Genomic DNA, 230,686 nt, shown 5'->3' on the forward strand with positions numbered 1-230,686 from the left:
GAGCGCCCTGGAGTGCGACAGCCGCCGCTTCCTGGCAAGCCAGCCATTCGATTCACTGAACCGATGGCCGCCAAACCACTCAAAGCCCGGAACCGTTTGCCAACCCGGCACATCCATATAGAAGAGGAACCTCCATGCAGGAGCTGACATTCGAAGTCGGTGAACACTTCCAGATCGGGGACGGCATCGTCGTCAGAGTGATCGCCACCCAGGGCTCGCAGACCAAGCTGGGCATCGAAGCCCCGCGGAATGTCGCCGTCCACCGCGAAGAGATCTACGAGCGCATCTGCAAGGAGCGCCAGCAACTGAGCACCTGCTGAGCCACGCCTTATCTATATATAGAGGGGATGGAGATGGCAGCGAGCCCTCCACCCCGCCATCCCCAGCGCGCCACAGGCAGCCGCATCAGCACGCGAGCGCTCTTCCTACAGCCGCCCTGCCATAATGGCGTCATCCAGGCTCAATCCCACGCGCCGAGCGCAACCCCCGATGCTGCTGAACGACCCCGTTACCCTGCTCCTGATCATCACGCCGTTCGGCCTCATGACGATGCTGCTCCTCTGCCTGTCCTACGTCGGCCTGGGCAAGGGCAATTCATCGCTGCACTGGTGGATAGCCGGGGACCTGCTTTTGGCCGCCTACCGCCTCGTCGCCCTGATGCAACCGGGCATTGCCGCCGGCGCGCTGTCCTGGCTCGGCCTGTTCCCGCCAGCGGTGGCCTTCGTCGCTGGCACCGCGCTGTTGTTGATGGCCATCGGCAGCCACACCCTCGCCCTCTATCACCTGATGGAACGCAGCGACAGTCGCGGCTGGCACCTGAAGATCGGCTTCGGCCCCGCCCTGCTCTACGGCGTCGTCGCCGTGATCGCCCTGCACGGCAGCTATATCATTCCGTGGTTCTCACTGGCCATCAGCCTGACCATCGCCCTGCAGCTGAACATCACCCTCCAGTTGCGCAAGCGCTATCGCGGTGCCTGGGGCCTGCTCGCCGGGCAGTCCGCGCTGATCCTCTTCCACGGCTGGACGCTGATCGTGCTGACCCTGCACCCGATCCCGCCGTTGCCCTTCGACCGTCCCGACCTGCCCTCCATCAACGCGCTGTTCATGGACTTCATGGTCTCGTTCCTGTTCACCCTCAGCTACGCGCTGATGCTCCAGGAGCAACTGCGTCAGCACGTGCAGCAACTGAGCATCACCGACACCCTGACCGGCGCCCTCAACCGCCGCGGCGCCGCCCCCATCCTCGACCGGGAATGGGCCCAGGCCGCCGAACAACGCAGCCCCATGGCCGTCGCCATGATCGACCTCGACCACTTCAAGGCGATCAACGACCAGTACGGCCATGCCGCCGGTGACGCCGCCCTGCAGGCCTTCTCCGACACGGTCAACCGCCTCAAGCGCCAGAGCGACATCTTCGTACGCTGGGGCGGCGAGGAATTCCTCCTGCTCTTCCCCCATACCGATATCCAGCAGGCGCAGAACTTCATGGCCCGCCTGCGCGACACCCTCAGGCGCGACCCTGTCTCCCCCGCCCTGCCCCTGCACATCGGCTTCAGCGCCGGCCTGGCCGACAACGTCACCATTGGCAGCGCGCCGCAGTTCGAAGTCCTGCTCAAAGCGGTGGACAAGGCCCTTTACCGCGCCAAGCGCCAGCGCGACCGGGTAGAACGGGTGGAAACCGTCGACCTCTGAAACGCCCTCCTTTATAGGTGCGCCTCCACCACCGACTTCACCCGCGCCAACGCTCCCTGCAGCACCGGTATTTCCACCGAGCCCAATGCCAGCCGCAACGCATGGGGCACATGGAGGGATATGGCGAAAGGTTCGGCGGTCGAGACCGATATCTGCTCGCGCATCAGCGCCATCGCCACCTGATCGGCACGGGCATCCTCCGCTAGCGGCAACCAGAGGAAATACGAATCGGAATGCCGCACCACCGGCAACCCCGCCAGCAACTCACCGGCCAGTGCCTGCCTGGCCCGGGCGTCCTCGCGCTTCTGCGCTTCCAGCCGGGCCACGGTGCCGTCCTCCACCCAGCCACAGGCAATCGCCGTCAGTACCCCCGCTGTGTTCCAGGCGGTCGCACGGATGGTGCGCTCCAGTGCCGGCACCAGGGATGCAGGCGCCGCCACGAAGCCAACCCGTAATCCCGTCGCCACGCTTTTCGAGAACCCGGATACATAGACCGTCCGCTCCGGCGCCAATGCCGCAACAGGAGGCGGCGCCCCCTCGACGAGAAAGGCATAGGCCGCGTCCTCGATGATGCGCAGTTCATGGCGCCGCGCGATCGCCACCAGGCGCTCCCGCTGCTCGATCGGCATCACCCAGCCCAGCGGGTTGTGCAACGTCGGCATGGTGTAGAGCACCCGCACCGGTCGTTCCCGGCAAAGCCTTTCCAGGGCAGCGAGATCCGGCCCTGTAGCGCCACAGGGAATGGCCACCAGCTCCACCCGAAGCGCCTCCGCCAGTACCTTGAAGCCCGGGTAGGTCAGGGCATCCGCCGCCACCACATCGCCCGGCTGCAACAGCGCCATCATCGCCACTGCCAGCCCATGCTGGGCGCCGTTGACGATCAGCACCTGCTGCGCAGCCACCTCCAGCCCCCGGTTAGCCAGGTGACGGGCCATCACCGCGCGCTCGTGCAGGCGCCCACCATGGGGTTGATAACGCAGCAGCGCTTCCAGGTCCCCACTCAGCGCCAACTGGCGCAGTGCCGTGCGCAACAGCTCCGCCTGCCCCGGCACCGAGGGGTAGTTGAAATTGAGGTCGATCATCCCGGCCTCGACGTCCTGCTGATCCACCCCCAGCCCGGGCGGCAGCGACACCTCCCTGACGAAGGTTCCACGCCCTGTCTCCCCGCTCACCAGCCCCATCGCCTCCAGTTCCGCATAGACGCGGGACGCGGTGACCAACGCCAGCCCCTGCTCCGCCGCCAATTGGCGATGGGTCGGCAGGCGTGTACCCGGCGACAAGCGCCCGGAGCGGATATCAGCGGCAAACGCATCGACCAGGGCCTTGTAGCGGGAGCGTGGCATCAGATGTATCCATGACAATATTTTGATTGTGCTGATTCTTGGTCATAGCATCCGCCCCACGCAAGCCGGCCAAGCGCCGCAGCGGGCCACTCCCCCAGAACCAGCACGGACAGCGAGCCACCATGAAAGCAGCCCTCCCCAACACCCCGACGCTCGCCGCCCCCTCCGCCAGCGGCTGGATCAATGGCTTCATCGGCGTGCTCATCTTCAGCGGCTCGCTGCCCGCCACACGCTTCGCCGTGCAGGAACTGGACCCCACCTTCCTCACCGTCGCCCGCGCCAGCATCGCCGGCCTCCTCGCCCTGTGCCTGCTGCTGGCATCCGGCGAGCGGCGCCCAACCCGCCAACAGTTGCTGCCCCTGGCCGTCGTCGCGCTGGGCGTCGTGCTCGGCTTCCCCCTGCTCACCGCACTGGCCCTGCAATACGTCACCTCCGCCCACTCCATCGTCTTCCTCGGCCTCCTGCCCCTGGCCACCGCCCTATTCGGCGTGGTGCGCGGCGGGGAGCGTCCAGCTGCCGCCTTCTGGGCCTTTTCGATACTGGGCAGCCTGCTGGTGGTCGGCTTCGCCCTCTCCCAGGGGCTCACCGCGTCGCCCCAGGGCGATCTGCTGATGCTCCTGGCCATCGTCGTCTGCGGGCTCGGTTATGCCGAAGGCGCCAAGCTGTCGAGAGCGCTGGGCGGCTGGCAGGTGATCTGCTGGGCACTGGTCCTGTCATTGCCGATCATGGCCATCGCCACCCTGATGTACCTGCCGCCCTCCCTCACCACAATCAGCCTGCCCACCTGGCTCAGCCTCGGCTACGTCTCGCTGTTCAGCATGCTCATCGGCTTCGTCTTCTGGTACCGCGGCCTCGCCCAGGGTGGCATCGCCGCCGTCGGCCAGCTGCAACTCCTGCAGCCCTTCTTCGGCCTGGCGCTGGCGGCCGGCTTGCTGCACGAAGAGGTCAGCCCCGCCATGCTCGGCGTCACCCTGGCGGTCATCCTCTGCGTCGCCGGCGCACGCCGTTTCGCTCGCTGACCGCCCTTCCCGGCGCTCCACGGCAGCCGCGCGCAAACCGTCTACAGTCAGTGCGGAGGCGATTCCGGCGACCCCGGCATCGCCATGACCCTGCCCTCGCCCACCGGCGAGACAGCATCGGCCTCAGCCACGAGCTGAGCGCAACCACTGGAAGGTGCCGCACATGCCGAAGTCCGTATTGAACTGGTTCATCGAACACGCCACCGAACTGAGTCACCAGCAACCCGCCCCCTGCGACTGCGTCGCCGCCCTCGCACCCTGCATGGCCGAACTGATCCACAACGCCCCCGGCTTCCTCGAGCCCGAGCATTACCGCAGCGACCCGACGCACTACGCGCGCAATCTCATCCACCGCTCGGCCAATGACGACCTCTCGCTCTACGCCCTGGTGTGGATGCCCGGCCAATGGACGCCCGTGCACGACCACGGCAGCTGGGGCGTGGTCGGCATCGTCGAGGGCGTGCTCGAGGAGCGCAGCTACATCTGCATGAACAGCGAACGCAACCGCGACGAGGGCATCGAGCTCGCCCGCGGCGGCGTCATCCTGCTGCCCAGCGGCGCCGTCACCAGCTTCGTGCCCGACCCCGACCACATCCACATCACCGGCGTGCCCGCCGAACGCCCACGCGCCGTCAGCCTGCATCTCTATGGCCGGCTGATGCACAACTTCCATATCTACGATGTGGCCAGCGGCACCCGGCAGCTCACCGAGGTCGAGCACAACGCATCGCACTAGCGTCCGTCACAGCCCCCGCATCCGCGCCTCGACAACCACGCTGCCGCGCCCTAGCATCCGCCGGCGGCTCGCGGCCGCGTGGTTAAAGGACGAGGGGCCAGGCCCCGGCAAGGACAGGACATGGAAAAGACCGACTTCGGCATCGCCCGCTTTCTCATCCAAGGCTTTCTCACCCGTGAGGAATGCCAGGCCCACATTCGCATGAGCGAAGCCATGGGCTACGAGGAGGCGGCCATCCAGATGCGTGACGGCGCGCACGAGATCCACAAGAACATCCGCAACAACGACCGCATCCTCTTCGACGACCCGGCGCTGGCCAACCAGCTGCTGGAGCGCGCGCGTCCCTGGCTGCCGGCCTGCCTGGACAACGAATGGGAGCTAGTGGGGCTCAACGAACGCTTCCGCTTCTACCGCTACACGCCCGAGCAGTACTTCAAGTGGCACCGCGACGGTTTCTATCGCCGCAGCCAGGACGAGATCAGCCAGCTGACCTTCCTGCTCTACCTCAACGACGACTACGAAGGCGGCGAGACCCAGTTCCGTGGCGAAGACAGCATCCGCCCCGAGGCCGGCATGCTGCTGGTCTTCCCCCACCCGATCATGCACCAGGGCGCGCCCATCACCGCCGGGGTGAAGTACGTGCTGCGTAGCGACGTGATGTACCGCCGCCTGCCCTGATCGCCACAGGACGCCTCAGGCTGCATTCAATCTACAGACCATGACGCAACCGCCGTAGGGTGGGCTTCAGCCCACCACTCCGCGCCTGGAGACCGACCCCCCCAGGGGATCGCCCCGCCCCATCACGGCTCGCTGAACGACCGGTGCATACCATCGGTAAGCGGGCCGGCGATGTAGTTGAACAGCGAGCGCTCGCCCGTGAGGATCGCCACGCTCACCGGCACGCCGGGCAGCAACGGGTAGCGGGTGCCACGGTGGACGAAGGCGTCCTGGTTCGGGCGGATGCGCACGCGGTAGTACGGCACCTTCTGCTCGTCGAGCACCGAGTCCGGGCTGATGTCCACCACCTCGCCATCGATGGGCTGGAAGCCCCGGGCGATGGAGGACACCAGCTGGATACGCGCCTGCTGGCCGAGGTTGACCATGCCGATGTCACCCACCGGCAGGCGGGTCTCGATCGTCAGCGGCTCGTCCGCCGGCACCAGGGTCATCAGGGTGCCGCCGGGCTGGATCACGCCGCCCTCGGTGACCACCTGCAGGGTCATCACCACGCCCTCGATGGGCGAACGCACCACCTGCCGCTCGCGGCTGTCGGAGAACTTGCGCAGGCGCTCCTGCAGCTCGGTGATCTGCCGGCGCGCTTCGGCCAGTTCCTTCTGCAGCTCTTCGTTGCCGCCGGAATCCAGCGAGGTCAGCGCCGCCTGCTCCTGGCGCTGGGCGGCCAATACGCGGCCGAGGGAGGCCTGGGTTTCCTGCAGGGTGCCGCGCAACTGCTCCTCGTCCTTGAGCAGCTCCAGGTGCTCGTAGCGGTTGGCCAGGCCTTCCTTCATCAGCTTCTCGCTGATGGCGATCTGTTGCCGCAGCAGCTTGAGCTTGGCGTTGAGGTGCGCACTGCGCGCCTTGAGCTCCTTCTCCTCGGCATCACGCTGGAGGATCTTCTGCTGCTGCTCCTCGTAGCGGCTGCCCAGCCGGCTCTTCTGGGCGATGAACAGGTCGCGGTTGACCTTCACCTGCTCGGGGTAATCCCTGGCCAGCTCCTCCGGCACCTGCATGGCGTCGGCACCGGCGAGCTGCGCTTCCAGGCGGATGGCGCGGATGCGCAGCGAACTCAGCAGCGCCTCGGTCTCGCGGCCTTCGGAAAGGGTCGAGACGCGCTCCACCTCCGCCAGCGGCTCACCGGCCGCCACGCGCTGGCCCTCGCGCACCAGGATGCGGCGGACAATGCCGCCCTCCAGGTGCTGCACCAGCTTGGTCTGCCCCATCGAGGCCACCTCGCCGGTGGAATGGCTGGCGATGTCCAGGGTGAACAGCGCCGACCACAACAGCAACGCGCCCAGCAGCAGTGCCAGCAGGCGGATGGTCAGGCGGCTGCCCAGCAGCTCGTCGCCGGGTAGCGCATCGCCCTGGGCGGGCAGGAAGACGCCCACCAGGCGGCGCAGCAATGGATTGTTCTCGAAGGCGCCCAGCAGGCGGTCGGCAGCACGGCCGAGGCGGGTCGGCTGGTCGTCCAGGGGCAGGCTCTGTTCAGACATGGCTGGCTCCTGCGCGAGCGGGCTCGCGGGCGGGTTCACGCAGCACGCGGGGCACCGGCTTGTCGTTGAGGTCGATCACCGCGTCGGCGGCCCCGAGGATGAAGGGCTCGTTGCTCATCATCACCAGGGTGCGGCCCTCCCGGGCCAGGCGGCTGAGCAGCGCGGCGATGGCCTTGCAGCCCTCGGCGTCGACGCCCTCGGTGGGGTCGTCCAGCACCACCAGGCGCCCCTCCCCCAGCACCGCGCGCACCAGCGCCAGGCGCCGGCGGATGCCCAGCGGAATGTTCGCCCCGCCGTTGCGCAGGGCCAGGCCCAGCCCCTCGGCGCCGCCTTCGACGAAGGCGCCCACGGCCAGCTCGCGGCACAGCTCCAGCACGCGCGCGTCCGGGGTTTCCGGCGCCAGCACGCAGAGGTTCTCGCGCAGGGTGCCGTCGAAGAACTGCGGCTCCTGGGGCAGGTAGGCCACCTGCCGGCGCCACCATTGCGGGTCGGCCTGGCGCAGGTCCATGCCGTCCACCAGCAGGTGCCCGCGCAGGGGCTCCAGCAGGCCCACCAGCAGCCGCGCCATGGTGGTCTTGCCGCTGCCGTTGGCGCCGGTGAAGGCCAGCACCTTGCCGGCTTCCAGCTGGTAGTCGAAGTGCTCCAGCACCGGCACCGCCTGCTTGGGATAGGAAAACGCCATGTCCTCGAAGCGCAGGGCACCCTGCATCTGCCCCAGGCGCACGCCCTCGGCGCGCTCGCGGGGAATGGCGCAGAGCTGGCGCACCAGGTCCAGGGCGCGCTGGCCACGGCCGATCTGCTCGCCCAGGCCCAGGGCCCGGGTCAGCGCCGCCAGGGCGCGGCTGGCGAGGATGTTGCACCCGATCAGCGAACCCACATCGAGGTTGCCCGCCAGCACCTGGCGGGCGCCCAGGCCCATGATCACCATGCCGAGGATCAGCGTCCCGGCGTAACTGGCGTTCTGCATGGTGTTCTGCAGGCGGTTGAGCTGCGCGCGCTGCTCGGCCTGGTCGTCGGCGCAGGCGCGCCATTTTTCCTTGAGCGCATCGGCCGCCGAGAAGGCGCGGACCATCTCGCCGCCGGCAGTGAGGTTGTGCTGGTAGCCGGCCATCTGGATGGCGATGCGGCTCTGCGCTTCCATCGGCTCGCGCAGGCGGCGCTGGGCCAGCAACGAGACCAGCGCCACGCCGGCCATCACCAGCAATGTCATGCCGGCGAGGAAGGGGCTGAGCATGCCCAACACCACCACGAAGACGAAGGCGAAGGGCGTGTCCAGCAGGGTCACCAGGTTCGGCGCGCCGAAGCACTGTTGCACCGTGCTCTGCCCGGAAAGAATCTCGCGCCGGGCGCTGTGGGGCAGTTGCTCCACCAGCGCGTACTGGCCACGGGCGCTGCTCTCGAACAGGGTCTCGCCCAGCTCGATGTCGGCACGGGCGCACAGCCACTGCGCCACCCGCAGGCGGGCGTTGCGCAGCAGCACCTCGAAGCCCACCGCCAGCAGTGCGCCCAGGGTCAGGGTCAGCAGGGTCGCGTCCACCCCCAGGGCCAGGTAGCGGTTGAGCACGTGGATGCTGTACAGCGAGCTGGCCAGGCCGAGCAGGTTGATCAACAGCGAAGACAGCAGCAATTCCAGGCGGAGCCTGGGCTGCAGGGCGATGCGGCGGAGAAACTCGTTCATCTCGGTACTACTCGGTAAAAGCGGAAATCCCCTCCGCGTTGCAGCGCGGAGGGGATCGGGTCACACCGTGTGAGGTTGAATCACGTCCTGTGGCAGGTTGTGCGCATCGGGTTGGTTGGCCAGCTCGGCCAGGGCGACAAGTCCGCTGCCGTCCGTGCCGCTGGCGGTGTCGGCGTCGTAGTACAGCCGGGAGACGTCGCCGTTGGAGATCAGGAAGAAGGCCGAGCCACTGTGCTGGCCGCTGCCGCTGATCATCGCCTCCAGCTCGTCGAGCTGGCCGTTGCTGCCGGTGCCGAACTGGAACTGCCCCGAGGCGAAGCTCACCCGGTACACGTCGGCATCGCCCTGGGCCGCGAGCTTGGCCAGGGTGTCCATCACATCGCCGGTGAAGGCCTGGGACACCGAGGTCAGGTTGCTCAGCCCACCGAAGGCCGTCGGGTCGAAGGTCAGGTGATCGACGCCGGCCTGGAAGTCGAGGATCGCGTCCATGCCGTCGCCCGGCGAGCTGTAGTGGAAGCGGTCCGCACCGGCGCCACCGCGCAGCACGTCCGCACCGCTGCCACCCACCAGCAGGTCGTCGCCGTCGCCGCCATCGAGCACGTCGCTGCCCGCCCCGCCGAACAGGCGGTCGTTGCCGCCCAGGCCAGCCAGGTTGTCAGCACCCGAGGTGCCGGTGAGCAGGTCGTCGCCGGCGCCGGCGACATCGTCGTTGCGCAGGGTCACGTCCTTGCTGATCAGCACATAGGGGCTGTTGGCCGCCGAGCGCAGGACGATGGACATCAGCTCATCGGCCTCCACCGCGCGGTCGCCGTTCACCGAGAAGCTGAAGCTCGCGGTGGTGCTGCCGGCGGCGAAGGTCACGCTGCCGGAAGGCCAGGCGCCGCCGAAGTCATCGGCATCCACGCCCTGGCCGGCGCCCGGTTGCAGGCTCCAGTAGAAGGTCTCGGCGCTGGCGGACGGGTTGCGGGTCACCTGGTAGGTCACCAGGGTGGCGCCCGCATCGCCCTCCAGCACGCTGTCCGGGCCGCTGATGCCCAGGCCCAGGTCGTCGTCACGGATGGTCCCGCCGAGGCTGGTGGAACCGCCGGCGATGGCCGGGTGGCTGAAGGTCAGGGTGAAGGACTCATCGCCCTCGCGCAGGGAATCGCCACGGATCGGCAGGCTGAACACCATCTCCGACACACCGGCGGCCAGGGTGATGGTGCCGGTCAGCGGCACGTTGAAGTCGTTGGCGTCCACCGCCCCGGCGATGCTGTAGGTGAGGGTCAGCGCCGCGTTGTCCGGACCCGCCCGCAGGATGCGGTAGGTCAGCGGCGTGGTGGTGCCGGGGCCGCCTTCCAGGCGGCTGTTGTCCATGGCCAGCACGGTCAGGGCCACGTCGTCGCCCTGGATGGTGGCGCGGGCGCTGCCCTGCAGCGGGTTGACGCTGCTGCCACCGCCGCTGCTGGAGAGCTGCACGGTGAACTGCTCGTCGGACTCGCCCAGGTCATCGCCGTACACCGCCACTTCCAGCACCTTGCTGGTCTCGCCGGCGGCGAACTGCAGCACGCCGCCCGGCAGCACGCCACCGACGAAGTCGGCCGCATCCGCCGGTGCCGAGCCGCTGCCGGCCACCGACCAGTCGATGCTGGCCGCCGAGCTGGTGTCGCCGCTGCGGGTCACGGTGAAGCGGAAGAGGGTGGTGGCCCCGCCGTTGCCCTCGGCCAGCACGCTGTCCACCACGCGGATGGCGAACTGGTTGTCGTCGTTGACGATGGTGCCGCTGGCGCGGTCGTTGATCAGGTCGATGCCCTGCGGGTCGCTGAGCACCACCTCGAAGCCCTGGTCCGGGCCGAGCACGTCGTCGCCCTGCACGCGGATGACGATGTCCTTGTAGGTCTCGCCGTCGGCGAACACCAGCGAACCCGACGGCAGCACGCCACCGACGAAGCTGCCGGCGTTGGCCGGGTAGGTGCCCGCGCCCTGCAGCGCCCAATCCACGCTGACGCTGCCGTTGCTGTCGCCCACCCGCTCGACGCGGTAGACGAACTCGGTCACCTGGCCCTGGTTGCCCTCGTCCTGGCGATCGCTACCGAGCACCGCGATGCTCAGGCCCCGGTCGTCGTTGACGATGGTGACGCTGGCCTCGCCCGTGAGGATGGTCGCCCCCTCGGCGTCGCTGAGCACCACGGAGAATGTCTCGTCGCGCTCGCCCAGGGTGTCGGCATCCACGTAGACGGTGATGGTCTTGGTGGTTTCGCCGGCGCCGAAGGCCACCACGCCGCTGAGGAAGATGCCGCCGAAGTCCTCGGCGTTGACCGGGTTGGCGCCGCTGGGCACCAGGTCCCAGAGCACGCTGGCCGGGCCGGAGAGGTCGCCGCCACGGGTCACGGTGAAGGTCACCGCGGTCTGCTGGCCGTCGCTGCCTTCCACCACCTGGGCGGCGTCGGCGGCGATCCACAGCACCGGGTCGTCGTTGAGCACCACCGATTCCACCGGGCCGGTGGTGATGGTGGAACCGAAGCTCGGGTTCTCCAGCCACACCTGGAAGCTTTCGTCTTCCTCGCCCAGCTCGTCGCCGCGCACGGCCACGGTGAAGGTCTTGCTGGTCTCGCCGTCGGCGAAGTGCACGGTGCCGCTGAGGGCGGCGAACTCGGCGTCGCTGAGGGCGTGGGTGCCCACCCCGGCGGCGCGCCAGTCGACGCTGGCGGCGCCCACCGAGCTGCCGCTGCGGTCGATGCGGAAGGTGAACAGGGTCAGGCCGTCATCGCCTTCCACCGCTTCGCGGGTCACCGCGCTCAGGGCGAGGCTGTCGTCGTCGTTGCGAATGGTGCCCACCTGGCCGTTGCCGACGATATCGGCGTTGGCGCTGGGGTTGGACAGCTGCAGGGTGAACTGCTCGTCGCCCTCGTCCAGGCCGTCGCCCAGCACATCGATGTAGATGTCCTTGTGGGTCTCGCCGGCGGCGAACACCAGCTGGCCGCTGGGCAGCACGCCGCCCGGGAAGTCGGCGGCGCTGGCGCTGCCGGCCTGCACGGCCCAGTCGACGCGGGTCTCGCCGCTGGAATCGCCGCTGCGGGTCACGGTGAAGTGCAAGCGGCCCGGGGTGCCGGCGTCGCCTTCGTAGGCCTGGGCGGTGACGCTGGCCAGGGTCAGGTCGACGTCGTCGTTGCGGATGGTGCCGGCGGCACTGGAGGCGGCCGGGTCGATGCTGCTGCCGGCACCCGGCTGGTACAGCTCGACGCTGAAGCCTTCGTCCAGCTCCACGTCGCGGTCGCTGCGCACCGGAATGCTCAGCACCATCTCGCTCTGGCCGTCGGCGAAGGTCAGGGTGCCGCTGGTGACGCTGAAGTCGCTGGCGTCGGTGCCGCCGTGGACGATGCGCCAGCTCACGGTGGACGTACCGTCGGTGCTGCCGGTACGGGTCACGGTGAAGGTCAGCGCGGTGCCCTCGCTGGCCTCGGCGGCGCGCGGGGCGATGGCGAACACGTCGTCATCGTTGCGGATCACCGCGTCCACCTGCTGGTTGGCGAAGGTGTGGCTGAGGCTGTCGCTGGGCGCCTGCAGGCTGAGGGTGAAGCCCTCGTCCGCTTCCAGGCGGCTGTCGCCGGCGACCCAGACGATCACGGTCTGGCTCATCTGGCCCTCGGCGAAGGTCAGCTCGCCGAAGGGCAGTTGGCCGCCGACGAAGTCGTCCGCCGAGGCCGGGTTGGCGCCGCTGCCGGCAACGCTCCAGGCCAGGCTGGTGGCCAGGCCGCTGCCGCTGCGGGTGACCAGGAAGCTGTAGCCGGTGGCGCCGCTGTCGCCTTCCACCGGGGTGGCGACCACGGCGAGGTTCCACTGCACGTCGTCGCTGACGATGGTGCCGGTGGCGCTGCCCACCTTGATGTCGGTGCCGGCGGAGGCGTTGCCCAGCACCACCTGGAAGGACTCGTCGCCCTCCAGGGTGCGGTCGCCGAGGACCACGATGCTGATGGTCTGGCTGGCCGCGTCACCCGAGGCGAAGCTGAGGCTGCCGCTGGGCAGCACGCCGCCGAGGAAGTCGGCGGCATCGGCCAGGCCCTGCAGGCTCCAGTCGAGGCTGGTGGCGCGGTCGAGGTTGCCGCTGCGGCTGACGGTGAAGGTGTAGACGGTCTGCACGCCGTCGTGGCCTTCCACGTGGCGCGCGTCGGTGGCGACGATGGTCACCGAAACATCGTCGTTGACGATGGTGGCGTCCGCCGTGGCCTGGGTGAAGACCACGCCGTCGGCGCTGTTCAGGCTGAGGCGGAAGTCCTCGTTGGCCTCGCCGCTGTAGTCGCCACGCACCGGTACGCGGATGGTCAGCTGCTCCTGGCCGGCGGCGAAGGTGACGCTGCCGCTGGTGGCGAGGAAGTCATCCGCCGACGCCGGGTTGGCGCCGATGCCGGCGACGCTCCAGTTGATGGTCTCGGTGCCGCTGAGCTTGCCGCTGCGGGTGAGCACGAAGTCGAACCAGGTGGTCTGGCCGTCGTCGCCTTCCGCCTGGGCGGCGGGGGCGGCGACGTCGATCACCACGTCGTCGGCGCGGATCAGGCCATCGGCGCTGGCCTGGCCGATCACCAGGCCGCTGGACGGGTTGCTCAGCACCAGGCTGAAGCCCTCGTCGCTCTCGGCCAGCAGGTCGCCGCGCACGTTGACGGTGAGGGTGACGCTGGCCTGGCCGGCCGGCAGCACCAGCGAGCCGGAAGGCAGCACGCCCAGGGCGAAGTCGCTGCCATCAGCCGGGTGCGCGCCACTGCCCACCACCGCCCAGTCGACGGTCTTGGCCTGGTCCAGCGAGCCGGTGCGGGTGATGGTGAAGGTGAAGGCGGTGGTGCCGCTGTTGCCCTCGGCCTTGCTCGCGTCAGTGGCGGCGATGCTGATGCTGGCATCGTCGTTGAGGATGGTGCTGCTGGCGCTGCCGGTCTGGATCTGCGCGCCGCTGGCGTTGCCCAGCACCACGTTGAAGGCCTCGTCGCCTTCCACCAGGGTGTCGCCGTTCACCAGCACGGTGATGGTCTTGCTCGACTCGCCGTCGGCGAACACCAGGCTGCCGCTGGGCAGGCCGGCGTTGTCGCCCAGCAGGTCGGCACTGGCGAAGTCCGCCGCGTTGGCCGCACTGGAACCCAGGCGCCAGGCCACCGAGACGCTGCCGCTGGTATCGCCGGTGCGGGTCACGGTGAAGGTGAAGGCGGTGGTGCCGCCCTGCCCTTCGCCACGGCTGACCTGGTCGGCGCTGATGTTGAAGGCCGCGTCATCGTTGAGGATGGTGCCCTCGGCCGTGCCCTGGGCGATGGTGTCGCCGGCGGTGCCGGAGCCCAGGGTGATCTGCACGCTGTAGGTCTCGTCGACCTCGGCCACGGCGTCCTGGCTGGACTGGATGCTGATGGTCTTGGTCAGCTCGCCCGGGGCGAAGGTCACCGAGCCGGACATCGCCTGGCCATTGAGGTCCGCCGCATCGGCGCTGCCGTTGAGCAGGATCTGCCAGTTGATGGTCTGGTTCTGCTCGGTGCTGTGGCTGCGGGTGATGACGAAGGTCTGCGCCTGGCCCTCACTGGTGGCCCCCTGCAGCGGCGCGATGGCGAAGGTCGCGTCGTCGTTGCGGATGGTGCCGGTGGCGGTGGTGCGGATCGGGTCGCTGATGTCGCCGCTGAAACTGCCCAGGACGATGCGGAACTGCTCCACCTGCTCGGGCGTGACATCGCCGACCACGGTCACGCTGATGGTCTTGCTGGTTTCGCCGGCAGCGAAGCTCAGGCTGCCGCTGGTGGCGCCGCTGAAATCGGCGGCGCTGGTGCTGTCGTGCAGCAGCGACCAGCTCATGGACGAGGCGCCGCTGGTCACGCCGGAACGGGTGACGGTGAAGGTCAGCACCTGGTTGGCGTCGCTCTCGGTGATCGAGGCGTCGGCGATGCTGATGCCGGTGTCGTCGTTGGTGATGGTCAGGGTCGCGCTGTTCTGCGACAGGCTGCGGGTCACGCCCGGGCCGTTGAGGGTCTCCTCGTAGAACACCACGCGGAAGGTTTCGTTGGCCTCCACCGTGCCGTCGCCGCGCACGGCGAAGGTGATGGTGCCGGTGGTGACGCCATCGGCGAAGCCCAGGGTGCCGCTGGGCAGCACGCCGCCGGTGAAGTCGGCCGCATCCGCCGGGTTGCCGCCGATGCCTTCCACGCGCCACTTCACCGTGCCGGAGCCGCTGTAGCCGCTGCGTACCACGTTCAGCGAGAAGGTCGCGGACTGGCCGGCGCCGGTTTCCGCCAGGCTGGTGGCGGTGGGGGTGATGCTGTAGGCGGTGTCGGCATCGTAAAGAGTGCCGCCGACGCTCATGCTGGTGGCGGTGCTGGCGGCGATGGAGTCGACGCCGAAGCGCACGGTGGAGCCGGTGGTGTCGCCCGGCGCACTGAGGTTGAGGGTGAAGCCCTCGGTGCTCTCGATGCTGCCGTCGAGCTTGAGCAGGTTGGCCAGGGAGATGGCATAGCTGCTCTGGCCACCGGCCAGGGTGATGGTGCCGCTGGTGCTGACGAAGTCGGCGCTGGTGGTGTTGCCGTTGGTCAGGGTGTAGTTCAGCGTGATGTCGTTATCCAGGCGGCCGGAGCGCACCAGGGTGAAGCTCAGCGGCTGGCCTTCGTAGCCGGCGACGCTCGGGGTGGTGTTGCCGAAGCTGCCCATCCACAGGCGGATGTCGTCGTTGCGCAGCGTGGTGCTGGCGCTGGCCTGGGCCGGGTCGATGTTGGTGGGGCCGTATTCGTCGCGGTAGCTGCCGCTGATGAACCCGTTGTCGTAGGCGGTCCGCGGGTCCAGCAGGGTCAGGGTGAGGCCGGTGTCCGGCTCGATCACGGTGTCGCCACCGAAGGTCACGGTCACCTGCTTGCTGGTCTCGCCGGCGGCGAAGCTCACCACGCCGTAGGTGGTGTTTGAGTAGGGCGAGGTGGACCAGAGGGTGTTGCCACCGTAGCCACTCACCTGGCCGCCGTTGGCGCCGCCCCAGTTGATGTTGTTGCCGACGATCTGCCAGGCCACGGAGCTGGCGTAGTCGATGCTGCCGCCGGGCTGCACGGTGCGAGTGATGGTGAAGGTCACGCTGGTACTGGCGGCGCTGCCCTCGAACACCTGGGTGCTGCCGGCGCTGACGCCCAGCAGCGCGGCCGGCTCGTCGTCGTAGACGCGGCCCGTGGCGCTGGAGCCGATGGAGGGCGTCTCGATGTCGCCATCCAGGTTCTGCGGGTTGCCCAGCACCAGGGTGGCTTCCTCGCGCCAGGTCTCGGCGAGGCCGTCGTTGATCGTGCGCAGGCTGATGGTCTTGGTCAGCTCGCCGTCGGTGTAGGTGAAGCTGCCGCTCAGGGTGCGTGTGCCGGCGTTCCACGACAGGCCCGGGTTGTTGGCCAGGATCCAGTCCATGTCCAGGTCGGCGGGGTCGAGCTTGTACCAGGTGCTGCGGGTGTTGTTGGTCTCGTTGGTGCTCTCGGAGCCGCCCAGCTGGATGGACCAGTCCACCGAATCCGTGCCGCGCTGGTCGCCGCTGCGGGTGATGGTGTAGACGAGGTCCTGACCTTCGTTGACATGCGCCACGCTGGCGTCGAAGCGGGTGTCGTCGTTCTGCAGCACCACGTGGTTGTTGACGTAGCCGGGGTTGGCGGTGGAGCCGCCCTGGATGCTGCTGCCCGGGCTGGCCTGGGTCAGGTAGAGGCGGAAGGCCTCGTCCTGCTCGCCGGCATCGTCCACCTTGGTGCGGATGGTGACGTAGGCCACCGACTGGCCATCGACGAACTCCACGCGGCCGGAGGGCACGGTGTCGTTCCAGAAGTCGGCGGCGCCGGTGGAGGTGTAGCCGCTGACGTTGGTCTGCACCGCCCAGTCCACCCAGGCGGTGCCGGCGGTGGAAACGGTGCGGTACACGGCGAAGGTGTGCTCGATGTAGCCATCGGCCGCGCTGCCGCCGTCGGCCACGGTGTCACCCTCGGCGCGGGTGCGCCCGGTGGTCGGGGTGTCCTGGATATAGAACTCCGCCTCGTCGCGCTGGATCTCGCCGAACAGGTACACGCCGTTGGCGCTGGTGTTGGCCTGCAGCGTGTTGTCGCTGGTGTAGATGTTCTGGGTGCCGGTCTGCGGCGCTACCAGTTCATCGATGCCGCCGCTGTTGGTAAACAGCACCTTGAACCACTGGTCGTCCTCCACCGTGTCGTCGCCGCGCACAGTGAGGGTGATGGTCTTGCTGGTCTCGCCGCTGGCGAAGGTGACGGTGCCCGACGGCAGGGTGCCGCCGTTGAAGTCGACGCCATCGGCCGCGTATTCCCAACGGCTACTGCCGTATTCCCAGATGTCCTGGCCGGTGGTGCTCCAGTTGACCGTGGAGGTCTTGGCCAAGTCGCCGCTGCGGGTCAGGGTGATGGTGTAGGTGGTGTTCTCGCCGGCGACCTTCTCGGCCTGGCGGGCCTGGGCCCACTCGACGGTGACCCGGGTGTCGTCGTTGGTGATGGTGCTCTGGTAGCTGCCATTGGCGCCGATGGAGGTGCCGCTGCTGGCGCCGCTGAGCACCAGGTTGAAGCGCTCGTTGCCCTCGACGCTGCCCACGCCGTTGTCGCCGTAGGCGTAGACGGTGATGGTCTTGCTGCTCTCACCGGCGGCGAAGCTCAGGGTGCCGGAGGGCGTCAGGTAGGCCGAGCCGTTGGTGAAGTCGGCGGCGTTGGTGTCCAGGTGCTGGACGCTCCAGTTCACCGTGCTGGCCTGGTCCAGGTTACCGGTGCGGGTCACGGTGTAGGTCAAGGGCGCACCGGTGCCGTGGGCGCCGTCGCCCTCGCTGCGGCTGGTGGTGCCTGCGGTGATGTTCAGCTCCGCGTCATCGTTGCGCACGGTGCCGGTGGCGCTGCCGGTGGTGATCTCGGTGCCGGCGGAGGCGTTCTCCAGCACCAGCTTGAGCACCTCGTTGGCCTCCAGCTTGCTGTCGGCAGCAATGCGCACGGTGATGGTCTTGCTGTTCTCCCCCGCAGCGAAGTTCAGGGTGCCGTAGGGGATGCCGTCGCCATCGAGCAGCACGCCGCCCGGCTGGCTGCCATAGAAGTCGGCACCGTCCACGGCATTGGCCACGCTCGGGTCGACACGCCATTGCACGCTGCTGGCCTGGCTCAGGTAGCCGCCCCGGCTGACGCTGAAGGTGAAGTCCACGTAGCCGCTGTTGCCCTCACCCTTGTCCGCCGACAGCGCGCTGATGCTCAGGGTGGCGTCGTCGTTGGTCAGGGTGGTGGTGGCGCTGGCGGTGCCGATCACGCTGTTGGCCGGCGGGTTGGACAGGGTCACGGTGACCGCTTCGTCGCCCTCGTACACCGAGTCGCCCTTGACGCGAATGACCACGGTGGCGGTGGCCTGGCCATCGATGAAGCTGACGGTGCCGGTGCTGCCCTGGCCGGCACCGAGGTCGGCGGCGTCGAGGCCGCCGCTCAGGGTCCAGGTCAGGTCGCGGCTGCCGGCGAGCGAGCCGCTGCGGGTCACGGTGAAGCTCACCAGGCGCTCGCCGCTGTTGCCTTCGGCCAGGCTCGCGGCGTCGGCGACGATGGCGAAGCTGGCGTCGTCGTTGAGGATGCGCGTGCTGGCGCTGCCCTGCCCCGCTTCGACGGTGCCGCCCTGCGGGTTGAACAGTTCCACCTGGAGCAGCTCGTCGGCCTCCACCAGGTTGTCGCCGCGCACGCGGATGGTGATGGTCTGGGTGTCGCTGCCGTTGGCGGTGAAGCTCACCGTGCCGCTGGGCAGGCCGCCGTTGTTGCCGTTGCCGTCCTGGCCACTGGCGAAGTCGCTGGTGTCCAGGCCGGTGGCGCTCTTCAGGCGCCACTGCACGGTGCCGGCGGCCGTGCTCAGGCCGCTGCGGGTGACGGTGAAGGTGATGTCGGTGAAGGCACCCTGGGTGCCCTCGGCCTGTTCCGCCGGGGCGCTGATGCTGAAGTTGGTGTCGTCGTCCTGCACGGTGGTGGTGGCGGTGGCGCCGGTCACCAGGCCCGCGCTGGGGTTGCTCAGGGTCAGGGTGAAGGCCTCGCTGCCCTCCACGCGGCTGTCGCCGGCCAGCTCGAAGCTGACGGTGAGCTCGGACTGGCCCGGGGCGAAGGTCAGGGTGCCGCTGGGCAGCCCGCCCAGGGTGTCGCTGGCATCGCCGCCATTGGCGCCGCTGACGGCGTAGTCGACCGTGGCGCTGCCGGACAGCTCGCCGCTGCGCACGATGCGGTAGATCACCGTCTGGCTGCCGCCGGTGCCTTCGCTGACGGTGGCGCGCTCGGCGACCACGGCGAAGCCCTGGTCGTCGTTGCGGATCACGCCTTCGGCGCTGCCGTCCACCACGCTCTGCGGGGTGCCGTCGCCCAGGCGGGCGTTGCCCAGGTTGACGCTGAAGGTCTCGTCGGCCTCCACCACCAGGTCGCCCTTGACCAGGAGGGTCAGGGTCTTGCTGGCCTCGCCGGCGGCGAAGCTCAGGGTGCCGGTGCTGGCGTCGAAGTCGGCGGCGTTGGCGATGCCGGCCAGGGACCAGTCCACCAGCGCGGCCGAGCCCAGGTCGCCGGCGCGGGTCACGGTGAAGGTGAAGGCGGTGGTGCCGCTGTGACCTTCGGCCTTGTCGGCGGCGAGCGGGCTGATGGAGAAGCCCAGGTCGTCGTTGTCGATGCGGCTGTCGGCGCTGCCGACGGTCAGTTCGGTGTTGCCGTCGCGGGCCTCCAGGCTGACGCCGAAGGTCTCGTCCAGTTCGATGTGGCCGTCGCCGGACACGCGCACGGTGACCTGGGCGCTGGTCTGGCCCTCGGCGAACTGCAGGGTGCCGGACGGCAGGCCGCCGTTCGCGCCCAGGGCGTCCTGGCCGCTGATGAAGTCGGCGAGGCTGGCGGCGTCGACGCCCTGCCCCACCGCCACCTTCCAGTCGACGCTGGTGGCGCGCAGGTCGCCGGCGCGGGTCACGGTGAAGGTGAAGCTGCGTTCCTGGCCGGCATCGCCTTCGGCGGCGCTGGCCTGGTCGGCGACGAGGGACAGGCCGACGTCATCGTTGCGCACCAGGGTGCTGGCGCTGCCGGTGAGCAGCTGGGTCTGGTCGTGGGCGGGGTTCTCCGCCGGGTTGCCCAGGGTCAGGGTGAGGGTCTCGTCACTTTCCAGCACGGCGTCGCCGGCCAGGGTCAGTTCGATCACCTTGGAGGTCTCGCCGGCGGCGAACTGCACCAGGCCGTTGAGGGCGGTGCCGGCGGCGAAGTCGTCGGCCTGCAGGCCGCTGGCGGTCCAGGTCACGCTGACCGGGCCGGACAGGTCACCGCTGCGGGTGACGGTGAAGCGCAGCACCTGGGTCTCGCCCGTGGCGCCTTCGGCCACCTCGGCCTGCTGCGCCTGGATGCGGATGCCGACGTCGTCGGAAACGATGCTGCCCTGGGCCTGGCCGGTGAGGATCTCGGCGTGGCCGCTGGCATTGCCCAGGGTGACGGTGAAGGCCTCGTCGCCCTCGACGTCACGGTCGCCACGCACGGCGACCTGGATCACCTTGCTGGTCTCGCCCGGAGCGAAGGTCAGGGTGCCGGCCGGCAGCACGCCACCGGCGAAATCGGCTGCGTCCACCTGGCCGGAGAGGCTCCAGTCCACGGTGGTGGTGCCGCTGGTGACGCCGGAGCGGGTCACGGTGAATTCATGGATGACGCTGCCGTTGTCGCCTTCCACCAAACCGCTGCGGGTGGTGGCGATGGCCAGGCCGGTGTCGTCGTTGGTGACGGTGGCCGATGCCGAGGCGGTGCCCAGGCTGGAACCGGTCGCCGGGTCGTAGAGCTCCACGCGCAGGCCTTCGCTGGCCTCCAGGTGGTAGTCGCCGGCCACCTGCAGGGTGATGGTCTTGCTGGTGTCGCCGTTGGCGAAGTTGAGGATGCCGCCGGGCAGCACGCCCCCGACGAAGTCGGCAGCGTCCACCGGGTTGCCGCTCTCGCCCACCACGCGCCAGGCCACGCTGCCGGTGCCGCCCAGGTAGCCGCTGCGGTTGACCAGGAAGCTCAGCTCGGCCACCTGGCCATCGCCGCCTTCGTTGACGCTGCTGCCCTGGGCCTGGATGGCGAACTGCTGGTCGTCGTTGAGCAGCTGGCCGTTGATGCTGCCGTTGCCCACGGTGGCGCCGGGGTTCGGCGTGCCGAGGCTGAGGACGAAGCTCTCGTCGCCTTCGAGCTGGGAGTCGGTGGCGATGTGCAGGACGATCTCCAGGCGATCGACGCCCGCAGCGAAGACCAGGGTGCCGCTGGGCAGCACGCCGCCGACGAAGTCGCTGCCGTCCACGCCGTTGATGGCGCCGGGCGCGAGGCTCCAGGTGATGGTGTCGCTGCCGGCGAGGTCGCCGCTGCGCTCGACCACGTAGCGCAGCTCACGGGTGCCGCCGCTGCCCTCGAAGCTGTCGGCCTGGGACAACAGGTTGAACACCACGTCGTCGTTGCGGATCACCCCGGTGGCCTGGCCGACGGAAATTTCGGCGCCGGCACTGGGGTTGCTCAGCACCACCTGGAAGGTTTCGTTGGCCTCCAGCACATTGTCCGGGGACAGCGGCAGGGTCACCACCAGGCTCTGCACGCCGCGGCCGAACTCCAGGGTGCCGCTGAAGGCGGTGCCGGAGAGGAAGTCGGCGAGGCTGGCGGAGTCGGCGTCGTTGCCGAACACCACGCGCCAGTCGACGCTGACGCTCTGGGTCAGGTCGCCCTGGCGCTGCACGGTGAAGTTGAGCTGGCGCGGGGTGTCGCTGTTGCCTTCGGCGGCGGTCAGGCCGCTGCCGTCGAGGGTCAGGCGCGCGTCGTCGTTGATCAGGCTGCCGGTGGCACGGTCCTGGATCACGGTCATGCCCGGGGTGCTGGTGGCGATCACCACCTGCAGGCCCTCGGTGGGCTCGTACTGGCTGTCCGGGCTGGGGCTGAAGCGGATCACCGCACTGCTCTGGCCGGCGGCGAACTCGATGGTGCCGGACGGCAGGGTGCCGCCGAAGTCAGCGGCGTCCACCGGGTTGTTGCCGTAGCCCTGCACCTGCCACTGCACGGTGCCCGGCAGCGACAGCTCGCCGCTGCGGGTGACCACGAATTCCAGCACCGGCGCAGCGCTGGTGCCCTCGCGGACGTTGGCGGTGCGCGCGGTGATGGACACCGCCTGGTCGTCCGGGTCGATGCTGGCCAGGGCCGCGCCGACGTCGATCTGGCTGTTAGCGTCCTGGGCCTGCAGGGCCACGGTGTAGCTCTCGGTGCCCTCGATCAGGCTGTCGCCGTTGAGGCGCACGTAGATGACCTTGCTGCTCTCGCCGGCGGCGAACTGCACCACGCCGCTCATGGGCTGGTCGGCGGCGAAGTCGTTGACGTCGGCCGGCAGCTCGCCGTAGCCGGCGATCTGGTAGCCGATCTGCCCGGCGCCGCTGGTGTTGCCGGTGCGGGTGATGACGAAGGCCTGCACGCCACCGGTGCCGTTGCCCTCGGTGGTGGACGCGGTCAGCGCCTCGATGCTGTAGGTGGATTCGTCGGTGCGGATGGTGCCGTAGGCTTCGCCGTTGATGACCTGCACGCCGGCCGGCGGGTTGTGCAGCACGATGCCGAAGGTCTCGTCGGTTTCCGCCAGGTTGTCGCCCTTGACCCAGACGGTGACCAGCTTCTGGGTCTCGTTGGCGGCGAAGGTGACGCTGCCGCTGGGCATGCCATCGGCCATACCGAGCTGGTTCTGCCCGGCGATGAAGTCGTTGGCGTCGGCAGCGTGGGCGCCGACCCGCACGAAGCGCCAGTCGATGGTGAGGTCCTGGCCCAGCAGCTCGGAGCGGGTCACCAGGAAGGTGATCGCGGTCTGCTGGCCCTGGCCGCCTTCGACCACATCCATGGTCACGCCGCGCAGGCTGACGCCGGTGTCGTCGTTGACGAGCTGGGTGCTGGCGCTGCCGCCGGAAACCCGCAGGTTGCTCTGGTCGCTCTGCAGGCTGACGGTGAGGGTTTCGTCGTCCTCCACATCGCGGTCGCCGCGCACGGTGAGGACGATCTCGCGGCTGGTCTCGCCGGCGGCGAACTCCAGGGTGCCGCCGTCGATGCCTTCGACCAGGTCGTCGGCGTCGACGCCGCTGACCGACCAGCGCACCGAGCCGCTGCTCTGGGCGTCGGTACGGGTGACGGTGAAGCTGACCGTGGTGGTGGTGCCGCTGTCGCCCTCGGTGACCTGCGCCTGGTTGGCGCGGATGGACACCAGGCCGTCGTCGTTGACCACGGTGGTGCTGGCGCTGGCGGTGCCGATGATGAGGTGGGGGCTGGGGTTGCCCAAGGTCACCGTGAGCACTTCGCTGGGCTCGACCACGCGGTCGCCCAGCAGCGGGATGGTAATGGTCTTGCTCACCTCGCCGACGCCGAAGGTCAGGGTGCCGGAGGGCAGCGGGCCGCCGATGTCGGCGGCGTCCAGACCGCTGGCGCTCCAATCGACGGTAGCGGCGGCGCGGCCGTTGTCACGGGTGACGACGAAGGTCAGCAGTTGCTGGTCGCCCTCATCGCCTTCGAGCACCTGCAGGCGGGTGGCGACGACGCTGACGGTGGCTTCGTTGTCGAGGATCTGGGTGCTGGCGCTGGGCTGGCCGAGCTGGCTGCCGGCGCTGGCGCCGCTGAGGGTCACGGTGGCGGTGCGGTCGCCCTGGGCGAAGTAGTCGCCGGGCACTTCGATGCGGATCTCCTGGCTCATCTGCCCTTCGGCGAAGGCCAGCAGGCCGCCGGGCAGGGTGCCGCCGAACAGGGCCGGGTCCAGGCCATCGAGGTTCCACTGCACCTGGCTGGCGCCGGTGCCGCCGCTGCGGCTGACGGTGAATACCAGCACCAGGGTCTCGCCGTCGTCGCTCTCCAGCACCTCGGGGGCGCCGGCGACGCTGAGCACCGAGACCGGTTCGCTGGTATCACCGCTCAGGGTCGGTGCGGCCGGCGGCTCGAAGCCCGCCGGCAGCTCGCTGTTGGTGCCCGCGGACAGGCTGCTGCCGATGCCGGTGTCGCCGCCCAGGTTGGGGAACACGCCAAGGCCGCCGCCGGCGACGCCGGAGGTGCCCTGGCCGGCCGCACCGGTGCCGATGCCGGAGCTGACGCCACCGAGCAGGCCCGGGCCCATACCGTCGAGGTTGAGCATGGCCAGTTCCGGCGGTACGCCGGGCGGCAGCATGCCGCTGCCGGTGGCGTCACCGGTGAGCGCAGCCTGCTCGGGGCGGAAGGTCACGGCCTGCTGGTCGAGGCCGATGTCCTGGCCGAACAGGCCGGTGATCTCGGGGCGGTAGGTGCTGTCGAAGGGCGACGGGCCGGGGATCGGCGCAGCGTCGGCCTGGCCGGGCAGCGGGGTCGCCTCCAGGGCCTGGACGCCGTCGTGGCGCTCGGCCGGTGCGTCCGGCTGGGCCGGGAACTGAGCCTCCGCGAGCCAGCCCTTGACCCAGGCGCTGGCGTCCACCGCGCCGTTGCCGGCAACGGCGGCGTTGGCCTGGGCCGCCATGGCCTGGCGCAGGGCCGCAGCCATCTGCAGCGGGATGCCGGCGGCCAGGAGCATGTCGTGCATGGCCTGCAGGGCCTGCTCCAGCGAGGCGACCTCGGCGGGCGCATGGCCGGTCAGGAAGTCCGTCACCACCTGAACGGCACGTACCAGGGTTTCGATCTGCGCGCTCGTCAATTCAGCCATCTCGGCTACTCCTGCGGATGCTGTTTACAGCCTGTACTTGGAAAACGCGCACGCACCCGGAACAGGTGCGTGCGCTGGACGGATCGGTATCGCGGCGGGCCTCAGCGGGCGTTGCCCTGGCCGGCATCGAGGGCGGCCAGGGGCAGCGCCTGGTCGGCCGGCACGACGATGCCCGGCTGGCGGAACAGCTCGGGGCTGAGGCGGCCGGTGGCGCGCAGCAGGCGGTAGGCGGCGATGATCTCGTCGATACCGGCGGCGGTGGCGTCGCTCTGGGCGTTGATCAGGCCGACCTCGCCGTTGAGGATGTCCAGCAGCGAACGGCGGCCCATCTCGCGCTCCTTGCGCGCCAGGTCGAGGAAGCTCTCGGCGATGTTCACCTGGTTGCGCAGGTGCTCGGAGCGCTCGCGGGAGGTCTGCCAGGAGTCCCAGGCGTTGCGGGCTTCCTCGATGGCCTGGATGCGCACGTAGTCGGCCTTCTCCTCGGCACTCAGCACAGCCTGGTCGGCGGCGCGGGTGACGTGGTCGGCACGCATGCCGAGGTCGAACTGCCAGTCGAAGTTGACCATGGCCTTGGTGTCGTCACGGCGGCCCGGGGAGCCGTCGTAATCGTCGAAGTGGGCCTGGCTCAGGCGGAACGACAGGCGCGGCATCAGCTCCTTGCTGCGGGCGGCATCGCGCTCGGCGAGGGTCACCTCGGCGCGCTTGATGGCGGCCAGCACGTCGGGGTTCTGCTGGCGCACGCTTTCGATGATGTCCACTTCGGATGCCGGCAGGCTGGCACCGGGAACGGCCAGGGCCTCCAGGCCATCGGCGGCGAGGGTGGACTCGCCGAAGATCACCCGGTAGCGGTTCAGGGCTTCGCGCATGCGGCTGTCGGCCATCACGCGGCGCGCCTCGGCACCGGCCAGTTGCGACTTGGCCTGCAGCACGTCGGTGGCGTAGCCGCGGCCGGCCTCCATGCGCGCGTTCTCCAGGGAGGTCTGCTGCTTGATGTTCTGTTCCGACTGGCGGGCGTAGGCCTGGGTGCGCTGGGCCTGGATCACCTGCAGCTGCGCCTCGATGGCGGCCAGGGTCAGGTTCTGCACCTGCAGCTCGCGCTCGGCCTCCTCCTTGATCAGCACCACCTTGGCGGCCTGCACGCGGGACGAGGTGGCGCCGAAGTCGGTGATCAGCTGGTTGATACCGACGCTGGCCTCGGAGGGGTCGTAGCTGGCATTCCCGCCGTTTTCACGGTCGATGTGCTGCTTGCCGGCACTGCCGTTGACGGTGAGCTTGGGGAAATAGGCGGTCTTCTCGACGGCGACCTGCTCGCGGGCGGTCTCCACGTCGGCATCGACCATGCGCACCAGTTGGTGCTCGCGCAGGACGCGTTCGAGCTTGTCGGCGAAACCCTGCTCGGCCGAAGCATTCGCCGTGCACAACAGCAGGCAGGTGGCGAGCAGCTCTCGCCGCGCGTGGAAGACGGGTTTCATTGTTGAAAGCATGGGCGCTCACCGATCAGGTCATCGAGATGATCCGGGGCATGGCACCGGAACGGCGCGATACTAGCTTTCTGCCATCTCGTGAAACTGACAAATGCTGACATTCCACCCTTCGCGACCGCTTGACGCATGGCTTGCGCCGCTCTGGCACGATGGTTCCAGCCAGCCCCGCCGCTGCGTTCGGGCAAGCGCAGCGGCAAAAAACCGAGCGTTTCCATCCCCGCCAAGGTTCTATAAGCTGCAAGAAATGCTGCCATTAACTGGTCAGCGCTTTACCGAATGGATGTAGGTAAAGCGGAATTAGCACCACGGAAGAAGCCGTATCGAAACCCGTGAATGATTGATCTGATTCTGCTCGAAGATGAACCCATCCTCGCCGAGGAACTGAGTGAGTTCCTCGGCGAATCCGGCTACCGGGTCACCCTGGCGGACAGCCTGGCGAGCTTCGCCGACACCTTCGACGAACAGCGCCACCGCCTCGCGATCATCGACCTGGGCCTGCCCGACGGCGACGGCCTCGACCTGATCCACCAGCTGCGCGAGCGCGGCAGCACCCTCGGCATCGTCGCCTTCACCGCACGCGGCTCCACGGATCACCGGGTCGCCGGCTTCCGCGTGGGCGCCGACCACTACCTGGCCAAGGGCTGCGACCTGGAAGAACTGGCAGCGGTGCTCGAAGCCCTGCGCCGACGCCTCGGCCTGCAGCGCGGCGGCACCCGCTGGGAGCTGGAACTGGCCTCGCGCCAGCTGAAGACGCCCAACCAGCAGCACCTGCGCCTGTCCCACCAGGACATGCTGGTGCTGCACTGCCTGATGCAGCGCGCCGGCGACATCGTCTCGCGCCGGGAGATCGTCCGCGCCCTCGACGAGGACTACATGACCTACGACCAGCGCCGCCTGGACACGCAGATCCGCCGCCTGCGGCGCAACGTCGAGCAGGCCGCCGGCCTGGAGCTGCCGCTCAAGACCCTGCGCAACACCGGCTACTGCTTCTACGAGAAGGTGCGCATCGTCGCCTGAGCGGCCCGACATCAGCCCGCGCAGAGCAGGCGACCGATGAACGCATACCCCTGGTTGCGCAGCGAACGGATGGGCGCTGGCGCCCCGTCGAGCCCGGCGATCTTGCGCCGCAGGCGGCTGACGATGGCCTCCAGGCGGCGCTCGTCATAGGTCAGGTAATCCTCGCCCAGCCCTTCGGCCAGCACGCGGCGGTTGGCGGTCTGCTCCGGCGCTTCACGCAGCAGCCCCAGGATCCGGCATTCCTTGCGGCTCAGCTCCAGTTGCTGGCCATCCGGCGCGCTGAGCACCTGCTCGCGTGCATCGATCACCCAGCAATCGCCCAGCGGTGCGGCCTGCATGCCGAGGCGCCGCATCAGCGCCTCCATGGCCGACAGCAGTTCGTCTTCCGCCACGACGCGGCCCAGGCAGTGATCGGCCCCCAGTGCGTAACCCGCCAGGCGATGGTCGAGGCGGCCCGGCTCGGTCAGCAGGACCAGCCCGATGCCCGGCCACAGGGTGCGGATGCGCGCCGCCAGCTCGAGCCCGGCCTTGCCCTCCCCGGCCAGCTCCAGCAGCACGACGTGCGGGCCGAACAGGGCGACCTCCGCCTCCAGCAGGGTGTCGACGGTGCTCATGGTGACGAAGCCGACCTTGCCCAGCAGGCGCAGGCACAGGTCCGGCTGGCTATCCGGTGTGGCTTCCACCACCAGCAGGCGCATGTGCGCGAGCGGCGTAGCGCTTCCTCCCACCCGGCGCAGGACGGTGGCCGGTGAGGTTGCCTGGCTGCGTTCTTTCACTGCGATTCCACCCTGGCGGCCCTGTGCTGACGAACGGCATTCCGGCGGCCACCCGCCCGAAACACGGCGGCACCCTACCCCAGGAAGGCCCTGCGCAAACCGAGCGAATCTGAGCAACGCATCGAATCGCGGAGCCGGGCAGGTAGAATCCTCCGCTTCCGCAAACACCCGTGGCGCCGAGCGATGACCCGTCCCCTTGCTTTCCTGCTGTTCTGCCTGTGCCTGCTGTTCTCCTGGCAGGCAGGCGCCGACACCCTGCACCTCGGCGAGCGGAGCAAGGGCACCCAAGGGCACCTGGAGCGCCTGGACGACCCGGATGGCCGCCTCGACGCCGCCGGCGCCATGCAATCGAACGACTGGAAGGCGCTGCCCGGCTCGCTCAACGCCGGCTTCACCCGCAGCGTGATCTGGCTGCGCCTGCAGGTGCAGGCCGGGCCGGATTCCCCCGAACGCTGGATGCTGACGCTGAATAACGCACTGATCGACAGCGCCATCCTCTATGACTACGAAACCGACGGCACGCCACGGGAACGGCGCAGCGGCGAATCCATCAACCGCAAGACCTGGGAAGTGGACTACCGCACGCCCTCCTTCGCCCTCAGCCTGCAGCCCGACCAGCCGCGCTGGCTGCTGCTGCGCCTGGAGGCACGCAACGCCATGTCGGTGAGCGTGCGCCTGATGCCCGCCGCCGAATTCGGCGACCGCACCCGCGTGGAATACCTGGGCTCGGGCCTGTACTTCGGCATCTACCTGGCGCTGATCGTCTTCCACAGCGTGTTCTGGCGCATGACCCGCGCGCCGGAAAGCGGCTGGTACCTGATCTACGTGAGCTGCTGCATCTCCATCGAGAGCCTCAGCTACGGCCTGCCGCAACAGATCTTCGGCATCCCCGGGAGCATCAGCGACCGCTTGCTGGGCTGCGGCCTGGCGGCCAGCCTGCCGCTGGGCTTCATCTTCGCCCAGCGCCAGCTGAGGCCCCGGGACATGGTGGGCGCGCGGCGCGTGCTCACGGTGCTCAGCGTGGTCATCGGCCTCGCCTCCGCCACGGCGGTGCTCGCCGGGCACTACCAGACCGGCGCACCGCTGGTGCAGATCACCTCCTTGCTGACCATCCCGCTGCTGATCGGCATGGCCGTGCGCATGCTGTTCCAGGGCCATGCCTCGGCGCGGGTGTTCCTGCTGATCTTCGGCATCTATTACGCCGGGGTGATCGTCAGCTTCCTGCGCAACCTCGGCATCGTCCCCACCTCCTTCGCCACCGACAATGCCGCCGCCCTCGGCACCCTGCTGCACATGCTCCTGATGAGCATGCGCATCATCAACCACTACCGGAAGCTGAAGGACGACAAGAGCCGCGCCGAGAGCAGGCTCAAGCACGTGCTGCAGGACCAGAACGCCCACCTCGAACGGCAGATCGACGCCCGCACCCTGGAGCTGCGCGACGAGATCCGCCGGCGCACCGAGCTGGAGGGCGAGCTGCGCGAGCTGCTGCGCCAGGAGCAGCGCATCCGCGAGGAGCAGCGCGACTTCGTGGCCATGGTCTCCCACGAATTCCGCACACCGCTGGCGATCATCGCCACCTCGGCCCAGCAGATATCCCGCCACCTCGACAGCGCCCCGGAACGCAACGAGCAGCGCTGCCAGAACATCCGCGAATCCACCTCGCGCCTGCTGACCCTGGTGGACAACTACCTCAACCACGACCGCATGGCCGAGACCAGCACCGAGCTGCGCCACACCGAGCAGAACCTGCCGGAGCTGCTGGCCCGTAGCACCAGCGACGTGCCCCCCGGGCGTACCCGCATCGAGTACCACAGCCAGCGCCAGACCCTGAGCTGCGACACCGGCCTGACCCGCATCGCCCTGCGCAACCTGATCGCCAACGCCGACCGCCATGCCCCGGCCGATAGCGTGATCCGTCTCGATGTGCGCGAGCGCGCGGACGCGGGGATGCTCGACATCCGCGTGGTCAACGAGGGCCCGGAAATCCCCCGCGAGCAGGCGCCGCTGCTGTTCCAGAAGTACTTCCGTGGCAGCCAGGCCCAGCAATCCCCCGGCGCCGGCCTCGGCCTCTACCTGGTCAAGCGCATCGCCACCCTGCACGGCGGCGAGGTCAAGCTGGAAAGCACCGGCAAGGACGGCCCCATCTGCTTCCGCCTGAGCCTGCCGATGGAGCCGCTGGGGCACGGGGCCGCCTGAAACCGCGAGGCAGAGCGGCACCTAAAGATGTAATTGAGAAGTGATTGCATACGCATTAATCTCGCAATCCCTTTCAACGAGTCGCTGCCTGCCCACCCATGAGCAAGCCGTCGCCCTTCCTGGCCCTCTACCTGCGTGAGCAGAACCGGCTGCTGCAGCTGATCCGACGCATCGTCGGCGACCGCAGCACGGCGGAGGACCTGGCCCAGGACACCTTCCTGCGGCTCTGGGACCGGGAGCTGGGCGATGGCGACCGCAGCCTGCTGTTCCGCACCGCGCAAAACCTCGCCCTCGACCACCTGCGGGCACGCCAGGTGCGCAGCCGCCATGCCCGCGAACAGACGGAGGACGAAGGCGACGGCCTCGACCTGCAACAGCAGGCCGAAGCGCACCAGGAACTCGAACACCTGCTGCGCCGGCTGCAAGGCCTGCCCCGCCGTTGCCAGCAGGTCTTTCTTCTCAGTCGCCTGGATGGCCTCTCCTATGCGAGCATCGCCGAGCGGCTCGGGGTTTCCCTGAGCACCGTGGAGAAGGACATCATCCGTGTCCTCCAACATTGCCAGCGCACCGAGGGCTGAACCGGTGTCGCACGTTGTACTGGCAGCCCCCTCGATTCGTGGAACGCAAGCAGAGTGAAGACCTCGCCCGAACAGCAAGCACGGCAGGATCGCCAGGACACGGCGACCCGCTGGTACGTGCGCCTGCAGAACCCGCAGTTGCCGGCGAGCGAACGCATGGACTTCCGCCGCTGGCTGGACAGCGACCCGGCCAACGCCGAAGCCTTCCAGGCGGTGGAGCAGCTCTGGCAGAAACTCGGCGAACCCGCCCGGCAACTGGCTGGCGATGGCTGGCACCGCCGTCGCCCCGTGCAACGCCAGCGCTGGCCGGCACTGGCCGCCGCCTGCGTGCTCGGCCTGGCGGTGGGCGTGCTGCTCTGGCGCGACCCCGGCGTGCTGCAGCGCTACGCCGCCGACCACGCCAGCGCCCCCGGCACCCAGCTGCAAGTGACCCTGGCCGATGGCAGCCACGTGCTGCTGGATGCCGACAGCGCCCTGGACCTGCACTTCAGCCCCGGCGAACGCCGCGTCACCCTGCTGCGCGGGCGCGCCTGGTTCGACGTCAGCCACGACGCCAACCGCCCCTTCGTGGTGGAAAGCCCGGGGCTGCGCACCCGCGTGCTCGGCACCGCCTTCGCCGTCGACGCCAGCGGCCAGGGCGAGCGGGTCACGGTTAGCCGCGGCCGGGTCGAAGTGCGGGGCAACGCCGCCGACTCGCTCGTCACCCTGATCCCCAACCAGCAGGCCAGCCTCGACGGCAGCGGCCTGCACGGCCCGGAAACGGTCAATAGTGAACGCGCCCTGGCCTGGCAACGCGGCCTGCTGATCTTCGATCGCGCCAGCCTCGGCGAGGTGCTCGACAGCCTCCAGCACCTCGGCCACCCGCCCGTCGTGCTGCTGGACGAGAGCCTGCGCAACCAGCGCATCTCCGGCACCTTCCGCACCAGCGATCCCCAGGCGGTGCTCAGCGCCCTGAGCATCGAACTGGGCCTGAAGACCACGCGCATACCCGGCTTGGCGGTGGTCCTGCACCGCTGATGAAAAAAATCTGAAAATTCCTTGAGGGGTTTCCCGGTCTCGCCCGTTGTATCGGCAGTGAATCATTCGCATTTGCCATTTACCGGGGGAGAACCACCGCATGACCAACCGCCACCGCCTGGCCCGGACCCTGCTCGCCAGCGCCCTGCTCGCCACCCTCGCCGCGCCCATGCAGGCCCATAGCAGCGAGGCCGCCAGCGAGCAGCGCCAGCCGCAGTTCCAGTTCGATATCCCCAGCCAGCCGCTGCTCGACGCCCTCGGTGAATTCACCGCCACCACCGGCATCGCCGTGCTGCGCACCACCGAGGAACAGCTCGCCGGCCAGGCTCCCGCAGTGCGCGGCCGCTACACCGCCGACCAGGCCATGGGCCTGCTCCTCCAGGGCAGCGGGCTGAGCTTCCGCCACGGCGCCGGTAGCATCACCCTGGAACGCCCGAGTGGTGACGGCACCCTCGACCTGTCGCAGATCGACATCAGCGCCAGCGGCCAGCAGTCCGCCTTCGGCCCGGTGAGCGGCTACGTGGCCACGGCCGCCGGCACCGCCACCAAGACCGACACGCCGATCATCGAAACGCCGCAATCCATCTCGGTGGTGACCCGCGACCAGATCACCGACATCCACGCCCAGAGCCTGCGTGACGTCCTCGGCTACACCGCCGGGGTGATCGCCACCGAAGCCGACGACCGCCTCACCGACACCTTCGTCCTGCGCGGCTTCCAGATCAGCGGCAGCACCTTCCGCGACGGCATGCGCTACATGAGCAACATCTACGACGGCACCCAGGAGCCCTACGGCATGGAGCGCGTGGAAGTGCTGCGCGGCGCCTCCTCGGTGCTGTTCGGCCAGGCCGCGCCGGGCGGCATCATCAATGTGGTGAGCAAGCTGCCGACCCGCGAGGAACTCCACGAGATCAAGGCCGAAACCGGCAGTAACGACCGCCACCAACTGGCCACCGACCACGGCGGCGCCCTCACCGACACCCTCAGCTACCGCTTCACCGCCCTACAGCGCAGAAGCGACACCACCACCGACCACGTGCCGGACGACCGCACCTACATCGCCCCGTCCCTCACCTGGCAACCGGACGACGCCACCAGCCTCACCCTGCTGGCCAGCTACCAGAAGAGCCGCACCGCCTACGTCTACGGCCTGCCCGCCGAAGGCACCGTGCTGCCCAACCCCAACGGCCACATCTCCCGCCACACCTTCACCGGTGAGCCGGGCTACGACAAATCGGTGATCACCGCCTGGGACATCGGCTACCGCTTCGAGCACGCCTTCAACGACGACCTCAAGGTGCGCCAGAACCTGCGCTACTTCGAATCGGAAAACGACATGCCGTCGGTGTGGCTCGACAGCTTCATCGACCCGCAGATGACCACCGTCGCACGCGGTGCCCAGGACCGCGTCGACGACTCGCGCAACTTCGTCGTCGACACCCAACTGGAGGCGCGCTTCCATCACCAGCGCGTCGAGCAGACGGTTCTGGCCGGCGTCGACTACGGCGATCGCCACCTGCAGACCGACCGCTACGACTACGACCTGACTCCTCTGAATGTCTTCAACCCGGTCTACGGCGGTACTTTCACCGCCAGGGGCCCTGCGCCATTCAGTTCCAGGAACCGTACCCGCCAGAGCGGCATCTACCTGCAGGACCAGATCAAGTTCGACGAAAAGTGGGTGCTGTTGCTCGGCGGCCGCCAGGACTGGGCCAAGCAGAAGGAAGACGCGCTGTACGGCAACGACCGCTCACGCCAGGACAGCGACGCCTTCACCACGCGCGTGGGCCTGGTCTACCTCGCCGACAACGGCCTGGCGCCCTTCGTCAGCTACAGCGAATCCTTCGAACCCCAGGCAGGCCGTAGCCGTGCCGGCCAGGACTTCGACCCCACCGAAGGCGAGCAATACGAAATCGGCATCCGCTACCAGCCACCCGGCAGCAACGCCCTCTACTCCGCCGCGCTCTACCAACTGACCCGCAGTAACGTGCTGACCACCGACCCGGTAAACACCAACTTCCAGGTGCAGACCGGTGAGATACGCTCCCGTGGCCTGGAACTGGAGGCCAAGGCCGACATCGGCAGCAACGCCAGCGTCACCGCCTCCTACGCCTACACCCAGGCCGAAGTGACCAAGAGCAACAGCGGCAATGAAGGCCAGAAGACCGGCGGCATGCCCCGCAACATGTTCTCCGTCTGGGGCGACTACCGCTTCGGCCAGGTCGGCCCGGGGGAACTGCGCGCCGGCACCGGTGTGCGCTATGTGGACGAAGTGCCGGGGCTGTTCAGCACCCGCATCGTCGCGCCCTCCTACACCCTGGTGGACGCCATGCTCGGCTACGCCATGGGCCCCTGGGACCTCACCCTCAACGTCACCAACCTCACCGACGAGGACTACCTCAGCTACACCTACGCCGCCTTCTACGGCGCCGAACGCCAGGTCACGGCCGGCGTCGCCTATCGCTGGTAAACCCCGCCGCAAATAGCGCACGGAGCAGCCTGTAGGTTGGCGCCGAGCGCAGCGAGACCCAACGCTGCGAAATCCAACCCGCAGGTTGGGCCTCTTGCTTCTCACCCGCCGACAAAAGAGCTAGCCCCAGCGGCGTTCAGCACCGCACACTTCGCGTCCCAACCCGCTCCCTCGACCAAGGACGATCACCCCATGCTGCGCACCACCTCCGCCCTGCTCCTCACCCTCGCCGCCACCACCACCTTCGCCGGCACGCTCACCGAGAAGGCCGAAGAAATGCTCGGCGGCACGGTGCTGAACTGGACCAGCGACACCCAACTCGAAGGCCCCGCCGGGCTCAACGCCACGGTAGTGGTGCCCAAGGACGGCAAGGCCAACTACGCCACGCTGGCGATCGTCCATCGCACCCAAAAACCTGTCATCGAGCCCTGCGGCGTGATCACCTGGACGGTCGATGGCGCTGTCGCCAACGAAGGCTATGGCGAGCTGCAGCTCGACGATGAAACCTCCAGCGAGAAGGTGGTGATGATGGTGGACCTCGGTCTGTTCAAGACCCTCGCCACCGGCGGGACAGTGGCGTTCAGCAGCTGCGGGCTGGAGGGTGCGGTAAGCGAGGCGGACCAGAAGGGACTGCAGGCGATTCTTGGCAAGATCTAGGCAAGCACCCGACTCGCCGTAGGTTGGCGCCGAGCGCAGCGAGGCCCAACGGTGCGATATTCAACCTCGCCCGTTGGGCTTCGTACCTCAACCCAACCTACATGCGATCAGGCCGTAGCCTGGGCTTCAGCCCGGGGCTTCACCGCACTAGGCATTGATCTGGCTGAGGATGCTCGGGTCCTTGATCTTCTTGTCGTTGGCCAGCAGCAGCGCCTTGCTGAGGATCAGCGACAGCAGCGCATCACCCTCGAAGGGCAGGTAGAGCCCGTTGGAGGCGGACTTGGCCTTCTTGTCCTGGACGATGCACAGGTACTGGTCGTTGGGCGCCATGAGGATGTTGCTGCTGCCGAGGTGGATGCGGTAGGTGCGCAGGTCACCCTTCACCACCAGGTAGCGCCCGTCGAGATGGCAGCGCTTGGCGATGGGCAGGCGCGAGAGGATGTTATCCAGCAGATCGCGCCGCACCTGGGCACCGCCCTGGAGTTCGGCGTTGCTGGCCAGGGAGATGTAGCCGCGGAAGGCGGGGTCGTCCACCAGGCCGAGTTCGGGGTCGTTGGCCACCGAGCAGACGCCGACGAACAGGTCCATGTCGCGCAGCACTTCGGAGAACACCAGCGGCGGGATATCGGCCAGGCGGGTTTCATCCCAAGCCTCGCCGTCCTTCACAAAACGGAATTCGCCGCTCTCCACATAAGCGAAGACACCGGTGTCGCCCTGGATGCTGGAGAACGCATCCTTCACATCCAGTTCGAACAGCACCGCCAGCCCCCAGTTCTTCAGCGTCTTGCAGGGGGTATTGTGGCTGTCCCAACTGCCCTGCAGGGCATAGTCCCAGCCACGCTCGCGCAGCAACGCAGCGAGCTGGAACTGCCGCAGCAGGTGTCCGGCAAAGCGGCGGGACGTCGTCCCTGACTCGCGCTCGGCGTCGGTGAGCAGGTAGACCTCGCGGAACGCCTGGCGGATCGGCTGCAGCACCTGCGCCTCCTGCAGCAGTTCGCGCCAGGCCAGCACTTCCGGCGCGGCCGCCTGGATGGGGTGCCAGAGGGATACGGTCGCGTCCGCGGGCAGCTCGCCCACGGCCGTGCCGTCGAAGCCTGTGAGTACGCCTTTCAGGCCGATCACCGAACGCTGCTGTCCGTCGTGCTCGATGTTCCAGATCAAGCGGCGCCCCATCCAGCCGAGCAGCTCGGTGCTGTCGATGAAACGCGGGTACCAGTCGCCGAAGCGCCAGGTGCGCTGACGCAGGTAGGCCTGCTCGAAACGGGTGCGCTGGCCGAGCACGGCATCGGCGAACTCCTTGCAGCCCTTCTGCCACTCCTTGAAGGCTTCGGCGTTGTCACGCTTGGCTTCGGCCGGGGCGCTCTTGAGCACCTTGCCCTCGGCGTTGCTCCACTCGGTGGCCAGGCGCCCTTCTCCTTCCAGACGCAACAGCGCGGTGGCGCCGCCGAAGCTGAAGCGGGCCACCCCCTCGGCGTCGAAGCCCATGTCCGGGACCGATGCCTCCTCCATATCGTCCGGGGTCAGGCCGGCACGCTCGGCGGCCTTGACCACCGACTTCTCGATCAGTGCCTTGCCCTGGCTGTAGCGAACCTTGGAGCGCAGGCGGGAGAGTTGCACCACGCCGGGCTTGTCGAGCAGGCACAGCACCTGGATGCAGGCGTTGCCCACCAGTCGCGAGCGCGGCCCGTGCCATTGCACCTTGGTGTAGAAGGCCACGGCCATGTCGCCCAACCCCGGCGCCAGCACCTTGGGCTCACCCACGCCGGCCAGCCAGACCATCGCCTTGATGGCGCCTTCGTTGGCGTCCGAGGGGGCGAACTGGTAGTTGCAGATGACCGCGAACCAGCGCGCGAGCGTCTGGCTGAAAGCGTCCGCCGGCAACCCCGCAGCGAGCTTGGCGGCGGTCTTCAGCCAGGCGTTGCTGGGGGAGGAACCGCTGCCGGTAAGGGCATGGTTCATCAGGCCCATCCAGGTTTCGCGCTCGGCCTCGGGCAGCGTGGCGAAGTCCGCATGCAGGTCATCGACCCAGCCGAAGCGCGACTCACCGAGCGGCAGCTGCAGCACCTGCACGCCGCCGAGCATCTTCTTCAGCTTGGCTTCGAGCACGCGCGGGTCGCGCCCAGCCTTCCAGAACGAGGCATTGCGTTCGAGAAAGCTGCCCATGGCCTCTTCATGGCCCACCAGCGCGCCTTGCTTGTGCAGCTTCTCCATCTGGCTGACGAGCCGGGTAATCGGGTAGTCCAACTCCTTGATGTACTCGTGCTCCACCAGCACCTTCATCACCTCGATGGCAGTGGCGCCGTCCAGCACGTCATCACGCTTGAGCATCTCGCGCAGCACACGACCCAGGCCGCCAGTGCCCTCAGGGCCCTCGCCGTATAGGCAGGCGAGGTAGACAAGACAGGCGCGCCAGTCCGTAGCTTCGGCATCGATCAGCGCGCGGATGGCAGGTGACTTGTCGAGCTCATACCAATATTCACCTTGGTGCTTGATGAGCTGCTCGACGGCGATTCGCAGCATCGTGCGCTGCCCATCACTGAGGATCACCAACGCCTGGAGGGGAGAATCGCCGCTCAAGGCCGTGGCGTGGGCGTGCAAAGGTGAAGACATGACGAATCCTTATGTCGTGTGAAAAGGGAAAGGCTCAGCCGCCCACCAGGGGCAACAGGCGCAGGAACTGGACGTTGGAAATGGAGGACAGGCGGAACGGCTCGTCGAGCTCATCCACTTGCTGCTCATCCACCAGCAGCAGGAAGCCGTTTCTCTCGAAGGCGGAGATCGCCAGCTGGCACTGGCGCTCGGCGTCGATCACGCGTCGGGGCAGCTCGTCGTAGCCGTTGAGCTTTGCCTCGTCGGCTTCCGGGGTGAAAAAGCGATAACGCGGAGCGTTGGGCACCGCCTGCTGCTGCTCGACCACTTGCAGCACGTAGCGCCGGATCAGCTCGCGGGCGGTCAGCGTCTCCACCGGCAAGGTCAGCGTCAGGCTGTTGAGCAAGGAGCCCTGAAGCGTGCAGTCCTGCACCCGCACGGTGAAATCCATTTCCGTCACTCCATCGCTTGGAAAAGTGGATGTTTACACCGGGGCGGGAAGTGATGTCGAGGTGCCATGAAGCGGGTTGGCGAGGCTGTGAGGTGGAGCACAGGTGGCAGGAAATCCGCACGGTCACGGCGGCCCCGCTGCCCGTAGGTTGGCGCCGAGTGCAGCGAGGCCCAACGATGCGGTCCTGGATTTACTTGATCGGTTACATGGTCGGTTACTTGATCGGTCACCTGGCCATGATCACCTGCACCTCGCCTCCAAACCCAATGAGCGGCCCTCTCCGATCCTAAGACCAGCTTGATAGTGGCCAGTTAATGGCTACGCTCTGATTCGCCCCAGACTCTGGCGGCCGATCCACTACCGATTCGAATACGAGCACAGGGCAGAAGGGAATCTGAACCATGAAAGCAATGGAGGCCATGCTCCGCATCGCTGGCCGCACGCGCCTGTTCGCTGGCCTGTACGCCATTGCCCTGGGTTCCGGCTGCACCGTCATCCACGTTGTCGGCGAATCCGGCACCGTGGAGACGCACTACCTCCCGGGCATCGCCTACATCCGCATCGACCCCGACAAAAAACCTCTCTACGTCCATCAGCGCTCGTACGGCATCGCCGCTTCGAACAAAGCCCTGTCCCTCGGCTTCGGTGACTTCGAACAAGTCACCGTCGAGCGCGAGGATGCCTCGGCATGCCTGCTCATCTCGATAAACAGCAACGCCAACAAGAACGACTTTTCCTTCCAGACCCAGGAGCCGGACCATGTATGCAAAGCGCCAATCACTGAAATCCGCAACAGCATTGGGGAGCACATTGCTGATCAGCCTGATTAGCGTCAGCGGCTGCGCGCCGCTGCAGCAGGCGCCACTGGCCTATACATCGGCGCAGGTCGTGGGGGTGAAGCTCGGCATTGCGCCCACGCAGCCGGAGACGCTGGAGGCGGTGGTCGGGGTGAAGATTCTGGATGCCGCCTATGCGCCGGTAGCGGTTTCGAATCCGGGGCTCAAGGATGCGGCCAGTTCTGGAAAACCCTTTAATGAAAACCTGTATGCCATCAAGGAGATCTACGGCATCTACGGGAGCCAAGCCAGTGCGGATACAGCAGCAAAACTGCTGACCGCAGATGAATCGGAAGATATGAAGAAGTTTCTTGAGGCCCAAACGGCCTTGAGCAAGGCAAAAGACGCCACAAAGAATGCCGAAGCAGCAAAGTTATCTACAGAGAACGCTTTGGTTTCGGTGAAGGATCTCAATGACCTTGTTACTCCAATAAATGGCTGCCAGCCAATTGTGGGTAACGAGAGCATCAGCAGCGGCCTGACGAGGCTCTCCACATGCGCCGACGGTGCGGCCAAAGAGATTGGCGAGCGTTATGGAATCATTCTCAAAGATCAAATAAATCAAAAGCCCGACGACTTGAAGAAGCAGGTAACCCCGCTGACTCAGAGCCTCGAAGCAGCACAGAAAAGCGAAATTGACGCAGCAAAATCTGTTTCTAGCAGTGAAGCAAAAGTCAAAGGAGCACTCGAAAAGCTCGCGAATATCCAGAAGCGAGATGCCATCTCGGTCTACGGCTCCTTCAATTCGGACTCAAAAGCCGGTTCCAAAAGCGAACCGACCGATCCCAACGCCACGAAAAACTCAGGCGTCGACGTGCGAATCGGCAAGGTGTTCTCCACTGGAGTCGCAGCCCAGAACATCTCGGAAGCTCAGAAGCTGGTAGCGGGTAGTGCCGCACTCGACGTCTGCCTGCAGAACGTGCCGCGAATGACTGCAGTCCTGCCGGAGGCCAGCAAGGCCGATATGACAAAAGAGCTGTTGAAACTCTGCGCAGACAAAATCATGCCCAGCGCAACGCAACAGAAATAGGCATCGCCCACGTAGGTTGGCGCCGAGCGCAGCGAGGCCCAACGATGCAGAGCATTGCCCGGCACCAGTGTCAGACAGGGCATCGCTGGTGGATGAAAAGAGCGTCATCCACCCTACTCATCCTGCGCCTGGCGCAAGGCTCGGCCTGGCTCGTTGGGCTTCGTGCCTCAGCGAAACCTACAAGAGCGAGCCCCGGAGCGCGTCAATTCCACGGCAACTCCACCCGCGCGCGCAGGCCGCCTTCGGGGCGGTTGTGCAGGTGCAGTTCGCCGCCGTGTTCGCGGGCGATGGCGCGGGCGGCGGAGAGGCCGAGGCCGACGCCGCCGGATGCAGGGTTGCGCGAGGGCTCGAGGCGGTAGAAGGGTTCGAAGACCTGTTCCAGGTGCTGCTCGGGGATGCCGGGGCCCTGGTCGCTGACGTCGATGAGGATGCCGCGCGGATCGGTGTGGAGCGCAATCGCCGGGGCCTTGGCGTATTTCAGGGCGTTCTCCAGCAGGTTGGTGAAGACACGCTTGAGCCCCAGCGGACGGCCGAGGTAGACGAGCTTGGTGGGGCCGCTGTAGGGGATGTCGATGCCCTGGTCGCGGTAGTCGTCGATCAAGGTCTGCAGCAACTCGGCGAGATCGAAGGGGGTGGCGGGCTCCAGGCGCGCGTCGTCGCGGAAGAAGTCGAGGGCGGCGTTGATCATGCCCTGCATCTCGTCCACGTCGCGGAACAGCTTGCGCTGCTGCTCGGGGTCGTCGATGAATTCACCGCGCAGGCGCATGCGTGTTAGCGGCGCGCGCAGGTCGTGGGAGATGGAGGCGAGCATCTGCGAGCGGTCGGCGACGAAGTGGCGGATCTGCGCCTGCATGGTGTTGAAGGCGAGGATGGCCTGGCGGATTTCCCGCGGGCCAAGGGGCTCGATGGGCGGGGCGCGGAAGTCGCTGCCGAAGCGCCGCGCGGCATGGGCGAAGCTTTCCAGGGGCCGGGCCAGGCGGCGGGTGGCGACCCAGGCCACGGCCAGCGAGGCCACCAGCGCCAGGGCGGCGATGATGCCCAGGCGGACTTCCGGGTCCAGGCCCCAGCTGCGGTAGCGGGCGGAGAATTCCAGCCAGCTGCCGTCATGCAGCTTCACCAGCAACTGGTAGGGGCGATCAGCATTGGGCGGCGGCCAGTCCTCGGGGTCGTAGGCTTCCAGGTGCCGGGTTTCGCCGAACAGTTTCTCGATCAGCCCGCTGCCGTCCTGGAAGCCGTCGTCGAAGTCCGGCGGCAGGGTCAGTTGGTCCCGGCCGGCGACCCAGCGCACGGAGAAGTTCGGCACGCTGGCGGCCCGGGCCAGTGTCGGGCGCTGGGCCACGGGCGCGGCTTCGATGATCTGGGTGGCGAGGGCCGCCCGCTCCAGCACCCCGCTGCGGAGCAGGGAGGGCTGCGCCCAGACGCCGGCCAGTTCGACGAACAGCCAGTTGAGCAGCAATGAGGCGAGCATGGCCATGACGATGGTCAGGGCGATCCAGCGGGCAATGGTGTCGCTGCCGCGCGGCCAGTTCATCGGCGGCTAACCTCGGGGCTGAACTGGTAGCCGCCATTGCGCACGGTGCGGATGATGTCCGGGCGCTTGCTGTCGGGCTCGATCTTGCGGCGCAGGCGGCTGACCTGCACGTCGATGCTGCGGTCGAAGGCGTCGTGGGCATTGCCGTGGCAGAGGTCCAGCAGCTGCTCGCGGCTGAGGATGCGTCCGGGGTGTTCGAGGAATACCAGCAGCAGGTCGAACTCGCCGCCGGAGAGCGGGATCATCACGCCATCGGGCGAGCGCAGTTCGCGGCGGGCGACGTCCAGCTGCCAGCCGGCGAAAACGATCACCGGCCGCGCCTCGTCGCCGCCAGCCTTCACCGCGGCCCCGGTGCGGCGCTGCACGGCGCGCACGCGGGCCAGCAGCTCACGGGCGTCGAAGGGCTTGGTCAGGTAGTCGTCGGCGCCCAGTTCCAGGCCGATGATGCGGTCGCTCAATTCGCCCATGGCGGTGAGCATGACGATGGGGATGCCCAGCTCGCCGTGCACCCGCTGGCACAGGCTGAGGCCGCTCTGCCCAGGGAGCATCACGTCAAGCACGATCACGTCCGGGCGCTGCCGGGCGATGGCGGCCCACATGGCGGCGCCGTCGGTGGCGACTTCCACTTCGTAGGAGTGCTGCAGGAAGAACTTTTTCAGCAGGGCGAGGATTTCCACATCGTCGTCCACGATCAACAGTCTGTTCACGATGCTCGGTTCGGGTTGGCTGGGGTCGCTCATCTAAAACCATTTGCGCCGGGCGGTCATATATTTCAATCGGGCAACAATCCTTCAGCGCCGGCATCAACGGGACATCTTCCAGCAAAGCCGCCAGGCCATCCTCGCCGTCATTCATTGGGAGGTAGGCGGTATGTCGGTGATGCAGAAAAGATTCGAAAACGGGATGCGTATCGGGGTGCTGTGCGGCTGCCTGTTGCCGCTGGTGGGGTGCAGCAGCCAGGTGACCACCCTGGGTGACTGCGCGGCGCTGGCCCCAGGTGTGAGCGACCCTGCCGAGGGGCTGAACCGCAAGGTGTTCGGCTTCAACCGGGTGGTCGACGATTACGCCCTGGCCCCCGTGGCGCGGGGCTATGCACGGTTGCCGGAGCCGGTGCGCGATGGCGTGCACAACTTCGCCGCCAACTTCGCCGAGCCCAAGGTGCTGGTGAACGACCTGCTGCAGGGCAACGGCCAGCGGGCGATGAACACCCTGGGCCGCTTCACCTTCAACACCATTCTCGGCGTCGGCGGGCTGTTCGACACCGCCGGGCGCATGGGCCTGCCGCACCACGAAGCGGACTTCGGCCAGACCTTCGGCGTCTGGGGCATCGGCAACGGCCCCACCGTCGAGTGGCCGCTGCTGGGCTCGGCCAACAGCCGCGACAGCGTGGGCCGCGTGGCGAACTTCATGTTCTCGCCCTTCGGCAGCGGCAACAGCGACACGGTGGATGCCATCGACACCGCGCAATCGGTCGGCGATACGGTGGACCAACGCGCCACCGCCCTGCCCCTCACCGACCAGCTGGAGCAACACCCCGACTATTACGCCGCCCTGCGCGAGTACATCGCCGAGCAGCGCGCCCAGTTGGTGGCCGAGGGCCGGGCGGGCCAGGTGGACAGCAGCCGCCTGTGGCTGGGCTGCAAGACGCAGGCGGAGTAACCCATGAACGACCCGCGCCAGGTCCCTCTGATGCTGCGCCAGGACATCGAGCGCAACGCCGACGAACTGCAGTACCGCGAGCAGGGCCTGAGCCTGTCGGAAGACGGCCTGGCGCTGGTGCTCAGCTACTACTTCGAGAACTACCGCCCCGGCTATGACGTGCGGGTGGTGTGCAGCTACCAGGTGCCGCTGGCGGAGTTCACCCGCTGGATGATCGACAGCGGCCGGCTGCAGTTGTATCGCCCCTGAAGAGGCCAGGCGGCCATTGCACTCCGGCCAACTCGGGTGGCCTTAATGCCGAACCGTGAAGCGGTGCTTGACCGGGAGGGGCGCGCCACCACACCGTGCAAGAAAAGTTGCCGAGCGAAGGTCAGGCAAGGCGGAATTGGCCGAAGAAGCGCAGTTTACGTTTTGTAAATGAGCATTCTGAGGCCGATTTCAACGCAGCATCGCCGATGCGCAGGCACTTTTCATACTTCTCATTAACGGACCTGATGGAGTTCACATGTCCCGGCTCCCCGCCCCGCTGGATCGCTTGCCCTTCCCCGTCATCGGCTCGCCGCTGTTCATCATCAGCAACCCGAAACTCGTGATCGAACAGTGCAAGGCCGGCGTGGTCGGCTCCATGCCGGCGCTCAACGCGCGCCCCGCCTCGCTGCTGGAGGACTGGCTGGCGGAGATCACCGAGACGCTCGACGCCTACAACCGCGCGAACCCCGACAACCCGGCGGCGCCCTTCTCGATCAACCAGATCGTGCACAAGAGCAACGACCGCCTGGAACACGACATGGAGCTGTGCGTTAAGTACAAGGTGCCCATCGTCATCACCTCCCTGGGCGCCCGTGAAGACATCTACGCCGCCGCCCACTCCTATGGCGGCTTGGTGCTGCACGACGTGATCAACAACGGCTTCGCCCACAAGGCGGTGGACAAGGGCGCCGACGGCCTGATCGCCGTGGCCACCGGCGCCGGTGGCCATGCCGGGGTGAAGAGCCCGTTCGCGCTGATCCAGGAAATCCGCCAGTGGTTCGACGGCCCCCTGGCCCTCTCCGGTTCCATCGCCACCGGCGGCGCCATCCTCGCCGCCCAGGCCATGGGTGCCGACTTCGCCTACATCGGCTCGGCCTTCATCGCCTGCGAGGAAGCCAACGCCAGCGAGAACTACAAGCGCGCCATCGTCGAGTGCTCGTCCGATGACATCGTCTACAGCAACCTCTTCACCGGGGTGCACGGCAACTACCTCAAGCCCTCGATCGTGGCCGCCGGGCTGGACCCGGACAACCTCGCCGACAGCGACCCGAGCAAGATGAATTTCGGCGGCGGCGACGCCAAGGCCTGGAAGGACATCTGGGGCTGCGGCCAGGGCATCGCCCCGATCGGCAAGGTGCAGAAGGCCGGGGAATACATCGCCCAGCTCAAGCGCGAATACGCCGAAGCCAAGGCGCGTCTGGCGTCGGTCTGACCCCCACCCGCTCCCCGTAGCCCGGACTTCAGTCCGGGAGATCCCCCGCGCTGAAGCACGGGCTACGTTCCTATCGAAACGTCGATGCAAGGCTCAACCTCGGGCGTTGGACCTCGTGCCTAGATCCAATCGACTCCACCTTCACTTCAGCCCCTCCGCCAGAGCGCAGAGACAACCGGTACCTCATCGCTGCGCCGGCGCAATCTAGCCGAAGGTTTGCATGTACGGCCCAGCACTCAGGCGGATGGCGGCAGCCACGTTCGGCGCTCGCTCGCACAGATCGGTCGAACGCGCCAACACACGCTCCAACGCTTCCAGTTGCCCACGAATGACCTCTTCCGGCCGAGCTACGTCGCACGCACCGGCGAACTCGAGCAACCCCTGTCTGGAGGCGAACAGGGACTTGTTACCGACCAGATCCAGCGCCAATACATCCTCTGGAATGTAGGCCGTGGTATTGACGATGTCGTAGGCCGGCGCCAGCCGTGCATCACGCTGCGTAGGGTCGGAATACAGCAGTCCGAAGTTCTTGAGGTGGGCATCACCATTTCCGACGATGCAGCTCAAGCTGACCATCGCGAACAACTGCGCCAGCGAACCCTGCACCTGCTCCGGCGAGCAGAACAGACGGATGGCCTTGGCGATGGCCGAGTAGCTCTTGCTGTACTTCTGCTCTGCAGCCAGGCCCATCAACGCGGCCATGTCTTCGAAGCCGATGGGCTCCAGTTGCTCGTCCCGATCGAAACGGCGCATGACGAACAGCCGGGTGTTATCGGACAGGTAGAACTCCGGCACCGCAATCCCCGCCTCTCTGGCCACGGACATGCAAAGGAACTCGTTGATTGCCAGCCCAGGAAACTCGTCACGACCGCTCTTGATGATCAGTTCGGAGGTTTTCGACGTGAACCGCTGTGAAGCAGCGTCCGACTGCTCTGGAACCAGCACCTTCGGCTGCACGCCCGAGATCCCGGCGCGCAAAATGTAACGGTCCACCAAGCTGGCAAAAATATCCTCCGTACCATCCCAAGCGAGGATTTCCTCCAGCCTTTCGCCCGGGAACTGCTGTCGCCGCAAGAGCGCATCGACCTCATCCGAGCTGACGGCCACCCGCCCGATAGGTGAGCTGCTGCCAGAAAGCGCCAGCAGCAACATGGGATCGACACGCACCATCTTGGCCAGGCGATTGCGCAATTGTTCCAGGACATAGCCTTCCGGCAGGTTCATCTGGAAGATCGGGTGCAGTTCTCGGTGGCGGTATTCATCCACACGCACAGGCATGAGCAGGCTGATCGACGCCTGCGCCCTGGCCTCTTCGTGGTAGCGAAACAGATAGTCCCCGTTGGAGCTGAGAACCCTTCCGCTCTCGCCCTCTGGCGTTGCCACCCGCAGCACGGCCGTCATCAGTCGAACACTCCCTGGATCTCGTCCAGCGTCGGCATGGCCGCAGGTATCAGCGCGAACTCACAGTCCATGGCTCCCAGCGCTCGCGCATAGGCCACCATGCCAACCGACAAGTCGCCTCTCTCGATAGCGATGACCTTCTGCCGGGTGATGCCTGCCAGCCCAGCCAGCCTGGCCTGTGTGAGCCCGCGATTGAGGCGGCACTGCCGGATCTTCTCGCCCAGGCGTGCCGTGATAAGGGAATGATCCATGTTCTACATACGTAACAACCAATACTGAATGTAACGTATACCTAACTTATAGAAAGATCAAAGCGAACCAACACCTCCCGATCAAGCACCGATAAAGGCGTCATTCAGGCGACCCAACTGCTGCCGTCAGACCGAGCGCTGCTCGTGCTGTCCCGACATCCCCAGGACTACCCCACTGCGACGCTCAACCCCGCGCGTTGGGCGTTGGGCCCCGTACCTCGGCCCAACCTACGCCCTCCCTTTCACTCCCTCGGCCAGAGCTGCGGGAACAAGCGGTGCTCCATCGGTGCGCCGGCGGGCAGTTCGTCCGCCAGGCCGGGGAATTCCGGGGAGGTTTTCCAGGGCCGGGGCGCGTGGACCATGTCGTCACCGAGAAAGCGCAGGGAGTAGGCGCGGCGCCGGCGCTCACCGCCTACGCCGCCGGAGGCGTGGAGGGTGAGCATGTGGAAGAACACCGCGTCGCCCGGCTCCAGCGCCCAGCCGAGGATGGGCCAGCGGGCGCGATCCGCCTCGATATCGGGCAGGTCGGCCAGGGTGCCTTCGGGGAACCAGCGGGCCTGGTTGTCGAGGAAGGTGCGCGGCATGAGCCAGGGCCACAGGTGGGAGCCGGCGACGAACTCCAGGGTGGCGTCCCGGGCCACCGGGTCGACGGGCATCCACATGCTGCAGTTCTGCCGGCCCTCGACGTTGTAGTAGGGCTGGTCCTGGTGCCAGGGGGTGCGTTGCCGGGTGTTGGGTTCCTTGACCAGCAGGTGGTCGTGGTAGAGGCGCGCGCTGCCGCCGCCCATCAGCTGCGCGGCCACGGAGCCGACACGGCTTTCGAATATGAAGCGGCGGTACTCGTCGAATTCCCGCCAGTTGCAGAAGTCCTCGAAGAACCAGCCGGGGTCGTCTTCGCGGCTGGCGACCTTGGCGCGCTCGCTGGGGGTGGCGAGGTTGCGCTCGATGCCCAGCTGCAGCAGCTCCACTTCCTCCGGGGTGAACAACTGGCGCACGCAGATGGCGCCGTCGCGGTGGAAGTCGTCGATCAGCGTGCGGGGCAGTTCGAACTCATAGGGATGCGAGGTCATGCGGGCTCTCCTTGGCGGCGCGGCGTTGCCGGCGTGGCGGGTGCAGGCCGGGCGTCACCACCCGGCCGGCCCCAGAGACGGTAGGCGATGCTGAGCAGCACCAGCCAGGCGGCACCGATGTAAAGGGCGGTGCGGGTGTCGGGGAACAACGCCAGCACCACGAAAATGAACAGCATGAAGGCGATGGTGAAGTATTGCCCCCAGGGCCAGAACGGCACCGGGAAGCCGAGGGCGGCTACCTCCTCCCGCCCCAGGCCACGGCGCATGGCGACCTGGGAGAGCAGGATCATCAACCAGACCCAGACCACGGAAAAGGTCACCAGGGAGGCGAACAGCAGGAACAGTTCGTTGGGCAGCAGGTAGTTGAGCAGCACGCCCAGCAACAGCGCGAGGGTCATCATCAGCACCGTCATCCAGGGCACGCCGGCGGCCGAGAGCTTGCCGAAAGAGGCCGGCGCCTGGCCGTTGCCGGCCATGCCATAGAGCATGCGCCCGGTGCTGAAGATGTCGCTGTTGATGGCGGAGATGGCCGCCGAGATCACCACCAGGTTGAGGATGCTGGCGGCCGAGTCGATGCCCAGCCCGCTGAATATCTGCACGAAGGGGCTGCCCTCGCTGCCGATACGCGACCAGGGCCAGATGGCCATGAGCACCAGCAGGGTGAGCACGTAGAACAGCAGGATGCGCAGCGGCACCGTGTTGATGGCCTTGGGGATCATCCGCTGCGGGTTCTGCGCCTCGCCGGCGGTGAGGCCGATCACCTCGATGCCGCCGAAGGCGAAGATGACGATGGTGAAGGACGCCACCATCCCCTCCAGCCCATTGGGGAAGAAGCCGCCATGGGCCCAGAGGTTGGCGAAGCCCGCCACACTTTCGGCGCCGCCCAGCGGGATGCCGGCGACCAGCACCGCCAGCCCGGCGAGGATCATCGCCACGATGGCCACCACCTTGAGCAGCGAGAGCCAGAACTCCAGTTCGCCGAACACCCGCACGCTGCACAGGTTGATGGCGGCGATGACCAGGACGATGCCCAGCACCCAGAGCCAGCGCGGCGTCTCCGGAAACCACAGGCCCATGTAGATGCCGAAGGCGGTCACGTCGGCGAGGCACACCATCAACATCGAGAAGGCGTAGGTCCAGCCGGTGAGAAAGCCCCAATAGCGCCCCAGGTAGCGGCTGGCGTAGTGGCCGAAGGAGCCGGCCACCGGCGTGCGCACCGCCATCTCGCCCAGGGCGCGCATCATCAGGTACACCGCCGCGCCGGCGATGAGGTAGGCCAGCAGCACCGAGGGCCCGGCGCGCTGGATGGCCGCCGCCGAGCCGTAGAACAGCCCGGTGCCGATGGCAGAACCCAGGGCCATGAAGCGGATATGCCGGGCGTTGAGCCCCCGGCGCAAGGTAGCTAGTTCCATTGCGTCGTCTCTCTTGTTGTTATCGCCAGAAGCGGCGTTAAAGATCCAGCACCAGGCGCTCGCCCAGGGCCCGTGAGACGCACAGCATCAGTGTGCGCTGGGCGGCTTTTTCGTCGTCGCTGAGGTACTGGTCGAGGTGCAGGGCCTCGCCTTCGAGGATGCGGGTTTCGCAACTGCCGCAGATGCCGGCGCGGCAGAGGCTTTCCACTGGCGCGGCGCGGGCTCGCTGGATGGTGGTAAGGATGCTGGTGCCCGCCTCCACGCGCAGCTCGCGACCCGATCTGGCCAGCACCAGGGTGAAGGCATGGCCGACTTGAGGGGCTGCGCTGAAGCGCTCCCAGTGCAGGCGTGCCTCGGCGATGCCGGCGGCACGGGCGGTGGCCAGGGTGGCATCGATCAGTGCCGGCGGGCCGCAGACGTAAAGGTGATCGCGCGCCTGCAACTGCGCCACCAGCGCGGGCAGGTCCAGGCGCTTGCCTTCGTGGCCGGGGTAGAGGTGGACGCGCCCGCCGTGGCGGGCCTCGGCCAGCTCGTCGAGAAAGGCACCGCGTTCGGTATTGCGGAAGGCGTAGTGCAGCTCGTAGTCGGCGACCCGGGCGTGCAGTTCGTGCAGGTGAGCGAGAAAGGGGGTGATGCCGATGCCGCCGGCGATCAACAGGTGCCTGCCTGCTTCCGCGTGCAGGGCGAACAGGTTGTTGGGCGGGCTGATCCACAACCGGCTGCCAACCTGCACCCGCTGGTGCATGAAGGCCGAGCCGCCGTTGCCCTGCACTTCCAGCTGCACGCCGATGCGGTAGTGCTGGTGCTCGGCCGGGGCACCCAACAGGGAATAGGCATTGCTGTAGCGCTGCCCCGCCTCGCCTTCCATGTGCACGTTGATGTGGCTGCCGCCAGTGAAGGCCGGCAGCGGCCTGCCATCGTCACGGGCGAGGGTGAAGCGCTTCACCAACGGGGTGATGCTGGTGATATCGGTCACCCGCACGTCCATCCGCTCCAGATCCTGAGTCATCTGCCACCTCCTGCCAGTCGAGGCGGCGCCGGCACACCGGGCCGGCGCCGCACGCCATCAACGCCCCTGGTGCGCCTGGGCGATCAGGTTGTGGAAGTGGGCGATGCCGTGCTCGCTCTCCCCGCTGCGCTGGCGGTCGGTCATGATCCGCCCCTGCCCCCGGTAGCCCCGGGAGCGCAGCCCCTTTTGCACGCTCTCCACCAGGCGCAGGTCTTCCGGGCGGAACACGTCGCGGTACCACTCGATCAGCGCTCGCTGTGCGGCGGTGAGCTCCTTGTTGAGGAAGTAGATCTCGTACTGCTGCAGGGTGATTTCGGCACTCACCGGCAACTCGTAGATCACCGTCATGAAGTCCGCACCCGGCGGCACATTGAACATGGTGCAGGGCCAGGCCCAGAAGCCGGCGAAGGATGGGTCCTGCACTGATTCGTCGAACGTGAAGGACTGCTCCGAGGGCTTGGCCACGCCGTATTGCAGCGTCCAGTTGCCGTGCAGGCTGTGGGTGTAGCGGTTGACGTCCACCGAGTCGGAGAAGCCCGGATGCGCCGGGCCGCAGTGGTAGCACTCCATGTAGTTGTCGACGATGGATTTCCAGTTGGCCTCCGTCTCGGTGATGAAGCGGGCGGCCAGGTGCAACTCGTCGATCACCGGGCAGGCATCGCGCAGGGCGGCTTCGAAGCCGGGCAGCTGCTCCTCCACCGGGGCGGCATCCATGTCCATGTTGATGAAGATGAAGCCGGCATGCTCCTGCACCCGTAACGGCACCAGGCTGGAGGCGGTTTTGTCGAACGCCTTCACGTCGGCGCAGTTGCGCGCATGGGCCAGCTCGCCGTCGAGGCGGAAGGCCCAGGCGTGGTAGGGGCAGGTGATGACGTTCTTCGCCATGCCGCTGCCCTGCAGCAACTGGTGCCCGCGATGGGGGCAGACGTTGTAGAAGGCGCGCAGCACCGCGTCCCGCCCGCGCACGATGATGATGCTCTCGCCTATCAGCTCGCGGGTAACGTAGGCGTTGTTCTCGGCCAACTCGCTGCGGTGCCCCACGCAGACCCAGCTGCGGGCGAGGATGGCCTCCTTCTCGTACTCGAAGACCGCCTGGTGTGTGTAGTAGCTGGCGGGCAGGGTGTGGGCGACCTCGGGGTCGGCGCAGAAGTCGGCAGGCAGTCTCTGGATGCTGTTCATCATCGGTACTCCTCTGTGGCGCATGGCCGGGCGCGGCCCGGGCGTATGCAGCTTCTCGTGGGTATTGCGATCGGGGGAATGCAGCAAACCAGGCCCGCCCCCGATTCGGGTCATGGCGTTGATCAGGGTGCAGGGGCGATGGCGGCGGCCTCGCCGGCCTTGTCGTCACCGGCTTGCGCCAGGCGACGGGATTCCTCGGCAATGCGCTGGGCCGGCACCTGGCCGTAATCCTCCAGCAGCCAGCGGAACAGCCCCCAGATCATCACCAGCAGGATCAGCGTGAAGGGAATGGCGGTGAGCACCACCGCCGTCTTCATGGTGGGCAGGGAGGCCTTGGCGAAGAGCATCGCCAGCGGGATCAGCGTCAGCATCACGCACCAGAACAGGCGGTGCGTGGGCGCCGGGTCCTGCCCCTCGCGCAGGTTGCGGGTGCTGGTGGCGGCCACGGCGTAGGCGACGGCGTCCATGTGCGAAGCGCAGAACACCGCCATGAGGAACAGGTAAGCCGCGAGGAACAGCTTGCCCAGGGGCAGCGCATTGAGCAACCGCTCCACCGCCGCCTCGCCGCCCTGGCTGGCGAGGATGCCCGGCACATCGATGGCACCACTGACGAACTGGTGGACGCTGTAGCTGCCCAGCACGCCGAAGAAGAACCAGCAGCCGGCGGTGCCGCCGAGCACCAGCGCGGCGATCACCTCGCGCACCGTGCGCCCACGGGAAACGCGGGTGACGAACATCGCCACCCCCGGCGCGTAGGACACCCACCAGAGCCAATAGAACACCGTCCAGTTGCGGGTGAAGGCGCCCTCGCCCGCCGGGTCGGTGAACAGGCTCATGCGCACGAAGTTCTGCAGGGTGATGCCGAAGGCGTTGGCGGTGTTGTCGAGGATGAAGCGCGTGGGCCCCATCACCAGCAACAGGCAGGCGAAGCCCAGTACGCCGAAGCCCACCATCTGCGCCAGGCGCTGCATGCCGCCATCGATACCGACGTAGGAGCTGAGGGAGAACACCAACGCCACCAGGCCGATGACCAGCACCTGGGTGATGAAGGTGTCGGGGATGCCGGTGAGGCTGGCCAGGCCCCGCGTCAGCGTGGCGGCGGTGACCGCGAGCGGCACGGTCAGGGCGCCGAACATGGTGAGCAGGAACACCAGGTCCACCAGCCGGCCCACCGGCCCCTGGGCGCGGAAGCCGGTCACCGCCTCGACGATGGACGCCAGCCCCAGGCCGCTGCGCTTGCGCACGTGGAAGTGGTAGGCCAGCGCCAGGGATGACAGCGCATACACCGCCCAGGCGCTGATGCCCCAGTGGAAGAACGTGAAGCTGACGCTGTGCTCCAGCGCCTGCGTGGAACCGGGCGTCAGGTTCAGGCCCGGCGTCTGGTAGTAGTAGGCCCACTCCATCACGCCCCAGTAGAGGGTCGAGGAGCCCAGCCCCGCGCAGATGAACATGAATACCCAGGTGGTGTTGCCGAACTCCGGGCGGCCGGCGCCCAGGCGGATGTGCCCGTACTTGCTGAAGGCCAGGTAGAGCACCGCCACCCCGCACGCGAAGACGAACAGCTGCACCAGGGTGCCGAAGGTGCGGGTGGATGACTCGAAGAGGCGGTTGGCGAAGGCCTCGGACTCCAGCGGGAAAAGCGCCAGCCCGGCCACGGTGATGGAGACGGCGATCAGGCTCGCGGTGGTGAGAAAGAAATCCTTGCGGGTGTTCTCGGTCATGCATGCCTCCCGGTTGTGTCGAGCCGAACTCGACGCACAGGTTGTTGTTGTTCTCTGGCAAGGGCCGGTGCGGCCTGGGCGGCACCGGGCCGGCGCGCTAGCGTTGGTACCACCCCCAGGGCGCGTCGGCCTGGTACTGCGTGACCTGTTTCACCTCCAGGTAGTTATCGAGCCCCCAGGTGCCCAGCTCGCGGCCGAGGCCGCTGAGGCGGGTGCCGCCCCAGGGCGCCTGGACGAAGGTGGGTTGCGAGCAGTTGACCCAGACCACACCCACCCGCAGTTGCCCGGCAATGCGGTCGGCGCGGTCGAGGTCGCTGCTCATCACCGCGGCGGCGAGGCCGTAGAGGCTGTCGTTGGCCATCTCCAGCGCCTGCTCGTCGGTCTTGAAGCGCTTGACGCTGAGCACCGGCCCGAACAGTTCGTGGCGCCAGAGCGGGCTGCCCGTGTGGGGCTCGTCGAAGATGGTGGGCTCGATGAAATAGCCAGACAGCAACCCTGGTGGGCGCCGGCCGCCGGTGAGCAGGCGCGCGTCCTGCTTGCCCTGGGCGATGATGTCCATCACCTGGCTGTAGCGTGAAGCGCTGACCAGCGGGCCCATCTGCACACCCGGCTCGGTGCCCGGGCCGATGCAGATATCCCGGGTCGCCTCCACCAGCCGCTCCAGCAAGCGGTCGGCGATGCCTTCCTGCACCAGCAGGCGCGAGGTGGCGCTGCTGACCTGGCCCTGGTTCCAGAAGATGCCGTACAGCGCCCATTCCACGGCGGCGTCGAGGTCGGCGTCATCGAAGACGATGAGGGAGGATTTGCCGCCCAGTTCCAGCGTCAGCCGCTTGATGTCCGCCGCTGCGCCGCCCATGAGCTTGGCGCCGGTGACCAGCCGGCCGGAGAAGGCCAGCTTGTCCACCTCCGGGTGCAGGGCCAGGGCTTGCCCCGCCTCGCCGCCCAGGCCCGGCACAATGTTCAGCACGCCTGGCGGCAGGCCCACCGCATGGGCGGTGTGGCCCAGCTCCAGGGCGGTGAGCGAGGTGAGCTCCGAGGGCTTGAGCACGCAGGTGGCGCCCGCCGCCAGGGCCGGGGCGACCTTCCAGGCGGCCATCAGCAACGGGAAGTTCCAGGGGGTGATCAGCCCGGCCACGCCCACCGGTTCGTGGCGCAGACGGCAGCTGAAGCGCGGGTCGCCCAGTTCCAGCGGCTGGTCCTGGCGTTCGTCCAGCTCGCGGGCCAGCCCGGCGTAATAGCGGAAGCAGGCGATGGCATCGGCCACATCGCGCTCGGCCTCGGCCAGCGGCTTGCCGTTGTCGAGCACCTCCAGCAGCGCCAGCTCCTCGGCACGGTGCTCCAGGTCATTGGCCATCGCCTCCAGGAAGCCGGCCCGCTCGCTGCCCCGGGTACGCCCCCAGTCGCCTTCGAAGGCGCAGCGCGCGGCGGTCACCGCCTTGTCCACCTCCTTGGGGCTGGCGGCCGCCAGGAGCTGGATCTTCATCTCGGTAGCAGGGTTGATGCTGCTGAAGCGGTTGCGATGGGTCGGCGCGACCCAGCAGCCATCGATGTACAGCGTTGCTGCAGTCATGGTGATTCCTTCACGCATTACCAGCCTGGGCCCGGTAGCTGGCAGCCGCCCGGCCCCCCTATGGCACGCCATCGCCCCGCCTCGGCGGGTGGCAACGCACCGGAAGCCACGCTAGCAAGCCGCTGGCGGGCGACTTAACCGGCAGGGGGTAGATTTGCGCTGGCGGCGCAGTGGGCGAACTCGCACCGGTAATGGAAAAAAGCGGCCGGCGCCAACAAGCACACGCCGACCGCCCGGGAACTAGCCCTCGGCCACGGCCAGGTGCTCGACGCGGCGCAGGCCCATCACCAGCAGGGCCAGGCTGGCCAGCAGCATGGGCGTGGCGATCCACAGGAAGAAGCCATCCAGGCTGCCCGCCACCGCGAACAGCCAGGCGCCGAGCATGGAGCCGACGATGGAACCGGCGCGCCCCGCCGAAAGCGCCCAGCTCACCCCCGTGGCCCGCGCATGGATGGGATACAGGGTGGCGGCGACGATGCTGAGGTTGGCCAGCAAGCCGCTGAGGCCGAAGCCGGCGATGAACACCATCGCCAGCAACGGCGAGCCGCTGCCCAGCTGGGTGCCGATCAGCGCCAGGGCCAGCGCCGAGAACGCCGCCTGCAACGGCAGAACCCAACGCGGCCCGATGCGGTCCAGCACCAGCGCCATGGCGATGCTGCCGAGCACTCCGCCCATGGGAATCATCGAGGCGATATACGCCGACTCGCTCGCTCCGTAGCCGCTGGAACGGAGGATGGTGGGCAGCCAGTTGGTCAGGAGGTAGAAGACGAAGAGCCCGCAGAAGAAGGTCAGCCACAGCATCAGCGTGCGCAGCACCCGTTCCCGCTGGAACAGGACGGACACCGGCGAGCGCGGCTGCTCGGGCAGGTCCCCCACCAGGATCACGCCGCGCCAGCTGTCCCTGCCGCCGATGGCGGTGACCAGGCGCAGCAACGCCTTGCGGTGGCGCTTGCGGCCCACCAGGAAGTACAGCGATTCCGGCAGCCAGCGCATCAGCACCGGCAGCAGCACCAGCGGCGCCAGGCCACCGAGGGCGAGCATGCCCTGCCAGCCCAGGCTCGGCATCAGCCAGGCCGCCACGCTGCCGCCCATGGCCAGGCCGAGCACGAAGCCCGAATAGCTCAGGGTGGCCAGCAGCACGCGGCGCCGCTTGGGCGCGTACTCCGACGACAAGGTGATGCAGTTGGGCAGCACCCCGCCCAGGCCGATGCCGGTGACGAAGCGCAGCACCACCAGCTCACCCATCCAGGTGGCGAGCGCCGCCATCAGCGTGCCCAGGGCGAACACCAGGATGCCGCCCAGCAGCACCCGCTTGCGCCCGAAGCGATCCGCCAGCGGCCCGCAGGCCATGGCCCCCACCATCATCCCGAACAGCCCTGCCCCGAAGGCCGGCGCCAGCTCGCTGCGGTCGATGCCCCACTGGGTGATCAGCTCCGGCGCCACGTAGCCGATCACGGCGGTGTCGAAACCATCCAGCAGCATGATGAGGAAACACAGAAGCAGCACCCGCACCTGCAACCAGGAAAGGGGGCTGTCGTCGATGATGTCGGCGATACGCACGGACCTAGGCATAGAGGCTTCTCCCCGAAGCGATGCCCGGAATGGGCAAGGCCACGCTAGCAATGGGAAGAAAAACGGCGCTATGGCGCGGGCGGTAGAGAGGGGCAGGCGGGGGTGTAGGACGCGGTCAGACCTCGGAGCGGTAGGCACTCAGCACGGACTCACGGGAAGGCAGCTTGCGCTCGCCATCGGCAGGTGAGGTATCGAAACCCGCCAGGCGCAGGCTGGCCGCGTAATTGGACTGGCGCGCCTTGGCGTAGTAGGCCCTTTTGGCTCGCAGACACGGCGTTGGCATCGAGAAACCTCCTTTCAGCAACCGGCTGATTCTGGCGGATTGCCTCTCCGCCCCCCATCGACGGGGGCGGTCATCACGTACTGCAATCACCCTTCGACGCGCTGCTGAGCACGGTTGCGGCGCTGCGGCCGGCTGAACATCCCCGCCCCCATCAGCTCGCGCACGAACAACCCGAAAAACTCCGCCTGGCTGCCGATCTCCAGCTTGTCGTACAGGTTGCGCCGGTGGACCTTCACCGTGCCGCGGGTGATGCGCAGCTGGTCGGCAATCTGCTGGCTGGAATACCCCTGCAGCAACAGCTGGGCGATCTTGTGCTCGCGCCGCGTCAGCAACTCCTCGCCGAAGCTGCTGAACACCGTGCGTACATGGGTGGTGGGCAGCACGGCATCCGCCGCCGGCTCGCCACGCGCCTCCCAGGCCAGGCGCACCACCTGCGCCACCACCGGTTGCGCAGTCCGCAGCAGGCGCATCTCCTCCTCCGTGAACGCCGCCCCGCCCTCCCCGCGCATCAACGACAGCACCGCCCGGCAATGCAAGGCCGGCGTGGTGAAGTAGCCCAGCTCCTCGCTCAGCCCCAGGCGGTGGTAATAGGCCTGGAAGTAGTGGTTGCAGCGGAAGCTGTCCGGCGACAGGGCGCGCATGCTGTAGAGCCCGTCCGGCTCACCGAACAGGCAACCGAGGAAGAACGGATCGAGTATGTGCACGCCGCTGCGGTAGTCATTGACGAAGGTGGTGCGCAGCTCGGCGGGAAAGGTGTGGAACAGCGGCAGGGGCGCGTGGCTGCCTTCATAGAGGAACAGCGCGAAGTGATCGACCGGGGCGATGCGTTGCAGCCAGTGGGTCAGGGCCTGGAGTTGGGGTTGGCCTGGGGGTTGGGCCAGGACGGCTGTTATTTCGTGGGCCCACTCAGCGAGATGCACGCTCATACAATCGAGCTCCCTCTCAATACACAGGAAGCTAAAAATACAATCAAAGTTGTGAAATAAACACAATCTTGATTGCTGTGCGCTCTTGTAGATTGCGCCGCATGAAAATTACCGACCGTTTAGACGTACTCGTGCAGGCACGGAAGCCGGATATCGATATACGGCGGATAAAAAGGGATATTGCTGACGCGTGTGGCCTCTCGTACGAAGCGGTACGCAGGTGGTACAGCGGCAACACCGAAAACCTGCGCAATGACAACCTCATCGCCATTGCCAGGAAGTACGACACCACCATCGACTGGTTGCTGACCGGCACAGGCGCCCCGCCACGCAGAGACAGCGCTTCGGTGAATATCCAGACCTGGATAGCCACCGCGCAGGCCAGATTCAGCAAGCTCGAAACGCCCATCACGGCAGACGCCATTCAAGCCGTGCTGGAAGAGTTGAAAGGGGCCTCCAGCCAGCAAACCGACGCTGTTGGCTGTAAAGAGATTTCAGTCCCCTACTACAACTTCGATCAGTCGCCCTCCAGCGCTCCAAGGCCGGTTGATTACAGTGAGACCATTAGCAGCCTGACGCTCAATGAAGCCTTCCTGCAGGAAAGGGCTGCGGCGTACTCGAATGCAGAGCAACTGGCCATTGTCATCCTCTGGGACAACAGCATGGCCGACACCCTCAACGACCGTGACGCCGTCATCGTCGACTGCGGCGTGAGCACCTTCAACGGGGATGGCCTCTACCTGATCAACTGGGCCGGCCACCTGTTCATCCGCCGCCTGCAATTGGCGGGGCAAGACCAGCTCGAACTCATTGCGGACAACCCGACCCACAACCCGCGCACGGTGCCGATGGCGGATGTGGAGGTGCGTGGGCGGGTGTTGGTGGGGTTTGCGATTAGGAAGTTCTGATACTCCCCCTTCGCCAAGCAGGCTTTGTACGGCCGACTACCCGTCAAGTAACGTGAAAGCGCTCCTTCAAACGCTCAATGGTCCATCGCCATTTTGGCGTAGTTGGCCGGCAAACAGTGTTCTGGTTGCCGAACAAACCCACCTCTTTCACGGCCTCACTCTGCGGAACGGTGTGAGTCCAGGTTACAGGCACGAAGTACTCGCAACGTTCCAGATCATTGACGACATCTCGGTGGTAGTTAGCCTCCGTCACCACGTCCAGTATTGGCGTCTCTCGCCCTTCATGCAGGACCTGAAAATCCGCAGCGGGTGTGGCAACACCGCTAACCAGCCCTACCCCGACGTAGCCCTGCTGAGGAATGTTCACCCAGACTCGATCACCAGGGGCAAGCATTCTGAGGCTGTTGCTATACCAGGCTCCGCCCCCACCGCTGATGAAGCCGAACTGCACCGCCTCCCGCCATGACCGATTGCGCGAATCACCAAAGGAACAATAGTGCTCGCCATTCCAGGGCTCGCTGGGAGTACCCGGTTTACCTACTACAGAGGTTTGCGGAGTCTCTGCCGGATCGAGCAGCCAAGCACGGCTAATCAGTTGCTGCTCCCCGCATTGGAAAACCTGGAAGCACAGAACGTTGATAGCGATATCACGCTCGCTCAAGTAAGCGACGATTCGTTCACTGCTGGCATCCAGCTCAGCAGCAACGATCACAATTTGATGGCTTTGATTAAGCGAGTCGCTTTCCAAGGGCACACCAAAGCGCACGAAGAAATCGACCGCCAGATCACCAGCCGGACAAAAGCGCTTGTAGATGGCGGCGATGTCTTCCGCTTCCAGCCGCTCGACCCAAGCGGCGTAATCCAGCGCCTGAGCCACGACCTCTCGGGGCGTTCGATCACGTTTGAGTTCGATAAGCACCAGCGAAGCGTCAGGCGCCAGGGCAAGCAGATCAATACGCCCGCCATGGCCCGTGTTCTCCTGGCGGCCGATCAGCATCCAATCTTCGGAGAGCAACGCGGGCGCGGTGACAATCATGTCTTCCAACAGCTGTTCGCTGGCCAATTGCGCGCCTTTCAGGGGCTCGGGCTGAGCGCCAACGGTCCATATTTGGGTTTTGATTGGCATCCTTTCCTCGTGCGTAGCTGTGTGGGTCAAACGGGGCAGATAACGTACGCGAGCCACTGTGGATCAGCTTGTCGAACACCGTGGTAATGAAGAGCAAACGATGTTTCTTCTCGACAAGGTCTTTGGCCATCACGCGTGAGTGAGGCGAAGCTTACAGAGCTAAGCGTGTTCATGCCCATGGATGATGCAGTTCGGCTACTCAAAAGACTGCGCAGAGGAACGGCCAGTAATGAAGCTCACCGCAGGCTTTGGATCTGCCATCTTCGCTCACTTTTCCCCGCTCCCATACAACCCTAAACAGGGTACATTTACGCTCCATCAAGCACGATCAGCAGTGCGGAAGTAGAGAGGCCAGTCCGGCTTGAAAAGGAATTTGGGGTATGGACAAGAAATCGCTTTCTGAACGCGACATCTGCAGCAAGTACATCGCACCAGCCATTCAGAAAGCAGGCTGGGACATGCACAAGCAAGTGCTCGAAGAGTTTGGCTTTACCAAAGGCCGCATCATCGTGCGGGGCAAACTGCATAGTCGTGGCGAGCACAAACGCGCCGACTACATTCTCAGCTACCAGAAGAACCTGCCCATCGCCGTAATCGAAGCCAAGGACAACAAGCACTCTGTTGGCTCCGGTATGCAGCAAGCCTTGGATTATGCCGAGGCGCTCGATGTGCCCTTTGTGTTCTCCAGTAATGGCGATGGCTTTCTGTTCCATGACCGCAGCGGCACTGGCAGCCAGGTCGAAACCGAACTCAGCCTCGACCAATTCCCCAGCCCGAAGGAGCTCTGGCAGCGTTACTGCCAATGGAAAGGGTTGGACGACCAAGCCCAGCACAAGGTCGCCGCGCCCTACTACGACGATGGCTCCGGGCGCATGCCACGTTACTACCAGATGAACGCCATCAACCGCACGGTCGAAGCGGTCGCGCGTGGGCAGGACAGGGTTCTACTGGTCATGGCCACCGGCACCGGCAAGACCTACACGGCATTCCAGATCATCTGGCGGCTGTGGAAGTCGAAACAGAAGAAACGCATCCTCTTCCTCGCAGACCGCAATATCCTCGTCGACCAGACCAAGAACAACGACTTCAAGCCCTTCGGCCAGGCGATGACCAAGATCGCCAAACGGCAGATCGAGAAGTCCTACGAGATCTACCTCTCGCTGTACCAGGCCGTCACCGGTGCCGAAGAAGAGAAGAACATCTACAAGCAGTTCTCTCCGGATTTCTTCGACCTGGTGGTGATCGACGAATGCCACCGGGGCAGCGCCGCGGAGGACTCCGCCTGGCGCGAGATTCTGGAGTACTTCTCCGGCGCCACCCACATCGGCCTGACCGCCACGCCCAAAGAGACCCGAGAGGTTTCCAGCATCACCTACTTCGGTGAGCCGGTTTACAGCTACACCCTGAAACAGGGCATCGAAGATGGCTTCCTCGCGCCCTACAAGGTGGTGCGCATCGACTTCGACAAGGACCTGCAAGGCTGGCGTCCGCCCAAGGGTATGGTCGACAAGAATGGCGAGCTGATTGAAGACCGTATCTACAACCTCAAGGACATGGACCGTAACCTGGTCATTGAGACGCGCACCCAACTGGTGGCACAGAAGGTCACCGAGTTCCTCAAGGCTACTGACCCGTTCCAGAAGACCATCGTCTTCTGCGACGACATCGACCATGCCGAGCGCATGCGCCAGGCCCTGGTCAACCTCAACCCTGAGCGCGCGGCCGAGAACCGCAAGTACGTCATGCGCATCACCGGCGATGACCAGGAAGGCAAGGCCGAGCTGGATAACTTCATCAACCCGGAAGCGCGCTACCCGGTCATCGCCACCACCAGCAAGCTGATGACGACCGGCGTCGATGCCCAGACCTGCAAGCTGATCGTGCTCGACCAGCACATTAGGTCCATGACCGAGTTCAAGCAGATCATCGGTCGCGGCACCCGCATCAATGAGGACTACGGCAAGTACTGGTTCACCATCATGGACTTCAAAAAGGCCACCGAACTGTTCGCCGACCCGGCCTTCGATGGCGATCCGGTTGTAATTTACGAACCGGGGCCAGACGAGCCACCTGTACCGCCCGAGGAGCCTGAGGGTGGCGACGCCGAGCAGCCGGGCAGCGAAGAAGACGGCCCCACTACTGCAGGGCCTGGAGAAGGTGGTGGTGGCCAAAGCCCACACATCAAATATGTCGTAGCAGGAGTCCCGGTCTACGTCATCGCCGAGCGTGTGCAGTACTACGGACCCGACGGCAAGCTCATCACCGAATCCCTGCGCGACTACACCCGCGCCTGCGTGAAGAAGCAGTTCGCCTCGCTGGACGATTTCCTGCGCCGCTGGACGGACGCCGAGCAGAAGAAGGCCATCATCGACGAACTCGCCGCCAAGGGCGTGATGTGGGAGGCACTGGCAGAAGAAGTCGAAGCCAAGCGCGGCCAGCCCCTCGACCCGTTCGACCTGATCTGCCACGTCGCCTTCGACCAACCTGCCCTGTCGCGTCGCGAGCGCGCCGAGCAGGTGAAAAAGCGCAACTACTTCGCCAAGTATTCCGGCGCAGCCCGCCAGGTGCTGGAAGCACTGCTGGATAAATACGCCGACACTGGCATCGAGCATATCGAGGACATCAAAATCCTCCAGCTCGACCCGTTCATCCAGATTGGCGCACCCATCGAGTTGGTGAAAGCCTTTGGCGGCAAGGCCGGCTACAACAAGGCCATCCATGAGCTGGAAGACGAGCTCTACGCAAGCTAAGAGCTAAGTACCGACGGCATGCCAGAGCAGCCGCCCACACTATCCGGTAGAATTTCGCCCCCCTTGCGGTACGCGTTGAGAGAACTTCATGTCCATTAGCTCCACCATCAAATCCATCCAGGACATCATGCGCAAAGACGTTGGCGTCGACGGCGACGCCCAGCGCATCGGCCAATTGGTCTGGCTGCTGTTCCTCAAGATCTTCGATGACCGCGAGCTGGAATGGGAGCTGTTGGACGACAACTATCGCTCACCCATCCCAGACAGCTGCCGCTGGCGCACCTGGGCGGCCGACCCGGAGGGCATCACCGGGGATGAGCTGAAGCACTTCATCGATAACAACCTGTTCCCGCAGCTGCAGAACCTCCACGAATACAGCACCACCCCAGCCGCCTTCGTGGTGCGGGGCGTGTTCGAGGACGCCTACAACTACATGAAGTCCGGCCAGCTCATCCGCCAGGTGATCAACAAGATCCAGGAGGGCGTGGACTTCAACAAGGCGCAGGAACGCCACGCCTTCGGCGACATGTACGAGCAACTGCTGCGCGACCTGCAGAACGCCGGCAACGCGGGTGAGTTCTACACCCCGCGCCCGGTCACCGAGTTCATGGTGCGCATGGTCGACCCCAAGCTGCACGAGAAGGTCATGGACCCGGCCTGCGGCACCGGCGGCTTCCTCACCTGCTCCATCGAGCACAAGCGCGGCCGCTACGTGAAAACCGCCGATGACGAGCGCGCCCTGCAGGCCAGCATCTTCGGCGTGGAGAAGAAGCCACTGCCGCACCTGCTGGCCACCACCAATATGATCCTCCACGGCATCGAGGTGCCCAGCCAGATCAAGCACGACAACACCCTGGGCCGCCCCTTGATCAGTTGGGGGCCGAGTGAGCGGGTCGATTGCATCGTCGCCAACCCGCCGTTCGGCGGCATGGAGGAAGACGGCATCGAAACCAACTTCCCCACCACCTTCCGCACCCGGGAAACCGCCGACCTGTTCCTGGTGCTGATCATGCACCTGCTCAAGGACGGTGGCCGTGCCGCCGTGGTGCTACCGGACGGCTTCCTGTTCGGCGAAGGCATCAAGAGCCGCATCAAGGAAAAGCTGCTGACCGAGTGCAACCTGCACACCATCGTTCGCCTGCCCAATGGCGTGTTCAACCCCTACACAGGCATCAAGACCAACCTGCTGTTCTTCACCAAGGGCACTCCGACCAAAGAGGTGTGGTTCTACGAGCACCAGTACCCGGCCGGCTACAAGAGCTACTCCAAGACCAAGCCCATGCGCATCGAGGAGTTCGCCGTCGAGGAAACCTGGTGGGGCCGCGAGGCCGACGGCTTCGCCGCGCGGGTGGAGAACGAATTCGCCTGGAAGGTCAGCTTCGACAACCTCAAAGCACGTAACTGGAACCTCGACTGCAAGAACCCCCATGTGGGCGAGCAGATCAGCCACGACCCGGACGAGCTGCTGCGCAACTACGCCACGCTGCAAAGCGAAATCAGCGACCTGCGCGCCCAGCTCAAGGCTGTATTGGCCGAAGCCTTGGAGCGCCAGGTATGACGGCGCTGCTCACCGATAACCTGCCGCTACTGGCCGGCGCGCCCAATGGCATCAAGAAGCTGCGTGAGCTGATTCTGGAACTGGCGGTACGCGGCAAACTGGTGCCGCAAGATCCGAATGATGAGCCAGCCAATGAGTTGCTCAAGCGCATTGCCGAGGAAAAGGCACGGTTGGTGGCGGAGGGCAAGATCAAGAAGCAGAAGCCGCTGGCGGGGATTGAAGAGGAAGAGAAGCCATTCGAACTACCCAGTGGTTGGGTATGGAGGCGGTTTGGAGAGGTTTTCTCTCTTGAATACGGAGATAACCTGCCAGCTGACAAGAGATCAAATACTGGCGAATACCCTGTATATGGATCAAATGGTGTTGTCGGCACTCACAGCAATTGCTTTGTGGACTCACCATGTATTGTTGTTGGCCGGAAGGGATCAGCGGGTGCACTGAATCTTTGTCTTTCCACAGGCTGCTGCGTTACAGATGTCGCTTACTACTGCATCCCACCATCTGCTTTTTCACTTGATTATGCATTCAAGCTATTTCACACCCTTGGCCTGGACTCTCTAGGGAAGGGGATCAAGCCTGGGTTGAATCGTAATGAAGCATACGAGCTAGTTGTAGCTGTTCCTCCGTTAGCCGAACAACACCGCATCGTCGCCAAAGTCGATGAGCTGATGGCCCTGTGCGACCGGCTGGAAGCCCGGCAGGCCGATGCAGGAAGCGCCCACACCCAACTGGTGCAGGCGCTGCTCGACAGCCTGACCCTGGCCACCGATGCCGCCGACTTCGCCGCTAGCTGGCAGCGCCTGGCCGAACACTTCCACACCCTGTTCGCCACCGAATCCAGCATCGACGCCCTCAAGCAAACCCTCCTGCAACTGGCGGTGATGGGCAAACTGGTACCGCAAGATTCCAACGATGAGCCAGCCTGTGCGCTTGTAGAGCGAATTCAAACCGAGAAGCAGCGCTATCTGGCTGAATCGAAGGCCCGCAAACAGAAGAATCTCGTTAGTGACTCCCGCCCGGAACCGCCTTTCGAAATTCCTGACAGCTGGGAGTGGCAAACCATTGATGATGTTCTGCATGTGACTGGTGGCGTCACCCTTGGGCGAAAACTTGGCGGCCGCAAGCTGCTATCCAAGCCATATCTCCGCGTGGCGAATGTCCAGCGTGGACGCTTGGAACTAGAGCACATCAAAGAGGTCGAGATACCTGAAGACGAAGTCGAAAAATATCTACTTCAGAACGGTGATCTGCTAATCACCGAAGGTGGCGACTGGGACAAGGTTGGGCGTACAGCAATCTGGCGCGATGAACTGCCTGAATGCCTTCATCAAAATCATGTGTTTCGGGCACGTGCAGTAACTTCAGATTGGGAGCCACGCTGGGCTGAGATGTACTTGAACTCTACCCCTGCAAGAGAGTATTTCGCTCGTTCGTCAAAGCAGACTACAAATCTTGCCTCTATCAACATGACCCAACTTCGGGCATGTGCTTTCCCTTTGCCGCCCTTCGCCGAACAACACCGCATTGTCGCCAAAGTCGACCAGCTAGTAGCTCTCTGCGACCTACTAAAAACCCGCCTAACTCAAGCCCGCCAACTTAACGAACAGCTGGCCAGCACCCTGGTCGAACGCGCCCTAGCCAAAGATGACCAACCGGCTCGCGCTAGCACGGATCAAAAAGCCGCACGCACCCTGCTCGCCGCTGAAATCACTCACCAACTACATGGCCAACGCACCTTCGGCCAGCGCAAGCTGCAGAAAGTTATCTACCTGGCCGAGCATGCGGCAAGGCTCGCCGCTGTGCAGGGTAACTACTTACGCGATGCAGCCGGCCCCCATGATCGCCAACTGATGAATCAGGTCGAGAACGAGCTATGCAACCGCCAATGGTACAAGTGCATCGACCGTGAAACCTTTGGCCATGCGTACCGCCCGCTTTCCCAGGCCGGGGAGCATAGGCAGGCGTATGACAGCACCTGGTCGACCGCCGAGCGGGCCACCATTGAGCGAGTGGTCGACTTGATGCGGGACTGGGATACGGATCGCTGCGAAATGACCGTGACCCTTTATGCCGCCTGGAACGACTTCATCATTGAAGGCCGCCCAGTTACCGATGACGCCATCGTGAATGAAGTTCTGCACCACTGGAACGACGCCAAACTGCGCTTCAGCAAAAACGATTGGCTGGCGGTACTCACAGAGATGAAGAAAAACAGCCTTCTGACGCCAAGCGGCTTTGGTCGCCGCACTGTCGGCGGTACACCTACCCTGCCTGGATTCGAATACTCCAGCACCACCAGCTAGGTAATGCTGGATTTAAGTCCAACGAAAAGCATTCCGCCCCCAGGTAGAACAGTTCTACCTGGATGTACAGGGAGCGTCTGGAGCCTCTGGGCTATTGGGTAATGCGTGCTTTGAGATCTGCGATCAGCTTGGGATCGCGTAACTCCACAGTGGTTTCCCGACGTAATGCCAGGCGCTCCTGACTCGGCATCGAGCAATAGCGGTAGTAGCCGTGCGAGAGCCAGTTCCAGCTCCCAACCGTTATCACTTGATCGTCTACCAGAAGAATCTTCTCGTGAGTGCCCTCAGGCAGACGGATAACATTCTCAGTGCCCAGATGACGTTGATAAGCCAGGATCAGCCCTGGATCGCCATCGTCCGCGTCAGCCTTCCCCACCTCGTCATAGCCGTAGTAGACCTTGACCGCTACACCACGCTCCTGAGCAGCGCGCAGCATCTTCAACGGGGGATGGTTAGGAGTAGAGCCCTGGCGAATCCACGGGACAACTGCCGTGAAGGAGCGCCGACTGGAACTGACCAACGCCTCAAATGCAGCGATGTGTTCGCAATCTAAATAATGCTTAGCGGTGTCAGTGCGGACCTCCTCAAAGAGAGGGCTCTGGTGCTCCATATTGACGAAGAACGACTCCGAGCAAGCCTCCGCCATCCTCCCCAAAGATTTACCAGCACTCAGAAGGCGATGCTGATTACCAACCACGATGAACTGTTGTTTGGCACGCGATACCGCAACGTTCAGAAGATTGGGCTTGCTGTTCTGGAAAGCATCTCGATCGGTGCGCTGGAAGATGACCGGGGAATAGATGATGACTTCGAATCCAACGCCCTGGAATTGGTGGACCGAACCGATCTTGAGCGCCGCGCGCTGCTTGAGCCGTTCGCCATAGGCCTTGATTAGCAGGTTCTTCTGATTGGAGTAAGGCGTGATGATGCCTACATCCTGGGTAAGGTCATATCCAGCAGTCTCCAGCTTGTCCAACAGCAGCCCGATGGCTTCAACTTCGTCCACGTTGGTATTAGGTAGCGTGCCCCGGCGCCCCTGCACGCCGTAGAACATCAGGTTGAAGCCACCCATGTTGTTGCAAGCTGCCTGAATGTTTGCATCGGGAGCGGCGGTACAGACCTGCACGCCTGAGTACTCGGCAATACTCATGAACAGCTCAGCAATGGGCCGTTGGCAGCGTCTGTGCTCATCCAGAACGATGCCATTGCCTATATCGGCGATGCTTCCGCTCAAGGTGCCGGCCGCACGGTGATAGCCGGTGACCAACATCGGCGATACAGCCTCGTAAAGCGTGTTGTTTGGGAAGTACTTGTCTTTCAGTTTCTCTGCTGCGGTTGTATCTAATGAACGTATGGGCTCGATCTGCAGAGGGTCTCCAACCACTATCGCCCTCTGGCTGCGGGCCAGTAGGGGCACCAGGGATTCCGCCGAAATCATGCCGGCTTCATCCACCAGGCTCAGCTGATAGGGGGTGACTCCATTCAGAATCTCCAGCTTATAGCCGGCCAGCTTATGCACCGATGCCAGCGTCGAGGCCATTACCGGATAGGCCAAGGTCAGGAGGCGGTAGAACTCTTCCAGCTTGTCTTTCCAACCGTAGAAACCACCGTTCTGTTTGCCACTGAGCATGTCGCTCCATAACGGCAACACCTGATTCAACAACGCCTTTTGCCGAAGCAACTCCTGCCAGAGATAGTCGATTGCGTACTCGAACAGCGCACGCTGCTCGGCAATGAAACGCTTGCGCAATACTTCGAGCCAATCCCCCTCTGGGAACTCATCCTTTAACGCACGTTCTGCTGCGACGTAGCGCTGCCAGTTACCTGTACGACGCTCGAGCTCATCCACATCCTTGGACAGCTGTGCTAACTCCCCCTCCCTATGAGTATCGATACCGTCCGGTTTTGCAGCCTCCAGCAATGCTTCTGCGTTGCCAGTGGCGAATAGCTCCTTGCGATTCTGTGCGAGCTTGGCCAATTGCAGATGATCGAGATTGGCGAGGCCATATTTCGAGAACTCGGCAGAATAGGACTTTTGCAAGTGCTGCCGGGCTTTGGTGTATCCGCGCTTGAACCATGTTGCCAATAGCAAGCCAAAGCCACGGGTTGGATGGTCAGCGAAATGATGTTCGAGGCTTTCGCTTAGCGCACAGCCTAGCCACTCGCGATAGCTTTCCAGAGCGAAAGGTGCGTCGAGCAATTTGCTGTAGCTGCGAGACAAACGCTCTTTGGCTTGATTGTGTTGCGCCCGTTGAACGGCGAAGCTCCTGAGCACTCCAACGCACGCTTCTCGCAACCAAGCAGTGCTCTCGGGCCGTTCCTGCGGGGAGCAAAGGCCAAGCCTCATGCTCATTTGCAGCACATTGCCCCTTAGAAGATCGGTTTGCTTAACGAACTCTTCAGGCGAAACGCCCTTCAGTGGCGCTCTCAAGTCTTCGAACGCCTGTCTCAAGGTTTCGAAGCGGCACGAGCAATCATCGATCAATTGCTGCTTTTCGATGATCTGCGCAGCGAGTTCATTTTGCTTGGCTTGATCATGAACTTGGGCATCCAACTGCTGTAGCAACGCACTTACGCGTTCAGACTCAGCGGTTACCTGTCCGCTGTCTCCACCTTGGAAATACAGCCAGTTGATGTCTTGCAGGCAGGCATCCTTGCGTAGATCGTCGATAACATTTTCTACAGCCTTCTTAGCTGTGGAGGTGACGACCAAACCCAGGTTGCGATCTTTTCCGGCAATACACGCCAGCGCTCGCTCCACAATCTGGCTGGCGATAAGGGACTTGAAGAGGGTTGTCTTGCCGGTACCCGGAGCGCCCTGTACAGCCAACAATTCGGCCCCACCGGAGATATGGGTCAGTGCGATCATCTGCCCGCGCCCTAATGGATACTGGCGCTCGAACAGCCCATAGGGTGTACGGGCGGCCAAAGGAGGCGTGGTAACTGCGTTGGAGCGGTGTTCGATGTAGTGCTGAAGCAGAGGCGCTTGAAGCTCAGAGCGCTGGAGAAGAGCCTTGTAATCCTTGAGCTGTTCTTTGGTATTGAAATCCGTGCTCACTTCCGGGGAGATGATCGCCGTAAAGGCTGTTTCCAGCTCAGCCCCCGTACTACTGGCCGGGCGATTGTGATCGGCCAAACGTTGCTTTACCCAACGCAAAAAAGCCTCGAACAGTGCACCAAAGCTTTCGTGTGAGTCTTCTATGCAGGCTGCGGCGATACTCATCATGTGCCGCTCAGCACCCAGCTCCTGAATATCGATATCCAGGTAGAGGCGGAAAGCATCAACGTTCGGTGAAACTTCAGAACCTTGCTTGACCGGAACGGTTAGCTCCAGCGGCATCGCGCTATGCCAGGTATCCGGTAATGAGTAGCGGAACAACGGAATGAAAAAAGCCTTCTGCCCTTCGACGACGCGTAATAAAGGGAATCCGAGCTGCAGCGCCTCTGCGCGCACTCGCCCTTGCTCGTCCTGGGATGTGAAACGCTCTGTCAGGCTGACTGCCTGCGTATCGGGAAGAGAAAGATGAAACCCCGAATCGTCTTCCTGCAGGCTTCGCCTACTGAGCTTGATCTGCTGATGCTCATGTATATCGGCATCACGGATACGACTCTTGGCTAAGCCGGCCGCTTCTACAAAAGCACGCCACCCCTCCAATACCTCCATGTATTGCTGCTTGCCTTGCATTGACCTCATCCGATCCTGAGCAAATTTCGCTCGGGATTTTATGACAGCGCTCAACTCTCGGTATACAGGCAACCCTTGGCCGACCTAACCGCAATAGACAGACTCTAACTTGGGCTTACTGGCATGGCGGAGTGATCAAAGGTATTCGCCACAATCCGTGATCAGCGCTGTACGCGCAGCCCCATGCGGCGACGTGCTTGGAATGCTTGGCATTGCACCAAAGCTCCGTCATATCCCAACGACCGTGTCTTATCGAAAGATACCGAAGCCGAACACTACGAAAAGACAGAAACGAAAAAGGCCCAAGTCTTTCGACTTGGGCCTTTCTCTAAATATGGTCGGGACGGAGTGATTCGAACACTCGACCCCTTGCACCCCATGCGCTTATTAGGTGGATTTCCATGGAAGTCCATGGACGCTATTAGAACGCCTAAAACCTAGTAAATACGGGGCATACAGGCTATATTTGCGTCCATCACGATCCACCAGCCCCCACCGACAGCCAAGCGATTCGGTGGGGTAAAAGTGGGGTAAAAATCCAGGCGACGGAATTATGCAAGGGGTAGAACATGGCCAAACTGACAGCCAAGCAACTGGAAGCGCTCACCGCCGCCGATGACGGCAAGATCCTTCGCGAAGACGGTGGCCTGGTCGCCAAAGTCCGCTCAGGTTTGCGTGGCGTGACGGTGCAGTTCCGTTACGAGTTCAAGCAGGATGGATTGAAGCGTGACCAAAGCCTGGGCAGCTGGCCAAAGAAGTCGCTGGCGCAGATTCGCGCTGAACGCGATGAGGTGAAAGCGACAGCCGCCAAAGGCATCAACCCCACTGCAGCCCGCAAGGCTGCCAAGATAGAAGCCCAAGCCGCTGTCGCAGCAACCATTGCCGAAGCTGAACGCCAGGCAGCGGAAAACAAGACGGTTGCAGACCTGTTTGATGAGTGGCTACGCGATGGTGTCTCACGCCAGGATGGCAACGCCGAACTGCGCCGCAGCTTCACCAAGGACGTGCTGCCGCTCATTGGCAAGAAGCCGCTACGCAACCTCACCGAGAAAGACCTGCTCGCCGTCCTGCGCTCAGTCAAAGCACGCGGCCTGAACCGCACCGTCGTGATCCGCAACAACGACATTGGCCAGATGCTGCGCTGGGCCGAGAAACGCAAACCATGGCGAGGCCTAATGACGGACGGCAACCCAGCCGACCTAATAGACGTCAACAAGCTGCTCGATCACGACTACGAAGAACAACGGGACCGACTGCTCTCACCTGACGAGATTCGCGAGCTGCATGACATCCTCGAGCGCCTGGAGAAAGACTACGAAACCCTACCCGCCGGCCAAAAGTATTCAGGCATTCGGCCAGTCAATACGCGTGTCCAATGTGCCCTATGGATCTGCCTAAGCACCCTGTGCCGTATTGGAGAATTGCTCAAGTCTGAGTGGCGGTACGTGGACTTAGATAAAGGCACCTGGTTCATACCTGCCGAAGCCACCAAAGGTCATAAAGGAAAGCGCCAGGATCACCATGTGTTCCTGTCAGCGTTTTCCATCGAGCAGTTCAAACGCCTGCAGAAAGAAACCGGCAATACGCCGTTCTGCTTCCCCAGCAAGAATGGCGATAGCCACGTCGATACCAAGACGGTCAGCAAGCTGATCGGCGATCGGCAGTGCCGCTTCAAAAAACGCAGCAAGCCCTTAGCGGGCCGCCATCATGACGACTCACTGGTGCTGAGCAAGGGCACCAAGGGTGAGTGGACTCCGCATGACCTGCGCCGTACCGGTGCAACGATGATGCAGGAACTCGGAGTCACTCTGGAGATCATTGACCGCTGCCAGAACCACTTACTCGGCGGTTCCAAAGTGCGCAGGCACTACCTGCATCACGACTATGCGAAAGAGAAAACCGAGGCTTGGCGGATTCTGGGGGAAAGGCTGGAACAGTGCATCACAGGCCCATCGGCACTAGCCACAAGCAGCATTACTTGATCGGTCACTTAGGACCTCATCTATGAGATGCCCGCTAGAGCAACATGGAGGAGCCGACTATCCAGCAGCTCCTCCTGATACACGCCAACCAGAAACTGGCTCTCAATTTACGGACTTGAATTCCGCGTCGATTGCCTCTGCCTCAACACGCCATGCCTGAAAGCGTTGCTGACGTTCATGGCTGTCTCTCAAGCTTTCCTCAAGCACAGCGACGCTGCTTTTCAGCTCAAGATACTTGCCGAAGAACTGCTCCCTGAACTGTTCGGAGCTGATCAGGCCAAGTAGCTCCTTACGCTGCTGCTCGAAGTTTTCAACCATCTTCGCAATAGAGCCCCTGAACGCCTCTTCACGCTTGTATTGCTCCCAGCTGTCCCATACCTCGATAGCAATACCGAGAGCGGCCAGCGCGCCGTTGGCGCCTTTGGCGAATTTCACAGCTCCCCAAGGCTTGAATTTCAGCAGTGACCCCAGCTCCATACCCACCATTTTTCCAGCGCTGACTATGGTGTCCCGCGCAGCCAAAACGGTGGTGTTGTTGATCACATTCCCCTTAAGCAGGTGGTTCACCCCCTGCTTGCCGAACGCTCTGACAGTAGTGTTGAAATGATTGATCTCGGTATCAAAGCCGAGCTGCATCTTCGCCATATCAAGTCTGACGGACTCGGTTTGACGGCTGAACTCGTTCTGTAACCGAGTGGCCAGCACGATGCCTTCGGCACCGACTTCCCGCTCAAAAAAATCATCGAACGTCTCCAAGCTGCAGCCCTTGGCCTGCCTGATCAGATCAGAGAAATAGCGCTCTACGAAGGTGCTCAAGCCTCTACGAACCGCTTCAATCTCCACCCCAGTCTTTTCCAACTGATCTTCCGAACGCCGCTTCAGCTCTCGGAGCTTGGTCACTTCCTGTGAGATTTTCTGGTCATTTTCGATCGCAACCGGCAGCTGCTTGTTCAAGACATCACGAATCACGCTGCGGTGCATTTCGCCGGCCAGCGCGATGCTGCCACCATTGCTTTGGATTTTGCTGGTAGTCGCCGTCTGCAGGTTGGCGATATGAGACAACGCCTTGAATTGACCGATATTGGCCAACCAATGATCAAACCCCAGATCAAACGGATTAGCCGCCACCGCCACAATAGACAGCTGGTCAACCTCTGCGTCGTCCAGCCCCACTAACTCACGCAAACGACCAATAACGTTCGCCCGCTTCACTGCTAGGTTGCTCTGGTAGTCCTGTTCATCCTCGACGTCGGCCACTTCATCGAACCGACTGAGTACGAAAACCGTGCGGGGCAGCAGATCCAAGGTACGGAACAGCCATACCAGATCGTCCTGATGGCTCTCTTTGATCGGGTTGGTGGAGTTCATTACGTAGAGCACCAAATGGGCTTCGCTTACGTATTTCTTGGTGATGTCTTTGTACTTTTCGATGGCGTTGGTTTCAGCGTTCACCTGCTCTTTGAAGCCAAATAGCCCGGGGGTATCGATCAGTACGAAGTCATCGCCCACTTCGTAGACCTTTACCTCATTGGAAGATTCCTGGTGGCTGATTTTCATGCTGGACTTATCCAGCTTTTCCATCCATGCCGCAGCAATAGAAGTCTTGCCTTCAGAGAAACCGCCGATTAGCGCCACTTTGAGCTTTTCGCCGGCCACGCTCTCGATAGCTGTTTGTAGTTTTCCCTTCAAAGCAGGGTCAACGAGTACGCCGGCAGCTTCACCTTGATCGAGGAACTTGAGCAGCTTGCCGAGCAATTCTACCGAGCGTGCTTGCTGGGCCTTGAATGAGTCGAGGGTGTTTTCCATTACAGAGTGCCTGCGTTGTCGATTTGGCGGGAAAGGATGTTTAGCTGATCAGTCGACTGCCCCAGCAGCTGCACCAGGCCAGTGGTCTGCTTGATAGGGTCTTCGAGGGCCTGCTCTAGCACGCGGATTTTTTTCTCCATGTCTGCCAAGGAGGTTTTCAATCCGTCGTGTAGCAAGGTGCGTAATTGGCCCGCGGCTTCGCGCAGATTGCTATCGATGGCTTCGCGTTGCTGTGACTTCTTGTAGTCGGAGCTGAAAGCGCTTCGTATGGCTTTGTAGGCAGACAGCACAAGTCCGGCAAGCGCCGGTGCCAGCACTAACAAGCTAGTGCCGCCGGTAAAAATCGCCGTGGCAATCGTACCTGCCAGACCAACCAGCAAGGTGCCAACCTTGATCCCACTATCGATCTTGATTCTGAGATCAAACTGGCTCTGAAGATTGGTTTTACCGAGCTTGGCGTAGATACCTGTGAGCTCGCGGGCCTGCGCTTCGAATCGGGCAAGAATGTCTTCGGCTTCCTTTTGGAAACGCTCGACTTCTTGACTGATTGCGACTGGCAGGCGCTTGCTTAATTTTTTCTGCTGAGCATCGATGGTGTCACTGAACGCTTGCTTGAACTCATCGTTACCGATATCGGCGTCGATGCGCTCATACATCGTTTTTCGCACGTCGCTGATAAATGTATCTATCTCAGCTTCACCAGCTGACTCCAGGCGTCTTTTCAGGGATTTAAAGCTGCCCTTCAATTGCACCTGGGCACTCTGGCCGTCCAAGCGCAGGCTCTCCAATAGCTGGCTGAACTTCCCCTTGACCTCTTTCAGAGCTGTGACGGTCTGGTCCAGCGCATCCTTAGCCTTGTGGAAGTTGGCACGGGTGATCTTGGCGTCACAGCCATCAAGCAGCTTGGCATTGAGCAGGTACAAAAATGCACGCAAACGCGTTTTTTCCAACAGCTCTTCAGCATTGAAGTCCGCAAGAATCTTGTTACGCCGAGTGGCGTTTTGCGAGTTCGGGGCAAAGTGATCGGTTGAGGCCAAAAACGCAGGCAAGGCAGAAAGCGAGAATACGTCGCGGTAGTGGTCGCCAAGCTGCTCGCGCATTTTCTCGTTCAGCCCTACCAGACTCACAGCTTCGTCTTCTGAAATTAACGGACGATCGGTTAGCGAGTGCTTGGGGTTGGTGATTTTCTTATTGAAGATCGTCCAGACCTCGGTTTGTGCACCGAGATGTTCTTTGATTTTTTCCAGGGTGCCCTTGCGTTGGGCGTCGCCAGTTTGCGGCGGTGCCGCCTGGTTGGTGACATAGAACACCGCATGAGCGATCTGCACAGCTTTCTCGATCTGATTAACCACCAACCCCTCATTGCCCTCAATGCCAGGCACATCTAGCAAGGCAAAAGGCTGGCCGTTCAGTCTCATGTCATAGCGTTGAGTTTTACGAGTGAAATCGGCACGACCATCGCCAATGATTTCGCCATCACCCAGCGTTTCCAGCGTTGCCAGGTGACTAGCACTTTCCTCCGTGCGCTGTGCCAGTTCTTGCTCTAGGTCCTGTCTTGCTTGCTCTGCCACACTGTGCTGGTCGCTCAATAGTTCGATGGCACTATCACGGGCAGCGGATACTCGCGGTAGATGCTGTTCGGCAAGCATCAGTTGTGCCTCTTCGGGCATGGGTTTGAACAGGCGAATCAGCTTCTGCCAGAGTGAGGCAGTTTCCTTGCGTTCAGCTATCAACGAGCGCAAACCAGTTACAGCATTAAGTGCTTCGGTGTGCAGCCGATTATGGTGCTCGGTCGTGGCGTGGAGCTGCTGCGCCAACGCAGCCAATTGAGTGTCGACTTGCTCAATGCTCTGTTGCAGACGCTGTAGGCTAGCTTCACTGAGTTGGTACTTGCCTTGCAACTCACGGAATGCCTGTTGATGCGCCACCTTGGTCGGCTCTTGCAACAGAATGCGCAAGGTTTCAATTAACGTCGACTTACCAGCCCCGGTTTCGCCATACACCGCAATGGTGAACGTTTTCCACTCGGCGTTTTCTTGCAACTCCTTGAGCTGCGCCGTCAACGTAGCTTGCTGCTCGCCCAGCATCGCTCGGGCGTCCTGCTGTGCCAAGTTCAACGCGGGATCGGTCGATTGAGTACTCAGTGAAAGAACAATACGCTCCAGTTCATCATTGACTCTTTGGTAAATATCGCCGGGCGTTTTGAGTTCGAGTGACATGAGGTTTACTTCCTGTAGTGGTGCAGGCGAGAGCTCGGGATCAGGGTCTACGGACACCTCCTCCATAACCTCGGCATCATGCTCTTGAGCGGGGGTTTTGAACCGCACATGAGTCAGAACGTGAGGCAGCTTTTTCCAGTAATCGCCATGACCAAAATCCTTGATCTTAATGTTTTCGAAATGCTCAGCCGGGTTCCTTCCCAGACAAACCTCTCCAGGATTCATGAACAACGTCCAGTCAGATTTAGAGTAGGCGTTGATCAACCGACCTTTAACCACACCCCGCATGCTTTGCGCGGTATCCGGTTCAACGGTGGCTGCTGCCGCCATCAACAACACGTCATTGATAACGAGAGGATGACGCTGTCCTTTTGACAGCTTTTTAAGGCAGCTAATAACCAGACGCCCGCCGAGCGAGTGGCCGATCAAATTAATGGTGTCGACACCCAAGTGATACCTGCGTAAATGCTCGCTTAACTGGTCCAGCAGCATTTCACCCATTTCCTCTGCCCTCGAGCGAATGCGGAGGAAGTGAAGGGTTCGATCACCGACCAGTGCGGCTGCGCCCAGCCCCCAGTGAGCTCGGGTTGAATTGCTCAGCACATGTATTGAATTGCCGTTGAAGCGGCTGAAATGGCTGGACGGCCAGAAGGCGAAAATATTCGTATGGTTCCGAATGGATTCAGGAATGCTCGCCAACAACGTATTGCGATCTTCAACGGTATGACCGGCGCTGTAACCGTGAATGAAGATGTTCGCTTCATTGGAACCACAATGCTCAGCTGACAGACTACTGAAGGTAAATCGTCTACTCATGAAGCTCTCGTCCTAAGTACTACGACAACCAACGCTTAGCGATCACGATGATCAAGTGCAGACAAAGAGCCACACCCACCAATACCGCTACAACCTTGGCGACCACAAAGAAAAGCGCCTGTACGTCACGGGACAAAAAGCCCAGTAGCACGCCCATGCCGGCAATCACTGCAGCAATCAGCAGCAAACCGATGTAGGGTCGCAACATCCGCGAAGCGGCACCCCGCTCGATCAGGCTGGCAAGCACGGCCAACACAATAAAGAACACCACCACGCCCACTAGAACGCCCATAAATCACCTCGAGCCATACAACGTCCTCGCTCCATTGGCTTGATACTGAATCTCGTGGGCCCTAGCAGGTGACCGCTTTTTGGCCAGGCCAAGTGCACCTCACAAACGTCTCCTGGATCACTCCTACGCTGGGACACATCTGAGCAGCCGCCCACGATGCCGAGTAGGTAACTGCGATTCCCATTGAATTACGGGCCATGCAATCAGCGGCAGAAATGACTTGGGATGGATGCTGGTCAAAAAAAGCGCGAGAGCCTTGGATGTATCCAAGACCGCACAGTTGAGCCCGTTGCGGGCAATGCTCCAGCGGTACGGCTTTTACACTGAAGAGCCATGGAGCGCGACGGAGTCTCCAGGCCGCCTTGCGGCGTACGCATACCTCTGAAAGGCCTTCATCGCCCTGTTTTCCATACAAGCTGGCAGAGGCACAGCGCTGCAACTCCCGAGGCATGAGCAGCAGTGCAAGCTGCCCAAAAAGCATGTCCCTCGCTTGGCGCATCAAAACGTCCTTGTTCAAAAGCGGATTACGGCAATCGAATGTCGCCATTAATTTGACGACCATAACTCACCTAGTGGCTCATTGCCATAGCTGACAAGCCCAAAACGGTGCACCAACATCACTTGCCCCATGAGATGCCAGCGTAGCTTGCTACTAATGCGGTAAGTTCAGGCAGGCTTCTATCGCTGGCGCTCACTGAAAAAACTGCTCCAATCGCGCCCTCAGGACCTCGGTCTTTGTAGCCGCTCGCCGCTGTAATTCGCAGTTGCACTGAGGGCACTGCGCGAACCAGTCACGCCCGAGCACCAGCGCATCGCTGAGAGGAATAGTGGTTTTCTGCCAGGAGCAGCGGGAGCAACTGAACGTAAAGGGCTGAGGAGGTATTGGCATGACAAGCACTCATAACAACTTAGGTGCAGCCAAATTGCCTGACAGGTGCGACAGCTTGTGTCGCACCCACCAACATAATTATTTCACGCCCACCAACGCCTCTCTCAAGCCACTACGTCGCTCGACGCGACGCTGTACTGCCTGCTCAAATACCCCGGCATGACTCTCCACCAAACTGAACCAGTGCCGTGCACGAGTTATGCCGGTGTACACCAGCTCCTTAGTCAGCACCGGGTTCAGGACATCCGGCAGGATCAGCGCGCAGTGAGCGAACTCTGAGCCCTGGGACTTGTGCACAGTCATCGCGAATACCGTCTCGACCGCACTCAGCCGACTCGGCAGGATGTAACGCAACGCACCACTGCCATCATTGCGCGGGAACACCACACGCAAAACTTGGCGTGGGAGAGCACCAGGTGAATCAGGTGGTTCCGGTAGACGAAGAGCAATACCGATATCGCCATTCATCAATCCCAGGCTGTAGTCATTGCGCGTCACCAACACAGGGCGCCCCTCGTACCACCCGTGATCCTGCTCCAGCAGACCGCGGCTCTGCAGTGCATGGGCAATACGCTCGTTCAGCACTTCGACACCCCAAGGGCCTTTGCGTACAGCACAGAGCAACTGGAACTGATCGAAGGCCTTTAATACCTTACCAGCCCAAACGTCCCATGCTTCAGGAGCAGCGTCTAAGATTGGCCGCTCTTCCCGCATCAACTCTAGGAAATGTGCATACCCGATCGGTCGCTCATCATCACCAGGCAAGCCATCCAGCAATAGCTGTTCAAGTGCACGATCCTGCTCCCCCGATAGACGCAGCACATGCAGACTCTCCGCGCCCTCGGTCAATGTGGCACGAGCGATTTCCGCATCACCGTCGTTTACCGCAAGGGCCAGGCGGCCAATACCGGAAGTATTAGTAAAGCGCCTCGAATGGCGCAGCATGACAATGTGCTGAGCAAGCGCCTGTTCACCTGGAAACAGCGCCGGATCGCCCAAGTGCTCGCCGGTATTGTCTTGAAGCCAAGCGCAGGTCGCTGCGCTGTAACCACCACTCTCTGCGTCACGACACAGGTCGCCCAACACTGCACCAGCCTCCACCGAGGCCAGTTGGTCCTTGTCACCCAGCAGGATCAGACGTGCATGAGCCGGCAGAGCATCCAGCAGGTTGGCCATCATCTCCAAGTCGATCATTGAAGCCTCGTCCACCACCAGTACGTCGAGCGGTAGCGGGTTGCCAACATCGTGGCGGAAATGGCGACTGTCTGGCCGACTGCCGAGCAGACGATGCAACGTTGTCACATTGCTAGGGATCTGCTGTCTTACAGCTTCATCCACAGCCAGGGATGCCACCTGCCCGCTGATCGATTCGGTCAGCCGGGCCGCAGCCTTGCCGGTTGGTGCAGCAAGGCTTAAACGCAGTGGCGCGCCGGTGGCCATAGCGGCCTCCTGCAACAGTGCCAACAGACGCACAACAGTGGTGGTCTTTCCGGTACCAGGGCCACCGGTGATCATGGTGAAGGTACTGCGCACGGCCAATGCACAGGCCAGCTTTTGCCAATCCGCTAGACGCTCACCATCCAACACCAATGGTTCAGGAAAGAGCGTGTCCAGGCGCTGCGCCAAATCAGCCGGTATGTCAGACACAGCACGCAGACGCTCGATGATACGCGCAGCCACGCGGCGTTCATAGTCCCAGTAACGACGCAGATAGAGACAGCTCCCCTCCAGTACCAGCGGTGCAACAGCATGCTCACGATTCTGTAGCAGCTCACTGCCCATGCAGCTCGCCAGCCAATCCTTCAGCGTCAAACCCGCCAGCACCTGGGACGGCAGCAACGTAGCTTGCTCGGCACTTTCACCCTCTGGTGGAAGTGATAAAGCGAAGTCTGGGTCAGCCAAGGTCGCGCCCAGGTCAAGGCACACATGCCCCTTGCCGAGTTGATGGCTGGCCAGTGCGGCGCCAAGAATCAGGAGTGGCGAAGCAGCCGGATCTAGCTCCGCGAAAAACTGCGCCAATGCGAAATCCAGCTCGCGTAACCAGCCACGCTCACTCCACGTTGTAAGCAGTGCAATGAGCTCGCCGCGGTCATTTAGAATCGCGCTCATGCCGCCACCTCCTCAGACTCGCCCAGGAACAAAGCATCCAGCAACTCAATCAGTTCGCGGGAAGGTTTCGCCAGGTAGGCTCCCGTCACAGGTGCACGGAGAAACAGGTAGAGCGCACCACCCAAGTGACGGTCGTAGTCGTAGTCAGGCAAACGCAAGCGCAGCTGCCGATGCATAGCCAGTATGTAGAGCACGTACTGCAGGTCATAGCGATGACTGGCCACGGCGGAAGTCATCGCCTCCAGGGTATAAGAGGCCTCATCGACTCCCAGCCAATTAGACTTGTAGTCAACCACGTAGTAACGCCCCTCGTGCTCAAACACCAAGTCAATAAACCCCTTGAACATGCCATTCAGCGTGTCCGCACATAGTGGTTGCCGGGGCACACCAGGTAGCTCGAAACGCTGCACCAGTTCATCAACGCGAAGGACATCCACCTGGCTAGCTTCGAACCAGAATTCGAGCTCAGGCTGATACTGCTTCAGCTCCGCCAGACTCACCGACCGCCCATCCCCGAGGCGTAGTGGTTGTACCAGCAGCGTTTGCACCCACTGGTGTAATGGATCAATCCAGAGTTGCAGACCACGCCGTTGGCAGCGGCGCGCCAACAGCTCACGCAGCTGCTGAGGAGAGCTAGCTAGGTGGCCGAAACCTTCAACGGCTGCTAACTCAAGCAAACCGTGGAGGAAGGTTCCGGGGTTCGGCCCACGCGGAAAACGGTGCAGTCCTTGTGCAGAGACAGGTATCGGCGTCTGCACCGGAGCAGTTTTTTCGTCATCAGTTGAGTTCTGCATCGCAGGGCTATCCGGCGCGGCATCGTCATAACGACCTGGCTGCTGCACCTCACCCTCCTCCAGACGTAACGCACTGTAGGAGGCGATCCACCAATGTTCTGCGGCATGTCGCTGAGGGACTCGCCAACGTGCCTCGATCTCGGCACCGTCTAACACCAGATACTGCTGCTCTGTAGCGTCAGGCACCTGCAGCATCGCACTGTGCGACTTGTCCTCGAAGGGAGAGAGCCAACGCTGCAAATCCGTACTCTGCACCAACGCTTCACCGCCGCCCAGCAAATAACCTAGGGCCGATTGATGCAACCGTGACTCTTTGGTCTTGCCGATTTTCAGATCAGAGACGCCGAGCCAGCAGGCGTGACGGGCACGGGTCAGGGCCACATAAAGCAGCCGAAGATCTTCACCCAAACGCTCCTTATCAGCGCGAGCCACAGTGTCGGTGTCAGCTTTGAACACAAGCTGGCGGCGCTCACCGTCATGCACCTGCAGCGGTTTCTTACCATCCACTGCACGGAAGGCACAAATGAAAGGCAGGAATACCAGCGGATACTCTAGCCCTTTGGATTTATGAATGGTCACCACACGCACCAGAGCCTCGTCACTCTCCAGGCGCAACACTTGCTCCTCCGCTTTCCCCTCCCCAGACAGCAACTCACTCAGATGGCGAATCAGCGCCATCTCTCCGTCTAGCTCAGTAGCCGCCTGCTGCAGCAGTTCAGACAAGTGCAGCAGGTTAGTCAGGACCCGTTCGCCATCGCTACGCTCCAGAAGCCGCTGGGGTAGCTCGAAGTCTTGCAGCAGCTGACGCAGCATGGGTAACACGCCTTGACGCTGCCAGCACTGGCGGTAACCGCGGAACTGCATGACATAGCGCTCCCAACTGCGCTCATCAAGATTTAGCCGCTCCAGCTCGGTAAGCTCTAACCCCAGGGTGGCGGTGGCCAATGCGGCGCGCAACGTACGCTCCTGGTCCGGTTCGGCACAAGCACGCAGCCACAGCAGCAGATCACGAGCGTCCTGACCAGCGAATACCGAGTCCTTATCCGACAGGTAGACACTGCGTACTCCACGTGAAGCCAGTGCACCGCGAATGGCCTGGGCCTCTTTGAAGTCCCGCACTAGGACGGCAATATCGCTAGGCTGCAATGGCACAAGCTGGCCATCTTTGCTGAACCCAGCCCTTTGCCGCTGACCAAGGTCGAGTAGCCGCACTATCTCACTGGCAGAACTTTCGGCCAGGGCACTACGGTAGGCCCCCTTGGCCACTGGCTCGTCAGTGGGAAGCTGCCAGACAGTTAGTGCAGGCTGGGCCTCTCCCTCCACCGTCCAAACTTCCTCGCGCCCCTTAGCGCCTACCTTGATGAAGGGTAAATCGTCGCGAAAGAGGAACGCACCCTCCCCGCCTTCGCGTCTCTCAGCGCGCAGAAATACCTCGTTCACAGCATCAACCATGTCCTGGTTTGAGCGGAAGTTGGTATCTAGGTTGTAGTGCCGGCCAAGAGTAGCGCGGCGCGCACTCAGGTAGGTGTGAATATCCGCGCCGCGGAAGGAATAGATGGCCTGTTTGGGGTCACCGATCATAAACAAACCACAGTCGTCGCGATTGGCTTCAACCTGATAAAGGGTGTCGAAGATGCGGTACTGAAGCGGATCGGTGTCCTGAAACTCGTCGATCAGCGCTACTGGAAATTGACGGCGAATAACTTCGGCCAGACGTAGTCCGTTCTCACTTTGTAGTGCGGCATCAAGACGAGTGAGCATGTCGTCAAAGCCCATTTCCGCACGCTGACGCTTCTCGCGATCAAAGCGCTGACGCACCCAGGCAGCGGCATGACGCAGCGCTGCCTCAGCGGGGTCGGGCAGGCTATCAAGCTGCTGTTTGAGATTGACCATTGCATCCAGCGCTGGATGTTTGGGAGGGTCACCCTTCCAAGCTTCGGCCAAGCCGTCAGGAGTCAGACGAGTAAAACCTGTAGCCAGCTCCAGGGAGGCCTCCGTGCTGGTTGCCCACTCACGCAGCTTGTCGAACCAGGGATTGTAGTACCGTGCCTGAATTTTCCTGCCGTCAACTTGCTTACCGGCGACCGCCTTGTCGAGAAGCCCTTGCAGCTCATCAGCCCAGGCAACCCAGGGAGACTTGAGCATCGCCAACGCACTCTCACGGTCCAGCAGGGCGCTCTCCAGCAACTCGCTTAACCGATGCGTTGAAACAACAGCAGCCTCATTCAGCAACGGGCGCAATTGGTCACCCAGGCTGGCAGGAGCCCCCCAGTTGCCCACAGCCCAGTCCAGTGCCCCCCCCTTCAACGGATAGCAATGCTGCCGCCAATAGTCCCGTATGACTTCGGCCAGCAGTTCACTGTGGTCGGTTTCTAAGGTCTGGTTGAACAAGCTGCCGCTGTCGAAAGCGTGTTCGCGCAGCATGCGCTGACACCAGCCGTGGATAGTGGACACAGCGGCCTCATCCATCCACTGCGCAGCCAACTCCAGCCGCCGGGCGCAGCCCGCCCATTCACCCTCGGGGATTTCATCACGAAGCTGAGCCAGCAAATCATCCGGCTGGCCATCACCGCGAAAAACCGACGCCGCTTCCACTAAACGTGCACGGATGCGGTCACGTAGCTCGCGGGTGGCTGCATCCGTGAAGGTCACGACCAAAATTTGTGGCGGTAATAGCGACTCGCGGAAGGCGGCCTCACCCCCGTGGCGCAAGATCAAGCGCAGGTAGAGCGCGGAAATCGTGTAGGTTTTGCCGGTACCCGCACTGGCCTCAATCAGGCGACTGCCATGTAGCGGGAAACTGAGGGCCAGGGGACGCTGGGACTGACTCATGCCAGATCCTCCTTGATGGTGGCCGGGTTGCTCTCAAGCAGCGGCTGATAGAGCCGCTCACTCCATTTGGGGAACTGGCCGTCGGCAGTCAGTCTGGTGTAATCGGGGAATTGCCGCGCCAGACTGGCACTACTTGCCGTCTCACCGGTGAAGTTGTAACCGCCCTCATAGACGGTTCGAGCCTTGTCATCGCTCTGCTCCTGCAACCAGGCCATAGAGGTCTTGAGCGCCACAGGTAGGGGCGCCTGCATGCCGGCGCTCCAGCCCTGCAACCAGGTCACAAGAATCCGCGACGCGTGCTCAGACGGTAACGGGGCAAAAGTCAGTGCCTTATCTTCGCCCACCAGCAAGGTGGTGATTGGCACGCCACAAGCAGCCGCCACTACATGCAACACATAAGGCCGCAACAGACGGTGCCACTTTAGGGAGCCCTTCTTAGCCAGAACACCAGGCGACAGCTCTAAGCGTGCCAGGCTGCCATCAGCCTTTTGCCGCAGACCACCAAGCCAACCCTCCAGTTGCACGTCGGCAGCACAAAAACTCAACTGACGTGGCGACTCCACGGGCACGGACCAAAGCTGGCAAAGACTCTCGTAGCGTTGAAGCTGGGCAGGCAAAGGCTCCAGCAACGTAGTGCGGTAGTGCTCGCCGAAGCCTGCCAGCGGTAACACGCCACTGCGCTGCAAGCGGTCAGCAGCACCAAACAGTGCGGTTTGCGCATCTCCATCCCGAGCCAGCACGGCGGACTTCAGCAGGTTGTCCTGCAACTGGTAGCGCTCCAACCCATCCAGGGTGAACGGCTCGCTGTCCAGCCTAGCTTGCACTTCCTCGTCCAGGTGCACCTTGAGGCGGCGAGTGAAGAAAAACTTAACTGGGTCGCGCAAGAAGCTTTGCAATAGCTCAGGACTCAGCAGCAGCCCCTCCTCCCAGGCTGACAGGCTTTCACCAGAACCGCCGGCAGAGGACTGACCATGCAGCGCAGCCCACTCGTGGGCATAACTGAAAAGCTCAGTCCTGCTGTCGAAGTAGCGGCGGCTGAAAGGTTGCAGCGGGTGTTCGGTAGTCAGGGCGTGCAGCAACTTTCCGCCACCTGCCAGAGTCCAGGCGTCAGCGAGGTGGTCGCGCAACTGGCCAACCAGTACAGATGGAGGCCTCTCGCTGTTGTCACGAATACTGCGCCCTACCCAGCTGATGTAGAGCCGGTCTCGCGCAGCCAGCAGCGCCTCCAGCAACAAGTAGCGGTCATCCTCTCGACGAGAGCGATCGCCAGGCCGGTAGTCGCTGGCCATCAAATCGAAATCCAGCGGCGCCTGGCTCCGCGGATAGTCGCCGTCGTTCATGCCCAGCAGGCAGACATGGCGAAATGGAATGGCACGCATCGGCATCAATGTGCAGAAGTTCACAGAGCCAGCAAGAAAGCGCTGGCTGAGACGCCCCTGATCAAGCTCACCAAGCCATGCCTCGCGCACCACTGGCAGGGTCAGAGGTATTTCCAGCCCAGCGGACTCACAGAGCGCCAGCCAACTGTCGAGGCCATCCTGCAACTGGTTGAGCAGCACTTCGTCACGTTCGCCCTGAGGCAAGAAAAATGCCTCTATCAGCCCACGTAACCGCTCCCCCCAGAGCATCGGCGTCAAGGGCGCACGCAGTTGTTCAAGATGATATTCAAGGGAGTCCAGCAGGCGCGTTAGCGGACCGATCAGCGCCGCATCCAGACCACCAATCTCATCGTAAGGCTCAATATCTACATAAGCACCAGAGCGCCCAACGGCGTACCCCAACAGCATGCGCCGCAGACCAAAACGCCAGGTGTTCTGCTCCAAGCCCTGACCAACACCGAGGGCCTCACGTTGGTCAGCATCCAGTCCCCAACGAACACCAGCTCCCTCTAACCAGCGCCTCAGGGTCGGTAGTTCGTCTTCTTGGATACCAAAGCGCGCACGCAGTGCTGGGACATCCAGCAGGTCCAGCACCTCGCTGACACTGAAGCGGCTATCTGGTAGTTGCAGCAGATGCTCCAAGGCGATAACCAGCGGATCCTTACCACGCAACCCTTGATCGGCAAGGGTAAAGGGAATGTAGCGGAGATCATCTTTACCAAATTGCCCGAACACCGCCTGGATGTGGGGCGCGTAGGTGTTTACATCCGGCACCATGACGATCACGTCACGCGGGCGCAAGGTTGGGTCTGCGCTGAAGCAGGCCAAGAGCTGATCGTGCAGTACCTCCACTTCACGCTGTGCACTGTGGACGACGTGAAAGCGCAGCGAGTTGTCGCGTTCCGGATCCACCGGTGGCCAGGCTTCGCGGGTCTCCGCCAGAGGGCGCAGGTCGAGGATGTCGTTCTGCAATTGGCTCAGCAAGCAGCCTTCAGGCGCCGGGTTGAATAGATCGATGCGCTTGAACTGCTCGCGATAGCGTTGCGGCTCGTCGTACTGATCCAACAGGTTGATGTAATCGCGCCCCTGTTTGCCCCAAGCAGCTAACAGCGGCTGAGCATGCTGATGCAAATCCGCCTCGCCCAAAGCAGCCAGACCAGGTTTACGTTGCTGGCGGCGGTACTCATGACGCAGCAGATCTTTGTCTTCAACGATGTCCCCCCAGTGGTGCTGACAGGGATTGTGCACATAGAGCATGACTTGGCTGAAACGCGCTATGGCAGCAAGCGCTTCTAGTACCTGGGCTGGCAACGACGAGATACCAAACACCGTAATACGGCGCGGCAAGCCGGGCGGCGGGGAGCCCAACTCATTCAGTCGCGCTACAAAACGCGGGTGAACCCCGGCGCGACTTTGCGCCAACTGTTCATCCCCAACCTCAGCCAACAGGGCACGCCAAAGTGCCGGCTGCCAGCGCGACTCGTCGCTCAACTCCTGATAGCCACCACGCGACGTGCGTAGACGATCATGCCCCCCTGCCCAGTCCGCCAACCAGTCAGCACGATAAACCTGGTACTGATCAAATAGATCAGCCAGCCGCTCTGCCAGTTGATAACGCTTGCGCAGATCGCTGTCATCGGCCAGGAAGCGGTGCAACGGTGCGAAGGCTTCGCCCGCCAGCAAGCCAGGCAGCAGGCGCATCAGACGCCAGGTGAGTGGCGCCTTGTCCAAGGGCGACTGCTGCGGAATCGCGTCATTACCCAATACAGTGCGGTACGCCTGCCAAAGAAAGCGTGCTGGCAGACCCACGTCCAGTGCAGCAGCAATGCCACAGCCCTCCCGCTCAGCCAACGCCATCTTCAGCCACTGAGCGATACCGTTGCTCTGTACCAGCAGTACCTCGTTCTCAAGCGGGTTTAGTGGATGACTACGCATCCACTCCACCGCAAGAGCTCTCAGCTCCTCGAGACGATTGCCATGGATAACGATTAGACCTGGGGAAAGCTCCTGCATGGGTAAAACTCCTGCGCATGCACCGTAAGGTGCAATAGTGCATGGTGGTCGCGACATTTCGTGTCGCAACCACCAGCCTCATGAACTAGGAAAAGCTTGCTGCAATAGGGACGGGAGTAATTCGCCGGCCCGGCCGATCAGGGAGAACTCATTTGGAGCACTCACCTCAACGGCTTGGAGGTTTACATGGATAACAGCAGCCCCGCTCTCCAAAGCCACTTCCGGGATACGGGCCGCCGGCATCACAACACCTGATGTGCCAATGGAAAGCAGGCAGTCGCAATGGCGGGCAGCAGCCAACGCCGAGCGCATTGGACTCTCAGGTAGAGGCTCTCCAAACCAGACAACACCTGGCCTTACTCTGCCGTTGCATCGCTCGCAACGTGGTGGCTCACAGCGCTCAGAGGCAGATGGAGCCGTCAGTTCAGCGACCACACCTGCGTAGGGCCGGCCACAGGCAAAGCAACGAGGCTCATGCAGACTGCCGTGCAGATGAATGACCTCAGCGCTGCCCGCCCGCTCATGCAGATCGTCAACATTCTGGGTAATCACTGTCAGCTTCGGTACCCGCCTGGCCAACTCGGCAATAGCAATGTGAGCTGGGTTGGGGCGCGCGCTTAGCACCTGCAATCGCCGCCACTCATACCACCCCCAGACCAGAGCAGGGTCACGTCGAAATGCAGCTGGCGTTGCCAGCTCCCCAGGTTCAAAGCGTTCCCACAAACCGGCCTGAGCTTCGCGAAAAGTTTGGATACCACTTTCCGCAGAAACACCCGCCCCCGTAAAAATCAACAAATGACGGGAGCGCTGAACCTTTTTGATAATCTGATCTGGAATCAGTCCGCCCACTTTACCTATCCCACCACAGCAGGTATCGGTGACGGTGGCACATCACGCTCGATATTGAAGCCGATCATGAAGAGAGCCTTTTCGACGTCGCCAATAGAGGTGATATCCCCGCGAAGAGCGCTCATCTGCTTAAGAATTTCGCCACTCTTACGAACCAGAGTCCCCCAAACCTCGTCCTGATGAGCTGTTTTTGTGCTGGGCAGATACAACGAGGAAAACTGATAACCCCTGCACGATGGATCACGCTTAACCTCACTACGGCCCGCTCCCCAGCGAAATGCCAAGTCATTCGGCACACTCCCGATGCCAGTCATTTCGAGCCAGTATCGAGCCAAGAGACCCAGCGCAGCGCCTACCCGCCCGTCATAGATAATGATGTTGTCGGGGTCCGCAGCGGCATAGACTTTCGTCATCGCCGCATTCATCAGAAGCCTTTTTCCATCGAACGCCGCAAGGCTGAGTGCAGATCCTGGCTGCAGAAGATGGACCGCATCTTTGATTGACTGACAGAGCGTCCGTTGTGCGTACTGAAACTCCAACCAAACTCGCGACTTGTCAGTTGGCTTCTGCGCAACCCCGCCCCAGGTGAAAATGTCCAAACATGCCTGACGAGCCGCGTCTTCATCGCTCGTAGAAAGTGCCTGCCGTAGACGTCCTGCGATGCAGGCAAAAGAGTCCGGCGGTAGGCTGTCAGGCCAGGAGTAGTGATGCGCAGCCTCCGCCAAAGACCGGCACCACCAGTGCTGAATTGGTGACGCAACGCGTGCTCGCCAAGGCTTCCAATGCCTGGAGCGAGTAATGCGGTAGCAATGAAGCATCCTGCCTTTCCCCACTTCCAGGACACATCCATCTTGATCCACAGGCTGTTCTTTTTTGTCCCACAACCCCGCCAAATAGTGGGCGAAGCCAAGTTGATTTGCTGATAGACCTGTGGACTTCATTCCTTCCCCCAACCATTTCCATTCCAGAAAATACAGGACCAGAACTCTGGCCTCGATATAGCCGTATAACCAGCATGCGCTGGCATCCTACTATCGATTACTGGCCAATTGGCATTGCCCATCCAGCGCTAGCATCTCCTCCGCCAACCTACTCCCTTGGCTGATCGCTATATCTCGCCAGAAACAGTACAGCCGGCCATCCCGGTCAGGTGGGGAGTCGAAGGTAGAGCGGTAAAAATCAGCCAACCGCTCACTCGCAAGCACCTCGCCACTCATGGCAGCCCACTGCAGCCAATAGAGGCCTATGGCCTGGTTGTATTCAGAGGACGACTCGTCCAAAGCCAACCGGCCGTGAAGAAAACACGCCATCGTGTCTTGCTCATCCGCGCCTCGCTTATACCAAGCGATGGCTTTCGCATGATCAATGCACACACCTTCATCCCCGCGCTCATACAAGCCACCTAGAGCCTGCGCAGCACAGGGAATACCAGACTCAAAAGCCTGCTCGTAATAATCGATGGCCAAGAGCGGGTTAGCTCTCACACCTTTGCCATAGAAGGCCTGCTCCGCAAGATTGAAAAGCGCCTCTGAAGAACCCAACACCGCTGCAATTTTGAAGAGGCGTCTGGCCAGGAGCGGTTCAGGCTTTAACCGGGAGCCGTTGAGCCAAAGCCAACCCAAGTCGTTTAGCGCATCAGCATCACCCTGCAGTGCCTCTGCTCGCAGTTGCTCATACTGTCGACGAAGCCGGATCGGATCGCTCAACCGCAGAAGCGGATTGGCAGCCTTGATTTCGTGGTAGGTGAATAAACGACTCTGTTCGGCTAGCTCAGCGGCCCGTAACGCTGGCATACCGATACCGGCATATAGGCGTTGCACCTCTCCAGGCTCGTTGATTTCAACCTGGTCACTTGGTGCAAGAAGGCTATCCATCAGATTGAACACATCGGCAGATTTGCTCATGCTGCTGTCTCGTGACTGACCATGTCAGCTCATTTTCAATAGTTTTACGACAGTTCATGTCGCATACGAGCAGGGACGACCTCATGGAGCAGCTTTATCGCCAGGACTTGATACTTGGCCTCCTCCCCAACAAGGAAAACGCTCTCAACAGCTCCGCCATTCACGAGCGCGTGACCAACCAAGGCATTGATGTCGACAAGCGCACCATCCTGCGAGACTTGAGTGACCTCGAACTGAACTATCCCCATGTGCACAGCCGCCCTAAGGGCAAAGCCAAGCTATGGTGGGCAGAGAAATCGCTTTCACGCTTAAGCATGTTGCCGACCGACGCGATGAATCTCGTCATGATCATGGATCACGCCGCTCGCTTCGGAATGGAGGCGCAGGTACAAAAGCTCACCCCATTGCGGGAGTACGCAACATCCCTACTGAAGGGAAAACGACCAGCCCAGGATTGCTCAGGCAAGATCATCAGCAACACTCGCTTCGTGACCCTGTCTCCAAGCACTGTGAACCCTGAAACACTGGAAGTGATACAACAAGCACTCTTGGACGATGCAACCGTTGAAGCCCAGTATTTGAAGCGCGGAGCCAGTGAGCCCCGGCTGCTACATCTCAAACCACTGGGTCTGTCCTACCAGGACTCCAATATCTATCTGTCCTGCATCTTCAAGGGATTGCCACAAGGCAATATTGCCGCGCTGCCCCTGCATCGCTTTATTTCAGCCCGCACGACCTTTGAAGATCTCCCGGCCCCTAAGGACTACGACATTAACTCTGTCGCTGCTCAGAGAAGCCTGGTGAGCCTGAAAACGGACTTACCTGCCCAACTGAAGCTCCGTGTGAGCCACACGCTCTACGAGCGCTTACTGGAGAACGCACTCACCGCTGATCAACAGCTGGAAGCCTCTGCTGATGGCTGGTGGTTGATGACTGGCAGCCTGCACCTCAGCCAAGGGCTGGATCTGTGGTTGCTGAGTCAGGGTGAGCATCTGGAAGTACTTGAGCCTGCGGAGTTACGTGAGCAAATCGCAACAACGGCAAGACGCATGACAATGCTCTACGAGAACGAATAGCCCTTGCGACACAGGGTGTCGTAAGCACCCTTCATCCTGTCTCCTGCCATTTGAACCAAGAGATCTGACGATGAAAACCTACTCTGCCTTCCTGCAACGTGTTGTCCCCAATGCCGGGCCTCGCGCCAACTTCACGCTCACCGTCCAGGCCGTCAGTTCAGAAATGGCCCGGGTCACAGCTGAAGCCCAGTACCCCGGATACAGGTGTATTAATGCACCGGTTCAGGTGCGCTGATCATGACCAGCTCCCGCTGTCTTTTTCACCGAAATAAGGGCTGGGGCCCTCGCGACTATCTCTACCATCTGCTGGGGCTGGGCGAAGACGTTGAAAGCGCGCGCAAAAGCGTGGAGCACCAATTCACTGACAGCCATGAGCTAAGCACGAGCAATTTCGAAGTAGCCCTGATCGCGGCAACGGAAGCCGAGGCCAAGCAACTCGTGAGCTGCATTCTGCAGCACTGCAGCACTGCGCTCCCAGTAGATGGAGGGCACTGCGGCCAGCTCCACTTTACCGCTCTTGGCCAGAACCAGACTTGGCCTGACAAACGCTTTGATGAGCTCCATTGGCTGTGCACCTCACCAAGCAGCGCAATGCCTTGGGAGCACTTATCTGGTTTGGCAGACACAATCCATATCCATCACTTCACACAAACCAAAACGCAGGTCTACCCACCCTTTCGCAGCTATAAATGGCAAAGCCAACGAGAGCTGGCCGCCTTCTGGGCAAGCCTTTACTTGGCTCGAGAAATCCGCGGTATTCCCGGGCTCAAATGGGACAGCTTTGCCTCATACCTCTCTGGCCAGACCGTTGGCCAAACGGCTGCTGGCTGGGGTTCCACCCCCACTGCTGCTGTCGCCTCTTTACTAGCCAACACGCCGCTAGCGATGCGTAACTTTGCCCTGGATGCCTTACTCGTAATCGAAGCCAATTACGACCTCACGTGGGGCGACTATGCCAGCGTAATGGAGCACGTTGGCAAGGCCATCGGGCACAACGTCGTCCCCACTGGCTGGATGATCTCCAACTACTCAGGCTATGGCCTGAAGCTTCTGGTATTCAGCCCATCGTAGAGCGGTGTCCGACCCAAATCATCGCGACACATTCTGTCGCCCCCATGCTCCATGCTTACTTCACCGCAGTGAAGGGAGTACCCCATGGATCGCCTCATTAAAGAAAACCTAGAAGCCATATTGCAGGACATTGCAGGCAGTAAAAGGCTGGGCAGGCGACTGATCAATTTGGCGGGCTTTCTTGGCACAACAGAGCCACCACCGCATATCCAGGAGCAGCTCAGCCGCCTGTCACGACTGGTGGTGCTGCAAGACGCATTCGATGCCCTACTGGAGCCTGTAACCCTCCTGTCTCGAGCCGGGCTCTCCCGCATGCTCGATGCTCAAGCACTTCAAGCAATGACCGCCAGCCTGGAGGCGGCGCGGCAAAACATCGCTGAGCTGGGAGACGTGAACTATCCAGAACTCATCTCATGGCTGGTGAGTGAGGCTCAAGCGCGCAAGATCGTGCGCATGAAATCGCCGGAGAAAGAGTCCTGACCATGTCCGACTTGGGCGGCTTTATTCCTCCACTACCACTTCGTATACGCGTGATGGATTTCCACGCACGCTGCGAGTCCATGCATACCCGACTGGAGTGGGAGGAGCGTCGCACCTTGCTCGGGGCGAGCGATATCTCCTTCGTTGTAAACGCCCCGTTGGAATACTTGGCAGATGAGGACGGCGCAGACAGCGTGATCTTCATTGATCAGACGCTCCGCTCACGAGACCTGGGACGAAGGGGCTACCAGGTCGCCCCCACCCTGCACATTGCCTCAACAGGGTTCATTTTGTGGGCGGAGCAGATTATTCGCTACATACGCCACGCCGCCTTCGGCGGAGATTGGCCCGGACGTGACTATGCCGACTTCCGAAGTTTTTTGAGCTGCAGCACCAGCCGGCAGCTTCGCTGCGAGCTGGTCGATATCGATTACTCAAACCCATTACCACTGCAACAACTGCCTAGCCAAGGTTTCCGAACGCTCTATCTGCTGCTGATTAACAACGAGTGGCCAAGCCTGGGCGAAACAAGCGAGCTCACAGAAGCCATTGAGGAGCTCAGTCCGAATTTAGAGGCCATGGTTCTCAGTACCGTGATACTGCCCGACGAGCCAGCCAAAGCTCTGCTGTTCGGAGAAATTGAGCGATTTCCTGGGCGGGTATAGATGCCGAGTGTGCCTGCATCGAATAGAGTCGATGTCCATGCCAAGCACTCGAGAAGCATGATGCTTGCCTGGGCAGTCAGCTTTCCTCCATTCTCACTCAATCACTACTATCGGGAATGCTTGGGTGCCTAGTAATACATCTCGCCGCACACTGGCTCGCCAGTGGGAGCTCCTCCGCCTGCTTCCAAACAAGGCCCCCGGGCTGACCGCAACGGAACTGCACACGCGTTTACAAGATGCTGGGCATGACTCCAGTAAACGTACTATCGAACGCGACCTGCTAGAGCTCTCTCAGCTCTTCCCTCTTCAATGCAACGACAAGGGGATGCCATACGGGTGGCACTGGATGCCGGGCTGTGCAAGCGAGCTTCCGGGGCTTTCCCTGGGCGAAGCTCTGACACTTAGGTTGGTTGAAGATAGCCTGCATGCGCTGATTCCCAACCACATGTTGAAGGCCCTCGAACCCCGTTTTCGACAAGCCCATCAGAAGCTGCACTCCCTGAGCGACGAGGTACCGGCAGCACGATGGATTCATAAAGTGGCCAGCGTGCATCCAGATCTCTCGCTCTTACCGCCGACAGTCGATGAAGGCATCCTCGAGACGATCCAAGAAGCATTGCTGTATGAGAAGCAGCTGAGCTGTGTGTATTACGCCGCGCACAAGGATCAGGTACATCACTTCACCCTTAATCCACTGGCTCTGGTGCAACGCGGACAAGTGACCTATCTGCTAGCCACCGTGGAGCCATTCGATGACGTCCGCCAGTTTGCCCTGCATAGATTCAGCTCCGCACAGGTGCTGGATTTCGTGACTACTGGGCCGGCCGAATTCAATCTGAAGAGCTACCTAGAAAGTGGCGCCATGCAATTTGGCACCGCGTCTCAGACCAGGATCGTTGCTTGGATCAACGATGGGCTTGCTAGGCTGCTCAGGGAGACGCCTCTATCAGACGATATGACCCTAACAGATGAAGCCGATGGGTCAGTGTTAGTGGCTACAGTTACGGATAGCTGGGAGCTACGCTGGTGGATCTTGTCGCACGCGGGATCAATACAAATCCGAGAGCCCAAAAAACTTGCCGCTGAGATAACACATCGTCTTAGTCTGGCGCTCGCTATGCAAGGGCAGTACTAGTCTGACCTTCCTCGCGCACACCTACCTACAACTGAGCCAGGTAATGGTGATTGATCTCTGGCGAGCCATGGATACGGCTCACTCATGATCGTCACCACCTCGAATGATGTGCTCCAACCGGTCAGCCTCGGCAGCAACCAGTAAAGCTATGCAACCCAGCTCCTCTCGGTTCAGCCACTGCAGCGGATGGCAGGCGCGCACAGCGAGCTCACCCTGTTTGTTGACGTGAAAGTCCACCAAGTCGAAACTAGCGTTACGTCTGAGGGTATAACGCACCAGTGCCGAATCGAGCAGATTATCGCCTCCTCTTGCAAGCTCCTCGGTTGCGGCGGCATCCAGTACCCGCGAACTGAGTTGCACATGGCCCTGACGAGCCTTTACCCGCACACGCTGGCTGCGCCCCAAGTGCTCAAACTTGTAGCACAGCATCTGGCTGCTGCTGCGTAGAACTTGTATGCCATCCGGGCAAGGCAGATTGTCCAGCATGCTTTCCAGCAGACTTAGCGATTCGGCCAAAGGCTTGACTACCGACTCCCCCCTAGTTCGGCCAAGCAAGCTGAGCAACTCTTCATGCTGCAGGATGTGCTGACTGCCAGCATAGATTTCACTATTAGCGCGCAGCATCCAGCCTTGGTCGCGACTGTAGTGCAACTGCAATCGGCGCAACGGATCGGCCTGCAGTTCCTGCATGCGCTCGATTCGCTTGCTGGCCCACCCCCTGCCACTGTCGACCAGCCAGCCGGGGGCATTTTCATGTTCACAGCTGGCAGATAGCAGCAGCTCCGGCAAACCGGCGATCGTACGCAACTCCAGCTCGACATTACCTGTTCGCCAGTGCAGAGGACGCTCCTCCGGTGGGGCACCCAGCAAGGCCGTCAGTTGCTGACGTATGTGCTGGAGCCGCCGCTGCAGGGCCGTCTGATGCTTCTCGATCTGTGCAAGCTGGCTTCTGCCTTTTAGATCATCAGGCTGTACTGGGAACAAGCTACTTAGGCGCTCGCGCAGTGGCGGCTGCACCGGGGAGGTATCGGTTAGCTGTTGTGTAATTTGCAGCTCCCGCTCGCTCGCCCCAGCAGTCTGGATGCGGCCAAGCGAGAGCATGAAATCGTTCAAACTGCGTGCCGACTCCCGTACCTGCAGGAACTCCAGGCTCTGACGGATATGCGGATAGCGCACCTTGATGAAGTGATTGGCGCTATCGCGCTGGTTAGCCAGCATGCGTCGGTGCGACAGCGAAGCCACACGATCGACCCTTCCTACCTTCTGCTCTAGAGCAATCGGACTACGCGGAATGCCGTAATGCATAACGCTGTCACAAAAGGTATGCAGATCTTCTCCTTCCTGAAAAACATCTGTGGAAACCAGGATGCGAGGATAACCAGGCATACGAAAACGACGGGCCAGTGGACTGCGCTCAGTACGATTCTCACCACTAGCACCAGCGATTGGCTGCAGCGGGCTGATCTGATTACTGAGGTAGCGTGTCAGCTCAGTACTGGTTTTTTGCCAGGCCGCCGGGAAGTTGAGCTTGACCAGTAGATCCAGGTTGCTAGCGATGTCATGCAAAATCCGCCAGGAGCAGAATTGCACCTGCTGCTCGGCTTGCCGGGCAAGCAGTTCGCTGAACGCCACCCTTAGCGCATCGTCGGCATTGCCCTCATCGCGTCGCACGCCACGCAGGCTGTACAGATCGATAAATGGATGATCCAAACGACAAACCAGCGCAATAAGCTCCATATGGATTAGTTGACGTTTGAGCTCGTGCAGGGCTTGCTTTACGTCGCCACTCAGAAGCTCAAAAGTCTGCACACTCCATTCCGGCGCCAGCGTCTGCAGCTTGGGCTGCTGGCGCAGGTCATCCCAGAGAGTGAGTCGGTCGAGGTCATTCTGCAGACTGCTTAGGTCACTCAGTTCAATGCCTGGACGATCAGTGATGGACCAGTCTGGGTAGGCATAGCGCAGGATGCGACCCGCTACCAAAGACGCAGCGGTCCCTGTGCATACACTTGCCACGGTCTGCAGCCAAGCATACTGAGCCACCCGGAAGCGGCGCTGGGCCGACGGCTTATCATTCGAATTGACGACCCAGCGCGACCAGTCGACCACCAAGTTGCGCGGCATACCGGGCAAACGACTCCAGCCAGCCTCAAATAAACAACTGGTACGACCCAGCATATTGCGGAACGAGCTGGGCAGCGTACCCAGCGCCGGTGGCTGCTGCTCGTTCAGCTCGGCATTGCGACCACGGTAGAACCAAGTAAAGAAGTTGTCGGAACGAGCCGAAGGCTCTCCATTTTCATCAGCCTCTTCCGAGGTCACTTCGCCGGAGCGTTCGCAGTACTGCGTGCGATAACGCTCGAACCAGGCCATAACCGCCTGATCTTGTGTCACTTGGTGGGCCAACCAGTCATCGTAGGCCTCGTCCAGCTTTCCCTTCAGCTCGCTCACGCTACTTACCCGGCGCACGAACACCAGCTGCTTACTTCCCTCTACGAAGGCAAGGCGCGACAGCTGAGTACTGACCCAACTCATCTTCGGATGCGGTGGAAGACGGTTATCAAAAGTATCCTTCCAGGAACGAACCAGTTGCTCGACCACGTTCCGATCACGGGCATCAGGCTGGTTGCTGTCGCTGATGGCCACTTCTTGCAGATCACCATCGAATTGAACCTGGCCAGGCAGGTAGCTCTCGAAAGAGGCCAACATACCCAGCTCGAAACGGCCTGCGAAGTTCTGCTGTAGGTGCTGGCTGACCCGTTTCTGAACCAGCGCACTAAACAATTGTTCAGAGATCCCCATCTTCACTTCGGCTTCGGCGCCGGTGCGCAGCTCGTCGCGGTACATGTTGCGGGTATGCGGCACGTTGTCCAACTGAAGTTCGTTCAGCCTGCGCACCATCAGCCGATGCAGCGCTTGCTGCATCTCTGTGCTGTGCAGTTCGGCCCTTTCCGGCAAAGCTGCCGCTTGCGTCATACCGAAAAGCGCCAGCTGGTTGCGCAGATGAGATAGGTCACGGTCGTAGGGGGTGGCGGACAGCAGCAACAGGCGCCTGATCCGGGAAGCCTCGCCCTCCTGCCCCAGTAGCGCAGTAGCAAGCATGCGGTTGCGAGCACTGCTGTCACGGGACTTGCGCAGGTTATGCGCCTCATCGACCAGCACCAGATCGAAATGCGGCAGTACGCGGTAGATGGCTGCTGCCCAGCAATGTTTGACCGACTCCTTCAGGGCCTCCACGCCGCTGTCATCCCGGCAGCGCTTGAGTTGCTGGCGCAGGCCGAGGATCTGCTCCTCGTTGCGAGTCTGCGGCAGCAGGGCCACCAGACGGTCAAGGCTAGCTTCCAATTCGGCGACAGTGGCGCCAAGACCGAAGCTGAAAGCCGAAGTGCAAATGAAGTAATCACGCGCGGTACTGCTGGCTAGCGCATGCACAAGATCCGCTAGATTGTCGCAGGTAATCTGGGGTGCAGCCGGTCCGGCCAAGCTGCCGATGCCCCGGACGATGATGTCGTCGTTAAGGTAGTTATGCTCAATGAAACTTTGGAAATCCTTTATCCACTTGTCGCGCACGTTGACCGATGGCAGCAGGTAAAGTACGCGCAGATCCGGATTGAAGCGACGCATGAGCGCGACCACTCCCAGCGCGACATAGGTCTTGCCCATTCCAACCTCGTCGGCCAGATAGGCAACCCGATGCTGTGCCAGCTTATTGTGTAGGGCCAGCGTGCCCTCTAGTTGCTGCTCGCCCAGCCCGCGCAGCTCGTCCCGTCCTCCAGAGAAATCGATCAGCCTTTTGGCCGTTTGCAAATCAATGGCTTGCATCGCCGCCCTCCACGCATGGGCTGGCTTGAGCACCTAGCCCCGCGAGGAACTGCCGGCGGTACCAGTCGATGAAACGTCTGGCGTCCATGCCCTCGTCCTGTAAGCAGGGGGTGAGTTCGTTGCGCTCAAGCGTGGCCAAGCTGCGTTGCACCTCTGACAACAACCCAGGAGCGGCCTGTTCAGCATGACGCAGCAGCAATTCCTCAATTCCCAGCAGGGTCAGATAGCGCACAATCAGACCGGGAATAGTCGCCCCCTGCTGCGGTTGCACCGCAGCCAGCAGACCTGCCAGCGAGTCGGGCTGGGCCCCGCGCAGGAAGTAGTCCAAGGTGCGTTTATCGCCGCCCTGCGAAGCCCTCTCCAATCGCTGGCCGAGCGCCCAAAATGCGCCATTGACCTCGGAAAACTCGGAAAAGAAGCTGGCCACGTCCTGGATATCACCGGTCTGAATGAGATATTGGTCCGGATTCTCAAAGTTCTGACGCAGCGCGGCTTCCAGCATTGCACTCATGCTGGACATGCGCGCCTCATGCCCCATGGCATGTAGCAAACGCAACAGGCTCGCCAGATCCATGCCCGGCATGTCGAGCGGGCGGCCATACAGATTACGCTGGCTGACCAGTAGCACACCGCTGGCGACAGGCTGCTCGCCTGGAGGTTGTATGGAGGACTGCCAGCGGGCATGTACCAAGCTGGAGCGGGCAAACAGCTGTCGACCCTCGGTAAAGCTGACCTTCAGCGGTGTCGCTGCCTGCAGCTCGTGCTCGCTCACACAGTCAGAGTTGGCATCAAGCAAGGAAAGACGCCCCGTCTCAGGCGACAGCAGCAGCAGACAAGCATCCTGCCAGTCGAAGATCAGGTGCAGCAGCGGCATGACCGCGGCGGCAGAATCCAGCAGGCTGTCCGCCTCGACAGGACAGTCGAAAACCTGCGGTACACTTGCATTTGCCAGCGGTTGCAGCAGGGCTGGACATGGGCTACGCAGCAGGAAACCAGCCTCGACATTGCGACTAAACGCCTGCTCACTAAGGTTGACCGAGCCGATGAAGTGCCAGCCATCACGCCCCGTACAGTGGTAGATCTTGGCGTGCAGCCGACGATAGCCATCGGCGCCCATCAACTGCCGGTGTATCTCCGGCAGCCACTCAGCCCACTCCACCCGTTCGCTCAGCGCACCGTAGACATCCTTGCTGATGAGCGCCCGGCCAGCTTCGTCCCTGGGCAGAAATAACTGAACTTTCTTGAATGCTTCGAGCAAGCTCGCCACCACCCGATTGTTACCATCCTCGGCAAAGAACGGGCTAACGATTTCCAGTGTTCCCTGTGCTTCGGCCTGCGCAAGAAACTGCGGGAACGACTGAACATGCTGGCCATTGGCGGAGAAAGAAAAATAGAAGCTGCAGTTCGCATCAGCCTCGGTTTCCGGCAACTCCTCAAGCGCGTCCAGCAAGCGCTGCAGTGCCTGTACTGGCATTGCAGGCCGAACATTGCGGTAGAACTTCAGAGCCTGGTGCAGCGGGCGACGGATATTGGCCGGGGCATACTGTGCATCCAGCTCGACCCAGTGGCCTACTTCAATGTTCTCCCACCAGCCGGCTCGGGTCAGGTTAAAGGAGCCAGCACACAGCAGGATGCTGTAGCCGGGCTGGTCATCCGACTTGCCATCCTCAGCAGGGTTTTCCAGCAATAGCACGCTTAGCTTGGCATGCTGACAGGCCGGCAGCAGACTAACAGGCAGGTAGTCCACTTCCAGCCGGGGCGCGGTCTGCGACTCGAAGATGTCACGGTCGTAAGCCACGGCCCAGTGAGTGGCCGGTTGTTCGGGCTCCTGCATCTTCAGCTGCAGCTGGCCGTAGCGCAGTTCGTCGCTAGGGGACCAGACATCATTGCCCAGCATCAGGGGCAAAACTTCAAGCTCGAAAAACTCTGGCTCGAAACTGAAGGTGGAGAAAAAGCCGGCGCACACTCTCCGGCCGGCCAATTGCTGCACGAAGGCTTCACTAATGGTCAGCTGCTCCATCAGACGGCCTCCGCCGCGATGGCCAGAAAGGAACCGATGAAGTAAGTGTTGTGCCAGCCGAGGTTGGCCTCATCCAACTGTTCAGGCAACAAGGCGCGGTCATTACGCACGCGCACCTTCAGGCGCCGCCCCTCCCACTCCAGCCAAGGTGCACCTTTGCGGCCTGCCATGATGCTGCGGTTGTGCTCGAGCAGGGTATTGATGACCTGCAGACTGTCACCGGCAATCGCATACTTGTGTAGCTTCTGCAGGAAGTCGCGGTGCGGCAATGCGCTCAATTGCATCCAGTGATCGCGCAGCCCGAGGTTCTCCAGCCGCGGGGGCAGAACCTCTACCAGCTTGCTAGCTTCGCAGTTCTGCTGGCCCTGCAGCCAGCCGAAAATGGTCGCGGCCAGCACTAGCAACGGCTCGATGCTCTGAATCGCCAGCACGACTCGCCTGAGCTCGTCACTGATACCGGCACGCTGCTGCAGCCAGCCACAGAAGCCCGAAACCTCCCACTCGGACACTTCTGCCAGATAGCTGTGTGCCAGCAAGAACAGCTCACGCTGCAACGGGCTGGCAAGTCGGCCATCCAGCAGCAGGTTGACCAGGCGCTGGCGCAGCGACTGCTGGTCGAGCAGCGCGGCAAAGGCAGGAGCATGGCTCTCGATCTCAACCCGGCTGACTTTTCTGCGCTGGCAGATGCCGGCCAGTGCCGTCCATTCCGCCTTGCCCAACCCAGCGACCAGGCTGTCAATGAACTCCTGACCCGCAGCAGTGGGCTTGCGCTGACCTGGCTCCAACAGATCCGCCAACTGTAAGGCCGTGCTATAGAGTCCCCAGAGGCCGTAACTGAGCTGGTTGCTGAGAATCTCGGATTGGCTGCCCCGGCCGAGGGGCAGCACCTTCAGTTCCGACTTGCCGAGATTATTGCGCGCACGAGTGATGCCCAGCAGGCTGTCCCGGCCGGACTGGCAGCGCAGATACGCTGCAAGCTGTTCGAAGCGCAGGAAATGCTCCTGCATCTCCCACGAGTTATCCGAGCACTCACTAGCATAGCGACAGCACAACAGGGCCACGATGAAGTTGTCGAGATTGCTGGTGACCGTAGTCAGGTTACCGACCAGCTTGCGGCCGATGGAGCTCCAGATGGCCTCAGCCCCGAGCGGATCTCGCGTACCCTTCGGACGCGATCGCTCATCAAACAGCGACAGTACAGACAACATTGAACTTCTGGGTCCTTCCTTGGTAACGGAGCAAGGGTAAGTAAGCAACTGGTAGTTGGCGGGCTGGAGCTCAAGTGGTACGGACTGTATCTCCATGCTGCGACGAAATGCGACGCTCCACATGCAGCTCGGCACGGCCTTGGAGCGACAGTGGAGCATCCCCCCTCCGAGCTCAAAGCGTTGCAAACCCTGGGCTGTTGAGTGCGAAGCAGTGAAAGCTGCACTTGAACACAACATATCTCTCAAGGGGCTTCATCTAGCAGCCTCCCAACGAAGCCCCCTCACTGCCAATATGCAGGTTGAGTCCTACTCAGCTGATAACTCATATCGTGTCAGAAGCTCAGCATCAGCCAGGCAGGTAAAGCTTGCTACTAGACCGGACAAGGTGGCGTTAGGCGCTACCGCCGTATGCGGCACCAGCAGATAGGTCCAAGGCTTACCCCCAACCTTCTGGCTGTGGCAGACAGTGGCAATGTGGGCCCAAAGTGCAGCGAGCTCTGCCTTTTGAACTACAGGCGCTTCCTTCATCTGGTCAGCACGCTTTGTCTCAACGATCAAAAGACGATCATTACTTTCGACAACAAAATCTGGCTGATAAGGAAGACCATCAGAGCTATACAGTTTGAATTGATTCGGCCCAGGCTTCATCCAGAGCTTAACGCTTGAGTCTCTCTCCAAAAGCTCACTCATCTGCCGCTCTGAGTCCGAGTCAAACTTGGCCAAGTGATAGCAAGACTTACTGAAACCGCTGAATATGTATTTTTTTATTTCATTCAGCTTCTCAGGTGCCTTACGGAAGTCAGAAGCGTACTTAGTACCCACATCCTCAAAATTTTGCGGGCGCAAATCCTGGAAGGCAGCATCAACCGTTACCCGATATTTTGTCTGCCCACGCCACATGTTTTTCTTCATCTCGGCAAAAATGGCGGCCGCCATCTGCTTGGAGTGCCCCTGCAAAACACTGCGCAGCTCTTCGGGCTTTTCATACTTTTCGGCAAAGTGCTTAACAACCTGACCAGCCAAGTCATACAGCACCTCTGCATGTGTTTCGTAATCGATCTCGGGAAGGTCGATCAGCTTTGAGACGATAAAGTCCTCAAGCCTTACCTGTTGTTCCGCATTGGCATCCCCGATGATGGTTTGGGTTTTCTCCGTGCGCAAAACCTGAATCAACAGTTCCTGCGCCAGCGGCTGATAATTCCACTGCTTTAGATCCAGCGTGAAAGACTTGAAGCCAAAGGACACATCTTCAGTAGGCGTAATGGTCAGCGCCGGTATGGGAATAATTTTCTCGACGAACTGCTCACAAATAGCCTTAACGATCTCCTGGGCCTTTTCAACAGAGACAGGGAACAGTGCTTGCTGCGGCACTTGAACTGACTGTACTGCCTTTAAGACGAAGTCTTGTACTTCTGGCTTTTTCAGGTCCGTCAGTCCGCCTACCTTTTTAGCCGCTTGCTGCACGACAACTTGTATCGCTGCCTCAGCCAGCTCTACCTCTTGCGCACTATCCAACGTAAAGCTAGCTGGAGCTTCCTTGGCCTGCAGTGGGGCACCAGGTGCACTAGCCCCATAGCTAAGCTGAGGACTGGGCTCAGAAGATGGCTTCGCCAAGCTCTGAACCAAATGTTGCAGGGTATTTTGTGCTGTTATCGTTTGCGGCTTGCTTGAGGGCACATCACCGCCGTCGCCGATAAACACCTGCTTGAGCCTCTTGGTGACACCGTTTTCGGTTTTGGCCAACTCAATAAGTGCATTGAAGCGGTCATGGGCGATCACCGTCAGTTGATCGACCTCAGCCACGCCCGTGCGCCGACCGTAAGGCAGACGCAATCCACGCCCCAAGGTCTGTTCGGTCAGAATGTCTGAAGCTGAAGCCCGCAACGGCACGATGGTGAATAGGTTGGTTACGTCCCAGCCTTCTTTCAACTTGTTAACGTGGATGACAATGTCCGTGTCGCCGCTTCTTTCAATGTTAAGCAGGCGCTGAGCATTCTCGTCGCTCTCCTCACCCGAGGTCTTCGAGTGAATTTCAATCACCCGGCCCCGATAGCGGCCAGCAAAAAAGTCATCTGACTCAACGAACTGCTTCACCTCAGAGGCATGGGTCGTGTCTTTAGTCACCACCAGCATAAAGGGCCGCACAATCGGTTTGTCGTGGTTTTTAGCGTAGGTTTCGAGGGCAACCTTGACGTGCTCGTGGTAGTTAATGCCGTCCTCGAGCATGATGCGCTCAAGCGTTTCGGCATCCACCGATTTGGGATCAAAATTTGCCCTGGTGCCGATAGCAGGCTCTTTGACGTAGCCATCTTCCATCGCGTCCGGCAGATCGTAGCGGTACACCACATTCTTAAATGGCTGGGGCTTGCTACCGGTGGTTTTCGGTGTCGCCGTCACCTCAAGCCCCATAATCGGCTGCAGCTCGGCAATAGCCTTGAATCCAGCACTACCGCGATAACGGTGCGCTTCATCCATTAGGAGTACCAGGTCATCAAGCTCAGATAGGTACGAGAAATAGCTGTCGCCAATGTACTCCTGCAGGCGCTTGATGCGAGGGGCGGCACCGCCTCGTACCTCAGAGTTGATCTTCGAAATGTTGAAGATATTGATGATCACACTTTCGCGACCGAATAGATCCCCACCGCGTACGCCACGGCCTTCTTCATAGTTTTCCGCGTTAACAATCAAAGGCGGGGTATGGGCAAAGGCCTCAATGCCCTTGAACACATACTTAGGACTGCGCGGATCGAAGTCGAACAGCAACTTCTCATAGATCGTCAGGTTCGGTGCCAAAATAAAGAAATTTCGGCTCTTGCCGATCATCTGCAAATAGCTGATGAATGCACCCATTAAGCGGGTCTTGCCAACACCGGTGGCAACGGAGAAACAAACTGACGGAAAGTCGCGTTCAAATTCTGCAAAGTCCGCATCAGTAACCTCATTGAATGCCTGACGCACCTGATCCCGAGCGATGTCTACATCAGTACCCTTTTTCGGGTCAACCAATCCTACGATAGTGTCGAGACGACGAAGTGCCTCTGCCTGAGGCTTGCGCAACGAGAGGCGCTGACTAATTTGCGTAACTACACGATCCCTGCTCATTCCAGTCATCTCAATTTCCTTCAGAGTCATCGAATAGGCTGGCCTGCACTACTGATGCTTTAATTTTTTTTAATTTGTTTGGAGTGCCGTCTGCGTTTTCGACGTCCTCATCTTGCAAAGGCAAGGCTGCGATTTTTAAGGAGTAATCGTCTTTACCCCACTCGCAACGATCCAGCACCACGCGGGGGATTTTCTTAATAGTTAGGTTCGCTAAGTTATCGCCAGCGGCCTCATAGGCCATGCAGCAAACCAGCAAACTGCGCTCTTCCCCCACCTCATCAGACAGGGCCTTGAGTTGATCAAAGGTTAAGCTGTTGGTTGTCACGTAGATAAAAGCGCTTTCTGTGGCCTTACCATGCATCCAGTAGTGTTCGGGGGATGGTGCGTAGGTGTAATTGAAGTGTTTACACATGGCCTCGGCCAGCATTTCTGGCTGGTAATCTTTATTGATTACCAAATTGCCCCACTTGTCCTTTTGCAGCAATGAAGGGGCGAGTTTAAAGAAACGGTAGCCGCCTCCACCCTGCCAATTCACAGACTCAGTCACTCCCCCTTTATCAGAGCCGTCGATGACCTTTTGCATACGTGGCACAATATGAGTTTTAGCGTGCTCCCCCAGCTCGACCATAATCCAGCGGCGGCCCATTTTGTGGGCTACAGCACCGGTTGTGCCTGAACCTGCGAAGGAGTCGAGGACGAGGTCCCCCGGATTGGAAGCGATTTGTATGACATGTTTCAACAATCGCTCTGGCTTCGGCGTATCAAACGGCAATGTATCAGGGAACAATGCGTGGATTTCACGCTTAGCCTCCTGAGAGTGTCCAACTTCGCTATGCGGCCAAATTGATCGAGGAACTACCCCGTCCTGAACATCCTGTAGAAACAACTTAACTGCAGGGGCATTGTCTCCATTTTCTCCGAAAACAATTCTTCCCTCATCCACCATTGCCCAAAAATCTGGCTCAGTCATACGCCAGTGACTACCTTTCGGAGGACGTATCTCCCGCCCCGAGGGTGTTTCGATAGCATACATAAGCCCAGCATGTCGCTCACCTGATGCGAAAATCGGCCCCAAACGCCATGGCCCACGTGAATCGTTATCTGGGTTTTTGTACTTACTTACTGCCTTATCATCTCTAGGCAATAAATTTCTGTGATACTTAAATTTATTTCCTAGAGGTGAATAGATGAGGATGTAATTATGTGCAGGGGAGATTGCGGCAGCATTGCTGCGCCCGTAGAAATTCTCCCAAATGATTGAAGCCACAAATGCCTGGCGACCAAAAATCTCATCACAAATAACTTTTAAGTAATGCCCTTCGTTCTCATCAATTGCAATCCAGATGGAGCCGTCATCGCGAAGCAGATCTTTGAGAATAACTAAGCGATCTCGCATCATGCTTAGCCAAAGTGAATGCTCAACTCCATCGTCATAATGCTCAAACGCCGACCCAGTGTTATACGGAGGATCGATAAAAATACATTTCACCTTGCCGCGCACATTTGGATCCGTCTCCAGCGCTTTTAGCGCCAGAAGGTTATCCCCATGAACCAGCATATTGTCGAAGTTATCATTCTCCCGCCGTGTTTCTGCGTGATAGGAAAACTCAGCTTCTTCAATTAGGATGCGCGGCTCTAGGCGCGGGCGATCATCCTTGCCAATCCAGGTCAGTTCAAGTTTGGTTTTACCAGCCATTAGATCAGGCTCCATCGAATCGTAAACAGGTGATCCACCTGTGGCGTCAGATTAAGTTTTTCGGCAATGGCATCGAGCATGGCATCGCGCTCAGTATCGATTTCACGCAAGCGGGTATAAAGCTGATGCTGAAGATCATCTACCTGGCGCTTTAAGGCTTTGGCTTCGTGCTGTAACTCAAGCTTGGCGGCTAAGTTAGCGGTTGCACGGGCGAGTTTATTTTTTTCATTGGCCTGCTTAGTCAGCTCTTTAATCTGCTGGTCATAGGCCACATGGGCGTCATTACGCCACGCATCAAGACGGTCTTCTTCCTCGTTGAGAAACTCGCCCAAACGCTCTTGCGCACGCCCGACAAGGTCCGTTTGCCGCGCCTCAGTCACACTCGCCAACTCTGACTCTGGGGCCTGCCCCATCGGTGCGCTAATCTCTCGGGCAGGAATGTGCAGCAAGCGTTCCGCGGTACTCGGGTCAAGCATGCTGCCGTCATCGTTAAAGGCTGCGCAGATAAGCTCATCCCAAATGCGAGCAGGGGTTTGCAGCGATAGACGCGAGAGTCGCATCCAACCTGATTGGCCACGCAAGCTGGACACATCCGCCAGATTGCCGGCATAGGCGCTGTAGTCAAACTCAAGCATTGCCGTGGGGGTTGATCGTGCTTTTGCCTGTGCCACCAATTGGTCAGCCAAACCACCATCACTTAAGCGGAAGAAGCGCCAGCCGTTTTCCTCTGCCTCAGGCCATTCGGTAGACCAGGTGCTGCCTTGGTAATCAAAGCGCTCAACATGGTTTGAATGGAAACGGGCTTCCGGCAGTTCAGCGCGGACAAGGCTCAGCAGAGCCCGGCGAAAGTCGCCGAGAGCAGCATGAACACCCTCCTTACGGCTCATCAGGCGCTCAATTACCTTTTCATCCATCTCAGCCAAGATCTTGTTGCGTGCATCCTGTTTGGCAGCATCAATCTCGACACTGAACTCTTCTTGCAGGCGATCAAAGGCCTCATTGATTTCATCATTCGAGCGGCACGTCTGGACGATCTCCAAAATGCGCCGCTCGATATCCACCCCAGACTCAATGGCACCTAAGACCTCATCGGATGAGCCAAACACCCCCTCAAAGAGCTTGAACTTCTGCTCTAAGAGCTGGTGGATGCGCTCCTCGGCCTGGTTCTTGCGATTGAGAAAGTTGATGACAGTGACGTCGATCTTTTGCCCGTAACGATGGCAACGGCCAATGCGCTGCTCAACCCTCTGTGGATTCCAGGGCAAGTCATAGTTGATTAGCAGCGAGCAGAACTGCAGGTTGATACCTTCGGCACCGGACTCCGTGGCAATGAGGATGGAGCGGTCATGTTTGAAAGCATCGACAATCGCCGCCTTCATATCGGCGGTTTTAGAGCCGGAGACAACCTCAGTGTCTTTATTTTTGGCAAGCCACTCTTTGTAAATGGCTGTGCTGTCTTTGTCAGTATTTGAGCCGTTGAGTATCACGACTTGACCGGCAAAGCCGTTTTGCTCCAGTAGATCCCGCAGATAGGCTTGGGTACGCACCGACTCCGTAAAGACTACTGCCTTGCGCTGGCCGCCTTTACCTTCTATCTCGGCCATAACGATGGGCAAGCACTCCAGGAGTGCTCGCCCCTTTGCGTTGTCGTTAATTGAGGTAGCAATATCCCGGTAATGAGTCAGCTCGGCGATCTCAGCCCGAAGTTTTTCTGGGTCGATCTCATCAAGATCATCATCCGAATGGTCTTCGACAGCATCCGCTTCGGTTGCGGCGATAGAACCTGCGTCACGCCAATCCTCGGCCTCCTCAGCAAATCCATCAAGATCATCCAGGGTATCGTCATCAACCGCTAACTTCGCTTGCAGGCGATTGACCATCTTGTCCAAGGTTTTAGCAATGGCAAATGAGGATGACCCCAGGATCTTGCGCAAGGACAAAGTCACCAGGTGCCGGCCATTTTTACCTAGGGCGATGGTGCCTGGGTTCTGCAGGTAAGCCGATACTGAGTCGTACAGATCCAGCTCAAGTTTGCTGGGAGTAAAGTCAAAGGTTTTCGGTAAACGGTTGGTGTAGTTGATCAGTCCCGCCTTCTGGACCTGACGACGCAAGGTGCGTTTACAGATGGGCTCCAAGCGATGTTGCAGCAAGGCCATCGCCGCAAGGTTTCCCTTGCCACCGAACTCGGCCCTGAAAGCCTGCTCCGAACCAAAGTAAGCCTCATCAATGATCGTGACGAGGCCGTAAAGCTCCATCAGGTTGTTCTGCAACGGTGTTGCCGTGAGCAAAAGCTTCTGACAACCCTGCAAAGCGTCGCGCAGGACTGCAGCTCGAGAATTGTTAGCTGCCTTAAAGACGTTACGCAGCTTGTGCGCCTCATCAAATACGACCAGGTCCCAAGCAACCTTTTGCAGCTGATGGGCGATACGAGCTGCATATTCGTAAGAGACGATGATGATGCCTTCCTTACGCCCAATGGGATTGGGTTGCCCGCAGGACGCCAAGTCTTTAAGGCGCTTGGCATCAAGGATGGCCGAGGGCAATGAGAACTTCTCACGTAGCTCAGTGGCCCACTGCTTGCGAAGAGAGGCCGGCACAATCAACAGAAGATTTCGACGCTGCTCCCACCAACGCTGGCTGAGCACCAACGCCGCCTCGATGGTTTTGCCAAGCCCTACCTCATCTGCCAGCAGCACGCCTTTGGATAATGGCGAACGCAAGGCAAACATAGCCGCATCGACCTGGTGCGGGTTCAGATCCACACGGGCCGAGGATAAAGACTGGGTCAAAGACTCGTCGGCACCGATACCTTCACGCGTTAAGAAGTGCGCAAAGTACTTTGCTTGGTATGGGCTGTAGATCATTTGGAAAACAGATCCTTTTAGATTTAGGCTTTCTTGCAAAGCAGACTGGAGTGAGCCTTTTTGCCATCCAGAAGGGAGACTTGAAGGCGAAGACGCCGTCCACTCAGCTCCGATGCCCATTCACGCCGGATTATCCCTTAGCCGCCCCTTTGTGTCCGGCTTCAGGTCATCCTTTCCCCGCAGCTGTGCTCGCAAGCGCTTATCACGCTGATGACTCTTAGCGACGCTAAATTGGCTGGGACGAGGCAAACAACATCAATTGGCCACTACTTACATCCTGCCGAATTAGCCAGGAACTGTCATCTTTCGCGGCTCAGGCTGCTTGATGGTGCGAGCGACCTCTATGGTGGTGAGCGCCAGGCTTGCTGACGCAGAAGTCGGGGCTCCTATGCCCAACAGTCACCACTGCGCCATCTGCTACGACCACATAGGCATTCTGAGCCTTCTCGGCCAATTGCCGTTCGGCAGAAGAGAGCGTGAGCAACAACCGCTTAAACCGAGCCCGATCAAAGAAGTACACCTGGGCTCCACGATTCCAGGTATGGCAGCCAAAATCCAAGAGCCACAGAACCTGCTGCTGCCGAATTCCGCGTTGGCTGCATCGCTGTATGGCATGTGCGGTGTACTCCATTGCCCTTCTCCTCTGCGCTATACCGACCCAATCCTGTCTGAGTTAGGCATCCCTGCCAGCGGATCCATCTAGCCCATTCAGTGGGCATAGCTGAAGGATATGTCGCCCAACTGGACACACCAATAATGGGCTTTCATACAGGTCAAGTTTTCAGACGGGTCAACGGAGTTGAGCTAGACAAAAGCCCACCTTACAGAGCATGGACCGGTTCATACACCAACTTTCGGCACACACCTAGCAAGGAAACTAATCGCGGCTTATTTTCTGGACACCGTGAGGATGACCGTGTCTTTGATCTGACACTTGCCTAGCTCACCGCTCATGCCCCAGTGATTAGATGACATGCGCCCCTGATTTACCGACGAGCCATGACCATCAAATACCTCCAGTACGGCATTCCAGAGACTCACTTTGGGGAGTTCATGACCAGGATCGAGACATAACAGATGGGTCAGTTGGAGCTCGCCATCCTGCAGCACGCCCTGGTACCCCACTCCTAACATCCAGTGGCCACCGCCACCAGGCCACTCAACACCAATAATTGGCATGTCTCCCGACTCAATGGCGTCTGCCACATTGTTGAGGATCTGCTTTTTCGAGCCATCGACATGTCGGGCCCGTAAGCCAGCCCCCTTGAAGTGATCGGTCAGCCATTTCAGGTCACCACCATCCGTCCCCTCACTGCTCATCACGCCAAAAGCGTATAGCCCGTCTCTAAAACGCCCCTGACGAGTACGACCATCCCACAGATCCATGCTCTTGGCCGACTTGCGCGTCATAAGCCCTAGGGCAATAAGCGCTGAAATCATGCAATACGGGCCACAGGCCCCATCCAAATCTCCCTGACGCAGATGGATCAGCTCTTCACTTTCAGAGGATACCGGCCCTTCAGCTGACGCCTTGAACAACGGGCTCACCAACATGGTTTGCATACTCACAACCTCCTTTTATCAGTCTGCAAAGAGCAGGCATGCTTGAAACGGGTACTCGAGCAAGGGGCTTCCTCTATGGGCAGGGCTCTAGTCCTTGCACGATTACTTCGCGGAGAAGCTCGTCTCGCGCTGCCTGCGTGCAATTGGCTAGCTCATGGAAAAAATGCAGGGAGTATGAATAGGCCAGTCGTCTCTTGACCCACATGGGATGAGGCAAGGGATAGCTCATAAAAAAGCGCCGTTCATAGCGCCATGCCATTCGCCCCACACGCATGCAAAACAGATCGTCCTGACCGAGCAGCAACTGCTCAACACGCCCTCTGCTATCGCCCCCATCAGACACTTCGACAGTTGCGAAGCGCCACTGCAGGACTTTCTCAATCTGCTGCAGGCGCGCCTCTCGATGTGTTCGAAACTCCATGTTTACCCTATCCAAGCACTGGCAGCTGCGCGACCAAGAGCTCTCGGTAAGAAGCCGAAACGCCCTAGCGCTCAACACATCGTCGCGATTGTTTCTGGGAGCAAACTGTCATGAAGGCAATCAGGGCAACGTGCGCGGGCTGGAAATGGCTCTGCCGGGGCTTCTGGTCGTGTCCCTACACCATCTGGATGCAGATACTCACAGCTCAGCAAATACCCCTCAGGACTCAACTCAACAGTAACGGTGCGATGAGGAGTGCCACCCTTCATCAACGATCGCTTATAGCCACAATGGCTACAAACATAAAAAAGAAACATGCGTGAAATCGGCCTATCCCGGGACGGAGACGTGGCGTGAATTTCGTATGTTCCCTCAGTTTTCAAAACCATCCCCTTCCAGATCAACCTAGGCCTAAAGGTCATCGGTAGCGCAAGAGGCTCGAGTAAAACAACCCTCGACCTCCTGAGCATTAAGAAAAAGTGCAGCTCCCTGCAGGACATCGCCTCTCAAGGTTTCTAACGAAGCGACCCCTGCAAGCCATCAACAGACTCAAGATCTTCGGCCAATTGCAGCAGTAGATTGTGAATTTGGGTTAGACGGCTCTCAAGCAGCTCGGCATACCCCAGCAGAATGTGCCTGGAAAGATCAGACAAGCTGCCAACCACCTCTGTATCCCCGTATACATCATCAAGAAAACTGGGGGCATCCAGGTGATTTACCACCTGCCTGAACTCTGCAAGATCAGACTCGGCATCACTCCATGCCTCCTCTTCGGAGCAACCCTCTTCTATTGCTCCGGCGTACGCCTGGAACACCTCAGCAATCCGAGAAGCCTGCTCGATCCACTCACTGATGCCTTCAAACGAGCGCCTATCAAAAATCATCTGCCGACTTTGCGTCAGCATCTTTTCCAGCTCTTCGCTCTGCTGCATGCGGCTTGGCGCAGGGTTGGTCATTGGACACCTCACTGGTAGGGAGCTGGCGTATGGTCACCAGCAGATGCGACAAAATAAGACGCACACGACACGAGTCAAAGCCCGTGTGTGGGCATGGATAAAGCGCCATCCTTGCACTCTCATCATCCGTGGCCGGCGAGCAGATGCGCCGAAATATTGCGGAGAGCATCCTCCCGATGTTTTGCAGCTGCGACATGGCGAGGATGACTCGTGCGATAACACAAGGTATCGCCCAGATAAAACTCCCACAGTGCCTTCTTTTCCAGCACTCGACTACGGTCTATCAGCCCATCCAAGGATCGTTTTAGATCCGCGTCATAACGCCAGCCCGTGACAAATATGATCGACCGAGGCCGTATGATCCTCAACTGCTCACGCAGCAACTGTATAGACAGCTCCTGCACTGCTGCAAAAGACGTGGAGTCCCTCTTGGGTGAACCCTTCTTATAGGCCACCGCGAATAAATTGCCCCAGCCGATTTCCTCACGCGGGCAGCCAAGCTTTTCCGCGGCATATTGGTGAAAGCGCCCAAAGCAGGATCGACCAGGCGGCACGTCTAGATACGCCTGGTGCTTACGCATGGAATCCTCAATGTAGTCTCTCAGATCTCCGTCATGGATCTGCTTGAAAGAGCCATTCCAGGCTCGGGTCTCCATGCCAACGATCATGAGCCTCATCGGCTTTTCTGCTGCCGAGGGCAAGAACACTCCGGTCAACCCTTCGCTACAGCCTTCAAACTTGGCAAGCATCTCTTGGCTAAGTACCGTTTGGTAGGCATCCCCAAGACGCTGTTTTATATGCACCGACTGCATTAACACTACTCCCTGGCTACCAACCTCGACGGGCCCGAACCATAACGTCACCACCCCCATTCGGCAGCCAGACGACAGATGGTCTGGACTGCTCCAACCGCAAAACACCATCGCGGCAATTTTGCTCCTGACATCGCGCTCGATAGATGATCAGGTCATCCAGAAGAGCGAGTACAGAGTCTTTAAAACCTGACGCATCCAGGGTTTCAAGATCAGCGCCCGAAAAGAAGAAAGAGGCTGCGTCGAGTCGATTTTCAGCGGCCACGCTGTGGAACACGATTTCCCCGTCCACAGCGGTTCCCTTCAAAAACTGCTCGCACAGTTGCGCCAACCGAAAACTCTCGAACGCAAAGTCGTACGACTCCTGCACACACCACCTCCTATGCCCCGATGCGCTTACTGTGCCAATTCGCTGGGCTCATGCCCAACCAAAGCCAGTTCAAGATCTGCTCGATCCACCCAGGTTTCGTCCAGCTCACCTTTAACTGCCACACCCAACTGACGGAAGTCGCTGACCTGTTTGACGAGATTGGCCTTGCCGCTGACCAGTTGATCACGCGCCTTGCGGTAGGCGTCCTGGGCCTTGTCCAGGCTGTTGCCGATGGCATCCATGCTGCCGAGGAAGGTGCGCAGCTTGTCGTACACCTTGCCGGCACGCTCGGCCAGCTCGGCGGTGTGTTTGTTTTGGTCTTCGAAACGCCAGAGCTGACGGACGATGTTGAGGCTGGTGAGCAAGGTGGTCGGAGTTGCGACCAGTACGTTCTGCTCGATAGCTTTTTGGAACAGAGTTTCGTCCGCCTTGAGCGCCTCGACGAAGGCCGACTCGATGGGGACAAACATAAACACCATCTCTGGAGCATTCAGACCCGGTAGATCGAAGTAATGGCGGTCAGACAGCTCCTTGATGCGCTGGCCGATGGCCGTGACGTGCTCATTGAGAGCCAGGCGCCGCTCGGCATCATCCTCGGCATTGATGTAACGGGTATAGGCGTTAAGCGAGACCTTCGCATCGATAATCAGGTGCTTGCCCTGCGGCAGGTAGACGATCACGTCCGGGCGTTGGCGATTCTCCTCGCCATTGATGCTGACCTCACGTTTGAAGTCGCGCCCGTTGACCAACCCGGAGCGCTCTAGGACGTTTTCCAGCACCAGCTCGCCCCAGTTGCCCTGGGTCTTCTTCTGGCCCTTGAGTGCGGTGGCCAGGTCATGCGCCTCCCGAGTGATCTGCTGGTTGAGTTCCTTGAGGTGCAGCAGCTCCTGGGTCAGCGCGGCCTGCTGCTGGACATCCTTGTGGTGGATGTCTTCGACCTTGGCGCGGAAGCCGTCGATCTGCTCGCGGAAGGGCTTGAGCAGCGCATCCAGCGACTGCTGGCTGTGTTGCGAGAAAGCTTGGCCTTTGGCCTCGAAGATTTGCCCAGCAAGCTGCTCGAATTCCAGCTTGAGCTGATCGCGGTTTTCCTTGAGCAGTTGCTGTTGCTCGGCGAAGTGTTGCTGCTTCTGCTCCAGGCTGCTGCTGAGGGTGGCGTGCTCCTTGGACAGGCTAGCGAACTTGTCCTGCATCACCTCGTGACTGTTTTGCAGGCGCTCATGGGCCTGCTTGAGCTCGGCGTGCTGCTGCAGCAGCTGGCCATGCTGAGCACGCGCCGCGCTGGCCTGGCTTTGCGCATCGGCCAACTGGGTGAGCAGTTGTTTCTGCTCATCGCGCAGGCCAGCGAGCTCTTCTTGGGCAAAGTCCAGCTGTCGCTGTAGCTGTTCGGCATGGGCCTTTTCCGCTCGTGCGGCAGCCGTCTGCTCACGCAGATCAGCTTCTTGCTGCTGATTCTGCTGCTGCAACTGCCCCAGCTGTAGCTGGTAATGCTGCAGAGTGGCCACGGCTTCTCGACGGCGCATGATTTGCCAGAACAATGCCAGCGCCATCACGCATACCGACAGCAGAGCGATACCCGCTACTCCCCAAGACATTCCAATACCGTTCACGATGCTTCTCCTTTTCGTGGCGGTCACTGCGCCAACTTGAATGACGCCACCAGAATATGTAGCTTAAGACGACGCATCCACAGTGTTTACTCGTACAGGTAAAGTTTTCGAGCAGATGGAGAGGCCATGAAACGCAAGCAAGCAATCGAATCCGTGCGCTGGGATCTGGCACTGCGCTACCGACTGATCGAGACAGTCGCCTGGTGGGAAGGCCGTTTGACCACAGGCCACCTGATACAGAGCTTCGGTATCAGTCGCCAACAAGCCTCGAAAGACATCAACTCCTACATTAACGAGTACGCGCCGAAGAACCTGGAATACGACAAGCACTTGAAAGGGTATGTGCCGAGCCGCCACTTCAAGCCACTGTTCATTGACGACAGCGCCAGCGCTTATCTACATCTGCTTAATCAAAACTATGAGCGGGCACCCCATATCGATGGGCTAGCCCTAGCCTATGCCCACACCGAAGTACTGGGCGTACCGGATCGATCTGTTCGCCCAGAGGTGTTGCGTCCCCTGCTCAAAGCCTGCCGAGAGGGGCTGCGACTGGAATGCGAGTATGTGTCTTTCAGCACCCCGGACGTTGAGACCAGGTTGATTGCTCCACACACACTGATCTACACAGGTATGCGTTGGCATGTACGCGCTTACTGCGAGAAGAACCGGGACTACCGCGACTTCGTTCTGAGCCGTTTCCGCGGCGAGCCTGAATTGATAGACGATGAGACCGAAAACACACGAGAACAAGATCCAGGCTGGACGACCCAAGTACAGGTCATCATAGAACCGGACACCCGCCTAAAAGCGGTGCAGCAGGCCATCATCGAAACTGACTATGGGATGCAGGATGGTCGCCTGATTATCGAAACCAAAGGTGCGCTGGTGCAGTACGTTCTACAGCGCTACCAGATCGACCCAACCAAGGTACATACCAAGGCGGCGGCACAGCAGATTGTGGTAGTAAATCTGGATGAACTACAGGACTGGCTTTACCACTGAGACTGGCCAGTTATCAGTGTGGACTCAACCGTATGCCATCCCCTACGGCTAGCCCCCCAAATGCACTAACTAATTCAAAGCGACACCGCACGCATCGATAAGCACAGGATTGCCGCCATGCCGAAGAAACCCAGGGAGACCAGGGGCGATAGCCGACCTCCAGAAACTTCCCGCTTGCACAATGACGACTTGTTCACTGACCTCTCCTCTCCGCAGAAGGGGGAGGTCAGTGCTGCGCTTAGCGACGAGATAAATTCGCACCGGGCCAGGCTAGCGCCGTTTTTCAATGGGCACGCCAAGCCTAACCCTTCGGTAAGTTTCGCTAACGACGGCACTGGCTTCGGGAAGTCCTACAACGTGTTCGACCAGTTCATCGAGCACGCGGCAGTACGTGGCGAACGTGGTGGCCACCGCAATCTGTTCTTTATCACCCCGCACAAGGCACAGATAGACGTCTCTAAGGCAACCCAGGAGAAGGCGGCCGCTCGGGGCGTCAGTATCCTCAGCTTCCTGGCGGAACAGGACTTATCCGACCTCAATTTTGTCGGTTGGGTATCGGGTGTTTGCAATGAAGATCTATACGTCGGCTGGACGAGGGCTCTCAAAACTGACTACTACCGCGAGACTATTGGCGAACTGAGTAGCGCGATTAGTGGACTCAAGATCACTGAGGCGGAGCAGACTCGATTCCTGAAGTCAGGGGTCACCGACTATCTGCGAGAAGCTGACCTTGAGCGTCGGATTGATGCCGCTAAAAGCCGGCTGCTCTATGCGTTGCAAGACTTGGCCAAGGCTGCAATCCGGGAGAAGAATGGTTTTGATTTCCAAACCATCCACGAGCGTTTTCAGCGTGCCAAGGACGACCGTGATCGGGCCAAGATCCAAATCATCGATCACGTTCTACCGTTCGAGCGGGCCAAGGTGGGACCTACCATCTTCGTTGCCACCACCGCCCGATTTCTGAAGCGCGCGTTCATCGGGTATTTAGACAACAAGAAAGAACCCAATATCAAGAAGCTGGGTTTTGACGAAATTCTCGGAGCTAAGCGCAGCCCAACCGATGCGGATGAGGAAGCCGCTGCCCCGATTGGGGCAGCCTGCAGCCTGAGCCATGATGAGCAAATTGCGTACCTGAAGAGTGACTTCTTCCTCCCCGACGAGGCCAACTATTTCCAGCTGAACGGAATCACCTTCAACCTCGTCATCGACGAGGAGCACGACAGCTACGACCGGATTTTTGAGGACGGTAAGAAGAAGCTGATCAGCGAGAAGGTCAAGCCCCCTCATGTTATTGCCGGCCTCCACCGCCTGATGGAAATGATTTCGGCAACGTATGGCCCTGACGAGGAGGAGCCCATCGCGTTCAACGAAGCTGTTGAGCTGATGAATGATCTCCGCCGGCATTACGATGAGGACTGCGAAACCAGCGTCAGCCTGGACTCCATTCTGCAAATGTGCTCCGGGAATGTCGGACACATCACCATCGACAACCGTGATGTCGAGCAGATCCTCGCTTTGTCACGCAACATCTTCAGCATGACGCCAAGGCGCTTCTACAACGAGGATGCCCTCAAGCGTATTCGAATGCAGTCTGTCTGCGGCAAGAGCGAGATCCGCCTGTCCTTCAATGATGGTGGCCCCAGCACAGACCCAACTTTGCACGACTTCTTGCAAGTCATGCTTTGTGCTCTTTACGCCTGCTCCAAGATCCCTCAAAACAGCTCGCTAAGACATTTGCTGGCGCTGGGCGAGGATGCCAGTCAGAACGCCCCACTTTCTGAGTTCATCACGAAGGCTCGTCAGCATAGCTCATATGTCGCATCCATCTTCGACCGCGCTAAGGACGCCGAGATTTTCGTAGATGCGTTCTTCACCTTCTTCGCTCCCAAAATCGTGTTTTCACTGGTCAAGGTGGACAAGATTCCCTTCGGAAATGACGCGGTGAAGAACCGTATTTTTGTCGACTTCCACCTCGACCTGATCCTGGAACTACCTGAGGTCAAACTACTTCGTATCCTGCATGGAACACAGAACAGCGCGATGTGCCTGAGCGCCACAACGGGCTTCAAGGACTCCTACTCAGGGAACTTCTCCAGGAAAATGCTGAGCCGCTATGGGGAAGCGCTTGGCGATAACCTTGGTGTACGAGTCATTCAGCGGTCTGTAGCGGACGTAAGTGCAATGGAAGACCTCCGTGAGGCCCGGGCCAAAGCCAGAACGATGCAAGTCAGGCCCTTCCACAACACCTCTGCAGATGACATCAGCGGTCTGCGCAGCGATCCTGCCTTCCAGAATGCTTACAAATTCTGGTCAAACGCCCTGCTTCCTCAGGGCTACCGTGAAAGCAAGTATCGAATGTCAGCCTACCGCCGGCAGATCGAGGCCATGCTCATGGCCGCCTGGGATGGAAAGAACACCTTCATTCTCTCCCTGAACAACCGTTTTGCAGATCTTTTTAGAGCCTTGTTGGCACAGGGCCTTGAGGGTCGTTTGAAGGGTTTTCGGAGCAAGCACAAGGATAAGATTTTCGAGCTGAAACCTTTTGAGGACAAAACTAGGATCAGGGTCATCCTCTTCAGCTCCCAGTTGGCTAAAGAGGTCGATATCGACGAGTACCTTAAGGTTGATGCAGATACTCGCATTTGCCTGATCTCCGCATATGGCAGTGCTGGCACCGGCCTCAATCTGTTCATTGAGCGAAGCGAGGACAACTTCCACCAAGATTTCGACCGTCTGGTGCTAGTCAATACCCCCTTCTATAGCGCGATCCGCGAGAAGGACACCGGCCTCAACACCGTCAAAAACCATATTCTCCTGCTAAAACACATCTCATCCGGGGAGAACGAGGCCGTTCGTTTATCTGAGTTCGACTCAAACCTGATGCAGCCCAAGAATCGCCGCATCCTGAACCACGAGCATGATCTAGCCGTGCTCAAGGCCATCATCCAGGCTGTAGGTCGCGTTGAAAGACGGGATAGCTATCTCCACACCGAAATCTTCCTACCGAGTGACGTCATCGACGACTTGGTGGTGAGGTATAGCCGGCTTCGCCGTGAAGGTAACGACCTTCTCATCAACAGCCTTTCGCTACTGAATCACAGGCTCATGCAGTTCTGCCTGGAACAAGCGGAGAAACGCTGCTTCCCATCCGAAGTAGAACGCGAGCAGTTCACCGCCAACGTAGCCGCCGCTGCTGAAGACATCGAAAACTTCTTCAGCGGGGCATTCCGAAACAAGATTCTCAGCAGCGCGCGTGAAGGCAACCGGGATGCCATTGAGCTCAATGAGCTGCTCAGGTCACCCGAGAGCATCACCGCCCCTGAAAAGTACGTTCGCAAGCTCCTGGCCTCTCCTCTTGTAAAAGCCTCCAACTACTACCAAGAAGTCATTAGTGCCTTTTACCTTCCGAGGCAGGTAACAGATCGAGTCACCGTCTGCACGACATCGGAAAGCTTCTACCACCTCACCGACCTGCTTCATGGGCAAGCTGTCTATCAGCCCGGTAAATGGCTGGTTCCTGACTACGTGCGCACCGACGGAAAAAACACTGACTCAGGGCCTGGCATCGTTAATCTAGCGTGCAACATGGCCAGTGATGGGGTTGATGTGCACCTACCTAACCCGGCCCTCATCCCGCTCCTGAAGGGGAACGTGGGGGAATTCATTTTCTCGAAGGTGCTCTCCGCACTGGGGATCAAACCACTGAACCTGAATCAGTTGATCGATCTTCTAGGACCCGCGGTGTACGAGTACTACGACAGCTACATCCACGTTGATGACACCATCATCTGCATCGACGTGAAGCGGTGGTCGGGTACCCTGGACAACCACGAACAATCTCTCAAAACCCTTCACAGAGCGGAGAAAAAAAGGCGGGACATGTATGAGCTGTGTAGAGCACTGAACCTGACTCCACGCTTCCTCTATGTCAACACGCAACCCAACCACAACGACCTAAATGCCGAGCGCGAGTTTAATTTCGGGGAGTCAATCCACTTCCTAAACGCTTTCAAGACGATCACTAGCTACGTCCCTACCAAGGACAAGAACCGCATCTTTAAAGTCGATGACCGCTTGATGATCAACCCTACTCTGGAACTGCTGCTAAGGAGCGCGGAATGACCATCTTCAACGTCCTGGAACCAGGAGCAGCCGCCAAGGCCCGCACCAACATGCTGAAGCTACCCGGTGACCTGGAGACCATCATTGATCGCTTGTCGGCCCCCACCGAAGGGGTTGGGCATATTCAGGCAGCCGTGGTTGAGGTAACCCGTAACTCCGACGAGAGGACCGAGAGGTACTACCAGCGCGTTGACTCGACCATCAAGGACTTCATCCGCAAGAAGCTTGGCCTTTCTGCCTCCACCAACGTGCACTACAGCAAATTCAACGCGAGGAAGGGGGTTTTCGGTTTCCTATATCTGAGCGCCCTCCCCCCCGAGCCTGGCCAAGTTCGTGAGGTCATCGCTGAGCATTCGCTGAATCCTCTCTACGCGATTCAGGCCCTGCTGGACCTGAAACTCAAACTTTCGTTCCTCATGGACGTAGACAAGCACTACGTAATTGCCCCGGTCGAGTTCAATGCTGACCTGTACATTGGACTGATGCTGAGCCGCACATCCAGGGACGGAAAATTTGTCTTCGATGCACTGGCGTACGACCTGTTCTTCTCCAAAGAACAGGAGCTCGCCATTAAGCTCAATCGAGTGGTCATGGAATGCTCCTCCACACAGGATTCCATCAGCCGATCGATCACAGACAGCGGCGAGCTCATGTTCGACTGGGCCGGGAAGCGATTCGAGCGCACCCGCCGGCTCAGCGCGACAACGAACAGTGATCGCAACTACATGGCCTTCGCCACGAACAATGAAAATGCCAAGGCCTGCGATCGCTATGAAAACAGCATCAACTACCATCAAACCGACTGTATCAATCGAATCGAGCGCTTACTGGATCTCTCAGGGGTTGAATTTATCCCTGTCGTGTACGAAGCCACTCACCAAGTCAAAGCCTTCTTGGAAGGGCTTCCGACCATGTCCAACCCACTTTGGCTGCTCGACACTGTCACGAGCTATTCAAGTGATGAGGCCCGATTTGGCTTCATCAGCGAGCTCGTCGACAGGTTTGGAGCATCAAAAGTACTGACCGCCGACTCCCTTCCAGACCCCACACAACTGAATGTGGGCACAACGAACTATCTGGTTCTTAGTGAGAAGGTCAAAACCGTTGGGGGGAGCAAGAACGGATCCAGCATCTTTGACACCTCCATCGACGAGTCCTTCAACTCCTTCTGGCAAGCTCTTGCTGCCAAGCAACGCAACCCCACAGCGGAGTTCGACTACTACACGTCGGTGAAGCTGCATCGCTTCGTCCAGTCTATCGGCAGCATCTGCCAAGGGTTCAACGTAGTCGCCAGCAAGCTGCCATCTGAGGCAGCCATTGAAAAGTCCTTGCAGGAACTAGCCCTGAAAGAGGCAATCCATAAGGACAAAGCCGTAACCATCAGCGAAGCAACGCTGCCCACGATGTCCCTAGAGCTGATGAGTTGCCGGAGGGACTGGAAGGAGAACGTCTATATCCAGGTTCTGGATGTATCCGTTGCCGGCGAGACAATCAAAATTGAGCAATCGCGCCGATACGACGATGCCTCCAAGGGGGAGTTCAACTACGAATTCAAGAAGCTCAGTACCACTCTCGGTAAAGGCGATGCGAAGCCCTTCGATGTCATTTGGGATGGGGCGTTCCTGATCCGCGACAAAGAAACAAACGCCTGGCTAAGCGCTTACAGAACCGACCGGATACCCTCGATCATCGGGAACACCCTGTTCGACAACCAGGAGCGTCAGGACAACGGCATGCCTCCGTCACGAGAGGTCGGCATCCAAATATCTGCCCTCCCGTACTACCTCACGCCAACCAGGCAGAAACAGCGCCATAGCATCTTCATCCAAGATAACGGTACTGAAGGGGCCTGGTTCTTTGTTGCGTCTAACAAAGCGGCCAACAACACCATCCCGAAACAGAGCCTCGTCTACAACGTAGTAATCACGAACGACTCCGGAGCGAAGGTTCCCGTCTTGAGCCACCCGCTGGGCGAGATGTTCTTCTCTACGTTCACCTTCGACATAGTGAAGCTCCGGGAATCGGCCAAGACTTCGATCCTTCAGAAAATCGTGGAGCTCTGTCTGCACAACTGAGCGAAGTGGCCGGCGTAACGCCGGCCACCTTTAAGCCCGTACAACGGTCCTGAAGCGCCGTGTGAAGACGTTAATGCACACCCTGCCAGATCTCGTTGCCCTCAATAACCTGTGTAAACGCCTGAGCGCTGAATCCATGGGGATAAAGAGAGCCAGGCTCTTCCTCTTGGTCAAAAGGCCTCAGGTAGTGCTGCTCATCGCGCAACGCGACCTCCATTACTTCCCGCGAGACAACACGAAAGCCATCGACAGTCTCACCATCGAGCTCAATCGATGTATCGACGATCCAGCAATGCAGCGCCTGGATGCTATCAAGCTCGCCGATCCCCAATCGGGAGCGTAAATCAGGGACCATCTGCAACGCCTGAAGCACCTCTGGCCGTTTACGCTTCAACTGCCTAGCTGCCTTGCGTAGGGTATTGGTTCGGTGCAGCCAGACCTCATGACGTGATGAGCGGATAAATCCCGACTTCACTTCAAGCAAAAGCAGCACACCGTCTAGATGCGCCAACACATCAACTTCTCCGGCATCTGGCTCGCCACTTATAGGCGGCTGGAAGCCCACCAGGACATTGAACCCTCGGCGCCTGAGCGACTCAGCCAGTTCGTGCTCAACCCTTTCTGTTTCGCTACGCAGTTCCGTCCGACGCCCCTCAACGCGCCGCAAATTATTCACCGCAGCCGTCAGGCTATTCTGCCGACCGGCAACCCAGGGAAACTGAAAGCTGAAACGACCAACCTTGTAAAAAGGACGCTCGTACAAGCGCGGCGTTGGCATGTTCGGTGTTTGCTTGATCTGAGCGGATAGCGTCTGCAGATCACTGGTCCAGAACTGCAAAATTGCTTTGGCAGCCTCAAGATCGCCTGAAGGATGCCTATCGCTAACCGTCCAGCCGCTGATCCGCTGAACTTTTGCCGGCTGATCCGACCAGGTCATGGGAAAGCGATTCTCGCCCGCTACCAGCCCGTCAAAAGCAAGCCGCCCGAGTGCCGCCAGGGGCGAATCGAGCTCTTCTAGGTACTGATAGTAGGGTTGCAGATATGCCTGCTCGAAAAAAGCCATGGTGAGCTCGCTTGCAAGCATGGCGTGCCTCAGTTGAACCTCCACTCCATTATTCAGCCTGACCCTCTCTCCAATACCGAAGACCACTTGCAAGTAGAGTTGACTGCGCATGGCCTTGATGTAAGCGAGCTGATTTACCTCATGGTTTTCAGGGCTGCCAATGATCTGCCCGGCAAGATCCGAAACGGCAAACAAATCAATCGCACGGTACATCCAATAGCACCAGAGCAACTGGCTCTTACGCTCCGTGCGCTGCCAGCGCAGCGTACCTTCATCAGTCTTATTGAAGATTACAGATTGCCCAGGCTTGAGCTGATACGAGCACTCCTCGTCGAAGCAAAACCAATCAATGGACCCTTCGTAATCGATTCGTTCGCGCATCGCAGCGACCAGAATGGCGACAGTCTCCAGATTGGCTAGGCATTGACGCTCCTCGCCAGGCTGGGGAAACAACATAGGTGACAGATGTCGCCTTAGGGAGCGTCCAAGCACCTCCTCGGAGAGCCGGAAATCAGACTCCTCGCTTGCTTCCAACTTGCGCAAAATGACCCGTTCATAAACGCCCCAATCGCGGCCTGCCATCTCAGCGTCAACCTCTGCCAAGCGGCTGTAGGCCAGCACACTTAGATAGGAAAGCAGCTCAATCAGAGAAAGCGATTTAAGCTTTTTCTCAGCCTGAACGATCGCCTCATCAAACGGTTCCAGCTGTTGCAACAGACGCCCACAAACCCCAAAAAACTCCATCCACTCAGCGCTAGAGAGTGACTCATGGAGATGACGCCAGGGCTGAGAATCAACGCGAGTGAAGAGCTTTGAGTAGCGGATGGCCCAGCGCAACTGGTCAGCATGATGGGCAGCCAAATGATCCAGCAGCTCCGTACTCATCACATCGTCGAAATGCAGCACGCGTGCTATCGCTTGGCTGACCAACTCAGCTCCAGCGACGCTATCTTGCTCCCACCAGAAATGAGCAGCGACAAGACCAGCAGCACGATTGCGCGCCGAGTACTTTCCCTGGGGTCGCTGATCCAGGAAGTCGTGTAGACACTCATTGAGCGCCTCAGCAGCACTATGGTGCCGCCGATACTGTGCGTACTGCCCCTGAAAATACTCCTGACAGCGCTTATCGGCTTCGAGCACGAGTTTCTTCCTTGCTACTTCTGAAACGTGTTGGTTGTCGAGGGCAAATTTAACACTGAGAAGCAAACCGAATGTCAGGCTGAGGCGTCATGCCTCGCCATGGAACCTGGCTCCGCGATGGAATGAAAGCGATAGATCGATTGAAGAATATTTCAGACCTAGATCACTAAAGGGAAGACGGGCAGGTATCACCCGCTTCAGCCCCTTCCCTAGATTTAGGAGTCTGAACAATGTCGATCTATTGCCCTGCGTGTCGCTCCGGGCACATCACCACCCGCAATATCGCTCGCAAGCTGGGCGGAACCGTCGGTGCTGTCGGCGGTGCCGCAACAGGCGCGGCCAGTGCAGTCAGCGGAGCGCAAAGCGGCGCAGCCATAGGCGCGGTAGCTGGACCATTGGGCGCCGCGCTAGGTGGCCTTGCTGGCGCAATTCTCGGCGGTCTGGCAGGCGGTGCCGTGGGCAGTCTCGCCGGCGCCCATATGGGTGAAGAAATCGATGCCCGCGTACTCGACAACTTCGAGTGCCAAGCCTGCGGTCATGTTTTTTCGGCGACCGATAGCTAGAGCCCTTTGCCCCCTCACGACTTATCCCACTCATGTTTCCAGGCGCTTTAACTCGGTACTGGAACCGGGATTCGATGCGCCCGCCAGAAAACCTGGCAAGGAGTTTCTATGGCTCATCTCATTGAAACCATGGCTTACGCTGGCGCCACTCCGTGGCACGGCCTCGGCAATCAACTCACCCAGCAACAGCCCATCGAGGTATGGCAACGCGAAGCCGGCATGGACTGGCAGATCCTTGAAAGCCCGGTTCACTTTAAATCGGATGCCATTGGCCACTTGGGTACCATCCATTTGTTCCCCGAGCAGAAAGTGCTTTTCCGCTCTGACACCAAAACACCACTGTCCGTGGTCTCCAGCCGCTATCACACCGTCCAACCGCGCGAGGTGCTGGAGTTTTATCGTGACCTCACCGAGGTCTCCGGCTACGAGTTGGAAACTGCTGGCGTGCTCAAGGGCGGGCGCAAGTTCTGGGCTCTAGCGCGCACCGGGCAAGGTGCGGCACTCAAAGGTAACGACCAGGTCAACGGCTACCTGCTGCTCGCAACCTCCTGCGACGGCACCCTGGCTACCACCGCAACACCCACCACGGTGCGCGTGGTCTGCAATAACACACTGACCATAGCCCTGGACGGCACCAGCCGAGCGATCAAGGTGCCGCACAACACCCGCTTCGATCCAACGGCAGTGAAGAAGCAACTCGGTATTGCCGTCTCGCAATGGGATGACTTCATGTACCGCATGCGCACCCTGGCCGAGCGCAAAGTGAAGCCCAAGGAGGCGCTTAGCTTTATCACTGCAGTGCTGGGCGACAGCTCGCCCAAGAGCCAGCAAGCTGAAGTAGTGCCCAACATCCGCGCTATGCAGAAGGTGGAAAGCCTGTACCAGGGCCGCGGACGCGGTAGCGCGCTGGAGTCAGCCAACGGAACTGCTTGGGGGCTGCTCAACGCCGTGACCGAGTTCGTCGACCACGAGCGTCGTGCGCGCAGCAACGAGTACCGCATGGACTCGGCCTGGTTCGGCCAGGGTGCACAGATTAAGCAGCGTGCGCTGGATGCTGCTTTGAGGTTAGCAGCCTGACCGCGGTACTACGGCATACCCGGCCTATCTGGGCTGGGTGGCTGTTCGACCTCGGACCGGAGTTCGTCAATAATCACACACCACCATCTAGAAGGATCTTCACGTTGAAACAGATAGCTATCATTGCGTTGCTCGCACTCGCCATCAGCGGATGCGACAAACCCAAAGAAGAAACCGTACAGACAAATCAACCTCCGGCAATGTGCACCAAGGATACGGATTGCAAAGGCGACCGCATCTGCGAAAGCGGACAGTGCATGTCCCCCACACCACAGCCAGCCGCGGCTACCAAACCTGAGTTACTTGCACCAGCAGCCCCCAGCATTGCCTACGAGGCGCTACTGATTTCGGACGATGCAGCGGGTCCCTTCAGCATCGCCCACATGGATCTCGGCACTGCACTCAACTACCAATCCAGAGCTGGGGTGGTCAACCTCATGGAGTCGGTCGTGCAGGATCCCGAAGCCACCGGCTACGTCGCAATCGAAAAAGCCTATGCCTTTGGCCCAGACAAATTTGTCCTGATTGTCTCAACCGGCGAGAGCGGCAACTCCTGCCCGGCAACGACATACGTCTTTAGCTACGACACCAAGAGCGAAATTGTCGATGGCAAAGCCAGCATTGATGGCTGCTCGGAAACCGTCGAAGCCTTTGCTGAAGGCAACAAGCTAAGCATCAAGAAAGAAGGGGCAACCACCGTCGTTTACAACGGCAAAGTTATCTAAAAGCGCCCGCCTCTTACCCCCTAAAACCACGCCCGGTCAGCTTCGCGCTGACCGGGCTTTTTTATGTCTCTGAGGTATGCACATGAAAGCCACTTCATTGAACGGCAACACCCGCAAGACCCGCCCTGCCCTGCGTCTAGTGAGCACCAAGGAGCTACCTCGCGAGGACTGGCTGGCAATTCGCAAGCAAGGTATCGGAAGCTCCGATGCTGCCGCGGCAGTCGGCCTGAATCCGTACAAGTCGCAGCTAGAGCTGTGGCTGGAAAAGACCGGGCGCGATGCTGGCATGCCCAAGGCCGACCCTCAGGATAAGGAGAGCCCGATGTACTGGGGCAACGTCCTGGAGCCCATCGTGGCCTGGCACTACAGCAAGCGCACGAAGCACAAGGTACGGCGGATCAATGCCGTATTGCAGCACTCCGAGTTGCCCTGGATGCTGGCCAACATCGACCGCGAAGTGATCGGCGCTGACGATGTGCAGATCCTCGAATGCAAGACCGCCGGCATAAATGGCGCACGCCTCTGGAAAGAGGGTGTGCCGGAGTATGTACAGCTCCAGGTGATGCACCAACTCGCCGTTACTGGCAAGCAAGCTGCTGATGTGGCGGTGCTGCTGGGTGGCCAGACGCTGGAGATCCATCGCATCGAGCGGGACGAGCAGATGATCGCTCGCCTGATCGAGTTGGAGCGCCAGTTCTGGCATTACGTGGAAAGCGACACGCCACCGCCAGCCGATGGTACGGCCTCCGCTGAAGCCGCCCTGCGCTGCCTCTACCCAGAGGACAGCGGGCAGACCGTCGACCTCAGCCAGCATGCTGGCCTGACCGCGGCCTATATCGAGTTGAAAGCCGTTCGGCAGTCGATTGCTGATAAGGAAAAGCGCGAGGCCGAACTCAAGCAGATGCTGCAGCAGGCCATGGGCGACGCCAGCCGGGCGGAGTTCTCCAATGGCTATGTCAGTTGGCGCAAGGCCAAGGACAGCGTAGGGCTCGATGTCGCCCAACTGCTCAAGGACAAGCCATACCTGCAGGCCAAGTACCCGCTGTTGAAAACCGGAGCACGGCGCTTTCTCGTCGGTTGACTCCCTTCACCCTCTCACGCCCTTCCCCCTTGGCCAGTCCATGCAGTTCGCACTGCGTGGCTGGCCTTTTTTATTTCCAGGAGAACCACCATGCTCAAAGGTCTGGCTATCACCCCGCCGGTACTCGGGCGGATTTCCATCGGCAAGGTCATCGAGAAGAACGGCAAGCGTCTGCCGGAAAAGGATGATCAGTTCACCATCACCTCTCAGGTGCAGGGCAAGGATGGCTGGCTCCTGCACCCACTGAATGATGAGCTGCGCCAAAGCGATGGAGACAAGCTGCGCAGCATCCCCATACGCCTGTTGTTCAACGAGCCAGAGCTGAACTTCCGCGCCGACTACACCCTGTTCGATCGGCAGTCCGGGCGACCGCTGTGCGTTGGTAATGGCGAGACCTGCAAGCGCGTCACGCAGGACGGCATGCAGTCTCTGCCCTGCCCTTCACCAGATGCCTGCTCCTTGGCCAAGGGCGGAGCGTGCAAGCCCTATGGCCGACTCAACGTGGTGATTGGGGACGAGGATCCGCTGGGCAGCTTCGTCTTCCGTACCACCGGCTTCAACAGCATCCGCACCCTCGCCGCTCGGCTGCATTACTTCCAGGCCATCTCGGGCAATCGCCTGGCCTGCCTGCCGCTGGAACTGCGCCTGCGTGGCAAGTCCACTCGCCAGAGCCACGGCACACCGATCTTTTACGCTGACCTGACAGTCCGCCACAGCATGGACATGACCCAAACGCTGCAGGCGACCCAAGAACTCGATGCACAACGACAAGCTACGGGCTTCGATCAGGCTGCGCTGGATGACGCAGCACGTCGAGGCTTTGCCAATGGCGCCTTCGAAGACAGTGAGGAAGACGCGGGCGCCATCGCCGAGGAGTTCTACCCCACCGATAGCGGCAGTCCTGCCGACACCTGCCAAGCCGCAACGAAAACCAGCTTGAGCGAGAAGTTGGAATCACAGGCTCAACGGCTCTGCGCCACATCTAATCAGGACCAAGGACACCATCATGAAACTGCACAAACTGAAGGCCAGTGAGCCAACCGGCACCTACCTGGTTGAATCGCCTGTCACTGAAGCTGACATCCTGCTGATGGCTCGGCAACTCGCCAATCAACGCCTTCGTCGGGGACGGGCACTGACCTCTCCACGGGAGGTTTTTATCCATCTGCAAGCACTGCTGGCCGATTACGAGCACGAGGTCTTTGCTCTGCTGCTGCTCGACAGCAAGAACCGGGTGATCACGTTTCACGAAATGTTCCGAGGCACCTTGGACGGCGCAAGCGTTTACCCGAGAGAGGTGGTCAAGATGGCACTGGCGCACAACGCGGCAGCGATCATCCTGGTCCACAACCACCCTTCAGGTGATCCCGAGCCAAGCCATGCGGACCGCAACCTGACACACAAACTGCAGGAGGCGCTGAACCTGGTCGGCGTACGAACGCTCGACCATGTCGTGGTAGGCAAAGAAGGCTGCGTATCGCTAGCCGAGTCTGGCTACTTGTGAGGGGACCACCATGGAATGCTTGATATGCAACTCCTCGGCAGTTCTGACCCGAGACGCTGCAAGTGCCATTGCATGCGTGCTCGGAATGGCGGAGAGCGTCATCAAGGGAGCTCAGCGAGTCGCCGTCAGTGCCAGCTCAGCAGACGTTCAGCCACTGGCGCAGGCGCTGAATATGATCACTGGCGGAATATCAGCGATCTCGTCCGACTGGGAGGGTATCAACACCTGGATTCAGGACATGCAGAGGTATCAGTTCATGGGGCACACGTGTCTTTGCTTGCGCTGCGGAGCACTGTTCGATGCGCCCCAATCCAGCCCTTAGCTCAACTGCGTGCCAACCTTTCAACCAAACGCTCTACAACCTCCATCACCAGTTGCCTGTCGTCTCCGCCCAGGGAGGAAAGCAAAGCGTGGAGACGACGCGCCTGATCTTCTGGGCGATCACTCGCTTCTGTCAGTAGTTCAGCGGTTTCGCATCCAAAGACAGCGGCCAGCTCAACCAGTCGCTCGATGTTGGGCATCACCACCCCACGCTCTATTCGCGACACCGCTTCACTGCCTATCCCCAGTCGCTCGGCAACCTGCTCCTGGCTGAGTCCAGATTGCAGACGCTGCCGTGCAATCGCCCGCCCCACCACATCAGCCAGTCTCTTCGATTCGGTCTTTGACATCACACCCTCCAGTCACCCCAGATGGTCGTGTCACAACCTGTTGACATGAAGGACTCAAAGAACCGAGACTCAACCCTAAAGGTTGATAATCACCTCAAATTGCTCGATCACTGAGAAACACCTGGTCCCACTAATCGCAGATGGGGCCCCAATACCGAAGGTCTCTCACCGCACAAAAAGGTCTGGGCGTTGGCCTCATTTGCCGAGGCGAAATGCTCAATCAATGCAGATGAACAAAACCATCGGCATCACTTAAAAACGGAGTGCAGTAAATGCTGATAGCCATAGTTTGGATCACCTTGGCCGTGGTACTCGGTCTAGCCGCCAAAGGGAGCGGAAGATCATTCTGGATATGGTTCATTCTTGGAATGATCATCGACCCTATACTGGCCTGGATTGTTTATGTGATCGTCGTAAAGAGCCAATAGCGCTCGAAAGCCTCATGGCGCACTCAACGTGCGTCACGAGAGGCGAGTGCCACGGCCTGCGGAATCCCTCAACCTCGTGAGGGATTTTTTTTGCATCAAACGACATATTCTCAAAGCTATGCTGGAGGGATCTCTTCAAGAACGACGTCCATGTCGCGATCTACAGATAGCCAAACTGCCGACACTAAATGACTTGCACCTGATCTGAGCGGGCTGAGGCAACGTATGGCTCTACACCCATGATGATGGCCATGTAGAAGCGCCATGACCAATCATTAACGGGTCATGGCGCACATGGGGTGGCACTAGCACGCCAGACTCAGTCGACCTGGCTTCACTACTGTGCTCTGAGCCACATTGCGTTCTTCGATTCTGGCCATAATCCAGTCCTGCACTTCATCGTCCACCCAGCCGACACACCGCTCCCCCAAGGAGACGGGCTTCGGGAAGGATTCCTCCGCGATGTACTTGTAGACCGTTGAGCGTGCCAGCCCTGTTACCCGCATTACTTCTTTCAGTCGAATCAGTCTCATGATCGAAACTCCATTAGCTTGTCCCATGAGATGGCTCAGTCCTGTGAGGCTTGAATGCGACTGACTTGACTCATGCCGAAGTTCCTCCCGCCTTCACCATATCGCTTGGTGTGCAACTTGGCGAAATAACTGAGTCGATGAAAAACTCCATAGAACTGTCTGTCGGATAGAGGCCCATGACGCGTCAGTGCAGAAACCGGCCGAACCGGGAAGTAAACTCCCACCTGAGCCTGCCTCCAGTCGATATCCAACGCAGCACCCCAAGCCTTGCAAATTCGCCCCGAGAGCATTTCGTCATAGTTGCAGTCAGTCAAATGCAAGCGAGAATAATCCCCCAAACTAAAGTAAGCATCACGATTAAGCAGCAACGCAACGTGATAATGCGGGAAGCATGCATTATTCCATTCGCGAACCCATACATAGCGAAGCATTGGATCATAGCCTCGCTTACCAAGGCGCAAGTTAGTTGCTAACGCACTCTCAAGCTGACTTCTTAACGACTCAAAGAAATCGGTTATTGCACCAAGAGGCAAAATATTGCCTTGCGGCACTCGCAAATCAAAACGAAAGACACTCCAGCGAGGATGAATCGTCAAACAGTCAGTCATCAAGTCGTAGATACGCTGCAGATAGCTTGACTCGACTTCATACGATGACAATTGAACTGGCAGGCCTCGCCAAGTAGGCGACTCTTGTGGTGGCTGTATGTACATGAGGAACTCCTATGATGTGTTTCATAGGAGTTCTCATACCTGTCACCAATTACCAAACAAAGCATTCACTTTAACATTGAGACGAATAATATTAACTAACCAACACAAAAACACCCATTTCACATCTCTTCAGATACGTGAATCATGCGTGAACAGCCAGTTTAATGAGCACTCACTCAAAAAAACCACTCCGAACTTACCTCAAAATAACTAGGCCGCATCCATCACTTTATAGCCCATCAAAATAACGAGAGATAGACACAGACACAAGAAGTCAACACTATACTAGCCAACAACACAGCACAACCAGCCCACAACAATCACCCACCGCAATTAAGTGCCCCAATAGCTCTATATCAACCCATCAAACTGAAAGTCACATTCCAATTTTATCTAGACCGCACTAATAATTTGGTGCACATGCCCATCCCCAAGAAAGCAGCAAGACCCGGAAGCTCCCGAACGCCCCTGCCCTCCAGATATTTCTCTCCAATCCCCCTGGACGCGCAGCGAATCACTCGACTCTGCTGCTCTAGGTTGTATAGAAATACACAGCATAAATTCTGAAAACCATGCTATTTTCGCTATTAATAGCGAAAATAGCGAGGTTTAGAGAAATGTGCCCTACTGAAAATGAATCAGTGAACAGCGAATCAACCTCCAACCATGACAGCCACTGGCCCTCTTTTCGTGAGCACAGCTTGGTGGAGGCCGCGGTAATAGAAGCCGCTCGAGAACTACAGGTTTCTCGAGAGATGGCAATGATGAGTGCTTTCGGTGCGATGGCTACAGCCTGTCAGGGACTTGTCGACCTACAAATGCCCACCGGCCATAAAGTACCGACCTCGCTAATGCTGCTGACCATCGCAGACTCCGGGGAGCGCAAGACCACCACACAGAAGTATTTTTTCGAAGCGATTAGCACCGCAAATGATGCTGCTTACAAAGCCAACGAAGAATCCTTAGGAGAGCACCGAGTTAGTCATGAACTGTGGAAGGCTCATAAGCGACACCTCGAACGTATGTACAGTAAATGCGCAGCCCAAGAAGACAAAGCAGCTACACAGGCAGCCATAGAAGAGGTCGCGAAACATGTCAGAGCCGAACCGCAACCCAGCCGCTCAGGCAAATTTCTCTACGAGGACACCACCCCGCAAGCACTCATGCAAATGCTTTATGAAAACACACCCAGCGGCTGCCTATTAACCAGTGAAGCCAACAGCATTTTCAGTGGAAAAGCGTTAGGCGAACTCGACAAACTTAATACGCTATGGGATGGCAGCAGCGTGATTGTCGACCGCATTTCAAGGGAGGGTTTCGTTTTACAAGATGCTCGCCTCACCTTATCGCTAATGGCGCAACCAAGCGTGGTCAGTCGATTTCTAGGAAAACGAGGAGAGGAGGCTCGCGGCACAGGTTTTCTCGCCCGCTTCTTAGTCGTCAAGCCCCGCCCTATGGCCGGGCAGCGTGACCAACAAAAGCTGTCAGAACTACCACGCCAGAAAACCTTCAATGCCCGCATCCGTGAACGATTGGGTTCCGACAGCTCATCTAAACGCCAAGTCATACAGTTCTCGGAGCCGGCCGCAAACCTATGGTACCAGTACAGTCGGCAGCTTGAGCAGGAGATGCAAGAAAACGGTTTGTACCACTACCTGAAAGATCACGCGTCCAAGTTACTGGAAAACACGAGTCGCCTGGCTGCAATACTACATACCTTTGAGCGCAGCACAGACAACGATATCGAGATCGATAAAGCCACTCTAGAGTTTTGCTGGGATTTTACGCGGCGTTGCTCAGGGCACTTTATTGAGAATCTGGCCAGTGAACCGCAAATTATTTCAGATGCAAATAATTTGGCGCACTACCTGCTGAAGGAGGCTTACAAGGAAGAAAAGAACATAACCAATCAAAACAACAAATCACCCTTCATAACCTCAGACCAACAGCAGCCGCCAAATAATCTGAAAGCAGGGACAACAACCTCCTTCACACTAACCAAAGTTAAGCAACTTGGCCCCAGCAGCCTTAGAGGCCGGGCAAATTCCGAACGACTGGAGGCAGCGATCGAGTTACTAACCAAGCTTGGACATATCAAAAAGGAGGGAAGTGTTTATCAATTTAAAGAAACAATCTTGCTCCAAGGGAATAAGCCTAAATTAGAAAATGGGAAGACAGTCACCATTAAAGAACTTCCACTTTTCAGCGAGCAGGTGCAATGGGTGCCCGAGCGATCAGACCGCTGGAGCCGGCCAACTTATTACATTAAAATCGAGTAATTACCCAGCACGGTCATACATGTGCCCTATGTGTTACACAAAAAACTCTAACCCAACCTTAAAATTAGGCACCTCAAACTCCAATCTCTTCGGAGAGATCCTGCTGACGATACCTAAATGAGGCTTTCAATATTCTTTTCAATTCGCACCTGAATCGTGCGCAAGGTATCCCGGGTTATGCCACTGGAGAACTGTCGCCTAGCGCTCTCCGCGAAACCGCTGGCTACATGGCAGATCCGCTCAATGATGTCGGCAGCGCTTTTCGCTGACAGATCCGCCTCTTCGACTGCAAGCTTGAGTAGATGCTTGCGCGTGATGCGAAACGCCTCGCCCATTACGTCCATCTGGTGATATCCACCAGGCCCTTCGCAGAAGGTCACGTCGTAAGCCGGAGCCAACCTCCATTGGCCGCTCGACGACATGAGATAAGCAAAATTCTTGGAATGATCGTCGCGATTGTTAAACACCACGTTAAACACGATCCGCTCGAAAGCGATCGCCTTCTCCCGTACGTCATTGCAGCAGAACTGGGTCGCCCGCAGGAAATTGGTGTAATCCAGCGTACCGGGGGCACGGAAGTCCGCGCCGGTAAAAGCAGCGAGGCTTTGCATGGGGACACGCATGCCCTCTTGCCGGTCGAATCTGCGAGTAGCAAAAGCGGCCTGCCCACTCGGTAACTCGAAGTATTCGGTATCCGGGGTGTCGATAGCGCAATCGCGCAGGCACTGCGCGTAAACGGCCTCGATGGCACAAACCTCGGGATGCTCACCTGCCGCAGGAAACTTGACCAACCAGGCTTCCAGACCAGGTGCCGCCGCCGTACTGAAACGGCCGTGCTCTGCATCGCGATAGAGCAATGCCTTTGGCCGCGCGCCGTGTGGCGAGCCGCCCATCATCAGCAGTTGCTGCAGGAACTCACCGCCCTCACCTTTGAGCACGTCCTGGACTTCCGCAGCCAGTTTCTCAAGGGCAATCTCTTCGGGCGATGCGGACAGCTCCGGCGCCACAGGCTCGAACGACATCGCCCCCATGGCATGGGGACCGATGTAAGCCAAACGCTCCAAGGGGCCAATATGCGCAGGATTGAGACCACGGCGCTTGAACAGGCGGTCCATCAGCAGCATGCCCCAACCATCTGGCAACGAGTCATAGACTGGCCCTGGCAACCACAGCTGATGATCGGGAAAGTCCCTACGCAGTCTTGACCCCTTCAAAGGTAGGCGCAGGGCCGACAACTCTAACCCCCGCTCCAACGCCTCTTCGCTGTACTCAAAGGCAATCAGTGGGCGCCCGGTGAGCGCGGTCGAGGACACGAGCGAACCCCAGCGCCAATGCTCCCCCCAGCCATCGTAGTAGACGTCGACTCGCTTAGGCATTGTCGGACTTCCTTTTGACACGCTGACGCTGAGCGCCCTGCTCATAACGGAGAATGTCGTCCAGGCTGTCCAATCGCGGCATGAACAACTGCTCCAGCTCGTTAAGACGCCCCAATACCATGGCCACCCGAATCACGCTGTCGAATGCCACGCTGCGCCCCGCCTCTAGATTGGACAGAGTGCCAACTCCGATGCCAGCACGGGCAGCTACCTCGGCCTGAGTCATCTGCTGAGCCAGGCGCTCTTGGCGCAGACGCGCACAGAGCAGCTTGACGACTTCTTCTGGCTTGATAAGGCCTAAATTCATCATCTTGAGTCTTAAACCATAGAATCGCATTTAACATTTAGAATTATAGAGTTAAATCGAACCCCGGTAGAGAGGCAACCTCAGAAAACCGAGGCTTACCTCGAAAAACACCAGATAAAATTCAAAAATCTGGATTTGTATTGTCAACCAAGCGCCTGCTGCTCGAGATATCACTCAAGCCGTCGCCCTAATGGAGTCATCGGCATCGCCTGCCGAGCTAGGTAGAGGCGTTATCTCCGGCAAGCAAGGGCTCCAGAGTGTTTGCCAGTGCATCGATTTCACTGATGATCAACTTTGACCTCAGCGGCAGCATGGTCTGAGGTATCAAGGTTTCAGGATCTCGCACATGACGAGGGGTGTAGCCCAGTAGGCCTGCATAGCTCGCCGCATTGCTACCCAAGCTTTCGTAGAATCGTTCGAACAACTCTTCATCCTTTTGCTTTGACAGCAGCCGGTATTGTGATTTGCAGAACGCACAGACCTGAATGTAAAACGGGATGAATAATGGCCCGGCCACATACTTTGCCTTTTCGAGCGCTGTAGTGAGGTGGCTGAGGGTCAGCAGGCTATCGCCTGCCTGCATCGCATCCTGGGCACGCACCCACTCATTGAGCCATGCGGGACCGTTCACGAACGTAAGATGCCGGCCCCCGTCGATGAATCGCCTGTGTTCATTTTTGTAAATTAGCTCAAGGCTATTGGGAACCTCTGCCACAAGGTTTAGTGAGCCCGGTAAGGCCCTAATTCGGTTGAGCAGGGATTGATAGCGGTTGGGCGCCTGCTGGGCATAGACCTGCTGGCCAATGGGATAGTCGTTAAACAAAAGATCAAGCAAGTCACTGCTGGGTATTGAGTGGCCTAGCTCAGCTTGGTCACACATCAAGCGCCCCTGTGGCTCGAATGGCCCGCAATCCGCGATATGGGCGTTGAGGTTATGAGCGATCATGGCCGAAAAGGCGTGAATCGCGAATGCCTCTTCGTGGATGTGCTGCGGCAGGTGATGAACCAGTGGTCGAAGAGTCGGATAGAAAGTTTCCCACTTCATACGACTAGGCTTACGAAGTCGGTCTACCACCTGCTTGGACTGAGTATTGATCGGCTGGGAGGTGAACTCACGACTCCAGGCCCGCTCATCGAGCGGCCCCTCTTTCCGGAACTCGTGGTACTGATGAAGCTTATGCAGCGAAACGCCGGTGATTCGGCAAGCAGCATCGGCAAAGCCTCTCAGTGGCCATTGCTCATCCCTCTCGGCAGTTGGCCAGGCATCATCCGGCAACAACGCGCCGACTAGTGTCGCCGTCAGCGAGCGAAGATCATTGCTGAGAAAGAACTGATAGCTGTATGTCTGGCTCTCCGCGTTGCAAGCGTGCTCCCTGACAAACTCCCTGTAGTGCGAAAGCGCCGACACGTAAAAGCCAACAGCCAATTCAGATACGCCCCAACGGGAGTAGCGCTCAGTGATCAGGGACTCAATGTATTGGCGTAACTCTACATATTCGTCGAGGGATTCAAAGTCGGTTTTGGAGAGATGGTTGACATAGGCTTGAATCGTCCGGCTTTTCTTGACCTTCTGCTCATCACTTGGGGCAAGCTGAGCAGTCACAGCCACCAGGTCGCTGAGAGATCCATACTTGCCATCCTCCTTCTTGATTGCGTCGAAAGCTTGCCGCAGTGCAGCGCGCCGGTCTTTCTCTGTGGCAGCTACTTGAAAGGTTATATCTTGGTTGTCGCTACTCCAAAGCCCAAGGCAGTCGCACACGACCTTGTGGAGGTAACCTAAAGTTGGCAGTTGATCTGTGGTTGGTAGCATCGCTATTTCCTTGAAGAGAAGTCGTCGCCATCCTAGGCAAGTGAAAGCCTCTCACTAAGTATCAAAATCGCGATAAGGGCAGACAGCGGGACGCGCAAGCTCATTCAAGTCTTATGCTCTCTCGCACTGGCGAGTCTGGGTACTTCAAGGTAAAGCGGATCGAGTGTCCACCTCTTGGCCGATAGCTACCTATCACCAGCGTCTGCTTTCGGCCAAAGCAGAGATTACATGGGCTGGTAGTTGTGCATCTTGATGCTTCACCAGCATGGCCAGTGATCATAATTCATTCGTATTCTACGGGTGGTTCGATGGTCACTACGTAGACCCGCTGCTGCTCGCCTCCTATAGCCAAGCACTCGAGTGCGCTGCCCTCTGGCACGTCGAACCAGTGACCTACCGAGGCTAATTCTGCTGTCGGCAGGGGGAGTGGCGGTATCAGCATGGGATTCATAGCCTTGCATAAGCATCTTGCCCCCACGCCATTGCAAAACCGCCTACTGCCATCAGCGAGTGCCAGAGTCTCACCGACTCGTGCCGTGAGCGTACGGGCAGCCATTTTCCCCCTAACGCGCAGTTCTAGGCGCCAGGCTCCTCCTTCGCGCAATACGCGAAATTCTCATACTGCTCCAGTCTCGACCGATGCCTACAGTGCCTCCTACTCGACCGCTCTTTTCATGTCCCAAACTCTTCAAGCAGTCAGTCACCAAGGATCTGGTATAGCGCCGGGCCGCAGGCCGGTGACTGCTCTAGGCCATGCGGTACCGATCTAGAGGCAGAAGCGGGTGAGTTGAACAGAGCGTCCTATTCCGCGTAGCGGCGACTGATGGAGCTGGCAGATCGCCTCCATCTAATATGAATTAGTTCACAGTCCGCGTTACTATTTAGGTTCACCAAACTAGGACGTTCGTTCTGCTCAAGGCAGTCAGAGGGGTCAGGGATGAGCTTGAGGGCATGGCTGGCAGCGGCGTTGTTAAGCACCGCCCCTGTGTTGCACGCAGAAGTGCACACCTGCCGTGTGGTCGCGCTAAGTGATGGCGATACGTTCACCTGCCTAGACGTGTACAAAAGTCAGCACAAGATTCGCCTTGCCAATATCGATACCCCAGAAAAGGATCAGCCCTACGGGGCCAAATCGAAACAGGTCTTGAGTGCCCTTATCTTCGCCAAGCAGGTCAAGGTCGAATCGCAGGGTACTGACCGATATGGACGCACCATTGGCGTGGTCAGTGTCTCTGGCGTGAACGTCAACCGTGAAATGGTTGCGCGTGGCGCCGCCTGGGTTTACCCCCAATACAACCAAGACCACTCTTTACCCCGCGTAGAGCAGGAGGCTCAAGCGACTAAGCGCGGAGTCTGGGGATTGCCACAGGCGCAGATCATTGCGCCCTGGGAGTGGCGCAAATTGGGGCGGAGTCTCAATTCGGAATTTACCGCGCGGAAACAGCAGTCTGCATTGACTCCGGCTACAGCCGCAGGCGGCGGTTGTAGCAAACGACTATGCGGGCAAATGAACAATTGCGCGGATGCCCTGTTTCATCTGCAGCAGTGCGGCGTCACCTCCCTAGACCGGGACGGCGATGGTGTGCCCTGTGAAAGTCTCTGCCGATAACAATGCGTCGCGCTGAAGCGCGCTTAGGAATTCTGTAATGAAGGCAATTGGAAAACTGTTCTCGTGGTTGTTTGCCTCGCATCCGTCGACGGATGCGGACGACCATCCCGACCTTGTTCCGTTGGTCTTTGAAGACCTTAAAAAGGAGCTGGATGTAGAGATAGAAGCCAGAAAGCTTGGTCGAGCGGGGTTGCCTGAGGCCGATGCGACCGCGTTGTCTTTCCCCGAGAGGAAGATCATTCAACGGCTTGAGGCAGTTCGCGCTAACTATAGCAAGTGGGCATTGACCCGGATTAACAGCATCCACGAGCGACTCAACTCGTTTGATATCACCCAGTACGTGAATCGCGCCAAACAATATGCTGACGAATACGAACGCCTTGCCAATAAGGAGATTTCTGACGCCGAGGTAGAGCTAGGCCGACGCCGTAATGCGGCAGCGCGCCAGCAGGATGATCTGGATACATTCTGTAAGGAAAATAAACTGAGTCGTGAGGCCCATTATCCACAGGGACTCGCTAAAGCCAGCCTGATTTTGGTCGGTCTAGCACTCATTGCGATTGAAGGCTTTGTGAACGCCTTCTTCTTCGCCCAAGGATTAGATAGTGGCTTAGTCGGTGGTTTTTTTCAGGCCCTAATCTTGGCGACTATTAACTTTACAGTACCGGCATTCTTAGGCCGTTTGTGGCTTCCCAACGTCAATCACCATCATCTAGGACGTCGCCTGATTGGCTACCTCGGCTGGCTATTTGTGATTGCGTTCATGACAGTTTCGGCACTTGCCATCGCGCATTACCGAGAGGCTATGGGCCAAGCTGTAGATGAAAATATCAATGCTGCAGCGCTATCCCTGCAAACTCTGCAAGCAGCTCCATTTGGGCTAACAGAGATCTCATCCTGGCTGTTGTTCTGTATCAGCATTTTTTTTGCGCTGGTAGGGCTGGTCGATGGCTACAAGTTGGACGATCCCTACCCCGGATATGGTCGCCGACACCGCAAGACGCATGAGGCGATCAATGCATACCACGCTCTAGTTGATCAAGTGCGCGGGGAAATTTCCGGCCTTAAGGAAATGTTGCTGGAGTCTCTGGAGCATGATGTTGAGCGTGCCAAGGTTTGTGTGCTGGATTTCGGCAAGCTAGTGGAAGACAAAGCCTCGTGCGGGCATCGACTGAAATTGAACCTCAGCAAAGCCGAAAACATGCTGCAGGCGCTGATCGATGCTTTCCGCGATGAAAATAAAATGCATCGAAACGGAGTGCCTCGCCCTAGGTATTTCGATAGCCCGCCAGCGCTACAAAAAATAGAGCTCCCAATCTTTGACACCTCGACTGAGCTGGCCAAGCACAGAGAGCAAGAGTCCCTTCTGAATGGGCTGTTGGCTGACGTGGAGCAAGTACGGGGGTCTATCCAATCTGCCCATGAGAGCCGCTTTGACCAGCTCAAAGCTATCCATCAGCAGCTGTAGGAGTCGGGGATATGGCACATAAATCTCGGTATACCGCCAAGAACAAATACACCAAGAAAAGTAGTAATGCGGGTGACTGGATAAAGATTGTAGGGGCGGCCGGGGTTATCTTGGCGGCTCTAGGTATAGGGGGGTATTACCTCTACAACCAGCCCAAGGGCCCGGATAGAGTTACGCTGTGTCCGGCGGAGGGCCCTCTCGGGCATGTGGTGGTACTAGTTGATAACACCGACCCCTACTCCTTCATTCAGCGTGAAGCGTTCAGTCAGGCGCTGCGAGCACTCAGTGACGAGGTTGTTCCCGAAGGATATTTGTTGTCGGTGTTTTCGTTGGGCGAAAGCTTCGAGAACAATGCCAAGCCGCTCTTCGAGCGCTGCAACCCAGGCACCAGCGCAGGTAAGTCAGAGATGACTGCAAACCTGAAACGGATTGATCTACGTTATCACGAGTCCTTTAAAGCGCCCATTGAAAAACTAGAAGACTCCCTGCTGTCAGATACTCCGGCGCAATACTCACCCATATTTGAGATGATCCAGCTCGCCTCGATAAATGGTTTTAGAACGCAAAACGTACGAGGCCCCCGCAAACTGATTATTTTCTCGGACATGCTACCGAATACGCCTGAATACTCGATGTTCAAGGGCATTCCAGATTATAACGACTTCTCTAAAACGCCTTATGGCGAGCGCAGCAAGACGGATCTATCTGGGGTAAAAGTGGAAATCCATTACTTAATGAAATACCCGAAGTTACAGACAATGAAACAGTTGAATTTTTGGGAACTTTATTTTGAGGGTGCTGGCGCACGCTTAACCGGCGTTAACACGATGGAGGGCTAGATTATGACCGTCAAACTCGACATCAAAAAATTATTTATAACAGCAGTCAGCATTAAAACTGCCCTGGCGGCTCTTAGTGTTGCTCTTGGCAGCCCATATATTTGCGGTTTGATTTTGCCCTTGCTGGTAATGGTGCTTTATATTGGGCTTGGTATTTATAAGCGCGACGACAGTGTCTCCGACGAGAAGTTTGCAGACTCCTGCTACTATCTTGGCTTTATTTTTACTATTGCTTCGATCATTGCCTCGCTTTTTGATTTGCACAACATTGGATCAGGCTTGGGGGACGTAGCTGCTCGATTTGGCGCAGCAATGATTAGCACTTGTCTTGGTGTGATTGTTCGCGTGGTACTCGTGAGTTTCCGTCAAAACGCAGAGGACGCCTTAAAAAATGTTGAAGATAGCGTACTTACAGCTTCCCGGCGTTTGACGGATGAGTTTTCTCGCTCGTTTGACCAGCTAGTAGTTTTTCGTAGCGAAGCAGTCGAAGCGTCACGAATAGCCGTCGCTGGAGTGAAGGAGCAGATTGACTCGATGTCAGAGGCCCATCGCCAAGAGATCGAGACGTTCTTCAGTGCAATGACAGAACATAACAAAACCACAATTCTGGGTTTGATTCAGGATGTGCGAACTGCATCAATGGGACTAAACCGTATCTTGGAGCAGTACCAAGAGCGGGCATCCGAAACCAGCGAAGGAATTGATAAAACCCTGCAAAGCTTTATCACGACGCTGATAGAGCGCCTAACGGCTGTTGAGTTCCCGCCAGATATTTTTTCTAGCCGTTTGGAGGCACCAATTGCGCAGCTGAATGGGACTACGGCAGATGCTAGCAATAGCGTGAAACTAGTCTCTGAGCACGTTAAAAGCGCAGCAAAGAGCGTTTCCACAACTGTGGATAAAATTAATACCAAAGCCGAGTCTCTGAGTGAGGTGTTGTCGACGGCTCAAGCGTTGTCGGCGGAGCAGCAAGAGTTGCTGTTTGCCATTAAGCGCCAACAGCAGGCAGTAATCGATCAACTTCAAGCCTATCAAGAAGAAATGCTGAAGGGGTTTTCGGCGCAGCAGGAGTCTATGCTTGGTAAGTTGCACGAGCACGCGGATCTAATTGCGGACACCAATGGCGTGATGAGCAAATTGGTTGATCAGATCGGCGAAAATCGTGAAGTTGCCAAGGATTTCCATAAGGCATGGCTGGGTATGACACAGGTTGCTAGTGAAATGGCTGGAACCGTCAAAGACTCAATGGAAAAGCTTACACCCGCTATTGTCTCGATTGAGAAAATGACACAGCAATCAGTGCATGACTCTAGGTCTACCACCGCGTCGGTTGCGTCACTTGGTAGCTTAATGGTGCAGTTGCTTGAGCTAAATAAAACTCAGCTAGATCACGGTGCGTCAACCGCATATCAGCTTCAGGGGGTTGCTGAGTTAAATGAGCAAATACGGGTACTTAATGCAAATCTTCAGCATCTTATTCCGAGCGGAGACAAATACTCTGCCCTCGATGCTGTTGTAGAGAACTCTATTGCAGCCGCCTCACAGACTGTGACTCCGCTCAGCGAACCTTCTACTCCTTTATCGGCAAATTGAGTATGAAATATGGCCGATAAAAACGACCAGATTTTTCAACTATCATTGACTGAAATTGCTTTTATTTTGGTCTTTATTCTGATGTTTCTACTAGGCTCTATGGTTGCTTGGGGACATCAAGAAAACCAACGACTTTTAGAGCGACTAAGATCATATGTAGGAATAGAGCAAAAGCAGGCTGACCTAAAGAAAGCCGAGCAATTTCTTGAGGATAAGCTGGTTAGCAAAAATATCGATAACCCCCAAGAAGTGATTAAAAACCTAGTAGACTCTGTGCGAAGTCAAAACGAGATCATCAGATTAAAAAAGCAACTGGTTGACCAAGAGGCTAAGATCACCGCGCTGAGTGAATTACAGAAAGCTATTGATGAGGCAGCTAAGGGGCAAGGTGATGGGGCTTTGGTTCAGCAGCGGATTGAGCAAGCACTGGCCCTGACCAAGACGATCAAAGAGCAGCTCCAAGAAAAGCTCGAAAAGACAGATGAAAAAGCTCTATCTGAGGATCCAGACTACATTGCCAAGGCTGCAAAGCAGCAGCTTGCTGACAAGGCAAAAATCGATCAAACCTTTACTAATGACCCGTTGCTTGCAGCCTTAGCAGGTGACTCCCCTGGGCAGAAACTTGAAAGCCTTATCAAAGAGTATCGAGAAGTCGCTGTTCTTAAAAAGGAAGGGGCTGATCCCGTTATGGTTCGGAAAGAAAACACTGACTTGAAAGGCCAAATTCAGTTCTTGAAGAACAAGCTCGAAGCCAAAGGTGGGCTAGATTACCCACCTTGCTGGGCAGATGAGCAGGGAAAGATACAGTATCTTTTTAGTGTCGAGCTTCATGAGCACGAGTTGAATGTAGCACGGGCCTGGCCAGATACTCGGGAGGCTGATGCTCATGCGTTACCCAATATCCAGTCGGTGATGGCGGCAGCCTCATCTGATTACCCAAGATTCCTAGATGCAGTCAAACCCATTTCTGATTTGAGTCGAAAATTAAACTGTCGTCACTATGTACGCATTAAAAATCTGATTCCAGATGCGGTTACATCTGATCGTAGACGGCTTTCTATTGAAGATTATTTTTACAAAGTAGAAGTGCGTCGCTGACCAGATGTCATGACCTTAATGCCTAACGAAAGGTGCTGATGTCGGGCCGTTAAGCGCTGACCTTTGTTAATTTGGCTGAGTGCAGATTAGACATGGCCCTAGGGGGGAATATTTCTGGAGCCCCCCGCATGCATGCCGAACACAAAAACACACAAGATGAGGATTTAGGGCACGGCATCAGTAAATTAGAGGTCGTACTCTGCCTCCTCCAATCTCATCAAGCTAGCCTCACCCGGCCTCTGACCCCTTTAAATAGCCGCATTGGAAGTTGCGGTGATGTAAATTATGGGGCACATATAGATCTTCTATATTTTCCATAAACTACAAATAACACCTCCGAAGTTATAAGCATGTACTGGGCAGCATTTGCATCCGCACTTTCCCGATTGTATAGTTTGCTCATAGCCAACCCAAAAGGTCGCACGTGACTAAATTCGCAAACATTCAAACGCTCATCGAGTTTGCTGAGCACGACGCTATCACCAACAACAATCGCAGATTCTCTAGCCTCAGCTATTTCTATCTGCAATTTCAATCGCAGATTCGGACAATTGTTGCCGAGACAGCCTCCTTCAAAACTCTGCCGGTCGCTTTTTCATCCCAGACCCAGCTTCTAGGCTGGGCAGCGAACAACCATTTCGACGTCCAGAATGTCGGCGCCGGGATTTCTAGAGACGAAGCACTACGGCTAGTTGGCAGCAACAGCTCCCCTCAGATCTACTATGGCCAAGTTTTCATTTGGGTAAGGGCCAGTTCGAACAACTACCGGCTGGCATTCCTAGCTGAGCTTGACAGGACGCGTATTGATAAAACAGCCAAAACTGCCCAGAGAAACCACGGATATGCAGCAGAGTATTGCGACGGCATCATCAAGGCACTTAAAGAAAAAATAATTCGAAAGTACGTCTCCGACGCGAGAAGATCGCAATTGATTAGCGGCTTCGAGTCATTGAAAAACGACTTTCTTAAAGCATCTCAGTGCCCAACCCTTGCGGTTAATGACCGTTTAAAGCTTGATCTTCTAGATCGCGTAGTTGACGCTGATCATGTGGTTAACCGCAAATCACTGACTGAGCTACCTGATGCATGGGTAATGCTTGCCCCGGTCAACTCAACAACAAATCGAAAATTCGGCTGGATGATCGAGCGCTATATCAACAAGGCGGACAAATCGACTATCAGCATTCAACTTGATCCAATCATGGCTTTCAAGCTCCATGCTGCAACTCTACCCCAATGTCCCTTCGAACTGCAGGCGGCACTTGATACCCACCGGAAACTCTATATCCCAAATGATGGATCCCCGATTAGGCAGGAATTTGCAGATGCAGAGTTAGTCATAACAGAGGTTGTCGCCGGAAAAAGAAAGGCAATAACCCGGTAATTACAGAAGGGCCAGCGTTGCAGGCCCTTTTCATTGGCATCTGAAGAGCACCGAGATTAGCTCAGCCTGCTTGAGACGTAGAAGCTCTCCAATTTGCAGTCCACAACCTTTCGCCATCACAGTAGAAAACCGCACGAGGGCCTTTAACCACCATCTGTGCGACCGACCACGTCTGGGAGTGCCTATTTGACGCAGCAGCAATCAGCAACTGCTATTTGACGACTCAAGATCTCTAGGAAATCTGGGGCAATTCAGGTGAAGCCTCAATTATCTGCGCGATAGACCCGCCAATACTCCCTTGCTGCATCAATCAGCTTGCTCGCTTTTACCCGTCCCTCCCCCCCCTTGCCGCTTACCTCGACGAACCAATAGCAGTACGTGATGGCACGTGTGACAGCGACGTATGCCGTGCGCAGTGCCTCTTCGTCCTGAGCCGAATCATAAGGTCGAGCATCTCCCTGTGCCCCCATGCGCGCCTGCCGCAAAATGTCATTCTTGTAAGGTGAACTCGTTTTGGTCTCGCAGTCGCCCAGCAAGAAAACGGCTTTGGCCTGCAGTCCCTTTGAGGCGTGATACGTCAGGAACATCAGGTCTTTCTCACGATCCTCTTCCTTTGACCGCGCAATCAAATCAGCGGTAGCGGCCTGCAGAGCTTTCCGATATTTCCTGGTTCTATAAAGGATCAGAATGCTATCTCCCTGCTCATAATGCTTTCGCACCAAGTCAGCTAGGACCTCAGGTGTTACAGGAGGACAGCTCAGCACCGTGCCATTTGCCGACTGTTGCGGCCCCTCGATCAAGCCACCTGCCTCTATCTGGTGCTTATTCAGATCGTTACCCTGAGCGATAGCACATCCGCGACCCGATGAGTTTTGCGTTCCTTTGACATTCCCTTTCCAATCCTCAGGATCGAAGGGGAAGACGCAGACGGGCTCGCGATGCCGAGTGACTTTTTCGTTAGCTGCGATTCCGCTTTTATTCTCGAAAAGAGCGGTTTTGGCGACCAGCGATTCAGCAGCATCGATGATCCATTGGTGGGAGCGGTAGTTCTCATTCATGATGACGCGAGTTGAATTCAGCGCCGTGAAATGTTTGTCGAAGTCGACAAAGAACTCTGGAGAGCTCCCCCTCCAACCGTAGATGCTTTGCCAATCGTCTCCAACCGCAATCAGGGATGGGTGTGATGGAACCCCACGCGTCTCAGGTTGCAGTTCTCGCCGGCCAATTTCAGCGAAGGTCGCTTTTACCCATGACATAGTGTTCGCACCGACGTCTTGAAACTCGTCGATCAGAAGGGTTGTCATGGGCCGTAGGACACCGTCAGGCACATACTGAAAGCTATCCTGATTCTGCTCGTTGAACAGAGCGAACATGGTATTGAATGTCATAATCGGCGGGCTCGTATCCTTCAGCTGCTGATTGAAGCGACGCCAAAAGATCCCAAGGGCCTCGAAGAAAATTTTGTCCAGATCTCGTTGGGGGAGCTGCATATTTTTAACGGCATGCTCAACATCCAGCCCAAGGTTCTCAATGAACGAAGCCGCAGAGTAAAAGGCTTCAAGTATGTGGCTAGCGGATAACTCCCCCTTCACTTTGTAATCGAATACAGGGCAGGAGGTCATAGAGCCTTTGAGCTCTTCAATCGACTTACTTGCTTCGTGGTAGCTGTTCAGTAAGAGAACTGGCCGCGTGGAGTGGACTTGGAAGAGCAGCTGCTTTTTGGCCAGATCCTGCTGTAGCCAAGATTTGCGATTTTCGATCGCGAGGTCTTTCGGCTCACTCTCATCTAACCCGAGCAAGACGTAGGCGTCCAAGGCCTCAATGTATCCGTCAGCTCGAAGCTTCTGGCCGCCTAGCTGGATTAACTTCCCGGCGGGATCAATCCCATCTATCGGCCATTTCCCAGCAGCGCTCCAAAGCTCGGCCATCTTGACGCACAGTGCATCATCAAAGTATGCCTGACGACCTGATTTGGCCAGTTGTGCAGCCACCTCGAGGGCCGTGGAGTCTAAGGGGCGGAGGGAAATGCTACGAATGTACAGGTTTAGGATCAACTTCTTGAAAACTGAATTTTCCCTGTAAAGATCCGAGTAAACTTGGCGTAGCAAACCGATCTGCCGCAGATTCAGTTTTAGCTGAATAACAGGCGTGTCTGGCTCTTCGAGATCCTCATCAAGATCATCCTCGCCCCCCCAATTATCTCTAATTACCGGCACCCCAGCCTCGTGTGACTCAGACGCGGATAACTCCTCAACAGCCAGCTCTTGGTGTTTGTTGTCTGTCTCTACCCGGTCTTTCAAAAACTCGAAAGGCTGGACACCTGTCAGCCCAGGAAGGCATCGGGCGAATGAAAGTATTCGAGAGTGAAACGTTCGAACGATCCGTTCCGACTGCTTCACCGAAACATCATGGCCCCAAAGCAAGAAAACCTTGCGAAGCTTCTCGGCAAAATCACGTTTCGACTCCCTTGTGAAAGTCACCACGGTAATGCTCGAAAACTGAATCCCAAGGTAGTGCCTGAGAACGACTAGGCGAAGCACCATAGTTGTCGACTTACCACTACCGGCACCTGCGATCACGGAGGTAGTGGGAGTACGAGACAGGATAAGCTTCCACTGATCTTCAGATGGCTGCTCCTCCTTTGGTATGCGCGATGCAACATCGGCCTTGATTAAGGCTTCCATCTGAGCAGTGATCTCAAGGCGAGTATCGCTAAAGAGAGTACTTGATGGCGCAGCACTGGCAGCGTTAGTTTTTTGGGCAACCTCGATTTTGGCGCGCAGTCGAGCCTCCCTGAGACCCGCGTCATATCCGAGCGAGTAACCCCTTAGTAATGCGGAAACCTGCTCAAATCCAACGACTCCTAAAAGCCACTCAGTTGCTTTTGCTACAGGATGACGATGCTCCCTTACGGGGGTGCTGCTCGCTCCCGTGGGTTTTCCGTTGCGCTCAAACGAACTCAAAGCTTCCTACTTCCTAAATCGATGCTCTAAATTTCACGTGGAAACGCTCGATATGGACGCTTTTAAGGCTGCGAACAAGCAGCGCTGTCGCACATCGAATTTTTCAACAGAATCGCCGAAAGCAGACTTCACGTGAATAAGTTAAACGTCAAACCGTCACCGTGGACTGGCTCACCAGCCCCAACGCCAATGCCTTTGCTCCCCCCAAGTCCAGCTGCATCGTTGCATATGACTGCATGAGTAACGCTGGAGGAAGCACCCAATCCCATTTCTCTTGAACCATGTTCTGTACATCCGCCAGAACACTGGATTCATCAATACCATCCCACTCGGCAATCTCGCGCAGCTTGTTTTCAAGCGACGTCCGATCACCATCAACCTCAATGACCAACCCACTGTTCTCACTGGCTAGCCCGGTGTACGTCAGCAAGATAGCCAGGGCATCGTTCGTCCAATCGCCTTGCCAGGTGAAAAGGTAAGTCTTGCCTCCGCTTTCGGTCATGCTCGAATGTGCCAGCCCAAGGTCCGAGAAGGCGCTACGTGCCTGGGCCAGTAGTTCCTGTGCCGTAGCATCGAGATAGGGGTAGACGTCCGTCTCCAACAAGACGGCCTTCATCTCTTGCCGAACCCGATCATGTACACGGGCTCCAAGCCCGTCGAAGGATGGCGGAGCACCACCTGGATCGGATCTCACGACGATGACCTTGGCATCAGTGTCCACATTCGTGACCCGCCAGCGCCGTCCTGCAAAGATGATGCGCTGATCAACGGTTAGTGGCCTGGAGACGGGCAATGCTCCAAGTGGTTTGCCATCGCATACCAGGCGGAACTCTTCATTGCTGACAAATGCACTGTAGAAGTCGTAGTGGTTGATCATGCGTTCCCCCACCACGCCGGGCAGCAGGAGCCCTGATGTTTCCTGGGTTATCAAATCGCGCTCACCGAGGGCACGAAGCAAACTGAGGAAGCTGCCCTGCTCCACCCCTGCGAACGGACCACTTCGTATCAAGGTGCTCCAAAGCTCCGCAGCTGTTGCGCCCCCTCGTTGAGCTATCACTGAGAGACACTGCTGCACTAAGGTCGATAAATGAAGGCCCTGAACGCGTGGGGGCTCGAACCAGCCCTGCATCAACAACCTGATCATGGCAATGCTTTGCACCAAGCCCTGGCGGAGTCGATCCGACAATGGCGAGCCATCGTCTAGCTGACGCTCCTTGCAGTAACTTCGGAGAATAGCTGCTTCTCCCGGGCGACGTCCGGATCGACCCAAGCGCTGACGCAAACTGGCTACCGATGGCGGCGCCCCGATCTGCACCACCGTCTTGATGCTGCCGATATCGACCCCAAGCTCCAACGTCGTAGTGCAAACTGCAGTGGCAGGCCGGTCACCGGCTTTCAGCGCTTTCTCGGTTTCCTCTCGAATGTCCTTCGCCAAGCTGCCGTGATGCGGCCAGAACTCGTTCGGTACACCATCCTGCTCGCAACGGCGCCGCAGATTGTCAGCGAACCACTCCACCTGAGTTCGACTGTTGGGGAAGATCAGGTTGTTGCTGCCCCGTAGTACCTGAAAGAGGTGCTCTGCGATGGCATGGTCCGGAGAAAAAACCTCATCATCTTCAGGCTGTATCGGGAGCGCCTGCTTGGACTCCACATACCCTCTGATCTGAACCTTAAGTATCTGGCCACTCCCCTTAGACTCGATCACCGACACATGATGAGGGGCATTGGGACGCAAAAAGGCAGCGGCCAGCATCATGTCGCCCAGCGTGGCGGAAAGACCAACCCTGGGCAGGGGGCGGTCAATGATTGTTTCCACTCGATGCATGAGTGACTGTAGCTGCTTGCCTCGCTCACTACCGATAAAGGCATGGAGCTCATCCACCACCAGGTACCGTAGGTTGGCAAACAATCCCGCTAGACTGGTCCCCCTGTTGACGAAAAGAGCTTCGAGCGACTCCGGCGTGATCAGCAGAATGCCTTCCGGGGACTTGAGGAAGCGATGTTTGCGGCTCGCTGAGATATCCCCATGCCAAGCAATGACTGGAAGTTCAAGCTCATCGCAAAGTCTCGCCAAACGATCCCACTGGTCATTGATGAGAGCCTTTAGTGGGCTTATGTAAAGCACCGCCCCAGGCCTTTCCGTGTCCTGCAGGAGATTGGTAAGGATGGGTAGAAACGCGGCTTCGGTTTTCCCTGCAGCTGTAGCCGCCGCGATGATGACATCCTGATCCGCGCCCAAAAGCGCAGGGATAGCGCGCTCCTGGGCATCGCGTAGGGAGGTCCAGCCTTCAGACCATATCCAGCGTTGGATTCGCGGCTCAAGGAGTGCGAACCCAGCCGACTCAGAGCTGGAAGGTGGCAAGCTCATCGTCCGCATCTACCTGGGTATCAGTCTCACCACCTCGATCCGGTGCAATCTCTACGGCCCCCAGCAGGGTTCGCCAATCAGCGCCCGGATTCTGCTCCAGCACCGCTAGCAGGTTGATGAATGCGGTGATGGTCGTCCGCGGGGTCCGGAAGTAGGCCTCGCCCATCCGCTGGTTGCAGTGGGCCATAAACAGCGGCAATGCTTCGTCGGGTAACAAATAGCGCTCGCTCACGCCTGCCGCATATACATGACGCAGCTTCTGCAGCAGCACGTAGAAATCCTCAGGAGTCAGACTGGTGAGGCGTATGACAGGGCCGGACAGATCTACTAACCCGGACTTGGCGAAATTGTTTTCCGCCAAACGCGACTGCAGAGCCGGATAGCTGTAGAGGCCGCGGCGAGTATCCATGAGAAACTCGGGGGTACCACCCAACACAAAACCAAGCCCCTCAGCGGAACCCTGCAGGGAGTCATTGAGGATACGCAAAATCTGCTCGTAGTTAGCGTTGCGGGCTTGGGTGTTGGAGAGCTTGTACAGGTTCACCAGCTCATCGAGACATACCATCAATCCGCTAAAGCCGGCCAACCGAACGAATCGCGCGAGCAACTTGAGCTGATCGTAGACCGACGCATCGTCGACGATGGTTCGCACACCCAGTGCGGTGCGGGCATCTGTCCTAGTAGTGAACTCGCCACGCAACCAGCGGATAGCATCCGCCTTGAGCTGCTCGTTGCCCTCTTCGAAGCCTTTGCAATAAGCCGCGATTACATCAGCAAAGTCATAGCCGTTGACCATCTCTGTCAGTTGCTCGAGATGCTCACGAATCACAGCCTCACTGTCTTTGCCGGACGCTTTGGCTTCCGTTTTGGTCTGTGCAATGAACTTCTCGACTATTCCTTGCAGAGCGCCGCCATCAGGCTTAGTCCGGGTGGACATATTCTTGGCCAATTCGGCATACAGCGAGCGAGCCTGGCCGCCAGTAGCATGGAGACGACGATCCGGGTTCAGATCCGCATGCATGGTGACGAGCTTGCGCTCCATCGCAATAGAGCGAACCAGGTTGAGGAAGAACGTCTTGCCTGCGCCATATTCACCGATCACTACGCGGAACGCGGAACCACTTTCCGCGAGGCGCTCCACATCACGGATGAGCGCCTCCAGCTCACCGACACGCCCCACCTGAATCAAGTGCTGGCCGGCACGGGGAACGACGCCGGCGCGCAGGGACTGGATGACCGCATCGCGGTCCTTGGCTCTGATGCTGCTCATAGCGGTAGTTTGTCCATGATTTCAGGGTTGATTTCGAAGGGGTCTTCCCCCTCGGTGACTGGCATATCGAAATGCTCGAAGGCCATGTCGTTGATCTGCTCCAATGCTCCATCGAGCATGAGCTCCATATCGCTTGCAACCGCCTCCAACTCGTCGCGAGCCCACTCGGTACGGGATACGAGTACACGCAGGAAGGCTGAGTGATCGGCGTCCAATCCACAGATGGAGGAAGTATCCTCGACGGTCTCTTCGACAACGACCTCATCCGACTCAACAGACTTGTCATCAACGAAAACCTGAGCCAGCAGCGCGGATACCTGCTCCGTTTCACGCTGCAACTGAGCGATGCGCTCTTGGTCCAGAACAAATCCACCAACGGGCTTGGACGGAGTTGCTCCGGGTATGGAAGGCGTTGTCTGCGATGAGCCAACGGGGCTACCACTGGCGGCCACATGAAGGTCGCTGTATAGCGATTGCGGATCCAGCTGCAGGGTCTTGTAGACGCGCTCCAGCAACTTCACCTCTGCGGGGCTAACCTCGCCGTCGACCTGCGCCAAGTGAGCGAGAAAAGCCGCCACAACCCTCTTCGCCGGCTCGGCCAGGGGCTCCAGTTTCTTCTTCAGACTTTGCAGGGTTGGCGGCTGGTTAAGCTGCAGACGCAGGTGCGCCTTCAGGCGTTTCCGATGAGCACCGCTCAGGTGACTCCAAGAGTCGATATGCTGGGATAGCAGCATAATTTCCTGCGGCGACGTGTCACCATCGGCCGCCGCCACAGCACAGGCAAGTTCCAACGTAACAGAGGCTGCGCTATACGCCGGCGAAGACCGCAGATCACCATCTTCAGCCTGGGTCGCAAAGAGCGCCACATTATCCTCTGCCTTGGGTGTTCGACTGCCTGCCAGAACATCCGGCTCGATACCGATGTGCAATGATTCCAGCGCGCGGGCGAGCGTCAGAACCTTGTCTCGCGACAGGCTACCTGCACTCTGCAGTCGCCCTGCCAGCTCACCGAAGCTCATGACCACCATACCGTCGCCGATGCGTTGCTTCAGTTCGTCGAGCGCTGTTCGAGCTGCTGGCGGCCACAGGTTTACAGGCAGCTGTAACAGCCCTTCTAGCGCATCAGGATTGCTGGGGTTGCGACCGAGATAACGACTGTAGGGCTCCAACTGCACCGTGCATTCGTCAACCAACTGCTGCAGCTTCTTTCGAGCTGCACTGGTCGCAGTGACATCAGGAAGACCGGATAAACCATCCAGCTCTTGGGGTGGTAGCCCCGCAGAAGCGGTGTTGTATTGAAGTCTCAGACGGGTCTTGTTCTGAGGGAGCACCATACCGGCGCCATAACGTTCCTCGTAGCGCGTGCAGAACAACTGAGCGAACGCTTCTTTACAGCGGGTTACAGGTGTCCGCTTCCCGATGCTGTGATCAGACAGCACCCAGGCCAACGCCCAGTCAGCCGGCATTGGCTGCTTGTCAGCAGCCAACTGGCCCAGGCCAATCCGTAGCTCTATGGGCATTTCATAGCCATAAGACAACGGCATCGGCGGCGCCTTTTGATAACGGCGGGCAAGCACTTGACCTTGACGGAGGAAGTCTACGAAGCGACTGGCATAGGTATTGAACGAATGGTTCTCGTCGTAGATCGAAAGCAGTCTTTCGACCTCGGCAATAATGCTAGGTATCTCGGCGGCGGCAGCCTGATTCGTCTTCGCATCGACGAATACCCTGCGTTCCAGTCCATAGAAGAACAGGAACACGTAGCCAATGTTGGCATGCGGAGCCTTCCGACCACTGGATAGCCATTGCAGGTATGCGCGCCGAGCCTCAGGGGTGATGTTGTCGTAACTGGGCCAGTAGGAAGTGAGACGCTCAGCAATATCAACGATGCCCCGTGCGACCTTCAGCTTCGGGTTGATCAGTGAGGGTTCCGAAGATCCATAGCGGCTGTTTCGATCTTCACCGACATAGATCAAGCCGCCAGAGATCTTCTCGCCAGCAACCTCAATGGGTTCGCCAGCGGAAAGCCAGCGCACCTTGGCACCAGCCAGGTCCGCCGGCGCACTCGGAATTCGGTGGGAAGGCCGCTCAGCGACCTCCAGTGTTACGGTAAAGAAACCAGAGCTGTCCCGCTTTGCCGAAACCTGCTGGGGCGAGGCCGAGACCTGAGCCGATACAGACGGCTCACCTAGAGGAAAAACCTCGTCCAAAGAGAACGTCAGACCCGTGTTCGTGGGGGCATCAGAGGAGCTTGAACGAGCGACCTCTCGACGGAGCGGCTGCTTAGTCGGTGGCGAAGATACGGCTGGTGGTTTGCTGAAAGCCTTGATGATCAGCCACCCACCCATACCAATAATGGCTACTCCTCCCAAGACAACCCACACACCCTTGGGAATGGAAGCAAGCAGCCCGATCACTATGGCGCCCAGAACCATCACTCCAGATAAACCGGACTTGCTGCTGCGCCTACGCTTCCTTGCCATCACCTCGACTCCCTCTAAAGCCATGCTGGCCGTTTGGCAGTATCGGTAATTCGAATGCATCAGCCAATACCCAAGTGATAGGTGCCTGTCACCAGCGTCAACTTCCGGCCCAGGCTGTGTAAAAGCGCTGGCATCGACATTGCTGTGGTTTGATGGGTTTAAATCAGTGGGGGATGCCGATGAAGCGTTTTATCCAGGGAAAGCATCAAGGCCAAAGCGCGCTGCTTCCCGAGAGCCTGGATGACTACGTGGCGGACACCAACCCGGGGCGAGAGGTTGATGTTTTCGTCGATGGACTCGACCTTGCCCAACTGGGCTTCGAGGGTGTTGTCCTAGCTGAAACTAGTCAGCCGCCTACCATCCTCCCGACCGGCTGAAGATCTACATCTACGGCTACTCCAATCGCATCCAATCCAGTCGCCACCTTGAGCGAGAGGCTCAGCGCAACATCGAGCTGATACGGCTGACTTGGTGTTTGATGCCGGACTTCAAGACCAACGCCAACTTCCGCAAGGACAACGGCAAGGCCATACGCGGCGTTTGTCGGCAGTTCGTGGGGCTGTGTCAGCAACTCTTTCTGTTCGCCGACTTCATCTCCTGCAGCAGCAGATGAGCTAACGCCTCTATCCCCTTTCCGCCATGCCATTTTCAGCGGTGGGGTAAAAAGTGGGGCAAAATTCAGAGATATTCAAAAACCATCGACCATAAAAAAATCCAGCCACCGTTAAGTGACTGGATTTTCTAGGGTTTTTTGGTCGGGACGGAGTGATTCGAACACTCGACCCCTTGCACCCCATGCAAGTGCGCTACCAGGCTGCGCTACGCCCCGACTTTGTTGCTTGCCCCGCTTTGCGGAACGGAGCGAACTATACTTTAAGCGTTTGAATTGTGGAAGGTTTTTTTCAGGTTTTTTTACTTACGCAGAACCATGAGGACGTCTTCAAGCTCGGCGATGGTCTGCCGGATGAGCTGCTTGTATTGGGTGGTGTCGTCCTTCGCTTCGTCACCGGAGAGACGCTGGCGCGCCCCGCCGATGGTAAAGCCCTGGTCGTATAGCAGCGCCCGGATCTGCCGAATCATCAGCACATCCTGGCGCTGGTAGTAGCGCCGGTTGCCGCGCCGCTTTACCGGGTTGAGCTGGGGAAATTCCTGCTCCCAGTAACGCAGCACGTGGGGCTTGACTGCGCAGAGCTCGCTGACCTCGCCAATAGTGAAGTAACGCTTGCCGGGGATTGTCGGCAATTCGTCGTTATGACTTGGTTCCAGCATAAGCTTCGACTCTGGCTTTCAGTTTCTGCCCCGGACGGAACGTCACGACACGGCGAGCCGTGATCGGGATTTCCTCTCCTGTCTTCGGGTTCCGCCCCGGACGCTGACGCTTATCCCGCAGATCGAAGTTGCCGAAACCCGACAACTTGACCTGTTCGTTATGCTCCAGCGCCTGACGGATTTCCTCGAAAAACAGCTCCACCAGTTCCTTGGCTTCCCGTTTATTCAGGCCAAGCTCTTCGTACAGACGTTCAGCCATCTCAGCTTTCGTCAGAGCCCCCATACGCTACTTCCTTAACGTGGCGTTGAACCTTTCTTCCAGCGAGGTGACGATGTTCTGCGTTGTGGTGTTCACCTCATCGTCGTTAAGAGTGCGCGATGGATGCTGCCAGGTCAAGCCGACGGCCAGGCTTTTTCTAAGCGGATCAATACCTTTACCGTGATAGACGTCAAATAGCCTGAGGTCCGTCAACCACTCGCCCGCCGCCTCGCGGATGGTGTCGAGTACGGCCTCGGCGGCCACCTCGCGATCCACCAGCAGGGCCAGGTCGCGACGCACTTCGGGGAAGCGCGAAAGCTCGCGGAATTTGGGCAGGCGGCCGCGCATGACTTCAGCCAGAACCAGCTCGAAGAGGTAGACCGGCTGATCCAGGTCCAGGGCTTTTGCCAGCTCGGGGTGGATGGCGCCGAGGTAGCCGACCAGTTGGCCGTCACGCTCGATGCGGGCGGTCTGGCCCGGATGCAGGGCGTGGTGCTCACCGGGTACGAAGTCGAAACCGTCCAGCGCACCGGCGGCGCCGAGCAGGGCTTCGACGTCGGCCTTCACGTCGTAGAAGTCCACGCCGTCACGGCCGTGGGCCCAGGCTTCGGGCAGGCGCTTGCCGCAGACGACGCCGGCGAGCATGGCTTCCTGCTTGAGCCCTTCCAGCTGGCCGACGAAGCGCAGGCCACTTTCGAACAGGCGGACGCGACCCTGCTGGCGGTTGAGGTTGTGCTGCAGCGCTTTGACCAGGCCCGGCCACAAGGAGGAGCGCATGGCGGCCATGTCGGCGGAGATGGGGTTGGCCAGCATCAGCGGCTGCACGCCAGGGTTGAACAGCTCGAACAGCTTGGGATCGATGAAGCTGTAGGTGATCGCTTCCTGGTAGCCACGGGCGACCAGCAGGCGACGCAGGGCCGGCAGCTCGACGGCGGATTCGGAGCGAGCCTTGGGCGCCAGGCGTGCTTGCGGGTAGCGAACCGGCAGGCGGTTGTAGCCGTAGAGGCGGCCGAGCTCTTCGATCAGGTCCACTTCCAGGCTGATGTCGAAGCGGTGGCTGGGGACTTCAACCGTCCATTGGCCCTGGCCAGCGGAGGTGACACCCAGGCCTAGCGCGGTGAGCAGGCGCTCGACTTCGGCAGCGTCCATTTCCATGCCCAGCATCTGGGCGATGCGCTCGGCACGCAGGGTGACCGGGGCGACGCTCGGCAAATTGGCTTCGCTGACGCTTTCGATGATGGGGCCGGCTTCGCCGCCGACGATGTCCAGCAGCAGCGCGGTGGCGCGCTCCATGGCTTCGCGGGCGAGTTGCCAGTCCACGCCACGCTCGAAGCGGTGCGAGGAGTCGGTGTGCAGGCCATAGGAACGGGCCTTGCCGGCAACGGCGATGGTGTCGAAGAAGGCGGCTTCGAGGAACAGGTCGCGGGTCTTGTCGCTGACGCCGCTGTGCTCGCCACCCATTACGCCGGCGATGGCCAGGGCGCGGGTGTGGTCGGCGATGACGAGGGTGTCGGCACGCAGGCTGACTTCCTGGCCGTCGAGCAGGACGATCTTCTCGCCCTCCTCCGCCATGCGCACGCGGATGCCGCCGTTGATTTCGGCGAGGTCGAAGGCGTGCATCGGCTGGCCGAGTTCGAGCATCACGTAGTTGGTGATGTCGACGGCGGCGTCGATGCTGCGCACGTCGGCGCGACGCAGGCGCTCGACCATCCACAGCGGGGTCGGCTTGGAGAGGTCGACATTGCGCACCACGCGGCCGAGGTAGCGCGGGCAGGCCTTGGGCGCGAGGACTTCGACCGGGCGCACTTCGTCGTGGGACGGAGCGACCGGGGCGATGGCCAGGCGGGTGACCGGGGCGTCGTAGAGCGCGCCGACTTCGCGGGCGAGGCCGGAGAGGTTGAGGCAGTCACCACGGTTGGGGGTGAGGCCCAGCTCGATGACGACGTCGTCCAGCTCCAGGTAGCGGCGGAAGTCTTCACCCACCGGCGCATCGGCGGCGAGCTCCATGAGGCCACCGTGGTCTTCGCTGATCTTCAGTTCGTTGGCCGAGCAGAGCATGCCGAAGGATTCGACACCGCGCAGCTTGGCTTTCTTGATCTTGAAGTCGCCCGGCAGCTCGGCGCCGATCATGGCGAAGGGGATCTTCAGGCCAGGGCGCACGTTGGGCGCGCCACACACTACCTGGAAGGTTTCGCTGCCGTTGCTGACCTGGCATACGCGCAGCTTGTCGGCGTCGGGGTGCTGTTCGGTGCTCAGCACCTCACCCACGACCACGCCACTGAAGGCGCCGGCAACGGGGGTGACGCTGTCCACTTCCAGGCCGGCCATCGACAGACGGGCCACCAGCTCGTCGCGGGATACCTGCGGGCTTACCCAGCTCCGCAGCCACTGTTCACTGAATTTCATCCAGCTCTCCTAAGGATTCGTTTCGGCCACGTGCATGGGTGGTCGGCTTTCGCGCCCCCTCGCATTCACGCGGGAGGCGGTGAGCCCGCTGACGGGTTCTCTCACCGGGCCCCACCAGAGGCGGGGCGCTCGCTACACAGCTACAACAAAACACTCAACGCACGGGGCATTCGTTTCTGACGGCGCGGCCTAGCGGAATTGCGCGAGGAATCGCAGGTCGTTATCGAAGAACAGGCGCAAGTCGTTGACGCCATAGCGGAGCATGGCCAGACGCTCGACGCCCATGCCGAAGGCGAAGCCCTGGTACTTCTCCGGGTCGATGCCGGACATGCGCAGCACGTTGGGGTGGACCATGCCGCAACCCATCACTTCCAGCCAGCCGGTCTGCTTGCACACGCGGCAACCTTTGCCGGAGCACATGACGCATTGCATGTCGACTTCGGCCGAAGGCTCGGTGAAGGGGAAGAAGGACGGGCGGAAACGCACGCCGAGGTCCTTCTCGAAGAACACGCGGAGGAATTCCTCGATGGTGCCCTTGAGGTCAGCGAAGCTGATGCCCTCGTCGACCAGCAGGCCTTCGACCTGGTGGAACATCGGCGAGTGGGTGATATCCGAGTCGCAACGGTAGACACGACCCGGGCAGACGATGCGGATCGGCGGTTGCTGGGATTCCATGGTGCGCACCTGGACCGGCGAGGTGTGGGTACGCAGCAGCATGTTGGCGTTGAAATAGAAGGTGTCGTGCATCGCCCGGGCCGGGTGGTGGCCGGGGATGTTGAGCGCTTCGAAGTTGTGATAGTCGTCTTCGACCTCAGGGCCTTCGGCGATGCCGTAGCCGATGTGGGTGAAGAACTGCTCGACGCGCTCCAGGGTACGGGTGACCGGGTGCAGGCCGCCGGAGACCTGGCCACGACCAGGCAGGGTGACGTCGATGCGCTCGGCCGCGAGCTTGGCGCCGAGGGCGGCCTGCTCAAGCGAATCCTTGCGGGCATTCAGGGCGTCTTGTACGCGTTCCTTGGCGGTGTTGATCAGGGCGCCGACTTTGGGGCGCTCTTCCGCCGGCAGGTCGCCCAGGGTCTTCATCACCTGAGTCAGTTCGCCTTTCTTGCCAAGGTAATGAACGCGAATCTGCTCAAGGGCATTCACGTCGTCGGTGTTTTGCACTGCCTCAAGCGCTTGAGAGACCAGCGCATCCAGATTTTCCATGTACAGACTCCAGATACGAAATAGGGGAAGAGCACAAGGCTCTTCCCCTATTGGTGACGTTCAGCACCGGGATAGCCCGGTGATTGTCGGGGACTTAAGCCAGTACGGCTTTCGCTTTCTCGACAATCGCAGCAAACGCCGCTTTTTCGTTCACTGCCAGATCGGCCAGAACCTTGCGATCGATCTCGATGGCCGCTTTTTTCAGGCCAGCGATCAGACGGCTGTAGGACAGACCGTTCAGACGAGCACCAGCGTTGATACGAGCGATCCACAGAGCGCGGAACTGACGTTTGCGCTGACGACGGTCACGGTAGGCGTATTGGCCAGCCTTGATCACCGCCTGCTTGGCAACGCGGAACACGCGGCTGCGTGCGCCGTAGTAGCCTTTGGCGAGTTTCAGAATCTTTTTGTGACGCTTGCGAGCGATAACGCCGCGCTTAACACGAGCCATGAGTAGCTTCCTCTAGATATCTTGACCGATTAACGAACGCGCAGCATGCGCTCGACTTTTGCTTTGTCCGACGGATGCATCAGTTCGCTACCGCGAAGTTGACGCTTACGCTTGGTGGACATCTTGGTCAGGATGTGGCTCTTGAAAGCGTGCTTGTGTTTGTAGCCAGCAGCGGTCTTGAGGAAACGCTTGGCTGCACCGCTCTTGGTTTTCATCTTTGGCATGTTCGGATACTCCGCATTGAGTGATTACGCATAACCGCAAGGCCTGCCAGTGCCCTGGTGGTTACTTTTTCTTTTTGGGAGCGATGACCATCATCAGCTGGCGTCCTTCCAGCTTAGGATGCTGTTCAACGGTGCCGAGTTCGGCGAGGTCAGCTTCGACCCGCTTCAACAGCTCCATGCCCAGCTCCTGGTGAGCCATCTCACGACCACGGAATCGAAGCGATACCTTGGCCTTGTCTCCCTCATTAAGGAAACGTACCAGGTTGCGTAGTTTTACCTGGTAATCCCCTTCTTCCGTCCCTGGACGAAACTTGATTTCTTTGATCTGTTGCTGGTGCTGATTCTTCTTCGCCGCAGCAGCCTGCTTCTTCTTCTCGAACAGGTGCTTGCCGTAGTCCATGATCCGACATACGGGCGGCACTGCATCAGCGGAAATTTCCACCAGATCCAGCTTGGATTCTTCAGCAGCGCGAAGCGCTTCATCAATCGAGACGACGCCAATTTGCTGGCCGTCTGCACCAATCAGTCGCACCTCTCGAGCCGAGATATTCTCGTTAATCGGGGCCTTAGGTGCAGCTCGTTTATCTTGTCTCATTTCACGCTTAATAATGATTACTCCAATTCTTGGCGACCACGCCGGGAAACCGCCTGCGCAAGCGTAGTGACGAATTGGTCGAGGGGCATGGAGCCCAGATCGACGCCTTCACGGGTTCGCACAGCAACGGATCGTGTCTCAACCTCCCGATCTCCAATAACCAGGAGATAGGGAACCTTGAGCAAAGTATGCTCGCGGATTTTAAAGCCGATTTTTTCGTTTCTCAAGTCGGACTTGGCACGGAACCCGCTTTGGTTGAGAGTTTTTTCAACCTCGAGGGCAAAATCGGCCTGCTTGTCGGTGATATTCATGATCACCGCCTGGGTCGGCGCGAGCCACGCCGGGAACAGGCCCGCGTAGTGCTCGATGAGCATGCCGATGAAGCGCTCGAAGGAGCCGAGGATGGCGCGGTGCAACATCACCGGGCGCGTACGGCTGTTATCTTCGGCGATATAGCTGGCATCCAGACGTTCCGGAAGGTTCGGATCGTACTGCAGGGTGCCGCACTGCCAGTTACGGCCGAGGCAGTCCTTGAGGGTGAATTCGATCTTCGGACCGTAGAAAGCACCTTCACCCGGCTGGTATTCCCAGGCCAGGCCGGACTCGTTGAGGGCGTCGGCGAGGGCACCTTCGGCACGATCCCACAGTTCGTCGGATCCCACGCGTTTGGCCGGGCGAGTCGACAATTTCATCGACACATCGCCGAAGCCGAAGTCCGAATACACCTGCAGCGTCAGCTTGATGAAATCGGCCGCCTCTTTCTTCACCTGTTCTTCGGTGCAGAAGATGTGGGCGTCGTCCTGGGTGAAACCGCGCACGCGCATGATGCCGTGCAGGGCGCCGGACGGCTCGTTACGGTGGCAAGCACCGAACTCGGCCAGGCGCAGCGGCAGGTCGCGGTAGGACTTCAGGCCTTGGTTGAAGATCTGCACGTGGCACGGGCAGTTCATCGGCTTGACGGCGTAGTCGCGGCTCTCGGAAGCCGTGGTGAACATGTTCTCGGCGTAGTTGGACCAGTGGCCCGAACGCTCCCAGAGGATGCGATCGACGACCTGGGGCGTACGCACTTCCACATAGCCGTGCTCACGCTGCACCTGGCGCATGTACTGCTCCAGCACCTGGTACAGGGTCCAGCCATTGGGGTGCCAGAACACCATGCCCGGCGCCTCTTCCTGCAGGTGGAACAGGTCGAGCTGCTTGCCGATGCGACGATGGTCGCGCTTCTCGGCCTCTTCGATGCGCTGGACGTAGGCGGCCAGCTGCTTCTTGTCGGCCCAGGCGGTGCCATAGATACGCTGCAACTGCTCGTTCTTCGAGTCGCCGCGCCAGTAGGCACCGGAAATCTTGGTGAGCTTGAACGCTTTCAGGAAGCGGGTGTTGGGCACGTGCGGGCCCCGGCACATGTCCACGTACTCCTCATGGAAGTACAGGCCCATGGCCTTCTCGTCCGGCATGTCCTCGACCAGGCGCAGCTTGTAGTCCTCGCCGCGGGCCTTGAACACTTCGATCACCTCGGCGCGCGGGGTGACCTTCTTGATGACGTCGTAATCCTTGTCGATCAGCTCGGCCATGCGCTTCTCGATGGCCGCCATGTCATCAGGCGTGAAGGAGCGCTCGAAGGCGATGTCGTAATAGAAGCCTTCATCGATGACCGGGCCGATCACCATGCGGGCGGTCGGGTACAGCTGCTTGACGGCATGCCCGACCAGGTGGGCGCAGGAGTGACGAATGATTTCGACCCCAGCCTCGTCCTTGGGGGTGATGATCTGCAGGGTCGCGTCGTTTTCGATCAGGTCGCAGGCATCGACGAGCTTGCCGTCGACCTTGCCGGCGACGGTGGCCTTGGCCAGACCAGCACCAATGGATTGCGCCACCTCGAGTACGGATACCGGGTGATCGAACGAACGCTGACTGCCGTCGGGAAGAGTAATGATGGGCATGGCGCCTCCTCTCCTAGTGGTGACCTCTACCAAAGGCCACATGGGTTGGGATGAGCCAGTAATTGATCCGGGGGTATGCCTGCCACACGATGACAGAGCCCGAAGGCCAACCGAGCCGAACCAGAGTCACTGGAGGTGTCGAGAACCGCGGATGCTTCCAGAAACAGATGACACTGACAAGCTTCCGATGCCACCCGCACACCTTTATATAGGCAGCACGGACGGCAGCGAGAGTGCGAACGTCACGAGAAGATCGGGAGAGACCGCGCGGTCGCGCACTCTACCACAAAAAAATCAACGTCTTAGAAGCGCCCCGGCACGAGAAGCCCTCTCCCACCGGCAAGCGAGCAGAGACAGCGACATCGCCACCCCAGGCACAGCGCAGCCTGACACTCTTTTGCCATCATTGAAATGTGATGAGAATCACACAGATTTACCGATCAGTTCACAAACGCACTGATATGCTCCGGCGAATCCATCGACCAAGGAGCCCTACGATGAAGGAACAACGTACTTTCCTTGCTCTCCGTGCCCACATTGACGAGCTGCTCAGGGACGGAGCCAGCATCATCAGTCGCGACCCTCTCACCCTGAAGGTCAGCGGCCATCTCTATCGCGTCAACTACGGCATGCTGATCAGCCACTCCGTAGCCGCCTGACCGCGCCCGGGCGCTCTCGCCCGGCGCTGCCCCGCCCTCCCCGCCCGACACCTCCTCGACGGCGTTCCTGACTGCACATCCACGTTTCGAACGAATAGTCAAAAGCGTACAAAGCGCAACGGAATTTCGGAACGCGAGCCCTGTCACAGCTACTGCTATTCTGCTCGCATCTTCCCAGGGGAGACTCATCCGTGAAGGAACAACGGAATTTTCATGCCTTGCGTGCGCATATCGATGAGTTGCTCAAGGACGGGGCACGAATCATCGGACGGGAACCACTCACCATCAGGATCAACGACGGCCTCTACCGTGTACTGCACGGCATGCTGATCGCCGATATCTGAAACCAGACCCGACGCACCGCCTCGCCACCTCCACCAGCGCGACAACCTCGCACTGCGGCTTTCCTTTATTGCGCAATCCCCTTCAGGCACTCATCGCCCGCCGCCATCTGCCGCCAGCGGGGCATGAAGCACCACGCCCAGACGCGCGAAACCTCATCAGGGAATGAACACCGGCTCCTCGGGCGCAGACTCTGAGTGATCGTCATCGCTATTCGACCAGCCCGCCCCGGCACCGAAGTCCAGCGCCTGAGTCTGCAGGTTGTAGCCGACATCCCCACCACTGAAGTAGCCCTCGCCCTGGTAGGCGACACCGATGTTCGGCCGGAAAGCGGACGATGCGAACAGATAGTCGAGGCCGACGGAGCCCACCATCTCGTTGTCCTGGTCATCGCTGAACGCCTTGACACCCGCCGCCACGCCACCGCCGAAGACATAGCTCACCCCGACACCGAAGCCGATGTCGCTCGCCTGCGCCGCGCCGCCCATCGATAGCAGCACAGCCCAAGCCGCCACCGACATCGCCCGACGGCCGAAATCGATTCGCTTGCTCATGGCAAACGCCTCCTCGCTCGTAAATGCATTTTCAAGCGTAGAGAGCCTGCGGATATATCCAAGCGAAGCGGGACCACTTTTCCGATATATGGACATCTACCAAGGCGACCCAGCGAGCCCAAACGACAGAAACAAAAAGCCCGGCGCAAGACCGGGCTCATCGATACGCGCAACACTCACTTCATCGAATTGGCGAAGGCATTCCACTCCTCGGTCGCCTTGAGCGCCGCCTCGCGGTGCTTGCGAACCGCCTCGTTCTGCTCGGTCACGAAAGCCGTGATGCACTTGTTGTAGCTGTCGACATCGCGGGTGAACTGGTCGCGATGCGCCTCATCCCTGAACTGCGCCGGCACATCCGGCCGCTTGCAATCATGGTGAGGGGTAGCCGATTCAGCGAAAACAGCAGGCGAGACCAGGAGAAGTACGGCGAGAGCTTTGCGCATTCGTTTCCTCACGAGAAGCCGGCAGCTTCCCTCAGCGGCGACCATAAAAAGAAGCCGGAAAACTAAAACGCGCGGCCAGTCGAGTCAAGCAAGGTGCGCCACCAGAAGCCCAGGCCTTTCAATACACATTTACCTGGAGAAGCGACCGACACCGGCTCACTTGAGCGGACCCGCCGCCCGCCAGGTCCCGGGCGCCTGAAGCAGCGAGGCCTTGCTGGGTAGATCCCGACAGGCACGATAGGCAATCGCCTGGGACCTCTGGCCCTGCTCCACCAAAGCCCCCGCCTCGACACCCTCATAGCCCCACTCAGCCGCCAGGCAGTCGACCCACAAGGACTCGACCCCGCCCTTTCCATTGCCGAGCCTGATCACCGCCTTGGAGTCATCGACCCGCTCAACCGAGGCCACCTTCAGCCCACCGCCGACCAGATCCTGCGCAGATGCGGCCATGGGCATCATCGCCAACACAAGAACACCACAAAGATAGATACGCACTTAATCCTCTCCCTGGATGGGTAAAGCGAATGCACAAGACACAAACCGTGCGATCAAGGGCAAGCGCCGGCCGGCGAGCGGACAATCCTGGCGCTCGATGACGAAGTGGTTTCAGCCCCTGCATAGGCATCCCTGTTCAAAAGCTGTTGGCCGCCAGCCTCATCGATGACCGAGTAGTTGCCATCGGAAAGCGCGCGCCAGCAGCCCCTGACTTCGGCGCCTTCGCTGCGCGCAACATAAGCGTGCCTCTCGGTAGCACGCGAAACAGGCAGCTCGCACGCTCTCTCGAGGAAAAGCACGTCTGGCACATCGCCCAGCGAGAACGCATCGCCAACACATTGATGCCCCTTATCAGCCCGCACCAGCACCTGCTCAGCGCTGGCGGCACTGGCAAACAACGCGCACAGCATTCCCATTGCGTATTTCATGGTGATCCTCCGTGAACAGAATCGAGCGACCTGAAGCCCAGATTGTGAGCTGCGCGCCCTAGGAGAATCCAGAGCTTCCTAGAGGAGGAGATAGCCACCATCCATTAGAGGGGCGCACGGAGAAGGAGATCGGGCACCAGCGGGCGCAGGCAGGCTTGAAAGCCTGAACCATGAGGAGGGCCCGGAAGCCCATTGAAGGAAAGTCGGAAACAAAAAAGGGCGACCCTTTCGGATCGCCCCTCATGCGCTGCAGTGATGCAGCTTCGAATTGGTAGGCACAATTGGACTCGAACCAACGACCCCCACCATGTCAAGGTGGTGCTCTAACCAACTGAGCTATGTGCCTTCGATGGGTGCGCATTCTACAGCCATGCTTTTCGGCGTCAACAACTTTTTTCGCTAACTGCCTGAAAAAGTGAAGTTTTTGTTGTTCAACGCCGCGTTAAATATCTTGCACAGCCCCTAGCCGGCTATTTTCAACTCGGGTAGCATCACGCCATCCGTAAAAAATAAAAAACAGAGATTCAAGATGACGCACACTCCCTACCCCCAATCCTATTACGCAGCATCGGCCAACCCGGTACCGCAGCGGCCGGAGCTGGTCGGCGAGACCGAGACCGACATCTGCATCATCGGCGCCGGTTACACCGGGCTGTCCACCGCCCTCTTCCTCCTGGAAAACGGCTTCAAGGTCACCATCGTCGAAGCGGCCAAGGTCGGTTTCGGCGCGTCCGGCCGTAACGGCGGGCAGATCGTCAACAGCTACAGCCGCGACATCGATGTGATCGAGCGCACCGTCGACCCGAAGCAGGCGCAACTGCTCGGCCAGATGGCGTTCGAAGGCGGCCGCATCATTCGCGAGCGCATCGCCAAGTACAACATCCAGTGTGATCTGAAGGATGGCGGTGTGTTCGCCGCCATCACGCCCAAGCAGATGGGCCACCTGGAGTCGCAGAAGAAGCTCTGGGAACGCTACGGCCACACCCAGCTGGAGCTGCTGGATGCCAAGCGCATCCGCGAGGTAGTGTCGACCGAGAACTATATAGGCGGCATGCTCGACATGAGCGGCGGCCACATCCACCCGCTGAACTTGGCCTTGGGCGAGGCGGCGGCGGTGGAATCCCTCGGCGGCATCATCCATGAGCAATCCCCGGCCATTCGCGTGGAGCGCGGCGCCAACCCGGTCGTACACACGCCCAAGGGCCGCGTGAAGGCCAAGTTCGTGGTTGTGGCCGGTAACGCCTACCTGGGCAACCTGCTGCCCGAGCTGGCGTCCAAGTCCATGCCGTGCGGCACCCAGGTGATCACCACCGAGCCGCTGTCGGAAGAAATGGCCAAGAGCCTGCTGCCCCAGGATTACTGCGTCGAAGACTGCAACTACCTGCTGGACTACTACCGCCTCACCGGCGACAACCGCCTGATCTATGGCGGCGGCGTGGTCTATGGCGCCCGTGACCCGGCGAACATCGAGGCGATCATCCGCCCGAAGATGCTCAAGACCTTCCCGCAGCTGAAGAACGTGAAGATCGACTACGCCTGGACCGGCAACTTCCTGCTGACCCTCTCGCGCCTGCCCCAGGTCGGCCGTATCGGCGACAACATCTATTACTCCCAGGGCTGCAGCGGCCACGGCGTCACCTACACCCACCTGGCGGGCAAGGTACTGGCCGAAGCACTGCGCGGCCAGGCAGAGCGTTTCGACGCCTTCGCCAGCCTGCCGCACTACCCCTTCCCGGGTGGCCGCCTGTTCCAGGTACCGTTCAGCGCCATCGGCGCCTGGTACTACAGCCTGCGCGACAAGCTGGGGATCTGATCCCCGCGAGATGAAAACGGCGCCCTCGGGCGCCGTTTTTCATTGGGGCTGCGGCCCCGCCAGAACAATCAGTGCAGCTGCTTCCTGGCGATATTCGCCGCATCGGCCTGCCCGGCACCGGCCAGCGCATCGACGGCCTGGGTCCAGCGCGACCTATCCGCTTCGGCGGGCAGCTGGTTCGGCGCCTGCACCAACGCGGCCCAGTGGCCAGCGCCTTCCCAACCCGACTCGAACTCCGAGAAGCTCATCGGCAGGCGGCGTATGCCCCCGGCACGCAGGAGCAGTACCTGCTTATTGCGGTCGTAGCCCACCACCAGCGCGTAGCGCCAGGACGGCAGCCAGCCGTAGCCCTGGCGCATGTGCACCAGCACCGGGTTGCCCGCCGCCACCTGTACCAGCAGGTCTTCCAACTGGTCGCCCAGCGGGTACAGCAGCAACCCATGGCGGTTCACCACGCCCGCCAGGTTCTGTTGCAGTGCCTCTTCCCGTTCGGGCAGGCGCAGCTCCTTTTCCACCATGCCCGGCGTCACCGTCTCGCCCTGCAGGGTGAACAGTGCAGCCAGACTGGCCGGCGCGCTCTGGTAAACGTGCTGGGCGAAGAAGGGCACGTTGCTCAGCTCCACCGCTTCGGGCAGGGCACGCAGCCTGGGCGAGGTGGGCTGGACGGAACAGGCGGCCAGCAGGATGGAAAACGCGAGCACGGCACAGCCGGCAAGGGATCGGTCAAGGCGAATAGGCACTGCATCTACCCCGGTGGTTCAGGTGCATGGCGGACACCGACGCGAGCGGCCGGTACATGGCGCACCTGTATACCCGAGGCACGCCCGGCAACGCACGGAAATGACGGTTTTTCGAGACCGTTATCACCAATCCATTCATTGCCGCGACAAATAGTTATTTATTCACGACGGCCTGTGACTTCCGAGTCAGGTTTCGCCATCCATATCCACGACGGCACACAAACGGTCGAGCCGACTGGGTCCGTCACCTCAATGGGCACAATACGGAGAGACCCACCCCATGAATGCAACACTGCGCTTCAACGAAGCCCTGATCATCGCCGGCCGCGCCTTCCAACCCTTCCAGTGCGTGGCCTGGGCCCCACAGGACGGCAACGGCGAGCTGAGCCTCAGCGTCATCGACCGCACCAGCACCCGCCTGCTGGGCCGCTCGAAAATCGCCAGCAGCACCTATTCCGATCCCGAACAACTGGCCAGCATCCTCAAGCAGTCCCGCGAGGAGCTGAGCCGCCAAGGTTACAGCCTCGCCCCCTGGGAGATGCCCGAGTAATACCTCCCAGCGCTGTGCCCACTGCGCGGCGGGCAGCTTCCCGGCTGCCCGCCCTGGCGTTATCGCAACGCCGCCTCGCTTTTCACTGAAGACATTCCCCCGCCTTCGCTGTCCATAACCTTGCAGCCCGAGCACACGCGGCAACCCGCCCGCGCCAGCCTCGCTCGCCCGCGCAAGGAGCACACAGGCCATGAGCCCATTCGACTGGCACCGCATCCTCATCGATGAGTTCCCCCTGAGCTTCCTCGCGGAAGTCGCGCTACGCGCCCTCTTCGCCTTCGTCGTGGTCTTCGCCTTCCTGAAGATTTCCGGGCGCCGTGGCGTGCGGCAGATCTCCCTGTTCGAGGTGCTGGTCATCCTCACCCTCGGCTCTGCGGCCGGCGATGTCTCCTTCTATGAAGACGTGCCCCTGCTGCCGATCCTCGTGGTCTTCACCACCCTGCTGGTGCTCTACCGCGTCACCACCTACGCCATGGAGCGCAACCGCCGCTTCGGCGCCTGGCTGGAGGGCGAGCCGGTGGTGATCATCCGCGACGGCCTCTACGACATCGACGCACTGGCCCGCAACAACATCTCCAGCGACGAGTTCTTCATGGAGCTGCGCCGCCAGAGCGTCGAGCACCTGGGCCAGGTAAGGCTGGCGATACTCGAGGTGAATGGCGACGTCAGCCTGTATTTCTTCGATGACAGCGAAGTGCGCGCGGGCCTCTCCGTGCTACCCCGCCAATTGCGCCAGAGCGTGGAGCGCCCCAGCGCGGATGGCCTCTACGCCTGCAACCGGTGCGGTTTCACCCAGCACCTCGCCCAGGGGCAGAACGCCCATTGCCCCCGCTGCGACGGCCAGGCCTGGTCACGCGCCCTGGGCCGCAAGCACCAGGCCTCACCCGTGGAGGCACACGCATGACAGCCGCAACGCCGCCCGCCCTGCCGCCACAACTGCGCTACGTCGAGGACAGCATGCCCGGCTTCGCCCGGCGCCTGAGCCGCGGCAAGTTCGTCTACATCGACCTGGCCGGCAAACCGATACGCGACGAGCTGGAGATCCAGCGCATCAACAAGCTCGCCATCCCGCCCGCCTACCAGCAGGTGTGGATCTGCGCCGACCCGCAGGGCCATATCCAGGCCACCGCCCGCGATGCCCGCCAGCGCAAGCAGTACCGCTACCACCCGCTGTGGATCGAGATACGCGACGCCGCCAAGTACGAGCGCCTGCTGCGCTTCGGCCAGGCCCTGCCGGCCCTGCGCGGGCGCATCGACCTGCACCTGGGCGAAGCGGGGCTGGGCCGCGACAAGGTGATGGCCGCCGTGGTCGCCCTGCTCGACCGCACCCTGATCCGCATCGGCAACAGCCGCTACGCGCGGGACAACAAATCCTTCGGCCTCACCACCCTGCGCACCCGCCATGTCGCCGTGAAGGGCAACAACATCCGCTTTGAATTCAAGGGCAAGAGCGGCATCGAGCACAGCGTCCGGCTCAGCAGCCCGCGCCTGGCGCGCATCCTCCGCCGCTGCCTGGAGCTGCCCGGCCAGCACCTGTTCCAATACCTGGACGAGGGCGCCGAGCGCCGCACCGTCAGCTCCCACGACATCAACGACTACCTGCGCAGCCACGCCGGCGAAGACTTCACTGCCAAGGACTACCGCACCTGGGCTGGCAGCGCCCTGGCCCTGGAGCACCTGCGCAAGCACCGCTGGCAGGACGAAGCCACGGCGAAGAAGCACCTGGTGGAGGTCATCCGCCAGGTGTCCAGCGAACTGGGCAACACCCCAGCCATCTGCCGCAAGTGCTACGTCCACCCCGCCATAATCGACGCCTTCCTCGCCGGCGAACTACAGGGCCTGAAGAAGGCCCGCAAGCGTAAGGGCCTGAGTGCCGAGGAAGCCTCGCTGATGCATTTCCTCCAGGCGCTGCACGTCGCCCCGGCGGGCTGAGCGCCTGGCCAAGGACTTGGCAATATCTGTGGGGTTATTGTCATTGTCGCCAAACCCGGCAGGACGCAGACTGGCACCATCAACCTGATGGAGCCCCGCCATGGCCCCCTTGCGCACCATCGCCTGCCTTGCATTCGACGACGTGATGAGCCTGGACGTGACCGGCCCGCTGCAGGTGTTCGCCTCGGCCAACGTCGAGCGCCAGCGCCAGGGCCTGCCCGATGCCTATGGCATCCGCCTGATCGGCACCGAAGCCGGTGCGGTGAAGACCTCCGCCGGCTTCGCCCTGGTCGCCGAGGCCGCCTATCACGAGGTCGACCCGGCCTCCCTCGACACCCTGCTGGTGGCAGGCGGCATGGGCGTCGAGCGCATGTGCCGCAAACCATCGCTGCTGGCCTGGCTGCGTGACGCCGAGCCCCAGGTGCGCCGGCTCGGCTCCATCTGCTCCGGTGCCCTGATCCTCGCCGCCGCCGGCCTGCTCGCCGGGCGCAGCGCCACCACCCACTGGTCCGACGTACCCGCCCTGGGCGGCTATTGCGATATCGACGTGCAAGGCGACCGCCTGCACACCTACGACCCCACCGGCCGCGATGGCGACCCCCATGTGTTCACCTCCGCCGGGGTCACCGCCGGCATCGACCTGGCCCTGGCGCTGGTGGAGGCCGACCTCGGCCGCACCATGGCGCTGGCGGTGGCGCGCCGGCTGGTGCTGTTCCTGCGCCGCCCCGGTGGCCAGGCGCAGTTCAGCGCCCTGCTCAATTGCGAGCCCAGCCGCACGCCGCGCCTCGCCGCCCTGCTGGAATGGATACCCGGCAACCTCGGTGGCGATCTCTCGCTGGAGGCCCTGGCCAGCCAGGCCAGCATGGCGCCGCGCAGCCTGTCCCGGGTCTTCGTCCAGGAGCTGGGCATGGGCCCCGGCAAGTACATCGAACGGGTGCGCCTGGAGGCGGCCCGCGCGCTGCTGCAGGACGCCCAGGCCTCCATCGCCACCGTGGCCCGCCTCACCGGCTTCGGCCACCCGGAAAACCTGCGCCGCACCTTTCACAAACACCTGTCCATCAGCCCGCAGGAATACGCGGAACGCTTCGGACGCCCCAACCAAGCCTGAGGAAACCGCCATGCTCGAACTGCGCCCCAACTGCGAATGCTGCGACAAGGACCTGCCACCCGACTCCGCCGAGGCGATGATCTGCTCCTTCGAGTGCACCTTCTGCCGCGACTGCGTCGAAACCCACCTTGCCGGCCACTGCCCCAACTGCGCCGGCAAGCTGGTCGGGCGCCCCATCCGTCCCGCCGCCAAGCTCGCCGCCAACCCGCCGTCGAGCCAACGCATCCACAACCCTGCTGGCTGCGCCAAGCGCGCCTGAACCGGAAGACGACCATGCTCGAACTGGTGAAGAAATTCCGTGGCGACGCCGTCGCCCTGCCCCCACGCCCCGCCACGCGCCAGGTGTTCATCGCCTGGCTCGGCGGCGTCCTGGCCATTGCCAGCATCGCCGGCCTGGGCGACGCGCTGACCCTGAGCCTGCTGCTCGGCTCCTTCGGCGCCTCCTGCGTGCTGGTCTTCGGCTTCCCCGACGTGCCCTTCTCGCAGCCGCGCAACGTGGTCTTCGGCCACCTGCTGAGCACCTTCACGGGCCTGGCCTTCCTGTATGTCTGCGGCCCGCACTGGTGGGCCGTGGCACTGGCGGTGGGCAGCGCGATCGCCCTGATGATGCTGACCCGGACCGTGCACCCGCCGGCCGGCTCCAATCCGGTGATCGTCTTCCTCCTGCAGCCGGGCTGGGACTTCCTGCTCTACCCCACCCTCAGCGGCGCCCTGCTGCTGGTGCTGGTGGCGCTGGTCTACAACAACGCGAGCCGCGAGGCCCGCTACCCCAAATACTGGTAAGCCGCCGAGGTCCCCATGCTGCTGCGCAACCCGAGCATCCGCCTGCTGTTCGCCGGCCAGGCACTGTACTGGAGCTGCTCGATGATCGGCATCACCCTCACCTCGCTGGTGGGGCTGCAACTGGCGCCGCTCAACGCCCTGGCCACCCTGCCGCTGGCGCTGCTGGTACTGGGCAACCTGCTGGCGGTGCAGCCGCTGTCGTTGTTCATGCAGCGCCACGGTCGCCGCCCGGGGCTGATGCTCGGCGCCGCCGCCGGCGTACTGGGCGGCCTGGCCAGCGCCCTGGGCGTCTGGCTTGGCGACTTCATCCTGCTGTGCCTGGGCGCGCTGCCGATCGGCGCCTACCAGGCCTCGGCCATGTACTACCGCTTCGCCGCCCAGGAAGCCGTGGACGACAGGCACAAGGGCCGCGCCACCGCCTATGTGGTCGGTGGCGGCATCTGCGCCGCGCTGCTGGCACCGAGCCTGGCGCTCTGGTCGCGCAACGCCCTGGAAACGCCCTTCGTCGGCGCCTACCTCGCCATCGCAGCCCTGGCGCTGGTCGCCCTCGTGCTGCTGCGCCTGCTGCGTGAAGGCCAGGCACCCAGGCCGCCCAAGGCCGGCTGGGCGGCCACCCAGGCCCTGCTCAAGCGCCCGCTGGTCCGCGCCGCCATCGCCACCACCGCCATCGGCCACGGGCTGATGATCCTGGTGATGAACGCGACGCCCCTGGCCATGAGCTTCTGCGGCCTGCCACTGGAAGCCGGGTCGGAGGTGATCCGCTGGCACATGCTCGGCATGTTCCTCCCCGCCTTCGCCGCCGGCCCGCTGGTGGACCGTTTCGGCAGCCGCCGCGTGGCCCTGGTGGGCGCGGTGCTGTTGCTCCTGAGCGCCGGCATCGCCCTGGCCGGGCTGGGCATGGGGTATTTCCTGGTGAGTTCGTTCCTGCTGGGGCTGGGCTGGAACCTGATGCTGGTGGCCGGCACCACCCTGCTGGCGGAAGGGCACAACGCCGACGAACGCGGCCAGGCCCAGGCACTGATGGAACTGTGCAACAGCCTGGTGGCCGCCTGTGCCTCCTTCGCCTCCGGCGCGCTGATCACCGGCCTCGGCTGGGGTGCGGTGAACATCGGCATGCTGCCGCTGGTGGCGGTCGTCCTGCTGGCGCTCTTCTCGGTACGCCGCAGCAAGGTCGCCCACGCCGAAGCCACACCCTGATCGCCGCCCCGCATCGCGCCCCCTCGGGAAATTACAGATCGTAGGATGGGAAGAGCTCTGCGAATCCCATCGATTCGGTGTATCCCCGAACACCGAACAGCATGGGTTTCGCTGCGCTCTACACCATCCTACGGCGCTTATCGCGCAGCAAAGGCAGGGCGGGGGAAACCCGCGAGAGACCTCTGTGGATCGTAGGATGGGAAGAGCTGCGCGAATCCCATCGATTCGGTGTATCCCCGAACACCGGGCAGTATGGGTTTCGCTGCGCTCTACGCCATCCTACGGCGCTTATCCCGCAGCAAAGGCAGGGCGGGGGAAACCGCGAGAGACCTGTGCGGGTCGTAGGATGGGAAGAGCTCCGCGAATCCCATCGATTCGGTGCATCCCCGAACACCGGGCAGCATGGGTTTCGCTGCGCTCTACGCCATCCTACGGCGCTTATCCCGCAGCAAAGTAGGGCGGGGGAAACCCGCGAGAGACCTGTGCGGGTCGTAGGATGGGAAGAGCTCCGCGAATCCCATCGATTCGGTGTATTCCCGAACACCGGGCAGCATGGGTTTCGCTGCGCTCTACGCCATCCTACGTTGCTTACTCCGCAGCAAAGTAGGGCGGGGGAAACCCGCGAGAGACCTGTGCAGATCGTAGGATGGGAAGAGCTCCGCGAATCCCATCGATTCGGTGTATCCCCGAACACCGGGCAGCATGGGTTTCGCTGCGCTCTACGCCATCCTACGGTGCTTACCCCGCAGCAAAGTAGGGCGGGGGAAACCCGCGAGAGACCTGTGCGGGTCGTAGGATGGGAAGAGCTCTGCGAATCCCATCGATTCGGTGTATCCCCGAATACCGGACAGCATGGGTTTCGCTGCGCTCTACGCCATCCTACGGTGCATGTCGCGCGGCAAACATGTGCCCTCGACAAGCCCTGAATGACCGTAGCCCGGGCTTCAGCCCGGGAAATCACAGGCACAAAAAAGGCAGCCCGAGGGCTGCCTTCTTCTTGCCGCTGCACGCCTCAGTAATAGGCGTTTTCGCGGTTGCTGTGGTCGGTGACGTCACGCACGCCCTTCAGCTCGGGGATGCGCTCGAGCAGGGTGCGCTCGACGCCGTCCTTGAGGGTCAGGTCGACCTGGCCGCAGCCCTGGCAGCCGCCGCCGAACTGCAGCACGGCGATGCCCTCCTCGACCACGTCCACCAGGCTCACCTGGCCGCCGTGGCTGGCGAGGCCGGGGTTGATCTCGGTCTGCAGGTAGTAGTTGATGCGTTCGTTCAGCGGGCTGTCTTCATTGACCATCGGCACCTTGGCGTTCGGCGCCTTGATGGTCAGCTGGCCGCCCATGCGGTCGGTGGCGTAGTCGACCACGGCGTCGTCGAGGAAGGGCTCGCTGACGGCATCGATCCAGGCGGTGAAGGAAGCCAGGGCCAGCGGGGTGTCCTCGGGCTTCTGCTCACCGGGCTTGCAGTAGGCGATGCAGGTCTCGGCGTACTGGGTACCCGGCTGGGTGATGAAGACACGGATGCCGATACCGCTGGTGTTCTGCTTCGACAGCAGGTCAGCCAGGTAATCTTCGGCTGCCTGGGTAATGGTGATGGCGCTCATGGCAACTCCTCGCAAACATGGGGCGCAGTGTACGCCAATCAGGTCCTACGGATAAAGTCCTAGTATTTTAGTAGGAATTATTCGCGACAACTTCTCAGAAATTCTGATAGCGGTTCATATCCAGCACGCCCGCCTCCACCGGCTCGGTTTCGCGGATGTAGGCCGAGAGGTCGTGGAAGTAGCGCCAGAACTGCGGGTGGCTGCGGCGGACGCCCCAACGCTCCACCACCTTGTCGAAGGCCGCCGTGTCCTTGACCTGGCCCAGGGCGCTGACGAACTCCGGCACCTCCTCGGCGCGCAGGTTGAACAGGAAGTTCGGGTAGCTGGTGAGCACGCCGGGGTAGATGGTCAGGGTGTCCAGCCCCGGCTGGTAGCGCAGTTCCTCGCCCATCATGAAGGCCACGTTGCTGTGGGCACGGTTGCGCAACACGCTGTAGACCTCGCGGTGCCCGTCCGCCAGCTCGACGCGCAACAGCGTCGCCTCCGGCATCTGGTCGATCACCTTGAGCCCCGCCGCCGGCCGGCTGACCAGCTGGCTCAGGGCCTGCTCGGCCTGTTGCAGCGCCGGGTCGATACCCGGGCGGTAGCAGTTGCCGGTGGTGCAGCGGTTGATCGGGTCCGGCCGCGCATTGAGGTCGGCGTAGCGCTTGAGCAGCTGCGCGGCGAAGGAGCCCTTGGCGCGCTCCACCGGGAGGAACAGCCCGGTGGGCGTGTCGTCGTCGATGTCCTCGTAGTCCAGCCACATCTTCAGCTTGCCGCTGTTCTGGTACCAGTCATCGAGGATCGCGGTGCGCGACTCGGCCGGCATCAGGCGCAGGAAGTTGACCTCGGCACCATTGCGGATCAGGTCGAAGTACAGCCGCGTCTGCGCCTGGTGGGAGACGTTGCCATACACGTCGAAGTTGACCACCAGCTGGTAGTAGGTGCGCTCCAGCAGCGGGTAGTCCATCAGCCACATCGTCTGCGGCACCTCGCCGATCAGCCCCTTGCGCACGAAGGCACTGTCGAACTGGCGGTAGATGGACAACAGCGCGTTGTCGTTGCCGGTCCAGATATCCGCCCAGGTGGGGACCGGCGCGGCGGCATAGGCGTCGCGGCGCAGCTCCTCGTAGGCGTTGCGCTTGTCGCGGTAGCTGTACCACAGGCTCAGCAGCCCGCCGATCTCGTCGAACTGCCCGGGCATCGCCAGCAGCGGCGTCGCCTCGCCGCGGTAGGCGGCATCGGTGACGTAGAGGTCGTGTTGCGGGTCCTGGAACAGGGCCCAGAAGTTATCGCGGATCACGTCCGTGGCGATCTGCCCCCGGCACACCGGCCCGCGGATGAAGGTACGCACGAAGTACTCGGCGTTATCCAGCATGAACTGGTAGCGCGCCTGGGCCGGGATGGCCTCGAAGGTCTCGAAAGGGTTGGCCCGGCGCTGGGCGCCATAGCCCGGCACCTTGTCGGTGCTCCAGTCGCTGCCGAAGAACAGTTCGTTGACCCGTGCCAGCTTGGCGTCGTCCAGCGGGTAGGTGATGTGCGTCTTGTGCACGATCACGCCCTGGATGGGCCACAGGCGGTAGTAGAAGTCGGTGCCCGGGTCATCGTTGGGGCGACGCGTGGCGATGGGGTCGATGGGCTTGCCGCTGGGCGTACGCGAGCGCACCAGCTGGAAGAAATGCCCGCTCTTGCCGCCATCGAAATACAGGTGGGCGAGGAACAGGTGCTCGAACAACCAGCGCCCCACCAGCACCTCGCGGGCGCCACGGGCGTTGAGCAAGGCCTCCCACTCGGCCACCTGGCGCGCCTCGTCGGGCGTGGGCGTCGGCGCGACCTCTTCAACCGGTGCGCCGGCCGCCAGCCAGCGCTGCAGGGTCTGGTACTGCTGGTCGTCCAGCCCAGTCACGGCGAAGGGCATGCCGGCGTGGGCGAACGTCTTCGCGTAGCCGTCGAACTCCCCCGGCGCCGGGCACTGGTTCTCGCGGTTGATGCTGATGTCCAGGTCCGCCGGCAGCTTGGCATTGGGCACGAGCGGCGTGCTGTGGCCCAGCTCCAGCATGCGCGCCATCAGGGCAGCCTGGGAGGCCTGGCCGTGCAGTACGGAATAGAAGTCCTTCTGCCGCCAGGCCGCTTCGCCACGGGCGTCGAAATACAGCCGGGTGGTGGGTTGGGCCTGGGTGCGGGTGCCGTCGTAGACCGGCTTCTTGGTCGCCCCGCGCGTGGCGCCCTCGGCGCTGCCCAGGTTGAGCTGGCACGGCGAGTCGTAGCAGGCGTGGCAGGCCACGCACTTCTCGGTGAAGATCGGCTGGATGTCGCGGCTATAGGAAATATCCTCGGCCTGCGCCGCAGCGCCCAGGAACAGGAGGGCGGCGGCGAACAACGCGCGATACGGCATGAAGCATTTTCCTTGGCGAACGGACCGGCGGATTCTACCGGCATCCGCGCTGCGCTGCAGCGCACCGGTAGCCAAGGTGGTAGCGATGGGCTGCGCCCTCGCGGCGCAGCGCCATCGCCCAGCTAGCCGCAGCGGCTCAGCTGTAGGTCAGGCCCAGGCCGGCGGCGATGCGCTCCAGGGTGGCCTTTTCTTCCTTGCTGATCTTGCTGCCGAAGCCGAGGAAGCCGCCGGAAGCCGAGGCCACCGTCTTGCCCAGGCCCAGCAACGCCTGCTTGAACGCCTGCGCCTCCTCCGGCGCCACCTTGGTCTCGACGATCAGGCGGATGCGCAGCAGTTCCTGGGCGTGGTTGAACGGCGTGGTCAGCAGTTCAGTCAGCAGCTGCGGCACATCGGTGATGACGTTGGTGATGATGCGCGAGTACAGCTCGCCACCTTCCTTGGCCGAATCCCCCAGTTGCTTGACGAAGGCCTGGGCCTCCTTGTTGTCGAGCTTGCCATCGGCGGCGGCCACCAGCAGGAACACCATGAAGGGCGCGCGGCGCAGGGCCTGGAACTCCTCGGCGGTGAAATTGGTGTTCTCCTGGCCGTGGAAGCCGGAGCTTTCGCCCGCCTGATCGACGAAGTTGCTGTTCCACACCTCCAGGGCTTCCTCGTTGTTCTCCAGGCCATCGAAGAAGGCAGCGGCCAGCTCCTGGAGTTCGTCGTTGGAGAAGCCCGCGCCAGCGGAGGCCTTCGGCTTGTGCACGGCGAAGCCGGCTTGGTGGCCGGCGTTGCGATAGGGCAGCAGCCACTGGAAATGGCGCTGTTTGTCCGAAGCGAAGCGGATGTCGACGATCAGGCAGTCGGTCTTGCCGGTGGGCAGGGTGACCAGGCCGTCGCGGATGAACACGGCGCCCAGCTTGTCTGCGGCCAGGTTGGTGATGCGCGCATCGCCCTGCTGCATGGCCTCCACCGAGCTGTCCATGAACAGCCGTTCCATGCTGGTCTGCTGGTCCGTGCCCAGGTAGCCGACGATGGGGATCAGCATCTCGCCGGTGGCGACGCCCTGTACTGCATGACCGGCCCAGTAGCCGGCCATTTCCATCACTTTCTTCGCCTGTTCCATCGAACTGCTTCCTTGTATGTGCTCAGTCTTGCGTGCGGTGTGGGGTATTCGGGTGGCGTGTCTTTCGCCTCTTGGTGGGCCTTGCCCTGCTGCACTAGCGAGGTGCCAGCATCAATCTGCAACAGCCGCGCCTGCCTGTGAAGAGCGGCAGCCGGCTTTCGTGACCCAGATCGACAATCCGAGGCACTCGCCGCCCCACCGCCCGTCCGCCAGGGCCTGCCGAGCGTTGCAGACGTGAACGCCGTCATCTCTCACGGCGAGCCGCCGGCGTATCCTGCCGCCACGCCAGACCGCCAGGGATGATGTCGGCGCAGCTACAGGGACCGTTCTCGGGGCCGCCGTCCGGCTCTCCCCCTCCTGAACTGCAGCCGAACGCCGCCCGGCCGGCCCCCGCCATGCCACAGGAGACCCTGACCATGAAACCCCTCGCCGGCGCCCTTGCCGCCCTGACCCTCAGCGCCTGTGCCCAGGCGTCCGATTGCGGCTTCGCGCCGCTGAAACTGGTGGCGAGCCCCGAGGCGCCCACCACCTTCGTCGGCGACGGCCAGCACCTGCAGGTGCGCTTCGTCAACGAGAACCCGGACATCGCCGAGCCCGACTCCTTCCCCGAGCCGCCGGTGGTGCTGCTGGACAAGGCCAGCGGCAAGAGCTGCACCATCGAGGACGGCGGCATCTGGGCCCGCGACCCGCTGTTCCTCAGCCGCGACGAGAAGCGCCTGGTGACCTACGAATTCAGCGGCTCCAACGGCGAGCTGGTGGCCTACGACACCGCCACCTGCAAGGTGCTGCACCGCCAGGACATCACCGGCAAGCGCGCGTCCATCGAGGGCGAAGAGCTGGTGCTGGGCGCCGACTGCGACGACACCGGCAACTGCAAGACCCACGCAAAGCAACCCGTACAGCCTTTCTGCAAACCCTGATAGGGATGAGTCAATGAGCCTCGACACCTGCATCGTCAACGCCGCCACCGCGGCCTGGGACCAGAGCTTCATCGCCGGTACCCTGAACAAGAACAACTGCTCCGGCTTCCTCCAGTCGGTGGCTGCCACCCTCGGCGTACCGATTCCCAGCGGCAACGCCGACGCCATCATGGGCGGCCTGCCCCAGGCCACCGGCTGGAAGGAACTGGCCAGCGGTGACGAAGCCGCGCAGAAGGCCTCCCAGGGTTACTTCGTGATCGCCGGCATCAAGGGCAGCGACCACAACCCGGCGCGCAACAACGGCCACGTCGCCGTGGTCATCGGCGGCACCCTGTACCGTGGCAAGTACCCCCGCGTGTGGTGCGGCAGCATCGCCGGCTCGGTCGGCCAGAGCCAGGGCCTGCGCTCGGTCGGCGAGGTGTGGAACCGCACCGACCGCGACCTGGTGAAGTACTTCGTCTACGCCACGGCCAGCTGCCGCGGCTGATCCCCCCGCGCCGTGGATGACCCTCCCTCATCCACGGCCGCGCTCCCCGCTCTCCCCCGCCACGCCTGCATCCCCGCGCACCCGGCCCGCCAGGGCTGTCGCGACCTTTCGCCGCAACCAACATGAGCCATTTTCATGCGCCAGCCGGTGGGCGGTCGATCCCCTTCATCTTTGCTATGCTTCGCACCCTTTTCCGCCCAGCTAGTCAGGTCCTCCATGTCCAGCCCGCTCACCGATCGCAGCGCTCGCCTGCACGCCCTCCACCAAGCCCTCAAGGAACGCATCCTGATCCTCGATGGCGGCATGGGCACCATGATCCAGAGCTACAAGCTGCAGGAGGAGGATTACCGCGGCGCGCGCTTCGCCGACTGGCCGAGCGACGTCAAGGGCAACAACGACCTGCTGCTGCTGTCGCGCCCGGACGTGATCCAGGCCATCGAGAAGGCCTACCTCGACGCTGGTGCCGACATCCTCGAGACCAACACCTTCAACGCCACCCAGGTGTCCCAGGCCGACTACGGCATGGAATCCCTGGTGTACGAGCTGAACGTCGAGGGCGCGCGCCTGGCCCGTGAAGTGGCCGACGCCAAGACCCTGGAAACCCCGGACCGCCCGCGCTTCGTCGCCGGCGTCCTCGGCCCGACCAGCCGCACCTGCTCCATCTCCCCCGACGTCAACGACCCGGGCTACCGTAACGTCACCTTCGACGAGCTGGTGGAGAACTACACCGAGGCCACCAAGGGCCTGATGGAAGGCGGCGCCGACCTCATCCTGATCGAAACCATCTTCGACACCCTCAACGCCAAGGCGGCGATCTTCGCCGTGCAGGGCGTGTTCGAGGAGCTGGGCGTCGAGCTGCCGATCATGATCTCCGGCACCATCACCGATGCCTCCGGCCGCACCCTCTCGGGCCAGACCACCGAAGCCTTCTGGAACTCGGTGAGCCACGCCAAGCCGATCTCCGTGGGCCTGAACTGCGCCCTCGGCGCCAAGGAACTGCGCCCCTACCTCGCCGAACTGGCGGGCAAGGCCGGCACCCACGTCTCCGCGCACCCCAACGCCGGCCTGCCCAACGCCTTCGGCGAATACGACGAGACCCCGGCGGAAATGGCCGTGGTGGTCGAGGAGTTCGCTGCCAGCGGCTTCCTCAACATCATCGGCGGCTGCTGCGGCACCACCCCGGGGCACATCGAGGCCATCGCCAAGGCCGTGGCCAAGCACCCGCCGCGCGTGATCCCGGAGATTCCCAAGGCCTGCCGCCTGTCGGGCCTGGAGCCCTTCACCATCGACCGCAGCTCGCTGTTCGTGAACGTCGGCGAGCGCACCAACATCACCGGCTCCGCCAAGTTCGCCCGCCTGATCCGCGAGGAGAACTACACCGAGGCCCTGGAAGTCGCCCTGCAGCAGGTGGAAGCCGGCGCCCAGGTCATCGACATCAACATGGACGAGGGCATGCTCGACTCCAAGGCGGCGATGGTGCGTTTCCTCAACCTCATCGCCGGCGAGCCGGACATCTCCCGCGTGCCGATCATGATCGACTCCTCCAAGTGGGAGGTGATCGAGGCCGGCCTGAAGTGCATCCAGGGCAAGGGCATCGTCAACTCCATCTCGATGAAGGAAGGCGTCGAGCAGTTCAAGCACCACGCCCGCCTGTGCAAGCGCTACGGCGCCGCCGTGGTGGTGATGGCCTTCGACGAAGCCGGCCAGGCCGACACCGAAGCGCGCAAGGCGGAAATCTGCCAGCGCAGCTACGACATCCTGGTCAACGAAGTGGGCTTCCCGCCGGAAGACATCATCTTCGACGCCAACATCTTCGCCGTCGCCACCGGCATCGAAGAGCACAACAACTACGCGGTCGACTTCATCAACGCCTGCGCCTACATCCGCGACAACCTGCCCTACGCACTGAGCTCGGGCGGCGTATCCAACGTGTCGTTCTCCTTCCGCGGCAACAACCCGGTACGCGAGGCGATCCACTCGGTCTTCCTCTACTACGCCATCCAGAACGGCCTCACCATGGGCATCGTCAACGCCGGCCAACTGGAGATCTACGACGAGATCCCCAAAGAGCTGCGCGACGCCGTGGAAGACGTGGTGCTCAACCGCACGCCCAACGCCACCGAAGCGCTGCTGGCCATCGCCGACAAGTACCGGGGCGACGGCGCGGTCAAGGAAGTGGAGAACGAGGAATGGCGCTCGCTGCCCGTGGACAAGCGCCTGGAACACGCGCTGGTCAAGGGCATCACCGCCTTCATCGTCGAAGACACCGAGGAATGCCGCCAGCAATGCGCGCGCCCCATCGAGGTGATCGAAGGCCCGCTGATGTCCGGCATGAACGTGGTCGGCGACCTGTTCGGCTCCGGCAAGATGTTCCTGCCCCAGGTGGTGAAATCCGCCCGGGTGATGAAGCAGGCCGTGGCCCACCTGATCCCCTTCATCGAAGAGGAAAAGGGCGACAAGCCCGAAGCCAAGGGCAAGATCCTCATGGCCACGGTGAAGGGCGACGTCCACGACATCGGCAAGAACATCGTCGGCGTGGTACTCGGCTGCAACGGCTATGACATCGTCGACCTCGGCGTGATGGTGCCGGCGGAGAAGATCCTGCAGACCGCCATCGCCGAAAAGTGCGACATCATCGGCCTCTCCGGCCTGATCACCCCCTCGCTGGACGAGATGGTCCACGTCGCCCGCGAAATGCAGCGCCAGGGCTTCAACCTGCCGCTGATGATCGGTGGCGCCACCACCTCCAAGGCCCACACTGCGGTGAAGATCGACCCGCAGTACAGCAACGACGCCGTGGTCTACGTCACCGACGCCTCGCGCGCCGTGGGCGTGGCCACCCAGCTGCTGTCCAAGGAACTCAAGGCGGGCTTCGTCGAACGCACCCGCGCCGACTACGTCGAAGTCCGCGAGCGCACCGCCAACCGCGCCGCCCGCACCGAGCGCCTGGCCTACGCCGACGCCCTGGCCAACAAGCCGGCCTTCGACTGGGCCGGCTACCGCGCGCCCAAGCCGAGCTTCACCGGCGTGCGCGTGCTGGAAGACATCGACCTCGCGGTGCTGGCCGAGTACATCGACTGGACGCCCTTCTTCATCTCCTGGGACCTGGCCGGCAAGTACCCGCGCATCCTCACCGACGAAGTCGTGGGCGAAGCCGCCACCGCGCTGTTCGCCGACGCCCAGGCGATGCTGAAGAAGCTCATCGACGAGAAGCTGATCAAGGCCCGTGCGGTGTTCGGTTTCTGGCCGGCCAACCAGGTCAACCACGACGACATCGAAGTGCGTGACGACCAGGGCAAGCCGCTGGCCATCCTGCACCACCTGCGCCAGCAGACCATCAAGCCCGACAGCAAGCCCAACCTGTGCCTGGCCGACTTCGTCGCGCCCAAGGAAAGCGGCGTGGTCGACTACGTCGGCGGCTTCATCACCACCGCCGGCATCGGCGCCGAGGAAGTGGCCAAGGCCTATGAGGCCAAGGGCGACGACTACAACTCGATCATGGTCAAGGCCCTGGCCGACCGCCTGGCCGAGGCCTGCGCCGAATGGCTGCACGAGCGCGTGCGCAAGGAACACTGGGGCTACGCCGCCGACGAGCACCTGGACAACGAGGCGCTGATCAAGGAGCAGTACAACGGCATCCGCCCCGCTCCCGGCTACCCGGCCTGCCCGGACCACACCGAGAAGGCCACCCTGTTCAACCTGCTGGACCCGAGCGCCAGCTTCGACAAGCCCGGCGTCAGCGGCGTGTTCCTCACCGAGCACTTCGCCATGTTCCCGGCGGCGGCCGTCAGCGGCTGGTACTTCGCCCACCCCGAGGCGCAGTACTTCGCGGTCGGCAAGATCGAACGCGACCAGGTGGAGAGCTACAGCAAGCGCAAGGGCCAGGACCAGGCCGTGAGCGAACGCTGGCTGGCGCCGAACCTCGGCTACGACTACTGACCCCGACCAGGCCCGCGCAATGCGGGCCTGGTTCTTTCTGGCTCCCAGCGGCGCAACGATGGGTTTCGCGGGGCTCTACCCATCCTACGGGTGCCCAGTCCGCGCGGCTTGGTGCTCTTCGTAGGATGGGTCGGGCGGCGTTCCGCGAGCGAAACGAAACCCATCACCGCGATGCCCCCGACACGCTCGATCACTCCCTGAACGCCCCCCAGAAACGACCACTCCTCCGAAACCACTGCAGGAACCCCGACATCGGCCGACACGCCTTTCAGAGGCGCAATGGCGCGGGCACTGCTATTGCATAGGAAGTGCCTGCCGCGCCTCTGCCGTGCGCCGCCTTCCAGCTCGGGAATCGAGGAGTACCGAATGTCTCTGCTGCCTGACCGCATTTCCAGCCGCCTGACCCTGGGCGCGATCTTCCTCCTGTTGCTCACCGCCCTCGCCGTGTTCGCCATCATGGTGTTCCGTGGCCAGCCCCGGGTGGTGGCGGAAAGTAACGCCCTGATCGAGCAGACCGGCAGCGCCATCGTCCGCCAGCTCGGCCTCAAGCTCGCCGGCATCGAGGGCCTGGCGGTGAGCATGGCGCACCTGGCCGAGGTGCTGCCCCGGGAAGAGGCACAGTACCGCGACAACTACCCCAACCTGATCGACAACAGTGGCGATGCGGCCATCGCCGGCGGCGGCATCTGGCCGGAGCCGGGCGCCTTCACCGAAGGCGTCGACCGCCGCAGCTTCTTCTGGGCACGCGGTGCCAGCGGTGCGCTGGAATACTCCGACGACTACAACAAGCCCGAAGGCCCCGGTTACCACAACGACGCCTGGTACACCGGCGCGCGCAGCGCCAGCGGCAATGCCTGCACCTGGTCCGAGGCCTACCAGGACCCGGTCAGCAAGGTGCCCATGGTCACCTGCAGCGTGCCCTACAAGCTGCAGGGCCGCTTCGCCGGGGTCAGCACCATCGACCTGCGCCTCGACGACCTCGCCGCCTTCCTCAAGGACCAGGGCAAGGTCACCGGCGGCTATGCCTTCGCCCTCGACCCGGCCGGCAACATCCTGTTCTTCCCCCTGCCGGGCAGCGGCGCCGAAGCCAGCATGCAGAAGTTCGACGACCTCGCCGCCCGTGAAGCCTGGCTGCAGCCGCTGGCGGAGGCCCGGCGCAAACTCGGCGCCAGCGGCACCGCCAGCGTGGCGCTGGACGACGACGCCCTGCTGGGCGAAGCCAGCCAGGCCAACCTCTTCGTGATGCCGCAAACCCGCTGGACCATCGGCCTGGTCACCCCCCAGGCGCGGGTCACCGGCCTGGCGCGCGCCCTCACCTACGAGTTGCTGGCGTTCCTCCTGCCGCTGCTGGGCCTGCTGCTGTTATTCGTCTGGCTGGCCGGGCGCAAGGTACTGGAGCAGCTCGGCGAAACCACCGCGCAGATCGACGCTCTCGGCAGCGGCCAGGGCCACGGCGGCGCGCTGACCATCCTCCGTGATGACGAGATCGGCGGCCTGCGCCGTTCGGTCAACCAGTACGCCGGGCGCCTGCAGGGCATGCTCCAGGTGATCGCCGAGGAATCCCGCCGCTTGCAGGAAGAAGCCGCCAGCCTCGGCCGCCTCAGTGGCGCCCTGCTCCACCGCGCCGAGCAGCAACGCCAGGAAAACACCCAGCTGGCGGCGGCCATCACCGAGATGTCTTCCAGCGCCAACGAGGTGGCGCAGAACACCAACGACTGCGCCGACACCGCCCAGCGCTCCCAAGGCGTGGTCAGCGAAGGCCAGCAGAAGGTCAGTTCCAACAGCCGCTCCATCCAGGCGCTGTCCAGCGAAATGGCCGCCGCCGCCGCGGTGATCGCGCGCCTGGAGCAAGACAGCCAGCAAGTGGGCGCCGTGCTCGACGTGATCAAGGCCATCTCCGAGCAGACCAACCTGCTGGCCCTCAACGCCGCCATCGAAGCGGCGCGGGCAGGCGAGCAGGGCCGGGGCTTCGCCGTGGTCGCCGACGAGGTGCGCTCCCTGGCGGCCAAGACGCAGAGCTCGGCCAACGAGATCAGCACCATGATCGCCAGCCTGCAGCAGGCCTCGCGCCAGGCGGTGCAGGCCATGCAGGCCGGCGAGGCACGCACCCGCCATGCGGTGGAGGAAGCCGAAGGCGCCGCCACTGCGCTGTCGACCACGGTGCAGAGCTTCGACGACATCTCCCAGCGCGCCCAGCAGATAGCCGTCGCCGCCCAGGAACAGAGCCACGTGACCCAGGAGATCAACGAACTGGCGGTGCGCATCCACTCGGTGAGCGAGGAAAACGCCCGCGATGCGGTGGACCTGGACACCCTCGGCCAGGCGATGCGCCAGTCGGCGACGCGCCTGGCGGAGCTGAGCCGGGGCCGCTGAAGACCGCGACCCCATGCCGCCCTGGGTGAGGGGCGCCTGCTGCTAGCATGGCGCCTCCTCATTGCCACAAGGAGCCGGCATGCGCCTTCCTCGTACCTGTGTCCTGCTGCTCCCCCTCCTGCTCGGCGGCTGCGGCAGCTTCATCGCCCGCGGCGACAGCGCCCACCTGGTCGACGCCGACTACTACAAGGGCACCCAGGCCGACTGGCAGCTGCTGACCGATGGGCTGAACAGCGGCTACGCGCCCTTGACCCTGTTCTGCTGGATGTCGCTGGTCTGCCCGGTAGCCACTCTGGCCTCGATCCCACTGGACCTGGTGGTGGACACCGCACTACTGCCCCACGACCACACCGCGCGGCCCTGAAGGCCGCGTCGCCCCTACTTAAGCACGAACGCCGGTGGTAGGATTCGCGCCCCATGCGCATCCAAGACCTGCACGACCGCCTCGCCGCCCTCGGCGCCAAACCCATCCACCGTGGGCGGGTGATCCGCGCCTGGCTGCAGGGCAAGCCCCTCGACGCCTGCACCCTGCGCCAGCAAGCCCAGGACTTCCTGCCCATCAGCGTGCGTGAAGGCCTGCCGGCCCTGGCCGAGGAGCTGGACAACCTCGCGCGGCTGCGCTCCGAGCATCCCGCCGCCGACGGCTCGGCACGGCTGCTGGTGGGCCTGGCCGACGGCCAGATGGTCGAAAGCGTGCTGCTGCCCCGCGACGGCCTGTGCGTCTCCAGCCAGGTCGGCTGCGCCGTGGGCTGCGTGTTCTGCATGACCGGCAAGAGCGGCCTGCTGCGCCAAGTCGGCAGCCTGGAGATCGTCGCCCAGGTGGCCCTGGCGCGGCGCTACCGCAAGGTGAAGAAAGTGGTGTTCATGGGCATGGGCGAGCCGGCCCACAACCTCGACAACGTACTGGAGGCCATCGACCTGCTGGGCACCGACGGCGGCATCGGCCACAAGAACCTGGTGTTCTCCACCGTGGGCGACCCGCGCGTCTTCGAGCGCCTGCCCCAGCAGCGGGTCAAGCCGGCCCTGGCGCTGTCGCTGCACAGCAGCCGTGCCGAGTTGCGCGAACAACTGCTGCCCAAGGCGCCGCGCATCAGCCCCGAGGAGCTGGTGGAGCTGGGCGAAGCCTATGCCCGCACCACGGACTACCCCATCCAGTACCAGTGGACGCTGCTCGCCGGCATCAACGACAGCCAGGAGGAGGCCGACGGCATCCTGCGCCTGCTCAAGGGCAAGTTCGCGGTGATGAACCTCATCCCCTACAACAGCCTGGAAGCGGACGACTACCAGCGCCCGGGCGGTGATCGCATCATCGAGCTGGTGCGCTACCTGCACAGCCGTGGCGTGCTGACCAAGGTGCGCAACTCCGCCGGCCAGGACATCGATGGCGGCTGCGGCCAGTTGCGCGCCCGCGCCGAGAAGGTCAACACCCGCCTGCTGCATCCCGTGCATTGATCCGGGCAACCTGACGGGGGCGAGCTAAGCTTGTGCCCCACGGAGGTGCACCATGGACGACAGCAAGATCGACGACGACAACCAACGCCCCCTGACCTTCCGCGAGATGCTCCACAGCGTCGCGGCGGCCGCCTTCGGCGTGCAGAGCGGCAAGAACCGCTCGCGGGACTTCAGCCGTGGCAAGCCCAGCCACTTCATCATCCTCGGCGTGCTCTTCACCCTGGTGTTCGCGCTGACGCTGTTCGGCGTGGTCAAGCTGGTGCTGCACCTCGCCGGGCTGTAGTGCGCGTCAATCCAGCAGCGGAGACAGGGAAAAGCGGTAGCCGGAGAAGTCCGGGTGCCCACGCGCACCGAAATCGCGGAACCTGACGCCGTAGCCCGGCTGTTGGAGGTGCTTCAGCAACTGCCGAGCCTGTCGCGCATCCAGCCGGGTGAACAACCGCGCGCGCTGGTCCGCGCCGCCGAAACGGGCAAAATCCTGCCCAGCGTCGTAATCCGCCAGCATCACCAGTGCCCAGCCACCCAAGGTGAAGTGCCCGCCCACCAGCACATCCACGCGCCCATCGATACGCGCCTGCAGCACCTCGGGAGAGTTGTTCAGCGCGGAGAAATGCAAGCGACCACGCACCTGCGCGCCCAACTCATCGGCAGCCTGCATGGCGCCGAAGGCCATCGCGTCATTGGCCGCCCATACCAGGCTGACCCTCGGATAGCGTGGTAGCAGTTGGCGGGCCTGCTCTAGAGCCCGGCCACGGTCCCACTCGGCATACACGAGCTGGCGCAGCCTGACATCCGGGTTGGCTGCCAGCACCCGGTGCAGCCCCGCCTCCCGGAGGCGGGCCGCGGGCGTCTGCTTCACGCCGGAGAACGCCAGCATCTCGATCCCGCCCTGTGGCTGCACGCGGCGCTGCTGGCGGATCAGCTCCTCGGCCATCAGCGCCCCGGCCTCCTCGTCATTGGGCACCAGGCTGCCGATCCAGTTGCCATAGCGCTCGCGCGGGCCGCCGGCCAGGCCGCGCTGCTCATCCGTCAAGGTGCTATTGACGATGAACAAGCGCACCCCGCTGCCCTGCCCCAGCCGGAGAATCTCCGGTGCGACGTACTGCTCGTTGACGAATACCAGGTAGTCGGGGCGCTGCGCCTCGGGCCCCATAAGCGCTGCGCGGGCCTGACCCAGCATGCGCGCGTTGTCACGCTCGGCGAACTCGATGCGCAATTCCATACCCAGGTCATCGGCAGCCGCGCGCATGAATTCGGCGTAGCTGCGCCAGAACGGCTCGTCGCTACGACCGGGGTTGAGAAACACAACGGAGGCGGCCTGCGCCAGGTCACAACAGAACAGCCCCATGCACAAGGCCAGGGAGCGTGGAAAGGACATCAAGGAAAACCTTTTCGTCGAATGCGCTGCAGTATACCCGCGCCACACCCCGCCGCCTCGCTTGCTCCTGCTACTGGTGGCTGACCCAAAACACCGCCGTGGCGACCACGATCAGGATGAGGCAGAAAATCGCGACGGCATCAATGCCGCTGTCCGAGCTGGAGTTTTCGATGTGATCGTTCATGGCATCCCCTTGTTGTGGTTATGGGTGCTACGCCCACGAGTTAAGACCAGGACCGGCAACCTCTCAAGCCGACGCGATAGCCCTCTCCCCCGCCCGGTAACCCCGTGCAACGGAAAAACATGAGCCAGGCAGCAGAAACAGGCATTGACGAGGCGATAGCGGGGGTCGCGCCCGGCTCGGATGAATTACCATCGGCCATCGCACCGCCAAGGACAGGTTCATCATGTTGCAGAAGTTGCTGGAAAAAATCGGCCTCTCCACCCCCGCTACCCCCTTCACCAAGCATGTCGCCGAAAGCCTCGAGGTGCTCGACATCCTCGTCCCGGGCCTGGCGACCCGCGCCGCCAGCTACGTGCTCAGCGGCCGTGACGAGACGGTGCTGCTCGACCTGGGCAAGCTCAACGGCGAAGAGGCCGTGGTGCTGCTCGACCAGCCGGCCACCATGGGCTGGTGGCACCCCTCGGGCAACGTGCGCAACGACGCGCAAAAGCACAAGAAGCGCATCAACGCCGCCGCCAACGCCCGCGCCCGCCTCTATATAGTCACCCCGGAAACCGACCCGCTGGCCCTCGCCCGCTTCGGCAAGGTGCTCGCGGCCGCCTGTCAGGGCGCCAACCTGGTGCGCACCGCCAAGGTGCCCGACTGGTTCATCTACCTGGTGGTGGATGCCCTGCACACCACGGTGAAGAACCTCGGCAACAAGCACGGCGAGGACATGCGCAAGCACTGGAACTTCGCCCTGCTGACACGCCTGCTGGCGGTGGACGAACTGCCGGCGGACGACGCCCTGCTGCTGGTCCTCGACCGTCGCGACCTCAACGATTACCACTGGCGTGAAATCGCCACCCTGCTCGCCCTCCCCGGCACCAGCGACTACCTGCTGCAGCACCCCGAGAGCACCCGCGCCCTGCCCGGCCAATTGTCGGCGGGCGGCTGCCTGACCCTGGTAGAGCTGCTCGGTAACCATCGCCCCCTGGCCGATGCCTTTGCCGACGTGCTGGTACGCCTGGCGGTGAGCGCGGCCAAGAGCGTGCGCAGCGCCGCCGCGCCGCACGTCGAGGCGCTGCCGCTGGAGGTCAAGCTCATCCACCTGCAGCACCTGCTGGAAACCGGCGCCAATAGCGAGCGCGCCCAGGCCGCCGACATGCTCGCCCGCAGCGGCGAGGAGGCTCGCGCCCTGCTCCAGGCACGCCTGGAGGTGGAAAGCTCCAAGCCCGTGCAGCAGGCCCTGAGCAATGCCCTGGCGCGCCTGGACAGCCAGACCCGCGCCCAGCAGGAGGAACTGCCCGAGGCCAGCGACTTCGAGCGCTGCGCCGAGGTCCAGCTCGGCGATGCGGTGCTGGAGCTGCTGCGCCAGAACCTCGTGGAGCTGCTGGAGGAAAGCCGCATCGCCGCCGAGGAGGAGGTCCGCCAGAACCTCGAACACAAGCGCAAGTGGGACTGGCAGCAGAAGACCTACAAGTCGCTGCAGGCGCTGGGCGAGTCGGACCTGCGCAACGCCCTGGAGCGCCTCAACGGCGCGGCGCGCGGCAAGTTCCCGAACGGCATGGACCTGGTGCTGCAATACAAGGGGCGCCTGGCCGCCAACCCCGACGTCAACCTGCTGCACATCCTCCGCTCCCCGGCCAACCGCCATTTCAACTGGTACCAGGTCGCCCAGTGGCTCAAGGGCGACGCCCTGCAGCGCCTGGACCTGCGCACCCTGGAAGACGCCCTGCAACGCAGTGGCCATGAAGACCCGGCGCGGGCCACGGCGGACATCTGCTTCGGCTGGAACTCGCCCATCGGGCAGATCGCCCCGGAGCGCGTCTGGCCCTTCTTCGCCGCGCACCCCGAGTTCATCGAAGAGGCCTTCGGCCTGCGCCCCGCTCCGGGCCGCTACAGCTACAGCGTGGCCACCACGCTGACCCTGCTGGAGCAGTTCCCCAGCCTGCCGGCACGCTTCGTCCCCGTGCTGCTCGAACTGGCCCTGGGCAGCAGTAAGACCAACCGCGCCGAGGCCCAGCAACTGCTGGAGACCCTGCCGGACATCGGCGACCGCGCCGTGGAAGCCCTGGCCTCGAGCAAGCAGGAGATCCGCACCCTGGCCGCCGAATGGCTGCAGCGCCTGGGCTACCACGCGGCGATTCCCGCGCTGAAGGCGGCCCTGGCCAAGGAAAAGCGCGAGACCGTCCGCGCCGCCCTGCTCACCACCCTGGAAAGCCTCGGCGAAGACATCTCCGGCCACCTGGCCCCGGACGTGCTGCTGGCCGAGGCGCAGAAAGGCCTGCAGGCCAAGCCGCCGGCCAGCCTCGCCTGGCTCGACCTGGACCACCTGCCCGCCTGCCAGTGGCTCGACGGCACGCCGGTGGAGCCGGCCATCCTGCGCTGGTGGGTGATCCTCGCCTGCAAGCTCAAGGAGCCGGCCGGCAACGGCCTGCTCAACCTCTACCTGGAGCGCCTGGCCCCCGCCAGCCGCAACGCCCTGGGCAAGAGCCTGCTGCTGGGCTTCATCGCCCAGGACACCCGCAACCCCAGCCTGGAAGAGGCCATCGCCTACGCCCAGGCCAACGTCGCGCGGCAGATGCAGAACTACCAGGCCTGGGCGAAGTACTCCCCCGAATACGCCGACATCACCCAGGAGCAGGCCTTCGAATCGCTGAAGCGCGAGCACCTGGCCAACTACCTGGGCAGCGCCATTGCCGACAAGGGCATCCTCGCCCTCACCTGGCACACCACCGCCCACGAGCAGGTGAGCCTGATCCAGGCCTACATGCGCGACCACTACCCGCGCCGCTCGCAGATCGAAGCCATGATCAGCGCCGCCGCCAACAGCAACGAACCCCTGGTCATCCAGCTGCTGCTGTCCATCGCCCGCCGCCACCGCACCGCCTCGGTACAGACCCGGGCCCGCGAGCTGGTGGAGCAGATCGCCCAGCGCAACGGCTGGAGCGCCGACGAGCTGGCCGACCGCACCATCCCCAGCGCCGGCTTCGACGAGAGCGGCGTGCTCACCCTGCACTACGGCGAGCGCCTGTTCACCGCGCGCCTGGACGCCGCGCTCAAGCTGGAGCTGTGCAACCCCGACGGCAAGGTGGTCAAAGCCCTGCCGGAACCGCGCAAGAGCGACGACCCGGCGCTGATCAAGGAAGCCAAGTCGCAGTTCTCCACCAGCAAGAAGGAACTCAAGCAGGTGATCGACCTGCAGAGCCAGCGCCTCTACGAAGCCATGTGCGCCGCGCGTCTGTGGCCGGTGGGCGAATGGCGCGAGTACCTGCAGCAGCACCCGATCATGCGGCACCTGCTGCAGCGCCTGGTCTGGGCGGAAGTCGGTGCCGACGGTGCCACCCGCCTGTTCCGCCCCACCGAGGACGGCAGCCTGATCGACCTCGACGACGACGAAGTGGAACTGGCCGACGACAGCCGCATCCGCCTCGCCCACGCCGCGCTGGTGGATGGCGAAACGGCCAAGGGCTGGGTGCGCCACTTCAAGGACTACAAGGTCAAGCCGCTGTTCGCGCAGATGTCGCGCCAGCTGCCGGAGATCGCCCCCGAAGCCGCCGCTGCCCCGGCCAGCGACAACAGCATCGGCGACCGCCTGGGCTGGCTCAGCGACACCTTCACCCTGCGCGGCGTGCTGACCAAGCTCGGCTACCAGCGCGCCGCTGCCGAGGACGGCGGCTTCTTCGACCACTACTTCAAGGAATTCACCAGCCTGGGCCTGCGCGTGAGCATCGGCTTCACCGGCAACTGCCTGCCGGAAGAGAACGTCCCCGCCGCGCTGACCCGCCTCGCCTTCGAGAAGATCGGCCGCCGCTGGTCCAGCGGCGACAACCTGCCGCTGGCCGATATCCCGCCGGTGCTGCTGGCCGAAACCTACGCCGACTACCGCGCCGCCGCCGATGCCTGCGTCGGCTTCGATCCCCAGTGGGAGAAGAAGACCCCATGGTAAGCACCGTTCTCCGCCAGGCCTCGGAACAGCATTTCGCCGAGGAACTGCAACGCCTGACCCAGGCCGACCAGCAGGCCGGCGCCGACCTGCCGCCCGGCTGGCTGCGCTCGCCGCGCTCGGTGCGGCGCTTCATCCTCGGTGACGAGGCGCTCGGCGTCAGCCGCAAGTTCTATGGCGACGACGCCCTGGTGGACCGCGCCATCGTCACCCTGCTCGGCCGCCAGGGCCTGATGCTGGTGGGCGAGCCGGGCACGGCCAAGTCGATGCTCTCCGAGCTGCTCGCCGCCGCCATCAGCGGTGACTCGATGCTCACCATCCAGGGCACCGCCGGTACCACCGAAGACCACATCAAGTACTCCTGGAACTACGCCCTGCTGCTGGCCGAAGGGCCGACCCAGCGCGCCCTGGTGGGCTCGCCGCTGTACCAGGGCATGAGCCAGGGCAAGCTGGTGCGCTTCGAGGAGATCACCCGCTGCCCGCCGGAAATCCAGGACGTACTGATTTCCCTGCTCTCGGAAAAGCAGATGATGATCCCCGAGCTGGGCGAGGCCGGGCAGCTGCACGCCCGCCCCGGCTTCAACCTGATCGCCACCGCCAACCTGCGCGACCGCGGCGTGCACGAGATGTCCGCCGCCCTCAAGCGCCGCTTCAACTTCGAGACCGTGCGCCCCATCGCCGACAGCGAATTCGAGGTGGAACTGGTGATGCGCCAGCTGCTCCGCGAGCTGGGCGACGAAGCCGGCAAGGTGACGATCGAGCGCGACGTCATCGGCCTGCTGGTCACCGTGTTCCAGGAGCTGCGTGGCGGCACCACCCGCGAAGGCACCGCGATCAAGGCCCCGGACGCGGTCATGTCCACCGCCGAGGCGGTCAGCGTCGCCTATGCCGCCGCCCTGGAAGCCCGCTACCTCGGCGACGGCCGCCTGACCCCGGCCGAGCTGGCGCGCCAGCTGCTGGGCGTGGTGTTCAAGGACAACCGCGACGACGCCAAGCGCCTGCGCCACTACCTGGACAGCGTGGTGCGCGAGCGTGCCCGCCGCGACGACCGCTGGAAGCACTTCTTCGACGCCAGCAAGGGCCTGTGGGACTGACCCATGCCGCCCGCACACAGCCCCGGCGCTGACCCGCGCCTGCCCGCGCGGCTGCAGGCCGCCGAGCGCAACCGCCAGGCGCTGGCTGAGGCCGGCCTGCATTTCGCGCCGCTGCGCCACCACAGCCCGGCCTGCGCCTTCGCCCTGCGCGCGCAACTGGACGAACTGCGCCCGGCAGCGGTGCTGATCGAGGGGCCGGCCGATTTCGACGCCCTGCTCCCCGACCTGCTCGACCCGCGCAGCCGCCCGCCCCTGGCGATCCTCTCCCAGCACCGCAACGGCGTTTCGGGCGATGCGCCGCCGCGCTCGGCGTTCTTCCCATTCTGTGACTACTCGCCGGAATGGCAGGCCCTGCGCGAAGGCCATCGCCTCGGCGCACAACTGGCCTTCATCGACCTGCCCTGGGCCCGCCAGGAAGCCGCCGAGGAAGACCCGGAACAGAGCCGCAGCCTGATGGCCGAGCGCTACCTGGCCCACAGCGACTACATCGCCGCCCTGGCCCGCGAGGCCCACTGCCGCGACCACGACGAACTCTGGGAGCACCTGTTCGAACTGCGCGGCGCGGACACCCTGCGGGACTGGCGCGCGCTGTTCGGCGACGCTTTCGCCTGGTGCTCCATGGCCCGCCTCGACTACGAGGACGACGTGCTCGCCGCCGAAGGCTCGCTGGCCCGCGAAGCCCACATGCTCGCCTGCATCCGCGACTGGCGCGCGCGCTGCGACGGCCCCCTGCTGGTGGTCACCGGCGGCTTCCACACCCTCGCCCTGGTGGAGGCGCTTGCCAGCGACAGCCCGCCCGCCGCCACACCCACCGCCAGCGGCGACAGTCAGGCCTGGCTGATCCGCTACAGCTTCGACCGCCTCGATGCCCTCAACGGCTATGCCTCGGGCATGCCCTCGCCGGCCTACCACCAGCGGGTCTGGGAGGCGTTGCTGGAAGACCCGGCAGACGGGCTGGCGCGCCAACGCATCGCCGCCCGCATCCTCAGTGCCATCGCCGCCGAAACCCGCGAACGGCAGCTGGCCGATGCCCTGTCCTTCGCCAGCGTCAGCCAGGCCGCGCAACAGGCCGCCGGCCTGGCCGCCCTGCGTGAACACCCGGGGCCGGGGCGCTACGACCTGCTCGACGCCATTCACTCCTGCTTCGTCAAAGGCAGCCTGGACAACGGCCAGGCCGCCTTCCTCGCAGCGGTGAAGAACCAGCTGGGTGGCAACCGCCTGGGCGATGTCCCGCCCTCCAGCCTGGCCCCGCCGCTGGTGGAGGAAGCCCGGCGTCTGGCCCTGGGCCACCGCCTCGACCTCAGCGACAGCCTGGCCCGCCGCGCCCGGCTGGACCTCTACCGCAAGCCCCGGCACCGCGCCCGGGGCCGCTTCCTGCACCTGATGGCCTACCTGGACAGCGGCTTCGCCCGCCACCTAGGCGGCCCGGACTTCGTCAACGGCACCGGCCTGGATCTGCTCTTCGAGGAATGGGAATACGCCTGGTCGCCGCTGGTCGAGGCGCGCCTGATCGAGCGCTCCGAACTGGGCAGCAGCCTGCGCGAAGTCGCGGTCCGCCGCCTGCTGGATGAAGAGCAGGCCTTGCAGACCAGCGGCCAGGGCCGCAGCGCCAGCCGCGCAGTGCAACTGCTGGCCCGGGCCGGTTCCATCGGCCTCGGCGAACAGCTGCCACGCCTGTTCGAGCGCCTGGCCGAACACCTGGAGGAAGACCCCGAGCTGGCCTCGGTGGTGACCTGTGGCCAGCGCCTGCTGCAGCTGTGGCGCGGCCGCGAGCTGCTGGGCCTGGACGGCTACCCGCAACTGCCGACGCTGCTGCAGCGCATCCTCCCCGCCACCCTGTTCCTGCTGCCGGGCCTCGCCGACTGCGACGCCGACCGTGAAGGCGCCGCCATCGACGCCCTGCTCGGCCTGCGCGAATTCCTCCACCTGGGCAGCAGCCAGGCCGGCCTGGCCCACCAGGAGACACCGCTGCACGAAACCCTCGACCGCCTGCAAGTCGTGGCCCCCGCCGGCATCGCCGGTGCCCTCGACGCGCTGCGTTTCATCGATGGGCGCAGCAGCGAGGAACACCTGGCCGCGGCCCTGCAACGGCGCTTCGGCCCCGGTGCCGACAGCGAAGGCGCGGTGCGCTACCTGACCGGGCTGCTGCAGGCCGCGCCGGAGCTGATCCTGCGGGTGGACGACCTGGCCCTGGGGCTCAACGCCCTGGTGGCCAACTGGGACGAGGCCACCTTCGTCCGCCACCTGCCGGACCTGCGCCTCGCCTTCACCCGCCTCAAGCCCCGCGAAACCGGGCGCCTGGCCGATCACCTGGCCGGGCTCAACGGCGTCGCCGGGGCCGCCCTCGACAGCGCCCACCACGAACTCGACAGCCACGACCTGCTCGCCGGCGCCGCCCTGCAGCTGGCGCTCAAGCGCTCGCTGGAGCGCGACGGGCTGCTGGCCTGGGCCCAGGAGACCCACCATGAGTGACCTGGAAGCCGCCCGCCGCTGGCGCCTGATCCTCGGCCGCTACGCCGACCGCGCACTGCACGAAGCGAAGTTCGACGCCGCCGACGCGCGCCTGGAGAAGACCCTCGACTACCTCTACAACCGCGAATACCAGCGTCGCGGCCACGTCCAGGGCGGGCGCGGCGGCTCGCTGGACGACAGCCAGCTGACCGCACTGAACTGGCTGGAGCAGGCGCGCACGCTGTTCCCCCGCTCCACCTTCGAGCGCCTGCAGGTGCAGGCCATCGAGCGCTATGAGATCAGCGCCCTGCTCACCGACCCGAACAGCCTGGCCACCCTCGAACCCAGCCCGGCGCTGGCCAAGGCCCTGCTCGGCGTGCGCGGCCGCCTGAGTGCGGACACCCGCGATGCCGTGCGCCAGCTGATCACCCGGGTGGTGGAGGAAATCCTCCAGCGCCTGCGCAACCGGTTCACCAACGCCCTGCACGGACGGCGCAACCGCTTCCGCCGATCGCTGGTGAAGAACGCACAGAACTTCGATTGGCGCGCCACCATCGCCGCCAACCTCAAGCACTACGACCCGCAGCGCAAACGCCTGCTGATCGAATCGCCACGCTTCAACGCCCGCGTCCGCCGACAGTTGCCCTGGGACATCATCCTCTGCGTCGACCAGAGCGCCTCGATGCTCGACTCGGTGATGTACAGCGCCATCTGCGCCAGCATCCTCGCCAGCCTGCCCAGCGTGCGCGTGCGCCTGGTGCTGTTCGACACCCAGGTGGTGGACCTCAGCCACCTGGCCCACGACCCGGTGGAGGTGCTGCTCACCGTGCAACTGGGCGGCGGCACCGACATCGGCAAGGCCATGCGCTACTGCGAGCAACTGGTGGAGAACCCGCAACGCACGGTGCTCACGCTGATCAGCGACTTCGAGGAAGGCGCCGCCGTGGGCCCGCTGCTTTCCTGCGTGGCGCGCCTCAACGAAGCGCGGGTCAGGCTGCTCGGCCTCGCCGCCCTGGATGACGGCGCCCAGCCGGTCTACGACCCGGCCATGGGGCAGCGCCTCGCCGACCGCGGCATGCAGATCGCCGCGCTGACCCCGGAGCATTTCGCCCAGTGGCTGGCCGAGGTGATGCAATGAGTGCCTGGCAGCAGCGCTACCGCAGCTACGACGATGCCGCGCTGGAGGTGCTGGCCAACGCCGGCCTGCTGCGCCGCGCCACCAAGGACGTGGAGGCCGGCAAGCTGCGCTGGCTGGAGAACGACGACCAGGGCGGCCTGGTGGAAGCCGACGGCCAGCAGGTGCGCCTGGACGGCAGCGGCGTCGATGCCGCGCGCTGCACCTGCCCCGCCAACGGCTGCTGCAAGCACATCCTCGCGGCCGTCATCTGGCTGCGCGAACAACCCGCCGATGCCGCCGGTGAGGCAGCGACTGAAGAGGACGCCGACCTGGCGCTGCGCGACGCCCTGGCCCAGGACCCGCAACAGCTGCAGAAGCAAGCCGGCAAGGCCGCCACGCGCAAGGCCCGCCAATGGCTCGGCGAGCTGGTCGAGGCGCAGCACCAGAGCCACGGCCGACGCCTGGCCATCCACCTGCCGACGCTGGCCTGCGAGGTCACCTACCTGGCCGGCGGCGGCTTCGACGGCATGCTCTCGGAAACCCGCGAAAGCGAACGCAAGGCCCTGCACCTCGCCGCGCTGGCGCTGCTGTTCCAGGCACAGGGGCAGCCCTGGGCCTGGCCGGCGGACAGCGAGCCGGCGCCGGCCGACCCGCTGCAACTGAACGCACCGGAGCAGGAATTGCTCGTCAGCGTCCAGCACCTGCTGCAGGAGCTGCTGCGCCAGGGGCTGTCCCACGCCAGCCAGGCCAGCGCCGTACAGCTGCGCATGCTCAACCTGTCCGCCCGCACCGAAGGCCTGCCGCGCCTCGCCGCCCAGTTGCGCACCCTGGGCGGGCAGATCAACCGCCTGGCCAACCGCGATGACCACATCAGCGAGCGCGAAGCCCTGGTGCAGATGGCCCAGGTGCACGCCCTGGCCAGCGCCCTGCAACGTGCCGGCGCCGAACACCTGCCCGCCCTGCGCGGGCGCCTGCGCCGCGACTACCAGGCCGGCGCCCAGCTCGACCTGCTGCCCCTGGGCGCCCACTGGTGGACCACCCCCGGCGGCGCCCGTGGCCTGACCCTGGCCTTCTGGGACCTGCAGGCCGGCGACGTGCTGGAAGCCAGCCTGGCCCGTCCGGATAACAGTGACCCGGGCTTCCGCCGTGAAGCGGTGTGGGCCCAGCAGGCGCTGTGGAAATCCACCCCGCAGCAGCTGTGCCAGGCGCCCCTGTGCCTGACGGCACCGCGCCAGGCCGATGACGGCCGCCTGGCCGCCCACGGCGACAGTCGCAGCCAGGCCCAGCCCCGTTGGCCCGCAGCGGATGCACGCCTGGCCGAGATCGGTATCGCCCGCTGGAGCCTGTTGCGCGAACAGCTCGAAGACAGCGCCGCCCTCAGCGCGGAAGCCCCCACCAGCCTGCTGCTGCGCCCGGCCCGTTGCCAGGAGGCGGTGCTCGATGAAGTGCGCCAGGTGCTGTGCTGGACGCTGGAGGACGACCAGGGCGAGGCCATCACCCTGGAGCTGCCGTGCACGGCGGAGCGGCGCGAACGCCTGGACAACCTGGAGCGGGCGCAGAAGGCCCGTGACGACATCCGCGCGGTGCTGGTGCGGCCGAGCCTGGATGGCCGGCGCCGGACCCTGGAGCCGCTGGCGCTGCTGATCGCCGACAGCGGCGAGCTGCGCTGCCTGTCGCTGGATTTCGAATCGGTGATCCGTGGCGGCCTGAGCCTCAACCGCCGCCTGTTCGAGCGCATCCAGCGCCTGCTCGACCGCCAGCGCCCCGTTGCCGCCGCCCAGGAAGCGCCTGGCCTGGCCGCGCGCCTGGTGGAACCGGCCCTGGACGTGCTGGAGTCCCTGGCCAGTTGCGGGCGCCAGCAGCTCTCGCGGCACCAGCGCGAGGTGCTGCAGCAGCAGGAAGTGCTGGCCAGCGCCGCCGGCGTCGAGCTGCTCGCCCAGCACCTGCGGCAGCTGCGCGAGCCCACCGAACTGCCTCCGCAGGCGCTGCTGGCCAGCAGCCACCTGATGAGCCGACTGCTGGCCCTGGGGTAGGGCCGACGGCGGTGCATTCCACCAGTCGAGAACCATTCTCGCCTTAGTGCCCGTTGGGGTGGGCGTGGTTATGCTTGGCCACGCACTTATGCATTCCAGTTCTTTGCATATACTCAAACATCACTTTTGCGCATAAACCTGAGCTGGTATCTTCCCCCGGCTCCGACAGGAGTGCGCGGCCGTGCGCGCAGAAAAGCTGTAAGCAGCCTGACAACAGGACATTTCATGTACGTATACGACGAGTACGATCAACGGATCGTCGAGGACCGCGTCAAGCAGTTCCGCGATCAGACCCGCCGCTACCTGGCCGGCGAGCTCTCAGGCGAGGAGTTCCGTCCCCTGCGCCTGCAGAATGGCCTGTATATCCAGCGCTTCGCGCCGATGCTGCGCGTAGCCGTGCCTTACGGCCTGCTCTCCTCCACCCAGGTCCGCAAGCTGGCGCAGATCGCTCGCGACTACGACAAGGGCTACGCCCACATCAGCACCCGCCAGAACGTGCAGTTCAACTGGCCGGAGCTGGAGGACGTGCCGGAGATCCTCGCCGAGCTGGCCACCGTGCAGATGCACGCCATCCAGACCAGCGGCAACTGCATCCGCAACACCACCACCGATCAGTTCGCCGGCGTCGCCCATGACGAGCTGGTGGACCCGCGCCCCTGGTGCGAGATCATCCGTCAGTGGTCCACCTTCCACCCCGAGTTTTCGCACCTGCCGCGCAAGTTCAAGATCGCCGTCAATGGCGCCGTGAGCGACCGCGCAGCCATCGAAGTGCATGACATCGGCCTGGAAGCGGTGAAGAACGAAGCCGGCGAGCTGGGCTTCCGCGTCTCCGTCGGCGGCGGCCTGGGCCGTACCCCGATCGTGGGCAGCTTCATCAACGAATTCCTGCCCTGGCAGCACCTGCTGAGCTACCTCGACGCCATCCTGCGTGTGTACAACCGCTATGGCCGTCGCGATAACAAGTACAAGGCGCGCATCAAGATCCTGGTCAAGGCGCTGACCCCGGAAGTCTTCGCCGAGCGCGTGGAAGCCGAATGGGCGCACCTGAAGGATGGCCCGACCACCCTGACCGAAGCCGAAGTCGAGCGCGTGTCCAAGCACTTCGTCGATCCGGCCTACAAGGCCCTGGACGACCAGGCCGCCGCCCTCGCCCAGCTCGACGCCGAGCACCCGGGCTTCGCCCGCTGGCGCCAGCGCAACGTGGTGGCCCACAAGAAGCCGGGCTACGCCGCCGTGACCCTGTCGCTGAAGCCCACCGGCGTCGCCCCGGGCGACGTCACTGACAAGCAGCTGGACGCCATCGCCGACCTGGCCGACCGCTACGCCTTCGGTGAAGTGCGCAACAGCCACAACCAGAACATCATCCTCGCCGACGTCGAGCAGGCCCAGCTGTTCACCCTCTGGGGCGAGCTGCGCGAGCAGGGCTTCGCCACGCCGAACGTGGGCCTGCTGACCGACATCATCTGCTGTCCGGGTGGCGACTTCTGCTCCCTGGCCAACGCCAAGTCGATCCCGGTGGCCGAAGCCATCCAGCGCCGCTTCGATGACCTGGACTACCTGTTCGACATCGGCAACCTGGACCTGAACATCTCCGGCTGCATGAACGCCTGCGGCCACCACCACGTGGGCCATATCGGCATCCTCGGCGTGGACAAGAAGGGCCAGGAGTTCTACCAGGTCTCCCTCGGTGGCAGCGCCGGCCGCGAAGCCAGCCTGGCGCAGATCCTCGGCCCATCCTTCGCCCAGGAAGCCATGCCCGACGTGATCGAGAAGATCATCGACGTCTACGTGGAGAAGCGCACCGAAGAAGAACTCTTCCTCGATACCTATCGCCGCATCGGCATCGACCCCTTCAAGGAGCGCGTATATGCAGCGAATAATTAAGAACAACCAGGTCATCGACGAAACCTGGCACCTGCTGGACAAGGACGCGACCCTCGACGGCCTGTCCAACTGCGACGACCTGATCGTGCCGCTGGCCCTGTGGCGCGATCATGCCCATGCGCTCAAGGCCCGCGACGGCGGCCTCGGCGTGTGGCTCGATGCCGACGAGGAAATCGAAGAGATCGCCGACCAGCTGGACAACTTCAAGGTCATCGCCCTGAACTTCCCGGCCTTCACCGACGGTCGCCACTCCTCCACCGCCTACCTGCTGCGCGAGCGCTATGGCTACAAGGGTGAAGTGCGCGCCATCGGCGACGTGCTGCGCGACCAGCTGTTCGCCCTCAAGCGTTGCGGCTTCGACGCCTTCGCCCTGCGCGCGGACAAGGACCCCTACGACGCCCTCAAGGCCTTCGAGGACTACTCCGAGGTCTACCAGGCCTCCAGCGACCAGCCCCTGCCGCTGTTCCGTCGCCGCTCGGCCTGAGCCGCGCAGCCATGAAAAAGCCCCGCATATGCGGGGCTTTTTATTGGGCATGAACCTGCCAACGTAGCCCGGGCTTCAGCCCGGGGAATGGGGCGTGACCATGTGCCAGGCCAGGCATCGCCTGGTGGATGAAAAGAGCGTCATCCACCCATCGGTCAACACCGTGGGTTGGATCGGCGCCGTAGGATGGGTAGAGCGTAGCGAAACCCATCACCGCAAACGCCGGCTCGCACCCGACCTACAGGCCAAACACAGCCTGTAGGGGCGACTTCAGTCGCCAAGCAGGCCGCAGGACTGCCTTGACTCCGCGCCTCCCTGCAGCACCGCCTGGTGGATGAAAAGAGCGCCATCCACCCTACGTACCGGTCGGCATCGCAGCTCGAATTGGGTGCGGTTTTGTAGGTTGGCGCCGAGCGCAGCGAGGCCCAAAGATGCGCGGATCGGGTCTGCTGGCACCGACGTAGCCCGGGCTTCAGCCCAGGACGCACGCCGTTTCATGGGGCGGATCATGTGCCAGGCCAGGCACCGCCTGGTGGATGAAAGGAGCGCCATCCACCCTACGCACCGGTCGGCATCGTGGTTCGAATTGGGTGCGGTTTCGTAGGTTGGCGCCGAGCGCAGCGAGGCCCAACGGTGCGTGGATCGTGTCTGCTTCGACCTCAACCCAATCTGCCGATCACCGCTTCATGCCCGCACGCTTTCCCAGGCCACCTGGGCCAGCAGGTCACGGCAGTCGGCGAGGCTGCTGCGGGTGCGGCCGGCCAGCCAGTTGCGGGCGAAGTCGTGGGTGGGGCCGATCACCACCGAGGCGAAGCAGTCCTCGGGCAGGGCGCGCAGCGCGCCGGCTTCGCGGTGGGCCTGCAGCGCCGCGAGGATGCGTGCATGGTGCTCGCGGTTGGCCTCGCGCAGTTGCTCGCCCACCTCGCCGGCTTCCACCCGCGAGCGGCTGTGCAGGACGAAGCGCGCCCAGTCGGGGTTGGCCACCACCCAGTCGATATACGCCGTCACCAGCAGCTTCACACAGGCCTCGGCATCGGCGGCCTTGGCGAAGCCTGTCTGCAACAGCTCGGCGTATTGGCCGACCCCGGCCAGGTAGAGCGCGCCGATGATCCGTTCCTTGTTGCCGAAGTGGTGGTAGAGGCTGCCGATGCTGGCGCCGGAGCGATCACGGATCATCTCGATGGTGGTGGCGTCCACGCCTTCCTCGGTGAAGCACTGGAGGGCGGCCTGGAGGATGTCGTCTTTGCGCGAGGAACGAGCCATGGAACTCCCGATGCATGACTAGAATATAATTCTAGAATTCTTTTCTAATTTTCATATACTGCTGCGGCGCGCGCTCATCTTCAATCCACTCACGAGAGAATCGGAACCCATGAGCCAGATGTTGCAGATGTTCCAGCAGGCCGGTGCGGCGCAGTTCAGCGCCATGATCGGCCAGGTCGCCCCCTACTTCGCCAGCATCGCCCCGCAGTTCGTCGAATTGCGTGCCGGCTACGCCGAGATCACCTTTCCCAAGCGCCGCGAGGTGCTCAACCACATCGGCACCGTGCACGCCATCGCCCTGTGCAACGCCGCCGAGCTGGTGGCCGGCACCATGACCGATGCCTCCATCCCCGCCGGCACCCGCTGGATTCCCCGTGGCATGACGGTGGAGTACCTGGCCAAGGCCAGCGGCGACGTGCGCGCGGTGGCCGATGGCAGCGCGGTGGACTGGTCCGTCCTGGGCGACATCAAGGTGCCGGTGATGGCCTATGTCGGCGACACCGCCGTACTGCGCGCCGAGATCACCATGTACCTGAGCAAGGCTTGAAACACAGAGGCCCGGATCGCTCCGGGCCTCTTTCTTTCATTCATTCACTGCCAGAAGCGCTGTTGGCTGAGGCGACCCCACCAATTCAGCAGCACCCGGTCGACGGCCGCGCTGGCGGCCAGGCCGAAGCGCTCCTGCAGGCTCTTCTTCTCGACGAAGTTGAGCAGGAACAGGTCGGCCTCGCGGGCACGCTCGCCGAGGTATTCGTCGCTGGTCTTCAGCGCGTCCACCAGTTGCTTGTCCAGCGCGGCCATGCCCAGCCAGACCTCGCCGGTGGCCACTTCATCGATGGCCAGTTGTGGGCGGTAGCGGGCGACGAAGTTCTTGAACAGGTCGTGGGTGGTCTCCAGGTCTTCCTGGAACTTCTCCCGGCCCTTCTCGGTGTTCTCGCCGAACACGGTGAGGGTGCGCTTGTACTCGCCAGCGGTGAGCACCTCGAAGTCGACGTCATGCTTCTTCAGCAGGCGGTGCACGTTGGGCAGCTGCGCCACCACGCCGATGGAACCGAGGATGGCGAAGGGCGCGGAGAGCACCTTGTCGCCGATGCAGGCCATCATGTAGCCGCCGCTGGCGGCGACCTTGTCGACGCACACGGTCAGCGGGATGCCCGCCTGGCGGATACGCGCCAGCTGCGAGGAGGCCAGGCCGTAGCTGTGGACCATGCCGCCGCCGCTTTCCAGGCGCAGCACCACCTCGTCGGCCGGGGTGGCCAGGGTCAGCAATGCGGTGATCTCGTGGCGCATCTGCTCGGCGGCCGAGGCCTTGATGTCGCCGTCGAAGTCGAGGACGAAGACCCGGGGCTTCTGCTCGCCGGCCTTCTTCGCCGCCTTGGCGGCCTTGGCCTCGTCCTTGCGCAGGGCCTTGATGCGGTCCTTGTCCAGCAGCGAATGCTCCAGGCGCTCGCGCAGGCCTTTATAGAAGTCGTTGAGCTTGGTCACCACCAACTGGCCGCCACCGGCGCGCCGTCCCCGCCCGCGCACTGCGGCCACCGCCACCAGGACGACCAGGATGGCCACCACCAGCGTTATCGTCTTGACGAGAAAGCTCGCGTAATCGGCTAAGAACTCCACAACACCCCCTTTGGGATCGACTGGCGCCCGCTCTGGCAGGCGCGAAACCGGCCAAGCATACCCGCCCGCGCCGGTCATCCACCAGCGACGGAAAAACCCCTTAATAAATAGCGGGAATGCATTCAAACAAGCGTATGTTTTTTCGTTGACAGCCCCGGAGCTTCCTCATAACCTCGCGAAACTTTCAACGTCCCGGGACGGCAGCGTACGTGGGCAGCATCTACCTGATCCGACATGGCCAGGCTTCATTCGGCGCCGATAACTACGACGTGCTTTCCAGCGTCGGAGTTCGCCAGGCCGAAGTACTGGGCGATCACCTCGCGAGCCTCGGCCTGCGCCTCGATCGTTGCGTCGCGGGCAGCCTGCAACGCCAGCAGCACACCGCCGAAGCCGCCCTGTCGCGCTTCCGCGCCGCCGGCCTGGACGCCCCCGCCGTGGACACCGACCCGGCCTTCAACGAATTCGATGCGGACGCCGTGATCCGCGCGCTGCTGCCCAGCCTGCTGGAGCAGGAGCCCGAAGCCCTGCACATCATGCGCAACGCCCCGCAGAACCGCGCAGAGTTCCAGCGCCTGTTCTCCAAGCTGGTGCTGCGCTGGGTGGCCGGCGACTACGACAACGCTGAACTGCAGAGCTGGCAAGCCTTCCACGACCAGGTCGCGGGCGGGCTGGAGCGGGTGCTGCAACACGCCGAAAGCAAACAGAACATCGCGGTCTTCACCTCCGGCGGTACCATCACCGCCCTGCTCCACTATGTGGCCGGCGTGCCGGCGGACCGCGCATTCGAACTCAACTGGCAGATCGTCAATACTTCGCTCTCACGCCTGAAGTTCCGCGGCAGCGAAGTGGCGCTAGCTTCCTTCAACAGTCATGTGCATCTGGAACTGTTGAAGGCGCCGGAGCTCATCACCTATCGATGAGCACGGCCCACTGCGCCCCAGAAGGGGCGCTAGAAAAACCTGAAAATAAAGGAAAGAGCCATGACCACAGTTGCTGACATCGTCAAAAACATGCAGTCCAAGTTCAACGCCGGTGCCGCCGCTGGCCTGGACCTGGTATTCCAGTTCAACATCGAAGATGGCGACAACCACTACCTGGTCGTCAAGGACGGCACCTGCGACGTACAGCAAGGTGATGCCCCGAACCCGAACGTCACCCTGATCATGTCCACCGAAACCCTGGTTGGCATCATGACCGGCGAAACCGACGGCATGCAGGCCTTCATGGGCGGCAAACTGCGCGCCGAAGGCGACATGATGCTCGCCATGAAGCTCGGCGAGCTCTTCCCGGTCTAAGCTTCGAGCTGACCAGGAACAGAGAAAACCGGAGTCCCAGGGCTCCGGTTTTTTTTCGCCCGGCGCAGGTGAATCCGGGCTAATCAGGCAGTTTGATTGTGCTGCAACACGCCTGCCTATAACGGCCCTTCGCCCTTGTGACGCCATCCGGGCGGCATTAGATTAGCGAATAGTCTCGGGCCCTCATCATAAGTAGAAGGGATAAGCATGACGCTTACTGATCAGTCCACCCGCATCCGCGAAGGCGAAGAGCTCGACGCCGCGGCCATCGATCCTTACCTCAAGGCCAACATCCCCGGCCTGACCGGTACGCCGCGCATCAGCCAGTTTCCCGGGGGTGCCTCGAACCTGACCTACCTGCTGGAATACCCGGAGCGCGAGTTCGTCCTGCGTCGCCCGCCCTTCGGCCACAAGGCCAAGTCCGCCCATGACATGGGCCGCGAGTTCCGCATCCTCAACCAGCTCAACGACGGCTTCCCCTACTGCCCGAAAGCCTATGTGCACTGCACCGACGAGTCGGTGATCGGTGCCGAGTTCTACGTGATGGACCGGGTCAAGGGCGTGATCCTGCGGGCCGACGTGCCGGCCGAGCTGGGCCTCGACGAAGCCAAGACCCGCGCGCTGTGCAAGAGCTTCATCGACAAGTTCGTCGAGCTGCACAACGTCGACTACAACGCCTGCGGCCTGGGTGACCTGGGCAAGCCGGAAGGCTATGTGCAGCGCCAGATCTCCGGCTGGAGCGACCGCTACGAGAAAGCCCTGACCCCCGACGCCCCCACCTGGGAGCCGGTCAAGGCCTGGCTGCGCGAGAAGATGCCCGCCGACCACCACAAGCCGGCGATCGTGCACAACGACTACCGCTTCGACAACGTGATCCTCGACCCGGCCAACCCGATGAACATCATCGGCGTGCTCGACTGGGAGCTGACCACCATCGGCGACCCGCTGATGGACCTGGGCAACACCCTCGCCTACTGGATCGAAGCCGCCGACCCGGCGCCGGTGCAACTGATGCGCCGCCAGCCCAGCCACCTGCCGGGCATGCTGAGCCGCCAGGAGTTCGCCGACTACTACGCCGAGCGCGCCGGCCTGCCGCCGATCACCAACCTCGACTTCTACTACACCTACGGCCTGTTCCGCCTGGCCGGCATCGTGCAGCAGATCTACTACCGCTTCTTCCACGGCCAGACCCAGGACAAGCGCTTCGCACAGTTCATCCACATGAACAAGTTGCTGGAGCAGATGAGCCTGCAGGTCATCGGCAAATCACGGCTGTAACACGGCTCACAACAAGGGGAACCCCATGTCCAAGACCCACCTGTTCGACCTCGACGGCAAGATCGCCTTCGTATCCGGCGCCAGCCGTGGCATCGGCGAGGCCATCGCCAAGCTGCTGGCCCAGCAGGGCGCCCACGTGATCGTCTCCAGCCGCAAGATCGACGGCTGCCAGGCCGTCGCCGACGCCATCGTCGCCGAGGGTGGCAAGGCCACCGCCATCGCCTGCCACATCGGCGAGATGGAGCAGATCCAGAGCGTCTTCGCGCAGATCCGCGAGCAATTCGGCCGCCTCGACATCCTGGTCAACAACGCCGCCACCAACCCGCAGTTCTGCAACGTGCTGGACACCGACCTGTCGGCCTTCCAGAAGACCGTCGACGTGAACATCCGCGGCTACTACTTCATGTCCATCGAAGGCGGCAAGCTGATGAAGCAGAACGGTGGTGGCAGCATCATCAACGTCGCCTCCATCAACGGCGTTTCCCCGGGCGAGTTCCAGGGCATCTACTCGGTGACCAAGGCTGCCGTGATCAGCATGACCAAGGTCTTCGCCAAGGAATGCGCGCAGTTCGGCATCCGCTGCAACGCCCTGCTGCCGGGCCTGACCGACACCAAGTTCGCCTCGGCCCTGACCAAGAACGACGCCATCCTCAACGTCGCCCTGCAGCGCATCCCGCTGAAGCGCGTGGCTGACCCGAGTGAAATGGCCGGCACCGTGCTCTACCTCGCCAGCGACGCCTCCAGCTACACCACCGGCGTGGCGCTGAACGTGGACGGCGGCTTCCTCTCCTGAGAAAACCCCGCCCATGAAAAAGGGAGCCTGAATGGCTCCCTTTTTCTTTTCCGCATCCGGCCGCCCTTATGGGGCTCTGGGCAACCTGCAGGTTGGGCTGAGGCACGAAGCCCAACGCAGCGAAGCCGACCCATGCACGCTGGGCCTGGCTGCGCTCGGCGCCAACCTACGCGATCAGCGCCAGTCCTTGAGCGCCTGGGTGGCGACCGGGTTGAGTGGCTGGGCCAGCAAACCGGTGGGCGAGAGGCTGACGGAGTAGACCGCGCCGTCGGCCATGGGCAGGTAGGTCACCCGCTGCGCCTGGGGGTCGAACAGGAACAGGTCGCGCTGGTTGAGCCGCAGCCAGCGCCACAGGTCGATGCCATAGGGGCTGGCGGCCAGTTCGGCTTCGGCGTGCTGGGCCAGCTGCTGTTCCTCGATGGCGAGGAAGCGCCCGGAGAGCTTCTCCAGGCGGTAGCCCGGCTGCAGGCCGATCAGCTCGGCCAGGCCCTTGAGGCGGAAGATCCGCGCATCCAGCTGCCACAGGTCGCCATCCAGCAACACCGTGCGCTCGTTACCGCCTTCGAGCAGGGTCACTTCGTAGCGCTGCGGGCCCAGGGCCTTGAAGTTGAGGGTGACGATGGGCTTGTCGGGGTGCAGGGGCTCGTAGCGGGTCAGGTCCCAGGCCACGGTGCCCACCAGCAGCGCCAGGGCGAGGAAGCCCAGGCCGAGGGTGCCGCGCAACCAACCGAGGAACCAGCTGCGATCGAAGAGGATGCGCGCGGCCACAACCGCGGCAAGCAGAGCCAGCAGGGCGATGCCCCAGGCCAGGCCGTCATACTGCATGGAACCCTTTCCTTCTGTGCAAAATAGCCGGCATTATGCGGACCTCCCGGCGCAGCGACCAGTTGCCGCGCTGCGCAATCGGACACAGATCGAGCATTTATGCCCTTCCCTCTCGACTTCGCCGTCGACCCCGTCACCCTTCTGGTGCTGGCGGCGGTCGCGTTCCTCGCCGGTTTCATCGACGCCATCGCCGGCGGTGGCGGCCTGCTGACCATCCCCGCCCTGCTCACCGCCGGGCTGCCGCCGCACCTGGTACTGGGCACCAACAAGCTGTGCGCCACCTTCGGCTCGGCCACCGCCAGCTATACCTTCTACCGACGCAAGCTGTTCGAGCCGGCCAAGTGGCGCAGCGCGCTGATCGCCACCGCCCTGGGCGCGGCCATAGGCGCGGTGATCGCCCACTGGCTGCCGGCCCACTGGCTGAACCAGATGCTTCCCGCCGTGGTGTTCGGCTGCGGCCTGTACCTGCTGTTCGGCAAGGTGCCGGACGCCCAGCACGCCGTCGACGCGCCCATTCCCCGTGGCCGCCAATGGCCCCAGGGATTGGGCCTGGGCTTCTACGATGGCGTCGCCGGCCCCGGCACCGGCGCCTTCTGGACCGTCAGCAGCCTGCTGATGTACCCCCTCGACCTGGTGCGTGCCAGCGGTGTGGCGCGGACGATGAACTTCGTCAGCAACGGCGTCGCCCTTGCGGTTTTCGTGGTGGGTGGCCAGGTGGCCTGGCTACTGGGCATCTGCATGGGCATCGCGCTGATGGCGGGCGCCTTCCTCGGCGCGCGCACGGCCATCAGCGGCGGGGCGAAGTTCATCCGCCCGGTGTTCATCTGCGTGGTGTTGGCGCTGACCGCGCGGCTAGCCTGGCAGCACTGGTTCTGAGTGACCCAGGCGGCGCGCCAGGTAGAGGTCGATCAGGTAGCGCGCGATGGACTTGCTCGCCGGCAGCGGCGGCAGGTCGTGGATGGAGAACCACTGGGCGTCTTCGATCTCGCCCGGCTGCGGGACGATATCGCCGCTGACGTATTCGGCGTGGAAGCCGAGCATCAGCGAATGGGGGAAGGGCCAGTTCTGGCTGGCGATGTACTGCGGCATGGCGATTTCCACGCCGACTTCCTCGCGCACTTCACGCGCCACGCACTGCTCCACCGACTCGCCCGGCTCGACGAAACCGGCCAGGGTGCTGTAGACGCCGCTGACGAAGCGCGGCGAGCGCGCCAGCAGCAACTCGTCACCGCGGGTCACCAGCACGATCATGCTCGGCGACAGGCGCGGGTAATGGTGCACGCCGCAGCTTTCGCAGTGCATGGCCCGCTCACCGGCGACCTGGCGCATGCGCGCGCCACAGCTGCCGCAGAAGCGCTGCTGGTCGGCCCAGGTGCCGATCTGGGTGGCGAAGCCGAGCATGCGGAAGGTGTCCGGGTCGCCCTGCATCATCAATTGGCGCAAACCGACCCAGGCGCTGCCGGGCACATCGGCGGTGCTCGCCAGTTCCAGCAGGTAGATTTCATCGCCATCGAAGTGGCCGATGCCGTGTTCGGAAAGGATCGGCAGGTCCTGGCGCTTCAACCATTCCCGGGGGAACAGCACGCCATTGCCGTCGGCGAGGAACTGCTGGCGGCAGTGGGCCAGGGCCCAGCCACCGGCGCGGCTGGCATCGAGCAGGCTGGGCTGCCAGCGTTCGGTGGCCATCAGGCCGCCACCGACAGGCCCAGTGCGCGGACGCTTTCAGCGGCCAGGTCGAGCACGCTCGGCTGGGCATCGGGGCGCAGCACGCCGCCGCCTTCGAGGTAGTACTCGAGGCTGGTGAGGGCGTCGGCCAGGGTTTCCAGCAGTTGCTCGGAGGGCATCTGCGGCGCTTCGATCATGTCTTTCTGGATGAAGTCGCCACAGGCGCCTACCAGCAACGCCGCGCGCTCCTGGCCGAGGAACCAGAGGCCGCCACGCACGGCTTGCAGGGTCAGGGGCACGTTGGCCAGGTGCAGCTTGTCGCCATTGGATTCGAGGTACGCGGTGATGGCGCGCTTGGCCATGGCCAGGCCGGCCTGGGCTTCGTCGATGACCACGATGCGCGCTTCGGTCAGTTGGTGCTGGGCGAAGGACTCCGATTCGGTCATCGCCTGGGCCGCCGCCTGGCGGTTCTCGCGACGCTCGCCACGCTCGAGGTCGGCCACCATGCTTTCGACATAGAGCACGGCATCGGCCAGCTTGTGCAGGGATTCGGGGGCGGCCGGCGATTGCTCGCTCCAGCCAGCGACCACCGGCAGCTGCGCATGCAGGGCGTTGGCGGCGGAAGTCTGGCCGACCATGCCGAGGGTCTTGGCCAGCTTGCCCAGCAGGGCGTGCAGGCTGCCGAAGCTTTCCACCTGGGCGGTGCCGCGTTCGATCAGGTCGAGCACGTCCTTGACGCTGGCCAGCTCCTCGCGGATGGCCGAGGACAGGGAGCGCATCACGGCCTGGCCCGGGCCGGCCAGACGCTGGTATTCCTCTTCCAGCAGGTGGTCGGTGAAGGGCAGCGCGGTCATGCCGAAGACGCTACGCAGCTCACTGGCACGCGGCCCCTGGCTATCGGCCAGGGCAACGAGGTAGAGCAGTTCCTTTTGCAGGTTGCGCGGCGCTTCGTAGAGCTCATTGGCGAGCAGTTGCTTGAGCTCGCGGTCGATGCGCGAGAACAGCTGCTTTCGAGCCTTGCGCGGCAGCAGCTGGCCGTCCAGCACCGCTTCCACGGCGGCGGCGCCGATCCAGCACAGGCGCGCACGTGGGTCGATGGCGTAGAGGCTGTCGAGGCGACCGAGGGCGCGGCCCATCAGCTTGAGGCTGGCCTGGGGGTTCTGTTCACGGATGAAGCCGAGCAGGCCCACCTGGTACATCTGCCGCAAGCGACGAGCCAGGAGGTCCTGGGCGCCGGTCTCGGGGAGGTTGGCGGCAGCAGGCACACGCGCCTGGTCCAGGCGCACGCTGAAGAAGAAGCTCTCCGGCAGGGCCGGCTGGTTGGCGGCCTGGCGCAGGTCGTTGATCGCCGGCAGCAACAGCTCGGGCATTTCCTGGCGGTGGGCGTCGACGTTTTCCAGATAGCGGCGCAGCACGTAAAGCGCATTGGCGAGCGCGGCCAGCTGGCTGTCGCGCTCTTCACCGGCCCCGGCCGGGATGTCGGTCGCCTGGTCCAGGACTTCCTGGGCCAGCAGCTCGGCGCCGGTGAGTTCGATGAGGTTGAGGGTGCCGCGCACCTGCTGCAGGCTTTCCACAGCCTGTTGCAGCAGGCTGCCGTTCTCGCGTTCGACGATGAACTGCTCGAGGCTCTGTTCGGCCTGTTCGATAGTGGCGAACAGCTCGTCGCGCACCAGGCTCAGGGAAGTGGCTCCAGTGACCATGCGTCTAGCGCGCCTCCCGCGCGGAGTTCTCGTACAGCATCAGTCGGCGAATTCCGGCTTCTGTTTGTTCATATGGGCGGCCATGGCCACACGCAGGTCGGCGGACTGCAGCATCGCTGCGTTCCAGGTGGCGATGTATTCCAGGCCATCGTCCACGCGGTGGTCGCGCATGTAGCGAATCATTTCCTTGGTACCGCGCACGGCGACCGGCGACTTGGCGGCGATCTCGCGCGCCAGGGCGAAGACGCCTTCCAGCAGCGCATCGCGGTCGGCGTAGGTGCGGTTGACCAGGCCGATGGCACGGGCTTCCTCGCCATCGATGGTGCGACCGGTGAAGGCCAGCTCACGCATCATGCCGTCGCCGATGATGCGCGGCAGGCGTTGCAGGGTGCCGACGTCAGCGGCCATGCCGATGTCGATCTCCTTGATGGAGAACTGCGCATCGGGGGTGGCGTAACGCATGTCGCAGGCGGAGATCAGGTCGATGGCGCCACCCAGGCAGTAGCCCTGGATGGCGGCGAGCACCGGCTTGCTGCAGTTGTCCACGGCATTGAACGAGGCCTGCAGCTCGAGGATCTTGCGGCGCAGGGTCTGGGCGTTGCGGCCCACGTCCTTGCCCAGCTGGGTGCCGACCGACGCCAGCAGCATGAGGTCGATGCCCGAGGAGAAGTGCTTGCCGGCACCGGACAGCACCACCACGCGGACTTCATCGGTTTCGTCGATCCAACGGAAGATATCGATGATTTCCGTCCAGAAATCGGCGTTCATCGCGTTGATCTTTTCGGGGCGATTGATCTCGACATGGGCAATCTTGTCTGTCAGCTCTACACGAAAAGCTTTGTAGTCGGACACCGTCGCGATCCTCGCCAGTTCTGCTGCTGGCATGCGTGAAAATTCTTGGGGAATAAACCCCGCAACTATAACAAGCGCGGGTGAAAAGTCGAAGACGGCCTCTGTGATGCAGGACACGCCATGGCAGATAGAAGCCGCTTGCAACGGGGCTCAGAGGCGCGTGGCCAGGGCATCACGGTGCACCCGGTTGCGCCATTGCCGCCAGGTGTAGAGCGGAATGCCGGCCATGAGCACGAGGAAGCCCCAGAAGATCGCCTGCTCGCCGGTGCCGTACAGCGCCCAGATCGAGTAGACGAAGCCGAGCACGCCGATGGCCACCAGCCGACCGCGTTCGCGCGCGGAGAAATCCCCCGGCTGCACCGCCAGCTGCTGCAGCAACGCCGCCGTACAGAAGGCGTAGGGCACGACGCCGGTCATGGTGCCGAGCAGGATGATCACGTTGAACACGTCCACCAGGTCGCCACGCCCGTCCACCAGCACCAGCGCGGTGACCAGGACGCCGGAAATCAGCAGGCCGTTGGCCGGCACATCGTATTTGTTGGTCTTGGCCAGGGACTCGGGCAGCAGCCCGTCGCGCGCGGTGGCCATGGGGATCTGCCCCTGCAGCAGCACCCAGCCGTTGAGCGCGCCCAGGCAGGCGATCACCGCGCCAGCGGCCACCAGGTGGTAGCCCCAGTCGCCGATGAGCACCCGCGCCGCATCGGCGAAGGGCGCGGTGGAGCGCATCAGCACCTCGGGCGGCAGCACGCCCTGCACCGCCGTGATGGAGAGGATGTAGACGGCGGCGGCGACCAGGGTGCCAAACACCGTGGCGCGGGGAATGGTGCGCTTGGGGTCGCGTACGTGGTCCGCCGGCACGGTCGCCGACTCCAGGCCGATGAAGGACCAGAGGGTGAGCGCCGCGGTGGTGGCGATGGCCTTGGCGTAGCCGCCGGAGCCCGAAGGCAGCTCACTGACCTCGGGGATGCGCAGGTATTCCGGGTGGAAGGAGAACCAGCCGAGGATGCCCACCAGCAGCAGCGGGATCAGCTTGAGGGCGGTGAGGATGTTCTGCGCCAGGCCGAAGGCGCCGATGCCACGCAGGTTGATCAGGGTGCACAGCCAGATGGCGCCGATGGCGGTGGTCACCGTCAGCACCGGGTCGCGCAGGGCGGGGAAGAACACCTGCAGGTAGCCCACCAGGGTCACCGAGATGGCGGCGTTGCCGATCCACGCGGCCTTCCAGTAGGTCCAGGCGCAGAGGTAGCCGGCGAAGGCGCCGAAACCGTCACGGGTATAGGCGTAGGGCCCGCCGGCTGCGGGGTTGAGCCGGGCCAGGCGAGCGAAGGTCAGCGCCAGGATCACCGCCCCGGTGCTGGAGATGAGCCAGCCGAACAGGCTCAGCCCGCCATAAGCGGCGAGGCTGGAGGGCAGCAGGAAGACCCCCGAGCCGATCATGTTGCCCACCACCAGCGCGGTGCAGGTCCAGAACCCCATGGTGCCGGACCTGCCCGCCGGTTTCTGCTCGCTCATCGCGCCCCCGGCTCGTCACTCCCTTATGCAATCAACGGTATAGCAGCGCCCCATTGGGCTGTCGTCGTGCTGCAGGCCGTGGACATCGGAATCGAAGCCGGGGAAGGCGCTGTCGAAGGTCCGGGCGAAGGCCAGGTAGTCGATGATCGAGCGGGTCTGCGCGGTGAAGCGCTCTCCCGGCATGATCAACGGGATGCCCGGCGGGTACGGCACCAGCATCACCGCGGCGATGCGCCCTTGCAGCTGCTCGATGGGCACCGCCTCGACCTCGCCGCGCACCAGCTTGTCATAGGCCTCCGACGGCTTGATGGCCAGCTCCGGCAGCGCGGTGTACATGCGCCGCATGGCCTTGGCCGTGGCGTTGTCGCGGTAGCAGGCGTGCAACTGGTCGCAGAGGTCGCGCAGGCCCAACCCCTGGTAGCGGGCGGCATCGGCCCGGGCCACCGAGGGCAGTGCACTGGTCAGCGGGGTGTTGGCGTCGTAGGAGCGCTTGAACTCCAGCAGCTCGGTGAGCAGGGTGCTCCATTTACCCTTGGTGATGCCCATGGAGAACAGCACGAGGAAGGAGTAGAGGCCGGTCTTCTCCACCACCAGGCCACGCTCCCAGAGGAACTTGCCGACCACCGCCGCCGGGATGCCCTGCTCGCCGAGCTTGCCGTCGGCACTGAGCCCGGGGGTGACCAGGGTGACCTTGATCGGGTCGAGCAACACGTAGTCGTCCGCCACCTCGCCGAAGCCGTGCCAGTCGGCGCCGGGCTCCAGCACCCAGTCGCCGGTGGCCACCGCCTCGGCGCCTTCCACCTGGGGCGGCTCCCAGATATCGAACCACCAGTCCTTGGCATCCAGGGTCTGCCAGACGTTGGCCAGGGCACGGCGGAAGCTCAGGGCCTCGTCGAAGGTTTCCTGGATCAACGAGCGCCCGGCGGGGCCTTCCATCATCGCCGAGGCGACGTCCAGCGAGGCGATGATGCCGTACTGGGGCGAAGTGGAGATGTGCATCATGAACGCCTCGTTGAAGCGGTCACGGTCCAGCTGGCGGGCGCCGCCGTCCTGCACATGGATCATCGAGGCCTGGCTGAAGGCCGCCAGCAGCTTGTGGGTGGAGTGGGTGGTGAACACCAGCGGGCCCTCTTCGCTGCGCGCCGTGCCCATGCCGTAGCGGCCGTCGTAGAACTCGTGGAAGGCGGCGTAGGCGTACCAGGCCTCGTCGAAGTGCAGCACCTCAACGGTGTCACCCAGCGCCTGCTTGATCAGCTCGGCGTTGTAGCAGAGGCCGTCGTAGGTGGAGTTGGTCACCACCGCCAGCTTGACCTTGGGCGCGCGGCCCCGGGCCAGTGGGCTGGCGTCGATCTTGGCCTGGATGGATTCGCGACTGAACTCGCTCAGGGGGATGGGCCCGATGATGCCCAGCTCGTTGCGCTCGGGGCTCAGGTAGAGCGGGATGGCGCCGGTCATGATGATCGAGTGGAGGATCGACTTGTGGCAGTTGCGGTCCACCAGCACCAGGTCGTCGCGGGCGACCATGGAGTGCCAGACGATCTTGTTCGCGGTGGAGGTGCCATTGATCACGAAGAAGGTGTGGTCGGCGCCGAAGTTGCGCGCGGCGCGGGCCTCGGCTTCCGCCAGGGGGCCGGTGTGGTCCAGCAGCGAGCCCAGCTCGGGCACCGAGACGGAGAGGTCCGAACGCAGGGTGTTTTCGCCGAAGAACTGGTGGAAGGCCTGCCCCACCGGGCTCTTGCGGTAGGCGACGCCACCGCCGTGACCGGGCGTGTGCCAGGAGTAGTTGGATTGCGCGGTGTGCTCCACCAGGGCACGGAAGAACGGCGGCAGCAGGCCTTCGAGGTAGTTGCGCGCGGCGCGGGCGACCTGGCGGGCGAGGAAGGGCACGGTGTCTTCGAAGAGGTAGAGCAGGCCCCGCAGCTGGTTGAGGTCGGCCATGGCTTCTGCCGGGGCGTTCTCGATGGTCACCTGCTCGCCCAGGGCGAAGATCGGCAGTTGCGGTGCGCGCACCCGGGCCACGCGGATCAGCTCGACCACGTCCTGCAGCAGGCGCTGGTTCTCGCCCGCCCCTTCGGCGGCGACGAGGATGCAGGCCAGGCCGTGGTGGGTGGAGGCGACGATGCGCCCTTCGGCGGAACTGGCGGTGGAGAGGATGACGAAACCGTCCTGCTCCAGTTCGCGGGCGATGCCGCGCACGCGATCACCGGCGACCGTATCGGCCTTGATGTCGCGGTGGACGATGAGGATGGGGAACTTCAGGTCTTTGTACATGCAGGCTTCCCGAGGGCGGCGGGGTCGGTCCCGCCTGTGCCCTCAGGGTAGAAGCTCACCGGAGTCGACGGAACCCCGGTTGCCCCAGCCTGTACGAAAAGGTCGCGCCTCTGGAATTCGGCCGACTCAGGCTTCCGGCGTGGCCGGCTGCTCCATCTGCACCCAGAGCGCCGGGGCGCCGGCGGCCTTCTCGATCACGCCCATGCGCACCTTGTGGGCTGCGATCTCCTCCTCGGTTGCGAGGAGCACGCGGCCCGGTGCACGGCCGCTGATGCGACGGATCGGGCTGGCCACGGGGCGGCCACCGCCATCGTCGGCACCCTCGCCCGCCAGGGACAGGTTGGTCTGGCCACCGGTCATCGCCAGGTAGACGTCGGCGAGGATCTCGGCGTCGAGCAGTGCGCCGTGGAGGTCGCGGCCGGAGTTGTCGACGTCATAGCGCTTGCACAGGGCGTCCAGGCTGTTGCGCTGGCCCGGGTGGCGCTCGCGGGCCATCATCAGGGTGTCGAGCACGCCGCAGTGTTCGGCGATGTCGGAGCGATCGCTCTGGCCCAGCAGGGCGAACTCGTTGTTGATGAAGCCGATGTCGAACGCCGCGTTGTGGATGATCAGCTCGGCGCCCTTGATGAATTCGAAGAATTCGTCGGCGATGTCCTTGAAGCGCGGCTTGCCCACCAGGAATTCGTTGGTGATGCCGTGGACCGCGATGGCGCCCTCGTCCACTTCACGATCGGGCTGCAGGTAATAGTGGAAGTGACGCCCCGTGAGGCGGCGGCCATCCAGCTCGACGCAGCCGATCTCGATGATGCGGTGAGCATCGGTCACCGGCATGCCGGTGGTTTCGGTATCCAGTACTACATAACGCATGTTCGGGCCCGTGAATGAGTGGCTCTATATATAAAAGGAAGAACGCCGCAGGCGGCATTCTAGCGGGCGTTCAGCTCACTGACACCCCGGTTGGCCAACTGGTCGGCGCGCTCGTTGCCCGGGTGGCCAGTATGGCCGCGGACCCACTGCCATTCCACTTCGTGGCGGTTCACCTGCTCGTCGAGCATCTGCCACAGGTCGGCGTTCTTCACCGGCTGCTTGGCGGCGGTCTTCCAGCCGCGCTTCTTCCAGTTGGGCATCCATTCGCGGATGCCGCGCATCACGTACTCGGAGTCGGTCACCAGGCGCACCTTGCACGACCGCTTGAGCTCGGCCAGGCCACTGATGGCGGCCATCAGCTCCATGCGGTTGTTGGTGGTATCGCGCTCGCCACCCCAGAGCTCGCGCTCGACGCCCTTGTAGACGAGCAATACGCCCCAGCCACCGGGACCGGGGTTACCCTTGCAGGCGCCGTCGGTGTACATCTCGACTTGATCGGTCACTTAAGCCTCGTGTTTCGAATCGCGCCGGCTGACCTTGGCCACCGGCATCGGCACCAGCTTGCCCATGGGCTCGCGTCGGGCCGGACGCAGCGGGCGCAGGCCGACCACCAGCTTGCGCGCCACCAATAGATAGAAGCCGGCACCGAACCATTGCCCGGCACCGCCCCACCGCTCCAGCCGTGCCAGGCGCGTTTGCCAGGCTGCCGAAGCGAGCGGCGGACGATAGCACCCGAAGCGGCGTTTCTCCAGCGCGAAGCCCAGCAGGTTGAGCCAGTCGGCAACCCGTGTCGGCGAGATGCAGCGGGCCTTGCCCAGGGCATCACCGGCGAAGTAGTGACGCAGGCCCCAGGGGCTCCAGGGGTTGACCCCGACGATCAGCAGGTGCCCGCCGGGCCGCACGCTGCGCGCGGCTTCACGCAACAGGCCATGGGGCGACAGGCAGAAGTCCAGCCCGTGCTGCAGCACCACCACATCGGCGGCGTGTTCGCTGAGCGGCCAGGCATTTTCCTCGCAGACAATCTCGACGCCGGACAGCGGCGCGCCCAGGTGCACGCTGCGCTGGATCTGCTTCGCGCCCGGCGGCAGCTCGGCGCGCGGGCCGTAGTGCACCAGGTAGCCACCGAAGTAGCGCGCCAGTTCGTCCTCCAGCAGGCGCTGTTCCTCGAACAGCATCAGGCCACCGAGCGGCCCTTCGAACCAGGCGCGGGCATCATCGATCAGCTCGATCCAGGCAGGATCGGCCTGGGCGAAGGCTTGCTCGGTCATGGAAATCTCCTGCATGGGAGCCCTAAGATGCTCCTTTGCGTACTGATTGGCGACCGGATCATGATACAGATCGACCCCTTGCGTGCCTTCTCCGACAACTACATCTGGCTGTTGCAGGATGCGACCGAACGCCGCTGCGCCGTGGTCGACCCGGGCGACGCGACGCCGGTGCTGGCCTGGCTCGACGCCCACCCCGGCTGGACCCTGTCGGACATCCTCATCACCCACCACCACGCCGACCACGTCGGCGGCGTGGAACGCATCAAGGCCGCCACCGGCGCCCGGGTGCTCGGCCCGGCCAACGAGCGCATCCCCGGCCGCGACCTGGCCCTGGATGAAGGCGACGAGGTGCAGGTGCTGGGCCTGTCGTTCCGCGTCATCCATGTGCCCGGCCACACCCTGGGCCACATCGCCTTCTTCCACGCCGACGCCAGCCGCCCCCTGCTGTTCAGCGGCGACACGCTGTTCGCCGCCGGCTGCGGGCGCATGTTCGAAGGCAACCCGGTGGACATGCAGGCCGCCCTCGCCCGCCTCGCCGCGCTGCCCGTGGAAACCCTGGTCTACTGCGCCCACGAATACACCCTGAGCAACCTGCGCTTCGCCCGCGCCGTGGAGCCCGACAACGCCGACATCGCCCAGCGCTTCGAGGCCGTCACCCGGCTGCGCGAGCAGGACGGCATCAGCCTGCCTTCGACCATCGGCCTGGAACGCCTAACCAACCCCTTCCTGCGGGTGAATGAAACATCCGTAAAAGAAATAGCCGACAAGCGGGCCGGCAGCCATAACCCCTCACCCGCACAGGTTTTTGCTGTCATCCGGGCATGGAAAGACAGCTTCTGAAACCCCTGCCAGGTCACAGTTGAGCTGGTGAAAACTTGACCACTCCCGGGTCGGTTCCTAGAATCGCCCGACCTTTTTGCCCGGAAAAGCACCCTGACCAATGCCGTCCAAGTCGTACCAAACCCTTGATCTAGACGCATTGGTCCGAGCCTCCCGGGGGCTCGTGCTGATGTGTGCCGTTGCGCTGGCGGGCTGCCAGAGCGCCGTTCACAAGCCCGAGGACGCGGGCCAGGACACCGACCTTGCCGTCGGCATGCAACAACAGACCCAGTGGCTGGAAGAAGTACCGGCCGAAGCGCGCGAACCCCAGGACATCTGGGAGCGCATGCGCAAGGGCTTCGCCCTGCAGGACGAGATCGGCGTCAACCCGCGCATCGAGCAGCAGCGCCTGTGGTTCGTCAGCAACCCCTCCTTCGTCGAGAACGCCAGCCAACGCGGCAGCCTCTATATCCACTACATTGTCGAGCGTCTCGAAGAGCGCAAGATGCCGTTGGAACTGGCCCTGCTGCCGGTGATCGAGAGCGCCTACAACCCCTTCGCCTATTCCCGCGCCGATGCCGTGGGCCTGTGGCAGTTCATCCCGTCCACCGGCCGCCATTTCAACCTGCGCCAGACCAGCTGGTACGACGGCCGCCGTGACATCACCGCCTCCACCAACGCGGCCATGGATTACCTCGGCCGCCTGCACGAGATGTTCAACGGCGACTGGCTGCTGGCCCTGGCCGCCTATAACGCCGGCGAAGGCACGGTGAGCCGCGCCATCGAGCGCAACCAGAAGCTGGGCCTGCCCACCGACTACTGGAACCTGCCGCTGCCCCAGGAAACCCGCGACTACGTGCCCAAGCTGCTGGCCCTGTCCCAGGTTGTGGGCGCGCCCGAAGCCTACGGTGTGAACCTCAGCCCCATCGCCAACGAGCCCTACTTCGAAGTGGTCGAGTTGAAGCAGCGCATGGACCTCTCCCGCGTGGCCGCCATGGCCCAGGTGGACGAGGACGAGCTGTACCAGCTCAACCCCGCCTTCAAGAAACGCATCACCGTGGACGGCCCGCAGCAGCTGCTGGTGCCCACCGAGAAGGCCGAGCTGCTGGCCGCCAACCTGTCGCTGATGAAGCCCCAGGACCTGGTGGAATGGCAGGAGTACAAGGTGCGCAACGGCGACAGCCTGCACGGCATCGCCAACCGTTACCACGTGACGGTGAACACCCTGAAGGAGATCAACGGGCTTTCCGGCAACCACCTGCGCGTGGGCCAGGCCCTGAGCATCCCCGTGGAGCCGGGCGTGAAGCCGAGCCAGCCGCTGTTCCAGAACCTGGCCCGTGCCGAGGAGCGCCCGAGCACAACGGCCCGTACCTACAAGGTTAAGAGCGGCGACAACCTCTGGCAGATCGCCAAGCAGACCAAGGTCGACGTGAGTGATATCAAGCGCTGGAACCGCCTCTCCGGCAATTCGCTGAAAGTCGGCCAGAGCCTGGCATTGCAGGCCCCCGGCCAGCCAAGCGCGAAAAGCACTGCGCGCATGGTCGCCGCGGTCGACAAGCCCGGCCGTGACGCGGTGACCTACTACAAGGTCAAGGAAGGCGACTCGCTCTACGTGATCGCCAAGCGCTTCAAGGTCGAGATGAAGCACCTGCAGCGCTGGAACCCGCGCAGCGGCCACGCCCTCAAGCCGGGCCAGACCCTCACGCTCTACCTGCCCTGACCCTTGCTCAGCGCCTCCAGGCAGCGCCCGGCCAGCTGGGCGAAGCGCTGGAAGGCGACGAACTGCTCATGTTTCAAGGCCCTGCCCGATAGCCGGCAGTCGGCGTAGATCACCCCGATCTCCCGGCTGCCCGCGCGCAACGGCGCGACGAAGAACATGCCCTGGCCGAACCAGCGGCGCATGGGCTGGCTGACCAGTTCGTTGAGGCTGTAGCTGGCCGGAATCCCCATCCACAACGCCTCGCGGCTGCGCAGCACGTAGCTGAACAGGTGCGGCTGCTCGGGCAACTCCGCCGGCAGCTCGAACTCAGTGAGCCAGTGCCCGCTGCCCTCACCCACCGCCCGCTTGGCGCGGAAGCGGGTCTGGCGGTCGGCGAGCACGGCGATCATCACCCGCTCCAGCCCGACGCCCTGGTGCAGGCCCTTGCACAGGGTGTCGAGAATCAGCCCGACATCGGCACTGCTCGACACCATCATCCCCAGGTCCTGCAGGGCTTGCTGCATCAACAACAGGTCGGGCTGCAGCAGCCGCGCCTTGCGCTGGGCCTGCTGCTGCAACAGCAGTTCGGGGTCGGTGTTGGGGATCAGGGCGCAGAGCTTGCTGGCGCCGAAGGTCGCCGCCACCTTCACCGCCTCGTCGGCGCTGGCCAGCACCTGCTGCATGGCCTCCTCGGGGGTGACGCCGATGAAGGTCGCCAACTGCTGCACCAGCTTGCCCATCTGCGCCGAATCCCAGCCCTCCAGCGCTGCCTCGCTGATGCGCACGCCGAGGTTCACGGCCTTCACCGACGGGTCGTTCTGCGCGCCGCCGCCCTGGGCCAGGGCGACGATCTCGCCGAGGTTCCAGCTCTTCACCAGGCCGCCGCTGAGCTGGCGGAAGCTGGTGCCCAGCACCTGGCGCACCGCCTCGTCCTCGTCGGCACCCGGTTGTGCCAGGGCACTGGCCAGCTCATCAGCCTGTTCGCCACCGCAGCCCCAGAAGGCCAGCTCGCCCAGGTGGTAGAGCAAGGCGGCGATGAACACCTCCTCCTGGTCTCGGGTGAGCACGTAGCCGGCGATGTTGCGTGCCTGCACGGCGGCATGGAAGGAGCGCGCGAGCAGCTCCTGCAGTTGCTCGCGCGGTGCGCGGGTGAGCAGGCCGTCGATCAGCGACAGCGAGAGACCGATCAGCCGCACGTTGTCGAAGCCGATCAGCACGATGGCCCGCGAAATGGTGCGGATGGTCTCCTGGGAGGGGTTGTAATAGACGCTATTGCCGACCCGCAGCACCTTGGAGGTGAGCGCGGCGTCGCGCAAGAGCACGTCGGCCAACTGCTGGACCGACGCCTTGTCGTGTTGCGCCAGCTTGTGCAGGTCCTGCACCACCGCGGCGAGAGCGGGCAAATCCGCCTGATTGAGCCTGTCGATCCATGACTGCAAACCATGGCTACGTGAACCCAAGATAGGAACCCCTGCACGTTTTCCCGAAGTGTAGTCAAAATGCTGGCCATCCGGCCTGGGGCCAGCCCTTTTTCCAGTGGATACAAGCTGTTACTGTACCTGTCGAAACGCCCGTCCGACGGCTCCCGCCGAGGGCCCAGAGAAGATGAAGCCGGCGGCTGGCCCGTCCGAGGTTCCCATGCCCTGCCAGGCTCACGACCCCACCCCAGACCACCCTGCCATGGACCGGACACACGCCTGATGCGTCGCCTCCTCCTCCTGCTGATCAGCCTGGCCGCCAGTGGCCCGGTGGCCGCGACCATCAGCGAGAGCCATGGCTATGCCCAGTTCGGCGCACTCAAGTACCCCGAGACCTTCAGCCACTTCGACTGGGTCAACCCCGACGCCCCCAAGGGCGGCACCCTGCGGGTGATGGCCTTCGGCACCTTCGACACCCTCAACCCTTACACCTTCAAGGGCAGCAGCCCGGTCTCCACGCCCAACTTCCTGCAATACGGCGTGACCGAGCTGAACGAGCCGCTGATGGCCGGCACCGGGGCCTACGACCCCTCGGGCGACGAGCCGGCGTCCAGCTACGGGCTGATCGCCAGGAGCGTGGAGTACAACGAGGACCGCAGCTGGGTGGTGTTCAACCTGCGCCCGGAAGCGCGCTTTCACGACGGTCAGCCGATCACCGCCTACGACGTCGCCTTCTCCTACCGCACCCTGGTGAGCAGCGGCCACCCGCAGTACCGCACCAGCCTGCAGGAAGTGCAGCGGGTCGATATCCTCAACCGCCACCGCATCCGTTTCGTGCTCAAGCGCGCGGGCAACCCGCTGCTGATCCTGCGTCTGGGCGAGATGCCGGTACTGCCGCAACACTATTGGAAGAACCGCGACTTCAAGGCCACCAGCTTCGATGTGCCCCTGGGCAGCGGCCCCTATCGCATCACCCAGGTACGCCCCGGGCGCGGGCTGGTGTTCGAGCGGGTCAAGGACTGGTGGGGCGAGAAGCTGCCGGTGAACCGCGGCAAGTACAACTTCGACCGCGTCGAGGTGGAGTTCTACCGCGACAGCAACGTCGCCTTCGAAGCCTTCAAGGCCGGCGAATTCGATTTCTACATCGAGCACCAGGCGAAGAACTGGGCCAACGGCTACCGCTTCCCGGCCATCGCCCGGGGCGACGTGATCCGCGCGGAGATCCCCCACCAGATTCCCACCCAGACCCAGGCGCTGTTCATGAACACCCGCCGCGCGACCTTCCAGGATCGCCGCGTGCGCGAGGCCATGGGCCTGATGTTCGATTTCGAGTGGACCAACCGCGCGCTGTTCAACAACGCCTATGCGCGGGCCCGCAGCTACTACCCCAACAGCGAATTCGAGGCCACCGGCAAACCCGAAGGCCAGGAGTGGCTGCTGCTTTCGCCCTACCGCGAGCAGCTACCGGCGAAGCAGTTCACCGAGCCCTTCAAGGTGCCGGAAACCGATGGCCGTGGCATTCCCAGGGAAACCCTGCGCCGTGCATTGGGTCTATTGGCCGACGCCGGCTGGAAGCTCTCCGGCCAGCGTCTGCTCAACAGCCGTGGCGAACCGCTGCGTTTCGAAATCCTGCTGGTTAATCCGAACCTTGAACGCATCCTCCAGCCCTACAGCGAAAACCTCGCCAGCATCGGCATCGACGTCACCCTGCGGACCGTCGACCGCGCCCAGTACAAGCAACGCCTGGACCATTTCGACTACGACATGATCCTGATGACCCTGGCCCAGACCCTCAGCCCCGGACTGGAGCAGTCGCTCTACTTCCATTCCAGCCAGGCCTCGGTGAAGGGCAGCAAGAACTACGCGGGCATCGCCAACCCGGTGGTGGACGCCATGGTCGAGAAACTCCTCGGCGCCCAGACCCGCGACGAGCAGGTGGCCGCCGGCCGCGCCCTGGACCGCACGCTGCTCTGGCAGCACTACAGCATTCCCAACTGGTACATCAACTACCACCGCCTGGCGTACCGCAACAGGTTCGCCTTCGTCACCACGCCGCCCTATACCCTGGGCCTGCGCGCCTGGTGGCTGAAGCCCACGGAGAAATCCCGATGAGCAAGACCCTGCGCTCCCTTTGCCTGAGCGGCTGCGGCGCATTGCTGCTGACCCTCGCCGGTATCGCCCATGCCGAGCCCCGGCACGCGATCACCCTCTACGACGAGGCGCCCAAGTACCCGGCGAACTTCAAGCACTTCAGCTGGGTGAACCCCGACGCGCCCAAGGGCGGCACCTTGCGCCTTTCCGGCTACGGCGGCTTCGACAGCCTCAACGAGTTCATCCCCAAGGGCACCGCGGCGGGCCAGCTGGGGCTGATCCACGACACCCTGACCTACCACTCCCCCGACGAGCCCTTCACCGAATACGGGCTGCTCGCCGAGAAGATCGAGAAGGCCCCGGACAACAGCTACGTGCGCTTCTACCTGAACCCCAAGGCACGCTTCAATGACGGCACCCCGGTGACCTCGGAGGACGTGGTGTTCACCTTCAACACCCTGGTGGAGCACGGCGATCCGATGTACCGCCACTACTACTCCGACGTGGCCCAGGTGGTGGCCGAGGACAAGCAGCGCGTGCGCTTCGACTTCAAGCACCCGGGCAACCGCGAGCTGCCGCTGATCCTCGGGCAGATCCAGGTGCTGCCCAAGCACTGGTGGGCCACCCGCGACTTCTCCAAGAACACCCTGGAGCCGCCACTGGGCAGCGGCCCCTACCGCATCACCAAGGTGGACGCCGGGCGGGCGATCCGCTTCGAGCGGGTCAAGGACTGGTGGGGCAAGGACCTGCCGGTGAACCGCGGCTACTACAACTTCGACGTCATCACCGTGGACTACTACCGCGACATGTCGGTGGCGCTGGAGGCCTTCAAGGCCGGCCAGTTCGACTTCAACCTGGAATACTCCGCCAAGGACTGGGCCACCGGCTACGACAGCCCGGCCCTGCGCGCTGGCAAGATCATCAAGCAGGCCATCCCCAACCACAATCCGGTGGGCATGCAGGGCTTCGCCTTCAACATCCGCCGGCCGCTGTTCCAGGACCGCCGCGTGCGCGAGGCCATCGCCTCGCTGTTCGACTTCGAGTGGACCAACAAGCAGCTGTTCTTCGGCTCCTACAAGCGCACCCGGAGCTTCTTCGAGAACTCCGAAATGGCCGCCACCGGCCTGCCCAGCGAAGCCGAGCTGAAGATTCTGGAACCCTTGCGCGGGCAGATCCCCGACGAGGTCTTCAGCGAAGTGTTCCAGCCGCCGGTGAGCGATGGCAGCGGCATCATCCGCGAGCAGAAGCGCCGCGCCTACAAGCTGCTGACCGACGCCGGCTACCGCATCGAGAACGACAAGATGGTCGGCCCCGACGGCAAGCCCCTGGCCTTCGAGATCATGATCGCCCAGGCCAACCTGGAGCGGGTGATCCTGCCGTTCAAGCGCAACCTGTCCGAGCTGGGCATCGACCTGACCATCCGCCGCGTCGACGTCTCGCAGTACATGAACCGCCTACGCTCGCGGGACTACGACATGGTCCCCGGCACCTGGGGCCAATCCAACTCGCCGGGCAACGAGCAGATGGAGTTCTGGCACTCGCGCAGTGCCGACAGCGCCGGCAGCCGCAACTTCATCGGCCTGCGCGACCCGGCCATCGACAAGCTGGTGGAGGGCCTGATCCGCGCCGACTCGCGGCAGAGCCTGATCGACCACTCCCGCGCCCTCGACCGGGTGCTGCTGTGGGGCAATTACGTGGTGCCCAACTACTACGTGGACACCTGGCGCGTGGCCTACTGGAACCAGTTCGATCGCCCCGCCACCACGCCGCTCTATGACTTCGGCATGCTCACCTGGTGGAAGAAGCCCGACGCCAAGGCCGACACCCCCGAGCAGGCCGACGCTGACGCCGCCCCGGCCGACACCGCACAGACCGAGGAAGCGCAGTAATGCTCGCCTACATCCTGCGGCGCCTGCTGCTGATCATCCCCACCCTGTTCGGCATCCTGCTGATCAACTTCATCATCATCCAGGCCGCCCCCGGCGGCCCCGTGGAGCAGATGATCGCCAAGCTGGAAGGCTTCGACGCGGCCGCCGGCGGGGCCACCGGGCGCATCTCCGGCGGCGGCGCCGAGGTCTCCGTGGCCGGCTCCAACTACCGCGGCGCCCAGGGCCTGGACCCGGAGCTGATCAAGGAAATCGAGAAGATGTACGGCTTCGACAAGCCGGCCCACGAACGCTTCTGGCTGATGATCAAGAACTACCTGCACTTCGACTTCGGCAACAGCTTCTTCCGCGACGCCAAGGTCACCGACCTGATCATCGAGAAAATGCCGGTGTCGATCTCCCTGGGACTGTGGAGCACGCTGATCATGTACCTGGTCTCGGTGCCCCTGGGCATCGCCAAGGCGGTGCGCCACGGCAACGCCTTCGACGTCTGGACCAGCACCGCGATCATCGTCGGCTACGCCATCCCCGCCTTCCTCTTCGCCATCCTGCTGATCGTGCTGTTCGCCGGCGGCAGCTACTACGACTGGTTCCCCCTGCGCGGGCTGACCTCCAACAACTTCGACGAGCTGAGCCTGGGCGGCAAGCTGCTGGACTACCTCTGGCACCTGGCGCTGCCGGTGCTGGCGCTGGTGATCGGCAACTTCGCCACCCTCACCTTCCTGACCAAGAACAGCTTCCTCGACGAGATCAACAAGCAGTACGTGATCACTGCCCGCGCCAAGGGCCTGTCGGAGAACCGCGTGCTCTACGGCCATGTGTTCCGCAACGCCATGCTGCTGATCATCGCCGGCTTCCCCGCCGCCTTCATCGGCATGTTCTTCACCGGCTCGCTGCTGATCGAGGTGATCTTCTCCCTCGATGGCCTGGGCCTGCTGAGCTTCGAATCAGCGCTGAACCGCGACTACCCCGTGGTGTTCGGCACCCTGTTCATCTTCACCCTGCTGGGACTGATCGTGAAACTGATCGGCGACATCACCTACACCCTGGTCGATCCGCGCATCGACTTCGAAAGCCGGGAGGGCTGACATGCAACTCTCGCCAATCAATCGACGTCGCTTCGAGCGCTTCAAGGCCAACAAGCGTGGCTGGTGGTCGCTCTGGCTGTTCCTCGTGCTGTTCATCGCCAGCCTGGGCGCCGAACTCATCGCCAACGACAAGCCGCTGGCCGTGCGCTACGACGGCGAGTGGTACTTCCCGGTGTTCAAGCGCTACCCTGAAACCGCCTTCGGTGGCGAATTCCCCCTGGAAGCCAACTACAAGACGCCCTACATCCGCGAGCTGATCGCCGCCAAGGACGGGCAGATGATCTGGCCGCCGGTGCCCTTCAGCTACGAAACCATCAACTACGACCTCAAGGTGCCGGCCCCCGCGCCGCCCTCCGCCGACAACCTGCTGGGCACCGACGACCAGGGCCGCGACGTGCTGGCGCGGGTCATCTACGGCTTCCGCATCTCGGTGCTGTTCGCCCTGACGCTGACCATCCTCAGCTCCATCATCGGCGTGATCGCCGGCGCCCTGCAGGGCTTCTACGGCGGCTGGGTGGACCTGGCCGGGCAGCGCTTCCTGGAAATCTGGTCGGGCCTGCCGGTGCTCTACCTGCTGATCATCCTGGCCAGCTTCGTGCAGCCGAACTTCTGGTGGCTGCTGGGCATCATGCTGCTGTTCTCCTGGATGAGCCTGGTGGACGTGGTGCGCGCGGAGTTCCTCCGCGGCCGCAACCTGGAGTACGTGCGCGCAGCCCGGGCGCTAGGCATGCAGAACGGCGCGATCATGTTCCGCCACATCCTGCCCAACGCCATGGTCTCGACCATGACCTTCATGCCCTTCATCCTCACCGGCGCCATCGGCACCCTCACCGCCCTGGACTTCCTCGGCTTCGGCCTGCCGCCCGGCGCGCCGTCCCTGGGCGAGCTGGTGTCCCAGGGCAAGGCCAACCTGCAGGCCCCCTGGCTGGGCATCAGCGCCTTCGCCGTACTCGGCGTGATGCTGACCCTGCTGGTGTTCATCGGCGAAGCCGCCCGCGATGCCTTCGACCCGAGGAAGTGAGATGAGCGAGAACCTGATTGAAATCCGCGACCTCGCGGTCGAATTCGTCACCGGCCAGCACACCCAGCGGGTGATCGAGGGCGTGAGCTTCGACATCCGCAAGGGCGAGACCCTGGCCCTGGTGGGCGAGTCCGGCTCGGGCAAGTCGGTCACCGCGCACTCCATCCTGCGCCTGCTGCCCTACCCGCTGGCCCGTCACCCCGCCGGCAGCATCACCTACGCCGGCAAGGACCTGCTCAAGCTGCCCGAGGCCAAGCTGCGCGGCATCCGTGGCAACCGCATCGCCATGGTCTTCCAGGAGCCCATGACCTCGCTCAACCCGCTGCACAGCATCGAGAAGCAGATCAAGGAAGTGCTGGCCCTGCACAAGGGCATCAGCGGCAAGGCCGCCACCCAGCGCACCCTGGAGCTGCTGGAGCTGGTGGGCATCCCGGAGCCGGCCAAGCGCCTCAAGGCCTACCCCCACGAACTCTCCGGCGGCCAGCGCCAGCGGGTGATGATCGCCATGGCCCTGGCCAACGAGCCGGAGCTGCTGATCGCCGACGAGCCGACCACCGCGCTGGACGTCACCGTGCAGCTGAAGATCCTCGAGCTGCTCAAGGAATTGCAGGCCCGCCTGGGCATGGCGCTGCTGCTGATCACCCACGATCTGAACCTGGTGCGACGTATCGCGCATCGCGTATGTGTCATGCAGCGCGGTTGCATCGTCGAACAGGCGTCGTGTGAAGAATTGTTCCGTGCACCGCAGCATCCCTACACCCGGGAACTGCTCGCCGCCGAGCCTTCGGGCAAGCCGGTGGACAGCCCGCAGGGGCCGCCGTTGCTGGAAGTTGACGACCTGCGTGTGTGGTTCCCGGTGAAAAAGGGATTGCTGCGACGCACCGTCGACCATGTGAAAGCCGTGGACGGCATCGACTTCACCCTGCACCAGGGCCAGACCCTGGGCATCGTGGGTGAAAGCGGTTCCGGCAAGTCCACGCTGGGCCTGGCGATTCTCCGGCTGCTCGGCAGCCAGGGCGCCATCCGCTTCCAGGGCCAGCCCCTGGATGGGCTTTCGCAGAAGGATGTACGGCCGTTCCGGCGCCAGATGCAGGTGGTGTTCCAGGACCCCTTCGGCAGCCTGAGCCCACGCATGTGCGTGGGCCAGATCGTCGGGGAAGGCCTGCGGATCCATGGCATGGGCACCGAGGCGGAGCAGGAACAGGCCATCATCGACGCGCTCCTGGAGGTAGGACTGGACCCGGAAACCCGGAACCGCTACCCCCACGAGTTTTCCGGCGGGCAACGGCAACGGATCGCCATTGCCCGGGCATTGGTGCTGAAACCGGCGCTGATACTGCTGGACGAGCCCACTTCGGCGCTCGACCGGACGGTGCAGCGCCAAGTGGTGGAGTTACTGCGTTCGTTGCAGGCCAAGTACAACCTGACCTACCTGTTCATCAGCCATGACCTGGCGGTGGTCAGGGCCCTGAGCCACCACCTGATGGTGGTCAAGCACGGCAAGGTGGTTGAACAGGGGCCTGCCGAGGCGATCTTCGCCGCACCGCAGCACACTTATACGAAGCAGTTGCTGGAAGCCGCATTCCTGGCTCCGGAAACTGCCAATTAACCAGAAGAGGAAGAACGCACATGGGTTTTCTCGCCGGTAAGCGCGTACTGATCGTTGGCGTCGCCAGCAAACTGTCCATCGCATCGGGCATCGCTGCTGCCATGCACCGTGAGGGCGCCGAGCTCGCCTTCACCTACCAGAACGAAAAGCTGAAGGGCCGTGTGGAAGAGTTCGCCGCAGGCTGGGGCTCCAACGCCGACCTGTGCTTCCCTTGCGACGTCGCCAATGACGACGAGATCGCAGCCGTATTCGAAGCCCTGGGCAAGAAGTGGGACGGCCTGGACATCATCGTCCACTCCGTCGGCTTCGCCCCGGGTGACCAACTGGATGGCGACTTCACCGACGTCACCACCCGCGAAGGCTTCCGCATCGCCCACGACATCAGCGCCTACAGCTTCGTGGCCCTGGCCAAGGCCGGTCGCGAGCTGATGAAGGGCCGCAACGGCAGCCTGCTGACTCTGTCCTACCTGGGCGCGGAACGCACCATGCCCAACTACAACGTGATGGGCATGGCCAAGGCCAGCCTGGAAGCGGGCGTCCGCTACCTGGCCGGCAGCCTCGGCCCGGAAGGCACCCGCGTCAA

164 protein-coding genes, 2 tRNA genes and 2 pseudogenes (1 of these 168 cut by a window edge) are annotated in these 230,686 nt (G+C 61.9%); 82 read left to right on the top strand and 86 right to left on the bottom strand.

The window, feature by feature from the left end:
• The first annotated feature begins 134 nt into the window (after positions 1-134).
• Positions 135-320 (top strand): carbon storage regulator, encoded by a 186-nt coding sequence (locus PI990_RS21010; protein ID WP_021219945.1) that lies wholly within the window; start codon positions 135-137, stop codon positions 318-320.
• 169 nt (positions 321-489) lie between these two features.
• The gene (locus PI990_RS21015; protein WP_271658346.1) at positions 490-1,692 is read left to right on the top strand and encodes a GGDEF domain-containing protein; all 1,203 of its coding nucleotides are present in this window, start codon (positions 490-492) and stop codon (positions 1,690-1,692) included.
• A gap of 11 nt (positions 1,693-1,703) precedes the next feature.
• Here PI990_RS21015 and PI990_RS21020 read toward each other — a convergent pair whose 3' ends face one another.
• A complete protein-coding gene (locus PI990_RS21020; RefSeq protein WP_271658347.1) occupies positions 1,704-3,035 on the bottom strand; it encodes an aminotransferase-like domain-containing protein in 1,332 nt (443 codons plus the stop codon).
• A gap of 122 nt (positions 3,036-3,157) precedes the next feature.
• Between PI990_RS21020 and PI990_RS21025 the strand changes: the two genes are divergently transcribed.
• The 3 genes from PI990_RS21025 (at position 3,158) to PI990_RS21035 (ending at position 5,468) form a co-directional block, all read left to right on the top strand.
• Positions 3,158-4,054 (top strand): DMT family transporter, encoded by an 897-nt coding sequence (locus PI990_RS21025; protein ID WP_271658348.1) that lies wholly within the window; start codon positions 3,158-3,160, stop codon positions 4,052-4,054.
• 163 nt (positions 4,055-4,217) lie between these two features.
• Positions 4,218-4,790: a cysteine dioxygenase family protein gene (locus PI990_RS21030; protein WP_021219949.1), complete on the top strand. Its 573-nt coding sequence runs from the start codon at positions 4,218-4,220 to the stop codon at positions 4,788-4,790.
• Positions 4,791-4,910: 120 nt separating this feature from the next.
• Positions 4,911-5,468, top strand: coding sequence for a prolyl hydroxylase family protein (locus tag PI990_RS21035; RefSeq protein ID WP_271658349.1), 558 nt, complete (start codon positions 4,911-4,913; stop codon positions 5,466-5,468).
• A 122-nt stretch (positions 5,469-5,590) separates the two neighbouring features.
• Here PI990_RS21035 and PI990_RS21040 read toward each other — a convergent pair whose 3' ends face one another.
• The 4 genes from PI990_RS21040 to PI990_RS21055 all read right to left on the bottom strand — a co-directional run bounded on the left by PI990_RS21040 (position 5,591) and on the right by PI990_RS21055 (position 25,783).
• Entirely contained in the window at positions 5,591-7,000 is a 1,410-nt protein-coding gene (locus PI990_RS21040) for an HlyD family type I secretion periplasmic adaptor subunit (protein WP_271658350.1), read from the bottom strand.
• Entirely contained in the window at positions 6,993-8,678 is a 1,686-nt protein-coding gene (locus PI990_RS21045; RefSeq protein ID WP_271658351.1) for an ATP-binding cassette domain-containing protein, read from the bottom strand. Before PI990_RS21045 ends, PI990_RS21040 begins: the two co-directional genes overlap by 8 nt.
• Positions 8,679-8,738: 60 nt before the next feature.
• On the bottom strand, positions 8,739-24,299 hold the full coding sequence (locus tag PI990_RS21050) for a Calx-beta domain-containing protein (RefSeq protein ID WP_271658352.1): 15,561 nt from the start codon (positions 24,297-24,299) through the stop codon (positions 8,739-8,741).
• A gap of 101 nt (positions 24,300-24,400) precedes the next feature.
• The gene (locus PI990_RS21055; protein ID WP_184488085.1) at positions 24,401-25,783 is read right to left on the bottom strand and encodes a TolC family protein; all 1,383 of its coding nucleotides are present in this window, start codon (positions 25,781-25,783) and stop codon (positions 24,401-24,403) included.
• A 333-nt stretch (positions 25,784-26,116) separates the two neighbouring features.
• On the opposite strand from PI990_RS21055, the gene PI990_RS21060 reads away from it, so the two are divergent.
• Entirely contained in the window at positions 26,117-26,800 is a 684-nt protein-coding gene (locus PI990_RS21060) for a response regulator transcription factor (RefSeq protein ID WP_184488084.1), read from the top strand.
• A gap of 11 nt (positions 26,801-26,811) precedes the next feature.
• Here PI990_RS21060 and PI990_RS21065 read toward each other — a convergent pair whose 3' ends face one another.
• A complete protein-coding gene (locus PI990_RS21065; protein ID WP_271658353.1) occupies positions 26,812-27,576 on the bottom strand; it encodes a response regulator transcription factor in 765 nt (254 codons plus the stop codon).
• A gap of 183 nt (positions 27,577-27,759) precedes the next feature.
• On the opposite strand from PI990_RS21065, the gene PI990_RS21070 reads away from it, so the two are divergent.
• From PI990_RS21070 to PI990_RS21090, 5 genes are all read left to right on the top strand, one after another.
• A complete protein-coding gene (locus PI990_RS21070; protein ID WP_271658354.1) occupies positions 27,760-29,775 on the top strand; it encodes a sensor histidine kinase in 2,016 nt (671 codons plus the stop codon).
• A gap of 98 nt (positions 29,776-29,873) precedes the next feature.
• Complete coding sequence (locus PI990_RS21075; protein ID WP_271658355.1) at positions 29,874-30,353, top strand: RNA polymerase sigma factor; 480 nt, start codon at positions 29,874-29,876, stop codon at positions 30,351-30,353.
• A gap of 54 nt (positions 30,354-30,407) precedes the next feature.
• Positions 30,408-31,370: a FecR family protein gene (locus tag PI990_RS21080; RefSeq protein WP_271658356.1), complete on the top strand. Its 963-nt coding sequence runs from the start codon at positions 30,408-30,410 to the stop codon at positions 31,368-31,370.
• 100 nt (positions 31,371-31,470) lie between these two features.
• Entirely contained in the window at positions 31,471-33,840 is a 2,370-nt protein-coding gene (locus PI990_RS21085; protein WP_271658357.1) for a TonB-dependent siderophore receptor, read from the top strand.
• A gap of 192 nt (positions 33,841-34,032) precedes the next feature.
• Positions 34,033-34,497: a hypothetical protein gene (locus PI990_RS21090; RefSeq protein ID WP_271658358.1), complete on the top strand. Its 465-nt coding sequence runs from the start codon at positions 34,033-34,035 to the stop codon at positions 34,495-34,497.
• A gap of 147 nt (positions 34,498-34,644) precedes the next feature.
• Here PI990_RS21090 and PI990_RS21095 read toward each other — a convergent pair whose 3' ends face one another.
• Both PI990_RS21095 and PI990_RS21100 read right to left on the bottom strand, forming a co-directional pair.
• Positions 34,645-37,107 carry a DUF4132 domain-containing protein gene (locus tag PI990_RS21095; RefSeq protein WP_271658359.1) on the bottom strand — a complete coding sequence of 821 codons (2,463 nt, stop codon included), beginning with the start codon at positions 37,105-37,107 and terminating at the stop codon, positions 34,645-34,647.
• A gap of 34 nt (positions 37,108-37,141) precedes the next feature.
• Positions 37,142-37,537 (bottom strand): hypothetical protein, encoded by a 396-nt coding sequence (locus PI990_RS21100; protein ID WP_021219963.1) that lies wholly within the window; start codon positions 37,535-37,537, stop codon positions 37,142-37,144.
• A gap of 401 nt (positions 37,538-37,938) precedes the next feature.
• Between PI990_RS21100 and PI990_RS21105 the strand changes: the two genes are divergently transcribed.
• Together PI990_RS21105 and PI990_RS21110 are read left to right on the top strand one after the other, a co-directional pair.
• Complete coding sequence (locus PI990_RS21105; RefSeq protein WP_271658360.1) at positions 37,939-38,367, top strand: hypothetical protein; 429 nt, start codon at positions 37,939-37,941, stop codon at positions 38,365-38,367.
• Positions 38,297-39,403, top strand: coding sequence for a hypothetical protein (locus PI990_RS21110; RefSeq protein WP_271658361.1), 1,107 nt, complete (start codon positions 38,297-38,299; stop codon positions 39,401-39,403). The genes PI990_RS21105 and PI990_RS21110 overlap by 71 nt, the downstream gene beginning before the upstream one ends.
• Before the next feature lie 202 nt (positions 39,404-39,605).
• Here the strand turns inward: PI990_RS21110 and PI990_RS21115 are convergent, their stop codons facing one another.
• Together PI990_RS21115 and PI990_RS21120 are read right to left on the bottom strand one after the other, a co-directional pair.
• Positions 39,606-40,934, bottom strand: a complete 1,329-nt coding sequence (locus tag PI990_RS21115; RefSeq protein WP_271658362.1) for a sensor histidine kinase — start codon at positions 40,932-40,934, stop codon at positions 39,606-39,608.
• On the bottom strand, positions 40,931-41,674 hold the full coding sequence (locus PI990_RS21120; RefSeq protein WP_236205620.1) for a response regulator: 744 nt from the start codon (positions 41,672-41,674) through the stop codon (positions 40,931-40,933). The genes PI990_RS21115 and PI990_RS21120 overlap by 4 nt, the downstream gene beginning before the upstream one ends.
• 163 nt (positions 41,675-41,837) lie before the next feature.
• Here PI990_RS21120 and PI990_RS21125 point away from each other — a divergent pair, with 163 nt between their 5' ends.
• From PI990_RS21125 to PI990_RS21135, 3 genes are all read left to right on the top strand, one after another.
• A complete protein-coding gene (locus tag PI990_RS21125) occupies positions 41,838-42,593 on the top strand; it encodes an MlaA family lipoprotein (RefSeq protein WP_442969348.1) in 756 nt (251 codons plus the stop codon).
• Between the two features lie 3 nt (positions 42,594-42,596).
• Positions 42,597-42,842, top strand: coding sequence for a hypothetical protein (locus PI990_RS21130; RefSeq protein ID WP_271658364.1), 246 nt, complete (start codon positions 42,597-42,599; stop codon positions 42,840-42,842).
• Between the two features lie 256 nt (positions 42,843-43,098).
• The gene (locus PI990_RS21135) at positions 43,099-44,055 is read left to right on the top strand and encodes an NAD(P)H-dependent flavin oxidoreductase (RefSeq protein ID WP_271658365.1); all 957 of its coding nucleotides are present in this window, start codon (positions 43,099-43,101) and stop codon (positions 44,053-44,055) included.
• A 204-nt stretch (positions 44,056-44,259) separates the two neighbouring features.
• On the opposite strand, the gene PI990_RS21140 is transcribed toward PI990_RS21135, so the two are convergent.
• From PI990_RS21140 to PI990_RS21190, 11 genes are all read right to left on the bottom strand, one after another.
• Entirely contained in the window at positions 44,260-45,456 is a 1,197-nt protein-coding gene (locus PI990_RS21140) for a type II toxin-antitoxin system HipA family toxin (protein WP_271658366.1), read from the bottom strand.
• Positions 45,456-45,707: a helix-turn-helix transcriptional regulator gene (locus tag PI990_RS21145; protein WP_184488060.1), complete on the bottom strand. Its 252-nt coding sequence runs from the start codon at positions 45,705-45,707 to the stop codon at positions 45,456-45,458. Before PI990_RS21145 ends, PI990_RS21140 begins: the two co-directional genes overlap by 1 nt.
• A 242-nt stretch (positions 45,708-45,949) precedes the next feature.
• The gene (locus PI990_RS21150; protein ID WP_271658367.1) at positions 45,950-46,777 is read right to left on the bottom strand and encodes a phytanoyl-CoA dioxygenase family protein; all 828 of its coding nucleotides are present in this window, start codon (positions 46,775-46,777) and stop codon (positions 45,950-45,952) included.
• Complete coding sequence (locus PI990_RS21155; protein WP_271658368.1) at positions 46,774-48,189, bottom strand: amino acid permease; 1,416 nt, start codon at positions 48,187-48,189, stop codon at positions 46,774-46,776. The genes PI990_RS21150 and PI990_RS21155 overlap by 4 nt, the downstream gene beginning before the upstream one ends.
• A 37-nt stretch (positions 48,190-48,226) precedes the next feature.
• The gene (locus tag PI990_RS21160; RefSeq protein WP_271658369.1) at positions 48,227-49,198 is read right to left on the bottom strand and encodes a PDR/VanB family oxidoreductase; all 972 of its coding nucleotides are present in this window, start codon (positions 49,196-49,198) and stop codon (positions 48,227-48,229) included.
• Positions 49,199-49,255: 57 nt separating this feature from the next.
• Entirely contained in the window at positions 49,256-50,377 is a 1,122-nt protein-coding gene (locus tag PI990_RS21165; protein ID WP_271658370.1) for an aromatic ring-hydroxylating oxygenase subunit alpha, read from the bottom strand.
• A 122-nt stretch (positions 50,378-50,499) separates the two neighbouring features.
• Positions 50,500-52,098: a BCCT family transporter gene (locus PI990_RS21170; protein WP_021219990.1), complete on the bottom strand. Its 1,599-nt coding sequence runs from the start codon at positions 52,096-52,098 to the stop codon at positions 50,500-50,502.
• Positions 52,099-52,195: 97 nt separating this feature from the next.
• Entirely contained in the window at positions 52,196-53,668 is a 1,473-nt protein-coding gene (locus PI990_RS21175) for an aldehyde dehydrogenase family protein (RefSeq protein WP_271658371.1), read from the bottom strand.
• Between the two features lie 240 nt (positions 53,669-53,908).
• Positions 53,909-55,240 (bottom strand): MFS transporter, encoded by a 1,332-nt coding sequence (locus PI990_RS21180; protein ID WP_271658372.1) that lies wholly within the window; start codon positions 55,238-55,240, stop codon positions 53,909-53,911.
• Between the two features lie 115 nt (positions 55,241-55,355).
• Positions 55,356-55,523 (bottom strand): YhfG family protein, encoded by a 168-nt coding sequence (locus PI990_RS21185; RefSeq protein ID WP_271658373.1) that lies wholly within the window; start codon positions 55,521-55,523, stop codon positions 55,356-55,358.
• 86 nt (positions 55,524-55,609) lie between these two features.
• Complete coding sequence (locus tag PI990_RS21190) at positions 55,610-56,449, bottom strand: LuxR C-terminal-related transcriptional regulator (protein ID WP_271658374.1); 840 nt, start codon at positions 56,447-56,449, stop codon at positions 55,610-55,612.
• A gap of 101 nt (positions 56,450-56,550) precedes the next feature.
• Here PI990_RS21190 and PI990_RS21195 point away from each other — a divergent pair, with 101 nt between their 5' ends.
• Positions 56,551-57,357 carry an XRE family transcriptional regulator gene (locus tag PI990_RS21195; RefSeq protein ID WP_271658375.1) on the top strand — a complete coding sequence of 269 codons (807 nt, stop codon included), beginning with the start codon at positions 56,551-56,553 and terminating at the stop codon, positions 57,355-57,357.
• A gap of 43 nt (positions 57,358-57,400) precedes the next feature.
• Here PI990_RS21195 and PI990_RS21200 read toward each other — a convergent pair whose 3' ends face one another.
• Entirely contained in the window at positions 57,401-58,483 is a 1,083-nt protein-coding gene (locus PI990_RS21200) for an endonuclease NucS domain-containing protein (RefSeq protein WP_271658376.1), read from the bottom strand.
• Between the two features lie 380 nt (positions 58,484-58,863).
• On the opposite strand from PI990_RS21200, the gene hsdR reads away from it, so the two are divergent.
• The 3 genes from hsdR to PI990_RS21215 all read left to right on the top strand — a co-directional run bounded on the left by hsdR (position 58,864) and on the right by PI990_RS21215 (position 65,094).
• A complete protein-coding gene (gene hsdR / locus PI990_RS21205; protein WP_271658377.1) occupies positions 58,864-61,233 on the top strand; it encodes an EcoAI/FtnUII family type I restriction enzme subunit R in 2,370 nt (789 codons plus the stop codon).
• Between the two features lie 88 nt (positions 61,234-61,321).
• Positions 61,322-62,791: a type I restriction-modification system subunit M gene (locus tag PI990_RS21210; RefSeq protein ID WP_271658378.1), complete on the top strand. Its 1,470-nt coding sequence runs from the start codon at positions 61,322-61,324 to the stop codon at positions 62,789-62,791.
• Positions 62,788-65,094, top strand: a complete 2,307-nt coding sequence (locus PI990_RS21215; protein ID WP_271658379.1) for a restriction endonuclease subunit S — start codon at positions 62,788-62,790, stop codon at positions 65,092-65,094. Before PI990_RS21210 ends, PI990_RS21215 begins: the two co-directional genes overlap by 4 nt.
• Positions 65,095-65,185: 91 nt before the next feature.
• Here PI990_RS21215 and PI990_RS21220 read toward each other — a convergent pair whose 3' ends face one another.
• A complete protein-coding gene (locus PI990_RS21220; RefSeq protein WP_271658380.1) occupies positions 65,186-68,779 on the bottom strand; it encodes an AAA domain-containing protein in 3,594 nt (1,197 codons plus the stop codon).
• 569 nt (positions 68,780-69,348) lie between these two features.
• Between PI990_RS21220 and PI990_RS21225 the strand changes: the two genes are divergently transcribed.
• The gene (locus PI990_RS21225) at positions 69,349-70,761 is read left to right on the top strand and encodes a tyrosine-type recombinase/integrase (protein ID WP_271658381.1); all 1,413 of its coding nucleotides are present in this window, start codon (positions 69,349-69,351) and stop codon (positions 70,759-70,761) included.
• Positions 70,762-70,863: 102 nt separating this feature from the next.
• Here the strand turns inward: PI990_RS21225 and PI990_RS21230 are convergent, their stop codons facing one another.
• The 9 genes from PI990_RS21230 to PI990_RS21275 all read right to left on the bottom strand — a co-directional run bounded on the left by PI990_RS21230 (position 70,864) and on the right by PI990_RS21275 (position 88,663).
• Positions 70,864-72,567 (bottom strand): LeoA/HP0731 family dynamin-like GTPase, encoded by a 1,704-nt coding sequence (locus PI990_RS21230; protein ID WP_271658382.1) that lies wholly within the window; start codon positions 72,565-72,567, stop codon positions 70,864-70,866.
• Complete coding sequence (locus tag PI990_RS21235) at positions 72,567-75,602, bottom strand: DUF726 domain-containing protein (RefSeq protein ID WP_271658383.1); 3,036 nt, start codon at positions 75,600-75,602, stop codon at positions 72,567-72,569. Before PI990_RS21235 ends, PI990_RS21230 begins: the two co-directional genes overlap by 1 nt.
• A 19-nt stretch (positions 75,603-75,621) precedes the next feature.
• The gene (locus PI990_RS21240; RefSeq protein ID WP_187806348.1) at positions 75,622-75,894 is read right to left on the bottom strand and encodes a hypothetical protein; all 273 of its coding nucleotides are present in this window, start codon (positions 75,892-75,894) and stop codon (positions 75,622-75,624) included.
• A gap of 967 nt (positions 75,895-76,861) precedes the next feature.
• A complete protein-coding gene (gene recD, locus PI990_RS21250; RefSeq protein ID WP_271658384.1) occupies positions 76,862-78,892 on the bottom strand; it encodes an exodeoxyribonuclease V subunit alpha in 2,031 nt (676 codons plus the stop codon).
• Entirely contained in the window at positions 78,889-82,518 is a 3,630-nt protein-coding gene (gene recB / locus PI990_RS21255) for an exodeoxyribonuclease V subunit beta (RefSeq protein WP_271658385.1), read from the bottom strand. Before recB ends, recD begins: the two co-directional genes overlap by 4 nt.
• The gene (gene recC, locus PI990_RS21260) at positions 82,515-85,910 is read right to left on the bottom strand and encodes an exodeoxyribonuclease V subunit gamma (RefSeq protein ID WP_271658386.1); all 3,396 of its coding nucleotides are present in this window, start codon (positions 85,908-85,910) and stop codon (positions 82,515-82,517) included. The genes recB and recC overlap by 4 nt, the downstream gene beginning before the upstream one ends.
• Before the next feature lie 78 nt (positions 85,911-85,988).
• On the bottom strand, positions 85,989-86,750 hold the full coding sequence (locus PI990_RS21265; RefSeq protein WP_271661335.1) for an SIR2 family NAD-dependent protein deacylase: 762 nt from the start codon (positions 86,748-86,750) through the stop codon (positions 85,989-85,991).
• Positions 86,751-86,764: 14 nt separating this feature from the next.
• Complete coding sequence (locus PI990_RS21270) at positions 86,765-87,700, bottom strand: hypothetical protein (protein WP_271658387.1); 936 nt, start codon at positions 87,698-87,700, stop codon at positions 86,765-86,767.
• Positions 87,701-87,790: 90 nt separating this feature from the next.
• On the bottom strand, positions 87,791-88,663 hold the full coding sequence (locus PI990_RS21275; protein WP_271658388.1) for a tetratricopeptide repeat protein: 873 nt from the start codon (positions 88,661-88,663) through the stop codon (positions 87,791-87,793).
• A gap of 83 nt (positions 88,664-88,746) precedes the next feature.
• On the opposite strand from PI990_RS21275, the gene PI990_RS21280 reads away from it, so the two are divergent.
• From PI990_RS21280 to PI990_RS21300, 5 genes are all read left to right on the top strand, one after another.
• Positions 88,747-89,739: a helix-turn-helix transcriptional regulator gene (locus PI990_RS21280; RefSeq protein ID WP_271658389.1), complete on the top strand. Its 993-nt coding sequence runs from the start codon at positions 88,747-88,749 to the stop codon at positions 89,737-89,739.
• Between the two features lie 237 nt (positions 89,740-89,976).
• Positions 89,977-90,810: a hypothetical protein gene (locus PI990_RS21285; protein WP_271658390.1), complete on the top strand. Its 834-nt coding sequence runs from the start codon at positions 89,977-89,979 to the stop codon at positions 90,808-90,810.
• An 84-nt stretch (positions 90,811-90,894) separates the two neighbouring features.
• Positions 90,895-91,290 (top strand): hypothetical protein, encoded by a 396-nt coding sequence (locus PI990_RS21290; protein ID WP_187806367.1) that lies wholly within the window; start codon positions 90,895-90,897, stop codon positions 91,288-91,290.
• Between the two features lie 2 nt (positions 91,291-91,292).
• Positions 91,293-91,955: a hypothetical protein gene (locus PI990_RS21295; RefSeq protein WP_271658391.1), complete on the top strand. Its 663-nt coding sequence runs from the start codon at positions 91,293-91,295 to the stop codon at positions 91,953-91,955.
• Between the two features lie 124 nt (positions 91,956-92,079).
• The gene (locus PI990_RS21300) at positions 92,080-93,090 is read left to right on the top strand and encodes a helix-turn-helix transcriptional regulator (RefSeq protein ID WP_271658392.1); all 1,011 of its coding nucleotides are present in this window, start codon (positions 92,080-92,082) and stop codon (positions 93,088-93,090) included.
• A gap of 78 nt (positions 93,091-93,168) precedes the next feature.
• Here PI990_RS21300 and PI990_RS21305 read toward each other — a convergent pair whose 3' ends face one another.
• The 6 genes from PI990_RS21305 to PI990_RS21330 all read right to left on the bottom strand — a co-directional run bounded on the left by PI990_RS21305 (position 93,169) and on the right by PI990_RS21330 (position 107,799).
• Complete coding sequence (locus tag PI990_RS21305) at positions 93,169-96,909, bottom strand: DEAD/DEAH box helicase family protein (protein ID WP_271658393.1); 3,741 nt, start codon at positions 96,907-96,909, stop codon at positions 93,169-93,171.
• Complete coding sequence (locus tag PI990_RS21310; protein ID WP_271658394.1) at positions 96,896-98,929, bottom strand: phospholipase D-like domain-containing protein; 2,034 nt, start codon at positions 98,927-98,929, stop codon at positions 96,896-96,898. Before PI990_RS21310 ends, PI990_RS21305 begins: the two co-directional genes overlap by 14 nt.
• Positions 98,929-100,137 (bottom strand): hypothetical protein, encoded by a 1,209-nt coding sequence (locus PI990_RS21315; RefSeq protein ID WP_271658395.1) that lies wholly within the window; start codon positions 100,135-100,137, stop codon positions 98,929-98,931. The genes PI990_RS21310 and PI990_RS21315 overlap by 1 nt, the downstream gene beginning before the upstream one ends.
• Before the next feature lie 306 nt (positions 100,138-100,443).
• Positions 100,444-103,269 carry a DEAD/DEAH box helicase family protein gene (locus PI990_RS21320; protein ID WP_271658396.1) on the bottom strand — a complete coding sequence of 942 codons (2,826 nt, stop codon included), beginning with the start codon at positions 103,267-103,269 and terminating at the stop codon, positions 100,444-100,446.
• Complete coding sequence (locus PI990_RS21325) at positions 103,250-104,935, bottom strand: site-specific DNA-methyltransferase (RefSeq protein ID WP_271658397.1); 1,686 nt, start codon at positions 104,933-104,935, stop codon at positions 103,250-103,252. The genes PI990_RS21320 and PI990_RS21325 overlap by 20 nt, the downstream gene beginning before the upstream one ends.
• Positions 104,935-107,799: an SNF2-related protein gene (locus tag PI990_RS21330; RefSeq protein ID WP_271658398.1), complete on the bottom strand. Its 2,865-nt coding sequence runs from the start codon at positions 107,797-107,799 to the stop codon at positions 104,935-104,937. The genes PI990_RS21325 and PI990_RS21330 overlap by 1 nt, the downstream gene beginning before the upstream one ends.
• A 388-nt stretch (positions 107,800-108,187) precedes the next feature.
• Here PI990_RS21330 and PI990_RS21335 point away from each other — a divergent pair, with 388 nt between their 5' ends.
• On the top strand, positions 108,188-108,502 hold the full coding sequence (locus PI990_RS21335) for a hypothetical protein (protein ID WP_271658399.1): 315 nt from the start codon (positions 108,188-108,190) through the stop codon (positions 108,500-108,502).
• Between the two features lie 185 nt (positions 108,503-108,687).
• Here PI990_RS21335 and PI990_RS21340 read toward each other — a convergent pair whose 3' ends face one another.
• The 5 genes from PI990_RS21340 to rmuC form a co-directional block, all read right to left on the bottom strand.
• Entirely contained in the window at positions 108,688-109,362 is a 675-nt protein-coding gene (locus PI990_RS21340; RefSeq protein WP_271658400.1) for a hypothetical protein, read from the bottom strand.
• Positions 109,363-110,298: 936 nt separating this feature from the next.
• Positions 110,299-110,739, bottom strand: coding sequence for a hypothetical protein (locus tag PI990_RS21345; protein WP_271658401.1), 441 nt, complete (start codon positions 110,737-110,739; stop codon positions 110,299-110,301).
• Positions 110,740-110,861: 122 nt separating this feature from the next.
• On the bottom strand, positions 110,862-111,551 hold the full coding sequence (locus tag PI990_RS21350; RefSeq protein ID WP_271658402.1) for a hypothetical protein: 690 nt from the start codon (positions 111,549-111,551) through the stop codon (positions 110,862-110,864).
• A gap of 16 nt (positions 111,552-111,567) precedes the next feature.
• Positions 111,568-111,921 carry a hypothetical protein gene (locus PI990_RS21355; RefSeq protein WP_271658403.1) on the bottom strand — a complete coding sequence of 118 codons (354 nt, stop codon included), beginning with the start codon at positions 111,919-111,921 and terminating at the stop codon, positions 111,568-111,570.
• 26 nt (positions 111,922-111,947) lie between these two features.
• Entirely contained in the window at positions 111,948-113,528 is a 1,581-nt protein-coding gene (gene rmuC, locus PI990_RS21360; protein WP_271658404.1) for a DNA recombination protein RmuC, read from the bottom strand.
• A 126-nt stretch (positions 113,529-113,654) separates the two neighbouring features.
• Here rmuC and PI990_RS21365 point away from each other — a divergent pair, with 126 nt between their 5' ends.
• The 3 genes from PI990_RS21365 to PI990_RS21375 all read left to right on the top strand — a co-directional run bounded on the left by PI990_RS21365 (position 113,655) and on the right by PI990_RS21375 (position 120,727).
• Positions 113,655-114,530, top strand: a complete 876-nt coding sequence (locus tag PI990_RS21365; RefSeq protein WP_271658405.1) for a WYL domain-containing protein — start codon at positions 113,655-113,657, stop codon at positions 114,528-114,530.
• Between the two features lie 117 nt (positions 114,531-114,647).
• Complete coding sequence (locus tag PI990_RS21370) at positions 114,648-118,652, top strand: hypothetical protein (RefSeq protein WP_271658406.1); 4,005 nt, start codon at positions 114,648-114,650, stop codon at positions 118,650-118,652.
• Entirely contained in the window at positions 118,649-120,727 is a 2,079-nt protein-coding gene (locus PI990_RS21375; RefSeq protein WP_271658407.1) for a hypothetical protein, read from the top strand. Before PI990_RS21370 ends, PI990_RS21375 begins: the two co-directional genes overlap by 4 nt.
• A gap of 70 nt (positions 120,728-120,797) precedes the next feature.
• Here PI990_RS21375 and PI990_RS21380 read toward each other — a convergent pair whose 3' ends face one another.
• On the bottom strand, positions 120,798-122,930 hold the full coding sequence (locus tag PI990_RS21380; protein ID WP_271658408.1) for an NERD domain-containing protein: 2,133 nt from the start codon (positions 122,928-122,930) through the stop codon (positions 120,798-120,800).
• A gap of 407 nt (positions 122,931-123,337) precedes the next feature.
• Positions 123,338-123,469 (bottom strand): hypothetical protein, encoded by a 132-nt coding sequence (locus tag PI990_RS31460; protein ID WP_333945553.1) that lies wholly within the window; start codon positions 123,467-123,469, stop codon positions 123,338-123,340.
• A 132-nt stretch (positions 123,470-123,601) separates the two neighbouring features.
• Here PI990_RS31460 and PI990_RS21390 point away from each other — a divergent pair, with 132 nt between their 5' ends.
• From PI990_RS21390 to radC, 5 genes are all read left to right on the top strand, one after another.
• Positions 123,602-124,570, top strand: a complete 969-nt coding sequence (locus PI990_RS21390; protein ID WP_271658410.1) for a DUF932 domain-containing protein — start codon at positions 123,602-123,604, stop codon at positions 124,568-124,570.
• A 104-nt stretch (positions 124,571-124,674) separates the two neighbouring features.
• On the top strand, positions 124,675-125,295 hold the full coding sequence (locus PI990_RS21395; protein WP_271658411.1) for a hypothetical protein: 621 nt from the start codon (positions 124,675-124,677) through the stop codon (positions 125,293-125,295).
• Positions 125,296-125,377: 82 nt separating this feature from the next.
• Positions 125,378-126,376 (top strand): YqaJ viral recombinase family nuclease, encoded by a 999-nt coding sequence (locus tag PI990_RS21400; protein WP_271658412.1) that lies wholly within the window; start codon positions 125,378-125,380, stop codon positions 126,374-126,376.
• 90 nt (positions 126,377-126,466) lie between these two features.
• A complete protein-coding gene (locus PI990_RS21405; RefSeq protein ID WP_271658413.1) occupies positions 126,467-127,411 on the top strand; it encodes a recombination directionality factor in 945 nt (314 codons plus the stop codon).
• Complete coding sequence (gene radC / locus PI990_RS21410; protein WP_271658414.1) at positions 127,383-127,880, top strand: RadC family protein; 498 nt, start codon at positions 127,383-127,385, stop codon at positions 127,878-127,880. The genes PI990_RS21405 and radC overlap by 29 nt, the downstream gene beginning before the upstream one ends.
• A 323-nt stretch (positions 127,881-128,203) precedes the next feature.
• Here radC and PI990_RS21415 read toward each other — a convergent pair whose 3' ends face one another.
• The 3 genes from PI990_RS21415 to PI990_RS21425 all read right to left on the bottom strand — a co-directional run bounded on the left by PI990_RS21415 (position 128,204) and on the right by PI990_RS21425 (position 130,225).
• The gene (locus tag PI990_RS21415; RefSeq protein WP_271658415.1) at positions 128,204-128,551 is read right to left on the bottom strand and encodes a helix-turn-helix domain-containing protein; all 348 of its coding nucleotides are present in this window, start codon (positions 128,549-128,551) and stop codon (positions 128,204-128,206) included.
• 733 nt (positions 128,552-129,284) lie between these two features.
• Positions 129,285-129,512: a helix-turn-helix transcriptional regulator gene (locus PI990_RS21420; protein WP_271658416.1), complete on the bottom strand. Its 228-nt coding sequence runs from the start codon at positions 129,510-129,512 to the stop codon at positions 129,285-129,287.
• 35 nt (positions 129,513-129,547) lie between these two features.
• Positions 129,548-130,225 carry an inovirus Gp2 family protein gene (locus PI990_RS21425; protein WP_271658417.1) on the bottom strand — a complete coding sequence of 226 codons (678 nt, stop codon included), beginning with the start codon at positions 130,223-130,225 and terminating at the stop codon, positions 129,548-129,550.
• A 641-nt stretch (positions 130,226-130,866) separates the two neighbouring features.
• On the opposite strand from PI990_RS21425, the gene PI990_RS21430 reads away from it, so the two are divergent.
• Positions 130,867-132,504 carry a YfjI family protein gene (locus PI990_RS21430; RefSeq protein ID WP_271658418.1) on the top strand — a complete coding sequence of 546 codons (1,638 nt, stop codon included), beginning with the start codon at positions 130,867-130,869 and terminating at the stop codon, positions 132,502-132,504.
• Positions 132,505-132,617: 113 nt separating this feature from the next.
• On the opposite strand, the gene PI990_RS21435 is transcribed toward PI990_RS21430, so the two are convergent.
• The 3 genes from PI990_RS21435 to PI990_RS21445 form a co-directional block, all read right to left on the bottom strand.
• Complete coding sequence (locus PI990_RS21435; RefSeq protein ID WP_271658419.1) at positions 132,618-133,880, bottom strand: type II toxin-antitoxin system HipA family toxin; 1,263 nt, start codon at positions 133,878-133,880, stop codon at positions 132,618-132,620.
• On the bottom strand, positions 133,873-134,190 hold the full coding sequence (locus PI990_RS21440; protein ID WP_061904596.1) for a helix-turn-helix domain-containing protein: 318 nt from the start codon (positions 134,188-134,190) through the stop codon (positions 133,873-133,875). Before PI990_RS21440 ends, PI990_RS21435 begins: the two co-directional genes overlap by 8 nt.
• 214 nt (positions 134,191-134,404) lie before the next feature.
• Positions 134,405-135,997, bottom strand: coding sequence for a hypothetical protein (locus PI990_RS21445; protein WP_271658420.1), 1,593 nt, complete (start codon positions 135,995-135,997; stop codon positions 134,405-134,407).
• 937 nt (positions 135,998-136,934) lie between these two features.
• Here PI990_RS21445 and PI990_RS21450 point away from each other — a divergent pair.
• The 6 genes from PI990_RS21450 to PI990_RS21475 all read left to right on the top strand — a co-directional run bounded on the left by PI990_RS21450 (position 136,935) and on the right by PI990_RS21475 (position 143,988).
• On the top strand, positions 136,935-137,606 hold the full coding sequence (locus tag PI990_RS21450) for a thermonuclease family protein (RefSeq protein ID WP_187806449.1): 672 nt from the start codon (positions 136,935-136,937) through the stop codon (positions 137,604-137,606).
• A 37-nt stretch (positions 137,607-137,643) separates the two neighbouring features.
• Positions 137,644-139,074, top strand: coding sequence for a hypothetical protein (locus PI990_RS21455; protein WP_271658421.1), 1,431 nt, complete (start codon positions 137,644-137,646; stop codon positions 139,072-139,074).
• 11 nt (positions 139,075-139,085) lie between these two features.
• The gene (locus PI990_RS21460) at positions 139,086-139,913 is read left to right on the top strand and encodes a hypothetical protein (protein WP_271658422.1); all 828 of its coding nucleotides are present in this window, start codon (positions 139,086-139,088) and stop codon (positions 139,911-139,913) included.
• 3 nt (positions 139,914-139,916) lie between these two features.
• Entirely contained in the window at positions 139,917-141,506 is a 1,590-nt protein-coding gene (locus PI990_RS21465; RefSeq protein ID WP_271658423.1) for a hypothetical protein, read from the top strand.
• Between the two features lie 9 nt (positions 141,507-141,515).
• Positions 141,516-142,604: a hypothetical protein gene (locus PI990_RS21470; protein ID WP_271658424.1), complete on the top strand. Its 1,089-nt coding sequence runs from the start codon at positions 141,516-141,518 to the stop codon at positions 142,602-142,604.
• Between the two features lie 424 nt (positions 142,605-143,028).
• Positions 143,029-143,988, top strand: a complete 960-nt coding sequence (locus PI990_RS21475; protein WP_271658425.1) for a hypothetical protein — start codon at positions 143,029-143,031, stop codon at positions 143,986-143,988.
• A 263-nt stretch (positions 143,989-144,251) separates the two neighbouring features.
• Here PI990_RS21475 and PI990_RS21480 read toward each other — a convergent pair whose 3' ends face one another.
• From PI990_RS21480 to PI990_RS21495, 4 genes are all read right to left on the bottom strand, one after another.
• Positions 144,252-146,951: a UvrD-helicase domain-containing protein gene (locus PI990_RS21480; RefSeq protein WP_271658426.1), complete on the bottom strand. Its 2,700-nt coding sequence runs from the start codon at positions 146,949-146,951 to the stop codon at positions 144,252-144,254.
• Positions 146,952-147,099: 148 nt separating this feature from the next.
• Entirely contained in the window at positions 147,100-149,319 is a 2,220-nt protein-coding gene (locus tag PI990_RS21485) for a DEAD/DEAH box helicase (protein WP_271658427.1), read from the bottom strand.
• A complete protein-coding gene (locus tag PI990_RS21490) occupies positions 149,294-150,589 on the bottom strand; it encodes an ATP-binding protein (RefSeq protein WP_271658428.1) in 1,296 nt (431 codons plus the stop codon). Before PI990_RS21490 ends, PI990_RS21485 begins: the two co-directional genes overlap by 26 nt.
• Positions 150,586-153,072: a tellurite resistance TerB family protein gene (locus PI990_RS21495; protein WP_271661336.1), complete on the bottom strand. Its 2,487-nt coding sequence runs from the start codon at positions 153,070-153,072 to the stop codon at positions 150,586-150,588. The genes PI990_RS21490 and PI990_RS21495 overlap by 4 nt, the downstream gene beginning before the upstream one ends.
• 179 nt (positions 153,073-153,251) lie before the next feature.
• Between PI990_RS21495 and PI990_RS21500 the strand changes: the two are divergent.
• Positions 153,252-153,661: pseudogene (locus PI990_RS21500) on the top strand (transposase); the annotation flags it as partial.
• Between the two features lie 163 nt (positions 153,662-153,824).
• Here PI990_RS21500 and PI990_RS21505 read toward each other — a convergent pair.
• The 9 genes from PI990_RS21505 to thrS form a co-directional block, all read right to left on the bottom strand.
• Positions 153,825-153,901 (bottom strand) — tRNA-Pro (locus PI990_RS21505).
• An 83-nt stretch (positions 153,902-153,984) separates the two neighbouring features.
• Entirely contained in the window at positions 153,985-154,341 is a 357-nt protein-coding gene (locus PI990_RS21510; RefSeq protein WP_031286878.1) for a MerR family transcriptional regulator, read from the bottom strand.
• Positions 154,322-154,624 (bottom strand): integration host factor subunit alpha, encoded by a 303-nt coding sequence (ihfA, locus tag PI990_RS21515; RefSeq protein ID WP_003282572.1) that lies wholly within the window; start codon positions 154,622-154,624, stop codon positions 154,322-154,324. The genes PI990_RS21510 and ihfA overlap by 20 nt, the downstream gene beginning before the upstream one ends.
• 3 nt (positions 154,625-154,627) lie before the next feature.
• Positions 154,628-157,006, bottom strand: a complete 2,379-nt coding sequence (pheT, locus tag PI990_RS21520; RefSeq protein WP_271658429.1) for a phenylalanine--tRNA ligase subunit beta — start codon at positions 157,004-157,006, stop codon at positions 154,628-154,630.
• Between the two features lie 189 nt (positions 157,007-157,195).
• Positions 157,196-158,212 (bottom strand): phenylalanine--tRNA ligase subunit alpha, encoded by a 1,017-nt coding sequence (gene pheS / locus PI990_RS21525; RefSeq protein WP_043243027.1) that lies wholly within the window; start codon positions 158,210-158,212, stop codon positions 157,196-157,198.
• Positions 158,213-158,306: 94 nt separating this feature from the next.
• Complete coding sequence (gene rplT, locus PI990_RS21530) at positions 158,307-158,663, bottom strand: 50S ribosomal protein L20 (protein WP_004422590.1); 357 nt, start codon at positions 158,661-158,663, stop codon at positions 158,307-158,309.
• Positions 158,664-158,692: 29 nt separating this feature from the next.
• Positions 158,693-158,887 carry a 50S ribosomal protein L35 gene (gene rpmI / locus PI990_RS21535; protein ID WP_021701550.1) on the bottom strand — a complete coding sequence of 65 codons (195 nt, stop codon included), beginning with the start codon at positions 158,885-158,887 and terminating at the stop codon, positions 158,693-158,695.
• Between the two features lie 61 nt (positions 158,888-158,948).
• A complete protein-coding gene (gene infC, locus PI990_RS21540) occupies positions 158,949-159,500 on the bottom strand; it encodes a translation initiation factor IF-3 (RefSeq protein ID WP_169708317.1) in 552 nt (183 codons plus the stop codon).
• Entirely contained in the window at positions 159,500-161,422 is a 1,923-nt protein-coding gene (gene thrS, locus PI990_RS21545; protein ID WP_021216952.1) for a threonine--tRNA ligase, read from the bottom strand. The genes infC and thrS overlap by 1 nt, the downstream gene beginning before the upstream one ends.
• Before the next feature lie 497 nt (positions 161,423-161,919).
• Here thrS and PI990_RS21550 point away from each other — a divergent pair, with 497 nt between their 5' ends.
• Both PI990_RS21550 and PI990_RS21555 read left to right on the top strand, forming a co-directional pair.
• Positions 161,920-162,081, top strand: coding sequence for a hypothetical protein (locus tag PI990_RS21550; protein WP_021216953.1), 162 nt, complete (start codon positions 161,920-161,922; stop codon positions 162,079-162,081).
• A gap of 191 nt (positions 162,082-162,272) precedes the next feature.
• A complete protein-coding gene (locus PI990_RS21555; protein WP_184488043.1) occupies positions 162,273-162,425 on the top strand; it encodes a hypothetical protein in 153 nt (50 codons plus the stop codon).
• Positions 162,426-162,581: 156 nt separating this feature from the next.
• Here PI990_RS21555 and PI990_RS21560 read toward each other — a convergent pair whose 3' ends face one another.
• The 5 genes from PI990_RS21560 to PI990_RS21580 form a co-directional block, all read right to left on the bottom strand.
• On the bottom strand, positions 162,582-162,977 hold the full coding sequence (locus PI990_RS21560) for a hypothetical protein (RefSeq protein WP_184488042.1): 396 nt from the start codon (positions 162,975-162,977) through the stop codon (positions 162,582-162,584).
• 176 nt (positions 162,978-163,153) lie between these two features.
• Positions 163,154-163,420: a hypothetical protein gene (locus tag PI990_RS21565; protein WP_271658430.1), complete on the bottom strand. Its 267-nt coding sequence runs from the start codon at positions 163,418-163,420 to the stop codon at positions 163,154-163,156.
• A gap of 156 nt (positions 163,421-163,576) precedes the next feature.
• A complete protein-coding gene (locus PI990_RS21570) occupies positions 163,577-163,915 on the bottom strand; it encodes a hypothetical protein (protein ID WP_271658431.1) in 339 nt (112 codons plus the stop codon).
• A gap of 53 nt (positions 163,916-163,968) precedes the next feature.
• A complete protein-coding gene (locus PI990_RS21575) occupies positions 163,969-164,343 on the bottom strand; it encodes a hypothetical protein (RefSeq protein ID WP_271658432.1) in 375 nt (124 codons plus the stop codon).
• A 269-nt stretch (positions 164,344-164,612) separates the two neighbouring features.
• Positions 164,613-164,689, bottom strand: a tRNA-Val gene (locus PI990_RS21580).
• 183 nt (positions 164,690-164,872) lie between these two features.
• On the opposite strand from PI990_RS21580, the gene PI990_RS21585 reads away from it, so the two are divergent.
• A complete protein-coding gene (locus PI990_RS21585; protein WP_043246916.1) occupies positions 164,873-166,156 on the top strand; it encodes an NAD(P)/FAD-dependent oxidoreductase in 1,284 nt (427 codons plus the stop codon).
• Between the two features lie 68 nt (positions 166,157-166,224).
• Here PI990_RS21585 and PI990_RS21590 read toward each other — a convergent pair whose 3' ends face one another.
• The gene (locus PI990_RS21590; RefSeq protein WP_271658433.1) at positions 166,225-166,857 is read right to left on the bottom strand and encodes a PA2778 family cysteine peptidase; all 633 of its coding nucleotides are present in this window, start codon (positions 166,855-166,857) and stop codon (positions 166,225-166,227) included.
• 319 nt (positions 166,858-167,176) lie between these two features.
• Here PI990_RS21590 and PI990_RS21595 point away from each other — a divergent pair, with 319 nt between their 5' ends.
• The 7 genes from PI990_RS21595 (at position 167,177) to PI990_RS21625 (ending at position 172,466) form a co-directional block, all read left to right on the top strand.
• A complete protein-coding gene (locus PI990_RS21595; protein WP_021218003.1) occupies positions 167,177-167,446 on the top strand; it encodes a hypothetical protein in 270 nt (89 codons plus the stop codon).
• A gap of 190 nt (positions 167,447-167,636) precedes the next feature.
• A complete protein-coding gene (locus PI990_RS21600) occupies positions 167,637-168,350 on the top strand; it encodes a DUF421 domain-containing protein (protein ID WP_271658434.1) in 714 nt (237 codons plus the stop codon).
• A complete protein-coding gene (locus PI990_RS21605) occupies positions 168,347-169,378 on the top strand; it encodes a DNA topoisomerase IB (protein ID WP_271658435.1) in 1,032 nt (343 codons plus the stop codon). The genes PI990_RS21600 and PI990_RS21605 overlap by 4 nt, the downstream gene beginning before the upstream one ends.
• Before the next feature lie 100 nt (positions 169,379-169,478).
• Entirely contained in the window at positions 169,479-170,486 is a 1,008-nt protein-coding gene (locus PI990_RS21610) for a GlxA family transcriptional regulator (protein WP_271658436.1), read from the top strand.
• 10 nt (positions 170,487-170,496) lie between these two features.
• A complete protein-coding gene (locus PI990_RS21615) occupies positions 170,497-170,745 on the top strand; it encodes a DUF1272 domain-containing protein (protein ID WP_021217999.1) in 249 nt (82 codons plus the stop codon).
• Between the two features lie 14 nt (positions 170,746-170,759).
• Positions 170,760-171,269 carry an HPP family protein gene (locus PI990_RS21620; protein ID WP_271658437.1) on the top strand — a complete coding sequence of 170 codons (510 nt, stop codon included), beginning with the start codon at positions 170,760-170,762 and terminating at the stop codon, positions 171,267-171,269.
• A gap of 15 nt (positions 171,270-171,284) precedes the next feature.
• Positions 171,285-172,466: an MFS transporter gene (locus tag PI990_RS21625; protein ID WP_271658438.1), complete on the top strand. Its 1,182-nt coding sequence runs from the start codon at positions 171,285-171,287 to the stop codon at positions 172,464-172,466.
• Positions 172,467-173,478: 1,012 nt separating this feature from the next.
• On the opposite strand, the gene nfuA is transcribed toward PI990_RS21625, so the two are convergent.
• The 3 genes from nfuA to PI990_RS21640 all read right to left on the bottom strand — a co-directional run bounded on the left by nfuA (position 173,479) and on the right by PI990_RS21640 (position 177,542).
• Positions 173,479-174,063, bottom strand: coding sequence for a Fe-S biogenesis protein NfuA (gene nfuA / locus PI990_RS21630; protein WP_021216800.1), 585 nt, complete (start codon positions 174,061-174,063; stop codon positions 173,479-173,481).
• A 94-nt stretch (positions 174,064-174,157) separates the two neighbouring features.
• A complete protein-coding gene (locus PI990_RS21635; RefSeq protein WP_271658439.1) occupies positions 174,158-176,437 on the bottom strand; it encodes a fatty acid cis/trans isomerase in 2,280 nt (759 codons plus the stop codon).
• 136 nt (positions 176,438-176,573) lie between these two features.
• Positions 176,574-177,542, bottom strand: coding sequence for a hypothetical protein (locus tag PI990_RS21640; RefSeq protein WP_271658440.1), 969 nt, complete (start codon positions 177,540-177,542; stop codon positions 176,574-176,576).
• 416 nt (positions 177,543-177,958) lie between these two features.
• On the opposite strand from PI990_RS21640, the gene PI990_RS21645 reads away from it, so the two are divergent.
• The 8 genes and pseudogenes from PI990_RS21645 to PI990_RS21675 all read left to right on the top strand — a co-directional run bounded on the left by PI990_RS21645 (position 177,959) and on the right by PI990_RS21675 (position 186,996).
• Complete coding sequence (locus tag PI990_RS21645; protein WP_271658441.1) at positions 177,959-178,462, top strand: hypothetical protein; 504 nt, start codon at positions 177,959-177,961, stop codon at positions 178,460-178,462.
• A 13-nt stretch (positions 178,463-178,475) separates the two neighbouring features.
• Positions 178,476-178,949: a hypothetical protein gene (locus PI990_RS21650; RefSeq protein ID WP_021216804.1), complete on the top strand. Its 474-nt coding sequence runs from the start codon at positions 178,476-178,478 to the stop codon at positions 178,947-178,949.
• A 216-nt stretch (positions 178,950-179,165) separates the two neighbouring features.
• Positions 179,166-182,888, top strand: coding sequence for a methionine synthase (gene metH, locus PI990_RS21655; protein ID WP_271658442.1), 3,723 nt, complete (start codon positions 179,166-179,168; stop codon positions 182,886-182,888).
• Between the two features lie 579 nt (positions 182,889-183,467).
• Positions 183,468-183,812, top strand: a pseudogene (locus PI990_RS31635) (PDC sensor domain-containing protein); the annotation flags it as partial.
• Between the two features lie 168 nt (positions 183,813-183,980).
• Positions 183,981-185,261 carry a methyl-accepting chemotaxis protein gene (locus PI990_RS31640; RefSeq protein WP_442969349.1) on the top strand — a complete coding sequence of 427 codons (1,281 nt, stop codon included), beginning with the start codon at positions 183,981-183,983 and terminating at the stop codon, positions 185,259-185,261.
• A 79-nt stretch (positions 185,262-185,340) separates the two neighbouring features.
• Positions 185,341-185,625, top strand: coding sequence for a YceK/YidQ family lipoprotein (locus tag PI990_RS21665; protein ID WP_021221768.1), 285 nt, complete (start codon positions 185,341-185,343; stop codon positions 185,623-185,625).
• Between the two features lie 53 nt (positions 185,626-185,678).
• Positions 185,679-186,713 (top strand): RNA methyltransferase, encoded by a 1,035-nt coding sequence (locus PI990_RS21670; protein WP_021221769.1) that lies wholly within the window; start codon positions 185,679-185,681, stop codon positions 186,711-186,713.
• A 52-nt stretch (positions 186,714-186,765) separates the two neighbouring features.
• The gene (locus tag PI990_RS21675) at positions 186,766-186,996 is read left to right on the top strand and encodes a DUF2970 domain-containing protein (RefSeq protein ID WP_021221770.1); all 231 of its coding nucleotides are present in this window, start codon (positions 186,766-186,768) and stop codon (positions 186,994-186,996) included.
• A 6-nt stretch (positions 186,997-187,002) separates the two neighbouring features.
• On the opposite strand, the gene PI990_RS21680 is transcribed toward PI990_RS21675, so the two are convergent.
• Positions 187,003-188,091 carry an ABC transporter substrate-binding protein gene (locus tag PI990_RS21680; protein ID WP_271658444.1) on the bottom strand — a complete coding sequence of 363 codons (1,089 nt, stop codon included), beginning with the start codon at positions 188,089-188,091 and terminating at the stop codon, positions 187,003-187,005.
• Positions 188,092-188,498: 407 nt separating this feature from the next.
• On the opposite strand from PI990_RS21680, the gene PI990_RS21685 reads away from it, so the two are divergent.
• From PI990_RS21685 to PI990_RS21715, 7 genes are all read left to right on the top strand, one after another.
• Entirely contained in the window at positions 188,499-192,206 is a 3,708-nt protein-coding gene (locus tag PI990_RS21685; protein WP_271658445.1) for a DUF4132 domain-containing protein, read from the top strand.
• Positions 192,200-193,297: an AAA family ATPase gene (locus tag PI990_RS21690; RefSeq protein ID WP_021221774.1), complete on the top strand. Its 1,098-nt coding sequence runs from the start codon at positions 192,200-192,202 to the stop codon at positions 193,295-193,297. The genes PI990_RS21685 and PI990_RS21690 overlap by 7 nt, the downstream gene beginning before the upstream one ends.
• A 3-nt stretch (positions 193,298-193,300) precedes the next feature.
• Entirely contained in the window at positions 193,301-195,769 is a 2,469-nt protein-coding gene (locus PI990_RS21695) for a DUF5682 family protein (protein ID WP_271658446.1), read from the top strand.
• Positions 195,762-196,886 carry a VWA domain-containing protein gene (locus PI990_RS21700; protein ID WP_021221776.1) on the top strand — a complete coding sequence of 375 codons (1,125 nt, stop codon included), beginning with the start codon at positions 195,762-195,764 and terminating at the stop codon, positions 196,884-196,886. The genes PI990_RS21695 and PI990_RS21700 overlap by 8 nt, the downstream gene beginning before the upstream one ends.
• A complete protein-coding gene (locus tag PI990_RS21705) occupies positions 196,883-198,898 on the top strand; it encodes an SWIM zinc finger family protein (RefSeq protein ID WP_271658447.1) in 2,016 nt (671 codons plus the stop codon). Before PI990_RS21700 ends, PI990_RS21705 begins: the two co-directional genes overlap by 4 nt.
• Positions 198,899-199,123: 225 nt before the next feature.
• A complete protein-coding gene (locus tag PI990_RS21710; protein WP_271658448.1) occupies positions 199,124-200,782 on the top strand; it encodes a nitrite/sulfite reductase in 1,659 nt (552 codons plus the stop codon).
• A complete protein-coding gene (locus tag PI990_RS21715) occupies positions 200,766-201,266 on the top strand; it encodes a DUF934 domain-containing protein (protein WP_271658449.1) in 501 nt (166 codons plus the stop codon). The genes PI990_RS21710 and PI990_RS21715 overlap by 17 nt, the downstream gene beginning before the upstream one ends.
• A 684-nt stretch (positions 201,267-201,950) precedes the next feature.
• Here PI990_RS21715 and PI990_RS21720 read toward each other — a convergent pair.
• The gene (locus PI990_RS21720; protein ID WP_021221780.1) at positions 201,951-202,529 is read right to left on the bottom strand and encodes a TetR/AcrR family transcriptional regulator; all 579 of its coding nucleotides are present in this window, start codon (positions 202,527-202,529) and stop codon (positions 201,951-201,953) included.
• 109 nt (positions 202,530-202,638) lie between these two features.
• On the opposite strand from PI990_RS21720, the gene PI990_RS21725 reads away from it, so the two are divergent.
• Positions 202,639-203,076 (top strand): hotdog fold domain-containing protein, encoded by a 438-nt coding sequence (locus tag PI990_RS21725; RefSeq protein WP_021221781.1) that lies wholly within the window; start codon positions 202,639-202,641, stop codon positions 203,074-203,076.
• 44 nt (positions 203,077-203,120) lie between these two features.
• Here the strand turns inward: PI990_RS21725 and sohB are convergent, their stop codons facing one another.
• A complete protein-coding gene (gene sohB / locus PI990_RS21730) occupies positions 203,121-204,146 on the bottom strand; it encodes a protease SohB (RefSeq protein ID WP_271658450.1) in 1,026 nt (341 codons plus the stop codon).
• 209 nt (positions 204,147-204,355) lie between these two features.
• On the opposite strand from sohB, the gene PI990_RS21735 reads away from it, so the two are divergent.
• From PI990_RS21735 to PI990_RS21750, 4 genes are all read left to right on the top strand, one after another.
• Complete coding sequence (locus PI990_RS21735; RefSeq protein ID WP_271658451.1) at positions 204,356-205,066, top strand: histidine phosphatase family protein; 711 nt, start codon at positions 204,356-204,358, stop codon at positions 205,064-205,066.
• Positions 205,067-205,126: 60 nt separating this feature from the next.
• Positions 205,127-205,441, top strand: coding sequence for an SCP2 sterol-binding domain-containing protein (locus tag PI990_RS21740; RefSeq protein ID WP_021221784.1), 315 nt, complete (start codon positions 205,127-205,129; stop codon positions 205,439-205,441).
• A 207-nt stretch (positions 205,442-205,648) separates the two neighbouring features.
• Positions 205,649-206,719, top strand: coding sequence for a phosphotransferase family protein (locus tag PI990_RS21745; RefSeq protein ID WP_021221785.1), 1,071 nt, complete (start codon positions 205,649-205,651; stop codon positions 206,717-206,719).
• A 25-nt stretch (positions 206,720-206,744) separates the two neighbouring features.
• The gene (locus PI990_RS21750; protein WP_184488019.1) at positions 206,745-207,512 is read left to right on the top strand and encodes an SDR family oxidoreductase; all 768 of its coding nucleotides are present in this window, start codon (positions 206,745-206,747) and stop codon (positions 207,510-207,512) included.
• Between the two features lie 174 nt (positions 207,513-207,686).
• Here the strand turns inward: PI990_RS21750 and PI990_RS21755 are convergent, their stop codons facing one another.
• Positions 207,687-208,337, bottom strand: a complete 651-nt coding sequence (locus PI990_RS21755; RefSeq protein WP_021221787.1) for a hypothetical protein — start codon at positions 208,335-208,337, stop codon at positions 207,687-207,689.
• Positions 208,338-208,436: 99 nt separating this feature from the next.
• Here PI990_RS21755 and PI990_RS21760 point away from each other — a divergent pair, with 99 nt between their 5' ends.
• Positions 208,437-209,213 (top strand): TSUP family transporter, encoded by a 777-nt coding sequence (locus PI990_RS21760; RefSeq protein ID WP_021221788.1) that lies wholly within the window; start codon positions 208,437-208,439, stop codon positions 209,211-209,213.
• Here PI990_RS21760 and nudC read toward each other — a convergent pair.
• From nudC to PI990_RS21800, 8 genes are all read right to left on the bottom strand, one after another.
• Positions 209,190-210,023, bottom strand: a complete 834-nt coding sequence (nudC, locus tag PI990_RS21765; protein ID WP_043243317.1) for an NAD(+) diphosphatase — start codon at positions 210,021-210,023, stop codon at positions 209,190-209,192. The genes PI990_RS21760 and nudC overlap by 24 nt on opposite strands.
• Positions 210,023-211,702 (bottom strand): hypothetical protein, encoded by a 1,680-nt coding sequence (locus PI990_RS21770; RefSeq protein WP_021221790.1) that lies wholly within the window; start codon positions 211,700-211,702, stop codon positions 210,023-210,025. Before PI990_RS21770 ends, nudC begins: the two co-directional genes overlap by 1 nt.
• A 39-nt stretch (positions 211,703-211,741) precedes the next feature.
• Entirely contained in the window at positions 211,742-212,554 is an 813-nt protein-coding gene (locus PI990_RS21775) for a crotonase/enoyl-CoA hydratase family protein (protein ID WP_021221791.1), read from the bottom strand.
• Between the two features lie 150 nt (positions 212,555-212,704).
• A complete protein-coding gene (locus PI990_RS21780; RefSeq protein WP_271658452.1) occupies positions 212,705-214,066 on the bottom strand; it encodes an amino acid permease in 1,362 nt (453 codons plus the stop codon).
• Between the two features lie 15 nt (positions 214,067-214,081).
• Positions 214,082-216,337: an arginine/lysine/ornithine decarboxylase gene (locus PI990_RS21785; protein WP_271658453.1), complete on the bottom strand. Its 2,256-nt coding sequence runs from the start codon at positions 216,335-216,337 to the stop codon at positions 214,082-214,084.
• 126 nt (positions 216,338-216,463) lie between these two features.
• Positions 216,464-217,204 carry a DNA polymerase III subunit epsilon gene (dnaQ, locus tag PI990_RS21790; protein ID WP_184488014.1) on the bottom strand — a complete coding sequence of 247 codons (741 nt, stop codon included), beginning with the start codon at positions 217,202-217,204 and terminating at the stop codon, positions 216,464-216,466.
• Between the two features lie 59 nt (positions 217,205-217,263).
• A complete protein-coding gene (rnhA, locus tag PI990_RS21795; protein WP_371877105.1) occupies positions 217,264-217,689 on the bottom strand; it encodes a ribonuclease HI in 426 nt (141 codons plus the stop codon).
• 18 nt (positions 217,690-217,707) lie between these two features.
• Positions 217,708-218,472 carry a methyltransferase domain-containing protein gene (locus tag PI990_RS21800; RefSeq protein WP_031288618.1) on the bottom strand — a complete coding sequence of 255 codons (765 nt, stop codon included), beginning with the start codon at positions 218,470-218,472 and terminating at the stop codon, positions 217,708-217,710.
• A 60-nt stretch (positions 218,473-218,532) separates the two neighbouring features.
• Between PI990_RS21800 and gloB the strand changes: the two genes are divergently transcribed.
• Complete coding sequence (gene gloB / locus PI990_RS21805; protein WP_271658454.1) at positions 218,533-219,312, top strand: hydroxyacylglutathione hydrolase; 780 nt, start codon at positions 218,533-218,535, stop codon at positions 219,310-219,312.
• A 100-nt stretch (positions 219,313-219,412) separates the two neighbouring features.
• Positions 219,413-221,011 (top strand): lytic transglycosylase domain-containing protein, encoded by a 1,599-nt coding sequence (locus tag PI990_RS21810; protein ID WP_271658455.1) that lies wholly within the window; start codon positions 219,413-219,415, stop codon positions 221,009-221,011.
• Here the strand turns inward: PI990_RS21810 and PI990_RS21815 are convergent.
• Positions 220,999-222,450 carry an HDOD domain-containing protein gene (locus tag PI990_RS21815; RefSeq protein ID WP_271658456.1) on the bottom strand — a complete coding sequence of 484 codons (1,452 nt, stop codon included), beginning with the start codon at positions 222,448-222,450 and terminating at the stop codon, positions 220,999-221,001. The two genes, PI990_RS21810 and PI990_RS21815, sit on opposite strands and share 13 nt — an antisense overlap.
• 240 nt (positions 222,451-222,690) lie before the next feature.
• Here PI990_RS21815 and PI990_RS21820 point away from each other — a divergent pair, with 240 nt between their 5' ends.
• The 6 genes in view from PI990_RS21820 to fabI are tightly spaced (at most 20 nt apart) and all read left to right on the top strand, a layout consistent with a single transcriptional unit that may run on beyond the window.
• Positions 222,691-224,520 carry an extracellular solute-binding protein gene (locus PI990_RS21820; protein ID WP_021221800.1) on the top strand — a complete coding sequence of 610 codons (1,830 nt, stop codon included), beginning with the start codon at positions 222,691-222,693 and terminating at the stop codon, positions 224,518-224,520.
• The gene (locus PI990_RS21825) at positions 224,517-226,388 is read left to right on the top strand and encodes an extracellular solute-binding protein (RefSeq protein WP_184488009.1); all 1,872 of its coding nucleotides are present in this window, start codon (positions 224,517-224,519) and stop codon (positions 226,386-226,388) included. The genes PI990_RS21820 and PI990_RS21825 overlap by 4 nt, the downstream gene beginning before the upstream one ends.
• A complete protein-coding gene (locus PI990_RS21830) occupies positions 226,388-227,473 on the top strand; it encodes a microcin C ABC transporter permease YejB (RefSeq protein WP_184488008.1) in 1,086 nt (361 codons plus the stop codon). Before PI990_RS21825 ends, PI990_RS21830 begins: the two co-directional genes overlap by 1 nt.
• Position 227,474: 1 nt before the next feature.
• Positions 227,475-228,494 (top strand): ABC transporter permease, encoded by a 1,020-nt coding sequence (locus PI990_RS21835; protein WP_263400788.1) that lies wholly within the window; start codon positions 227,475-227,477, stop codon positions 228,492-228,494.
• Between the two features lies 1 nt (position 228,495).
• The gene (locus tag PI990_RS21840; protein WP_043243325.1) at positions 228,496-230,103 is read left to right on the top strand and encodes an ABC transporter ATP-binding protein; all 1,608 of its coding nucleotides are present in this window, start codon (positions 228,496-228,498) and stop codon (positions 230,101-230,103) included.
• A 20-nt stretch (positions 230,104-230,123) separates the two neighbouring features.
• Positions 230,124-230,686: the 5' portion of an enoyl-ACP reductase FabI gene (gene fabI, locus PI990_RS21845; RefSeq protein ID WP_043243326.1), read on the top strand. Its footprint extends 232 nt past the window's final position; 563 of the gene's 795 nt are visible here — the first part of the coding sequence; the start codon lies at positions 230,124-230,126; its stop codon lies off the right edge, out of view.

Source organism: Pseudomonas sp. TUM22785 (assembly GCF_028198105.1).
Lineage (GTDB): Bacteria > Pseudomonadota > Gammaproteobacteria > Pseudomonadales > Pseudomonadaceae > Metapseudomonas > Metapseudomonas solani.

Excerpts from the sequence above, each read along its gene's own strand:
- PI990_RS21120 (WP_236205620.1), bottom strand. The coding sequence starts at position 41,674 with ATGAGCGACCCCAGCCAACCCGAACCGAGCATCGTGAACAGACTGTTG.
- PI990_RS21315 (WP_271658395.1), bottom strand. The coding sequence starts at position 100,137 with ATGTTGTCTGTACTGTCGCTGTTTGATGAGCGATCGCGTCCGAAGGGT.
- PI990_RS21645 (WP_271658441.1), top strand. The coding sequence starts at position 177,959 with ATGAAACCCCTCGCCGGCGCCCTTGCCGCCCTGACCCTCAGCGCCTGT.
- PI990_RS21130 (WP_271658364.1), top strand. The coding sequence starts at position 42,597 with ATGAACGACCCGCGCCAGGTCCCTCTGATGCTGCGCCAGGACATCGAG.
- PI990_RS21015 (WP_271658346.1), top strand. The coding sequence starts at position 490 with ATGCTGCTGAACGACCCCGTTACCCTGCTCCTGATCATCACGCCGTTC.
- PI990_RS21685 (WP_271658445.1), top strand. The coding sequence starts at position 188,499 with ATGTTGCAGAAGTTGCTGGAAAAAATCGGCCTCTCCACCCCCGCTACC.
- PI990_RS21700 (WP_021221776.1), top strand. The coding sequence starts at position 195,762 with ATGAGTGACCTGGAAGCCGCCCGCCGCTGGCGCCTGATCCTCGGCCGC.
- PI990_RS21225 (WP_271658381.1), top strand. The coding sequence starts at position 69,349 with ATGGCCAAACTGACAGCCAAGCAACTGGAAGCGCTCACCGCCGCCGAT.
- PI990_RS21230 (WP_271658382.1), bottom strand. The coding sequence starts at position 72,567 with ATGGAAAACACCCTCGACTCATTCAAGGCCCAGCAAGCACGCTCGGTA.
- PI990_RS21825 (WP_184488009.1), top strand. The coding sequence starts at position 224,517 with ATGAGCAAGACCCTGCGCTCCCTTTGCCTGAGCGGCTGCGGCGCATTG.
- PI990_RS21030 (WP_021219949.1), top strand. The coding sequence starts at position 4,218 with ATGCCGAAGTCCGTATTGAACTGGTTCATCGAACACGCCACCGAACTG.
- PI990_RS21185 (WP_271658373.1), bottom strand. The coding sequence starts at position 55,523 with ATGCCAACGCCGTGTCTGCGAGCCAAAAGGGCCTACTACGCCAAGGCG.
- PI990_RS21725 (WP_021221781.1), top strand. The coding sequence starts at position 202,639 with ATGAGCCAGATGTTGCAGATGTTCCAGCAGGCCGGTGCGGCGCAGTTC.
- hsdR (WP_271658377.1), top strand. The coding sequence starts at position 58,864 with ATGGACAAGAAATCGCTTTCTGAACGCGACATCTGCAGCAAGTACATC.
- PI990_RS21420 (WP_271658416.1), bottom strand. The coding sequence starts at position 129,512 with ATGAGACTGATTCGACTGAAAGAAGTAATGCGGGTAACAGGGCTGGCA.
- PI990_RS21720 (WP_021221780.1), bottom strand. The coding sequence starts at position 202,529 with ATGGCTCGTTCCTCGCGCAAAGACGACATCCTCCAGGCCGCCCTCCAG.
- PI990_RS21170 (WP_021219990.1), bottom strand. The coding sequence starts at position 52,098 with ATGACCGAGAACACCCGCAAGGATTTCTTTCTCACCACCGCGAGCCTG.
- PI990_RS21090 (WP_271658358.1), top strand. The coding sequence starts at position 34,033 with ATGCTGCGCACCACCTCCGCCCTGCTCCTCACCCTCGCCGCCACCACC.
- PI990_RS21840 (WP_043243325.1), top strand. The coding sequence starts at position 228,496 with ATGAGCGAGAACCTGATTGAAATCCGCGACCTCGCGGTCGAATTCGTC.
- PI990_RS21550 (WP_021216953.1), top strand. The coding sequence starts at position 161,920 with ATGAAGGAACAACGTACTTTCCTTGCTCTCCGTGCCCACATTGACGAG.
- PI990_RS21595 (WP_021218003.1), top strand. The coding sequence starts at position 167,177 with ATGAATGCAACACTGCGCTTCAACGAAGCCCTGATCATCGCCGGCCGC.
- PI990_RS21585 (WP_043246916.1), top strand. The coding sequence starts at position 164,873 with ATGACGCACACTCCCTACCCCCAATCCTATTACGCAGCATCGGCCAAC.
- PI990_RS21425 (WP_271658417.1), bottom strand. The coding sequence starts at position 130,225 with ATGTACATACAGCCACCACAAGAGTCGCCTACTTGGCGAGGCCTGCCA.
- PI990_RS21445 (WP_271658420.1), bottom strand. The coding sequence starts at position 135,997 with ATGCTACCAACCACAGATCAACTGCCAACTTTAGGTTACCTCCACAAG.
- PI990_RS21670 (WP_021221769.1), top strand. The coding sequence starts at position 185,679 with ATGCGCATCCAAGACCTGCACGACCGCCTCGCCGCCCTCGGCGCCAAA.
- PI990_RS21345 (WP_271658401.1), bottom strand. The coding sequence starts at position 110,739 with ATGACCAACCCTGCGCCAAGCCGCATGCAGCAGAGCGAAGAGCTGGAA.
- PI990_RS21560 (WP_184488042.1), bottom strand. The coding sequence starts at position 162,977 with ATGAGCAAGCGAATCGATTTCGGCCGTCGGGCGATGTCGGTGGCGGCT.
- PI990_RS21150 (WP_271658367.1), bottom strand. The coding sequence starts at position 46,777 with ATGACCTCGCATCCCTATGAGTTCGAACTGCCCCGCACGCTGATCGAC.
- PI990_RS21715 (WP_271658449.1), top strand. The coding sequence starts at position 200,766 with ATGCAGCGAATAATTAAGAACAACCAGGTCATCGACGAAACCTGGCAC.
- recB (WP_271658385.1), bottom strand. The coding sequence starts at position 82,518 with ATGAGTCAGTCCCAGCGTCCCCTGGCCCTCAGTTTCCCGCTACATGGC.
- PI990_RS21025 (WP_271658348.1), top strand. The coding sequence starts at position 3,158 with ATGAAAGCAGCCCTCCCCAACACCCCGACGCTCGCCGCCCCCTCCGCC.
- PI990_RS21455 (WP_271658421.1), top strand. The coding sequence starts at position 137,644 with ATGAAGGCAATTGGAAAACTGTTCTCGTGGTTGTTTGCCTCGCATCCG.
- rpmI (WP_021701550.1), bottom strand. The coding sequence starts at position 158,887 with ATGCCAAAGATGAAAACCAAGAGCGGTGCAGCCAAGCGTTTCCTCAAG.
- PI990_RS21020 (WP_271658347.1), bottom strand. The coding sequence starts at position 3,035 with ATGCCACGCTCCCGCTACAAGGCCCTGGTCGATGCGTTTGCCGCTGAT.
- PI990_RS21290 (WP_187806367.1), top strand. The coding sequence starts at position 90,895 with ATGGATCGCCTCATTAAAGAAAACCTAGAAGCCATATTGCAGGACATT.
- PI990_RS21070 (WP_271658354.1), top strand. The coding sequence starts at position 27,760 with ATGACCCGTCCCCTTGCTTTCCTGCTGTTCTGCCTGTGCCTGCTGTTC.
- PI990_RS21405 (WP_271658413.1), top strand. The coding sequence starts at position 126,467 with ATGCTCAAAGGTCTGGCTATCACCCCGCCGGTACTCGGGCGGATTTCC.
- pheS (WP_043243027.1), bottom strand. The coding sequence starts at position 158,212 with ATGGAAAATCTGGATGCGCTGGTCTCTCAAGCGCTTGAGGCAGTGCAA.
- PI990_RS21785 (WP_271658453.1), bottom strand. The coding sequence starts at position 216,337 with ATGTACAAAGACCTGAAGTTCCCCATCCTCATCGTCCACCGCGACATC.
- PI990_RS21110 (WP_271658361.1), top strand. The coding sequence starts at position 38,297 with ATGTATGCAAAGCGCCAATCACTGAAATCCGCAACAGCATTGGGGAGC.
- PI990_RS21180 (WP_271658372.1), bottom strand. The coding sequence starts at position 55,240 with ATGCCTAGGTCCGTGCGTATCGCCGACATCATCGACGACAGCCCCCTT.
- PI990_RS21175 (WP_271658371.1), bottom strand. The coding sequence starts at position 53,668 with ATGACTGCAGCAACGCTGTACATCGATGGCTGCTGGGTCGCGCCGACC.
- PI990_RS21415 (WP_271658415.1), bottom strand. The coding sequence starts at position 128,551 with ATGTCAAAGACCGAATCGAAGAGACTGGCTGATGTGGTGGGGCGGGCG.
- PI990_RS21155 (WP_271658368.1), bottom strand. The coding sequence starts at position 48,189 with ATGGAACTAGCTACCTTGCGCCGGGGGCTCAACGCCCGGCATATCCGC.
- PI990_RS31640 (WP_442969349.1), top strand. The coding sequence starts at position 183,981 with ATGCAGAAGTTCGACGACCTCGCCGCCCGTGAAGCCTGGCTGCAGCCG.
- PI990_RS21460 (WP_271658422.1), top strand. The coding sequence starts at position 139,086 with ATGGCACATAAATCTCGGTATACCGCCAAGAACAAATACACCAAGAAA.
- PI990_RS21340 (WP_271658400.1), bottom strand. The coding sequence starts at position 109,362 with ATGCAAACCATGTTGGTGAGCCCGTTGTTCAAGGCGTCAGCTGAAGGG.
- PI990_RS21145 (WP_184488060.1), bottom strand. The coding sequence starts at position 45,707 with ATGGATCATTCCCTTATCACGGCACGCCTGGGCGAGAAGATCCGGCAG.
- PI990_RS21055 (WP_184488085.1), bottom strand. The coding sequence starts at position 25,783 with ATGCTTTCAACAATGAAACCCGTCTTCCACGCGCGGCGAGAGCTGCTC.
- PI990_RS21620 (WP_271658437.1), top strand. The coding sequence starts at position 170,760 with ATGCTCGAACTGGTGAAGAAATTCCGTGGCGACGCCGTCGCCCTGCCC.
- PI990_RS21195 (WP_271658375.1), top strand. The coding sequence starts at position 56,551 with ATGAAAATTACCGACCGTTTAGACGTACTCGTGCAGGCACGGAAGCCG.
- gloB (WP_271658454.1), top strand. The coding sequence starts at position 218,533 with ATGATACAGATCGACCCCTTGCGTGCCTTCTCCGACAACTACATCTGG.
- PI990_RS21190 (WP_271658374.1), bottom strand. The coding sequence starts at position 56,449 with ATGAGCGTGCATCTCGCTGAGTGGGCCCACGAAATAACAGCCGTCCTG.
- PI990_RS21200 (WP_271658376.1), bottom strand. The coding sequence starts at position 58,483 with ATGCCAATCAAAACCCAAATATGGACCGTTGGCGCTCAGCCCGAGCCC.
- PI990_RS21690 (WP_021221774.1), top strand. The coding sequence starts at position 192,200 with ATGGTAAGCACCGTTCTCCGCCAGGCCTCGGAACAGCATTTCGCCGAG.
- PI990_RS21710 (WP_271658448.1), top strand. The coding sequence starts at position 199,124 with ATGTACGTATACGACGAGTACGATCAACGGATCGTCGAGGACCGCGTC.
- PI990_RS21210 (WP_271658378.1), top strand. The coding sequence starts at position 61,322 with ATGTCCATTAGCTCCACCATCAAATCCATCCAGGACATCATGCGCAAA.
- rnhA (WP_371877105.1), bottom strand. The coding sequence starts at position 217,689 with ATGTACACCGACGGCGCCTGCAAGGGTAACCCCGGTCCCGGTGGCTGG.
- metH (WP_271658442.1), top strand. The coding sequence starts at position 179,166 with ATGTCCAGCCCGCTCACCGATCGCAGCGCTCGCCTGCACGCCCTCCAC.
- PI990_RS21285 (WP_271658390.1), top strand. The coding sequence starts at position 89,977 with ATGACCAGCTCCCGCTGTCTTTTTCACCGAAATAAGGGCTGGGGCCCT.
- PI990_RS21160 (WP_271658369.1), bottom strand. The coding sequence starts at position 49,198 with ATGACTCAGGATCTGGAGCGGATGGACGTGCGGGTGACCGATATCACC.
- PI990_RS21770 (WP_021221790.1), bottom strand. The coding sequence starts at position 211,702 with ATGGTCACTGGAGCCACTTCCCTGAGCCTGGTGCGCGACGAGCTGTTC.
- PI990_RS21010 (WP_021219945.1), top strand. The coding sequence starts at position 135 with ATGCAGGAGCTGACATTCGAAGTCGGTGAACACTTCCAGATCGGGGAC.
- PI990_RS21310 (WP_271658394.1), bottom strand. The coding sequence starts at position 98,929 with ATGGAGCAGCTGACCATTAGTGAAGCCTTCGTGCAGCAATTGGCCGGC.
- PI990_RS21755 (WP_021221787.1), bottom strand. The coding sequence starts at position 208,337 with ATGCAGTATGACGGCCTGGCCTGGGGCATCGCCCTGCTGGCTCTGCTT.
- PI990_RS21750 (WP_184488019.1), top strand. The coding sequence starts at position 206,745 with ATGTCCAAGACCCACCTGTTCGACCTCGACGGCAAGATCGCCTTCGTA.
- PI990_RS21485 (WP_271658427.1), bottom strand. The coding sequence starts at position 149,319 with ATGAGCTTGCCACCTTCCAGCTCTGAGTCGGCTGGGTTCGCACTCCTT.
- PI990_RS21820 (WP_021221800.1), top strand. The coding sequence starts at position 222,691 with ATGCGTCGCCTCCTCCTCCTGCTGATCAGCCTGGCCGCCAGTGGCCCG.
- PI990_RS21680 (WP_271658444.1), bottom strand. The coding sequence starts at position 188,091 with ATGTCCTTTCCACGCTCCCTGGCCTTGTGCATGGGGCTGTTCTGTTGT.
- PI990_RS21220 (WP_271658380.1), bottom strand. The coding sequence starts at position 68,779 with ATGCAAGGCAAGCAGCAATACATGGAGGTATTGGAGGGGTGGCGTGCT.
- PI990_RS21370 (WP_271658406.1), top strand. The coding sequence starts at position 114,648 with ATGCCGAAGAAACCCAGGGAGACCAGGGGCGATAGCCGACCTCCAGAA.
- nudC (WP_043243317.1), bottom strand. The coding sequence starts at position 210,023 with ATGGCCACCGAACGCTGGCAGCCCAGCCTGCTCGATGCCAGCCGCGCC.
- PI990_RS21800 (WP_031288618.1), bottom strand. The coding sequence starts at position 218,472 with ATGACCGAGCAAGCCTTCGCCCAGGCCGATCCTGCCTGGATCGAGCTG.
- PI990_RS21275 (WP_271658388.1), bottom strand. The coding sequence starts at position 88,663 with ATGAGCAAATCTGCCGATGTGTTCAATCTGATGGATAGCCTTCTTGCA.
- PI990_RS21780 (WP_271658452.1), bottom strand. The coding sequence starts at position 214,066 with ATGAGCGAGCAGAAACCGGCGGGCAGGTCCGGCACCATGGGGTTCTGG.
- PI990_RS21465 (WP_271658423.1), top strand. The coding sequence starts at position 139,917 with ATGACCGTCAAACTCGACATCAAAAAATTATTTATAACAGCAGTCAGC.
- PI990_RS21830 (WP_184488008.1), top strand. The coding sequence starts at position 226,388 with ATGCTCGCCTACATCCTGCGGCGCCTGCTGCTGATCATCCCCACCCTG.
- PI990_RS21435 (WP_271658419.1), bottom strand. The coding sequence starts at position 133,880 with ATGCCTAAGCGAGTCGACGTCTACTACGATGGCTGGGGGGAGCATTGG.
- PI990_RS21640 (WP_271658440.1), bottom strand. The coding sequence starts at position 177,542 with ATGGAACAGGCGAAGAAAGTGATGGAAATGGCCGGCTACTGGGCCGGT.
- PI990_RS21095 (WP_271658359.1), bottom strand. The coding sequence starts at position 37,107 with ATGTCTTCACCTTTGCACGCCCACGCCACGGCCTTGAGCGGCGATTCT.
- PI990_RS21665 (WP_021221768.1), top strand. The coding sequence starts at position 185,341 with ATGCGCCTTCCTCGTACCTGTGTCCTGCTGCTCCCCCTCCTGCTCGGC.
- PI990_RS21350 (WP_271658402.1), bottom strand. The coding sequence starts at position 111,551 with ATGCAGTCGGTGCATATAAAACAGCGTCTTGGGGATGCCTACCAAACG.
- PI990_RS21085 (WP_271658357.1), top strand. The coding sequence starts at position 31,471 with ATGACCAACCGCCACCGCCTGGCCCGGACCCTGCTCGCCAGCGCCCTG.
- PI990_RS21450 (WP_187806449.1), top strand. The coding sequence starts at position 136,935 with ATGAGCTTGAGGGCATGGCTGGCAGCGGCGTTGTTAAGCACCGCCCCT.
- pheT (WP_271658429.1), bottom strand. The coding sequence starts at position 157,006 with ATGAAATTCAGTGAACAGTGGCTGCGGAGCTGGGTAAGCCCGCAGGTA.
- PI990_RS21135 (WP_271658365.1), top strand. The coding sequence starts at position 43,099 with ATGTCCCGGCTCCCCGCCCCGCTGGATCGCTTGCCCTTCCCCGTCATC.
- PI990_RS21045 (WP_271658351.1), bottom strand. The coding sequence starts at position 8,678 with ATGAACGAGTTTCTCCGCCGCATCGCCCTGCAGCCCAGGCTCCGCCTG.
- PI990_RS21650 (WP_021216804.1), top strand. The coding sequence starts at position 178,476 with ATGAGCCTCGACACCTGCATCGTCAACGCCGCCACCGCGGCCTGGGAC.
- PI990_RS21075 (WP_271658355.1), top strand. The coding sequence starts at position 29,874 with ATGAGCAAGCCGTCGCCCTTCCTGGCCCTCTACCTGCGTGAGCAGAAC.
- PI990_RS21240 (WP_187806348.1), bottom strand. The coding sequence starts at position 75,894 with ATGGGCGTTCTAGTGGGCGTGGTGGTGTTCTTTATTGTGTTGGCCGTG.
- PI990_RS21695 (WP_271658446.1), top strand. The coding sequence starts at position 193,301 with ATGCCGCCCGCACACAGCCCCGGCGCTGACCCGCGCCTGCCCGCGCGG.
- PI990_RS21615 (WP_021217999.1), top strand. The coding sequence starts at position 170,497 with ATGCTCGAACTGCGCCCCAACTGCGAATGCTGCGACAAGGACCTGCCA.
- nfuA (WP_021216800.1), bottom strand. The coding sequence starts at position 174,063 with ATGAGCGCCATCACCATTACCCAGGCAGCCGAAGATTACCTGGCTGAC.
- PI990_RS21625 (WP_271658438.1), top strand. The coding sequence starts at position 171,285 with ATGCTGCTGCGCAACCCGAGCATCCGCCTGCTGTTCGCCGGCCAGGCA.
- PI990_RS21105 (WP_271658360.1), top strand. The coding sequence starts at position 37,939 with ATGAAAGCAATGGAGGCCATGCTCCGCATCGCTGGCCGCACGCGCCTG.
- PI990_RS21280 (WP_271658389.1), top strand. The coding sequence starts at position 88,747 with ATGGAGCAGCTTTATCGCCAGGACTTGATACTTGGCCTCCTCCCCAAC.
- PI990_RS21100 (WP_021219963.1), bottom strand. The coding sequence starts at position 37,537 with ATGGATTTCACCGTGCGGGTGCAGGACTGCACGCTTCAGGGCTCCTTG.
- recC (WP_271658386.1), bottom strand. The coding sequence starts at position 85,910 with ATGCAGGAGCTTTCCCCAGGTCTAATCGTTATCCATGGCAATCGTCTC.
- PI990_RS21035 (WP_271658349.1), top strand. The coding sequence starts at position 4,911 with ATGGAAAAGACCGACTTCGGCATCGCCCGCTTTCTCATCCAAGGCTTT.
- PI990_RS21235 (WP_271658383.1), bottom strand. The coding sequence starts at position 75,602 with ATGAGTAGACGATTTACCTTCAGTAGTCTGTCAGCTGAGCATTGTGGT.
- PI990_RS21125 (WP_442969348.1), top strand. The coding sequence starts at position 41,838 with ATGCGTATCGGGGTGCTGTGCGGCTGCCTGTTGCCGCTGGTGGGGTGC.
- PI990_RS21470 (WP_271658424.1), top strand. The coding sequence starts at position 141,516 with ATGGCCGATAAAAACGACCAGATTTTTCAACTATCATTGACTGAAATT.
- PI990_RS21510 (WP_031286878.1), bottom strand. The coding sequence starts at position 154,341 with ATGCTGGAACCAAGTCATAACGACGAATTGCCGACAATCCCCGGCAAG.
- recD (WP_271658384.1), bottom strand. The coding sequence starts at position 78,892 with ATGAGCGCGATTCTAAATGACCGCGGCGAGCTCATTGCACTGCTTACA.
- PI990_RS21375 (WP_271658407.1), top strand. The coding sequence starts at position 118,649 with ATGACCATCTTCAACGTCCTGGAACCAGGAGCAGCCGCCAAGGCCCGC.
- thrS (WP_021216952.1), bottom strand. The coding sequence starts at position 161,422 with ATGCCCATCATTACTCTTCCCGACGGCAGTCAGCGTTCGTTCGATCAC.
- PI990_RS21115 (WP_271658362.1), bottom strand. The coding sequence starts at position 40,934 with ATGAACTGGCCGCGCGGCAGCGACACCATTGCCCGCTGGATCGCCCTG.
- PI990_RS21390 (WP_271658410.1), top strand. The coding sequence starts at position 123,602 with ATGGCTCATCTCATTGAAACCATGGCTTACGCTGGCGCCACTCCGTGG.
- PI990_RS21835 (WP_263400788.1), top strand. The coding sequence starts at position 227,475 with ATGCAACTCTCGCCAATCAATCGACGTCGCTTCGAGCGCTTCAAGGCC.
- PI990_RS21215 (WP_271658379.1), top strand. The coding sequence starts at position 62,788 with ATGACGGCGCTGCTCACCGATAACCTGCCGCTACTGGCCGGCGCGCCC.
- PI990_RS21745 (WP_021221785.1), top strand. The coding sequence starts at position 205,649 with ATGACGCTTACTGATCAGTCCACCCGCATCCGCGAAGGCGAAGAGCTC.
- PI990_RS21600 (WP_271658434.1), top strand. The coding sequence starts at position 167,637 with ATGAGCCCATTCGACTGGCACCGCATCCTCATCGATGAGTTCCCCCTG.
- PI990_RS21325 (WP_271658397.1), bottom strand. The coding sequence starts at position 104,935 with ATGGCTGGTAAAACCAAACTTGAACTGACCTGGATTGGCAAGGATGAT.
- PI990_RS21565 (WP_271658430.1), bottom strand. The coding sequence starts at position 163,420 with ATGCGCAAAGCTCTCGCCGTACTTCTCCTGGTCTCGCCTGCTGTTTTC.
- PI990_RS21740 (WP_021221784.1), top strand. The coding sequence starts at position 205,127 with ATGACCACAGTTGCTGACATCGTCAAAAACATGCAGTCCAAGTTCAAC.
- PI990_RS21050 (WP_271658352.1), bottom strand. The coding sequence starts at position 24,299 with ATGGCTGAATTGACGAGCGCGCAGATCGAAACCCTGGTACGTGCCGTT.
- PI990_RS21270 (WP_271658387.1), bottom strand. The coding sequence starts at position 87,700 with ATGAAGTCCACAGGTCTATCAGCAAATCAACTTGGCTTCGCCCACTAT.
- dnaQ (WP_184488014.1), bottom strand. The coding sequence starts at position 217,204 with ATGCGTTATGTAGTACTGGATACCGAAACCACCGGCATGCCGGTGACC.
- PI990_RS21810 (WP_271658455.1), top strand. The coding sequence starts at position 219,413 with ATGCCGTCCAAGTCGTACCAAACCCTTGATCTAGACGCATTGGTCCGA.
- PI990_RS21675 (WP_021221770.1), top strand. The coding sequence starts at position 186,766 with ATGGACGACAGCAAGATCGACGACGACAACCAACGCCCCCTGACCTTC.
- PI990_RS21610 (WP_271658436.1), top strand. The coding sequence starts at position 169,479 with ATGGCCCCCTTGCGCACCATCGCCTGCCTTGCATTCGACGACGTGATG.
- PI990_RS21440 (WP_061904596.1), bottom strand. The coding sequence starts at position 134,190 with ATGATGAATTTAGGCCTTATCAAGCCAGAAGAAGTCGTCAAGCTGCTC.
- PI990_RS21305 (WP_271658393.1), bottom strand. The coding sequence starts at position 96,909 with ATGCAAGCCATTGATTTGCAAACGGCCAAAAGGCTGATCGATTTCTCT.
- PI990_RS21635 (WP_271658439.1), bottom strand. The coding sequence starts at position 176,437 with ATGCCGTATCGCGCGTTGTTCGCCGCCGCCCTCCTGTTCCTGGGCGCT.
- PI990_RS21365 (WP_271658405.1), top strand. The coding sequence starts at position 113,655 with ATGAAACGCAAGCAAGCAATCGAATCCGTGCGCTGGGATCTGGCACTG.
- PI990_RS21490 (WP_271658428.1), bottom strand. The coding sequence starts at position 150,589 with ATGAGCAGCATCAGAGCCAAGGACCGCGATGCGGTCATCCAGTCCCTG.
- rplT (WP_004422590.1), bottom strand. The coding sequence starts at position 158,663 with ATGGCTCGTGTTAAGCGCGGCGTTATCGCTCGCAAGCGTCACAAAAAG.
- PI990_RS21040 (WP_271658350.1), bottom strand. The coding sequence starts at position 7,000 with ATGTCTGAACAGAGCCTGCCCCTGGACGACCAGCCGACCCGCCTCGGC.
- PI990_RS21295 (WP_271658391.1), top strand. The coding sequence starts at position 91,293 with ATGTCCGACTTGGGCGGCTTTATTCCTCCACTACCACTTCGTATACGC.
- ihfA (WP_003282572.1), bottom strand. The coding sequence starts at position 154,624 with ATGGGGGCTCTGACGAAAGCTGAGATGGCTGAACGTCTGTACGAAGAG.
- PI990_RS21060 (WP_184488084.1), top strand. The coding sequence starts at position 26,117 with ATGATTGATCTGATTCTGCTCGAAGATGAACCCATCCTCGCCGAGGAA.
- PI990_RS31460 (WP_333945553.1), bottom strand. The coding sequence starts at position 123,469 with ATGACCGCAGGCTTGGCACTCGAAGTTGTCGAGTACGCGGGCATCGAT.
- PI990_RS21400 (WP_271658412.1), top strand. The coding sequence starts at position 125,378 with ATGAAAGCCACTTCATTGAACGGCAACACCCGCAAGACCCGCCCTGCC.
- PI990_RS21705 (WP_271658447.1), top strand. The coding sequence starts at position 196,883 with ATGAGTGCCTGGCAGCAGCGCTACCGCAGCTACGACGATGCCGCGCTG.
- PI990_RS21335 (WP_271658399.1), top strand. The coding sequence starts at position 108,188 with ATGCCCAACAGTCACCACTGCGCCATCTGCTACGACCACATAGGCATT.
- PI990_RS21495 (WP_271661336.1), bottom strand. The coding sequence starts at position 153,072 with ATGGCAAGGAAGCGTAGGCGCAGCAGCAAGTCCGGTTTATCTGGAGTG.
- PI990_RS21760 (WP_021221788.1), top strand. The coding sequence starts at position 208,437 with ATGCCCTTCCCTCTCGACTTCGCCGTCGACCCCGTCACCCTTCTGGTG.
- PI990_RS21330 (WP_271658398.1), bottom strand. The coding sequence starts at position 107,799 with ATGATCTACAGCCCATACCAAGCAAAGTACTTTGCGCACTTCTTAACG.
- PI990_RS21605 (WP_271658435.1), top strand. The coding sequence starts at position 168,347 with ATGACAGCCGCAACGCCGCCCGCCCTGCCGCCACAACTGCGCTACGTC.
- PI990_RS21320 (WP_271658396.1), bottom strand. The coding sequence starts at position 103,269 with ATGACTCTGAAGGAAATTGAGATGACTGGAATGAGCAGGGATCGTGTA.
- PI990_RS21140 (WP_271658366.1), bottom strand. The coding sequence starts at position 45,456 with ATGACGGCCGTGCTGCGGGTGGCAACGCCAGAGGGCGAGAGCGGAAGG.
- PI990_RS21165 (WP_271658370.1), bottom strand. The coding sequence starts at position 50,377 with ATGAACAGCATCCAGAGACTGCCTGCCGACTTCTGCGCCGACCCCGAG.
- PI990_RS21575 (WP_271658432.1), bottom strand. The coding sequence starts at position 164,343 with ATGAAATACGCAATGGGAATGCTGTGCGCGTTGTTTGCCAGTGCCGCC.
- radC (WP_271658414.1), top strand. The coding sequence starts at position 127,383 with ATGAAACTGCACAAACTGAAGGCCAGTGAGCCAACCGGCACCTACCTG.